This is a genomic window from Exiguobacterium oxidotolerans JCM 12280 (assembly GCF_000702625.1).
In the GTDB taxonomy this organism is placed as follows: Bacteria; Bacillota; Bacilli; order Exiguobacteriales; family Exiguobacteriaceae; genus Exiguobacterium_A; species Exiguobacterium_A oxidotolerans.
In genome coordinates, this window is sequence record NZ_JNIS01000001.1 from 803351 (window position 1) to 1034036 (window position 230686).

At 47.5% G+C, this 230686-nt stretch carries 226 protein-coding genes, 1 tRNA gene, 1 other RNA gene, 3 pseudogenes, 3 riboswitches and 2 other annotated features (2 of these 236 cut by a window edge); of the genes and pseudogenes, 47 read left to right on the forward strand and 184 right to left on the reverse strand.

Features of this window, described 5'->3' with window-relative positions; genetic code table 11:
• The 6 genes from leuS to P403_RS0104150 all read right to left on the reverse strand — a co-directional run.
• Window positions 1-1254: the 5' portion of a leucine--tRNA ligase gene (gene leuS / locus P403_RS0104125; RefSeq protein ID WP_029331208.1), read on the reverse strand. The gene continues 1152 nt to the left of window position 1, outside the view; only the first 1254 of its 2406 coding nucleotides appear in the window; its start codon is at window positions 1252-1254; the stop codon falls past the left edge of the window.
• 47 nt (window positions 1255-1301) lie between these two features.
• Window positions 1302-1524, reverse strand: a binding site (T-box leader).
• 39 nt (window positions 1525-1563) lie between these two features.
• On the reverse strand, window positions 1564-2199 hold the full coding sequence (locus tag P403_RS0104130; protein ID WP_235195243.1) for an HAD family hydrolase: 636 nt from the start codon (window positions 2197-2199) through the stop codon (window positions 1564-1566).
• Between the two features lie 119 nt (window positions 2200-2318).
• Window positions 2319-3350, reverse strand: a complete 1032-nt coding sequence (locus P403_RS0104135) for a peptidoglycan bridge formation glycyltransferase FemA/FemB family protein (RefSeq protein ID WP_051667300.1) — start codon at window positions 3348-3350, stop codon at window positions 2319-2321.
• Between the two features lie 312 nt (window positions 3351-3662).
• Window positions 3663-4526, reverse strand: a complete 864-nt coding sequence (locus P403_RS16750; RefSeq protein ID WP_235195168.1) for an IS3 family transposase — start codon at window positions 4524-4526, stop codon at window positions 3663-3665.
• 14 nt (window positions 4527-4540) lie between these two features.
• A complete protein-coding gene (locus tag P403_RS16755; RefSeq protein ID WP_029331212.1) occupies window positions 4541-5215 on the reverse strand; it encodes a helix-turn-helix domain-containing protein in 675 nt (224 codons plus the stop codon).
• Window positions 5216-5448: 233 nt separating this feature from the next.
• A complete protein-coding gene (locus tag P403_RS0104150) occupies window positions 5449-6624 on the reverse strand; it encodes an MDR family MFS transporter (RefSeq protein ID WP_029331213.1) in 1176 nt (391 codons plus the stop codon).
• A gap of 126 nt (window positions 6625-6750) precedes the next feature.
• Here P403_RS0104150 and mnmM point away from each other — a divergent pair, with 126 nt between their 5' ends.
• Window positions 6751-7386 carry a tRNA 5-(aminomethyl)-2-thiouridylate-methyltransferase MnmM gene (gene mnmM / locus P403_RS0104155; RefSeq protein WP_152638936.1) on the forward strand — a complete coding sequence of 212 codons (636 nt, stop codon included), beginning with the start codon at window positions 6751-6753 and terminating at the stop codon, window positions 7384-7386.
• 38 nt (window positions 7387-7424) lie between these two features.
• On the opposite strand, the gene P403_RS0104160 is transcribed toward mnmM, so the two are convergent.
• The 3 genes from P403_RS0104160 to metK form a co-directional block, all read right to left on the reverse strand.
• Window positions 7425-8129: an alpha/beta fold hydrolase gene (locus tag P403_RS0104160; RefSeq protein WP_029331215.1), complete on the reverse strand. Its 705-nt coding sequence runs from the start codon at window positions 8127-8129 to the stop codon at window positions 7425-7427.
• Between the two features lie 78 nt (window positions 8130-8207).
• Window positions 8208-8696: a GNAT family N-acetyltransferase gene (locus tag P403_RS0104165; protein WP_029331216.1), complete on the reverse strand. Its 489-nt coding sequence runs from the start codon at window positions 8694-8696 to the stop codon at window positions 8208-8210.
• Between the two features lie 142 nt (window positions 8697-8838).
• Window positions 8839-10047 carry a methionine adenosyltransferase gene (gene metK, locus P403_RS0104170; RefSeq protein ID WP_029331217.1) on the reverse strand — a complete coding sequence of 403 codons (1209 nt, stop codon included), beginning with the start codon at window positions 10045-10047 and terminating at the stop codon, window positions 8839-8841.
• 128 nt (window positions 10048-10175) lie between these two features.
• Window positions 10176-10302, reverse strand: a riboswitch (SAM riboswitch).
• A 232-nt stretch (window positions 10303-10534) separates the two neighbouring features.
• On the opposite strand from metK, the gene pckA reads away from it, so the two are divergent.
• Complete coding sequence (gene pckA, locus P403_RS0104175; RefSeq protein ID WP_029331218.1) at window positions 10535-12103, forward strand: phosphoenolpyruvate carboxykinase (ATP); 1569 nt, start codon at window positions 10535-10537, stop codon at window positions 12101-12103.
• A gap of 67 nt (window positions 12104-12170) precedes the next feature.
• Here pckA and P403_RS0104180 read toward each other — a convergent pair whose 3' ends face one another.
• From P403_RS0104180 to P403_RS0104220, 9 genes are all read right to left on the reverse strand, one after another.
• On the reverse strand, window positions 12171-13427 hold the full coding sequence (locus P403_RS0104180) for an EAL and HDOD domain-containing protein (protein ID WP_029331219.1): 1257 nt from the start codon (window positions 13425-13427) through the stop codon (window positions 12171-12173).
• A 162-nt stretch (window positions 13428-13589) separates the two neighbouring features.
• Complete coding sequence (locus tag P403_RS0104185) at window positions 13590-14330, reverse strand: alpha/beta hydrolase family protein (protein WP_051667302.1); 741 nt, start codon at window positions 14328-14330, stop codon at window positions 13590-13592.
• Window positions 14302-14775 (reverse strand): RNA deprotection pyrophosphohydrolase, encoded by a 474-nt coding sequence (gene ytkD / locus P403_RS0104190; protein WP_029331221.1) that lies wholly within the window; start codon window positions 14773-14775, stop codon window positions 14302-14304. The genes P403_RS0104185 and ytkD overlap by 29 nt, the downstream gene beginning before the upstream one ends.
• 133 nt (window positions 14776-14908) lie before the next feature.
• Complete coding sequence (locus tag P403_RS0104195) at window positions 14909-16258, reverse strand: glucose-6-phosphate isomerase (protein ID WP_029331222.1); 1350 nt, start codon at window positions 16256-16258, stop codon at window positions 14909-14911.
• A gap of 113 nt (window positions 16259-16371) precedes the next feature.
• The gene (locus tag P403_RS0104200; RefSeq protein ID WP_029331223.1) at window positions 16372-17538 is read right to left on the reverse strand and encodes an iron-containing alcohol dehydrogenase; all 1167 of its coding nucleotides are present in this window, start codon (window positions 17536-17538) and stop codon (window positions 16372-16374) included.
• Window positions 17539-17676: 138 nt separating this feature from the next.
• Window positions 17677-18069, reverse strand: a complete 393-nt coding sequence (gene yugI / locus P403_RS0104205; RefSeq protein WP_012371159.1) for a S1 domain-containing post-transcriptional regulator GSP13 — start codon at window positions 18067-18069, stop codon at window positions 17677-17679.
• 390 nt (window positions 18070-18459) lie between these two features.
• Window positions 18460-19503 (reverse strand): ribonucleotide-diphosphate reductase subunit beta, encoded by a 1044-nt coding sequence (locus P403_RS0104210; RefSeq protein ID WP_029331224.1) that lies wholly within the window; start codon window positions 19501-19503, stop codon window positions 18460-18462.
• Window positions 19472-19960, reverse strand: a complete 489-nt coding sequence (locus P403_RS0104215; protein WP_029331225.1) for a flavodoxin domain-containing protein — start codon at window positions 19958-19960, stop codon at window positions 19472-19474. Before P403_RS0104215 ends, P403_RS0104210 begins: the two co-directional genes overlap by 32 nt.
• Before the next feature lie 16 nt (window positions 19961-19976).
• Window positions 19977-22244 (reverse strand): ribonucleoside-diphosphate reductase subunit alpha, encoded by a 2268-nt coding sequence (locus tag P403_RS0104220; protein ID WP_029331226.1) that lies wholly within the window; start codon window positions 22242-22244, stop codon window positions 19977-19979.
• A gap of 275 nt (window positions 22245-22519) precedes the next feature.
• Here P403_RS0104220 and P403_RS0104225 point away from each other — a divergent pair, with 275 nt between their 5' ends.
• From P403_RS0104225 to P403_RS0104245, 5 genes are read left to right on the forward strand one after another with little or no spacing between them, the layout of a single operon-like run.
• On the forward strand, window positions 22520-22753 hold the full coding sequence (locus P403_RS0104225; protein ID WP_029331227.1) for a DUF1871 family protein: 234 nt from the start codon (window positions 22520-22522) through the stop codon (window positions 22751-22753).
• Between the two features lie 13 nt (window positions 22754-22766).
• On the forward strand, window positions 22767-23006 hold the full coding sequence (locus P403_RS0104230) for a NifU N-terminal domain-containing protein (RefSeq protein ID WP_029331228.1): 240 nt from the start codon (window positions 22767-22769) through the stop codon (window positions 23004-23006).
• A gap of 57 nt (window positions 23007-23063) precedes the next feature.
• Entirely contained in the window at window positions 23064-23858 is a 795-nt protein-coding gene (locus P403_RS0104235) for a glycosyltransferase family 2 protein (RefSeq protein WP_029331229.1), read from the forward strand.
• A gap of 5 nt (window positions 23859-23863) precedes the next feature.
• Window positions 23864-24361, forward strand: coding sequence for an Lrp/AsnC family transcriptional regulator (locus P403_RS0104240; RefSeq protein ID WP_051667304.1), 498 nt, complete (start codon window positions 23864-23866; stop codon window positions 24359-24361).
• A complete protein-coding gene (locus P403_RS0104245) occupies window positions 24358-25545 on the forward strand; it encodes an aminotransferase (protein WP_034800876.1) in 1188 nt (395 codons plus the stop codon). Before P403_RS0104240 ends, P403_RS0104245 begins: the two co-directional genes overlap by 4 nt.
• Window positions 25546-25624: 79 nt before the next feature.
• Here the strand turns inward: P403_RS0104245 and P403_RS16265 are convergent, their stop codons facing one another.
• Together P403_RS16265 and P403_RS0104255 are read right to left on the reverse strand one after the other, a co-directional pair.
• Window positions 25625-26515, reverse strand: a complete 891-nt coding sequence (locus tag P403_RS16265; RefSeq protein ID WP_167331089.1) for a MazG nucleotide pyrophosphohydrolase domain-containing protein — start codon at window positions 26513-26515, stop codon at window positions 25625-25627.
• A complete protein-coding gene (locus P403_RS0104255) occupies window positions 26478-26666 on the reverse strand; it encodes a hypothetical protein (protein WP_029331233.1) in 189 nt (62 codons plus the stop codon). Before P403_RS0104255 ends, P403_RS16265 begins: the two co-directional genes overlap by 38 nt.
• Before the next feature lie 85 nt (window positions 26667-26751).
• On the opposite strand from P403_RS0104255, the gene ytvI reads away from it, so the two are divergent.
• Window positions 26752-27876: a sporulation integral membrane protein YtvI gene (gene ytvI / locus P403_RS0104260; RefSeq protein ID WP_029331234.1), complete on the forward strand. Its 1125-nt coding sequence runs from the start codon at window positions 26752-26754 to the stop codon at window positions 27874-27876.
• Here ytvI and P403_RS0104265 read toward each other — a convergent pair.
• From P403_RS0104265 to P403_RS0104275, 3 genes are read right to left on the reverse strand one after another with little or no spacing between them, the layout of a single operon-like run.
• Window positions 27856-28527 carry a DUF429 domain-containing protein gene (locus P403_RS0104265; RefSeq protein ID WP_029331235.1) on the reverse strand — a complete coding sequence of 224 codons (672 nt, stop codon included), beginning with the start codon at window positions 28525-28527 and terminating at the stop codon, window positions 27856-27858. The genes ytvI and P403_RS0104265 overlap by 21 nt on opposite strands.
• Window positions 28508-28678 (reverse strand): hypothetical protein, encoded by a 171-nt coding sequence (locus P403_RS16575; RefSeq protein ID WP_157898492.1) that lies wholly within the window; start codon window positions 28676-28678, stop codon window positions 28508-28510. Before P403_RS16575 ends, P403_RS0104265 begins: the two co-directional genes overlap by 20 nt.
• On the reverse strand, window positions 28675-30108 hold the full coding sequence (locus P403_RS0104275) for a leucyl aminopeptidase (RefSeq protein ID WP_029331236.1): 1434 nt from the start codon (window positions 30106-30108) through the stop codon (window positions 28675-28677). Before P403_RS0104275 ends, P403_RS16575 begins: the two co-directional genes overlap by 4 nt.
• Before the next feature lie 355 nt (window positions 30109-30463).
• Here P403_RS0104275 and ptsP point away from each other — a divergent pair, with 355 nt between their 5' ends.
• Entirely contained in the window at window positions 30464-32188 is a 1725-nt protein-coding gene (gene ptsP, locus P403_RS0104280; protein ID WP_029331237.1) for a phosphoenolpyruvate--protein phosphotransferase, read from the forward strand.
• A 688-nt stretch (window positions 32189-32876) separates the two neighbouring features.
• Here the strand turns inward: ptsP and P403_RS0104285 are convergent.
• From P403_RS0104285 to P403_RS0104310, 6 genes are all read right to left on the reverse strand, one after another.
• Window positions 32877-34400, reverse strand: coding sequence for an MDR family MFS transporter (locus tag P403_RS0104285; RefSeq protein WP_029331238.1), 1524 nt, complete (start codon window positions 34398-34400; stop codon window positions 32877-32879).
• Between the two features lie 163 nt (window positions 34401-34563).
• Entirely contained in the window at window positions 34564-36657 is a 2094-nt protein-coding gene (gene ptsG / locus P403_RS0104290) for a glucose-specific PTS transporter subunit IIBC (RefSeq protein WP_029331239.1), read from the reverse strand.
• A 139-nt stretch (window positions 36658-36796) separates the two neighbouring features.
• Window positions 36797-38320, reverse strand: a complete 1524-nt coding sequence (ptsG, locus tag P403_RS0104295) for a glucose-specific PTS transporter subunit IIBC (protein ID WP_029331240.1) — start codon at window positions 38318-38320, stop codon at window positions 36797-36799.
• A 223-nt stretch (window positions 38321-38543) separates the two neighbouring features.
• Window positions 38544-39401, reverse strand: a complete 858-nt coding sequence (gene glcT, locus P403_RS0104300; protein WP_029331241.1) for a glucose PTS transporter transcription antiterminator GlcT — start codon at window positions 39399-39401, stop codon at window positions 38544-38546.
• A gap of 100 nt (window positions 39402-39501) precedes the next feature.
• Window positions 39502-39819, reverse strand: coding sequence for a YuiB family protein (locus tag P403_RS0104305; RefSeq protein ID WP_029331243.1), 318 nt, complete (start codon window positions 39817-39819; stop codon window positions 39502-39504).
• 84 nt (window positions 39820-39903) lie between these two features.
• A complete protein-coding gene (locus tag P403_RS0104310) occupies window positions 39904-41115 on the reverse strand; it encodes an NAD(P)/FAD-dependent oxidoreductase (RefSeq protein ID WP_029331245.1) in 1212 nt (403 codons plus the stop codon).
• A 242-nt stretch (window positions 41116-41357) separates the two neighbouring features.
• Here P403_RS0104310 and P403_RS0104315 point away from each other — a divergent pair, with 242 nt between their 5' ends.
• Entirely contained in the window at window positions 41358-42353 is a 996-nt protein-coding gene (locus P403_RS0104315) for an NAD(P)/FAD-dependent oxidoreductase (protein ID WP_029331247.1), read from the forward strand.
• 84 nt (window positions 42354-42437) lie between these two features.
• Here the strand turns inward: P403_RS0104315 and P403_RS0104320 are convergent, their stop codons facing one another.
• The 4 genes from P403_RS0104320 to P403_RS0104335 all read right to left on the reverse strand — a co-directional run bounded on the left by P403_RS0104320 (window position 42438) and on the right by P403_RS0104335 (window position 44841).
• Complete coding sequence (locus P403_RS0104320; RefSeq protein ID WP_029331248.1) at window positions 42438-42935, reverse strand: GNAT family N-acetyltransferase; 498 nt, start codon at window positions 42933-42935, stop codon at window positions 42438-42440.
• A 58-nt stretch (window positions 42936-42993) separates the two neighbouring features.
• The gene (locus tag P403_RS0104325) at window positions 42994-43503 is read right to left on the reverse strand and encodes a GNAT family N-acetyltransferase (RefSeq protein WP_029331249.1); all 510 of its coding nucleotides are present in this window, start codon (window positions 43501-43503) and stop codon (window positions 42994-42996) included.
• Window positions 43500-44366: an NAD-dependent epimerase/dehydratase family protein gene (locus P403_RS0104330; protein WP_029331251.1), complete on the reverse strand. Its 867-nt coding sequence runs from the start codon at window positions 44364-44366 to the stop codon at window positions 43500-43502. The genes P403_RS0104325 and P403_RS0104330 overlap by 4 nt, the downstream gene beginning before the upstream one ends.
• 124 nt (window positions 44367-44490) lie before the next feature.
• Window positions 44491-44841, reverse strand: coding sequence for a HesB/IscA family protein (locus P403_RS0104335; protein ID WP_029331252.1), 351 nt, complete (start codon window positions 44839-44841; stop codon window positions 44491-44493).
• A 116-nt stretch (window positions 44842-44957) separates the two neighbouring features.
• A riboswitch (FMN riboswitch) is annotated at window positions 44958-45097 on the forward strand.
• A gap of 157 nt (window positions 45098-45254) precedes the next feature.
• Here P403_RS0104335 and P403_RS0104340 point away from each other — a divergent pair.
• Window positions 45255-45821 (forward strand): ECF transporter S component, encoded by a 567-nt coding sequence (locus P403_RS0104340; protein ID WP_029331253.1) that lies wholly within the window; start codon window positions 45255-45257, stop codon window positions 45819-45821.
• Between the two features lie 62 nt (window positions 45822-45883).
• Here P403_RS0104340 and P403_RS0104345 read toward each other — a convergent pair whose 3' ends face one another.
• Window positions 45884-46117: a YuzB family protein gene (locus P403_RS0104345; protein WP_029331254.1), complete on the reverse strand. Its 234-nt coding sequence runs from the start codon at window positions 46115-46117 to the stop codon at window positions 45884-45886.
• A gap of 92 nt (window positions 46118-46209) precedes the next feature.
• Between P403_RS0104345 and P403_RS0104350 the strand changes: the two genes are divergently transcribed.
• The gene (locus tag P403_RS0104350; RefSeq protein WP_029331255.1) at window positions 46210-47262 is read left to right on the forward strand and encodes an NAD(P)/FAD-dependent oxidoreductase; all 1053 of its coding nucleotides are present in this window, start codon (window positions 46210-46212) and stop codon (window positions 47260-47262) included.
• A 61-nt stretch (window positions 47263-47323) separates the two neighbouring features.
• Here the strand turns inward: P403_RS0104350 and P403_RS0104355 are convergent, their stop codons facing one another.
• Window positions 47324-47626 (reverse strand): DUF1462 family protein, encoded by a 303-nt coding sequence (locus P403_RS0104355; RefSeq protein WP_029331256.1) that lies wholly within the window; start codon window positions 47624-47626, stop codon window positions 47324-47326.
• Between the two features lie 109 nt (window positions 47627-47735).
• On the opposite strand from P403_RS0104355, the gene P403_RS0104360 reads away from it, so the two are divergent.
• Window positions 47736-47963, forward strand: coding sequence for a NifU family protein (locus P403_RS0104360; protein ID WP_012371190.1), 228 nt, complete (start codon window positions 47736-47738; stop codon window positions 47961-47963).
• A gap of 46 nt (window positions 47964-48009) precedes the next feature.
• Here P403_RS0104360 and P403_RS0104365 read toward each other — a convergent pair whose 3' ends face one another.
• Together P403_RS0104365 and P403_RS0104370 are read right to left on the reverse strand one after the other, a co-directional pair.
• Window positions 48010-48774 carry a TIGR01457 family HAD-type hydrolase gene (locus P403_RS0104365; protein ID WP_029331258.1) on the reverse strand — a complete coding sequence of 255 codons (765 nt, stop codon included), beginning with the start codon at window positions 48772-48774 and terminating at the stop codon, window positions 48010-48012.
• Between the two features lie 6 nt (window positions 48775-48780).
• On the reverse strand, window positions 48781-49224 hold the full coding sequence (locus tag P403_RS0104370; protein WP_029331259.1) for a DUF86 domain-containing protein: 444 nt from the start codon (window positions 49222-49224) through the stop codon (window positions 48781-48783).
• A gap of 155 nt (window positions 49225-49379) precedes the next feature.
• On the opposite strand from P403_RS0104370, the gene glpX reads away from it, so the two are divergent.
• Both glpX and P403_RS0104380 read left to right on the forward strand, forming a co-directional pair.
• Window positions 49380-50360, forward strand: coding sequence for a class II fructose-bisphosphatase (gene glpX, locus P403_RS0104375; RefSeq protein WP_029331260.1), 981 nt, complete (start codon window positions 49380-49382; stop codon window positions 50358-50360).
• Window positions 50361-50398: 38 nt separating this feature from the next.
• Window positions 50399-50677 carry a DUF3055 domain-containing protein gene (locus tag P403_RS0104380; RefSeq protein WP_034800882.1) on the forward strand — a complete coding sequence of 93 codons (279 nt, stop codon included), beginning with the start codon at window positions 50399-50401 and terminating at the stop codon, window positions 50675-50677.
• 46 nt (window positions 50678-50723) lie between these two features.
• On the opposite strand, the gene P403_RS0104385 is transcribed toward P403_RS0104380, so the two are convergent.
• The 29 genes and pseudogenes from P403_RS0104385 to P403_RS0104520 all read right to left on the reverse strand — a co-directional run bounded on the left by P403_RS0104385 (window position 50724) and on the right by P403_RS0104520 (window position 79783).
• Entirely contained in the window at window positions 50724-51176 is a 453-nt protein-coding gene (locus P403_RS0104385; protein WP_029331263.1) for a general stress protein, read from the reverse strand.
• 85 nt (window positions 51177-51261) lie between these two features.
• The gene (locus P403_RS0104390; RefSeq protein WP_029331264.1) at window positions 51262-51630 is read right to left on the reverse strand and encodes a YutD family protein; all 369 of its coding nucleotides are present in this window, start codon (window positions 51628-51630) and stop codon (window positions 51262-51264) included.
• A gap of 107 nt (window positions 51631-51737) precedes the next feature.
• Window positions 51738-52637: a lipoyl synthase gene (gene lipA, locus P403_RS0104395; RefSeq protein ID WP_029331265.1), complete on the reverse strand. Its 900-nt coding sequence runs from the start codon at window positions 52635-52637 to the stop codon at window positions 51738-51740.
• 64 nt (window positions 52638-52701) lie between these two features.
• Window positions 52702-54006, reverse strand: a complete 1305-nt coding sequence (locus P403_RS0104400; RefSeq protein ID WP_051667306.1) for a bifunctional metallophosphatase/5'-nucleotidase — start codon at window positions 54004-54006, stop codon at window positions 52702-52704.
• Window positions 54007-54026: 20 nt separating this feature from the next.
• Entirely contained in the window at window positions 54027-54869 is an 843-nt protein-coding gene (locus P403_RS0104405; protein ID WP_029331268.1) for a DUF72 domain-containing protein, read from the reverse strand.
• Between the two features lie 187 nt (window positions 54870-55056).
• A pseudogene (locus P403_RS17000) lies at window positions 55057-55817 on the reverse strand (transposase).
• A gap of 155 nt (window positions 55818-55972) precedes the next feature.
• Complete coding sequence (locus P403_RS16770; RefSeq protein ID WP_338042096.1) at window positions 55973-56644, reverse strand: acyltransferase family protein; 672 nt, start codon at window positions 56642-56644, stop codon at window positions 55973-55975.
• A gap of 205 nt (window positions 56645-56849) precedes the next feature.
• Window positions 56850-57053: a hypothetical protein gene (locus P403_RS16775; protein ID WP_235195171.1), complete on the reverse strand. Its 204-nt coding sequence runs from the start codon at window positions 57051-57053 to the stop codon at window positions 56850-56852.
• Between the two features lie 813 nt (window positions 57054-57866).
• Window positions 57867-59351 carry a glycosyltransferase gene (locus P403_RS0104420; RefSeq protein ID WP_029331270.1) on the reverse strand — a complete coding sequence of 495 codons (1485 nt, stop codon included), beginning with the start codon at window positions 59349-59351 and terminating at the stop codon, window positions 57867-57869.
• A 145-nt stretch (window positions 59352-59496) separates the two neighbouring features.
• Window positions 59497-60894, reverse strand: coding sequence for a Fe-S cluster assembly protein SufB (gene sufB / locus P403_RS0104425; RefSeq protein WP_028105809.1), 1398 nt, complete (start codon window positions 60892-60894; stop codon window positions 59497-59499).
• Window positions 60895-60926: 32 nt separating this feature from the next.
• Complete coding sequence (gene sufU, locus P403_RS0104430; protein WP_029331275.1) at window positions 60927-61361, reverse strand: Fe-S cluster assembly sulfur transfer protein SufU; 435 nt, start codon at window positions 61359-61361, stop codon at window positions 60927-60929.
• Entirely contained in the window at window positions 61351-62574 is a 1224-nt protein-coding gene (locus P403_RS0104435; RefSeq protein WP_029331277.1) for a cysteine desulfurase, read from the reverse strand. The genes sufU and P403_RS0104435 overlap by 11 nt, the downstream gene beginning before the upstream one ends.
• A 1-nt stretch (window position 62575) precedes the next feature.
• Window positions 62576-63853 (reverse strand): Fe-S cluster assembly protein SufD, encoded by a 1278-nt coding sequence (gene sufD, locus P403_RS0104440; RefSeq protein ID WP_029331279.1) that lies wholly within the window; start codon window positions 63851-63853, stop codon window positions 62576-62578.
• An 18-nt stretch (window positions 63854-63871) separates the two neighbouring features.
• A complete protein-coding gene (sufC, locus tag P403_RS0104445) occupies window positions 63872-64657 on the reverse strand; it encodes a Fe-S cluster assembly ATPase SufC (protein WP_012371204.1) in 786 nt (261 codons plus the stop codon).
• Window positions 64658-64813: 156 nt separating this feature from the next.
• Window positions 64814-66040 carry an MDR family MFS transporter gene (locus P403_RS0104450; RefSeq protein ID WP_029331280.1) on the reverse strand — a complete coding sequence of 409 codons (1227 nt, stop codon included), beginning with the start codon at window positions 66038-66040 and terminating at the stop codon, window positions 64814-64816.
• A gap of 72 nt (window positions 66041-66112) precedes the next feature.
• Window positions 66113-66940: a MetQ/NlpA family ABC transporter substrate-binding protein gene (locus P403_RS0104455; protein ID WP_029331281.1), complete on the reverse strand. Its 828-nt coding sequence runs from the start codon at window positions 66938-66940 to the stop codon at window positions 66113-66115.
• Between the two features lie 32 nt (window positions 66941-66972).
• Window positions 66973-67638 (reverse strand): methionine ABC transporter permease, encoded by a 666-nt coding sequence (locus P403_RS0104460; protein WP_029331282.1) that lies wholly within the window; start codon window positions 67636-67638, stop codon window positions 66973-66975.
• Entirely contained in the window at window positions 67635-68657 is a 1023-nt protein-coding gene (locus P403_RS0104465; protein WP_029331283.1) for a methionine ABC transporter ATP-binding protein, read from the reverse strand. Before P403_RS0104465 ends, P403_RS0104460 begins: the two co-directional genes overlap by 4 nt.
• 78 nt (window positions 68658-68735) lie before the next feature.
• Window positions 68736-68842: riboswitch (SAM riboswitch) on the reverse strand.
• A gap of 59 nt (window positions 68843-68901) precedes the next feature.
• Complete coding sequence (locus tag P403_RS0104470; RefSeq protein WP_029331284.1) at window positions 68902-70068, reverse strand: bifunctional cystathionine gamma-lyase/homocysteine desulfhydrase; 1167 nt, start codon at window positions 70066-70068, stop codon at window positions 68902-68904.
• A complete protein-coding gene (locus tag P403_RS0104475) occupies window positions 70061-70984 on the reverse strand; it encodes a PLP-dependent cysteine synthase family protein (RefSeq protein WP_029331285.1) in 924 nt (307 codons plus the stop codon). Before P403_RS0104475 ends, P403_RS0104470 begins: the two co-directional genes overlap by 8 nt.
• Window positions 70981-71445: an S-ribosylhomocysteine lyase gene (locus P403_RS0104480; RefSeq protein WP_029331287.1), complete on the reverse strand. Its 465-nt coding sequence runs from the start codon at window positions 71443-71445 to the stop codon at window positions 70981-70983. The genes P403_RS0104475 and P403_RS0104480 overlap by 4 nt, the downstream gene beginning before the upstream one ends.
• A 3-nt stretch (window positions 71446-71448) precedes the next feature.
• Window positions 71449-72087, reverse strand: a complete 639-nt coding sequence (locus P403_RS0104485; RefSeq protein WP_029331289.1) for a class I SAM-dependent methyltransferase — start codon at window positions 72085-72087, stop codon at window positions 71449-71451.
• 548 nt (window positions 72088-72635) lie between these two features.
• Complete coding sequence (locus tag P403_RS0104490) at window positions 72636-72914, reverse strand: thioredoxin family protein (protein ID WP_029331290.1); 279 nt, start codon at window positions 72912-72914, stop codon at window positions 72636-72638.
• A 101-nt stretch (window positions 72915-73015) separates the two neighbouring features.
• On the reverse strand, window positions 73016-73399 hold the full coding sequence (gcvH, locus tag P403_RS0104495) for a glycine cleavage system protein GcvH (protein ID WP_029331292.1): 384 nt from the start codon (window positions 73397-73399) through the stop codon (window positions 73016-73018).
• Window positions 73400-73463: 64 nt separating this feature from the next.
• Window positions 73464-73817 (reverse strand): arsenate reductase family protein, encoded by a 354-nt coding sequence (locus P403_RS0104500; RefSeq protein ID WP_029331293.1) that lies wholly within the window; start codon window positions 73815-73817, stop codon window positions 73464-73466.
• A gap of 35 nt (window positions 73818-73852) precedes the next feature.
• Window positions 73853-74308: a DinB family protein gene (locus tag P403_RS0104505; RefSeq protein WP_029331295.1), complete on the reverse strand. Its 456-nt coding sequence runs from the start codon at window positions 74306-74308 to the stop codon at window positions 73853-73855.
• A gap of 71 nt (window positions 74309-74379) precedes the next feature.
• On the reverse strand, window positions 74380-76164 hold the full coding sequence (locus tag P403_RS0104510; RefSeq protein WP_029331296.1) for an acyl-CoA dehydrogenase family protein: 1785 nt from the start codon (window positions 76162-76164) through the stop codon (window positions 74380-74382).
• Window positions 76161-77351, reverse strand: coding sequence for an acetyl-CoA C-acetyltransferase (locus P403_RS0104515; RefSeq protein WP_029331298.1), 1191 nt, complete (start codon window positions 77349-77351; stop codon window positions 76161-76163). The genes P403_RS0104510 and P403_RS0104515 overlap by 4 nt, the downstream gene beginning before the upstream one ends.
• 14 nt (window positions 77352-77365) lie before the next feature.
• Window positions 77366-79783 (reverse strand): 3-hydroxyacyl-CoA dehydrogenase/enoyl-CoA hydratase family protein, encoded by a 2418-nt coding sequence (locus P403_RS0104520; protein ID WP_034800897.1) that lies wholly within the window; start codon window positions 79781-79783, stop codon window positions 77366-77368.
• A 186-nt stretch (window positions 79784-79969) separates the two neighbouring features.
• On the opposite strand from P403_RS0104520, the gene P403_RS0104525 reads away from it, so the two are divergent.
• Window positions 79970-80605, forward strand: coding sequence for a class I SAM-dependent methyltransferase (locus P403_RS0104525; protein WP_029331300.1), 636 nt, complete (start codon window positions 79970-79972; stop codon window positions 80603-80605).
• A gap of 445 nt (window positions 80606-81050) precedes the next feature.
• On the opposite strand, the gene P403_RS0104530 is transcribed toward P403_RS0104525, so the two are convergent.
• The 12 genes and pseudogenes from P403_RS0104530 to P403_RS0104585 all read right to left on the reverse strand — a co-directional run bounded on the left by P403_RS0104530 (window position 81051) and on the right by P403_RS0104585 (window position 90398).
• On the reverse strand, window positions 81051-81968 hold the full coding sequence (locus tag P403_RS0104530; RefSeq protein ID WP_029331301.1) for a proline dehydrogenase family protein: 918 nt from the start codon (window positions 81966-81968) through the stop codon (window positions 81051-81053).
• 84 nt (window positions 81969-82052) lie between these two features.
• Window positions 82053-82712, reverse strand: a complete 660-nt coding sequence (locus tag P403_RS0104535; RefSeq protein WP_235195172.1) for a TVP38/TMEM64 family protein — start codon at window positions 82710-82712, stop codon at window positions 82053-82055.
• 11 nt (window positions 82713-82723) lie between these two features.
• Window positions 82724-83407 carry a PAQR family membrane homeostasis protein TrhA gene (gene trhA / locus P403_RS0104540; RefSeq protein ID WP_051667475.1) on the reverse strand — a complete coding sequence of 228 codons (684 nt, stop codon included), beginning with the start codon at window positions 83405-83407 and terminating at the stop codon, window positions 82724-82726.
• 202 nt (window positions 83408-83609) lie between these two features.
• Window positions 83610-84225: pseudogene (gene hisIE, locus P403_RS17005) on the reverse strand (bifunctional phosphoribosyl-AMP cyclohydrolase/phosphoribosyl-ATP diphosphatase HisIE).
• Complete coding sequence (gene hisF, locus P403_RS0104550) at window positions 84222-84971, reverse strand: imidazole glycerol phosphate synthase subunit HisF (RefSeq protein ID WP_029331307.1); 750 nt, start codon at window positions 84969-84971, stop codon at window positions 84222-84224. Before hisF ends, hisIE begins: the two are co-directional and overlap by 4 nt.
• Entirely contained in the window at window positions 84965-85669 is a 705-nt protein-coding gene (gene hisA / locus P403_RS0104555) for a 1-(5-phosphoribosyl)-5-[(5-phosphoribosylamino)methylideneamino]imidazole-4-carboxamide isomerase (protein ID WP_029331308.1), read from the reverse strand. The genes hisF and hisA overlap by 7 nt, the downstream gene beginning before the upstream one ends.
• Window positions 85642-86229: an imidazole glycerol phosphate synthase subunit HisH gene (hisH, locus tag P403_RS0104560; RefSeq protein ID WP_029331309.1), complete on the reverse strand. Its 588-nt coding sequence runs from the start codon at window positions 86227-86229 to the stop codon at window positions 85642-85644. Before hisH ends, hisA begins: the two co-directional genes overlap by 28 nt.
• Window positions 86226-86807 (reverse strand): imidazoleglycerol-phosphate dehydratase HisB, encoded by a 582-nt coding sequence (hisB, locus tag P403_RS0104565; RefSeq protein WP_029331310.1) that lies wholly within the window; start codon window positions 86805-86807, stop codon window positions 86226-86228. The genes hisH and hisB overlap by 4 nt, the downstream gene beginning before the upstream one ends.
• Window positions 86780-87751, reverse strand: a complete 972-nt coding sequence (locus P403_RS0104570) for a pyridoxal phosphate-dependent aminotransferase (protein ID WP_029331311.1) — start codon at window positions 87749-87751, stop codon at window positions 86780-86782. Before P403_RS0104570 ends, hisB begins: the two co-directional genes overlap by 28 nt.
• Window positions 87751-88968 carry a histidinol dehydrogenase gene (hisD, locus tag P403_RS0104575; RefSeq protein WP_029331312.1) on the reverse strand — a complete coding sequence of 406 codons (1218 nt, stop codon included), beginning with the start codon at window positions 88966-88968 and terminating at the stop codon, window positions 87751-87753. The genes P403_RS0104570 and hisD overlap by 1 nt, the downstream gene beginning before the upstream one ends.
• The gene (gene hisG, locus P403_RS0104580; RefSeq protein ID WP_029331313.1) at window positions 88968-89576 is read right to left on the reverse strand and encodes an ATP phosphoribosyltransferase; all 609 of its coding nucleotides are present in this window, start codon (window positions 89574-89576) and stop codon (window positions 88968-88970) included. The genes hisD and hisG overlap by 1 nt, the downstream gene beginning before the upstream one ends.
• Complete coding sequence (locus tag P403_RS0104585) at window positions 89577-90398, reverse strand: ATP phosphoribosyltransferase regulatory subunit (protein ID WP_029331314.1); 822 nt, start codon at window positions 90396-90398, stop codon at window positions 89577-89579.
• A gap of 131 nt (window positions 90399-90529) precedes the next feature.
• On the opposite strand from P403_RS0104585, the gene hisJ reads away from it, so the two are divergent.
• Window positions 90530-91324 carry a histidinol-phosphatase HisJ gene (gene hisJ, locus P403_RS0104590; protein ID WP_029331315.1) on the forward strand — a complete coding sequence of 265 codons (795 nt, stop codon included), beginning with the start codon at window positions 90530-90532 and terminating at the stop codon, window positions 91322-91324.
• Between the two features lie 39 nt (window positions 91325-91363).
• Here the strand turns inward: hisJ and P403_RS0104595 are convergent, their stop codons facing one another.
• The 3 genes from P403_RS0104595 to hxlA all read right to left on the reverse strand — a co-directional run bounded on the left by P403_RS0104595 (window position 91364) and on the right by hxlA (window position 93552).
• Window positions 91364-92143 carry a hypothetical protein gene (locus tag P403_RS0104595; protein WP_029331316.1) on the reverse strand — a complete coding sequence of 260 codons (780 nt, stop codon included), beginning with the start codon at window positions 92141-92143 and terminating at the stop codon, window positions 91364-91366.
• 224 nt (window positions 92144-92367) lie between these two features.
• Window positions 92368-92916 (reverse strand): 6-phospho-3-hexuloisomerase, encoded by a 549-nt coding sequence (gene hxlB, locus P403_RS0104600; RefSeq protein WP_029331317.1) that lies wholly within the window; start codon window positions 92914-92916, stop codon window positions 92368-92370.
• Window positions 92917-93552 (reverse strand): 3-hexulose-6-phosphate synthase, encoded by a 636-nt coding sequence (gene hxlA, locus P403_RS0104605; protein ID WP_029331318.1) that lies wholly within the window; start codon window positions 93550-93552, stop codon window positions 92917-92919.
• A 204-nt stretch (window positions 93553-93756) separates the two neighbouring features.
• Between hxlA and hxlR the strand changes: the two genes are divergently transcribed.
• Complete coding sequence (gene hxlR / locus P403_RS0104610; protein WP_029331319.1) at window positions 93757-94122, forward strand: transcriptional activator HxlR; 366 nt, start codon at window positions 93757-93759, stop codon at window positions 94120-94122.
• Window positions 94123-94178: 56 nt separating this feature from the next.
• On the opposite strand, the gene P403_RS0104615 is transcribed toward hxlR, so the two are convergent.
• The 14 genes from P403_RS0104615 to P403_RS0104675 form a co-directional block, all read right to left on the reverse strand.
• The gene (locus tag P403_RS0104615) at window positions 94179-94688 is read right to left on the reverse strand and encodes a GNAT family N-acetyltransferase (protein WP_029331326.1); all 510 of its coding nucleotides are present in this window, start codon (window positions 94686-94688) and stop codon (window positions 94179-94181) included.
• A 186-nt stretch (window positions 94689-94874) separates the two neighbouring features.
• Window positions 94875-95975: a hypothetical protein gene (locus tag P403_RS0104620; protein ID WP_029331328.1), complete on the reverse strand. Its 1101-nt coding sequence runs from the start codon at window positions 95973-95975 to the stop codon at window positions 94875-94877.
• A 180-nt stretch (window positions 95976-96155) separates the two neighbouring features.
• Window positions 96156-96514: a transfer-messenger RNA gene (ssrA, locus tag P403_RS16385) on the reverse strand.
• Window positions 96515-96572: 58 nt separating this feature from the next.
• The gene (smpB, locus tag P403_RS0104625; protein WP_029331331.1) at window positions 96573-97043 is read right to left on the reverse strand and encodes an SsrA-binding protein SmpB; all 471 of its coding nucleotides are present in this window, start codon (window positions 97041-97043) and stop codon (window positions 96573-96575) included.
• Window positions 97044-97075: 32 nt separating this feature from the next.
• A complete protein-coding gene (gene rnr, locus P403_RS0104630) occupies window positions 97076-99433 on the reverse strand; it encodes a ribonuclease R (RefSeq protein WP_029331332.1) in 2358 nt (785 codons plus the stop codon).
• A 14-nt stretch (window positions 99434-99447) separates the two neighbouring features.
• Window positions 99448-100188, reverse strand: coding sequence for an alpha/beta hydrolase (locus tag P403_RS0104635; protein ID WP_029331334.1), 741 nt, complete (start codon window positions 100186-100188; stop codon window positions 99448-99450).
• Window positions 100189-100289: 101 nt separating this feature from the next.
• Window positions 100290-100523, reverse strand: a complete 234-nt coding sequence (gene secG / locus P403_RS0104640) for a preprotein translocase subunit SecG (RefSeq protein ID WP_029331335.1) — start codon at window positions 100521-100523, stop codon at window positions 100290-100292.
• Window positions 100524-100669: 146 nt separating this feature from the next.
• A complete protein-coding gene (gene rbsB, locus P403_RS0104645; protein WP_029331336.1) occupies window positions 100670-101584 on the reverse strand; it encodes a ribose ABC transporter substrate-binding protein RbsB in 915 nt (304 codons plus the stop codon).
• A gap of 30 nt (window positions 101585-101614) precedes the next feature.
• On the reverse strand, window positions 101615-102574 hold the full coding sequence (gene rbsC / locus P403_RS0104650) for a ribose ABC transporter permease (protein WP_029331338.1): 960 nt from the start codon (window positions 102572-102574) through the stop codon (window positions 101615-101617).
• 10 nt (window positions 102575-102584) lie between these two features.
• Window positions 102585-104063, reverse strand: coding sequence for a sugar ABC transporter ATP-binding protein (locus P403_RS0104655; protein ID WP_029331340.1), 1479 nt, complete (start codon window positions 104061-104063; stop codon window positions 102585-102587).
• 12 nt (window positions 104064-104075) lie between these two features.
• Window positions 104076-104465, reverse strand: a complete 390-nt coding sequence (rbsD, locus tag P403_RS0104660; RefSeq protein ID WP_029331341.1) for a D-ribose pyranase — start codon at window positions 104463-104465, stop codon at window positions 104076-104078.
• Complete coding sequence (gene rbsK, locus P403_RS0104665) at window positions 104462-105340, reverse strand: ribokinase (RefSeq protein ID WP_029331342.1); 879 nt, start codon at window positions 105338-105340, stop codon at window positions 104462-104464. The genes rbsD and rbsK overlap by 4 nt, the downstream gene beginning before the upstream one ends.
• Window positions 105337-106317: a LacI family DNA-binding transcriptional regulator gene (locus P403_RS0104670; RefSeq protein ID WP_029331343.1), complete on the reverse strand. Its 981-nt coding sequence runs from the start codon at window positions 106315-106317 to the stop codon at window positions 105337-105339. Before P403_RS0104670 ends, rbsK begins: the two co-directional genes overlap by 4 nt.
• Before the next feature lie 180 nt (window positions 106318-106497).
• Window positions 106498-106830 carry a hypothetical protein gene (locus P403_RS0104675; RefSeq protein WP_029331344.1) on the reverse strand — a complete coding sequence of 111 codons (333 nt, stop codon included), beginning with the start codon at window positions 106828-106830 and terminating at the stop codon, window positions 106498-106500.
• Window positions 106831-106984: 154 nt separating this feature from the next.
• On the opposite strand from P403_RS0104675, the gene P403_RS0104680 reads away from it, so the two are divergent.
• Window positions 106985-107305, forward strand: coding sequence for a hypothetical protein (locus P403_RS0104680; protein WP_029331345.1), 321 nt, complete (start codon window positions 106985-106987; stop codon window positions 107303-107305).
• A 482-nt stretch (window positions 107306-107787) separates the two neighbouring features.
• On the opposite strand, the gene eno is transcribed toward P403_RS0104680, so the two are convergent.
• The 8 genes from eno to P403_RS0104720 form a co-directional block, all read right to left on the reverse strand.
• Entirely contained in the window at window positions 107788-109080 is a 1293-nt protein-coding gene (eno, locus tag P403_RS0104685) for a phosphopyruvate hydratase (RefSeq protein WP_023469213.1), read from the reverse strand.
• A gap of 70 nt (window positions 109081-109150) precedes the next feature.
• A complete protein-coding gene (gene gpmI / locus P403_RS0104690) occupies window positions 109151-110698 on the reverse strand; it encodes a 2,3-bisphosphoglycerate-independent phosphoglycerate mutase (RefSeq protein ID WP_029331347.1) in 1548 nt (515 codons plus the stop codon).
• Entirely contained in the window at window positions 110699-111451 is a 753-nt protein-coding gene (gene tpiA / locus P403_RS0104695; protein ID WP_029331349.1) for a triose-phosphate isomerase, read from the reverse strand.
• Between the two features lie 29 nt (window positions 111452-111480).
• Window positions 111481-112665, reverse strand: a complete 1185-nt coding sequence (locus P403_RS0104700) for a phosphoglycerate kinase (protein WP_029331351.1) — start codon at window positions 112663-112665, stop codon at window positions 111481-111483.
• Window positions 112666-112787: 122 nt separating this feature from the next.
• The gene (gene gap / locus P403_RS0104705; protein WP_029331353.1) at window positions 112788-113798 is read right to left on the reverse strand and encodes a type I glyceraldehyde-3-phosphate dehydrogenase; all 1011 of its coding nucleotides are present in this window, start codon (window positions 113796-113798) and stop codon (window positions 112788-112790) included.
• 53 nt (window positions 113799-113851) lie between these two features.
• A complete protein-coding gene (locus tag P403_RS0104710) occupies window positions 113852-114874 on the reverse strand; it encodes a sugar-binding transcriptional regulator (protein ID WP_029331355.1) in 1023 nt (340 codons plus the stop codon).
• 118 nt (window positions 114875-114992) lie between these two features.
• The gene (locus P403_RS0104715; protein WP_051667311.1) at window positions 114993-115256 is read right to left on the reverse strand and encodes a glutaredoxin family protein; all 264 of its coding nucleotides are present in this window, start codon (window positions 115254-115256) and stop codon (window positions 114993-114995) included.
• Window positions 115253-116401 carry an RNA polymerase factor sigma-54 gene (locus P403_RS0104720; RefSeq protein ID WP_029331358.1) on the reverse strand — a complete coding sequence of 383 codons (1149 nt, stop codon included), beginning with the start codon at window positions 116399-116401 and terminating at the stop codon, window positions 115253-115255. The genes P403_RS0104715 and P403_RS0104720 overlap by 4 nt, the downstream gene beginning before the upstream one ends.
• A gap of 188 nt (window positions 116402-116589) precedes the next feature.
• Between P403_RS0104720 and P403_RS0104725 the strand changes: the two genes are divergently transcribed.
• Both P403_RS0104725 and clpP read left to right on the forward strand, forming a co-directional pair.
• A tRNA-Arg gene (locus tag P403_RS0104725) sits at window positions 116590-116665 on the forward strand.
• 179 nt (window positions 116666-116844) lie between these two features.
• A pseudogene (gene clpP, locus P403_RS0104730) lies at window positions 116845-117429 on the forward strand (ATP-dependent Clp endopeptidase proteolytic subunit ClpP); the annotation flags it as partial.
• 144 nt (window positions 117430-117573) lie between these two features.
• On the opposite strand, the gene P403_RS0104735 reads toward clpP, so the two are convergent.
• From P403_RS0104735 to hprK, 11 genes are all read right to left on the reverse strand, one after another.
• Complete coding sequence (locus tag P403_RS0104735) at window positions 117574-117810, reverse strand: hypothetical protein (RefSeq protein WP_029331360.1); 237 nt, start codon at window positions 117808-117810, stop codon at window positions 117574-117576.
• 82 nt (window positions 117811-117892) lie between these two features.
• On the reverse strand, window positions 117893-118849 hold the full coding sequence (whiA, locus tag P403_RS0104740) for a DNA-binding protein WhiA (RefSeq protein WP_029331361.1): 957 nt from the start codon (window positions 118847-118849) through the stop codon (window positions 117893-117895).
• Window positions 118846-119844, reverse strand: a complete 999-nt coding sequence (locus P403_RS0104745) for a gluconeogenesis factor YvcK family protein (RefSeq protein WP_029331362.1) — start codon at window positions 119842-119844, stop codon at window positions 118846-118848. The genes whiA and P403_RS0104745 overlap by 4 nt, the downstream gene beginning before the upstream one ends.
• A complete protein-coding gene (gene rapZ, locus P403_RS0104750) occupies window positions 119844-120713 on the reverse strand; it encodes an RNase adapter RapZ (protein ID WP_029331363.1) in 870 nt (289 codons plus the stop codon). Before rapZ ends, P403_RS0104745 begins: the two co-directional genes overlap by 1 nt.
• 112 nt (window positions 120714-120825) lie before the next feature.
• Entirely contained in the window at window positions 120826-121788 is a 963-nt protein-coding gene (gene trxB, locus P403_RS0104755; protein WP_029331364.1) for a thioredoxin-disulfide reductase, read from the reverse strand.
• Between the two features lie 60 nt (window positions 121789-121848).
• On the reverse strand, window positions 121849-123330 hold the full coding sequence (locus P403_RS0104760; RefSeq protein ID WP_029331365.1) for a tetratricopeptide repeat protein: 1482 nt from the start codon (window positions 123328-123330) through the stop codon (window positions 121849-121851).
• Window positions 123331-123428: 98 nt separating this feature from the next.
• Window positions 123429-123809 carry a sporulation phosphorelay system protein KapB gene (gene kapB, locus P403_RS0104765; RefSeq protein ID WP_029331366.1) on the reverse strand — a complete coding sequence of 127 codons (381 nt, stop codon included), beginning with the start codon at window positions 123807-123809 and terminating at the stop codon, window positions 123429-123431.
• 29 nt (window positions 123810-123838) lie between these two features.
• Window positions 123839-124321: an acyltransferase gene (locus P403_RS0104770; protein WP_029331368.1), complete on the reverse strand. Its 483-nt coding sequence runs from the start codon at window positions 124319-124321 to the stop codon at window positions 123839-123841.
• Entirely contained in the window at window positions 124305-124961 is a 657-nt protein-coding gene (gene ppaX, locus P403_RS0104775; RefSeq protein ID WP_029331370.1) for a pyrophosphatase PpaX, read from the reverse strand. Before ppaX ends, P403_RS0104770 begins: the two co-directional genes overlap by 17 nt.
• Window positions 124962-124965: 4 nt before the next feature.
• Window positions 124966-125799, reverse strand: coding sequence for a prolipoprotein diacylglyceryl transferase (lgt, locus tag P403_RS0104780; protein ID WP_029331371.1), 834 nt, complete (start codon window positions 125797-125799; stop codon window positions 124966-124968).
• Window positions 125799-126734: an HPr(Ser) kinase/phosphatase gene (gene hprK, locus P403_RS0104785; RefSeq protein WP_029331373.1), complete on the reverse strand. Its 936-nt coding sequence runs from the start codon at window positions 126732-126734 to the stop codon at window positions 125799-125801. The genes lgt and hprK overlap by 1 nt, the downstream gene beginning before the upstream one ends.
• A 112-nt stretch (window positions 126735-126846) precedes the next feature.
• On the opposite strand from hprK, the gene P403_RS0104790 reads away from it, so the two are divergent.
• Entirely contained in the window at window positions 126847-127239 is a 393-nt protein-coding gene (locus tag P403_RS0104790) for an Asp23/Gls24 family envelope stress response protein (RefSeq protein WP_029331374.1), read from the forward strand.
• A 160-nt stretch (window positions 127240-127399) separates the two neighbouring features.
• Here P403_RS0104790 and P403_RS0104795 read toward each other — a convergent pair whose 3' ends face one another.
• The 15 genes from P403_RS0104795 to P403_RS0104865 all read right to left on the reverse strand — a co-directional run bounded on the left by P403_RS0104795 (window position 127400) and on the right by P403_RS0104865 (window position 146447).
• A complete protein-coding gene (locus P403_RS0104795) occupies window positions 127400-128506 on the reverse strand; it encodes a DUF4097 family beta strand repeat-containing protein (RefSeq protein WP_029331375.1) in 1107 nt (368 codons plus the stop codon).
• 108 nt (window positions 128507-128614) lie between these two features.
• Window positions 128615-131470, reverse strand: coding sequence for an excinuclease ABC subunit UvrA (gene uvrA / locus P403_RS0104800; protein WP_029331377.1), 2856 nt, complete (start codon window positions 131468-131470; stop codon window positions 128615-128617).
• A 1-nt stretch (window position 131471) separates the two neighbouring features.
• On the reverse strand, window positions 131472-133439 hold the full coding sequence (gene uvrB, locus P403_RS0104805) for an excinuclease ABC subunit UvrB (RefSeq protein ID WP_029331378.1): 1968 nt from the start codon (window positions 133437-133439) through the stop codon (window positions 131472-131474).
• A 204-nt stretch (window positions 133440-133643) separates the two neighbouring features.
• Window positions 133644-134807, reverse strand: coding sequence for a PDZ domain-containing protein (locus tag P403_RS0104810; RefSeq protein WP_029331380.1), 1164 nt, complete (start codon window positions 134805-134807; stop codon window positions 133644-133646).
• A 19-nt stretch (window positions 134808-134826) separates the two neighbouring features.
• Window positions 134827-136245, reverse strand: a complete 1419-nt coding sequence (locus P403_RS0104815) for a S41 family peptidase (protein WP_029331381.1) — start codon at window positions 136243-136245, stop codon at window positions 134827-134829.
• Window positions 136246-136342: 97 nt separating this feature from the next.
• Window positions 136343-137674 carry a peptidoglycan DD-metalloendopeptidase family protein gene (locus P403_RS0104820; RefSeq protein ID WP_029331382.1) on the reverse strand — a complete coding sequence of 444 codons (1332 nt, stop codon included), beginning with the start codon at window positions 137672-137674 and terminating at the stop codon, window positions 136343-136345.
• Between the two features lie 38 nt (window positions 137675-137712).
• Window positions 137713-138612 (reverse strand): permease-like cell division protein FtsX, encoded by a 900-nt coding sequence (ftsX, locus tag P403_RS0104825; RefSeq protein ID WP_029331384.1) that lies wholly within the window; start codon window positions 138610-138612, stop codon window positions 137713-137715.
• On the reverse strand, window positions 138602-139288 hold the full coding sequence (gene ftsE, locus P403_RS0104830) for a cell division ATP-binding protein FtsE (protein ID WP_029331385.1): 687 nt from the start codon (window positions 139286-139288) through the stop codon (window positions 138602-138604). Before ftsE ends, ftsX begins: the two co-directional genes overlap by 11 nt.
• Window positions 139289-139488: 200 nt before the next feature.
• Window positions 139489-139851 carry a cytochrome c551 gene (gene cccB, locus P403_RS0104835; RefSeq protein ID WP_029331386.1) on the reverse strand — a complete coding sequence of 121 codons (363 nt, stop codon included), beginning with the start codon at window positions 139849-139851 and terminating at the stop codon, window positions 139489-139491.
• Between the two features lie 110 nt (window positions 139852-139961).
• Complete coding sequence (locus tag P403_RS0104840; RefSeq protein ID WP_029331387.1) at window positions 139962-140831, reverse strand: YitT family protein; 870 nt, start codon at window positions 140829-140831, stop codon at window positions 139962-139964.
• Between the two features lie 103 nt (window positions 140832-140934).
• Window positions 140935-141438, reverse strand: a complete 504-nt coding sequence (locus P403_RS0104845) for a GNAT family N-acetyltransferase (RefSeq protein WP_029331389.1) — start codon at window positions 141436-141438, stop codon at window positions 140935-140937.
• Between the two features lie 57 nt (window positions 141439-141495).
• Window positions 141496-142596, reverse strand: a complete 1101-nt coding sequence (gene prfB, locus P403_RS0104850) for a peptide chain release factor 2 (RefSeq protein WP_034800913.1) — start codon at window positions 142594-142596, stop codon at window positions 141496-141498.
• A 67-nt stretch (window positions 142597-142663) separates the two neighbouring features.
• Window positions 142664-145183 (reverse strand): preprotein translocase subunit SecA, encoded by a 2520-nt coding sequence (gene secA / locus P403_RS0104855; RefSeq protein WP_029331393.1) that lies wholly within the window; start codon window positions 145181-145183, stop codon window positions 142664-142666.
• Window positions 145184-145401: 218 nt separating this feature from the next.
• Window positions 145402-145965 carry a ribosome hibernation-promoting factor, HPF/YfiA family gene (gene hpf / locus P403_RS0104860; RefSeq protein ID WP_026827559.1) on the reverse strand — a complete coding sequence of 188 codons (564 nt, stop codon included), beginning with the start codon at window positions 145963-145965 and terminating at the stop codon, window positions 145402-145404.
• A gap of 281 nt (window positions 145966-146246) precedes the next feature.
• Entirely contained in the window at window positions 146247-146447 is a 201-nt protein-coding gene (locus P403_RS0104865) for a cold shock domain-containing protein (protein WP_029331401.1), read from the reverse strand.
• A gap of 249 nt (window positions 146448-146696) precedes the next feature.
• Between P403_RS0104865 and P403_RS0104870 the strand changes: the two genes are divergently transcribed.
• The 7 genes from P403_RS0104870 to P403_RS0104900 all read left to right on the forward strand — a co-directional run bounded on the left by P403_RS0104870 (window position 146697) and on the right by P403_RS0104900 (window position 151878).
• Window positions 146697-147203 (forward strand): competence protein ComK, encoded by a 507-nt coding sequence (locus P403_RS0104870; protein WP_029331402.1) that lies wholly within the window; start codon window positions 146697-146699, stop codon window positions 147201-147203.
• Window positions 147204-147296: 93 nt separating this feature from the next.
• Window positions 147297-149141 (forward strand): hypothetical protein, encoded by a 1845-nt coding sequence (locus P403_RS0104875; RefSeq protein ID WP_029331403.1) that lies wholly within the window; start codon window positions 147297-147299, stop codon window positions 149139-149141.
• Between the two features lie 9 nt (window positions 149142-149150).
• Window positions 149151-149438 (forward strand): EscU/YscU/HrcU family type III secretion system export apparatus switch protein, encoded by a 288-nt coding sequence (locus P403_RS0104880; protein ID WP_029331404.1) that lies wholly within the window; start codon window positions 149151-149153, stop codon window positions 149436-149438.
• Window positions 149438-149830 (forward strand): flagellar protein FliS, encoded by a 393-nt coding sequence (locus P403_RS0104885; RefSeq protein WP_029331406.1) that lies wholly within the window; start codon window positions 149438-149440, stop codon window positions 149828-149830. Before P403_RS0104880 ends, P403_RS0104885 begins: the two co-directional genes overlap by 1 nt.
• Window positions 149830-150723, forward strand: a complete 894-nt coding sequence (locus P403_RS0104890) for a flagellin N-terminal helical domain-containing protein (RefSeq protein ID WP_029331407.1) — start codon at window positions 149830-149832, stop codon at window positions 150721-150723. The genes P403_RS0104885 and P403_RS0104890 overlap by 1 nt, the downstream gene beginning before the upstream one ends.
• An 18-nt stretch (window positions 150724-150741) precedes the next feature.
• Window positions 150742-151182: a YaaR family protein gene (locus P403_RS0104895; RefSeq protein WP_029331409.1), complete on the forward strand. Its 441-nt coding sequence runs from the start codon at window positions 150742-150744 to the stop codon at window positions 151180-151182.
• 27 nt (window positions 151183-151209) lie between these two features.
• Window positions 151210-151878 carry a DUF2225 domain-containing protein gene (locus P403_RS0104900; RefSeq protein ID WP_029331410.1) on the forward strand — a complete coding sequence of 223 codons (669 nt, stop codon included), beginning with the start codon at window positions 151210-151212 and terminating at the stop codon, window positions 151876-151878.
• A gap of 105 nt (window positions 151879-151983) precedes the next feature.
• Here P403_RS0104900 and P403_RS16645 read toward each other — a convergent pair whose 3' ends face one another.
• From P403_RS16645 to P403_RS0104925, 5 genes are read right to left on the reverse strand one after another with little or no spacing between them, the layout of a single operon-like run.
• Entirely contained in the window at window positions 151984-152160 is a 177-nt protein-coding gene (locus P403_RS16645; RefSeq protein WP_167331090.1) for a hypothetical protein, read from the reverse strand.
• A gap of 27 nt (window positions 152161-152187) precedes the next feature.
• Entirely contained in the window at window positions 152188-152541 is a 354-nt protein-coding gene (locus P403_RS0104910) for a hypothetical protein (protein WP_029331412.1), read from the reverse strand.
• Window positions 152538-152906 (reverse strand): flagellar export chaperone FliS, encoded by a 369-nt coding sequence (gene fliS / locus P403_RS0104915; RefSeq protein WP_029331414.1) that lies wholly within the window; start codon window positions 152904-152906, stop codon window positions 152538-152540. The genes P403_RS0104910 and fliS overlap by 4 nt, the downstream gene beginning before the upstream one ends.
• Before the next feature lie 15 nt (window positions 152907-152921).
• The gene (gene fliD, locus P403_RS0104920; RefSeq protein ID WP_029331416.1) at window positions 152922-154466 is read right to left on the reverse strand and encodes a flagellar filament capping protein FliD; all 1545 of its coding nucleotides are present in this window, start codon (window positions 154464-154466) and stop codon (window positions 152922-152924) included.
• A gap of 18 nt (window positions 154467-154484) precedes the next feature.
• Window positions 154485-154841 carry a flagellar protein FlaG gene (locus tag P403_RS0104925; RefSeq protein WP_029331418.1) on the reverse strand — a complete coding sequence of 119 codons (357 nt, stop codon included), beginning with the start codon at window positions 154839-154841 and terminating at the stop codon, window positions 154485-154487.
• Between the two features lie 132 nt (window positions 154842-154973).
• Here P403_RS0104925 and P403_RS15995 point away from each other — a divergent pair, with 132 nt between their 5' ends.
• On the forward strand, window positions 154974-155810 hold the full coding sequence (locus P403_RS15995) for an LAGLIDADG DNA endonuclease (protein ID WP_034800918.1): 837 nt from the start codon (window positions 154974-154976) through the stop codon (window positions 155808-155810).
• Between the two features lie 393 nt (window positions 155811-156203).
• Here the strand turns inward: P403_RS15995 and P403_RS0104935 are convergent, their stop codons facing one another.
• The 6 genes from P403_RS0104935 to P403_RS0104965 all read right to left on the reverse strand — a co-directional run bounded on the left by P403_RS0104935 (window position 156204) and on the right by P403_RS0104965 (window position 163736).
• Complete coding sequence (locus tag P403_RS0104935) at window positions 156204-157727, reverse strand: flagellin N-terminal helical domain-containing protein (protein ID WP_029331420.1); 1524 nt, start codon at window positions 157725-157727, stop codon at window positions 156204-156206.
• Between the two features lie 224 nt (window positions 157728-157951).
• On the reverse strand, window positions 157952-159235 hold the full coding sequence (locus tag P403_RS0104945; RefSeq protein ID WP_029331422.1) for a methyl-accepting chemotaxis protein: 1284 nt from the start codon (window positions 159233-159235) through the stop codon (window positions 157952-157954).
• 205 nt (window positions 159236-159440) lie between these two features.
• A complete protein-coding gene (locus tag P403_RS0104950; RefSeq protein WP_029331424.1) occupies window positions 159441-160955 on the reverse strand; it encodes a peptide ABC transporter substrate-binding protein in 1515 nt (504 codons plus the stop codon).
• A 94-nt stretch (window positions 160956-161049) separates the two neighbouring features.
• Window positions 161050-161285 (reverse strand) — a binding site (T-box leader).
• A 62-nt stretch (window positions 161286-161347) separates the two neighbouring features.
• Window positions 161348-161740, reverse strand: coding sequence for a hypothetical protein (locus tag P403_RS0104955; protein WP_029331430.1), 393 nt, complete (start codon window positions 161738-161740; stop codon window positions 161348-161350).
• A gap of 619 nt (window positions 161741-162359) precedes the next feature.
• Complete coding sequence (locus tag P403_RS0104960; protein WP_029331434.1) at window positions 162360-163190, reverse strand: GNAT family N-acetyltransferase; 831 nt, start codon at window positions 163188-163190, stop codon at window positions 162360-162362.
• A 63-nt stretch (window positions 163191-163253) separates the two neighbouring features.
• Entirely contained in the window at window positions 163254-163736 is a 483-nt protein-coding gene (locus tag P403_RS0104965) for a hypothetical protein (RefSeq protein ID WP_029331435.1), read from the reverse strand.
• Window positions 163737-163874: 138 nt separating this feature from the next.
• Here P403_RS0104965 and P403_RS0104970 point away from each other — a divergent pair, with 138 nt between their 5' ends.
• The gene (locus P403_RS0104970) at window positions 163875-164378 is read left to right on the forward strand and encodes a hypothetical protein (RefSeq protein ID WP_029331436.1); all 504 of its coding nucleotides are present in this window, start codon (window positions 163875-163877) and stop codon (window positions 164376-164378) included.
• A gap of 47 nt (window positions 164379-164425) precedes the next feature.
• Here P403_RS0104970 and P403_RS0104975 read toward each other — a convergent pair whose 3' ends face one another.
• The gene (locus P403_RS0104975; protein ID WP_029331437.1) at window positions 164426-165688 is read right to left on the reverse strand and encodes a HAMP domain-containing sensor histidine kinase; all 1263 of its coding nucleotides are present in this window, start codon (window positions 165686-165688) and stop codon (window positions 164426-164428) included.
• Complete coding sequence (locus tag P403_RS0104980) at window positions 165685-166347, reverse strand: response regulator transcription factor (protein WP_029331439.1); 663 nt, start codon at window positions 166345-166347, stop codon at window positions 165685-165687. Before P403_RS0104980 ends, P403_RS0104975 begins: the two co-directional genes overlap by 4 nt.
• A gap of 131 nt (window positions 166348-166478) precedes the next feature.
• Between P403_RS0104980 and P403_RS0104985 the strand changes: the two genes are divergently transcribed.
• The 4 genes from P403_RS0104985 to P403_RS0105000 all read left to right on the forward strand — a co-directional run bounded on the left by P403_RS0104985 (window position 166479) and on the right by P403_RS0105000 (window position 172535).
• Window positions 166479-167618, forward strand: a complete 1140-nt coding sequence (locus tag P403_RS0104985) for a hypothetical protein (RefSeq protein ID WP_029331441.1) — start codon at window positions 166479-166481, stop codon at window positions 167616-167618.
• A 194-nt stretch (window positions 167619-167812) separates the two neighbouring features.
• Complete coding sequence (locus P403_RS0104990) at window positions 167813-170638, forward strand: sensor domain-containing protein (RefSeq protein WP_029331443.1); 2826 nt, start codon at window positions 167813-167815, stop codon at window positions 170636-170638.
• Between the two features lie 86 nt (window positions 170639-170724).
• Window positions 170725-171606 carry a YitT family protein gene (locus P403_RS0104995; RefSeq protein ID WP_029331445.1) on the forward strand — a complete coding sequence of 294 codons (882 nt, stop codon included), beginning with the start codon at window positions 170725-170727 and terminating at the stop codon, window positions 171604-171606.
• Window positions 171607-171638: 32 nt separating this feature from the next.
• Window positions 171639-172535: an alpha/beta hydrolase gene (locus P403_RS0105000; protein WP_034800923.1), complete on the forward strand. Its 897-nt coding sequence runs from the start codon at window positions 171639-171641 to the stop codon at window positions 172533-172535.
• Between the two features lie 1035 nt (window positions 172536-173570).
• On the opposite strand, the gene P403_RS0105010 is transcribed toward P403_RS0105000, so the two are convergent.
• The 14 genes from P403_RS0105010 to P403_RS0105075 form a co-directional block, all read right to left on the reverse strand.
• Window positions 173571-174395 carry a squalene/phytoene synthase family protein gene (locus tag P403_RS0105010; RefSeq protein WP_029331450.1) on the reverse strand — a complete coding sequence of 275 codons (825 nt, stop codon included), beginning with the start codon at window positions 174393-174395 and terminating at the stop codon, window positions 173571-173573.
• 137 nt (window positions 174396-174532) lie between these two features.
• Window positions 174533-174757, reverse strand: coding sequence for a carbon storage regulator CsrA (csrA, locus tag P403_RS0105015; RefSeq protein ID WP_029331452.1), 225 nt, complete (start codon window positions 174755-174757; stop codon window positions 174533-174535).
• Window positions 174757-175197, reverse strand: a complete 441-nt coding sequence (gene fliW, locus P403_RS0105020) for a flagellar assembly protein FliW (protein WP_029331454.1) — start codon at window positions 175195-175197, stop codon at window positions 174757-174759. The genes csrA and fliW overlap by 1 nt, the downstream gene beginning before the upstream one ends.
• A 4-nt stretch (window positions 175198-175201) precedes the next feature.
• Window positions 175202-175780, reverse strand: coding sequence for a DUF6470 family protein (locus P403_RS0105025; RefSeq protein WP_029331456.1), 579 nt, complete (start codon window positions 175778-175780; stop codon window positions 175202-175204).
• Window positions 175781-175794: 14 nt separating this feature from the next.
• The gene (gene flgL / locus P403_RS0105030) at window positions 175795-176754 is read right to left on the reverse strand and encodes a flagellar hook-associated protein FlgL (RefSeq protein WP_029331458.1); all 960 of its coding nucleotides are present in this window, start codon (window positions 176752-176754) and stop codon (window positions 175795-175797) included.
• A gap of 7 nt (window positions 176755-176761) precedes the next feature.
• Window positions 176762-178288, reverse strand: a complete 1527-nt coding sequence (flgK, locus tag P403_RS0105035; protein WP_029331460.1) for a flagellar hook-associated protein FlgK — start codon at window positions 178286-178288, stop codon at window positions 176762-176764.
• Window positions 178289-178300: 12 nt separating this feature from the next.
• Window positions 178301-178708, reverse strand: coding sequence for a flagellar protein FlgN (locus tag P403_RS0105040; protein WP_029331462.1), 408 nt, complete (start codon window positions 178706-178708; stop codon window positions 178301-178303).
• A gap of 89 nt (window positions 178709-178797) precedes the next feature.
• Window positions 178798-179046 carry a flagellar biosynthesis anti-sigma factor FlgM gene (gene flgM / locus P403_RS0105045; protein WP_029331464.1) on the reverse strand — a complete coding sequence of 83 codons (249 nt, stop codon included), beginning with the start codon at window positions 179044-179046 and terminating at the stop codon, window positions 178798-178800.
• 36 nt (window positions 179047-179082) lie between these two features.
• A complete protein-coding gene (locus tag P403_RS16580; RefSeq protein WP_159173375.1) occupies window positions 179083-179244 on the reverse strand; it encodes a hypothetical protein in 162 nt (53 codons plus the stop codon).
• A 261-nt stretch (window positions 179245-179505) separates the two neighbouring features.
• A complete protein-coding gene (locus P403_RS16780) occupies window positions 179506-179868 on the reverse strand; it encodes a ComF family protein (RefSeq protein WP_235195245.1) in 363 nt (120 codons plus the stop codon).
• A 272-nt stretch (window positions 179869-180140) separates the two neighbouring features.
• The gene (locus tag P403_RS0105060) at window positions 180141-181355 is read right to left on the reverse strand and encodes a helicase-related protein (protein ID WP_029331470.1); all 1215 of its coding nucleotides are present in this window, start codon (window positions 181353-181355) and stop codon (window positions 180141-180143) included.
• 141 nt (window positions 181356-181496) lie between these two features.
• Window positions 181497-182342 (reverse strand): DegV family protein, encoded by an 846-nt coding sequence (locus P403_RS0105065; RefSeq protein ID WP_029331471.1) that lies wholly within the window; start codon window positions 182340-182342, stop codon window positions 181497-181499.
• A gap of 134 nt (window positions 182343-182476) precedes the next feature.
• Window positions 182477-183172, reverse strand: a complete 696-nt coding sequence (locus P403_RS0105070) for a response regulator (RefSeq protein ID WP_029331472.1) — start codon at window positions 183170-183172, stop codon at window positions 182477-182479.
• On the reverse strand, window positions 183169-184341 hold the full coding sequence (locus P403_RS0105075) for a sensor histidine kinase (RefSeq protein ID WP_029331473.1): 1173 nt from the start codon (window positions 184339-184341) through the stop codon (window positions 183169-183171). Before P403_RS0105075 ends, P403_RS0105070 begins: the two co-directional genes overlap by 4 nt.
• 88 nt (window positions 184342-184429) lie before the next feature.
• On the opposite strand from P403_RS0105075, the gene P403_RS0105080 reads away from it, so the two are divergent.
• The 3 genes from P403_RS0105080 (at window position 184430) to P403_RS0105090 (ending at window position 186607) form a co-directional block, all read left to right on the forward strand.
• On the forward strand, window positions 184430-185068 hold the full coding sequence (locus P403_RS0105080; RefSeq protein ID WP_029331474.1) for a YigZ family protein: 639 nt from the start codon (window positions 184430-184432) through the stop codon (window positions 185066-185068).
• Between the two features lie 86 nt (window positions 185069-185154).
• Window positions 185155-186192: an LCP family glycopolymer transferase gene (locus P403_RS0105085; RefSeq protein WP_029331476.1), complete on the forward strand. Its 1038-nt coding sequence runs from the start codon at window positions 185155-185157 to the stop codon at window positions 186190-186192.
• The gene (locus tag P403_RS0105090) at window positions 186167-186607 is read left to right on the forward strand and encodes a GNAT family N-acetyltransferase (protein WP_029331477.1); all 441 of its coding nucleotides are present in this window, start codon (window positions 186167-186169) and stop codon (window positions 186605-186607) included. Before P403_RS0105085 ends, P403_RS0105090 begins: the two co-directional genes overlap by 26 nt.
• A 688-nt stretch (window positions 186608-187295) precedes the next feature.
• Here the strand turns inward: P403_RS0105090 and chrA are convergent.
• From chrA to P403_RS0105110, 4 genes are read right to left on the reverse strand one after another with little or no spacing between them, the layout of a single operon-like run.
• Window positions 187296-188462 (reverse strand): chromate efflux transporter, encoded by a 1167-nt coding sequence (chrA, locus tag P403_RS0105095; protein ID WP_029331478.1) that lies wholly within the window; start codon window positions 188460-188462, stop codon window positions 187296-187298.
• Window positions 188463-188516: 54 nt separating this feature from the next.
• The gene (locus P403_RS0105100; protein WP_029331479.1) at window positions 188517-189638 is read right to left on the reverse strand and encodes a DUF418 domain-containing protein; all 1122 of its coding nucleotides are present in this window, start codon (window positions 189636-189638) and stop codon (window positions 188517-188519) included.
• A gap of 59 nt (window positions 189639-189697) precedes the next feature.
• Entirely contained in the window at window positions 189698-190741 is a 1044-nt protein-coding gene (locus P403_RS0105105) for a glycosyltransferase family 4 protein (RefSeq protein ID WP_029331483.1), read from the reverse strand.
• A 57-nt stretch (window positions 190742-190798) separates the two neighbouring features.
• Complete coding sequence (locus P403_RS0105110) at window positions 190799-191200, reverse strand: Rok-like winged helix domain-containing protein (protein WP_029331484.1); 402 nt, start codon at window positions 191198-191200, stop codon at window positions 190799-190801.
• Between the two features lie 291 nt (window positions 191201-191491).
• Here P403_RS0105110 and P403_RS0105115 point away from each other — a divergent pair, with 291 nt between their 5' ends.
• Complete coding sequence (locus P403_RS0105115) at window positions 191492-191863, forward strand: SH3 domain-containing protein (protein ID WP_029331485.1); 372 nt, start codon at window positions 191492-191494, stop codon at window positions 191861-191863.
• A gap of 874 nt (window positions 191864-192737) precedes the next feature.
• On the opposite strand, the gene pgmB is transcribed toward P403_RS0105115, so the two are convergent.
• From pgmB to P403_RS0105135, 4 genes are all read right to left on the reverse strand, one after another.
• A complete protein-coding gene (pgmB, locus tag P403_RS0105120; RefSeq protein WP_029331486.1) occupies window positions 192738-193400 on the reverse strand; it encodes a beta-phosphoglucomutase in 663 nt (220 codons plus the stop codon).
• A 278-nt stretch (window positions 193401-193678) separates the two neighbouring features.
• Window positions 193679-194617 carry an IS30 family transposase gene (locus tag P403_RS0105125; RefSeq protein WP_029331487.1) on the reverse strand — a complete coding sequence of 313 codons (939 nt, stop codon included), beginning with the start codon at window positions 194615-194617 and terminating at the stop codon, window positions 193679-193681.
• Window positions 194618-194778: 161 nt separating this feature from the next.
• Complete coding sequence (locus P403_RS0105130) at window positions 194779-195111, reverse strand: Asp23/Gls24 family envelope stress response protein (RefSeq protein WP_235195173.1); 333 nt, start codon at window positions 195109-195111, stop codon at window positions 194779-194781.
• Between the two features lie 51 nt (window positions 195112-195162).
• Window positions 195163-196230, reverse strand: a complete 1068-nt coding sequence (locus tag P403_RS0105135; protein ID WP_029331491.1) for an acyltransferase family protein — start codon at window positions 196228-196230, stop codon at window positions 195163-195165.
• 43 nt (window positions 196231-196273) lie between these two features.
• Here P403_RS0105135 and P403_RS0105140 point away from each other — a divergent pair, with 43 nt between their 5' ends.
• Together P403_RS0105140 and P403_RS0105150 are read left to right on the forward strand one after the other, a co-directional pair.
• Window positions 196274-197014, forward strand: coding sequence for an SGNH/GDSL hydrolase family protein (locus tag P403_RS0105140; RefSeq protein WP_029331492.1), 741 nt, complete (start codon window positions 196274-196276; stop codon window positions 197012-197014).
• 425 nt (window positions 197015-197439) lie between these two features.
• A complete protein-coding gene (locus P403_RS0105150) occupies window positions 197440-197907 on the forward strand; it encodes a hypothetical protein (RefSeq protein ID WP_029331493.1) in 468 nt (155 codons plus the stop codon).
• A 52-nt stretch (window positions 197908-197959) separates the two neighbouring features.
• Here P403_RS0105150 and P403_RS0105155 read toward each other — a convergent pair whose 3' ends face one another.
• Entirely contained in the window at window positions 197960-198568 is a 609-nt protein-coding gene (locus P403_RS0105155) for an alpha/beta hydrolase (protein ID WP_029331494.1), read from the reverse strand.
• Window positions 198569-198900: 332 nt separating this feature from the next.
• On the opposite strand from P403_RS0105155, the gene P403_RS0105160 reads away from it, so the two are divergent.
• The 3 genes from P403_RS0105160 (at window position 198901) to P403_RS0105170 (ending at window position 201485) form a co-directional block, all read left to right on the forward strand.
• The gene (locus tag P403_RS0105160; protein WP_029331495.1) at window positions 198901-199794 is read left to right on the forward strand and encodes an ABC transporter ATP-binding protein; all 894 of its coding nucleotides are present in this window, start codon (window positions 198901-198903) and stop codon (window positions 199792-199794) included.
• A complete protein-coding gene (locus tag P403_RS0105165; protein ID WP_029331496.1) occupies window positions 199784-200986 on the forward strand; it encodes an ABC transporter permease in 1203 nt (400 codons plus the stop codon). The genes P403_RS0105160 and P403_RS0105165 overlap by 11 nt, the downstream gene beginning before the upstream one ends.
• A gap of 64 nt (window positions 200987-201050) precedes the next feature.
• The gene (locus P403_RS0105170; protein ID WP_029331497.1) at window positions 201051-201485 is read left to right on the forward strand and encodes a hypothetical protein; all 435 of its coding nucleotides are present in this window, start codon (window positions 201051-201053) and stop codon (window positions 201483-201485) included.
• Window positions 201486-201542: 57 nt separating this feature from the next.
• Here P403_RS0105170 and P403_RS0105175 read toward each other — a convergent pair whose 3' ends face one another.
• The 8 genes from P403_RS0105175 to P403_RS0105210 form a co-directional block, all read right to left on the reverse strand.
• On the reverse strand, window positions 201543-202172 hold the full coding sequence (locus tag P403_RS0105175) for a helix-turn-helix domain-containing protein (RefSeq protein WP_029331500.1): 630 nt from the start codon (window positions 202170-202172) through the stop codon (window positions 201543-201545).
• A gap of 25 nt (window positions 202173-202197) precedes the next feature.
• Window positions 202198-204075 carry an FtsX-like permease family protein gene (locus P403_RS0105180; RefSeq protein ID WP_235195174.1) on the reverse strand — a complete coding sequence of 626 codons (1878 nt, stop codon included), beginning with the start codon at window positions 204073-204075 and terminating at the stop codon, window positions 202198-202200.
• Between the two features lie 19 nt (window positions 204076-204094).
• Window positions 204095-204859, reverse strand: coding sequence for an ABC transporter ATP-binding protein (locus P403_RS0105185; RefSeq protein WP_029331502.1), 765 nt, complete (start codon window positions 204857-204859; stop codon window positions 204095-204097).
• Window positions 204852-205844 (reverse strand): sensor histidine kinase, encoded by a 993-nt coding sequence (locus P403_RS0105190; protein WP_029331503.1) that lies wholly within the window; start codon window positions 205842-205844, stop codon window positions 204852-204854. Before P403_RS0105190 ends, P403_RS0105185 begins: the two co-directional genes overlap by 8 nt.
• Window positions 205841-206527 (reverse strand): response regulator transcription factor, encoded by a 687-nt coding sequence (locus P403_RS0105195; protein ID WP_029331504.1) that lies wholly within the window; start codon window positions 206525-206527, stop codon window positions 205841-205843. The genes P403_RS0105190 and P403_RS0105195 overlap by 4 nt, the downstream gene beginning before the upstream one ends.
• Window positions 206528-206608: 81 nt before the next feature.
• Window positions 206609-208525, reverse strand: coding sequence for an ABC transporter permease (locus P403_RS0105200; protein ID WP_029331505.1), 1917 nt, complete (start codon window positions 208523-208525; stop codon window positions 206609-206611).
• Window positions 208512-209273 (reverse strand): ABC transporter ATP-binding protein, encoded by a 762-nt coding sequence (locus P403_RS0105205; RefSeq protein WP_029331507.1) that lies wholly within the window; start codon window positions 209271-209273, stop codon window positions 208512-208514. Before P403_RS0105205 ends, P403_RS0105200 begins: the two co-directional genes overlap by 14 nt.
• Before the next feature lie 488 nt (window positions 209274-209761).
• On the reverse strand, window positions 209762-210265 hold the full coding sequence (locus tag P403_RS0105210; RefSeq protein WP_029331508.1) for a PTS sugar transporter subunit IIA: 504 nt from the start codon (window positions 210263-210265) through the stop codon (window positions 209762-209764).
• 176 nt (window positions 210266-210441) lie between these two features.
• Here P403_RS0105210 and P403_RS0105215 point away from each other — a divergent pair, with 176 nt between their 5' ends.
• Window positions 210442-212148 (forward strand): M3 family oligoendopeptidase, encoded by a 1707-nt coding sequence (locus tag P403_RS0105215; protein WP_029331509.1) that lies wholly within the window; start codon window positions 210442-210444, stop codon window positions 212146-212148.
• Between the two features lie 179 nt (window positions 212149-212327).
• Here the strand turns inward: P403_RS0105215 and P403_RS0105225 are convergent, their stop codons facing one another.
• Window positions 212328-215126: a putative bifunctional diguanylate cyclase/phosphodiesterase gene (locus P403_RS0105225; protein WP_029331510.1), complete on the reverse strand. Its 2799-nt coding sequence runs from the start codon at window positions 215124-215126 to the stop codon at window positions 212328-212330.
• Between the two features lie 128 nt (window positions 215127-215254).
• Window positions 215255-215677 (reverse strand): CBS domain-containing protein, encoded by a 423-nt coding sequence (locus P403_RS0105230; protein WP_029331512.1) that lies wholly within the window; start codon window positions 215675-215677, stop codon window positions 215255-215257.
• Window positions 215678-215850: 173 nt separating this feature from the next.
• On the opposite strand from P403_RS0105230, the gene P403_RS0105235 reads away from it, so the two are divergent.
• Both P403_RS0105235 and P403_RS0105240 read left to right on the forward strand, forming a co-directional pair.
• Window positions 215851-218100: a methyl-accepting chemotaxis protein gene (locus P403_RS0105235; protein WP_051667313.1), complete on the forward strand. Its 2250-nt coding sequence runs from the start codon at window positions 215851-215853 to the stop codon at window positions 218098-218100.
• Between the two features lie 120 nt (window positions 218101-218220).
• Window positions 218221-219378, forward strand: coding sequence for a helix-turn-helix domain-containing protein (locus tag P403_RS0105240; RefSeq protein WP_029331516.1), 1158 nt, complete (start codon window positions 218221-218223; stop codon window positions 219376-219378).
• A gap of 453 nt (window positions 219379-219831) precedes the next feature.
• Here P403_RS0105240 and P403_RS0105245 read toward each other — a convergent pair whose 3' ends face one another.
• The 9 genes from P403_RS0105245 to pruA form a co-directional block, all read right to left on the reverse strand.
• Window positions 219832-220341 (reverse strand): DUF6933 domain-containing protein, encoded by a 510-nt coding sequence (locus P403_RS0105245; RefSeq protein WP_051667315.1) that lies wholly within the window; start codon window positions 220339-220341, stop codon window positions 219832-219834.
• A 38-nt stretch (window positions 220342-220379) separates the two neighbouring features.
• The gene (rlmD, locus tag P403_RS0105250; RefSeq protein ID WP_029331518.1) at window positions 220380-221738 is read right to left on the reverse strand and encodes a 23S rRNA (uracil(1939)-C(5))-methyltransferase RlmD; all 1359 of its coding nucleotides are present in this window, start codon (window positions 221736-221738) and stop codon (window positions 220380-220382) included.
• 30 nt (window positions 221739-221768) lie between these two features.
• Window positions 221769-222731, reverse strand: coding sequence for a diacylglycerol kinase (locus P403_RS0105255; protein WP_029331519.1), 963 nt, complete (start codon window positions 222729-222731; stop codon window positions 221769-221771).
• 156 nt (window positions 222732-222887) lie between these two features.
• Entirely contained in the window at window positions 222888-224321 is a 1434-nt protein-coding gene (gene gatB / locus P403_RS0105260) for an Asp-tRNA(Asn)/Glu-tRNA(Gln) amidotransferase subunit GatB (protein WP_029331520.1), read from the reverse strand.
• 12 nt (window positions 224322-224333) lie between these two features.
• Window positions 224334-225776: an Asp-tRNA(Asn)/Glu-tRNA(Gln) amidotransferase subunit GatA gene (gene gatA / locus P403_RS0105265; protein ID WP_029331521.1), complete on the reverse strand. Its 1443-nt coding sequence runs from the start codon at window positions 225774-225776 to the stop codon at window positions 224334-224336.
• A gap of 16 nt (window positions 225777-225792) precedes the next feature.
• Window positions 225793-226083 (reverse strand): Asp-tRNA(Asn)/Glu-tRNA(Gln) amidotransferase subunit GatC, encoded by a 291-nt coding sequence (gatC, locus tag P403_RS0105270; protein ID WP_029331522.1) that lies wholly within the window; start codon window positions 226081-226083, stop codon window positions 225793-225795.
• 201 nt (window positions 226084-226284) lie between these two features.
• Window positions 226285-227505, reverse strand: coding sequence for an Nramp family divalent metal transporter (locus tag P403_RS0105275; RefSeq protein ID WP_029331523.1), 1221 nt, complete (start codon window positions 227503-227505; stop codon window positions 226285-226287).
• A gap of 566 nt (window positions 227506-228071) precedes the next feature.
• A complete protein-coding gene (gene putP, locus P403_RS0105280; protein WP_029331524.1) occupies window positions 228072-229583 on the reverse strand; it encodes a sodium/proline symporter PutP in 1512 nt (503 codons plus the stop codon).
• A gap of 84 nt (window positions 229584-229667) precedes the next feature.
• Window positions 229668-230686 carry the 3' portion of an L-glutamate gamma-semialdehyde dehydrogenase gene (gene pruA, locus P403_RS0105285; protein WP_029331525.1) on the reverse strand. 526 nt of this gene lie beyond the right edge of the window, so the window shows 1019 of its 1545 coding nt (coding positions 527-1545); its start codon lies off the right edge, out of view — the gene reads right to left on this strand; it ends in the stop codon at window positions 229668-229670.

Genomic DNA, 230686 nt, shown 5'->3' on the forward strand with positions numbered 1-230686 from the left:
GCTAAAGAGCCAGTCACGGAGACGATACGTGATCTTCTTCCGTCCGACTTGGTTCGTTTCGAGTTCCGCAATGATGGTTTCGATTGCGTCCGCCTTCGAGAGACCGTCGAGCATCTGAGAATTGACGTGTTCCCCTTCTCCCGTATACGCCGCTTCTTGAACATCTCCACCCGTTACGACTTCGATGATTGGAAGGTCAAACTGTTTCGCAAACTCATGATCGCGTTCGTCATGCGCCGGAACGGCCATGATGGCACCTGTCCCGTACGATGCAAGAACATAATCGGCAATCCAGATCGGAAGACGTTCGCCAGAAATCGGGTTGACAGCGAACGCACCCGTGAAGACACCTGTCTTCTCTTTCGCAAGATCCGTCCGTTCAAGATCCGATTTCGTCTGAACAGATGCGATATAACCTTCGACCGCTGCCTGATGTTCTGCCGTCATGATGTCCGCGACGAATGGATGCTCCGGTGCTAAGACAAGGTATGTCGCGCCGAAGACCGTATCCGGACGTGTCGTGAAGACCGTGACTTGTTTTTTGTGGCCATCAATCGTAAAGTCGATTTCCGCACCTTCCGATTTACCAATCCAGTTCCGTTGCATTTCTTTCACCGACTCCGGCCAATCGAGTTCATCTAAATCGTCGAGGAGACGGTCCGCGTATTCCGTAATCTTAAGGACCCACTGGCGCATCGGGACACGGACGACGGGATGATTTCCACGTTCAGACAATCCATCGATGACTTCTTCATTCGCAAGGACCGTTCCAAGTGCCGGGCACCAGTTGACTGCCACTTCGTCGACGAACGCAAGTCCTTTTTCGTACAGTTGTGTAAAGATCCACTGTGTCCATTTATAGTATTTCGGATCCGTCGTATTGATTTCACGGTCCCAATCATACGAAAAACCGAGGTCTTTCAACTGACGTTTGAACGTTTCAATATTTTGTGCCGTGAACTCACGCGGGTCATTCCCCGTATCGAGTGCATACTGTTCTGCCGGGAGTCCGAACGCATCCCATCCCATGGGGTGAAGGACGTTATACCCTTGCATCCGTTTCATGCGAGCAAGGATATCCGTTGCCGTGTATCCTTCTGGGTGTCCGACATGGAGTCCTGCTCCCGATGGATAAGGAAACATGTCGAGGGCATAAAAGCCTTCCTTACTTGGGTCTTCCGTCGTTACGAACGCGTTATCCTGTTCCCAGCGCGCTTGCCATTTTGGTTCAATCTCACGATGATTATACGACATTTCTTCTTCCTCCTCTGATTAAAAAAAACCGGTCCTCCGCCCCTAAGAATAGGGACGAAAGACCGGTTTGGCTTCCGCGGTACCACCCACGTTGTCTGTCAATGACAGACCGCTTGACTCACAGATAACGGTGTGAAGGACCGGGTTCGCTACTCGTTGTTCACGAATCATGCTCCCTGACGAGTTCATGGACAGTTCCGACTGGTTTGCACCACCCACCAGTTCTCTAAACGGAATGTCTCCACTACTACTTCAGTTCGTTGCATCTGACTATCTCTTAGTTAGTTTAATCTGAATCTTAATCAACCGTCAACGTTTCCGTAAAATTTCTCCAATCGCAGCATGTGTTGACGCCTGATGATCGGCATAACGTAGTGTTTGCGCCGGCATACGGTCGTCGAGTAACGCGATGACTTCCATCCCTGCTTTTTTCGCCCCCATCATACCATTCGCCGCGTCCTCGATGACGATACATGACGCTGGCGCGAGACCCATCCGTTTTGCTGTCAGCTCGAAGATAGCAGGGTCCGGTTTAGAGCGCGGGGCTTCAAAACCGCTCGTGTAGGCATCGACTGTCAACCCATAAAATGCGATGACGCGTTCAATTTTTTCGAGTGAACTCGATGATGCAATCGCAATCCGGTATCCGTCCTTCCTCGCACTATGCATTAACTCCTGAACCCCGTCCTTCAATCCACATGCTTCCGGTTTGGCGTGTTGTTGAAATAAGTCATGTTCCTGTGCAAGTAACGCATCCGTTTGATGCGGTAAGCGATGTTGTTCAATCAATTCCTGCCACATCTCGTTGCCCGTCTTACCCATGAAGGTCGCATATTGAACTAAATCAAGTGGAATCCCGAGTTGATGAAATATTTTTTTATGTACCCCAAAGTAGCGGATTTCGCTATCTAAAATGACGCCATCCATATCGAAAATCAAGCCCATTTTTTGCACTCGCCTCACTCCTTTATTTAACTTTAACAAAAAAAACGACAGATCGCGGGCTGTCGTTTCAGACTGTAGACAAATTTTTATTGCCCAATACTTACTTTGTCCATGTTGCATTATTTCGAAATCAGCGCCGGGCGAGACCGATAACCGGGAAAATAATGTTCATGCTCTCCGTCACCATAAAGTCGGCACAATTTATCGTACACTCCAGGCAACAAAATGTTTTTCCCTTGATGATACTCAAACATCCGGTATCCGGTGTAACGGCATTTACTCTCAAACAGACTATCCCGCTCTTTGTAGCCGCCCCCTAGATGTTGTTCGACCAATCCCGCCGCCTTCGCTCGTAAGAGTGCTTCATACTCGAGCCGCTGATTCGGATATAGTTTATGTTCATCCCGCTTACACCCAATTAAATGACCATGGGCATAGTGCCGACCGAGTAATACGAAGTATCCACCAATCACTTCACCTTCGAACTCAGCCATTAATAATAAAGGCGTACATAGTGGATTCGGTTCGAATAACCGTTCAAAATAGTCTCGCGAAAAATAATAATGACTGGACGCATCTTTTCGATCCATCGTTTGGTAATACAATTGAATGAATGACTGCAAATCTTCATGTGTACCTGGTCTGACGACTAGATGAGAAGCCAGTGATTTCCGAATCATGCTCCGCGTTTTTTTATGAAATGTCTGCATGATTTCCTCTACGGACGGTCGCAAATCAATACTAGTCGTATGTCGGATGAATTCTTTTTTTGTCCAATACGCACCAAAACGGTCGTTTTTCGTCAAGGGGTTATAGCGAATCAACTCGGAAACGATCTGTTCCCGCTCAGCCCATTCCTGAAAACAATCCCTTGCCTCTACCCACTCTTCGATGGTCAAGTCACCAACCACTTCCGGCACACCGTATCCGTACGGCGTGATTAAATCAAAATACTTCGTCTCAAAGATGGGACGCTTTAAAAATGGATAGAATAATGCACCTGCCGCTCCTTTAAAGTACATCAATCGAGCGCGTTCTTCCGGTCTTGCATTTAATTTAACGTATTCATAACTGTAGAAAATATCGAGTGGTTGATTGCGAATAAGAGTTGTCCAAGTTGTCTGATCTTCGATGAAAACGCACTTTCCCATCTTTGCCACACTCCTAGTCCTAAAAACACGTCGCACGAGCATTTTTCTTTAATTTGGTTATTTATTTAATTATTCCCTCGTTTTATCGATACCCACTTTATTTCAGCTTTACTCTAACCATTTAAAAAATATAAAAAAATACTTCACACTGAAAAGAGGGAGCGCGCTTTAAAACGGCTGCACGACCTGTCTTTCCCTGCGCTACTGCCTAAAAAGCGTCACGTTTCGTTGACTCCTACGGGAAAAAGTGCGTTTTAACGCACTTTCTGAACTGCTCCCCGTCAAGTAGACAGGTCAAATAATATAAATTTTTTAAACGGCTTGAGCCCTGAATTCCAGCGGACTTAAGCCGTTTAATCGTTTTTGATACCGCAGCTCATTATAAAATCGAATGTAGCGTCGGATTGCATCGTGGAGTTCATCGAACTCCTCGAATGTATGAAGATAGTAGCTTTCACACTTTAGCGCTCCCCAAAAAGATTCGATTGGACCATTATCGATGCATTTACCGGCACGGGACATGCTTTGTGTGATCCCAGCTTGTTGAGTCATATGATGAAAGGCATTTGACGTATATTGAAACCCACGGTCACTATGAAGAAGAGGGAAACTACCAGGATCATCATCCAAGGCGAGTTTTAGCGTATCGAAGACGAGCTGACTGTTATTCGAACGACTTAGCACAAATGAACGAATTGATCCATCATACAAATCGAGAATTGCACTTAAATAAGCCTTTTTTGAGGTGCCGTATTTGAATTCCGTGATATCTGTTAACCATTTCTGATTCGGTTTTTCCGCATGGAATTCACGATTCAGAAGATTTTCTGCCGTTTGTCCGGGTATGGTTCTCATATATTTCGGTCGTATTCGACGAATGACGCAACGAATGCCGGCGATTCGCATCAAGCGACGAACCCGTTTATGATTAACCGTTCTGTTAAATTGGCGATCTAGATTCAAAACCATTCGTTCACATCCATAGACTCCATCTACCGACTCATGAATAGATGTCAGCTCTTCAATGATCATGATGTTCTCTTCTTCGCGTACCGTCGGTACACGATTTAACCATTTATAATAGGCAGCACGGGATACGTCCGCAAAACGACAGAGGGCGACAATCGAATAGCCGAACTGGTCCGCCAACGATTGTATAGCCTTGTACTTATCCAAATTTCGGACTTGGTCTAACCTCTCCCCCTTTCGAACTCCTCTAGCTTTTTTAAGAACTCATTTTCCATTCGAAGAAGCTCGTTCTCTTGCTCAATCTTTTTCATCTCGATGGAGAGGCGTTCCACGTCCGTCAGTTCCTCAAACGGTTTCGTACGTCCACGGCTATCCATCAGTCCGTCAATCCCATTCTTTTCGTACTTTTGAACCCACTTGTAGATTTGTTGGTAGGAGACCCGGTGGGTCTTCGCAGTTTCTTTATACTTCTTTCCATTTTTAAGACAGTCGCTGACTATACTAACGCGTTCTTCGAATGTCGTGGTTCTTCCTCTGGTCATAGCGAATCGCTCCTTTAGTAGTGTGTCTTCACTACGACCATTATAGTTTGAAATCCAACGTCTGAGTACGCTTGCACTGGAGATGTTTAATTTTATGATGACGTCCATGACGGGCTCACCTTTTTCTAGCACGTCGCGTACGGCTCGCTCTTTAAACTCATTGGAATACTTCGTGCATACCGACCGTTTCTCCAAAGCTGAGATACCGCCTTGACGATACATCTGTCTCCATCTGAGTAGGGTCGATTGTGTGACCCCGAAGCGTCTTGCGACTTCCCACAACGTGGACACTCCTTCTTCATAAGTTTGGATGGCATATAGTTTTTCACTAGCGGAACGCTTGAATTTGGACATAGCAAAAAGCTCCTTTCAAAAGTAAACAGTTTTTCTTATTTCAACTGTCTACTTTTTGGGGAGCATATCATTCAGAGGCAGGCAAGACCCTGCTCGTTGTCCGTTAGGACCAAGGAGCAACGGCTTGCGCCTCGCCCGAGGAAAGCAACGAAAAAAGACGCTTTTATCTCCCGCGAGCACTTTGTCTCCAGCCTGAACACTCCCTCTTCGAAAAGAGGGAGTGTCCTGTTGTATCAATTAATTTTAGGAATAGCACGGACAAACACAATGCCGGCAAGTAAAATCAATCCGATTAATGTTAAGAAGACTGCGTTCATTCCAGATAAATCGTAAATCAATCCACCGACCGTTGGACTAATCATCCGTCCAGCGGAAGCCGCAATGTTGACGTAGCCTTGGAATTCACCTTCTTTACCAATCGGTGCAAGTCGTGCCGCCATCGCAGGAACGGCCGGCCAGATGAACATCTCACCAATCGTCAGGATGACCATCGCAACAAGAAACATCTCAAAGCCTTCAGCAAACGGTACGATGAGGTAGGATAATAAGAAAATACCTGTTCCCGTCAACAACTGCCGTTTTAAATCATCGCCGAACCAGCGTAAAATCGGTGTCAACAACGGTTGTGCAAAGACGATTAATGCTCCATTGATCGTCCATAAAATCGAGTACTCGGAAATCGTCACACCAAGTGATTTCGTGTGGACGGCAAACGTTCCTTGCCACTGGACATAAACGAACCAAAGCAATGCATACCCGATTGATACGTAGAGCATCGTCCGAACGGATTCTTTCGAAAGCGGCTCACGGACTTCTTCCGTCGTAAACTCTTTTTGTCGTTTAACCTGCGGCGCCTGAATCCAGTTCAACCCAACAAATAAAACAACTGCGAATAGAACGTATAGCATCAAGTTCGCGATAAAGATGAATTGAATATCAATCGCAGCAATTTGACCGCTGACTGCCGTACCGAGCGCAACTCCAACGTTTTGTGCTACATAGATCGCATTGAAGGCACGTCGCCCGCCTTTTGGCCAAATCAGACCGGTTAATGCGTAAATCGTCGGGAACACCATCCCCCCGACGAAACCGATCAATCCAAGCATCGTCACATAACCAATGAATGTCTGATGGAACAACAATAGACCAATCGAAGCAATCACGAGTCCGATGACACTGATGATAAGCGTCCGCTTCCCACCTAAACGATCAAATGCTTTTCCACCCATGTAATTTCCGACGATCGCAAGCGCCGAGTTGACGAACAAGGCCATTCCTGCCTTGGTCATGGATTCGCCTAAGTATTCATGAATATATAATGTATTAAACGGCCATAAAAAAGAGGCTCCTGTCGTATTGATCGCCATCGCCAACACGAGAATCCAGACCGCACGAGGTAATTTCGGCATAATAGGTGTCCTCCAATATAGTTCTCACCTTTGCCACTTTACGAAATTGTTCTGTGCTCTGTCAAGAAACTTCATTTTGAATGAATTATCGGAATAATGGTATAATCAGGAACAAAAGAGTACGTGATGAACGAACAAAGAATAATCTTACTTGAACAGGAGTCTGAACCCATGTCACTAGCCCGCGTCTTACCTTATGCCAAAGAACTCTTAGAATCTGTCATCCACGAAGGAGATTGTGTCGTCGATATGACTGCCGGAAATGGTCACGATACCTTGTTTCTTGCGGAACAAGTCGGACCAGACGGTCGTGTCATCGCCTTCGATGTACAAGGACAAGCGATTGAAGAAACGAAACGTCGTCTAGAAACTGCCCATGTCAAAGAGTGGGTCGATCTCTACCACGAAAGTCATATTCATGTTGGCGCACGCCTTGCAAATGAAGCCCGTCCGATTCGAGCGGGCGTTTTTAACCTTGGTTATTTACCAGGAAGTGACAAGTCCGTCACGACGACCGGTGAAGATACGTTAGAAGCGCTCGGTGCTTTGTTACCTGTCCTCGTACCAGGGGGGTTAATCGTCCTCGTCATCTATCATGGGCATGTAGAAGGAAAACGCGAACGTGATGCTGTGCTCGATTATGTCGAAAGTCTTCCGCAGCAAGACTACGCCGTCTTACAGTATCGTTTTCTCAATCAACAAAATAATCCACCCTTCATCATCGCCATCGAAAAAAAATTAAAAAAGCAAACACTCGATTAATAGTAAAAGACGCTGTCAGCACGACAGCGTCTTTTTTGTCATTCCTCAACCATCTTCAAAAACAGCAATAATTTTTCAGCGAACCGCGTATTGAGACGTTCAAAGCTGAAATGCGGAAATCCATGGAGCCGTTGAAGGTAGATTTGATCGCCACCCATTTTCCGGCAAATCTCTAACGTATATTTTACGTCTGCGAATTGATCGTCTGGCGCATAAAAACAAGCGAGGTTGACTCGCGGTAACTTCTTTCGCTCTTCATCATGTAAGACGATTTCTTCTTCAATTTCCCGGTACTGTGCATATGTCAACTCGCCGAGACGTGCCGTATCTTCACTGTTTTGACCAAATGGCAGCATTCCAAGTGGCGCATCCGGTCGAAAACGATCGAATGCACTTGCAAATACTTGTTTGACGCCACCGAGTTGTTTTGAATTATGCCAATCAAATAGCGGTGAAATATACGACAAACTTGCAATCGGCAATTCATATTCCTGCAGTAGCCGGTTGACGACGAGTGCGCCCAAGCTGCAGGCGATGATATGAATCGGTAACTTTCGTTTTCCGGCTTCTCGTAAAGCATCCTTCAGTAGTTGTTGATGTTCCTCAAGCGATATCCGACGCGGTGCATCTACACGTAACACTTCATAATCCTTTTCAAGGACTCGAATTAACGCATCGCTCGGCGTCGCTCGCAGTTGAAGGGGATAGACAAGTACGATAATTCCTGTTGCTTGATCTTCCACAAACTCACCTCTTCATACAAGTATCTCTGTTATTATAACGTTTACACCTTGATGTCAAAACCATCTTAAGTCGGATTTTCATTCATATATACGTTTTAAGCGTGTCACAGGTTCCACTTGACCGAAAATTTCTTCAGTCGTTTCACTTTCTTCTTTAAAACCGAAAGAGACTAGAAACTGGCGCGCTTTATAATTTCTTGATTCAACGTAGACTTCAATCGGGGAAGCACCTTGGTGTTCAAGTTCACGAATCAACTTTCGTCCAATCCCATTTTGTTGATATTTCGGTAGTACGTACAAGCGAACGATTTCCCACGTGCCTTCCACATCAATCGCATGGATGAAACCGACGATTTCTTCCTCGATAATGGCGACATTGAAATATTCTCCTCGCGCTTCCTCCGCCGTCCGAATCGCCCTTGCGACTTCTTCTTGCGGGTACGCTTCTTTCACGAAATGCGTTTTCGAATTTGCAGAATAGATTTCTTCGTACGTATCCATCCAAGAGGTAATGGCAATATCATGAATGCGTGCCGCATCAGTAGGAATTGCTTCGCGTATCTCCATGTCGGACTCCCCCTTTTTTCCGTTTACCGGTACATGTTCTTTTACCCTTTTCTAGAAAAATCATTCGTTTCCCTGCAAAGTTCGGGACAAACAAAAAAAGTTCAGAAACAAACTCAAACTGAGTCTGCTTCTGAACTGAAAATTAAGCGAATCGTTTCGCTTGTTCTTCAAGAATTGCTGCTTTATCTGTTTGCTCCCATGGTAATTCGATATCTGTACGACCGAAATGACCATAAGCGGCTGTCTGACGATAAATCGGACGGCGGAGATCAAGCATGTTGATGATTCCTGCTGGGCGAAGATCGAAGTTTTCAGCAACGAGTTCGACGAGTTGTGCCTCTGGAAGTTTACCTGTTCCAAACGTATCAACTGCAATCGATACTGGGTGCGCGACACCAATCGCGTATGCAAGTTGAACTTCTGCTTTATCTGCAAGACCAGCAGCTACGAGGTTTTTCGCGACGTAACGTGCTGCATATGCTGCAGAACGGTCAACTTTTGTTGGATCTTTACCAGAGAATGCGCCGCCGCCATGACGTGCATAGCCACCATACGTATCAACGATGATTTTACGTCCAGTTAATCCTGCATCACCTTGTGGTCCACCGATGACGAAGCGACCTGTCGGGTTAATGAAGAACTTTGTTTCCGCATCGATGTATTCTGATGGAATCACAGGTACGATGACATGCTCTTTCAGGTCTGCTTGGATTTGCTCAAGCGTCACTTCTTCTGCATGTTGTGTTGAGATGACGATTGTATCGACACGAACCGGTTCGTTATTCTCATTGTATTCTACAGTTACTTGCGTCTTACCATCCGGACGGAGGTAGTCAAGTTGTCCAGTTTTACGGACTTCTGCGAGACGACGAGCAAGTTTGTGTGAAAGTGAAATCGGAAGTGGCATCAATTCAGGCGTTTCTTTCGTTGCATAACCGAACATGAGACCTTGGTCCCCTGCACCGATTGCATCGATTTCTTCATCTGACATGCTACCTTCGCGTGCTTCAAGCGCTTGGTCAACACCGAGAGCGATATCTGCTGATTGCTCATCGATTGAAGTCAATACAGCACAAGTGTCTGCATCGAAACCATATTTAGCGCGTGTATAGCCAATCTCACGAATTGTTTCGCGAACGACTTTCGGGATATCGACATAAGTCGATGTCGTGATTTCACCTGCGACGAGGACGAGTCCTGTCGTGACAGATGTTTCAGCAGCGACACGAGCATTCGGATCGGCTGCGAGGATTGCATCTAAGATAGAATCTGAGATTTGGTCACAGATTTTATCCGGGTGACCTTCAGTAACTGACTCCGACGTAAATAGCCGGCGATTAAGGTTTGTCATGTTTGACCCTCCCAAAAAAGAATTTGACGGTGTACTCATTTCCCCTAGTTGAGTGGGACGGTAAAATGAAAAAAACCTCTCCATGTCCAAAAAATGGTCAGGGAAAGGTTGTGCGTTCTTCCTTTACCCTCTTATCGTTCGAAGTGTTTACTTCGCTTCAGGAGAGCACCTTTTCCTTCATTAATAGAATTCTTAATGTAGGACGGTTGCCGGGTTTCTTCGGGCCTTGTTCCCTCCACCTGCTCAGAATAAGAGTATCCGTTACGAATTACATGATATAAAGTTGTGACCACTCTGTCAAGCTACGTTTTAATTTCTAGTCGAAACTTTTCGGAAGAGATGTTAAACTGTTAATGCTGAAAGCGTTTCCAGAAAAATAGAAATCAGCGCTAAAAAAGGATTGCTCATCCTTTAGTATGTCATATATAATAAATGTGTCATACTAAATGCCAGAGCTAAACCAACGTAGGGGAAAGGTGGGGTCAGGATGCCGATGACGGTCCTGAATATCGAAGAGCTACTCAAGAAGGAGCATGTGTTCAAACAACTATCTGTTGCTGAGCTAGTCGAACATGCAATTCATAACGAAGAAGGGGTTCTTGCTGAAAATGGCGCTCTGTCTGTAGAAACGGGGAAATTTACAGGTCGTTCACCTAAAGACAAGTTCATTGTTCGCGATCAGTCATGCGAGTCACATATCGATTGGGGTCATGTCAATCAACCGATGGAAGCAGACAACTTCGAGCAACTGTTACAAAAAGTTCTTCGCTACATGAATGAAGCAGATCAGCTCTACTACACAGAAGCTGCTGCTGGTGCAGACACTCATTTTACCCTTCCGGTTCGGATCGTGACACAATATGCTTGGCATAATTTGTTTGCAAAACAACTGTTTTTGCGTGAATATCCGACAGAAGCTGCTTTTGAGCCTTTCACGGTTATTTATGCGCCTCACTTCAAAGCAGATCCGAAAGTCGATGGAACGAATTCCGAAACGTTCATCGCCATGTCATTCGAACATCGGATTGTCTTAATCGGTGGAACGGAATATGCGGGCGAAATCAAAAAATCGATTTTCTCTGTCATGAACTACCTTTTACCTCAACGAGACGTCTTATCGATGCATTGCTCGGCTAACGTCGGACATGAGGGTGACGTCGCCTTATTCTTCGGATTATCCGGTACTGGTAAGACCACACTGTCTGCTGACGACAGTCGTCAATTGATTGGTGACGATGAGCACGGGTGGTCCAACGACGGCGTCTTCAATATCGAAGGGGGCTGTTACGCAAAAACGGTCAACTTATCGCGCGAAAAAGAACCACAAATCTTTGATGCGATTCGTTTTGGCACTGTCCTCGAAAACGTCGTCCTCGATGATGCACGAATTCCTGACTATGATGATACGTCGAAAACGGAAAACACACGGGCTGCTTATCCGATTACAGCAATTGATAATATTGCAGTACCATCACGCGCCGGACATCCGAAAACGATTGTCTTTTTGACGGCTGATGCTTACGGCGTCCTGCCGCCAATCAGTAAGTTGACGAAGGAGCAAGCGATGTATCACTTCTTATCCGGGTATACATCGAAGTTAGCCGGAACAGAGCGTGGTGTAACAGAACCGGAAGCGACATTCTCGACATGCTTCGGTTCACCCTTCTTACCGCTCATTCCTGAAAAATATGCAACGATGCTCGGTGAGCTCATCGACCGACACGGTGTCACGGTTTACCTCGTCAATACAGGCTGGACGGGTGGCGCATATGGGACCGGAAGTCGGATGAAGCTTTCCTATACACGGACGATGGTCAATGCAGCTGTCAACGGCACGCTCGCTGATATCCCGACGGAAGAACATCCGATTTTTGGACTTCATATGCCGCTCGAAGTCCCTGGTGTCCCAAGCGACTTACTCAACCCTGTCAAAGTTTGGTCGGATGCTGATGCGTATGAACAACAAGCACGGGCTTTGGCAACTAAATTCAAACAAAATTTCACACGGTTCGACAGTGCAACTACTGAAATCAAATCAGCAGGGCCACGTGTTTAATTAAATTAAGATAATTAAAAGGCACCAGACACTGTATGTTCAGTGAGCTGGTGCCTTTTAACGTTCATCAGACGATTGAATCTTCTTCATCCGGTTGCAGATGAAGTTCTTTTTTAGTCAACCAATCTTGACTCTCTTTTAATAGTGCATAGGCACGCTGTTTTGAAATACCAAAACGATGGGTTAGTTTTTCAAACTGTTCAAATTCACCACGGTCGGCACTAATCGCGAGCAATAAACAATCACGAAACGGATGATCTTTTCCTTGTAACACGATTTTCAACGTCGACTCGATTGGTAATTGATCAATGATTTCATCAATATCGACTGACAGTAACGCATCGATATGCGAGAGCAAACCAATCATGTAAGCACTTTCCGGACGTAACGTCTTTGTTTCAAGTGCAAATAACTCGCATAACTTGGCACAATGCAGTGAAGAACGTAACAACTCGTCTGACCACTTGTACGGACTCGCAAGTCGCATCTCTCGTAAAACGATTAACGAAATCCAACTTTTAAGTTGGGAAAACCCGAGCAGTGAAATCGCTTGACGAACGGATTCGACGGTATTTCGAAGACCAATCCCGGGAGAATTGATAAGCTGAAGGACTTGCACACTAATGTATGGATTTCCTTCGATTTCATCGACGACCTGGTCATAATACTCATCTGATTCGAGCCACTTCAACATCTTTAACAATACAGGCAATTGTGGCGGAACGGCCTTCCCTTTCATCAACATCGGTTTTGCATAAAAGTAGCCTTGGAACCAGTCGTACCCCATGCTCAAGCTACGCAGATGATCTTCATGCGTTTCGACACGCTCTGCCAACAAACGGATATGCGGATAGTTTCGTTTAACGATATGTAAAATCGCACTTTGTTCACGTGGGTTGATTGCTTCGATATCAATTTTTATTAAATCAATTAAATCAAACAACTCTGGACCATGGTTTCGTAATAAATCCGTCACGAAATCATCCAAGGCCAATTGAAATCCAGCCTCTTTCCATTTTTTCAAAACCGACAGCATATGCGAATCGATAACGACGGTCTCAAGCACTTCGATGACAAATCGTTTCGGATCTAAGTGATCAATCAGCTCACCTTGTAATAAATCACCGGTGAAATTGATGAATAAACGTTTTCCTTCTGCCACTCGATCGACACCTAGATGGACGAGCGTATTCGTCAACACGTCCATCGTCGCTAACTCACCATCAAAAATAGCAGGAGCCTCAACTGAACGATATAATAATTCAAACGCATCGATGGCACCGGATCGATTCACGATTGGTTGTCGTGCCAACAAGATTTCCATCCCGTTCTCCCCTTTTGTCTTCCACCCTATAGTTCACTTCATATTTTTTAGTATACCAAATATTGTTTTCTGTTTAAAAAATGCTTTTTTAAAACATATCAATGTTAATGATTTTCTAAAAAAAGTCACCCCGGCTGTTCGAGGTGACTACATCCTATGTTATCAGTGCATCATCCAATCGATGATTTCCTTCGTCACAGCAAATTTTTCGTGCAACGGAAACTGATGGGCCTGCTCGTAAATCCGAAGCCGCGTCTGGCTCGGGTAGCGTGCAGCGTAATTCGTTGCATGACGTAAGCGAACCTTTTGATCGTATCGTCCGTGAATCAACAAGACTTGCCCTTGTGGAGCCACGTAGAGAGGCGAACGGATTTGGTACGCTTGTTGTTGCGTCTTTGGCAATCCACCCGTGAAACGGCGTAACATCTTTTGCATCGTTCTCTGTTCTTCATATGTCCAGACGAGATTCGTCACGCCTGCCCATGAGACTGTACGCTCGACTGGCCGATGATGCGCTAACAACAAAGCCATCTGTCCACCACGAGAGAAGCCGAACACCGAGACGCGTTCCACGTGACGGGTTAACCAATCATATGCCCCTGTTGCATCACGAATATCATGATGACCAAAATCTTCCTTCCCAGTGCCCCCTAAATTCCCTCGATAAAAAGGGGCCATGACTAAAAATCCAGCTTGCGCAAACTGCATCAGTCGCGTCGGTCGAACCATTCCGATATTACGTGTCCCGCCACGTAAATACAGCATCCCTTGCCCATTCGGACGTGTCGGTAAAACAACATACGCACCGACCCGTTCGTGATCAGATGTTTCATAGTAAATACGAAACGTCCGGAAGGGACCTTGCTTCGGCAATTCAAACCAATCGGCGTTCGGCGAGTACACGAAGTGTCTCCGGAAGGACACGGTCCTTCATCATAAAGCTGTATTTTCGATTCGCGTCAAGACGCTGCGGGAGGTCGTCCAACAAAAAGGCTCCGTCTGTCTCGTCGACTGCAAGATGCGGAACGAGTGATTCAATTTCGGCGAAGTAGATATTCTTAATGATCGTATCGCCTCGTCCTTCGACACGATATTGACCAATGTACGCGAGGCTTGCGATGCTACCGCCTGTCTCCTCCATCACTTCCCGGCGTGCCGCTTCTTCCGCTGTTTCACCCGGTTCGACTTTTCCCCCAGGAAACTCGTACCCGCGTTGCTTATGATGCGTCAAAAGCCATTTCCCCTCGTACACGGCAATGACCCAGACATGGAGAGGTTTTGTTGAGAATGGATGATCATCGAAACTCAACTCAACTTGATTTTGATAGTAATCTAAAAATCTAATCACGTACGTGCACCTCATTTCTTCTTCTACCTTCACTTTACCTGTTTCGAAAGCATTCTAAAAGTGAAAGTGCGTAGGAATCGAGGAGAATGACAAAAAAAGGCATCCCCTATCATGCAGGAGATGCCTTTTCAACTTATTTCAAGCGTGCTTCGAGCTCTGCTTTTTCTGCTTCAAAACCAGGTTTTCCGAGAAGTGCGAACATATTTTTCTTATATGCCTCAACACCCGGTTGGTCGAATGGGTTAACTCCAAGAAGATAACCGCTCATCGCGCAAGCTTTTTCGAAGAAGTAGAACAAGAATCCGAGATGATACGGTGTCATCTCTGGTAATTCGACTGTTAAGTTCGGAACTTGACCATCTGTATGAGCAAGCAACGTCCCTTCTGCCGCTTTATCGTTGACGAATTGGATTGATTTCCCTTCGAGGAAGTTCAAGCCGTCAAGATCTTGTGCATCTTTTTCAATCGTCAATTCATGGCGGGCTTGACCGACTTTGATGACCGTCTCAAACAAATCACGACGCCCCTCTTGCACGTATTGACCCATTGAATGCAAATCTGTCGAGAAGTCGACCGCTGCCGGGAAGATTCCTTTGAAGTCTTTACCTTCTGATTCTCCGTACAGCTGTTTCCACCATTCTGATACATAATGTAACGCTGGTTCGTAGTTGACGAGAAGCTCAATCGTTTTTCCTTTTGCATACAATGCATTTCGGACGACCGCATATTGATATGCTTCGTTTTCAGCCAGGTTTTCGTTCGCAAATTTCTCTTGTGCGTCACGCGCGCCAGCCATCAATTCTTCGATTGAAATACCGGCAGCTGCGATTGGTAAAAGACCGACCGGCGTCAAGACAGAGAAACGTCCCCCGACATCATCCGGAATGACGAATGTCTGGTATCCTTCTGAGTCAGCAAGTGTTTTTAACGCGCCGCGTGCTTTGTCCGTCGTTGCGTAAATTCGGTTTTTTGCTTCAGCCTGACCGTATTTCTCTTCCATGAACGATTTCAACAATCGGAATGAAATTGCCGGCTCCGTCGTCGTCCCTGATTTCGAGATGATGTTGACCGAAACATCTTTTCCTTCAAGTACTTCAAACAAATCATGCAGATACGTCGATGAAATGTTATGACCCGCATAAATGATTTGTGGCGCCTTCCGCTCGTCTTTTGATAACAGGTTATGGAAGGAATGACCTAACATCTCGATCGCAGCACGTGCACCGAGGTAAGATCCACCGATTCCGACGACGAGCAATACATCTGAATCTGATTTGATTTTTTCAGCTGATTCTTGAATACGAGCGAACTCCGCTTTGTCATAGTTCGTCGGTAAGTCGACCCATCCGAGGAAGTCACTGCCGGCACCCGTGCCGTTATGAATCGCTCCATGTAATGTCTTAACCGTGTCTGCCATGTAATCTACTTCATGTTGCCCTACGAATTGTAATGCTTTCGAATAATCAAAACGTACCGTTGTCATTCCATCGTCCTCCTTATTCATTCGCAAACAAATGCGACCTTCCTTCTCATTAAAACGCAAGAAGGAAGGTCGTTCAAGTCTTTTGTGAAAAGATTAGCAAATGTTAGAGAAACTTATAACGCTGCCGTTACGATTTCACGAACATCTTCGTTCCCAAGTGATTTGAAGTTACCGAAATCACCGCGCGTCATTGCTGACTTGACGATTGAATCGACTGTATCTTCTTTGATGTCGTAGTCCGCGAGACGGTTTGGTGCACCGAGTGATGTCCAGAATGCACTGATTGCATCAATCGTCGCATGAGCTGCTTCGATTTCTGATTTACCTTCCGTGTCGACGTTAAAGACGTTTTCACCGAGTGTGACGAAACGATGTGCGTTTGATTCGTCCAACACGTGGCGCATCCAGTTTGGGAAGAGGATTGCAAGACCACCTGCGTGTGGGATGTCATGAACCGCTGAGACGGCATGCTCGATGTTATGTGAAGCCCAGTCACCGCGTGCTCCCATTTGAAGTACGCCGTTTAGTGCCATCGTACCTGCGAAGAGAATTGTTCCGCGAAGCTCAACGTTCTCAAGATCGTTGACGAGTTTTGGTGCTGCTTCGACGACAGCTTGCATGACGCCTTCTGTCATCCGTTCTTGGACAGGTGCGTGTGCCGTATGGAAGTACTGTTCAAGACAGTGACTCATCATGTCAACGATCCCGTAAATTGTTTGGTCTTTTGGAACACTGACCGTGTATTTTGGATCAAGGACTGAGAACGTCGGGAATGTAAGCGGGCTACCCCAACCATATTTCTCTTGCGTTTTCCAGTTCGTGATGACAGAACCCGAGTTCATTTCTGAACCAGTTGCTGCAAGTGTCAAGACGGTACCGAATGGAATGACTGTTTCCGGCGTCGCTTTCCCGATGACAAGATCCCATGCTTCACCTTCATACGGAATACCTGCTGCGATCAGTTTTGTACAGTCGATGACAGAACCGCCACCTAGTGCGAGCAATGCATCAACACCTGCTTCACGTGCGATCTTAATGCCGCGCTCCGCTGTTTCGATGCGTGGGTTTGGTTCAACGCCGTCACATTCGACATATTCGATTCCTGCTTCGTTCAGTTCGCGTGTAACGTCGTCATAGACGCCGTTGCGTTTAATACTTCCGCCACCAAAGACGAGCATGACTTTCTTAGCATTTAGTGTTTTAAGTTCTTCTTTGATTTGGCTGACTTGACCGTCACCAAAAATTAATTTCGTTGGATTACGATATTGAAAGTTTTCCATTGTGTGTTGCCCCCTTGATAAGTAATGAACACCTTACATTATCCACACATTCCCCTTTCGCATCTATTTTAATGCTTATATCGCAAAAAATTGTACAAAAAAAAGAGAACCGACCGATGTCGATTCTCTTAAACATTCTTATTTTTGGAAGTTTGATTTTTCAATCCATTCTTCCAATTTGCCTTTTAACACGTTGAAGCCAGGAGCTTCTTCTTGTTTGAAAGCAGGACCTGCATCGCGACGTCCAGCGTTTTTGCGTGGGCCTTTAGCGCGTGCTTCGCGTTTTGGAGCTTCCTGAGTTGCTTTGATCGAAAGCTTCATTTTTTTGTTAGCTTCGTCGATGTCGAGAACTTTAACAGTTACTTCATCGCCAACTTTTACGTAATCGTTGATGTCTTTTACGTAATCGTGTGAGATTTCTGAGATGTGGACGAGACCTTGTGTTTGCTCGTCAAGTGCTACGAAAGCACCGAAGTTTTGAATACCAGTTACTTTACCAGTAACGACTTGGTCTTTTTCAAAGTTTGCCATAGTTTATACACTCCCTAACTAAATTCATCAACTTATAATAACATACTTTTTACAGATGGTAAAAAATATTTTTTAAATTGTTTATTTTTTATTTCTCAAGGGAACATTTTAGTAGCAAGACTTCAAGTATTCCCCCTGATTCTGCCGGACTTTTCGAGTCCGGCCCTTTTTTTGTCCATTTCTCGATTGACCTAAAAAATAAACAGATAAAAAGGACAGTCCGGCCTGCTCGCTTTCTGCGGACAAGCCATCATGCCGCTTCAGATGCGATGCATCTTCCAGGGTCACAATTAGCTTGTTTTTCCGCAGGAGTCGAGCATGACCTCACCTGTCCTAGCGTAAAGGAAAACGAATCGTGAATCAATAAAAATTTAACGTGGCATGCATTACTTACAAATCGTCAAATCCGTTCGCATCCGTCACTTTTGCGTACGAACGTGATTTTTGTTCGAAGAAATCGGATTTCGTCGCATTCATCGAGTCATCCGAATACGCACGAATCCACGGCATGACGTCCTCGTCATGTCCTTCATAGAGATCGGAGAGACCAATGACGCGAAGTCGTTTATTCGCGAGATACTTGACGTAGTCACGCATTTCACTGACATCGAGTCCATCCAAGTCACGCAGGACATACTCGCTCCACTCGATTTCGAGATCGACGGCACGCTCGAATGTCGCGTAGACAAACTTCGTGAATGAACCATCGGCATCGATCTCCGGGTGCTCCGTCAAGACGGCACGCAACAATTGGCTGATGAAGTACGAGTGTTGCAGTTCGTCACGCTGGATATAACTGATCATCGTCGACGTACCGACCATTTTTTGATGCCGCGCTAAGTTATAGAAGAAGGCAAAACCAGAATAGAAGTTGATTCCTTCAAGAACGATTGATGCGACGAGTGATTTCGCAAAGTTTTCCGGTGTCCGGTCGTTTTGGAAATCTTCATATAAATCAAGAATAAAGGCATTCCGCTTCATGACCATATCGTCATCTTTTGCGATATCAAAAATCCGGTTTTGTTCCGAAAGTGGAACGAGACTCGATAAGACATAGCTGTACGATTGGTTATGGACGACTTCCTGTTGCGCGATGATCGCAAGAATTGCATGAATCGATGCATCTGACGTGAACATCGCCGACTCTAGGATGTAACGCGTTTGGACCGAGTCTAAGATTGATAGCAGACCGATGATGCGTTCAAATGCATCCTGTTCCCGCTCACTCAACTGGTTCCACTGTTGCATGTCTTTTGACATCGAAATCTCATCCGGAATCCAAAAGTTCGACAAAAGCTGTTTATAGATTGAATAAAACTGCGGATAGGCGATATCGTTCCAGTTGACGATTGAACTCGTCTCCCCACCGATAATGGCTGTCGCACGATTCGGATGGCGGGCATCAAGCAGTTTGATCTTTTGTAACTGTTCCATGTTGTTCGACTCCTTCTTGCTGTAATTGCAGGATCGTTCGTTTCGTCCATTCTTTGACGGTATGCGGACGATTCCGTGGTGACTGTTCGATTTTTAACAGTTCACCGGCGAGCGGCACACCAAACTTCGCGAGATGGTAGGCCATTTCATCAACGGCGCGGCAGTACTTGACGAACATCTTATCGCCCGTACCGAAGACGGCAGCTTGCGGGATTTTGTGCGGACTTTCCTTTAAGACAAGCTTCAGGCAGTCGCGCATTTCATCCGGTAATTGACCGTCGCCCCATGTGTAAGAACCAAAATAGACGATATCATAAGGTGCTAATTGATATGTCGTCACATCATCAGCGAACATCATCGTGGGTTCGACGTGCATGTCGGAACAGGCTTTCGCAATCAGTTCCGCAACCTCCTCTGTGTTACCGCTCATTGACGCATATACGATTGCTGCCTTCATGATATCGTCCCCTCTCTTATGACGAACACGACTCACATTCATCGATTTCGACGGTTGTCGAACGTGTGTAATAAATCGTCTTCATCCCCAGTTGCCATGCTTCCATGTGCATCTCGAGTAATTCAGTCGCTTTGACGTTGTTTTTGACATAGAGATTAAAACTGATTGCTTGGTCGATGTGACGTTGGCGCGATGCATTTTGACGAATGCTCCACAGTTGATCAATCTCAAACGCTGATTTATAGAACCAGTTCGTATCCGGCGTCAAATCCGGCACCGTCACAGGAATCTTGTAGTTTTTCTTTTCTTCTGCGTAGACTTTTTTATAGATGGGATCAATCGATGCCGTACTACCGGCGATGATTGCTGTCGATGAGTTCGGTGCGACTGCCATCAGGTAGGCATTTCGCATACCGTGCTCTGTGATATCTGCTTGGAGACGATCCCAGTTCAGCTCGGCAGTTGATTTATAGTGACGACGTTTGATGTATTCACCTGTTTGCCATTCTGATCCTTCGAATAAACGGTATGCCCCTTTTTCTTTCGCAAGTTGCATCGATGCATCAATCGTCAAGTAAGCGATTTTTTCGTAAAGACGATCCGCATACTGGACGGCTTCGACCGATTCCCAGCGAATCCCTTCGAGTGCAAGCAGATGGTGCCAACCGAACGTCCCGAGACCAACGGCACGGTATTTTTGGTTCGTGATTTGTGCTTGCGGGACGTCAATCGTATTCAAATCGATGACGTTGTCGAGCATCCGCATCTGAATCGGAATCAACCGTTCGAGGACATCCGAACGAACGGCGCGCGCGAGGGCGATCGAAGATAAGTTACAGACGACGAAATCGCCCGGTGTTTTCGTAATGATGATTTTTCCATCTTCCGTGTATTCTTCCGTCACCGTCGTCGGACTCATGTTTTGCATGATTTCCGAGCAGAGGTTTGACGAATAGATCATGCCGGCATGCTTGTTCGGGTTGGCACGGTTTACCGCGTCACGGAAGAACATGTACGGTGTTCCCGTCTCGAGTTGCGAACGCATGTAGCGTTTGACGAGATCGATCGCCGAAACTTTCGTCCGGCTGAGACGCGGTTCGTTGACACAGGCTTCATACTTTTCAGTGAAGCTGCCGCCTTGTTCCGTCTCATCGAAATGATCTTCAAGACTAAAGCCCATCACCGTACGGATTTCGTGTGGATCGAATAAATACCAATCGCCACGCGCTTCAACCGTACGCATGAAGTGGTCCGGTAAACTCACGCCCGTAAAGAGATCATGTGTCCGCAATCGCTCGTCCCCGTTGTTGAGTTTCGCATCGAGGAACTCGAGGATATCTTTATGCCAAATGTCGAGATAAACTGCAATTGAACCTTGACGCATGCCGAGCTGATCGACACTGACTGCCGTGTTGTTCAACTGTTTCATCCAGGGAATGACACCACTCGAAACACCTTTGAATCCTTTGATGTCTGATCCGCGCGAACGAATTTTACCCATGTAGACGCCGATTCCGCCGCCGCCTTTTGAAAGTGTCGCAACGTCCGTATTCGAGTCGTAAATCCCACGGAGTGAATCGTCGACCGTATCGATGAAACAAGACGATAACTGTCCGTATGATTTCCCGGCATTCGAAAGTGTTGGCGTCGCAACCGTCATGTAGAGGTTCGACAAAGCCCAGTACGATTCTTTGACGAGCTCGACCCGGCGTTCTTTCGGTTCTGTCTGCATCAACGTCATCGCGATGATCATGAAGCGTTCTTGCGGTAGTTCATATAATTTTTTCACGTGATCACGGGCAAGATAACGATCCGCTAACGTCCGGAGACCAATGTATGTGAAGAGTTGGTCGCGTGAAGGATCGATTGTCGCAGCGAGTTCTTCGATTTCATCCTTCGTGTAGGCTGAAAGTAAATGTGGTGTGAAAATACCAATTTCAGTAAGCTTTTCAATCAACGTGTAAAGCGATCCATAACGTTCATCTGCTACATATCCACGATTTTCACTTGCCTCGAGATAAAGACGATTTAAGTACGTTGCCGTCGCGACGAACGTCCAGTTCGGTTCCTCTGCTTTTAACATGTCGAGCGCATGCATCGTCAACAATTCATACACTTGATCGGCCTGGAGGTTTTTCCCTTCGAGCGCCCGAATCGCGCGTTCTGTATAACGTTCGATGTCGAGTTCTGGATAAGACGCTGTCACTTGTCGAATCACGAGATATACATCTTCTATTGTCATTGCACCCTTATAGATGCGTGCTGTATTCAGTGGAGATGCCACTATGAACCACTCCCATTCTCTATCGTTAAACAGGTTCGCATTGCAGTAAAAAATGCGCTAAACTAAAAAAAGACGTCCTACATATAGAAAGAACTATTAAAGTGTCACTCTATATATAGACGTTTTAAGCGTTTTTAAACCTATTTATGTACAAGATATAGGTTATCACTGAATCAGCAAAAAATAACCCCTTGCATTAAAAATCAGGTCAAACAAATTTAAAAACGCAGACCACCGCCTTTTGAGATATATTGAGATAAGGAGTTGAACGCGTTTTGAGTTCAGAAGAACTTTTAAATAAATATGATCCTTTTCTCCTAGGGTCAGGAAATTATCCAACGGAAATGTCTGCTATACTAGTGCTATTAACGATTCATGATCAAGTAAGACCACTTGCACAAGCAATTGGTGAAATATTTGAAGAATCGTTTGGAGAACAACCCGATCAGCAGGAACTAACTACTCTCGCCACGAATTTACTTTTGTGCGAAGACTCGTGTGAACTTTGAAAGGAGACTTATTATGCAAGTAGACTACACACCGAACCCGAATTCAGTAAAAATCACGCTCGACGGTGATCGTTTTGGATCAAAAAGTACGAGCGTCAAAAAAGACGATACACCGGAGGATGCATTGCTCGCAGCATTGATCACCGTCGATGGGATCGATAACCTGTTCGCTTACGGTGACTTCATCACCGTCACGAAAGAACCGACAGCTGAATGGAACGAACTGCTTCCAGTCATCGAAGAACATATGTAATTATTACGAAAAGACACCTGGATGTTGCAGGTGTCTTTGTTGAAGGAGCCGATTCTCATGCCAATGGTATCTGTCATCATCCCGACGTACAATCGCCCACGTGAGTTATCTGAGGCGCTCGAAGCATTGACCCGTCAATACTATCAAGATTTCGAAGTGATTCTTTTGAACAACAACGGCGACTCGATTATTCCCGTCGTACGTGCTTTTGAAGACCGCTTAACACTTATCCATGTCGACTTACCTGAAAATCATCACGTCCGGGCTCGCAACCACGGCGTGACGATCGCGAACGGTCAATTCATCTTGCTCCATGATGATGATGATTTATTGTTGCCTTCTCATATCGAGGAATCGCTCGGCGATTTAGAAGCCGGGGCAGACTTGACGTATGCAGATGCCGAACTCTTTACGTATCGCTGGGAGAATGGACGCCGGACCGTCATCGATACGGAGCCATTCGCCTATCCATATGACCGTGACGCGATGAAGCAAGACTCGACGTTCATCCCATCCGGATCAATGTATCGCAAATCACTTCACCAAACACTTGGTGCGTTTGATGAAGACGTCTTCAACTACTGGGACTGGGACTGGATTCTCCGTGTCGGGAAGGACCATCTCGTGCTTCACCCAGCACGCGCGACGGTCCTCTATGCCTTTAATCCGTCCGGTAATCATCAATCCGCTCAGCAAGATGCGGCACGAAAAGTCTACTTCGACCGTCTCGTCGCTAAACACGAGTTGCCAACGACCGAAATGAAAAATTTTCATATTGTTCAGTCTGAACGCCGTGCCCGATTACGTGAGACACGCCGGACGTTTGACGGACAATTGACAGAAAGCGAGTGAATCCCGTGTATACAGAAAAACAATTAGAACTCTTAGAGTTACTATCACAAAGTGGTCCTGTCGATTCGACACTCGCTGCTCAAATGCTCGACCTGCCAGTCGACGAAGTCATCGACTCGATTGCCCGCTTTAAACAAGACGGTGTCTTGTTAGGTTATACGGCAGTCATCGATTGGCAAAAAATCAATTCCCACCATGGCGTCACGGCATTCATCGATGTCAAAGTTACACCGAAACGGGGCCGCGGCTTTGATGAAGTCGCAGAACGGATTCATCGTTTCCCGGAAGTCACGTCGCTCTATTTGATGTCAGGTGCTTACGACTTACAAGTCGTCCTTGACGGAAAGTCGCTTCAGGAAGTCTCGCAATTCGTCTCGGAAAAACTATCGACACTCGATTCCGTCATTTCGACGACGACCCATTTCCGTTTGAAGACATACAAACACGATGGTGTCCTCTTCAGTCAGGATGACGGCGATAAACGATTGAAGGTGTCTCCATGAAGTCACTTTCTGAACGCGTCGAACAATTAGCACCGTCCGGCATCCGTCGCTTCTTCGACTTAGCCGGTTCAATGGAAGATGTCATCTCGCTCGGCGTCGGCGAACCTGACTTCGTCACCCCGTGGAACGTCCGGGAAGCAAGCTTCGCCGCACTCGAGCAAGGGTATACGGCATATAGCGCCAATGCCGGTTTAGTCGAGTTACGGCAAGAAATCCGAAACTATATGCACGAAAAATTCGCAATCGAGTATCAAGTCGAAGACGAAATCATCGTCACGACCGGTGCATCCGAAGGACTTGATTTAGCTTTTCGGACGCTGATTAATCCTGGTGACGAGGTCATCGTCGTCGAACCGGCATTTGTCTCGTACGCGCCTTTAATTGAGCTCGCAGGCGGAATTCCTGTCGCTGCTGCCTGTCGCCCGGAAGACGGCTTCGCCATTCTTCCTGAGACGATTGAAGCCAAGATCACGGCACGGACGAAGGCCATCATTTTTTGTTTTCCGTCCAATCCGACCGGTTCTGTCATGACGCGCGATCAACTCGCAGATCTCGCCCTCCTCGCAAACAAACATGATTTATATGTCATCAGTGACGAAATCTATGCAGAGTTGTCGTATGAGGAAGAGGCGACGTGCTTCGCGACGTTACCTGGAATGCGGGAGCGCACGATTGTCATCAATGGTTTCTCAAAAGCCTTTGCGATGACAGGTTGGCGTCTCGGTTTTACCTGTGCGCCAAAAGAAATCACGGCGTGTATGCTGAAAGTCCATCAGTACGGCATGATGTGTGCACCGACGCTCGTCCAATTCGCCGGGATTGAAGCACTCCGTTCACGCCACAAGACGGTTCCTGACATGGTCCGTAGTTATCGCCAACGCCGTAACTACTTCGTCAAAGCTTTGAATGAAGCCGGTCTCCCGACTCATTCACCCGGGGGTGCCTTCTATGCCTTTCCCTACATCGGGGATACGGGTTTGACGAGTGAAGCCTTTGCAGAACAACTGTTACTAGCAGAACGTGTTGCCGTCGTTCCTGGTTCCGTCTTCGGGGCGAGTGGTGAAGGTTATGTTCGCGCAAGCTATGCCAGTTCAATCGAACAACTGCAAGAAGCCATCCATCGTATTTCTCGCTTCATGCAACAACTTGAACAACGAACGGCAGTTGCTGATCGTCTGACATGATTTTCCCGACCGTTTTCTTTCAACACACAAAAAGCGAACCACCTTACGAGGCGGTTCGCTTTTTAGCGTCGTTTTCGAATTACGCATCAATATAAAGCAACAAAAACATCCGGTGTTCGTCCTCTGAGTGAAACGGTGACACCGGCCCTAACTGTGAAGCATATACATCGATTCGGTACGGGGCTTCTTTAAAGGACAAAGGGGTTTGTTCCTTGATGATTCGTCCGATTTCTTCTGCCTGTTCTTTGACGGCGACCAATTGATCACTTCGCTCAATCGGTGCTTCCAGAACAAATGCCTCGATTCCCTCAGTACGAGCACACCGTAAGAAGCGTCGCAACGACGGTAGTGCCTGTTGGACGTTCTCTTCTAAGGAACGTTCCGCTTCATACACGGGCGCACCCCAGAGTCGCTCCTCACTGCCGGTCGCGCTCCGGTAATGATCAATCGTCGCTTCCGTAATGGGGTCTCGTGTCAACGCGAAACGCTTACTGTCACGCACAAGGTTCTTTTCATTCGTCCGATCGATTTCTTTTAACAAATCAAGACCTAATGGACGGGCAAACCGGAACAACTCACGCTGCAGACGGGCGAGTGACGTACCGACCGTAAGCGTTGCATCTGTCTTTTTCGGTGGCTTGTCTCCTTCGTAGCCGTTCATGACCCGGGCGACCTGACCTGCTTCATGAACGAGGCGGTAAAACGAGGCGTCCACTTCGTCCTGTTCTGTTTTCAACTGCTGATGCTCTGAGGCTAAATCGGTCACGTATTGGTTTGACAGACATGTTGAAATCATTAACACGTCGACGAGTTCGGCACACAGTAACGTCATGTCCTCTTTTTCTAACGCTTCTCCCACTTCCCCGACTTCTTCAATCAAGCGCGCGAGGCCAGAGAGCGGACGAAAATAACCACCTAACGCTCGAATCGTTTCATCGACTTTTTGTTGAAGTAGAATCATCTCCTGCATCCGTCTCGACCTCCGTCATTTCTTTAATCAACTGCTGCTGCGTTTGTCGTTGATACTGCTCAGTAAATTTTCGGTTTTTACGCCATTCACGGACGGCTACACCACTTGCGATCGCCAAGGAAACCAGTAGTCCCACTTCTTTTCGCTTCATCGAAATTCCTCCTCTGTTTGAACTACGTTCTCGTTCCTTAACATGCTATGATGATGGTATTACATATATATAAGAGGTGTTGCTCGTGTCGACTGAACGTCTTTGGCAATTGGCTCGTTTCATCGGTGTCATACTCGCCTTGTTTCTCACAGGTTTTATCATCATCCGCCTGTCTTCGTTGATGTATCCGTTCGTCTTCGCATTTTTATTAGCCCTACTCAGTCGTCCGCTTGTCGACTTTTTCCAAAAACGTCTTCGACTCAACCGTGGTTGGGGTGCGTTATTGTCCATCATCTTAATGAGCGGTCTTTTGATTGGTTCACTCGTCTTGATTGTCATGCAACTGATTCGAGGACTCGTCTTTGTCGCCAATCAACTCCCGGACCAAATCCAGGAACTTAGTCTCTATTTCCAAAAGCTCTACAATGACAAATTGGCCCCGATGTGGAACGACGCTTCGGAAGCGCTCCAATCACTCGGTCCATCACAACAGAATACGGTTCAAAACAGTATCGAGTCACTCGGAAGCTCACTTGCAAGCTTCATCGGTGAAGGATCTAAAAGTATCGCCACGATGTTACAAAGTGTGTTAGCGACCTTACCTTCAATCGCCTTGATTCTCGTCATCGTCCTGCTCGCCTGGTTTTTCCTTGCGAAAGACTGGCACAAATATGAAATCAGGATGAAACAGTACGAGATGTTTCCCTGGTTCGCACGTGCAGAAACGGTCGTTTCGAGTCTTCGGTCCGCCCTATTTGGCTACATCAAAGCCCAATTGACACTGATTACGATTACATTTTTCATCGTCTTGATCGGTCTTTTGATTCTCGGTGTCGATCATCCGTTTGCGATTGCTTTCATCGCCGCTTTCTTTGACATCTTGCCGTACCTAGGTACAGGATCTGTCTTTTTACCGTGGATTGCTTATTCGATCATCACAGGAGATACGGGACTTGCGATCGGACTTGGTATTCTGTATGCAGTCGTCATTTTGCAGCGTAATATCATGGAACCGAAAATCGTCGGTGACAATATCGGCATCCAGCCGATTACGGCACTTATCGCCTTGTTCGTCGGGATTAAATTTTTCGGGGTCTTCGGTCTGATCCTCGGACCGCTCGTCGCCGTCATCATCAAAGCGTTATATAATGCACAAATCTTTCATTATTTATGGGACTTTATTAAAGGATCACCCACACCATTCCGGTGAGGGTGATTTTTTTGGTGCTGCCGCATATAAGGGATGACCCGTCGTATCAATCGGTCGATGGTTCGGGAGATATTCCACCGGACAAGTCGCTGCGACGGCAAGCAGACAGGCATCAATCCAGTCGTCAGTCGCAACCCCTTTGACGGATTGTTCCCAAAAAGCAGGACATGCGAACTGCCGTAACAATTCTATCCGCTCCTTTATCCCCTCGACCGTCTTTTTGTTATGGCGGGCCGGGTGACCGGTCAAGCGAGCAAAACAAACTTCCGGATGCGACTCGTACATCCCGTTCCGGTAATAACTACGCGCTTCCCGAATCTTCGGTAACAAGTACCAGGCTTGTTTTGATAAGCCAAGTCCTGCCGCTTGTTTTGACTGCGCGTTCGCGGTGGCATAGTCACATGCATCAAGCGCCGACACTAATGGTGCATTGAAGACACTACTCGTCCGCCCCGGCTTCAGCTCATTTCGTAACAACTGATCGACGATTCGTCTTGTGTCTGTTTCAAGTCCGATCGGCATGTCGATGTAGAGCACGTCGCCACTTTCGAGTTGATCGAGGTGTTCGACGATTTGATAGGAAAACCGACCCTTTTCAATCGAGACAGCGACCCAGCCGGCTTTTGCTGCGTCAATCCCGGTGACGCGCATTCGTTTTCTCCCGTAGCACCTTCAGTAATGACAAGACCGTGAAGACTCCTAAAAACGTAGCCCATGCCAGCGAAACGCGTGAACCCGACTCTACATACCAGACGATGCTGAGCACCGTCATGATGAGTAAGAGGACGTTCAGCCATCTCATCCTTCTTGTTCAGCGAACCGGTACAGACTTCGAACCATGACACCTGTCGCACCTTTTGGACCAAGCTCCGATGCTGATTTTTGCTCTGATGTTCCGGCGATATCAAGATGGAGCCATGGCGTTTTCCCGACGAATTCACCAACGAACGCTCCGCCAAAGATCATGTGTCCCATCCGTCCCGGTGAGTTATTTAAATCAGCGACTTCCGACCGGCGCACTTGTTTAATGAATTGATCGACGTACGGCATCTGCCAAATCATCTCGTTCGTCTCTTTTGTGATGGTTTCAAAACGGCTGTACAAAGCTTGGTCGTTCGTTAAGGCTCCCGTGATTTCTGTCCCGAGCGCAACGAGCACTCCACCCGTCAATGTCGCGAGATCAATGATCATTTTCGGATTGTATTCTTTTGCATAGGTGACAGCGTCCGCTAAGACGAGACGACCTTCCGCATCCGTATTCAAGACTTCAATCGTTTTTCCAGCCATCGATGTAATGACATCGTCCGGTTTGAAGGCATCACCTGAAATCATATTGTCCGTTGCCGGAATCACTCCAAGGACGTTGACGTTCGGCTTAAGTCGACCGAGGGCTTCGAATAAGCCGAGGACGGCTGCTGCTCCCCCCATGTCCCCCTTCATGCCGACGATACCGTCTTTCGGTTTAATCGAGTAACCACCTGTATCGAACGTGACACCTTTTCCGACGACGGCGATTGGTGCTGCATCACGCGCCCCTTTATATTCGAGGACGATCATTTTCGGAGGGATCGTCGAGCCTTGATTGACGGCAAGCATCGCCCCCATGCCGAGTGCTTCCATTTCTTCTTTTTCAATGACTTTTAACGCATGTCCATGACGTTCCGCAATGAAACGAGCTTCGTCAGCGAGTGCCGGCGCCGTCAGGATGTTCCCAGGCATCGTGACGAGACGACGGGCTAAATTCGTTGCTTCAGCGAGGGCATGCCCGCGTACTGCTTCTTGCTCCCCTTCATCGGACCAAATCGTCAAATCGAGTTCGTACGAAGTGCTTGGCCCTGTTTTGTAGTGCTTGACGTCATATGTAGCAAGTGCAAACGTCTCAGCGATCAACTCGGCAGGTTTGCCCGGGAATGTCGCAGCATCAACCGTGACGTTCGATAGCTTCCGGACTTTTAAAAATTGGGCGGCTTTTCCTAACAGCCGACGTAATTCATCTTGTGATAGATGGTCCGCTTTACCAAGACCGACAAATAACACACGGGCAATCGTCCCCGTCAACGTCGGCAATAACCGGAGTTCGCCTTGTTTCGTCGAAATATCTCCACCGCGGACCCACTCATCAAACCGCTCCGGATAAAGTGCCTGAATCCGTTCTTCCATTTGTGCATTTCCTGAGATACCGACGACGAGTACTTCGATGTCTGCTTGCTGATCTACTTGTTTTAATCGCATCTTAAAAATCCCCCTTTAGTGTTACTAATAAGTATGAAGTGTTTTGCGCCATTTTCCAACTGATAGCCATCACGCAAACTGAAAACGCTCTCATTTTTGACGTTCGGTAATTTGTCGAAATGCACGGCTCCAAACAATTGTTGCCCGTTTCACAATGTGATAGGATTAACAGGTGAAAAGTACAGGCACTTCATAGAAACGTTCATTTTGGTAACGACAGAAATGTCTACGTTTTCATTCAAAGGGAGAGTTCGCAGTCGACCCGTTAAGAGAGATGCGTTTATGGGTATCTATAGATAGCAGAGAAACGACGGCGTTGCGGCGAAAAAAACTTACTGAAAAGAGGGTAATGCACATGGCACAACATATCAAGGGAATTGGCGCTTCTGCAGGGATCGCGATTGCAAAGGCGTTCGTGATGGAAACACCTGTCTTTGACATTCCAAACAATAAAATCGAGGATTCAGCGGCTGAAAAAGAACGGTTCCAGGCAGCGATCGCTCAATCAAAAGGTGAACTCGAAATCATCCGTGAGAACACATTAAAAGAACTCGGTGCAGACAAAGCAGAAATCTTCTCCGCTCACTTGTTGATCCTTGAAGATCCTGAAATCGTCAGCCAAGTCAACGCAAAAATCGACGAGGACAAAACGAACGCAGCGCAAGCACTCGACGAAGTCGCACAAATGATGGTGACAATCTTTGAATCGATGGACAACGAGTACATGCGCGAACGTGCAGCTGACGTCCGTGACGTAACAAAACGGACAATGGCACATCTTCTCGGTATTACATTCGTCACACCTGCACAAATCAACGAAGAAGTCATCATCATCGCAGAAGACTTAACACCATCAGACACTGCCCAACTCAACCGGAAGTACGCAAAAGGTTTTGCGACGAACATCGGTGGACGGACGTCGCACTCGGCGATCATGTCACGTTCTCTTGAAATTCCAGCAGTCGTCGGGACAAAAGTCGTCTTGACTGAAGTCAAACACGGTGATTTCTTGATTCTTGACGGAGCGGAAGGCGATGTCATCGTCAACCCTTCAAGCGAACAAATCGCAGAGTACGAAGAAAAACGCTCCGCATATATCGCTCAAAAAGAAGAATGGAAAAAACTCAAAAACGAAAAAACAGTTACAGCAGACGGTCATCACGTCGAGCTTGCAGCGAACATCGGAACACCAAACGATGTCAAAGGTGTGCTTGAGAACGGTGCGGAAGCAGTCGGTCTCTACCGGACGGAGTTCCTCTACATGGATGCGGAAACGTTCCCGACGGAAGATGAGCAATTCACAGCATACAAAACAGTTCTCGAGTCGATGGGCGATAAAAAAGTTGTCATCCGGACACTTGATATCGGTGGAGATAAAGAACTTTCATACCTCGATCTCCCACACGAAATGAACCCGTTCCTTGGTTACCGTGCAATTCGTCTTTGCCTGGACCAAACAGACTTGTTCCGGACACAACTTCGTGCGTTGCTTCGCGCAAGTGCATACGGCAAACTTGCTGTCATGTTCCCGATGATCGCGACACTCGAAGAATTCCGTGATGCAAAAGCGTTACTTCTTGAAGAAAAAGCGAACCTTCAAAGTGAAGGTGTAACGGTTTCTGACGACATCGAAGTCGGAATGATGGTCGAAATTCCAGCGACAGCAGTCATGGCGAAACAATTCGCGAAAGAAGTCGACTTCTTCTCTGTCGGAACAAACGACTTGATTCAATACACGATGGCGGCAGACCGGATGAACGAAAAAGTTTCGTATCTCTACCAACCGTTCAACCCTGCCATCTTGAACCTCTTAAACAACGTCATCACAGAAGCACACAAAGCCGGTAAATGGGTCGGTATGTGTGGTGAAATGGCTGGAGAAGAACTCGCACTTCCAATCCTCCTCGGACTCGGACTCGACGAATTCTCAATGTCTGCTTCTTCTGTCCTTCGCGCACGTAGCTTGATGACGCGCCTGAACAAAACAGAGTGTGAAGCAATCGTTGATCAAGTCCTCGACATGGATACAGCCGAAGACGTCGTTAACTTCCTCAGCACGACATTCGATATTAAAAAATAAGGTTTTTCGGACACGTCCCATCTCGGGGCGTGTTTTTTGTCGTCTCAAAAGGAATTACTGCTTCTAGTTAGTAGTGTCCAACACAAATAAGGGACGGATTTTAAAATCCGTCCCACAGCGTGTAGACAAATGCTTATGAAGCGTGAACATGTTAGATCGATAGGTAATCCGTTCGCGCTTCTCTGTCTCGTCTTCAAAGCGGCAATCTTCCGCGCCGCTACAGCAAAGCTGCAGGGTCGCGACCGATTACTTTTCGCGGTTCTAAGCGATTCGAGACGGATTGCACTCTATACCGTCTGCATGCCAGGCTTTCCGTCACGATGTTACCTAAAAAGTGTCACGTTTCGTTGACTCCTACGGGGAAAAGTGCGTTTTTAACGCACTTTTAGAGGCAGGCAAGACCCTGCTCATTGGCCGCTAGGACCAAGGAGCAACGGCTTGCGCCTCGCCCGAGGAAAGCAACGAAAAAAGACGCTTTTATCTCCCGATAGAATTTTACCTACAGTCTGAAGGACGGATTTTAAAATCCGTCCTGATGTTTTCGTTTCAATGAAATCATTTGATGCACGAGGCTCCTGCAGGAAAAACCGCAGATGTAAACTGCGCTGTCAGAGACACAAGCCTGAGGAAAGCGAGTACATCTCCAAATGATTTCTTTTGAGTCAAATTTTGTTCTTTAACCCTCTTTTTATGCTTGTTTCGTTTGTGGTCGATCGCCTTGTTCTTCTTTTAAGATTGGCCGTTCATTACCCATGAAGAACACGAAGATGACACCCAGTATCGCCGGAATCAACGCCCACATATAAACAGAGGAAATCGAATCTGCAAGTGCTGTTTTAATCGCTGTCGCCACTTCCGGTGGCATCTTCGCAAATGCTGCTGCTGTCGGGAACTGTCCACCGTCCGGTGCGCTGCCGCCAGGTAATTGTTCACTAACAGATGACGTAAACGTCCGTGATTGAACGATTCCGAGAATCGTTACACCGAGTGTCATCCCGATTGTCCGGAACGTCGAACCCATCGATGTCGCCGCACCACGACGTTTCATCTCGATGCCATTGATGCTTGCAAGATTCAATAAAGAGAAACTGAAGCCGACACCAAAACCTAAGATGATCATATAGATTGTAACGGCAGTCCGTGTCGTCTCAAGTGACATCGTACTTAATAAATAAACACCAAGAACAAAGAACACGGCCGAGAGCATCATGACATTTCGGAACCCGTATTTATTCGGGAGACGTCCTCCGAGTTGCGCCGAAACTACTGAAGCAATCAACATCGGCATCAAGATCAGACCCGAGTTTGTCGCACTGCCGCCAAAGACACCTTGGACGAAAATCGGAATGAAGACACTTGCGGAGATGAAGACGAATCCATAAAAGAATGCGACCCCTTGCGTCGCTGCGAACAGGCGACGACTGAACAGACTGAACGTAATGACCGGATCAGCCGCCCGGCGTTCAATCAGACCAAAGAGAATGAACAATGCGAGTGATGCGCCAAATAATCCAAGAATTTGTGGTGAACTCCACGCGTACTCTTTCCCACCGAGTTCAAGCCCGAGCAGGAACGTGACTAATCCAGCGACCAATGTCGCGGCACCCGCATAATCAATTTTTTGAGTCCGGTGAATCGGTGATTCTTTATAGAATAGAGAAACGAGCGCCAATGCAATTAAACCAAGTGGAATGTTGATATAAAACACCCAGCGCCAGTTAATTGCGTCCGTCAAAACGGCTCCAAGCAATGGTCCGAAAATACTTGAAATCCCGAAGACTGCTCCGAACAAGCCACTGACTTTCCCTCGTTTTTCTGGTGGGAAAATATCAAAGATGATCGTAAAGGCAATCGGCATCAAGGCACCGCCACCTAGTCCTTGAACAGCACGATAAATCGATAACTCTGTAATCGAATCTGCGACACCACAGAGGATACTCCCTGCGATGAAGAGCAACATACCGAATAAGAAAAATCGTTTCCGCCCATACATGTCACTTAACTTACCGAAAATTGGCATCCCCGCGACCGTCGCGATCATATAAGCGGACGTGACCCAGGCATATTGATCAAAACCATTCAGTTCACTGACAATCGTCGGCATTGCTGTTGCAACAATCGTATTGTCCATCGCCGCTACTAAAATCCCGATCAATAATCCAAGCACGACATAATTTGTCTTTGTCTTTGTTTCTGTTGTAGTCGAAGCCATCGACTCACCTCTTTCTTAAAATATAGCTAATCTTCATAATAGCTTACTCATTGTATCATCATATGTGCAAATTCTCATTGCTGAATGTTTTGGACTACAAAAAAATCGTATCCGACAATTTCGTCGAATACGATTTCGAAGTCCCATTATTTTTTAAATGACGTCATTTAATCTCATACGTGACTTTCTCTCCTGCTTCAACCGTCCGGCCAATATCAACCGTTACTTTCCGGTCACCACTGTTCGTGACAATGATCGGTGTTAAGAGTGACGGTACAAGTGGGCGAATTTGTTCGAGATCGACGTTCAGCAGTGGTGTTCCTGGCTCAACTCGATCTCCCGCTTTCGCGAGTGCTTCAAAACCTTTTCCTTCGAGTGAAACCGTATCGATTCCGATGTGAATTAAAATCTCATCACCATTATCGGCCAGGATTCCAATCGCGTGTTTCGTTGGGAAGAAGGTCGTGATTTCACCGGACACTGGAGAAACAACATAACCTTCAGTTGGTTCGATTGCATAACCATCCCCCATCATCCGGCCAGAGAAGACTTGATCTGGTACATCATCAAGCGAACGGATCGTTCCGCTAAGTGGTGAGACGTATCCGTCACTTGGTACATACTCTCCACCTGATCCTGCTAAGTCTTCCCGTTCTTCCCCACGTGACTCAGCTCCAGTCGGAACTTGCGGAATCGGGTCAGCTTCTGGTTTTTCAGGTGGTTGATAATTTGGATCATTCATGATTTCTGCCATTTCCGTCTTGATACCATCTGATTTCGGACCGAAGATGGCTTGGACGTTATCGCCGACTTCTAATACACCGGCTGCTCCAAGTTCTTTCAGACGATCCTTGTTGACACCCGATTTATCATTAACGGTAATCCGCAGACGTGTGATACACGCATCGAGGTGTTTGATATTCGATGGTCCACCAAACGCTTGCAGAATCTCATATGGGAGCTCACCAGCCGTCGCACCAGCTGTTGCCGCCCCTTCCTTAATTGCTTCACGTCCTGGAATTTTTAAATCAAACTTCGTGATAACAAAACGGAATCCGAAGTAATAAATGACGGCGAAGACTAAACCAACCGGTATAACGAGCCACCAGGCGGTCCTGTTCGGTAAGATGCCGAATAAGGTGTAGTCAATCAATCCACCTGAGAAGGTCATCCCGATTTTAACGTTCAAGATGTCCATGATCATAAATGACAATCCTGCAAAAACAGCGTGGACTGCAAACAATAACGGTGCCACGAACACGAATGAAAACTCGACTGGTTCTGTGATCCCTGTCAGGAACGATGTCAAAGCAGCAGAGAAGTAGAGTCCTTCAACTGCTTTACGACGATCTTTCGCAACCGTATGATACATCGCGAGACACGCTGCCGGAAGTCCGAACATCATGAACGGATATTTTCCGGTCATATACGTCCCGGCCGTGAACGGAACACCATCTTTTAACTGAGCGAAGAAAATTCGCTGGTCCCCGTTGACGATCGTTCCGGCTTTATCCGTATACTCACCAAATTGGAACCAAAAACTTGAATACCAAATATGGTGAAGGCCGAATGGAATGAGTGACCGTTCGACTAATCCAAAGATGAAGGCTGATAACGTTTCATTTGACTCGATGATTGTTTTCGAAAACGTGTTAATCCCACTCCCGATCGGCGGCCAGATGAAGGACAGTGCAAAACCAGCGACTAAACTGAATAGCGCTGTTGCAATCGGTACGAACCGTTTACCGGCGAAGAATCCAAGAAAGTCCGGTAGTTTGATTTTAAAGAATTTATTATAGCTATATGCGGCAATTAACCCCGCTATGATCCCTCCGAATACCCCCATTTGTAAGGTCGGTATCCCTAATACGGTTGCGTACGATAAGTCACTTGATTGTTGCGCTTCCGAAACTTTTTCCGGTGTGATTTGTAGGAATGAACTGATAACCTTGTTCATAATCAAGAATCCGACGATTGCAGCAAGCCCTGCGACACCTTCACCATTCGCAAGACCAATCGCAACCCCGACGGCAAACAGTAATCCTAAGTTCGCAAAGATGATATCCCCTGCGTCTTGCATGACACGCCAGATGACGACGAGCGAATCATTTTCGAGAAAAGGCAGATACTGCGTCAGGTTCGGGTTTTGAAACGCCGTACCAAACGCCAGTAGAAGCCCCGCTGCCGGCAAGATGGCAACTGGTAACATCAATGCTTTACCAATCCGTTGCAACACTCCGAATACATTTTTCCACATCAGTGATTTCCCTCCTTTTTTTGACCAGACTATTTAGTTCATACCCTGAATCTTTCTTTCGCAAAACTAATCACAACAATTATTTGAAACACAAAAAAATGAGCCTCCCGATTTCGGAAGACTCACTTTACTTAAAAACTTAAACTGATTTTTCTTGTTTACGTGAATTGATGACGGCTTGGATCTCAGATTTGATGTTATCTGATTTTGGTCCGTAGATCGCTTGAACGTTGTTACCCACTTCAAGGACACCAGCGGCTCCAAGTTTTTTCAATTCGTTTTTGTCGACTTTTGATTTATCGAGAACTTCAACACGAAGACGTGTGATACATGCGTCAAGGTGTTTGATGTTTGATTCAGAACCGAGTGCGTCAAGGATGCCTGCTGCGAGTTCAGAACCTTGAGCCAATGACGTTTCTTGTACTTCATCTTCACGACCTGGTGTTTTCAAGTTGAACTTGCGGATCGCGAAACGGAATCCGAAGTAGTAAATGACTGCAAGTACAAGACCGACGACGATGACGAGCCACCACTGCGTACGTCCCGGAAGGACACCGAAGAGAAGGAAGTCAATCAATCCACCAGAGAATGTCATCCCGATTTTAACGTTCAAGAGTTGCATTGTCATGAATGAAAGACCTGCGAAAACTGCGTGTACTGCGAACAGGATTGGCGCAACGAATAAGAATGCGAATTCGATTGGCTCTGTGATACCTGTTAAGAATGCTGTAAGTGCTGCTGATCCAAGAAGACCACCAACGACTGCGCGACGCTCTGGGCGTGCTTCATGGTACATTGCAAGTGCTGCTGCTGGAAGACCGAACATCATGAACGGGAATTTACCAGTCATGAACGTACCAGCTGTTAATGTCACGTTATCTTTCAACTGTGCGAAGAAAATCGCTTGGTCACCACGGACAAGATCTCCTGCTTTGTTCGTGTACGAACCGAATTCGAACCAGAACGGTGCGTAGAAGATATGGTGAAGACCGAATGGAATCAATGAACGTTCAATGAGACCGAAGACGAATGCTGCAAGCGTCGGGTTTTTCTCCATCATAAAGTGAGAGAATGTGTTCAACCCGTCCTGAGCGAACGGCCATACGAAAACAAGAATTAAACCTGCGAACAATGAAATGACTGCTGTAACGATTGGAACGAAACGTTTACCTGCGAAGAATCCAAGGAACTGCGGCAATTCAAGATTATGATACTTACCGTAAGCCCAAGCTGCGAGTAAACCGATGATGATACCACCGAAGACACCTGTTTGAAGTGTCGGAATACCAAGTACGTTGGCGTAGCCTTGACCGTTAGCAACCATTTCTGGTGTAACGCCGAGCCAAACGCTCATTGTTTTGTTCATGATCAAGAATCCGACGATGGCTGCGAGTCCGGCTGCGCCGTCTCCTGCTAACCCAATCGCGACACCGACCGCGAATAAGAGTGCTAAGTTACCGAAGATGATGTCCCCGGCTGCTTCCATCAATTTTGCAACCTTGATGATTGCATCATTTTTTAAGAACTCGAGTTTTGACGTCAAGTTCGGATTTTGCATCGCGTTACCGAATCCAAGTAAGATCCCGGCAGCTGGCAAAATCGCAACAGGAAGCATTAACGCTTTACCGACACGTTGAAGAACAGCGAAAATCTGTTTGAACATGTGTGTTTCCTCCTCTTAATCTAAAATCTAGGAATAATGAATAATACCAATGACAGGTTGAAAAAAGTCAGACATCCGACCGATTTTTACAGAAAAAAATCAGGCACGAGCGGATTGTAGAACAAAATACACTTATCCCGCGAAATGAATCTAACGGAAATAAACCATTTTGTCCGACTTCCCACTCATGCCTGATCGTATCAGTAACACGTAGTCCGTGCGGTCATTTACCTAAATCGTACTGCACTAAGCGTTGCAAATGCATCGTAAGATACGTCGCCTCACCGCGCGGTACCGCTTTCTTCAACTGACGTTCCATGATGGACATCAGCTCCCAAGCAGTATCATAGCACAGGGGATATTCTTCACGCAATAGCTTTTCTACTTTTTCTGGCGCCTCTAGGTACTCCCCATTGGAAACCCTTTCAATCGCTGAGCGGAGATGGCGAATTAAACGCTTATAATCCAACGATTTTCGATCGATTTTAATTTCTAGCCGTTGCTCGATATGACTCGCAATTAATCCGACGAGTTGATGATGACGATTGACTTCGAGCACATCCTTAAAGTTCGTCGCCGAATGAATATGGAGTGCGATGAATCCTGTTTCTGCCGGCGGAAGATAAAAATTCATTTCGGCACTGATAAATTCGACGATTTCCTCAGCCAGCGCATATTCTTCCGGATACAAAGCTTCTGTTTCCGCTAAGAAGGGATTCGTGACCTCCATCCCTTGTTCGAGTCGCTTGAACGTAAACGTCAAATGATCCGTCAATCCGATATGGATATGTTCATCAACACGCTTTCCGAACCGTGTTTCAATCATCGAGACGATATCATTCATCAAGGCGACGAAATTTTCATCCAAGTGCCCGACGAGTGCTTTATATTGGTCTTGCTCTTCTTTATCCTTCAAGGTATAGACTTTTTCTAATTTTTCGAGATCTGTCAGTTGATCGCCCGGCTTCCGTCCGAAGCCAATCCCTTTTGCGAGGATAATGACTTCCTGATTTGCACCAGTCGAACAAATGACGACATTATTATTCAAGACCTTGATAACGTGGTACATTTGTTTATCCATTCGCTCTCAACCCTATCTGCTCTTACACATTTTTTAAAGACACTGTTTTCATTATAACGTGTTTCCACGCACTAAAAAAGCCTACTTACTCAAGTAGGCTTTAAAACATTTGGTAACCACTTTTACGCAGGAACCGAATTGACATTCCGGCAATGATGATACCGGCAAGTCCTGCTGCAAACATCGTAACGTCCGCTGTCTGCAAACCCATGATTCGGTCACCTAACGCTGGAATCGCTTTTTTCGCATTCGTAAAATATTCAAGCGTCGACTGATTATCAATCATCATGATGATGATGACCGGATATAAGACGAGCATAATCCATGTGCTACGTAACAACATGTTTAAGATAAAACCAATACTAAAGAACATGACGAGATAAAGTACACTCCCGATCACGGCTTGGATAATATGCATAATGTTCCCCCTTTAAATCTCTTCGTCTAGTATAACCGACAAAAAAGGCAAATGCACGAGTGTACATTTGCCTAAAAGGTGAACTTAGAATTTACCTTTTTTGATCGCAAGACCAATTTTCTTCAGTTCAAGGAAATGTTTGTTGTCGATGACTTTTTTCATGAATGATGCGTTACGGCCATAAATCTTCTTACCGAAGACCATACCGATTCCATCTTTATGACCAAGTGATGCGACGGTTCCTTTATTTTCGTATGTGAACGTCGATGTTTCACGTCCACCGATGAGTGCTGAAATGTTTTCAGCGACTTTATGCGCTTGTTGTGTCGCGATTTGTGCTGTCGGCGGGTATGGACGGTTTGAACTTGGGTCCATGACCGCTGAACAGTCACCAATCATGAAGACATTGTCATGTCCAGGGACACGAAGATCTTCCTCGACGACAACACGGTTACGCATTGCTTCGAAACCTGAAGCTGCGACGACCGGGTTCCCGCTGACGCCACCTGTCCAGATGATTGTGTTCGCTTCGATTGTTTCTGTCGTATCACCTTGGAGTGGACCAAACGTAACCGTTCCAGGACCACATTCCTTGATGCCGTTACCGAGTTTGAACTCGATCCCTTGGCGCTCAAGCCATTTGTGTGCGTAGTTGACGAGATCCGCATCAAAACCAGGAAGGACAGTCGGAGCTGCCTCGATATTGACGACACGAACGAGTTCGCGTGGGATGTCGTATTGTTTACAAAGCTCTGGAATCCGGTTAACGAGCTCACCCATGAACTCGATTCCTGTAAATCCAGCTCCACCGACGACGATCGTCAGAAGTGAACGATCCGCTGAACCAGTCGTTTTGTACTCTGCGAATGAATAGTCGATGTGTTCTTTGATTTTCCGGACACTGTTCAATGAGCTGATCGTTAGAGCGTTCTCTTTCAATCCTTTGATTCCGAAAGTCTCTGGAACGCCACCAAGTGCAACGACGACGTAATCGTAAGGAACAGCTCCACCGTCTTGAAGTTTCACTGTGTTGCTTGCCGTATCGACTTTTTCAACAATCCCTTTAACGAGTTTGACGCGTGAAGGATTGATGACATCATTGATGTAGATGCGTGCTTGTTCTGCTGACATCGTACCTGCCGCAGGTTCATGTAACCAAGTAGTTTGGTAATGATAGTCGTGTTTGTTGATCAATGTGATGTTGGCTTGATCGACGCCAAGTTTCTTTTGAAGGTTGACTGCTGTGATCAATCCACCGTAGCCGGCTCCAAGAATAACAATGTTAGGTGTGTTCATGTTCTGATACTCCTTACGAATGGTAGTTTTGTTGTGATTTTCTTCACATTCAATTACAAATAAATGCTCAGAAACTTTGTTCAAATAATGTTCACATGTCTATAAGCCTATTGAAACACTTTTTCTGACGGATTGCAAAAGAAAATTATAGATTTCCTAAAAAAATGTGAGATTTCCCGTACTTGCAACACCCGCCCCTCCTACCTATATAATAGGAGTATCCAACTATAGGAGGGAATCAGATGTACCAACCATATGATGTCACGATTATCGGGGGCGGTCCAGTCGGATTGTTCACCGCGTTTTATTCAGGGATGCGTCAGATGAAGACGAAAGTCATCGAAAGTCTCCCCCAACTCGGTGGGCAACTGGCGACGCTTTATCCTGAGAAATATATATATGATATTGCCGGCTTCCCGAAAGTCAAAGCTCAGGATTTAGTCGATCGTTTGCTTGAACAAGCAAATGAATTCGACCCGACGTATGTCCTCGGCGAAACGGTCGTCGCCTACGAGCGCCTCGAAGACGGAATCATCCGCCTCGTGACGAACAAAGGAGAACACTTCACGAAGACCGTCATCTTGACGGCAGGTAACGGCTCGTTCGCTGCCCGCCCACTTGGCGTTGCTGATGCCGAACGGTTCGAAACGAGTAACTTGCACTATTTCGTCAATGAAATGGATCGCTTCAAAGATCGTCAAGTCGTCTTACTCGGTGGTGGCGATTCCGCTGTCGACTGGTCATTGATGCTTGAGCCGATCGCGAAATCCGTCACGCTCGTTCACCGTCGCGATAAGTTCCGCGCACATGAACATTCAGTCGAACTGCTCCACAACTCATCCGTCAATGTCATGACACCGTACACGCTCGAATCCGTTACCGGTGAAGACAGTATCGAAACTTTGACGTTCAAACATGCGGAAACGGAAGAAGTTATCGTCGTCGGTGCAGATGACGTCGTCTGCAACTTCGGTTTCGTTTCGTCGCTCGGCCCGTTAAAAGAATGGGAAGTCGAGTTCGAACGGAATTCGATTCGTGTCAATTCAAAAATGGAGACGGCGATCCCCGGCATCTTTGCCTGTGGTGATATCGCGACGTACGACGGTCGTGTCAAATTGATTGCGACCGGCTTCGGGGAAGCACCGATTGCTGTCAATCAAGCGAAACTGCTCGTCGACCCGTCCGCCCGTCATCCACAACACTCGACAAGCCTGTTCGAAAAAGTAAAAAATCATTAATAGACATGAAGAAGAAGCATTGCCTCGGTGTAAATCGGAGCAACGCTTCTTTTTTGCGGTTCTTAAAAAAATCTGTGCTCTTCTTTACGAAGCAGCAATCGGTAAAGCAACTCGGTATACATATTCCTCTAGCTCTTTCCCGCCGCGTTCAATCACACATTCGGAAACACGGACACCCCCGAGCCGTTCATAAAAATGGCAGGCTGGATTATCCGCGAGCACGGCAATGATGAGTGACGTCACCCCCTGTTCCTCCAACTGACGGACGACGCGGTTGACTAAAGCGCGACCGATTCCGCGACCTTGATACGAACGTAGCAAATAGATTGCTGATAATTCACCTTCCGTCGATGCTGTTTGACGTTGCTTTCCGTGGGCAAAACCAATCAAATCTTTTGCGTCGGCAGCAACAAAAACAAGTCCGTCGACTAACAAGTCGCGCCATTTAGCGGCACGCTTTTCTGTCGACAACTGATCGAGATAGTCGTCCGGCATGATGCCGCGGTAGGTCTCTTGCCACGCTGAAACATGGACGTTCGCGATTGCTTCAGCGTCGTCTACTGTCGCTTGGCGTATCTGCATAACTATCCTCCCTCACATTAAAAATCATCCTAATCAGAGTAGGATGATTAGAATGATGTTAATACAGCGAAATGTTGAATCGTCGTACACGTGTCCCGTCTTCTTTCAAAAATGGCTCCAGTTCTTCTCCACCGTTCGCCTCAATCACACGACCGGACGCGATGTTGTCTGCACTACACGTAATCAAGACCGACTCTAGTCCACGTTCTTTTGCGACTTCAAGTGCTTGACGCAGACCTTCTGTCGCGTAACCACGCTTCCGAGCGCTCGGCCGAATCCCGTAGCCAATATGACCGCCGATTTGTCGCAACTGATCGTTCAAGTCATGACGGAAGTTCACGGCACCGACGATTCGTTCCCCATCGTAAAACCAATACGTCGAATGTGTCACCCAGTTTTCCGGGGCCGTCAAAACCTCTTGTTCCTGCTCATCTAAGAACTCAGCGAGCGGTAAAAACGTTTTGCTGACGACACTTGGAACAATCGGTTCCCCGGATTGTTCCCATTCTGCCAAAAAGTCTAAATACTCCGCTTCGAGATGGACGGACGGTTTTACTAACGTAATCATTTGTGATTTCGTACCTCCTCTTCAATGAGTCGATCGAGCCAATCGTCGACGTGTTGGAATAAATAGCCGGCTTTTTTCGCTGCTGACGTATCCATATAAAAATCACGTTCCGGCGCCAGTGGTGATTCATCGTCGCCCGTCGTCGCGAACGTTGATTCCGTTCCCGCAACACGGTCAATCTTATCCATCACATCTTGAATCGATAACACGCCGTCACTCGCCGCATTCAGTGGTCCTGTCATCGTCGAACGACCACACCATTCGAGGAACGAGGCCGCTTCATAGCTTGAGATATATCCCATCTTCGCATAGAGGTTTTCAGCAACCACCGGCGTCCCTGCGAGCGCACGTTTCACATGGAAGACAAGGCGTTCCGTGTAATCATCCGGTCCTAAGACGACCGGGAAACGAACGGCGATGACAGGAAATGTCGCCCGTTGAAAGAAATAACTTTCCGCTTGGCGCTTTCCTTCCCCGTAATCATGTTCCTGTTCCAACTCATATTTCCCGGGAAACGGGTTGTACTCTCGCTCTGAAAGATTTGCCCCGCCCCCATCGTAGACGGACATCGTCGACGTTAAGATATAGCGCCCGACCTTACCTTCGAACGCATCGACGGCAAGTTTTGCCTGGTACGGATTAAAACAAATATTGTCATAGATGATATCCCAGTTTTGACCCCCCAAGTCTTTCATCGTACTGCTTGACGTCCGGTCCCCTTTAAAGAATGTCAAGCCCTTCGCGACAGGTGGCGTATGTTCCCCCCGTGTGACGAGCGTCACATCATCGCCGGCGTCAGCGAGTCGTAATGCCAGGCGTCTTCCAAAATAACGTGTCCCACCAAAAATCAACACTTTTCGCATCGATAGTCCTCCTTCATCATGACGTACTCATTCCGTTGCCTTACTGTCTTCTCTACCCGATTCTTAAAATCCTGTATCGCACGAAAAAACAAAAAAACGCGGACTCTGAGGTCCACGTTGTGAGTTAGCAACCACCGGGTGTCCCGGCGTTCGTCGCTGTTCTAAATGATGTCCCGCAGCCGCATGTCGCGATTGCATTCGGATTCGTGATTGTGAATCCGCCACCGAGCATCGATTGTTTATAGTCAATTTCTAATCCTTTGACGACCGGATAGTCTTTTTCATTGACGATGACATTGACACCATGTTGCTCAAATGTCAGGTCCGTCTCCTTTTGGCTATCGAAACCCATTCCGTAGGAGAGACCACTGCATCCGCCACCTTGAACGAGCATGCGGAGATTTCTTTCATCGTCCGGCGCTTGTTGCATCATCTCTTTGACTTGAAGAGCAGCTGCTTCTGTTAATTGGATCATGTAATCACCTTCCCTTTTTCTATAGTATACGCAACTTTACGTAGATTCGAAACCTAGTTGCTTGAAACTATCTTGAATTCGTTGTATAAATGAATTGTATCAAAAAAATTAAATCGTTCCATCTTCAGGGCAGGGTGAAATTCCCGACCGGCGGTAAACAGACTTTTGTCTGAAGCCCGCGAGCGAATAGGGCGCTATTTGCTGATTCTGTGTGACTCAGGAGCCGACAGTATAGTCTGGATGGGAGAAGATGGCGGCATGTATATAGACTTATTCCGATTTTGCACATTTCGGATAGGCTTATTTCATTGCGGACTTCTCCCCTGTTGAATCTTATTCAACGGGGGTTTATTTTGGACGCAAGCATGCCAATACTTCATCGAGAGGAACGAAAAAAAGGAGATTTTACTCGTATGAAACGCACTCAAAAAATGGTTACACTCTCAATGTTAGGTTCAATTTCGTTTGTTCTTATGTTACTCAATTTCCCACTACCCTTTTTACCGAACTATTTAAAAATCGACTTCAGTGACGTTCCGGCGTTGATCGCTGCTATCATGTTCTCACCGGTAGCGGGTGTAATCGTCGAAGCATTGAAGAACGTGCTCTATTATATCTTCCGTGGAAGCGGTGTCCCGGTCGGCGAACTCGCAAACTTCGCAGCTGGTGTTGCTTTCATTCTTCCTGTCAGCTGGTTCTACCATAAAAAGAAATCAACACAAGGTCTTGCGACTGGTTTAGTCGCAGGAACGATTACAATGGCACTTGGACTCGCGATTCTCAACTATGTGTTGATTCTTCCCGCATATGCTTGGTTCTTCGGGATGGACTACATGCTTGATCCGGCGGTCAAATGGACAACGATCATCGCGGGTATCTTACCGTTCAACATCGTTAAGGCACTCTTCATTTCAGCACTCTTCATCCCGCTGTTCTTGAAACTAAAACCTTGGATCAACCGTCGCCAACAAACTGCATAAGTCCTAGGCCGCGCCCGCCGACCGACAAAAAACCCCCACTTCGTTTGAGGTGGGGGTTTTTTTTAGAGTTCATTTTCTTCAATTTTAGCGTAGATGTTTTCTAACAGTTCTTCCGGTGTCTCTCCGATGACGGTTTCGCCGTCAACGAGACAAAAATGATCAAGCGAACAGATGCCACAATAGCCTAGACAACCATACTCGACGACATCGACATTCGGGTCGCGTTCGAGTTGTGACATGACGACTTGTGTACCTGCCGCTAAGTTACTGATACAAAATTCAATAATGGGATTCACTTTTTTTCCTCCTTTAAGCAGGAATTTACCTTCCTCTTGTCGTATTATACAAGGTCAGACTGATTTAGGGGAACTAAGGGGGATTTTAAGTTATGAAGCAACTAGTCGTTTTAGGTGGCGGATATGGCGGAATGCGAATTTGTGAACGCTTCAAGGATGAAGAGGTCGCAGTGACGCTTGTGGATCGATTACCGTATCACGCACTAAAGACCGAGTATTACGCTCTTGCAGCAGGTACATTATCCGATCGTGATGTCCGGATTGAATTTCCGGAGGGGAAACATCTCACATATAAATATGGACATGTCGTCAACATTTCGCCGGAGACGAATTCCGTATTCTTACAAGACGGAACAGAACTTTTTTATGACGATCTCATCATCGCATTAGGTTGCGAAGATAAATACCATAACATACCGGGTGCTCAAGAGTTTACTTATAGCATTCAAACACTCGAAGAGTCACGCAAAACGCATCAAGCGATTTGTGGACTGTCACCCGGCGCGACGGTCTCAATCGTCGGTGCCGGTCTCTCGGGTGTTGAACTGGCAAGTGAACTCCACGAAAGCCGGAAGGACTTGAAGATTCGTTTATTCGATCGTGGTCCTTCTGTCTTATCGTTCTTATCTGATAAAGTATCCTCTTACGTCCAGGAATGGTTCGAGGAGCATGACGTCGATGTCATCAACAATTCGAACGTCACCCTCGTCACAGCAGATGACGTCCGCAACGGTGAGGACGTCTATCCGACGAACTTAACGATTTGGACAGCCGGAACGCAACCCGTCAAAGTCGTCCGCGATCTTGGCTTTGAAGCAGATAGTGGTGGACGGATTAAACTGGCGCCGCATCATCACGTGCCGGAATACGATAACTTGTTCGTCATCGGCGATTGCGCGAGCCTCCCGTATGCACCAAGCGGACAGCTCGCAGAGCATCAAGCCGACCAAGTCGTTGATGTCCTTGAAGCAAAATGGGCAGGAAAAAAACTTCCGAAATTACCGGAAATCAAATTACGCGGCATGCTCGGGTCACTCGGGAAATCAGATGGATTCGGTATCGTCATGGGCAAGCAGGCCCTGACCGGAAAAGTACCACGCCTCTTAAAGTCAGGTGTCTTATGGAAACATAAAAAGATTAAATAAGCACGTCCAAAATCCCCAAAGTCCATTTAGGTCTTTGGGGATTTTTAAACGTTAATGAAGTTTACTTGGCAGCCTGATCCAATTTCAGATCAATCGCACGTGTGACTTTTTTCAGTTGAACATACCCTTCGTCAATCATTTCGCCATCGAGTAAGACGAGTGGGTAAAAATATTCGTCGTCTTTTAAAGCATCCACCCAACTGTCGTCTGTCGTTGCCTGTTCAAAATCGACATAAACAAATGTTAACGCCGTCTCATATTTCCGTCCAAGCACGGCCTGTAACCAGCTGAACGTCTCTTCCGAACTCGGTGCCCCGACACAGCTCGGACACGTCACAGCTGCCCCATATACCTTGATTTCCATCAGATATCCCCCTTCTTCCGTTTACTCTTTCTCAGTATACAAGTTTTCCAGATTGAGAACATTTTTCAACCCTGTTACAATGAATTTATAAGAAAGGATGTGTTTCCGCATGGAAATGTTTGATCAAGTGAATGAAGTCCTCGAAAAATTGCGTCCGTTCCTTCTTCGTGATGGAGGAGACGTTGAGCTCGTAGATGTTGAAGATGGTATCGTAAAACTTCGTTTGATGGGAGCTTGCGGTAGTTGCCCAAGTTCGACAATCACATTGAAGGCTGGTATCGAACGTGCCCTACTTGAAGAAGTAGCTGGCGTCGTTGAAGTAGAACAAGTCTTCTAATTCTAAAAAAATCCCCGATGACATCCGTCGTCGGGGATTTTTATGTTTACAGAATCCACTCGGCAAGCGAATCGACCATGTACGTCGGCTGAACATCCTGCCCTTGAATGAAGACGGGCGTATGGACACCCGAGTTGACGTGCATCGTCCGAATCCCACCATTGATTCCGAATAAAATATCCGTATGGTAGTTGTCACCAACCATGATGACATCTTCCTTCGCAAGACCAATCATTTCAGCAGCGATGTTGACCATGACCGGTTCCGGTTTTCCGATGTAGAATGGTTCTTTTTCTGTCGTCACACGTAAAACCGACGTTAAGGCACCGTTTCCTGGTAAGAAGCCGCGTTCTGTCGGAATCGCGATATCGCCATTCGTCGAGATGAAGCGTGCCCCTGCCCGAATCGCCAGTGCACCGATGGCTAACTTCTCATACGTGATTTGACGATCGAGTCCGATGACGACATAATCGGCATGCTCGTCGGCGACGACTTGAAGTCCTTGTTGTTCTAAGGCATCAATTAGTCCGTGTTCACCGATCGCATAGACGTTTGCACCGGGATCGAGTTCCGCGATGTAGCGACCTGTCGCCATCGCACTCGTTAAGACATGTCCTGCGTCGGAATGAACGCCCATGCCGCGTAATTTTTCAGCGACAGCCTCTGCTGTCATCGATGCATTGTTCGTAACGAACAGATATGGTACACCTTCTGCTTGCAAGCGATTGACAAAATCAACTGCTTCTTGAACGGGTTCTGTTCCGTTATACATCGTGCCGTCTAAATCGAATAAATAACCTTTCGCTTTCATCCTGACTCACTCCTCGTTTGGTAAAAATGCCGAGACGGGTCCGAGTTCTGTCTCTAAGTATTGACGGACCGCGGACGGAAATCGACGAAGCTCTATTTCTTCCTCGCCTAAGACTGTCCGAATCTCTGCTGTACTCGACTTCGTAAACTCACGGACGATTGGTGTCCGCAGTGCGACGATTCGTTTTAAGCTCGTCGCGAGTTCAGCGTCAATCACCCGCTCGTCTTCTAAAATCAATACGATATCTTCATAACTTCCCGGATCACGCATGATGAAACCATCAATCATACTATTTCCGATATCAATGATACTTTCGATGACTAAAAACCCGATCCGTTCCAACGCTAAAGCTGTCGTCACCGCATCCCCCGTTAACTCTTTGCTTTGACGAAGCGCTGTCTCGAAACAAATCACCGTTTGTTCAATCTTTTCCCGATTCACGAAATACATCTAGCATTCCCCCTCACATCCTCCATTTTAGACCTATCGGCGGTCCATGAAAAGCAGAAACGCCATTTGCATCACATTGCTCAATGTGTTATCCTCAATTTAGATTTTTACCCAAAATAGTATGTCACATTAAGTGACTTGGAGGTTATTTATACATGGAACGGGAACTTGCATTAGAAATCGTCCGCGCAACAGAGGCTGCTGCCCTCGCATCTGCACAATGGATTGGTCGTGGGAAAAAGAACGAGGCGGATGATGCCGCAACGACAGCGATGCGTGAAGTCTTGAATACGGTCAACATGACAGGAACCGTCGTCATCGGCGAAGGTGAACTCGATGAAGCGCCGATGCTGTTCATCGGCGAACAACTCGGAACAACGAATGGTCCAATCGTCGACATCGCGGTCGATCCACTCGAAGGCACGAACATCGTCGCAAAAGGACTCGGTAATGCGATGGTCGTCATCGCTGTCGCTGATCAAGGCGCACTCTTGCATGCTCCTGACATGTACATGGATAAATTGACGGTCGGCCCGAACTTAAAAGGACATGTCTCCCTCGACGACCCACTCGAAGTCATCATTGAAAAGGCAGCTGAACTGAACAATAAACGGATTGAAGACGTCACGGTCATCATGCAGGATCGTCCCCGTCACGACCACTTCCGTGAAGCCGCTATGCGTATGGGCGCCCGTGTTCGGTTATTCGAGGACGGCGATGTTTCTGCCGGAATCGCCCCCCTTTCACCGGCAACAGGCATCGACATCTTCATCGGAACGGGCGGTGCACCGGAAGGCGTCATCACCGCTGCTGCTGTCAAAGCCATGGGTGGCGACATGCAGGCACGCTTACACCCGATGGATGACGAAGAGACGGCCCGTGTCATTCGGATGGGACTTGCTGATCCGTTACAATTGTTGACGCTCGACGACTTAATCAAGAGTGACGATTGTATCTTCGCGGCAACAGGTGTCACGACCGGTGAAATGCTCGACGGCGTTAAGTTCATCACAGACGACATCGTGGAAACGACGTCGCTCGTCATGCGCTCAAAAACACGGACCATCCGTAAAGTCATCGCGGAACATAGTCTGTCACGTAAACCGTACTTGCAAAATGTTCCCCAAACCCTTTAATCTGAAAAGAGACTAGGAAATGAGGGACTTTACACGTCATGATGGAAGAACTCGATTTTTTATATGATGATGTCGAACAGACGAAAACACGGTTTATTTGTTGGATTGGTGAAACGAGTCGGTTCGATTTAGCAATCACGCACTCGGAACATTTTTTCGGAAAGATTTTAGTGCTGAATTTACTGTCGAACCGCTTCGCAATCATCGGTGCCGATGATTTTGACGAACCGGGTTATATCGCGCATGCCTTCGACCTCGAAAAAGACGCAGCTGATGAACTCGAACGGTATTTAAGTGAATACATCGGTCTCACATGAAAAAAGCAGCTCCATCCGTGAAGGATGGAGCTGCTTTTTAAGCACTTTAGATGAGACGGTCATTGCGTTCATTCAGTGTATTCGGTCCACTAAAGACGTTCGTATTGTCTGATTCATCATGGGCTCTGCGCTCTGAATGCTGATCTGCCTCGTCCCCGACGAGCAAGACGAATTGATGGTCTTCGACTGCTTTGTTTGCACGGTCGACATCTTCTTTGTTCAAGCCACTCGCTTCCAATACACCGGTATGTGACGTCGAAGCGGATTCTTTCTTTTTGAAGATGTCTTTGATTTCATGCCATAGATTCATATGCTCTTCTTGTGACAGTTTCGTTGACGTCTGGTGATTATGCAAATCTGCCATGTCTTCGATTTGATCTAAATCATAGCGGTCATGGGCAACGACTTTCAAGTCCGTTGAAATGACTCCGGCGACACGCAAATCATGAACAGCACTAACGATTTCTGGCACAGTTTTATAAATCCCGACGATTCTCATGGATGGTTCCCCCTATAGGTACGTGATACTTATAGTAATAGCCGAAATCAGCCCATCAGAAACACTTTTAAATATGTCTTTTTGATTACTGTGCTTCTTCAGTCGGAGAAAACTTACGTTTGAGCTTCAACGTATTGGCCGAAGATCCGTCGAAGCGAGGTGGTGCTTCTTCTCCTTCTACCGGTTCCATCCGCTTGACGATGAAATAGGCACAGCCGAAATTACAGTATTCATATAAATAATCCGCAACATGCGAAATCTTCGTATCAAATGTCGCCTTGATATGATCGTCATTATAGAAGCCACGTAGTCGAAGTTGACCGTGCCCCCAATCTCCAACGATGTAATCATATTTTTCGAGGACATCACTAAACCGTCCAATGAACGCTTCTTCATTGAAACCTTCACGCTTTTCTTCAACGATTTCATATCGTTCGCGATTGACTTGTATCATTTTTTTCCACCCCCTGCTCCTATTATCATAGCATATTCAATTCTGAAAACGAATCTCCGCGCAGACAAAAAACCGTCCCCTGCAACTACTGAGACGGTTTCAGATACTCAATCGATTGGTAAAGCGGCTTTATTCTTTTTCGCTGCGTTGACCTGTTCATCCGCATGGTACGATGACCGGACGAGTGGACCTGCTTCACAGTGGGAGAAGCCTTTGCCAAGCGCGATTTCTTTTAGTTCAGCAAATTCTTGTGGCGTATAGTATTTGATGACAGTCAGGTGCTTTTTCGTCGGTTGAAGGTACTGACCGATTGTCATGATATCAACGTCATTCGCACGGAGATCATCCATCGTCTGTAAAATTTCTTCCCACGTTTCACCAAGCCCTAACATCAAACTGGACTTCGTCGGGATTTCAGGAGCAAGCTCTTTCGAACGACGAAGGAATTCGAGTGTCCGGTCATATGTTGCTTTCGCGCGGACCGTCGGTGTCAGGCGGCGAACTGTTTCAATGTTATGGTTCATGATGTCCGGTTTTGCATCAATCAAGGTTTGAAGCGCCTCAAAGTTTCCGCCCATGTCTGACGGCAAGACCTCGATGGATGTTTCCGGATTCATCCGGCGCACTTCACGCACTGTTTCGGCGTAAACTCCTGCCCCAAAGTCATTCAAGTCGTCACGCGCTACTGCTGTGATGACCGCATGTTTCAAGTTCATCAGACGGACCGATTCCGCGACGCGTTTCGGTTCTTCTAAATCAAGTTCATTCGGACGTCCTGTCGTGACGGCACAAAAACGGCAGGCCCGTGTACAGATACTCCCAAGGATCATAAACGTTGCTGTCCGGCGAACGGCCCAGCACTCGTGGATGTTCGGACACTTCGCTTCCTCACAGACCGTATGTAGCTTTTTTTCACGCATCATACTTTTAAGCTCTGTGTAGGTTTCGTTTGTGTTCAACTTGATTTTTAACCATTCCGGTTTCCGTTGAATCTCTCCTCTAGCCATAAATACACTTCCCCCTTCATCCCCAAAAAAAGTCATTTATTTTCTGTTTTAGTATACCAAACAATTATCGTTTAGGGGCATGCAATTCAGTGAATTCTGACTTCTCCGATAGCCGGTTAAATAGCAAATCTCGTAAAAGCTCCGGCATGAAATACTGTTTCGGCATGTCTTTGATCGCTGGGAAGAGGGGTCCAAACGTAAACATGTCCGGCATCGCGACCGTGTAGTGCGCCGACTCGTCCAATGTGGCTAAAACGGAGTCACGGCCTGCGTAATGCATTTTCCCCATCAATTTCCCGCGAAAACCGAGTCCACGGACTTTTAACTGCTCAAACTGATCGGTTGCGACTTCTTCCATGAACGTCATCAGTTGTCGTCCCGTCATCGTGACGTTACACGGATTGATGGGGTGCGGACATAACCGGTGCAAGTCGAAAGAAGAGACGGGACCAGGGGATAGCGAACCAAGCAACATACCAGCCGGGACACAAGCGATATCCGCCTCGCACCAGTCCAGCATCGTGTCTGCTAACAGTTGGGAGAACGGTGACGGACTAAACCAGTCATTCGCTAGACCTGATGTCCTGCCAATCGGTTCCTTCATCACTTTTTCAGCCGCATATTGTTCGCGGTCGAGTAGTACGGAACTCGCTTCATCCGCCATATAGTCGTGGAGCGGATGCAAGACGGCTTCTTTTTCACCGGTATCCGTGTTGAGATAAATCTCACCTGCGTATTGACCGTGCTTACCGGCTTGAGCAATCAAGACACCATTCTTGACGACACCATCGTCTAAGACATGATGCGTGTGCGCTCCGATGATTAAATCGAGTTCCGGGAACCGTTCTGCTAGTTCCTCATCCTGATAAAATCCGAGATGACTCAGACAAATCAGGACATCAACCTGCCCGCGAAGTGCTTTGATTTCACGCGCCGCTGCTTCGAACGGGTCTTCGATCGTCCAACCGAGCAACTCATATAATTCATAATAAGGTGCCGTCAGACCAAAGATTCCGACGTTACCGGTCGGAAGTTCCTGAATCATGCCTGACTTCGCGAACGGTGCCGTCATATTCGAGACGAGCACAGGAAACGTCGCTTCTGTATAGAGTGCCGCCAGCCAGTCATGCGGGAACGTGATTCCTTCATTGTTTCCGATTGTCACGGCAGTCGGTGCTAGCTCGTTTAAGAGATGGGTATTGATTTTTCCTTGTGTCGCTTCCGTCGCCGGTGCGACGCGATCCGCATGATCCCCTAAATCAAAGACAAGGGAGTCGTACGTCCGGTGTTCCTTGATAAACGACATATAGCGCGGCCACATATCAAAGTGTGAATGAAGATCATTATAATGGATGACGTGTAACTTCACGCTCAAAGCCTCCTCTAAAATTAAAACAACGAGATTTGCCGGGGAGCGAGTTCATAATCGAGATTAAGAATCTCAATCAGACGTTTCGCATTCGGCGCGGCATCGCCTGCTGAATTGTTATTAAAGAAAACATACACGTCTTTCGCTTGTCCTGCAAGCGTCCGGACATGTTCTGCTAATTCTTGTAACTCTTCTTCCGAGTATCGGTACAAACAACGGACCTTTCGCCAATCGTCACTGCTTTGTCCCGGCTTTTTCAGCCAGCCGTTTTTGTTCCGACCATGCAAGCGGACGAACGCTGTTTCTTGCGTGACGACAGGAACAAACGGGACGGAACCGTCTTCTGTCTGCGGCTCATCACAAATCGTATGAATGAACTGATGCTCTGCTAAAAAGCGAAGTGTCCGTTCCCGATATTCGTCGGAGTACCACGACGGATTTCTGAATTCGATCGCAACTGGGAGTCCCGCAAGCGATTTACGAACAGTTTGCAAGTATTCAAGGTGAACTTTACTAACGTCGAACCAAGGTGGCAGTTGGACGAGAATCGCCGCAATCTTCCCGCTCTTTCGCATCGGCTCAATTGACGCGATATATTGTTCGAAAATCGGACCGAGCGGATCTTTGTTGTCCCGATCGTGCCCGCTCATCGCCCGGTGTACTTTGACGATGAAGCGAAAGGCGTCCGGTGTTTCTGCGACCCATTTTTGATAGTTTCGTTCCGGTTGAATCGCATAAAACGTCGAATCAACCTCGACTGCCGGAAAATGTCCCGCGTAGGCAGCCAGTTTTTCTTTTCGGTCTTGCGGTGTCGGATAGAGGCTACCATGATCACCCCAACCGGTTACGCCGACATAAATCATCCGCTTATCCCTCCTTAAAAATTATATTATAATCTGTATCTTTTCCCACCTACTATTATTCCTTAAAATCTAGGTGATAATCAGGAAAAACATAAAAAAACCCATAACAACCTTATGCAGACTACAGCCAAAAACTATATTCTGAAAGTATAAATTACGGGTTATTTTATATTTGCTAGACAGTTTGTCAAATTAAGTGTAGTACTTCTTCTGAGATGATTTCGTGCAGTTTTCCAATTGAGACACTCTTCTGCCCTTGTTTCAAGCGAGCACTTGAGTAAGTTCAGAACGACTGACCTTAACGAAATCCGTCTCCTTCGGGAAAAATTCATTGAGAAGACCATTGGCCTTCTTATTACTCCCACGTTGCCTAGAAGAATACGGATCCGCGAAAGTACATCGGTACAGCGAGATAGAAACGGCTCTTTCTCTAGATTAACGTTATGATACAGACCTTGGATTTTCCTCTGGCTGAGACGCCCCCAATTCCCGGGCGTTTTGAACCATTTGGCATTGGACGGACGTTTAGTCCGACGTTGAAGTATCCACTCGTCTCATATGATTTCTGACGTTTTCCCTTTTTACGAAGGAGTACAGAACGGACTCGACGAGACCCGTATAAATCCAGCGATAGATCGTCTTGAACGAGAGCCCTTCTTGGAATAAACGTCCGACACTCTATTTGGGAAACCATGTATCTCTTAACTTTTCGAGAATGCGGACTCCTCTTTCTAGCGTGAACTTTGTCCGCGCACCGCACTTCTTCTTTTGCTCAGCATAATTCTGGTCGGCACGGGAAGCACCGTTGTGAAGGTTATGTCTCAATTCTCGTGAAATCGTAGAAGGTTGATGCCCAAGACATCCTGCAATCTTTCGGATGGAAAAACCTAACTCGAGATACGTCTTTATTTTGACTCTTTCTAATGTAGTAAGATGAACATAGCTCATAACGAATCCTTCGTTGATTTTTTGTGGTAATTCTATTCTACACAAGGTCGTTATTTTTCTACATTTCCTCTTAGATGCTGCCTCTAATATTACAATTCGTAATTAATAGAAAAAGTATATTGTTGTTATAAACCCCTACTCCCTCCACAAAAATATCATTTTACTTTTTGATTATCTATATTAGTTTTTAGTATTTTCATTTTTTGTTTTTGAGGTATTGGAACTATATAAGATCCATAAGGTAACAAACTGATCAAAAAAGTTAATAAAACAGATAATGCAATAGTTAATATCAGAGTAAATACAAACATATTACTAGAGTTAATGCTTTGGGTAAGTCCTATAAACCTCAGAACCTTAATAATTAATGGATGTGTTAAATATACACCCATAGAATAGTTACCTAAAAACGTAAATATTCTATTGCATATATTATCTCGTGTAACAAAATCATGAAAATAATTTAAAAAAACTAAGAAAAACGGAATATATATTAAATTAGATATATTTGTAGAAGTATACAATACATTTAAGTCTATGCTTATAAGAATATCTAAAAACAAAATAAAAATAACGATTACTAAAAAAGATTTATATTTAATCATTATCAACTTCAATTCTTCGTAATAATTAGCATAAATAATTCCTAACATAAAGTATGGAATCCAGTTTAAAATAAATGCTTTACTATTGATAATAGCGAATAAGAATTCATTGTTAATATCTACTCCATCATTTAGTATCCATAAGAAATTTAAAATAACTGAAATTAAAAGACCAGATATTAGAAATAAACCTTTTTTTAATTTCTGCAAAATTGGAAACAAAAATAAAATTGTATAACTGTCAAAATAAAATATAAATGAAAATTAGCGTTTCCATATACGAAATATGAAACAATACTTAAGTCTTTATTTAAGCTATGTTCAATTGAACCTCTATAAATCAAGTAAATACTACTCCAAATAATGTAAGGTAAAAAAATTTTTGTAAATCTTGACTTAAAAAAGTAATGAAAATTAAAACCTCTTCTTAATTTAATACAGAAGATGTCAATAGAAATGCACTGAATACAGCAAATACAGGTGTTCCTAAACGGGCTATTTGATTTATATAACCAATAAATTCATTAGAAAAAACTTGATTTGAATAGTAAATCCCTGCAGTAACATGTACTGATACAACTAATATAGCTGCAATAGATCTAATTATTGGTATTTCTTCATAGTATTTCAAATTAATACTCCTTTGTTAATTCAATTGTTATGGACAGTTTATCAAATTAAGTGCAACACTTCTAGAGAAGTCCTCATATACAGTTTTACTGTCAAGACATTTTCTTAGTCTACAATTGATCAAAGCGAGTGCCCGGGACAGTTTAGAACGACTGATCTTTTTAAAAACTATCCAGCTTAGGAAAAATTCACGGAGAAAACAATTCCCGTTTTGCTACTCCGACTTTTCCAAGAAGAGCTGGGATCGGGAAGTACAATGGTACAACTAATGCTTCATGAACCCTTTCATGACAACTGAACTCTTTTCCACGATCTGTCTTAACGTTTGGAGTAGTTCTGCTGGGAAAGAAGCACAAAGTGCATGAAACACCTCTTTAATTGAGTCAGAAATCATACGTCCTCATGGTTTCTAACACTTTTCTTTTTGACCAGAAGACCAGAACGGGCCTCGATGAGGCGACTTTACATTATACGATAAATCGCTTTGAATGATGGTTTTTTCCGCTGGAAATAAATATCCTCTAACCTGCTCGAGAGACTATTTCGCTTGTAAGTTATCGAGAATGTGAATTTCTTTTTCCTTCGTTATCTTTATCCGTGCACCACACTTCTTTTTTGGCTCTTTCTGATTTAAAAAGATGAACATAGTTCGTAATGAATTTTCCATTAAATATGGTGTCGTAGCTATATTCTATACGATTTCGTTACGGACTTCTTTTGTGCTTTCTCTTAGGTATTTTACTTAATATTATAATTCGTAAACAAAAAAATTATAAAGTTCACTAAAAATATTGATATTTCAAAATGAAAATAATTAGAATAAAATTTCTTTCCATTTATTCATTATTTTTTTAGAGTCATATAGATTTAAAATTGTTTCTTCAGCATTGTAACCGAGACGCAATAACTTCTCAGGATTTTGTATAAGATTTAGAATTTGCTCTGACATAGCTATTATATTTCTATTTTCAATTAAGTATCCATTAAAATCATTAACTAAAAAATCTTTAGGACCATAATTTATATCAAATGCAATTAAAGGTTTTCTATGAAGCATAGCTTCAATCATACTTAATCCTTGTCCCTCATACTGAGAAGTAGAGATCACGCAATCAAATGTATTTATAACCTCTGAAGTCTTAGAGGTATACCCCATTAATTTAACGTTTGCATTCAGCATCTTATCAGAAATAAGATTTTCAATATTTTCCTTTTCCGGACCTTCTCCATATATTTCAAAAATCACTTCATTATCTACTTTAACAACCTGCTCTGCTACTTCAATTAAATAATTTATGCCTTTAGTAACGACCATCCTAGAAATATGACCAATTTTTTTATTTGGAACTTTATCTATAATCTTATCAGGATTTTTTATAAAATTACTGATTACAAATATATTTTTTACTTTATATTGTTCTATTATATCTATTTTTTGGGCCTCTGTTAAAACAATTACTCCATCAATATTATCAGCATTTTCAATAATATAGTTTTCTTGTTTCTTCACCGAACCATTATCATCAAAATTTTTAAAATGGTTAACGTGTATAACAGCAAATTTTTTAACCTTATTAAATGAAGTATTTAACATTTTAGGGAAACTTCCAGGACCATCACATATTAAAACATTTTTTTCCGAATCTTTTACAATACTTTCTATAAAAAAAGTTGAAAGTTCAATATTGTTTTTGAACTGTTTATTTTCGCTTAATAAATAAATAGATCCAATCGCTCCACTTACAGGACTTAAATTTCTAGACAGATATGGAAAACTATTTTTATCAAAAAAAACTTCGCAGATTACTTTGTTTTCATTATTAAAAACATCTTTCTTAACAACTTTATCATCAAAAAAGTAAAAGCGTTCTTTTCTAGAATTATTATTAAAAGTATCAATTATATACGAATTCTTATTTTTACTCTCTTTTTTAAATGCTATATACTGACCAGTAAAACTATTGAAATATCTTGAAATATTCTTAGTCTCCTGTACTTGAATAGTATCTTTAAAAAGCAATTTAAATACTTTGTAAATTTTTTTATTCGTTTTATTTCTTATAGAAGAAGATTTTTCTTCAAAAAAATTAAACATATTAATCATTTTTGTTCTACTATCCATCTTACCCTGTTTTATTAATTGATCAATAATTACATTATAATTTGTTTTAAAATCAAATGTAATAACATCTGCATTAATGCCGCTATTGTAAAACTCTTTACTTCTTTCTAACATTGCAGTCGTCATTCCACCCTTATTTACATCTAATTCATGAACAATCATAAACACATTTTTCAAAAGTAAATCCCCAATCTAAAAATAGTTATAAAAAACGTAATTAAAACAACAAAAATTAAATCTACAATACAAAAATTAGACGGTATTTAACAACAACACCGTCTAATTCTTATGTTAATTAGAAGTTTAAAACTAAACGTACAGATTATCCGATTGAACCTTCCATCTCGAACTTGATGAGACGGTTCATTTCGACTGCATATTCCATCGGCAATTCTTTTGTGAATGGCTCGATGAAGCCCATGACGATCATTTCTGTTGCTTCTTCTTGTGAAATCCCGCGGCTCATAAGATAGAACAATTGTTCTTCCGAGACCTTCGATACTTTCGCTTCGTGCTCAAGCGAGATGTTATCGTTGAGGATTTCGTTATACGGAATCGTATCCGATGTCGATTGGTTATCCATGATGAGTGTGTCACATTCGATGTTCGAACGCGCTCCGGTCGCTTTACGGCCGAAGTGGACGATTCCACGATACGTGACTTTCCCACCATGTTTCGAAATCGATTTCGAGACGATTGTTGAAGACGTGTTTGGCGCAAGGTGAATCATTTTCGCACCCGCGTCTTGGTGTTGTCCTTTACCTGCGATGGCGATTGATAATGTCATACCACGTGATCCTTCACCTTTTAAGATGACGGCCGGGTATTTCATCGTCAATTTCGAACCGATGTTACCATCGACCCATTCCATCGTCGCGCCGGCTTCACAGATCGCACGTTTCGTCACGAGGTTGTAGACGTTGTTTGCCCAGTTTTGGATCGTCGTGTAACGGCAATAGGCATTTTTGTTGATGAAGATCTCAACGACCGCCGAGTGAAGCGAGTTCGTCGTGTAGACCGGTGCCGTACATCCTTCGACGTAGTGCACGGATGCTTCTTCGTCAACGATGATGAGCGTCCGCTCGAATTGGCCCATGTTTTCCGAGTTGATCCGGAAGTATGCTTGAAGCGGCGTATCCATCTTGACACCTTTTGGTACGTAGATGAATGAACCACCCGACCAAACCGCTGTGTTCAAGGCAGCGAATTTGTTGTCTGTCGGCGGAATCAATTTACCGAAGTACTCACGGAACAAGTCTTCGTTCTCTTTGAGTGCTGTATCTGTATCTTTGAAGACGATCCCTTGATCTTCAAGTTCACTCTTCATGTTGTGGTAAACGACTTCTGATTCGTACTGTGCCGAAACCCCTGCCAAGTACTTTTGTTCTGCTTCCGGGATACCGAGTTTGTCAAACGTACGTTTGATTTCTTCCGGTACTTCATCCCATGATTTTTCAGCACGTTCCGACGGCTTCACGTAGTACGTGATATCGTCAAAACGAAGATCTGATAAATCGCCACCCCAAGCTGGCATCGCTTGCTCGTTGAAAATCTTAAGCGATTTCAAACGGAAGTCGAGCATCCATTGTGGTTCTTCTTTCATTTTCGAGATCGTTTCGACGACTTCTGTCGTCAAGCCACGTCCAGAACGGAAGATCGAGATATCGCGATCGTGGAAACCATATTTATAATCGCCAATTTCAGGCATGTTCTTAGCCATGTTCATTTCCTCCTCTTACTTACTGACCGAAGTTACTTGCCTTCTTCCACGCCACGTTCGAGCGCTTTCCAAGCAAGTGTCGCACACTTGATACGTGCTGGGAATTTCGTCACACCGGAAAGTGCTTCTGCGTCCCCAAGATCAAACTTCTCATCATCATAGTCTTTCCCTTGAACCATCTCAGAAAAGATTTCTGCGAGTTGTAATGCTTCTTCGACCGTTTTTCCTTTGACGATCTGTGTCATCATCGACGCGGACGCCATACTGATGGAACACCCTTCGCCGTCAAACTTCGCATCTTGGACGATATCGTCTTCGATCGCGAGCTGTAAGCGAATCGTGTCTCCACACGTCGGGTTATTCATATCGATCGTCACGCCTCCCTCGATCGCACCGCGATTACGAGGAGTTTTATAATGATCCATGATCACTTGACGGTACAAGTGATCGAGATTGTTAAAATCCATGACTGAAATACTCCTTCGTTTGACGAAGTCCTGTCACTAAGGCATCGACTTCTTCTTGCGTGTTATACAAGTAGAAGCTTGCTCGTGCGGTTGAACTGGCACCGAGCCAACGCATCAATGGTTGTGCACAGTGATGACCAGCGCGGACTGCGACGCCTTGCATGTCGAGTACCGTCGCGACATCATGTGCATGGACATCGCCGAGATTGAATGTGACGAGACCGACACGTTCTTCCGGACCATAAATCGTTAATCCGTCGATTTCACGCATCTGTGCCATCGCATACCGTGCGAGTTCACGTTCATGGGCTTCGATGTTCTCTAGACCAATTTCTTCTAGAAAATCAATCGCTGCCGACAGACCGACTGCTCCCGCAATGATGGGTGTACCGGCTTCAAAACGGTACGGTGATGGTTTGAACGTCGATTCTTCAAGTCCGACGTAATCAATCATCTCGCCTCCGAATTCGACCGGTTCCATCGCATTCAGTAATGCTTTTTTACCATATAAGACGCCGATTCCTGTTGGTCCACACATTTTATGGGCAGAAAACGCCAAGAAATCACAGTCGAGATCGACGACGTCAATTTTTTGATGTGGTGCACTTTGCGCTGCATCGACGACCATGACGGCACCGACGGCATGCGCGAGTTGCGCCACTTCTTTGATTGGATTGATCGTACCGAGGACGTTCGAGACATGTGCCATCGCAACGACTTTCGTCCGATCGGAAATTTGTGCTTTGACCGCTTCGATCGTCACACGACCATCAGCTGTCAAATCGACATATTTCAGTTTCGCTTTTTTCTTTTTCGCGACTTGTTGCCACGGAATGAGATTCGCATGGTGTTCAAGGTAGGTGACGACAATCTCGTCCCCTTCTTGCACATGCTCCATTCCGTAACTCGACGCGACGATATTAATCGCCGTCGTCGTCCCACGGGTAAAGATAATTTCTTCATGGTGTTGCGCCTTGATGAAACGACGTACGTTTTCACGCGCACCTTCGTACGCATCCGTCGCTCGTGTTCCGAGCGTATGGACGCCACGGTGCACATTCGAATGAACCGTCTTGTAGTAGTTGTCGATCGCTTCGATGACGACGAGCGGCTTTTGTGACGAAGCCGCACTATCTAAATAGACGAGTTTCCGGTCATTAACCTGTTGGTCAAGAATCGGAAACTGATTGCGGATGGATGCATCGATTCCCATATTAGTTTACTTTCCCTTCAATCACTTGAACGAGACGTTCCTTAACGGAGTCAATCGCAAGCTCAGAGACGACAGGTTGTAAGAAACCATGAACGACAAGACGTTCTGCTTCTTTACGTGACAATCCACGGCTCATCAAGTAGTAGAGTTGGAGTTCGTCGACACGGCCGACAGATGCCGCGTGTCCTGCCATGACGTCATCTTCATCAATCAAGAGAATCGGGTTCGCGTCACCACGTGCCTTTTCAGACAACATGAGCACACGTTCCGTTTGGACTCCGTTTGATTTCGACGCACCATGGTGAATCATTGACGTTCCGTTGAAGATTGATGTCGCAGCATCTTTTTGGACACCGTGAATCAAGATGAATCCTTCAGATCCTTTACCGAAATGATCTGTCCGGACGTTGAAGTTTTGTTTTTGATCGCCACGACCGACAGTAACGGCTTTCGTATCTGAGAACGAATCGTTCCCGACGAGATGCGTTTTCGTTTCTGTGATCGTATGGCCGTCATTCATGTGACCGAGTGCCCATTCGAGCTTCGCGCCTTGTTTGACGACACCACGGCGGTTCATATACGTGACAGCACCTTTCGCAAGCGTATCAACGCCTCCGAAAAGAACTTTTGCGTTCGCTTCGACGAATACTTCCGTCACGACGTTGACGTTATGTGCTTCTTCGCCGTAAGAGACGAAGCTTTCGATATACGTCAATTCGCTGTCTTGATCGGCAACGATGATTGCGTGGTGGTAAAGTGCGCCGCCTGCTTGTTCGAGCGTATAGATCGCTTGCATCGGTACCGTCAGCTTAACGCCTTTAGGTACATACAAGAATGTTCCGCCGTTCATGAGCGCTGCGTTGAGTGCTGCGAGACGGTCTTCATTGACGTTAACGCCTTCTGTCATGAAATACTTCTCAACGAGTTCCGGATGATGCTTCATTGCATCTTCAAGCGTTGTGAAGATGACACCGTTCGTTGCCTCACTGTTTTGCGCATGGACAAGTTGTCCGTTACGCGTGATCAACATATGGTCACGGTTTTCACCGATTAATGTTTCGATATCCGGCGTGAGACCTGTTGCTGTCTCAAGGTCTGCTGTGCCTTCTGTGAAGTTCCAGCCACCGATTTTAATTTTTTCTACTTTTGGCAATGCGAGCGTTGGGGCAAGATCAAGTGCATCTTGGCGCTTAGAAATCATCCAAGCGGGCTCCCCTAAGCGAGTCGCACGTTCTGCCACTGCCTCGCGATTTACGGCAAGATTCAGTTCTACAGTCATCATGCTTCCTCCCTCGTCTTACGCTTTTGTTTCGATTTCGACTTCTTCGATGCCGAGTTCTTTTTTAACCCAGTCATATCCTTCTGCTTCAAGACGGTGTGCAAGTTCTTTTCCGCCAGACATGACGATTTTTCCACCCATCATGATGTGGATGAAATCAGGCTCGATGTAGTTCAAGAGACGCTGATAGTGCGTGATGATGAGGCAACCGAACTCAGGTGAACGCATTTCGTTAACACCTTTTGCAACGACTTTAAGTGCATCGATATCAAGACCTGAATCGATTTCGTCGAGGATTGCGATTGCTGGTTTCAGCATCGTCATTTGAAGAATTTCGTTCCGTTTTTTCTCTCCGCCTGAGAAACCTTCGTTGAGATAACGGTGTGCCATTTCGCCTGGCATTTCAAGAAGTCCCATTTGCGCGTCAAGTTGACGGATGAACTTCATGAGTGAGATTTCATCGCCTTCTTCGCGACGTGAGTTGATTGCTGAACGAAGGAAGTCAGAGTTTGTAACACCACTGATTTCGCTTGGGTATTGCATGGCGAGGAACATTCCTGCTTGCGCACGTTCGTTAACTTCCATCTCAAGAACATCTTCGCCGTCGAGTGTGACTGATCCAGATGTTACTTCATACGTTGGGTGACCCATCAATGCAGAAGCGAGTGTTGATTTACCTGTCCCGTTTGGTCCCATGACCGCGTGGATTTCGCCGCCTTTGATTTCTAAGTTAACGCCTTTCAAGATTTCTTTGCCGTCGATTGCGACGTGTAGATCTTCAATCTTCAAGTGTGAAGCCTTCATGTAGAATCCCTCCATCTATTCATTTCGTGTCTGACGATTCAGTTCACGAGAGTTACTAATTTAGTATCATTCTAATCTTAATGAATCATACCACATTATTCAAGCGTCATCGCTCATGGTTTTTTCTCAAAATGAAGCCTTTTAGTGAGAATGACTTTAAAGTGATACGACTTCTTTCTCTTCTTCCACCTTCGATCGTCTGTGAACCCGCTGTGACAGTAAGAGCAGTGGGATTCCGAGTAATGTCAAGAGGGCTAAGCAACCAAAAATCGGCAACGGACGATCGGCGCCAAAATAAAAAAGTAATTGTCCGCCGATGACCGGTCCGATTGACTGACCAATCGATGTTAAGCCCATCGCTCCAAAATAACTGCCCCGTAATTCCGGTTTCGCAAAACTATCGGTCAAGATATCCGTCATCGTGAACATCATCACTTCCCCGCACGTGAAGATGAACATCGCACCGATCATTAACCAGACCGTTCCGGCATTCCCCATGACGAATAAACCGAACGCGACGGTCGCAATCCCGACCGTAATCGAGACGAGCGGCGACGTCTTCATCCCGAATTTCATGATCGGGTACTGGACGACTAAGACGGTCACAGCATTAATCGTGATCAATAAAGCAAACAGACTTGTCCCACCGGACAGTAACGTCGTCGTCGTCAAAAATTGCGGCAACGTCGAGTTGAACTGACTGTAACCGAGAATCCCGAAGATGATCCCGGCGAGGGCAAACGTGAAAGCGACATCCGTTTTCAACAGTTGAACCGTTGCGCCGAACGAAACTTTTTTCCCGCCGTGACTTTCTGTGATCGGATACCGCTGAAACAAGATAAAAATCGCAATCCCATACCCGAGGTAAACGAATGCCGTTATATAGAAGGTAATCGCCGTATTGCCGGCACTGAGCAATAACGCAATCCCCGGTCCGATTGCCGCCGCGACATTGATCATGGCGTAACGGATGTTAAAGACGAACAACCGGTTTTTTTCATCCGTCGTATCACTAATCAAGGCACGGGCGGACGGTTCGAAGATGGAACGAAACACGCCGTTTAAGGCACTCAAGGTAAAGAACGCCCAAAACGTCTCGACCTGGGCCAAGGCGATGAAGACAAAGACGAAGCCAAGTGTTCCGGTCAGCATCATTGTCCGGCGGCCGTAACGGTCAGACAAGGTCCCACCGATGAAACTCATGACGAGACTCGAGACGGCTGAAATACTGAGGACCCAGCCGACATCGACCGGGCTAAACTTTAACACCGTCGATAAATAAATCGCAAAGAATGGCATCGTGATGAACGTCCCGAGCCGCGAGAAAAATGTTCCGAGCAGGACGCCGATCGTCAATGGATGTAACTGGCGTAAACGGTGCAACTAGAATCCCCCTTCAACTAAAAAAATAATGCATCCTTCCATTATATAGGAAGAATGCATCATTCGAGTGAATTATTTGCTGACCGGAACAACGGCCCCTTTGTATTCTTTCGTAATCCAATCCTGGGTCTTTTTCTCGTGTAAGATATCGAGCAATGCCGTCACACGCTCGTCTTTTTCATCACCTTCACGCGTGACGATGATGTTGACGTATGGTGAAGACTCATCTTCAAGGGCAATCGTATCTTTCAACGGGTTCAAACCGTTATCGATCGCGTAGTTCGTATTGATGAGGACTGCATCGCCTTCATTGTTTTTGTATGCTTGCGGTAAGAGTGATGCTTCGATGTTTGTTTTAAACTTAATGTTCTTCGGGTTTTCCGCGATATCTTTCAGTTGTGCATCAGTTGTTTTACCGTCTTTCAACTTGATGAGTCCTTCATTTTGAAGGAACGTCAAGACACGTCCACGCTCCGCGACGTTTGAGCTCGTCAAGATTGTTGCGCCTTTCGGTAACTCGTCAAGCGACTTATATTTCTTTGAGTAAACACCGAGCGGTTCAACGTGGGCGCCGCCTGCATTTTCAAATTTATAAGATTTGTTCTCTTTTTCCTGTTGCTCAAGGTACGGAACGTGTTGGAAATAGTTTGCATCGATTTCTTTTTCAGCGAGTGCCTTGTTCGGCAACACATAATCTTGGAACTTTTTGATTTCGAGTTTGTAGCCTTTTGCTTCATACTCTTTTTGAACGTGCTCTAGGATTTCAGCATGGGGAACGTTTGAGGCACCGATGACAAGTGTCTTCGCGTCGTCTCCTGACGACTCTTCCCCACATGCTGCAAGACTGACTGCTAAGACGGATACGGCTGCTGTACCGACGAATTTTTTCCAAAGTTTCATGAATAATTCCTCCCAAGTTAACTAAAATAGTATTATCGTTTATCGATTGCTTTTACGAGCAGGTCACCAATAATTTGAATGATGAAGACGATGACGAGAATCAACAATGTCGCGATAGCGATGACATCGTTTTGAGAACGCTGGAAACCTTCGATATATGCCATGTCCCCAAGTCCACCTCCTCCGACTACTCCGGCCATTGCCGTGTAACCGACGAGCGCGACGAGCGTAACGGTAATACCGGAGACGATTGCTGGTAGTGCTTCCGGAATCAACACTTTATAGATGATTTGGAACTTCGTTGCCCCCATCGATTCCGCTGCTTCGATGACACCTTTGTCGACTTCACGCAGTGCCAGTTCGACCATCCGCCCGTAAAACGGTGCCGCCCCAAGAATCAGTGCCGGAAGTGCCGCTGTCGGTCCTAAGAACGACCCGACGATGATGAGCGTCACTGGAATCAATAAAATCAACAATATAATAAACGGAATCGAACGGAAGATGTTGACTAAAAAGCTGAGCACGGAATACAGTGCCCGGTTCTTAAACAATAAGTCTTCATTCGTCGCGTACAACAATAGACCAATGATTAAACCGAGTATGAAAGTCGCTAGACCCGCGACGGCTGTCATATAAACGGTACTGCCAGTCGCCGTCCAGACCATTTCCCAATCGATGTCGTTAAAGAATGTCGTCATCGGTGATCCACCTCCACTTCAACGTCACTCGCTTGAAGTTTCGCGATGACCGCTTGTGTTTCATGTGCTGCACCAATCAGTTGGATGAACAACGTTCCGAGTGCACCGTCCTGCGTCTGTCCGACGTTCCCGCCGATGATATTAAATAATAAGGTCGAATCTTTCATGACTTCTGCGAGAATCGGACTTTCTGCTGTCGAACCGACGAATGTCAGCTGGACGATTTTCCCGGTCGGATAGCGCTCACGGAGTTTCGCGAACGTTAACTCGTTTTCTGTAGACGACGTCAGTTGTTTGACGAATTCTTTTGTCATCGCTTGTTTCGGATGCCGGAAGACTTCTGAAACAGGACCCTGTTCGACGATTTTTCCGGCCTCCATGACGGCGACCCGGTGACAGATTTTTTGAATGACGTGCATCTCGTGTGTGATCAAGACAATCGTCAGTTTCAGTTTTTTATTGATGTCGACGAGTAACTCTAAGATTGAGTCCGTCGTTTTCGGATCAAGGGCACTTGTCGCCTCGTCACATAATAAGACGTCCGGGTTTGATGCCAATGCGCGGGCAATCCCGACACGTTGCTTTTGTCCACCGGAGAGTTGCGATGGATAGGCACCTTCACGACCATCGAGTCCGACGAGTTGAATCAGTTCGGCGACCCGTTCTTTCCGACGTGCTCTCGGATATCCGCCGAGTTCGAGCGGGAACATGATGTTTTCTTCGACCGTCCGTGACCAAAGCAAGTTGAAGTGTTGGAAGACCATCGAGACGTTTTTCCGGACACCACGTAATTCTTTCGGTCGTAACGTCGTCATCTCGACACCATCAATTTGAATCGAACCGCTTGTCGGTGCTTCCAACATGTTCAGCAGGCGAATCAAAGTTGACTTCCCTGCACCGGAATAACCAATTATTCCGAAAATTTCGCCGCGCTCGATCGTGAGATCGACGTTTGCGACAGCTTCGACTTCGCCGCGCTTCGAGCGATAAATCTTTCCTACATCCTGTAAACGAATCACTACTGTCCCTCCTAAACATAAAAAAAGTGCGCACGTTTTAGAGCAAACGCGCGCACTTTCGGTACACAAAACCATTTGCTCTCATCTTGCAGACGTTCGTCTGCTGGAATTAGCACCACTTCGGAAATAAATTCCGCGGTTGCCGGGTTTCATCGGGCCAGTCCCTCCACCACTCTTGATAAGAGTTATCGGTATTTAGTTGTTTTTAATATATTTTGAATATTAGCAGGGGTTATTTTGCTTGTCAAACAGTTTTTTCAGAAACTTTTTCGAGCAGACTGAAAGCATGCGTTAAATCTTCTTTCAAATCCTCTGCATCTTCAAGTCCGACCGAGATCCGGACGAGACCATCCGTGATGCCGAGTTCCGCACGGCGTTCTGCTGGAATCGACGCATGTGTCATCCGTGCCGGAACGGAAATCAAACTTTCGACCGCCCCTAAGCTTTCAGCCAGCGTGAAGAAGTGTGATGCTTCGACAAGTTTCTCTGCATTTGCAGCTGAACCGACATCAAAGCTGATCATCCCGCCGAAACCAGTCGCTTGTTTTTGTTGGATCGTATGACCGGGATGCGATGCGAGTCCCGGGTAAAAGATGTTCGAGACGACGTCTTGCGCTTGCAGGAAGCTGACAAGTTCATGTGCTGTCTCTTCGATCGCTTCCATCCGGATACCGAGCGTCCGCAGACCACGGACAAGCAGGAAGCTGTCTTGCGGTCCGAGAATTCCACCCGTCGAGTTTTGGATGAAGTGGAGTTCTTCGCCGAGCGTATCATCGTTGACGACGACAAGCCCTGCGACGACGTCCGAGTGTCCGCCGATGTATTTCGTTGCACTATGCAGCACGATATCTGCCCCCAGCGCGATTGGTTGTTGCAAGTACGGTGTCGCGAACGTGTTGTCGACGACGAGCTTCAAGTCGTGGCGACGCGTGATCGCTCCGATCGCTTCGATGTCCGTCACTTTTAATAACGGGTTCGTCGGTGTCTCGACGTAGAGCATCTTCGTGTTGTCCTGAATCGCCGCTTCCGTCGCAGCAAGATCCGTCGTATCGACGAATGTCACTTCGATGTTGAACTTCGGTAAAACACGTTGCATCAAACGGAACGTTCCGCCGTAAACGTCGTCCGTCATGACGATGTGGTCGCCGGACTGAAGCAGGTTAAAGACAGCATGAATCGCCGCCATTCCTGATCCGAATGCGAATCCACGGACTCCCCCCTCAAGATCAGCAATCAATCGTTCGATGCTCGTCCGCGTCGGGTTTGCTGTGCGCGAGTACTCATACCCGTCTTTTAATTGACCGATTTTTTCTTGCTTATATGTGCTCGTTTGATAGATTGGCGGCGTAACGGCACCCGTTGCCTTGTCTACACCCGTTCCTCCGTGAATCAACGCTGTTTTTTTACGCATGTGTCTCGTCCACCTTTTCAAAGATTTGTTGGCTCAAATACCGTTCTGCACTGTCTGCGAAGACGGTGACAATCGTACTTCCAGGATGGCGCTGTGCGATATCGAGCGCCGAGGCGAGTGCAGCTCCTGCTGAACTGCCGACGAGTAACCCTTCACGTGCCGCCAGTTCATGGACCTTCGTAAAAGCATCCGAATCAGAAATCGTATGAATTTCATCGACTAGGTCGTGCGAAACGAGACTTGGCCACTTGGCTGTCCCGATTCCTTCTGTTTTATGCGGTCCGGCTGGCCCTCCGTTGAGGACAGAGCCTTCCGGTTCGACGATTGCACCTTTTGTCCCGAAACGTTCTTTTAAGAACGCCGTCGTTCCGGCAAACGTCCCACCTGATCCGCATCCGGCGACGAACCAGTCGATGTGACCGAGTTCCGCCACAAGCTCCGGACCAAGTGTCCGCTGATAGGTGACCGAATTTTCTTCGTTTTCGAATTGCAGTGGCACATAACTGTTCGGTATCGTTTGTCCGAGTTCTTTCGCCTTATCGATTGCGCCCTGCATATCGAGTTCAGTCGGCGTGTTGACGACAGTCGCGCCGAGTGCCCGCATCAACGTCTGTTTCTCTTGACTGAACTTTTCCGGGACGACACAAATGACCTGTAAGTCATATTTTTTAGCGGCGAGCGCCAAACCGATGCCGGTGTTGCCGGCAGTCGGTTCGATGATCGTTCCGCCTGGTGTCACGTACCCTTGTTCGATTGCGGCATCAACGAGTTGGATACCGAGGCGGTCTTTGACGCTGCCCCCAGGGTTCATCCATTCGAGCTTCGCCAAAATCCGCGTACCAGCAGGCAAATCGAATGAAGTAATCTCGTACAGTGGCGTATTTCCGACGAGGTCGCGGACTGACTTCGCGATCATCCGAAGACGATGTCCCATTCGTCGCGACCGGCAAGCATTTTCTCGGCATAGTGCTTCGCTCCTTTAAGGTCGTGTGCGCTCGCAAATCCACATTGTGTTTCGTTTTGTGCCGGAATCACTTCAGCCGCTAAGACGTCGTTCAGTGTCTTCTCGACGAGTTCACTCATTTTTTCGACTGAGTCAAAGTTCATCATCGCCATGTAGAAACCAGTCTGGCAGCCCATTGGCGAAACATCGATGACGTCGTCCGAATAGTTGCGGATGTTTTCAGCGAGTAAATGTTCAAGTGTGTGCATCGCACGCATCGGCATTTGCTCGACGTTCGGTTGTGTGAAACGAATATCATATTTGACGACTTGGTCGACTTTACCGTCTTTATAGCCTGCTACACGAATATATGGCGCTTTGACTTTCGTATGGTCCAAGTTAAAGCTTTCTACGTTCATTTTTTTGATTGTCATGATTTATTCCCCCATTTTCTCGGCTTCTACGAGCCAGACGAAGTGATTGTATTGTGTGAATGTCACGTCAAATCCGCGTGACGTAAAAATCTGTTCCATCACTGGAATCAGTGGATAAAATTCGCGTTCTAAATCTTCTGCAAGGTTGTCAAACCCTTGAGTTTTTGCTTCTGCAATCGTTTCTAGACGTGCTGTCTCAGAAACAAACATCGTATCGGCATAGACGATTTTTCCGTCTTCCGGTAAAATCGCTGCCATCAAATCGACGGCCTGTCCTTTTTCTTCATCCGTCAAATGATGAAACGCATAAGTCGAGACAAAACTTTTTGCCTCTGCTGCTTCAAACGATAAGAAATGACCATCTTGAACAGCCAGCGCCGGAATTTTATGGATTAAGATGTCGCGCATTTCCGGACTTGGTTCAATCGCAAGTACGTGCTCATGACGCGCAAGCAAACGTTGCGTCAAGTTGCCTGTCCCTGCGCCAAATTCGGCAACGGGTGACATCGCTTTTTCGGCGACCGTCTCTAATATGTCGTCATAACGGCGAAAGACTTCTTTGTACTCCGGATCTTGCCCCGTTACTGTGTCGTCGTAAGATGACGCCCACTCTGTAAATACATCCATGAAACGTACTGTCATGCCCTTCCGTCCTCCGTATCCCACTTTTAATTCCGACTAATCGGATATGAATTAAAGTAATTTCCTTAATCGCATTGTAGCAGGGACAATTCTGATTAGCAAGACGACAGCTTCAAAATCTTTCGGAAACAAAAAAAAGGCGTTGCCGGAGAACCGACAACACGAATAATGTGGTTAGAAATGCAACGAAGGAAAACCCAGCTCTGATGCGAACTTCTTCGTTCGTCACATCAGAGGACGGCGCCCTTTCGAACTATAAAAGCAGGATGTCACAGTAGTCAGATCGACCACTCGAATCCACCATCTCTTTTTTGAACCGCTTCGTCTTTGGGGGACGACTTAAGGGGAAACAGAAAAAAAGATTTAGGATGTCATTGAATGGTTCTAAATACGAGAAACATCAAGTTCTATACCTCTGCCAGACTTCCTATAAAAGCATTTCTAGAAGTTGATATGAATATACCATTCATAAATTATCATTGTCAATGAATTATTGTAAATATTCCGACAATTTAACGTAAAGAAAAATCATCCTATGATTTTTCTTGTTATTCTGCACAAAATGCAAAGACGTTTTGGACGTTTTGGAACGCATATAATCGCTCTACGACTTGATGATCCTTTACTTTCAGTAATGCCGGTACACTCATGACCTGCGCCTGCTCTAAAAATTCAGGAATGAAATTTCCGTTTGCTTTTTGGATCCATTCCTCGTCTTTCGTCGCTTCGACGATGTCGAGCATTCGACTGGCGATGGCACATGTACCGCACATCGGTGCATAGACATACAACAACCCGTTTGCTGGTACTTCTGTTACTTCCTTCATCTTGACCCCTCCTGTTATCCAGTGCTTCTGAAGCCAGTATACAAAAAAAGGACAGCGATGAAACGAAATCGTTTCACCCCTATCCGCCTTACCGTAAGTAATTACTCGTTAATCATTGATTTGTATGCCGCAGCATCCATCAATGCTTCAACTTGTGACTCATCTTCTAGCTCGATATCAACCATCCATGCACCTTCAAATGGTGATTCGTTAACGAGTTCTGGGGAATCTGAGAGTGATTCATTGATTGCAACGACTTTCCCTGAAATCGGTGCGTACAACTCTGAAACCGTCTTGACCGATTCAACCGAACCGAACGGCTCGTTGATTGAGATCGTATCTCCGACTTCTGGAAGCTCAACGAACACGATATCACCGAGTTCGTGCTGTGCGAAATCCGTGATTCCGATTCGTGCTTTGTTGCCTGTTACTTCGACCCATTCATGCTCTTCCGAATACCGTAGATTGTCTTTGACTTGACTCATTTGCGATTCCCCCTGTGTTCTATAGTGGACTAACGGTTTTAGTATACCAAATTCAATCGACTTCTTAATACCATTTTCCTTGATACATCTCTTCTTTAAATCCAAGTGTCACATCTGTCCCGTCCGTGACGATTGGACGTTTCAACAGCATCCCGTCACTCGCGAGCAGCGCATACTGCTCTTCTTCCGACAAGTCGGGTAAACGATCTTTCAGACCAGCCGCACGATAGGATTGACCACTCGTGTTAAAGAATTTTTTCAACGGTTCGCCACTTTTTTGATGGAGTTCGCGAATCGTCGCGGCACTTGGTGTCTCGTCGACGATGTGTTTGTTATCGACTTCGACGCCGTTGTTTTCAAGCGCCTTCTTCGCTTTGACACATGTACTGCATTTTGGATAGCCATACATCGTTACCATGTTTCATCACCTCACCTTTAAGACTAGCAGATAGATCAGTGTTCCTTCAAGCGCGCGAGTGCCGCATCAATTTGATCTTGATGATGGTGATCGTGGGCGATGAACGACGCGACGAACTCACGGGGACAAAAGCGCCCTTCATACGTCTGTTCATACTGCGCGTCCGTCAACCGTCCGAGTTGCGTCACGAGTTCGCTTCGAACCGCGATTGCTTTTTTCAGTAACGTCAATGCGTCGACATGATGCGTATACTCGACCGCTAACCGGTTGAACTCATCAAAGTCCGTCTCAACTAACGTCAGTCGATCGTCAGGGAGCTTCGCGACAGCATGATCGAGGTAATACCGGTCCCATAAGAACAAATGGCCGACACACTCCTGTACCGTCCATTTATCGATCGCGAGCGGCGACTGCCACTCTTCATCCGATAAACGCTCGAGCGATTTGTAGTAGTCGACTGCAAACTGAAGTTCTTTTACATCTTCACGCATCGCTATTCCCTCCTCAAAAAAATTCGCCTTTACAGAGATTTTCCCTGCAAAGGCGAACTCGTAAACCTGACTTAGACGAGATATTTGTTAGCTTCAATCAAACGTTTCGCAATCGCACGTTTCGTGCCGATCGAGTTGATTGGTTGGTAACGGCTGAATTTCTTCAGTGCCGACAGTAACATCCGTAACTCGTCTCCACTTGCTGCTGCGTAGAGTGTTTCTTTCGCGTCACGTTCGACGCCTTCGAATGCCTGTTGGGCGAAGACTTCTGTATAACGGATTTTGAGTTCGCTCTTCTCGACACCTTTCGAAGCGATCGCTTTTTCCGTCCGGACGATGGCTGACTCGAGCGCATAGATTGCACTCATGATATCGGCCGTGTTCGCGAGAATTTCCTGTTCGCCTTGTAACTTATCTTGATATTTCTGAACAGCTGTTCCAGCCGTCAATAAGAAGATTTTTTTCATCATCGCGAGCAAGTGACGTTCCCGGTCAAGTGGCTCTGTTCCGACTTCTGTCGGCATGAAGCTCATGACTTCTTGTTGGAGGCGTTGCGCTTCCGCTAAGAGTGGTAACTCGCCTTTCATCGCTTTCTTCAAGAGTGTACCTGGTACAAGCAGACGGTTGATTTCGTTTGTTCCTTCGAAGATCCGGTTGATCCGTGAATCACGGTACATGTTTTCGACTTCATATTCCGCCATGAAACCGTACCCGCCGTGGATTTGCACCGCTTCATCGATGACATAATCGAATGTCTCAGACGCAAAAACTTTGTTCATCGAACATTCAATCGCGTACTCGGCAATCGAATCAGCAACGCGTTTGCCGTCTTTGCTTTCTTCTTCCGACAGCTGATCGAGACTATCTTGGAAGAGACCGCCTGTCCGGTAAACCGAGCTTTCCATCGCATACGTTTGGGCTGACATCGTCGCCAGTTTCTCTTGGATCAATGGGAATGAGCTGATCGGTGTTTTGAATTGTTTCCGTTCGTTCGCATACTGAACGGCGAGATCGATCGCGCGTTTTGATGAACCGACAGCACCGACAGCGAGTTTGTAACGTCCGACGTTCAAGATGTTGAAGGCGATGACGTGCCCGCGGCCGATTTCACCGAGGACGTTTTCGACCGGTACTTCCGCATCTTCTAAAATCAAGGTCCGTGTCGATGATCCTTTGATGCCCATTTTTTGTTCCTCAAGACCTGTCGAGACGCCTGGGTACTCACCCTCGACGAGGAAGGCCGTGAATTTATCGCCATCGATTTTCGCATAGACGACGAACAGACTGGCGAAACCGGCGTTCGTGATCCATTGTTTTTCACCGTTCAAGATATAGTGTGTCCCGGCTTCGTTCAAGACAGCTGTCGTCTTCGCGCCGAGTGCATCTGACCCCGAGCCCGGTTCTGTCAACGCATATGACGCGATCCATTCACCTGACGAGAGTTTCGGCAAGTACTTTTGTTTTTGCTCTTCGTTTCCGAAGAAGACGATTGGGAGTGAACCGATTCCGACGTGTGCGCCGTAGCTGAGGGCGAATGAACGACCACGTGCGAATTTTTCTGTGATGATTGAAGACGAGATTTTATCCATTTGGTAGCCGCCGTATTCTTCCGGAACGTCTGCCCCGAGAAGACCGAGCTCGCCTGCTTCACGCAAGAGACCGACTGAAAGTTCGAACTCATGTTTTTCGATCCGGTCAAGCACGGGAACGACACGATCTTCGACGAATTTCGCCGTCATGTCACCAACCATTTTATGTTCTTCTGAAAAATCCTCCGGTGTAAAGAGACGCTCTGCTTTTAATTCATCCAGTACAAAACTTCCACCTTTAATCAATTCGTTTGTCGTTTGGCTCATTGTCCTGTTCCTCCTTCAACTAATTCGAATACACCAGCAGCACCCATGCCGCCACCAATACACATCGAGACGACACCATACTTCGCATTGCGGCGTTTCATTTCATGTAAGAGTGATAATGTCAGTTTTGTTCCCGTACAGCCGAGTGGATGACCGAGTGCGATCGCTCCCCCGTTGACGTTGACGATGTCTTCGTTGAGACCGAGCTCACGGATGACTCCGAGCGATTGTGAAGCGAACGCTTCGTTCAATTCGATCAAGCCGACGTCTTCGAGTGTGATGCCTGCGAGTTCGAGTGCCTTCGGAATCGCGACGACTGGTCCGATCCCCATGACTTCCGGACGGACACCGCCGACGGCAAACGACTTGAACTTCCCGAGAATCGGCAGTCCTTGACGCTCTGCTTCCTCACGCTCCATCACGAGTACGGCTGCTGCCCCGTCTGATGTTTGTGACGAGTTACCGGCTGTGACACTGCCACCGAGACGGAAGACCGGACGGAGTTTTGCTAAGCCTTCTTTTGAAGAATCGGCCCGGACGCCTTCGTCATGCTGGACGACCCAGGATTTTTCTTCGACCTTCATGTCATCGTTGACGACGTATTCCGTCACTGTGACGGGGACGATTTCATCCGTGAACTTACCGGCTGCAATCGCGGCTGCCGCTTTTTGATGACTTTTCAGCGCAAAGGCATCTTGATCTTCACGTGAGACGTGATACGTTGCTGCGACTTGCTCCGCTGTATGCCCCATGCTCATATAATATTCAGGTTCCGATTCGACGATTGACGGGTTTGGACGAACGACGTGTCCCGGCATCGGGATTTGACTCATCGACTCGAGACCGCCGGCGATGACTGCCGTCGCTTGACCGGTCATGATTTTCATCGACGCATCAGCGATCGATTGGAGACCGGACGAGCAGTAGCGGTTGATTGTGATGGCCGGTACTTCGTGTGACAAGCCGCCAAGAACGGACGCGTAACGGGCGATGTTCATCCCTTGCTCTGCTTCCGGAAGGGCACAACCGAGAATGACATCATCGATTGTTCCCTCATATTTCGAACGCTTCAACGTTTCCTTAATCGCGATTCCTGCGAGTTCATCAGAACGCATCGCTTTAAATGACCCTTTTTTTGCTTTACCGACTGGTGTCCGCGCACCAGCGACGATTACTGCTTCTTTCATTCGAATCCCCCCAGTCAGTTACGAAGCGGCTTGCCTTTGACAAGCATATGCTGCATCCGTTGTTGTGTTTTCATCTCACCGATCAAGCTCAAGAACGCTTCCCGCTCAAGGTCGAGCATGTATTGCTCATCGACGTGTGTACCGAACGCGACGTTTCCGCCCGCGATGACATGCGCTAACTTGTTCGCGATCTTCAAGTCATGCTCCGAGACATAACCGCCATAGAACATTTCCCGTGTTGCCAGCTCAAGCGTCGCTTTCCCTGTCCGTCCGACGACTGGAATCAAGGATTTAGCAGGTGGTGTATAGCCTGTCCGGTCGAGCTCGAGGACAAGTTGTTTCGCATCATACGTCAAGTGATCGCGATTCATCGAAATCTGGTCGACAGAGCGGACATAACCAAGTTCGCGTGCTTCGAACGCTGATTTCGAGACTTTCGCCATCGCGACGTTTTCAAATGTCTTTTGTGCTGCTTTTTCGAGATTGACTAAACCGTCCGGCGTGTTTTCAAGTAAACGACGGTACGTGTTGACGTTTCCGCCACCACCTGGAATCAAGCCGACACCGACTTCGACGAGCCCCATATAAGTCTCGAGTCCTGCTTGCAAGCGGGCTGCCGGAAGGGAAATCTCCGTTCCACCACCGAGCGTCATCCCTTGTGGTGCTGCGACGACCGGACTTGACGAATAACGAATTTTTTGAATCGATTGCTGGAATTTATTGATGATCCAGTCGAGCTCGAACCAGTTTTCATCTTCTGCTTCCATCAGCATCATTGCGAGGTTCGCACCGACACAGAAGTTTTTACCATCGTTTGCGATGACGAGTCCGCGGTGATTTTTTTCGACGAGGTCGATTGATTGTTCAATCATCTGCATGATGTCGACGCCGATCGCATTACTCTTCGACGTAAACTCAAGCACGGCCACGTCATCTCCGACATCGAGTAAACGGGCTCCGTTGTTTTCAAGCAAGACGCCGTTCGACTTGCGGACGTCACGTAAGCGGATTTCTTTCGGATTCTGTTCGCTGCCGACATACGTTTTGCTCGTCGCATCATAATGCTGACCATTTTCGTTGTAGAAACTTGTGTTGCCTGACGCAAGCATCTCGTCGACCCATGCCGGGACGTCGTAACCATCCTGCTTCATTTTCGCGACGGTCTTTTCGACACCGAGTGCGTCCCATGTCTCGAATGGTCCCATCTTCCAACCGAAGCCCCATTTCATCGCTTCATCGATTGCTTTGATGTCATCCGCGATTTCATGTGTCAGTTGTGCCGAGTAGAGCAATGTCTTCGCATGGATCGGCCAGAGGAGTGCACCGACACGGTCGTTCGCAAAAACAACGGCTTTTAATTTATTTTTGGCGCCAGGAAGAGCTTTCGCCTGACCGATTGACGGTTCAGTAAGCGCTTTCTTTTCGACGTATTCAAATGAGTTCACATCAAGCTCAAGGATTTGTTTCCCGACTTTCTTATAGAAACCTTGTCCTGATTTAGCACCGAGCGATCCTTCTGCGACGAGTCGCTTCATTTCTGCTGGTACTTCAAACGTATCTTTTTCAGGACCTTCCGGTAACAGGTCATAGACGTTGTTCGCTACATGGACGAACGTGTCGATTCCGACGACGTCAAGCGTCCGGAATGTCGCCGAGCTCGGACGACCGAGTAGCGGTCCCGTCACGGAGTCGACTTCTCCGATCGTATAACCGCCTTTTTTCATCTCTTCCATCGTCACGAGCAGACCATATGTCCCGATCCGGTTGCCGATGAAGTTCGGTGTGTCCTTCGCGATGACGACACCTTTTCCAAGACGCTCTTCCGCGAATTGTTTCATAAAGCGGACGACTTCCGGATTCGTGTCCGTCGTCGGAATCAATTCAAGTAGCTTGAGGTAACGTGGTGGATTAAAGAAGTGTGTGCCAAGGAAACGTGCATTAAATGATGCCGAGCGTCCTTCACGCATCGCTTCGATCGAGATCCCTGACGTATTCGAGCTGACGATCGCATCTTCACGGATGAACGGTTCAATCGTCGCAAACAGTTGTTGTTTGACATCCAAACGTTCAACGATGACTTCGACGATCCAGTCCGCTTCCTTCAAGCGTTCGAGGTCGTCTTCAAGATTTCCGACTTCGATTAAGTCAATCAATTTTTTTGAAGCGAGCGGCGCCGGATTTTGTTTCAGCAACTTTTGGCGATTTTCGCGCGCGATCCGGTTTCGGACGGCTGGGTCCGATAACGTAAGTCCTTGTTTTTCTTCTTGTGCCGTAAGTTCTTTTGGTACGATATCAAGCATCAATGTCCGAATTCCCGCATTCGCGAGGTGTGCCGCGATGCCTGCACCCATGACCCCTGAACCGATGATGACGGCGAATTGAATATGTTTCGTCAATTTAAGTGTGGTCGGCTGACCGATCTGACTCGCCATGATATACCCCCTGACTAGTAATTGAATGAACAACCATTCATTATTCTGACAAAAAAAGAAGCCCATCAATCTTTCCCCTGCTCCTTCTACCTCTCCATCATAAATGAATAATGGTTCAGTAGCAATAAAAAAACACGTTTTGGTCAAATTTTCCTGTTAAACTAAAAGAAATAAGGGGGAGATGTCATGAAACAGACGGAACAACTGTGGGATCAGAAGGCAACGGACTGGGCGGAACGCTCGGACATGATGTGGACACAAGGGAGTCGTAAAACGATCATTCCTTTCCTAAAGTCGGTCATCACCGCTGGCAAGATGCTTGATTTAGGATGTGGCGACGGGGCAGCCTGTCGCTTGCTGGAGGATTCTTTTGACATGACGGGACTTGATTTATCAGAAGAAATGATTCGGATTGCCCGTGACAAATCACCGACCCTCGACTTTGTCGTCGGCACCGGTGAAGCGTTACCGTTTGTAGATCATGCGTTTGACGCCGTCCTCGCTGTCAATTCACTTGAGTGGTCGACGCGTCCGCTCACAGTCCTTCAGGAAATCGAGCGGGTTGCACCACTTGTCATCATCAGTTTACTCGGACCGACGGCGGCACCACGGGCTTTAGCCTATCGTCGGCTGCACGGGGAAGATGCACCGATGGGCAATACGATGATGCCGTGGGAACTCGTCCAACTGGCAGAAGAACTCGGCTGGACATTGCTTGACGAAGCCGTCATTCAAAAAGAAGGGGCTGTTTTGACCGGTCATCGGTTACTCGATCAAGCGCATGCGTTTTCGTGTTTGTTTGCCTTTCGGACACGAAATTAAAGAAAATCAGGTTTCTATAACAGACGTATGTCCACTCGCTTTTCTCGGGCGGGACGCAAGCCGCGCCCATCTAGCGATGATCGGGTCTTGCCTGTCCCTGACGGAAGCTACGCTTCCTTTTCCCGTAGAAGTCGAGTGGACACGTCTGTTTGTTGATAAAACGTAATCGTTCATCTGCTGACACGTATCAAGTAGAAAAAATCACTCGATTCATGCAACTCCTACAGGAAAAAGCGCATTTTTTTTGCACTGACAGAGACAAACAAGACCCGACTTGCGAATAGCAAAGTCTGGCTTGTGTCTCGCCTGAGGAAAGTGCATGAATAACGAGTGATTTCTTTTGAGTCTCCCACCCATATTAGCTACGAAAAGTTCGGGAATAAAAAAATCTTTCAAACGATAAAAACAGGGATGAAGCCATGACAGCTCCATCCCTATTTTTCGATTACCCTTTGACCATTCCTTTAAGGACGAACGCGACGTTTGCCGGACGTTCTGCTAAACGACGCATGAAGTAGCCGTACCAGTCACGACCATATGGGACGTAGACACGGACTTTATAACCGAGCTTCACGAGCTCAAGCTGACGTTCGACGCGGATGCCGTAAAGCATCTGGAATTCGAACTTATCATTTCCAATCCCATTTTCTTTCGCATAGCGAATGATTTGTTCAATCATCGCGTCGTCATGCGTTGCGACCGCAGCATAATTTCCGAGTGACAATTGAAGTTTTACGAGTTTGATGTAGTTGTGGTCGACATCTTCTTTTTCCGGGAAGGCGACCGTCGCCGGCTCCTTGTATGCCCCTTTGACGATGCGGAGGTTCGTTTCAAACCGTCCGACCCGTTTGATGTCGTCTTCTGAACGATAGAGGTAAGACTGAATGACGGTACCAATGTTATCAAACGACTGACGCAACTCTTCGAACAACTGAATCGTTTTTTCACAACGTGGTTCATCTTCCATGTCGATGGTCACGAATACGCCGAGCTCTTTCGCCCGTGTCAATATCCGTTCCATGTTCGATCGAATTAATTGATCTGAAATATCAAGGCCAAGTGACGTTAACTTTAGTGAAAGTTGCGAGTCTAATTTCTCTTCCGCAATCATTTCGACGGCACGGATACATTCTTGCGTCATCATCTCCGCTTCGGCTCCAGTCGAGATGAACTCACCGAGGTGATCCATCGTCACACACAATCCTTTTGCATTCAAATCTTGAATCGCCCGTTTCGACGCTTCGAGTGAATCCCCCGCCACGAAGCGACCGGCCCCAAATTTCAGACCATACCGTTTCGCTAATCCGTTCAATGTCTTATTCTGCGATAAGAAGATAAAACCATCCCGTAGTACTCGTTCCATCACTCATTATTCCCCCTAAATAAATGCTAGGCTGTTTTACCGTATCGGTTCACATCACTGCACTCATATTATGACATAAAGCGCTTACATATGCTCTCTCTTTTGTTTTTTTCGTAAGGTTCGTTGTGCAAAAAAGCCAATCGTAAAGAACAACACATATAAAAAAATCGCGAAGAAGAATTGCCAGGAGAACGGGTCGCGCAGGCTCGCCCCGATGTTGTTGTAAACGAACGCCCCAGGAATGATACCGAGATAACTTGCAAGTGCAAACTGCTTAAATTTAATTTTTGATAGACCGGACGCATAACTGATTGCGTCAAACGGAAATAGCGGAATCAGCCGGACAAGCAGGACGACTGTAAAACCGTTCGAAGCAATCCGTTCGTCGAGCACTGTCAGCTTACCGGTCCCGATGATTTTTTCGACACCACGCCGTCCGAGCAGACGGGCAATCCAAAAGCTCAGTAAACTGCCTGTCCCGGCGCCGACGACATCTAAAATCGTTCCAATCCATGGACCGTATGTATAGCCACCGAACATCGTCAGTAAGCTCGCTGGGAAAAAGACAAGTGGACGGATCGTATAGGCGAGGACATAAAGGAGCATGCCGGGAAACCCTTGCGCAAGGATCCAGTTCGACAATACCTCTAAATCAAATTGCTCCATCATCCCCGACAAGCGGAAATAAAGGAGCAATCCAAGTCCGAACAATAAATAAAGTGAAAAGGGAAGCCAATCTCGCAAACGAAGTTTCTTCATGACATTGGTGCCGGTGCCACGTAATAGAAAATCGACAGGAAAATCAAGACACTTCCTGCGAGGACAAACAAATGCCAAATCGCATGATTGTATGGCAAGCGAGCCCAGACATAAAAGATGACGCCGAGTGAGTACGCGAGTCCACCGCCGAGTAATAACAAGAACCCTTGTAAACCAAGTGCTTCATAGATTGGTTTAATGGCGAAGAGACAACACCATCCGAGCACCAAATAAGAAACGTTCGAAATCCAGACGTGTTTCCCCGTCGAATAGAGTTTCCAAATCATCCCGAGTGTCCCGACGCCCCAGACGATGCCGAGCAACGTCCAACCGAGTGGTCCGCGTAACGTAATCAACGCGAACGGTGTGTAACTCCCGGCAATCAAGAGATAGATGCCTGCGTGATCGAGAATTTGCAGGACTTTGTTCGCTTTCGTATGCATCAGCGAGTGCATCAATGTCGAGAACAGATACAGTAAAATCATCGTCGCGCCAAAGATACTGACCGCCGTGACGTTCCATGCACTACCGGATTTCGTCGCCTGTAACACAAGCAACACGAGTGCCACGATACTAAAGATGACACCAAGCCCGTGCGTAACCGCACTGGCAATCTCCTCTTTCAAGGAGTCTCCTTTTGCGAGCAACTCCTCGAGAGTTTCTTTGGATTGTTCCTTAATCGTTTTCGTGATTTCTTTTTTTGTGACCAAACGAACACCTACTTTCTAAACAAGACAGACTATGCCCTTGATTATACGCCCGAACCGTGGGACTGCCTATTAAAACATTCTGACAATTTCATGACGCTCTGGGCACTTTAACCTATTCCCGCTTTTTAATCAAAAAAATCCACTTCCCTTAAAAGGAATGTGGATTTCGTATTTACCAACGTTCGATATCGGGACGGTCTTTGAACGTCGATTTTGTACCGTGCCGTTCGTTCAGCACCGCTTCGACTTCTTTATACGAGACACCGCGGTCAGCAAGCAAAACCGTCAAGTGGTACAACAAATCTGCCGTTTCTTCCGCGAGTGTGTCATCGCCTGCGAGGACGACCTCAAATGCTTCTTCCCCGAACTTCTTCGCGATTTTTTCGCGTCCGGACTGGACGAGGTAGTTCGTGTACGAAGAGTCCTCGTTCGCTGCGATTTTTTCTTTTACTGTCTGCTCTAATTCATGTAGCATGGGGCACCTCCACTTCCGTATAAAAACATGTCCGGTTGCCGGTGTGGCACGTCGGACCATTCGCTTTGACCGTAATCAACAAACTGTCCTGGTCACAATCAATCCACATGCGACGGAGCTCAAGCGTATGTCCGCTCGTCTCCCCCTTCGTCCAGAGCCGATTCTTCGTCCGCGAGAAAAACGTGACGAGTCCGGTCGCAAGCGTTTTGTCGTAAGCGGCCTGATCCATGAACCCGACCATCAGGACATCGTTTGTCGTTTCGTCTAAAATCACCGCCGCAACGAGTCCTTTTGAAAAATTCAGTTCGATCATCGGACGTCGACTCCTCTCGCCTTCAAGTAGTCCTTCGTCTCCGGCATCGAATACGTCGCTTCGTGGAAAATCGAAGCGGCAAGTGCAGCGTCGGCACCTGCTTCGAGACCCTCGGCTAAATGTTCAAGTGTCCCGACACCGCCGGATGCAATGATCGGCACGTTGACGACGTCACGTAACCGTTGAATCAGTTCCAGGTCATACCCGTCCTTCGTCCCGTCGGCGTCCATCGACGTGACGAGTAACTCGCCGGCGCCGAGCGCAACGACTTCCTGCGCCCACTCGATGACGTCGCGCCCGACAGCCTGTGTCCCGCCGTGTGAGAAGACGCCCCACGAATCACCCGTCCGTTTGGCGTCGATCGCGACGACCGTCGCCTGGACTCCAAACAACTGACTGACGTCATGGACAAGTTGCGGATTTTGCAGAGCCGACGAATTGAGGGAGACTTTATCGGCACCGGCACGGATCAGGCGTTTCGCATCCTCGAGCGTCTTGATCCCACCGCCGACCGTAAACGGCATGTAGATGACTTCAGCGACCCGCTCGACGATATCAAGCATCGTTTCCCGTCCTTCTTGCGTCGCCGAGATATCAAGCAAAACGAGTTCATCGGCCCCTTGTTCATAGTAGTACTTCGCGACGGCGACGGGGTCGCCGAGGTCACGTAAGTTTTGGAACTTGACGCCTTTGACGACACGCCCTTCCTTGACGTCGAGGCAGGGAATGATCCGTTTCATCAACATACGGTCAGCACCTCTTTCAACGAGAGCGACCCGTCGAGTAAGGCACGGCCGATGACGGCACCGTCCATCCCGATTTCTTTCAGGCGGGCGACGTCTTCGACCGTCGTCACACCACCGGACGCAATCAGTTCAACGCCGTCCCGCTTCAAGCGGTCGAGTCCGTCGACATCCGGTCCCTGCATCATCCCGTCGCGCGAGATGTCGGTATATAAAAACGTCTTGATGCCTTTTTGAATCAAATGTTCGATTGCCCGTTCGAGCGTCCAATCACTTGCTTCGAGCCAGCCGCGTGTCTGGACGATGCCGTTTTTCGCATCCAGGGCAACCGCTAATTTGTCACCGGCTTTTTCAATCATCTGTTCGAGCAAGGCTTCGTCCTCGAGGGCGACCGTCCCGATCAAGATCCGGTCAATCCCGGCACCGACATAGGCTTCGACCGTCTCGATGTTGCGGACACCGCCGCCTGCTTCAACGAACAACCCGGTCTCTTTTTTGATGTCGGCGATCAAGCTCAAGTGCAGGGGTTCACCGGCTTTCGCGCCATCTAAGTCAATCAGGTGAATCGCTGTCGCGCCGTCGTCCTTAAAGCGTTTCGCGATCGTCAGCGCATCCCCGAAAAACGTTTGTTGCTGAAAATCACCTTGCTTGAGCCGGACGGCTTGTCCGCTCATTAAATCGATTGCTGGGTAGAGTTGCATGTCGTCTCTCTCCATTCTTTAAGTAATTTCAGTCCGACTTCACCACTCTTTTCCGGGTGGAATTGCATCCCCGTCACTAAGTCCTTTTGGACGATTGCCGGGACGAGTCGACCGTATTCGACGGAATCGATAATCCAGTCCGGTTCGCAGACGGCACCGTACGAGTGGACGAAATAGACGGCTTCGCCGTGATTCGTCAGTTCGTGCCAGCCCATATGGGGTAAACGGACCGTTTCCGGTAACTTCTCGATCGTTCCCGGTAAAATACCCAGACCTTGCGTCTGACCGTTTTCGTCACTCGATTCAAACAATAACTGCATCCCGAGACAAATCCCGAGGAACGGTTTTTTCGTCGCTTGGTCCTGCAAGAAGTCAATCAAGCCGGTCTCTTTTAACCGGGCCATCGCCGGGGCATAGGCGCCGACGCCGGGCAGGACGAGTGCTTCCGCCTGTCCGAGCAGTTCGATGTCACTCGTGACGATGACGGCTTCCCCGAGTTCTTTTAACGCCCGTTCGATGTTCGCGATATTCCCGACGCCATAATCTACGATTGCGATCATTGATCAATCAGTCCTTTCGTCGACGGCACGCCTTCACTCGTCACGGCAATCGCTTGGCGAACGGCCCGTCCGAGTGCTTTGAACAAACCTTCAATCATGTGGTGCGTGTTTGAACCATACAAAACCTCGGCATGAATCGTCATCCGCGCACTCCGCGACAGACCTTGGAAAAATTCTTCCGCGAGCTCCGTATCGAAATCCCCGAGCTTCGGATTTTTGAATTCAGCACGGAAGACCGTATAAGGACGTCCACTGAAGTCGAGGACGACGGAGGCGAAGGTCTCGTCCATCGGCACACGCGATTCACCGTAGCGTTCAATCCCGGCCTTGTCGCCGAGTGCTTCCGTCAAGGCAGCCCCGAGGACGATCGCCGTATCTTCGACCGTATGGTGGGCATCGATCCAAAGATCTCCCTTCGCTTCGATGACAAGTCCGATCCGCGCTTGAAAGGCGAATAACGTCAACATGTGATCAAAGAAGCCGACCCCAGTTTTGATTTCGACCGGGCCTCCCGCGAGATCGACCGCGACCTTGATTTCTGATTCTGAACTTACTCGTTCGCTTGTCCCACGACGCATTGCATTTCCTCCTCTACACATCTTTCTAGTACGTTCATTGATTCAACCGAACCACAGCTGATCCGGAACGCTCCGTCAAACAAGCGGATCCGCAGTCCGGCGCTCGCACACCGTTCGGTGAAACGTTCCGCTTCATCATATTCGACATAAACGAAATTCGCGGCACTCGGATAGGTTGTTCCGAGCGGCTCGACGAGACGGGTAATCGTGTCCCGGCTCGTATACGTTTCCGCTAAGACAAGATCAAGCTCCGGTTCGGCCATAATGGCGATCCCGACGGCTGCCGAAAGGCCGGATACATTATACGGCGACTTGATTTGTTCGACTTCCGCGACAATCGCTTCACTGGCAATCAGGAAGCCAAGGCGCAGGGACGCAAGACCAAATGCTTTTGATAACGTCCGAAGAATGATGGCGTTCGGATACTCCTCGAGTAAGCCGACCATCGACTGCTCGAGGTCGAAATCGATGTAGGCTTCATCGATAACAACGTATTTGCCGCTGTCGAGTAACCGGCGCACGTCGGCTTCTTTTCGTAAGATCCCCGACGGATTGTGCGGGTGACTGATGAAGATGATATTCCCCGGTGCAGCAAGCAAGCCGTCGACGTCAAGTGCCATCCCGTCAAGAAGCGGGACTTTACTGAAGTCGGCCCGTGCCCGGTCGGCATAAAACTGATACATGACGAAGTCCGGTTGCGAGGCAATGACCGGTGACTCTGGACCAGCATAGCGGGCGCAGAGATAGCCGATCAGTTCATCGGAGCCGTTCCCGGCCACGAGTTGCGTCGGACGGACACCGGCATAGGTGCTGTAAGACGTTTTGACTTGGTCGATGATTTCGACCGGATATTCATTTAACGGAAACGTCTCGACGAGTTGCTTAATCGTCTCGATTCCAATCGTACTATGGGCAGTAAAGCGTTCATTTTGGTGGAGTCGCATCAGTTTTCCCTCACTTCTATCGCTTGTGCGTGTGCTTCGAGTCCTTCAACCCGGGCAACGGTTTTTGCGGCATTGGCAAGACGTTGGACGCCTTCGCGTGTTGCTTCAAGCATCGTCTGGTGACGCAGGAATGTCCGGGCCGATAAGCCGGACGCGAAGCGTGCCGTCCCTGATGTCGGTAAGACGTGGTTCGTTCCGGCGACATAGTCCCCGAGCGTTTCCGGCGTTTCGTGACCGAGGAAAATCATCCCGGCGTGACGGATCAATTTGACGACGTCTTGCGGATTGGCGACGGCGAGTTCCAAGTGTTCCGCTGCCAAGCGGTTTGCTTCCTCAATCGCTTGCTCGAGTGAGGCAACGAAGACCCCGCCGTTTTCCATTGCCCGGCGTGCAATTTCCTGACGCGGCAGTTGTTGCAGGCGTGTTTCGATGTTGGCATCGACGTCTGCTTTCATCGCTTCCGTCGGGACGAAGGCGATCGCGACGGCGTCCCGGTCGTGTTCTGCCTGGGCAAGTAAATCAGCGGCAATCCGGTCCGGGTGCGCTGTCTCATCCGCGATGACGACGACTTCCGACGGTCCGGCAACGGAATCAATCCCGACGATGCCGTAGACTTGGCGTTTTGCTTCCGCGACAAACCGGTTTCCCGGTCCGACGATCAAATCGACGGCACCAATCGTTTCTGTACCGAACGTCAAGGCAGCGACGGCTTGCGCGCCACCAATCGTATAGATTTCCGTCACACCGGCAATTTGAGCCGCGACCAGGACTTCATCCGTCAGTCCTGTCACGGGTGTCACCATGACGATCCGTTCGACACCGGCAACTTTTGCCGGAATTGCATTCATCAGGACGGTCGACGGATAACTTGCCGCACCACCCGGAACGTAAATCCCGACCGAATCGACAGGCAGGAACCGTTGCCGCCGTGTAATATCCGTTTCGACGAGTTCGATATCAGACGGTAATTCCGCTTCGTGCCACTCGACGAGGCGTGTCGCCATCAATTTAAGCGAGTCGACCAGATTCGCATCTGCCCGCTCGAATGCTTGTTGAATCCGTATTTCGTCTAATCGTAAATCCGTCAGTTCGATGTTGTCGAACTGTGCCGTATAGCGACGGACTGCTGCGTCACCGTCGTTTGCGACCGTTTCAAGGATCGACCGGACGGTTTGCTCCGTCTCACGGTCGACGCTGAAGTTTTTTGTCGTTGCCATTACCGTGTCACTCCTTCTGTCAGCTGTTCCAGTAGTTGAATCACTTCGACCCGTTTGCGTTTCAGTGTCCATTCGCTCGTAAAGAACCGGGCACTGATGTCGATGATTTTTTCGTATTCGTTCAGTCCGTTCGCCCGTAATGTCTCGCCCGTCTCGACGATATCGACGATCGCATCGGCGAGACCGAGGAGCGGTGCCAGTTCGACTGATCCGTTCAGCGGCACGATATCGACGTCGACGCCGAGTTCACTGAAGTAGCGTTTTGCGATGACCGGATACTTCGTTGCAATCCGGACCCGGCGTCCGCCTTCGAACTGGAGCGGCTCTTTCGCACAGACTGACATCCGGCAGACGCCGAACGGTAACTCCGTCAGTTCCGATAACTCTTGATCCGACTCGAGTAAGATGTCACTGCCGGTGATCGCGACGTCAAGGACGCCCTGGGCAACATACGGGATTAAGTCCGATCCTTTCATGAAGACGAATTCATGCTCGCCCCGTTTGACGATCAATTCACGTTCGATTGCGCCCCATGTCTCGACGCCTGCTTCTTTTAAGTAACGCTCGGTCGCTTTCGACAGGCGTCCTTTCGTGATTCCGATTCGCATTTACAGCACCTCCGCAAGCCGTTCGACCGAAAATCCGATGCCGAACGCTTGTTGTTGTTGACCAAATTGTTCATACAGCCGATCGTAACGACCGCCGACCAAGACAGGCTCCGTCACACCATCGATGAAACCGTGGATCGTCACGCCGTCATAATAGGTCTGTAAGCCCATCTGTCCGAAGTCGAGATCGGCATTGACGGCGTCCGCTAAATCAAGGACCGCGTTCAAGCGTGTTTCATCGACGAACGGTAAGATTTGTTCTGCGCCTTCACGTCCGAATAATAGTGGCAGTTTTGCCAGCAATTCATCATCGAGTTCGCGGGCGATTTGTTTCAGTTCAATCACGTTCCGTAAGCGCAACATTTGCGTCACCTGGTCGCGCAAGTGGTGATCACCGACTCGAGTCTCAATCAAATGTTCAATCAGTCCGGCGTCGCCAATCGATAACGTGACTGCTTTGCCCGTCAATTCTTCAATCAGGCGGACGGCCAGCTGAATCGCTTCAATCGCTGCGATCTCGCCCCGTTCCTCAAACCCGACTTGGAACTTCTCTTCCGGCTGAAAGACCGAACCACTGTAAAAGACACGCTTATATTGTTCACGGCCACGCTCACTGAGGGCGCGGGCGACACTTGTCGTAAAGTCCATCCGAATTTGTTCCCGTCCACCAATTTCTTCAATTAAAGGTGTGATTAATCGGGTATAGTTAGATTGTTCCAGTCCATCCTCAAGCTGACGGATGACGCGTTGCAGACGTTCTGCTGACGGTCCGACATAGTCTGTCGCCCCGTCCTTGAGTCGAATCGTAGAAAATGATTGCATGTCGCCACTCCTTTATCTTATTATCACTGTACCACGCTAAATTATTTAACGATAAGATACCTTTTTTACGGTCCGCTTGTCAATCGTTTTGCCTGTTTTACTACTTAAAAAAACATATTGGAGGTTTTGTCATGCATTTAATGAAATGGGACGGTCACGTCCACAGCCCGTATTGTCCACACGGAACAAAGGATCCGCTTGAAGCTTATATCGAACGTGCCTTACAACAAGGGCTCGAACGAATCAGTTTCACCGAGCACGCCCCGCTTCCGGAAGGTCTTATCGATCCGGCACCCGACAACGATTCCGGAATGACGTTTGCGACGGCCGAACGCTACATCGAGGAGCTGAAGACGTTACGGGAGAAGTATAAAAACGACATTGAGATTCGGATTGGGATGGAGTTTGACTACTGGGAGAACGATGTCGAAGGGACACGTGATATCATCGCCCGCTATGGTCCCGAGCTGACGGATGGCATTCTGTCGCTGCATTACCTTTGGATCGGGGACCGGTATTACATGGTCGACTTCAGTAAAGAAAGTTTTGGTGAGATCGTCACGAAACTCGGCAGCGTCACAGCCGCCCACGAGCGCTACTACGAAGGCATCCAGGCACTCGTCATGACGGACTTAGGGAAACACCAGCCGAAGCGTCTCGGTCACTTGACGTTGCCGACGAAGTTCATCCAAGCCTATCCGCTTGAGTCAAACCCGGCGAACCTCGACGATACGTTACGGAAAATCCGTCAGGCGGACTTCACGCTCGACGTCAACACAGCAGGCCTCCGTAAACCGTTATGTGGTCTTTCCTATCCTTACCCGGAACTCCTCCAAGTCACGCAGTCTTTATCGATTCCGCTCGTTTACGGATCGGATGCGCATCTCGCGAAAGATGTCGGGGCTGATTTTGATTTTAAATGGTAAACAAAAAACCCGGATGCCGCCTGGCGTCCGGTTTTTTCATTACTTCGAGTACGGGAAACTGTCTGAGCTGACAGGCGCAATCGTCACCGCTAACTGTTGCAGTTGCGAAAGCGACAGATTGCCCGATAAGAGGACGAGTTGATTGTCGTCCGCATAATACAGGTTCGCCTCTTGGTTGTTCTCCTGCATATAAGCCGTTCGGCCGTCTGCAAGTGTACTTGTTTTCCAGTCAGACGCAGTAACGTCCTGCTTCGGGAGGACGGTGATCACTACAGCATCCGTTTTCGTATGAAATAGCCGCATCATCCTGGAATCTTGATTAGAAATTGTACTACTCTCAATTGCTTGAAATGTCGAGAACGGCAGCTTCAGACCGTTCGCCGCACTGGTAGCTTTTATCGGCTTGATGTCTTCAAACAGGATGTCTTTTAAAATCCAAGTCTCTGCTTGTCGTTGATACGTCAAGATGGCAAGGCGATTTGCCCCTTTCGGATAATGGAGTGTCGCCGTGGCATAGTCCCCGACGACGGCACTGCTCCATAAGTCGGTCGCTGTCGGATGCGCCGACGTCCCGTCCTTGAATTGAAATTTCAGGTGGCGACGGACTCCCTCTTCAAAAGAAGCCGCATCTTGCGGAAATGCATCCACTTTGATCCTCTTCACGATGGCGTCTGATGTCGTTCCACCATCCGCCGTAGTATCATCGATCCATTTCATTTCTTGATGACTCAAGGAGCGAAGTTGTTCCGGTTCTGCACAACCGGTCAAGATAGTCGCAAGAAGCAGTGTGCTGATCAAATCGAATCGTTTAAATCGCATGTGTCTCTCCTTCGTAAGATTCGTCATGCATTTAGTATCGCACAGTTCACAACAACGTTTGGCATTTAATTTACAAAAATAAGGGAATCCAAGTTTCCTTACACTAAAAAATTGCTCAGAAATTCTGAGCGTTTGATGTATGTAATGAATGGATCAGCCCTACAAAAAAAGATTAGCCGTTTCTTCACTTTAAGAAGAGGACTAATCTTTTTCACATATCTATTTCACTCTAAATTAGCATGTTTGCCGTACATCGTTTTTGAATCAAGTTGTTTTGCCGCCATAATGTGAAGAATCAAGGCATCATAGAACAGCAACATCGTTTGTTCAAACAATGATCCCATCGGCTGAACCGTTTCGTCGGCCGTGGCTGTCCGCTCTTTCGGAACGCCGGGCAGCTTGACTGTAAGATCCGCTAACTTCGCCAGTGTCGACGTCGGCGCAATCGTGACGACCGCGACGGTTCCACCGATTTGTTTCGCTTTCTCGACAATCGGGACGAGTGTTTTCGTCTCACCGGATCCTGATCCGATGATCAACAAGTCTCCTTCACGCAAGTTCGCGGTGACCGTCTCACCGACGACATATGCATCGAAGTTCATGTGCATCAGGCGCATGACAAACGCTTTGCCCATCAAGCCGGAGCGACCGGCTCCAGCGAGAAAGATCCGGTCTGCCTTCAGAACGGCTTCCGCGAGTTGCGTCGTCTCGGCTTGATCAATCGCTTCGACCGTCGACGTCAGCTCTTGTACAATCGTTTGAATATGTGTCATTTACGCCTCTTGCAGCATCCGACGCATCGTTGACGCTGTTCCTTGTTTGTCGTCTTGTCCGGTAATTCCGCCACCGACGATGATGAGGTCTGGACGCGCTGCGATGACTTCCGGTAATGTTTCCATCTTGATGCCACCAGCAACTGCTGTTTTTGCGTTTTTAACAACCGATTTGATTGTCGCGAGATCTTCGAACGAGTTTTGACCGACGGCTTGAAGATCGTAACCTGTGTGGACACAGATGTAGTCAACACCGAGTTCATCAAGCTCTTTCGCACGTGTCGCGATATCTTTGACAGCAATCATATCAACCAAAATCTTCTTGCCTGATTTTTTCGCTTCTTCAACCGCACCTTGGATCGACATATCTTCCGCAGCTCCAAGAATCGTCACGATGTCGGCACCGTGTGCGACAGCTTGGCTGACTTCATAGCCGGCAGCATCCATGATTTTTAAGTCGGCGAGAACCGTTAAGTTCGGGAACGTTGCTTTCATTTCTTTAACGGCACGAAGCCCTTCGTTGATGACGACCGGTGTCCCGATCTCAACGATATCCAAGTTTTCTTCGCCAATTTCTTTGACTAAAGCGATGGCACCTGCTGTATCGACTAAATCGATCGCGAGTTGTAATTTCATAATTGATCTCTCCCATTCTTCTCTCTATTTATGGATCCTGGCACTTCCTTCTGACGTTCGTGAAGGAACAGGACTAAATATAATCCTCATAGACGAACTTGGGAAGTACGCACTTTTAATTTACATAGTGCGGTTTTTCATACATAGTGCGGAAAAGTATACTGTCGCTGACAAGAGCGCTATACTGAAAAAGGAGGTGGAACGATGCCACATTTTGAAGACCGGCAGTTTAATTGTGAAAAGGAATTGACCCTATCAATCATCGGGGGGAAATGGAAGATGCTGATCCTTTGGCACCTTGGTAAAGAAGGCACCAAACGCTTCGGAGAGCTGAAAAACCTGATGCCTGGCATTACGCAACGAATGCTCGTCAATCAGTTACGGGAGCTGGAAGATCACCATGTCATTCACCGGGAAGTGTATCCGGTCGTTCCGCCGAAGGTCGAATATTCGTTGACGCCACATGGTCACAGCCTGATGCCGATTTTAGACGCGATGTACGACTGGGGCAAGGATTACGCCAAAAATGTCCTTGAAGTCGACTTTGAACAACAAAAATTGTCCCAATAAAAAAGATGCTCGTCTGTCCCGTCTCAATCTGAGAGGAGACAACCGAGCATCTTTTTTTAGGTTTCTTCCGCTGTAAAAATCTTCGACATCGCCAGTTCGTCGACGTACTCGCCGTCAATAAACAGCGAGGCAATTCGTGTGCCTTCGATGTTGAAGCCAAACTTATGATAGAGCTCAATCGCCCGCAGGTTATCTTTCCGAACCGTCAATTCCAGCCGGACAAGTCCCGCTTCAACGGCAAACGTATCGACTGCTTCGAGTAAATCGGCACCAAGCCCGCGACCCGTATAGGCATCGAGCAAACCGATGACAAGGTTCGCCCGGTGACGGATCCGGCTTGGTTTTCCACCGACGACCAACACATAGCCGACGAGTTGCTCATCGACATCGACGACGAAGATATCCGAGTTTGCTGCCTGACCAAATCGTTCGATGAACGCTTCCGCCTGCTCCGTCGACATGCTGCGTTCTTCCGGTTCATACAACATATATTTCGTTTCCCGATCAATTCGTCGCATCAAGTCCGATAAGGCCTTTCCGTCCATCAAGGTGGCACGTCGTATCATAGGTGTCAGCTCCGTTTCCATAAAACATAATATGAAAAAATTAGTTCTTTTAGTGTACTTGATTAAAACGTAACATGTAACCTTTTTAAAGATATAGTATTAAAGATCAGTATCCTTATACTTTAAAGATACTTAAAATACAGCTAGACAAAGACTTTTCTTTAAATAAAAAATAAAACAAAAATATTAAATATATTCATCTGAAAAGAATCTTTTCTCATACAGATCTTCTCCATCAGCAGTAATTATTAACCGTGTTCTTTGCTCATCTATTTCTAGTCTAACTAATCCTTTTTCTTTTAGGTAATTTATAGCATTTATTAGTTCACTGTGCAGTGAACTAAAGATTTTATTATCATAATTAAAATCGTATTTTGATTCATCGAACTTATAATACTTATCATTATATAACTCAGTAAGTAATACTTTTCTATATTCTGTGCGTAAATCTACTGTTAAATTACCAAAGTTAATATCTATATTACTTAAAACAGCTATAGCATGACTATTATTAACTTCATGTGTTTGTATAAAAAACTCATTTATAAAATCATCTTTTTCTTTTTTATTTATGGATTTTTCAGATACTATTTTTTTTAAAATCTGTCTAAATAATACTTTGTGTTCATTAGAATATATTCTTTCCATCTCTAATTTTCTAAGTTTCTCTAACGTTTTTTTATTCAATTCGTTTGAGTTAAAATAAAAATTTTTCGAAATCGCTGGGTATGCTAATCCGTAATCCCCACAATATGCTATAGTATTTTTCCATATTATTAAAAGACATGCATATTGGTAATCTAATTTTGTATCAATATTTTCAATATCTTTTAAAACTCGTATATATTCTTCTACAATTGTATGAAATAATTCAATTTCTGCAACTTCAACTTGAAATCCTGATAAATCATCAAAGTATTTATTTTTCATTACTTTTCTATATTTCTCATGAATTTCATAGTTTACATAAAGTGTGTTTTCAGAAATTAGGTTAAGAATTCTTTTCTTTAAATCTCGAGCTTTCACATGACTTTTAAGATCATGTCCCTTTCTAAAATCTGTTTCTATCGTAAAGTAATCATAAATTTCAGGTACTATTTTATAGTAAAAACTTTTTAAAGTTTCTACTCTTTTATTATCTTTTTCACGTTTTCTAGTCAAACTATTATTTAGCCTTTGCGTGAAAATAGCCGCTAAAAAAGCAATAAGAAGTGGTTGAAACCACTTCGTGTCAATTAGCGTTAATATTATGTTTACACTACTAATTATTAATTCACTAATACTCATTTCTCCTCCTAAATAATAATACTTTTTAAAAAATGATGTTTGAAAGCCTGACTATTTTTCTAAGTAATAAATATAATTATAAAAAATGAGATAATTTACATTAAGTTAAATGAAAAATGCCAAAACCCTATTGTATATTAAGGGTTTTGACACTTTTCTTGAAATCTTAACGATTTCAGGGTATGGAGACGGTGGGAGTCGAACCCACGTCCGAAGGCATCGTATACTTAAGCTTCTACGTGTGTAGTCAATTTATTAGAATCTCGTCGTCAGGCTGCCAATTGACAGGCGTCCGTCCGACCAGTCTGATTCCATCTCTTCTCTTTCCCTCCAGACGGAAGGGTCCAAGCGTAGCCTGTTTAAAGTGAGACCCTAGAAATCAGCCGACCAGGCGACGGCTGCTAGGATCCGTAGCTGCTATTAAGCTGCTGCGAGTTGTGTGTTAGTTTTGCCAGTTATGGCTGATGCGTTTTAACGAGGCCGACCCCTCGACACGCCACAGAAGACCGAACTACCCCCGTCGAATCCGTAACGTCCCCAAGATATAAAATTGGGGCTTTCCGAATACTATTATAATAGCAGAAAAGTGTTACGGGTTCAATACTTTTGCTTGTCGCGTAATGCACGGTCGATATCGCGTTTTGCATCCTTCTTCTTCAGATCATCGCGCTTGTCGAATTTCTTCTTCCCGCGGCCGAGTCCGATCAGACATTTCGCGTAGCCGTTCTTGATGTAAACCTTCAGCGGCACAATCGTGTAACCGTCGCGCGAGACCGATCCCATCAAGTTGGCGATCTGTTTTTTGTGCAGCAACAGTTTCCGCGGACGGAGCTGTTCGTGGTTGTACCGGTTCCCTTGTTCGAAGTGGGCGATGTTCGAGTTCCAGAGAATCGCTTCCCCGCCGTCAAACCGGACGAACGCGTCGCCGATACTGATTTTTCCTTTACGGACCGATTTGATTTCGGTTCCCGTCAAGACGAGACCCGCTTCGATCGTATCTTCAATCGCATAATCAAACGACGCCCGTTTGTTGTTGGCTAATACTTTTGAACTTGTACCTTTTGGCATCTCTCTTCCACCACATTTCTAAACAGAAGCGCTTATTTGCGCTTCCGTTTTTTATTCGAGACCGCTTTATGGAACGGCGGTTTATCCTTCTTGTCTTTCCCGGCAAAGCCTTTGCCTTTCGACTGGTCCTTCGGCTTGCCCGGACGTTTTGATTTTCCGCGACGGTCGTCTTTCTTGTCGTCGCGTTTTTGTCCCGGACGGCCGCCGCTTGAACGGATCGTCTTCGACTCAAAGCGTTTTTTCTGTTGGCGTTCCGGCATGCCGACGACTGCGAAGTCGATCGTTTTTTCATCAATGTTGACACCGGTGACTTTAATCTCGACGACGTCGCCGATCCGGAACTGTTGTTTCGTCCGTTCGCCCATCAATTGATAGTTCGCTTCGTCGTAACGGTAGAAGTCATCCGTCATCGCCTGGATGTGAACAAGTCCTTCAATCGTGTTCGGCAATTCGACGAACATCCCAAAGTTGGTTACGCCACTGACGACCCCTTCAAACGTTTCGCCGATGTGTTGTTCCATATACTCGGCTTTCTTCAGGGCATTCGTTTCCCGCTCCGCGTCAACGGCACGGCGTTCCCGTTTTGAAGCGTGGTCGGCGATTTCCGGCAGAATCGCAGAGTAACGGTCCTGTGTCTTTTGCGATTTATCATTAAAGATGATGTACTCGCGCAGGAGACGGTGGACAATCAAGTCGGGATAGCGGCGGATCGGTGACGTGAAGTGCGTGTAGAAATCAGTCGACAAACCAAAGTGACCAATCGGTTCGACGTCATATTTCGCTTGTTGGAGCGACCGTAACATGACCGTACTGACGACGGCTTCTTCCGGTTCGCCTTCAACGGCGTTCAGGATCGATTGCAGTGTCTTCGGTGCGACCGACTCACCTTTACGTTCGACGTTGATGCCGAAGTTCGCGATGAACTTGAAGAACGTATCGAGACGTTCTGCTTTCGGCTCATCGTGGATCCGGTACATGAACGGCAATTTTTGATGCTGGACGTGCTCGGCGACTGTTTCGTTCGCTGCGAGCATGAACTCTTCAATCAACTTCTCAGCAACCGACCGTTCGCGTAAGATGATTTCGCTCGTCTTGCCTTCTTCATTGACGAGGACCTTCGCTTCCGGGAAGTCGAAGTTAATCGCCCCACGGCGCGAGCGGCGTTCGCGGAGGATCGCAGCCAGTTCCGCCATCTGATCGAAGTTGTCGACGAGATCGTGATATTTCGCGACCACTTCTTCGTCTTCGCGTTCGATGATTTTCCGGACATCGGTATACGTCATCCGTTCCGTCGTCTTGATGACACTCTGTAAAATCTCTTGGTTGACAACAGCACCGTTCTTATCGATTTCCATGATACAGCTGAGCGTCAACCGATCGACGTGCGGGTTCAGTGAACAAATCCCGTTCGACAGACGGTGCGGAATCATCGGAATGACGCGGTCGACGAGATAGACACTCGTTCCGCGTTCGCGTGCTTCTTCGTCGAGCGGTGAATCTTCCTTGACGTAGTGTGAGACGTCGGCGATGTGGACACCAAGCTCATAGTTGCCGTTCGCAAGTTTCTTGACGTGAACGGCGTCATCCAAGTCTTTTGCGTCCGCGCCGTCAATCGTGACCGTGACTTCGTTCCGTAAGTCGACGCGACCGACGAGGTCCTTCTCATCGATTTGATCGGGAATGTTGTTCGCTTCCGCAATCGCTGCGTCCGAGAAGTCGACGTTGATGCCGTGCTTGTGGACGATCGATAGGATATCGACACCCGGGTCATTTTTATGCCCGATGATTTGCAGGACTTTAGCAGTTCCCGCGTAACGGCCGTCCGGGTACTTCGTGATCCGGGCGAGGACTTTATGGCCGTCGACGGCACCGAGCGTATCTTCGTCCGCGACGACCGGCAGGAACGTCAGCTTCGAATCATCCGGCTCGATGTAGGCGATCGATTCAATCCGTCCTTTAGGACTGACGAACGTCCCGACGAAATCAGCCGGTCCGCGTGAGAGAATCTTCAGCAGCTTGCCTTCGCGGCGGTCGCCGCCGTTTGATTCGGCAAAGACTTTGACGAGGACACGGTCGCCGTTATAGACGTTACCGAGTTCCGGTGCCGGCAGGAAGATATAGCCTGCTGAACCGTCTTCTGGTGAAACGAATCCGAATCCGCGTTGATGGACGGAGATTTTCCCGGCGACTTGCCCGATTTGGGCGAGTGTGCCGTATTTGTTCGAGCGGGTCCGGGCGACGAGTGCCTCTTCTTCAAGTGCGTTCAACGTCCGGATCAATTCTTTGAATTCTGTTGTATCCGCTAGTTCTAGTTTTTTCGTTAATTGATCGATCGACAGCGGACGTTCTTCCGCCGTGATGACCTCGAGTATTCGTTCACGTAATTCCAACGTGACACCTCCAGTTAATTACTCCAGTTCAACGATTCTAAAAAGTCATGAATGTCTCGGTGGAGCTTATCTTTTTCTTTGTCGAGCGTAATGACATGACCTGAGTTCTCATACCAGATCAGCTCTTTTTGGAAGGCACTGACACCATCATGAATGATGTTGGCCGAGTCCGTGTTGATCATATGATCATTGCGGGCCTGGACGACGAGTGTCGGTGCATAGACATCTTCAAGTGAATCGCGTGTGTCTTTCAGCAACGCTTGTAAATCTTTTAAAGTCGGCATCGGTTCGAACGCTGCCATTTCTTGTTCGATTTGTTCCGGTGATTTTCCTTCTCGTTTCTTAAATTCGATAGCGTACTCGGTAACGCCTGCATACATGACGTCTTCACTTTTAATATAGGCGGGTGCGCACATCGGAATGACCGCTTTGACGGGACGGTTCATCGACAGTTTCAGTGACATGACGCCACCAAGCGATAATCCGCAGACGGCGATTTCGTCGTACCCTTTCGCGACGAGCTCTTCGTACCCGTCGAGGACGTCCTGCCACCAGTCGGCTGGCCCAGTCTTCGTCAGCTCTTCGGGTGGGGCAGCGTGCCCTTTATATTGTGGGGCGAGTGATGTATAGCCCTGTTTTTGCAGGTAACGACCGAGGATCCGGACATCGGCACTCGATCCCGTGAAGCCGTGTAACAGCAAGACGGCCCGTTTGCCGGCTTCAAAAAAGAATGGTTTTGGTAATGTAATTTTCATAAAATGATTCCCCCTCTAACTCTATACCCCAAAATGAAAATTTAGAAATCGAGAAAACAAGAAAAAACGACAGCGCAAACGTACGGCTGTCGTTTCAATACTCACTTATAAAAAGCGACGAGTAACGCCAAAATAAAGAATAATGCTCCTAAAACAGATGCCACACGATTCAGGACCGCATCCAAGCCACGAGCTTTTTGGCGACCAAATAATTGTTCTGCCCCACCAGTTAATGCTCCGAGTCCAGCCGTACGGCCTGACATCAAGAGAACGACGATGATGAGAAGAACGGAAACGACGATGAGGCCGACAAGAGCCACGTTATGAATGATCATCGATGATCCTCCTTCAATAATATACGCTTCTTTCATTATAGAGAAAAACAGGTACGGGAACAAGGAATAGATTTAACGGATTCCAGTTCCTGCAAAAAAACATCAGTCGCTCAAGGATTGCTCCAGCGCGACTGATGATAGAAGACTTATTGTTTGATGAGATCGAGTTCGACTGGAATGTTCTTGTCGACTGTCTCGCCTTTCAAGTGTTTGACTGCTGTCTCGATGCCCATCTTCCCGATTTCTGTCGGTTTTTGCGCAACTGTTCCTGCCATCTTGCCATCTTTAACGGCTTTGACAGCATCGTCTGTCGCGTCAAATCCGATGACTTTGACATCTTCCATCCCGGCTGCTTTCAATGCTTCGACCGCACCGAGTGCCATTTCGTCATTGTGGGCGAAGACTGCTTTGATGTCTTTGTTGTTTTGAAGAATGTTTTCCATGACCGACAGACCTTTTGCCCGGTCGAAGTTTGCTGATTGTTTCGCAACGACGTCCAGTTTCCCGTCAACTGCCGCGTGGAAGCCTTCGCCACGGTCACGAGTTGCTGACGCACCTGGAATTCCTTCGAGTTCAACGACTTTTGCTTTGTCGCCGACGAGTTCGATCATGTATTCACCGGCTTGTTTTCCACCTGCGACATTATCCGACGCGATGTGGGCGATGACGTCACCGGCTTCTGCGTTCCGGTCGACTGTGATGACCGGGATGTTTGCATCGTTTGCTGTTTGGACGGCCGCACCAACGGCTGCTGAATCGGTTGGGTTGATCAAGATGAGATCAACTTTTTTCTGAATCATGTCTTCGATGTCGCTTGCTTGTTTTGCCGCATCATCTTGTGCATCGGCGACTTGCAGTGTTGCCCCTTGTGCTTTTGCTTCTTCTTCGGCACCATCTTTGAGTGAAACGAAGAACGGGTTGTTTAATGTCGAGATTGAGAGACCAATCTTAAAGTCCTTTGTCTTCTTCTCTTTTTCCGTGTCGCTGCCTGGTTGCTCTGTCGAACACGCGGCTGCGAAGACCATCAATGCCATCATGACGAGTGCGAGTAATTTTTTCATCTGTAATTTCCTCCTTCAAAATGTGTGAGATTACGTCGTTTGTTTCCGGTCTGCGAGGACGGCGAACAGGATGACGAGTCCTTTGACGACAAGTTGGAAGAACGATGACACACCAAGTAAGTTCAAACCGTTGTTGAGTGTTCCGATGATCAAGGCTCCAATCAATGTTCCGACGATCCAACCGCGACCCCCGGATAAACTTGTCCCACCGAGGACGACGGCTGCGATCGCGTCGAGTTCATACGATGTTCCTGCTGTCGGTTGTGCCGAGTTGAGGCGTGACGTCAGGATGATACCGGCAAGTGCTGCCATCAAGCCGGATAGCGAGTAAATCATGATTTTGACTTTGTTGACTTGAATCCCCATCAATTTTGCCGCTTCTTCATTCCCACCAATGGCATATGTGTAACGCCCGAACGTCGTTTTCTTCAAGATGAAGTAAAGGACCGCGAAGGCGATTAACATCGTGACGACCGGTACAGGGAAGATCCAGAAGTAACCCCGACCGAATAATTCAAACCATCCCCCTTGCCCGAGTCCCGTGATGGGTCGTCCGTCCGTATAGACGAGCGTCAAGCCACGGAAGATCGTCATCGTCGCCAGTGTCGCGATGAACGGTGCGACTTTCCCGAGTGAGATGACCATGCCGTTTAACGCACCCATGATAGCACCGACGATCAGTCCGGCGAGCACGGCAATAATGGCTGACGTTCCATCCGTCATCAGTCCGGCGACGAACGCCGACGATAAGGCGAGAATCGAACCGACCGATAAATCAATTCCGCCCGTCAAGATGACGAACGTCATCCCGAAGGCAATCAAGGCGTTGATCGACACTTGGCGTAAAATGTTGAATAAGTTATTGAGTGTTAAAAAGTCCGGTTCCATAATCGATACGACGAGCACGATCGCGAACAGTCCGGCGAGCGGACCGAGCTTCTGCCCGATTCCGAGCCGACGTGGTTTCTTTTCCGTCAGTTTCCCTTGCATCAATTCCATGTCATTGTCCTCCTGTCGCAAGTGTCATGATACTTTCTTGCGTCGCCTCTTGTTGTTCGAGCATTCCGCTCACTTGCCCCTCCCGCATCACGTAGACACGGTCACTCATCCCGAGAATCTCCGGGAGGTCGGAACTGATCATGATGATCGCGACACCAGACGCGGCGAGCTCATTCATGATCAGGTAAATTTCTTTTTTCGCCCCGACGTCGACACCACGTGTCGGTTCGTCGAGGATCAAGACATCCGGTTTCGTCCCGAGCCACTTCGCGAGGACGACCTTTTGTTGGTTCCCACCGGAGAGCGACTTCGCCGGTTGATCCATCGAACTGTGACGGACGGATAACGACTTGAGATAGCCTTCCGCGAACTGGCGCTCCGACTGATTGGAGATGACACCCGACTTCGCTAACGACCGGATCGTCGGTAAGGAGATGTTCTCTCGGAGTGAGAAGTCGAGGAACAAGCCCTCGCCTTTTCGATCTTCCGTCAAGAACCCAAGTCCTTGTTTGATCGCATCGTGCGGTGATTTGATATTGATGACGTTGCCGTTTAAGCGGATTGTTCCCGCCTTCAAGCGATCGACACCGAACAGACCACGCATGACTTCCGTCCGTCCCGCTCCCATCAAACCGGAGAAGCCGACGATTTCACCGGCCCGGACGGAAAACGAAACATCTTCGAACCGTTTTCCGGTCGCTCCCGTCACTTCTAAGACCGTGTCACCGTGTGTGACCTTGCGTTCCGGGTAGCGTTCACCCATCTCGCGTCCGACCATTTCACGGACGATCTGTTCAAATGATGTCTCAGCAATCCGGTGGGTCGAGACGGAGACACCGTCCCGCAAGACAGTGATCCGGTCACAAAGTTCGAAGATTTCTTCCATCCGGTGCGAGATGTAGACAATCGAGACGCCTTGCTCGCGTAACGCCGTCGCGACACTGAACAGGGCGCGAATCTCACGTTCCGTCAAGGCGGCCGTCGGTTCATCCATGATGATGACCTTTGCGTGCGTCATCAGTGCTTTTGCAATTTCAATCATCTGTTGTTGTCCGACCGATAACGTCCGCGCCAGTTGATTGACATCCATGAAGACGTTTAGTTCCGCCAGTTCCCGTTCGGCGAGCCGTTTCATTTCCGCCTGTTTCAACACACCGAAGCGCGATTTCAACTCACGACCGAGAAACAGATTTTCCGTCACCGTCAAATCAGGCAGGATGTTTAACTCCTGGTGAATGAAGGCAATCCCCGCTTCTTCCGCCAGTTTCGGATTTTTATAGTGTTGTTCGACACCGTCGACTTGAATCGTTCCCTCGTCCGCTTTGTGGACACCAGTCAAGATTTTCATCAGCGTTGACTTACCGGCTCCGTTCTCACCCATCAAGGCGTGAATTTCACCTGTAGCAAGTTCGAAGTCGACACCCTTTAAGACGGGCACGGGACCAAACGCTTTTGTGATTCCTGTCATCTCAATGTGCATCGTGCTTCCCCCTTAAAAAATGACACCGGCGTGTAAAATTACATTGGCGTAAGGCGTCGCTTCTCCTGTCCGGATGATGACTTTTGCCTGCTTCGTCAGCTCTTTAAACGCTTCGTGCGAGACGTATTCCGTCGTCACGTTTAATTGACTGACCGTAGTGAGCGCCGCTTCGTTCGCATCTTTGATTTCGGTTGCGAGTGTCACCTGTTCGACTGCCATGTCGTCCGCGACGACGCGCAAGACGTCGGCAAACGCCGGTGTCCCGAGCTCGAGCGCTAAATCAATCCGCTCAACGCCCGTCGGAATCGGTAAACCACAATCAGCGATGACGACCATATCGGTATGACCGAGATCTGCTAAGACTTTACTGATATGACTGTTCAAAATACCGTGTCGTTTCATGCTTCGACCTCCATCTGTTCCCGCGATGGCATGCCGCCTTGAGCACCGAGCGCCCGAACGGACATACCGGCCGCTTTGTTCGCAAAGCGAATCGCTTCCGTCAATGACTTTCCTTCCGTCAACGCGACAGCGAGTGCCCCGTTGAACGTATCACCGGCCCCTGTCGTATCAACGACGTCCGTCTTAATCGCCGGGACCGTCACAATCGCGTCGCCGTCATAAAAACGGGCGCCCCGGCTGCCTTCGGTCACAATCAATTTATTCGGATACTGACTTAACCAATGTTCAAGCGGTTGCTGTTGTCCAAAAATCAAACCGCATTCATGTTCGTTTGGTGTCAGGTATGTCACGTCTGCGAGCAACTCGTCGTCCAGGACGATGGCTGGCGCCGGATTCAAGATAACGGGAATACCGTGCTCTTTTCCGTAACGCGCCACCTGTTTGACGGTTTGGAGCGGAATTTCGAGCTGTAATAAAATCATGTCCGTCTGACCGAGCAAGCTGTCGAGCTGGCTCTCGTCATAGACGACGGCGAGGTTCGCCGACTGGACGACGACGATCGAGTTGTCGCCTTCCGCGAGCGTGATATGGGCCGTCCCCGTCCGTTCGTTCGTGATCGTCTGCAGGTGCGTCGTCCCGACGTGTTCCGCTTCAAAGTTTTGGCGAATCGCTGTACCGCTCGCATCGTCACCGATGCACCCGACCATCTCGACGCTCCCGCCGAGCCGGGCGACCGCGACTGCTTGATTCGCCCCCTTACCACCCGGGACGGTATGGAACGCTGAGCCGATGACTGTTTCACCCGCTAACGGACGACGGTCGCTTTCGACGACCAGGTCCATCGAGATACTCCCTACTACACTGATTTGTTTCATATTTGTTCATCCTTCCGCTTCGTCGTTTCCCGTTCGATGACTTCGACCGTCAACTCATGATGGACGGCCGCGATTTCTTTTCCTTCAATTCGTTGAATCAGCAACTTCGCCGCCAGTTCCCCCATCTGATAAATCGGCTGGGCGATCGTCGTCAGTGGCGGTGAAATCATTTGCCCGAGCTCGATTCCGTCATACCCGATGACTTGCAGTTGCTCAGGAATCGCAATCCCACGTTCTGCCGCGACTTGAATCGTTGCCGCTGCGATGACATCGTTCGCTGCAAAAATTCCGTTACAGGTATAGTGGTCGAACAAATAGTTCGCCGCGTCGAGTGCGCCTTGAAAATGAAACGGTGACTCGATGCTTGCGACGAGATGTTTTCCTGCGACTTCTTCAAAACCATCCCGGCGTTTTTTGATCGTCGGTAACTTTGACGGCCCACTGATGACGACGAGTTCATCCGCTCCGTGATTGAGTAAAAATTGGGCTGCCTTCTTCCCGCCGTCGTATCCGTTTGATGTGACGGTCGGGATCGCTCCTTGTAACACCCGGTCGAGTGCGACGATTGGCACTTCGATGGTTTCATAGTTCGGGTTGTTCGAGTAGTTCGTCGTAATGATCAATCCATCGACATGCATCGCTTCGAGAGACTGGATATATTCTTGTTCTTTCTGAAACTGTTCATCCGTGTTACACAAAATCACTTGGTATCCATGCTTATGTGCCATATCCTCGACGGCACGTGCCAGTTGGGGAAAATAAGGGTTTGTGATGTCCGGTACGATCAATCCAATCAATCCTGATCGTTTTTGAAACAAGGAACGGGCGACACGATTCGGTCGATAATCAAGCTGTTTAACCGCTTGAAGCACCGCCTCACGCGCTTTTTCGCTGACATATCCTTTTTCATTCATGACGCGTGATACCGTTGCGACTGATACATTTGCCACTTTCGCTACTTCCCGGATGGTCGACATGATTTCGCCACCTCTTTCTTTTGATAACGCTTACAATATGTATCATATTGTGTAACCGGTTACACATCAACCGTTTTCCGTAAAATATATTTTATTTATTTTATTCCGCTTACTTTCTAAAACTCCATACATAGCAAAAAAGTACGAAAAAACGCTTCATACGAACGTTTTCCGTACTTTTCAAGAGTGTTGGTGTCGTTTTTTGAAAGCTCTTCGAAGGATCGCAATGACGAACGCGAGGATTGCGAGCGGTTCGAATAAGTAGATCAGCAAAAATGTAACATCGATGATGGCATCTTGCGGATTGTAACGTAAGATATAAATCGCACCCGGTAGTAAGGCAATCAATCCCCCGACACCCAGGATGGTTCCGATGATTAAACTTTGTCGTGAGAAACGACTCGTGATTTGGTAAAGTCCGATGAATAGAATCAATTCCGTGAAATAGATGATACGTAACGGAATATCGTCAATCGATGTTTCCATTCCTAGAAATAAATAACGAAACAGCATAGTTCTTCCCCCTCCCCGTTCTTTCTTCTGTACCCGGTTATTGATTCGATTAATGCATTGAATGCAACTTGACTGCATATCCTAGCTTAATTTAGGGAATTAAAGTAGAGGATAGGAGTTAAATCAAGGATATAAGAGAAAGTTGGGGGTTTTGATGAAAGAAGAATATTCGATGAAAGTCGTCAGTTGTTTAAATGACTTTTTTAAAAATAACGAAGAACCACTCGAAGTCGATTTACTGCGGGGCCTTCCTCCCGTCGTCTTGTTGCTAAAAGATGGAGCAAAACGATCATTTCCTGTCGAAACCAATCTTCATGATGAATTGCTCAGTGACATCAAGCGACTTGTTCAAGAATGTCTGGATCCGGAGACCTTGCGTAATCTTGACATCGACACCGATTTACCCGATTTTTTTGTCACGAAAGCACCACTGTATTCACCGTATCATTACCTCGTTACGTTTATCGAGGATTGATTTCAAAGTGTAAAATTTCACTTTAATATTACGGGATTCGACATTGAGTCGGATCTCGTTTTTTTACATTTACCAAAAAAATCATTCATTCGCTCGCTTTTCTAGGGCGGGACGCAAGCCGCGGAGCTCTTTTCAGATCTCCGGGTCTCGCCTGTCCCTGACGGAAGCGTCGCTTCCTTCTCCCTTAGAAGTCGAGCTATGAATGACTTTCCTTATTTCCTATAAACGGGGGTCACTTATTTCATGCGACTCCTACAGGAAAAAGTGCAAGCCTGCTTGCGCTGTCAGAGACAAACAAGACCCGATTTCCTGCCTACAAGAGGCAGGGAAACTGGCTTGTGTCTCGCCTGAGGAAAGTGCGTGAAATAAGTGTGATCCCGTCTCCCCCCCTTAGGAAAGCTAGTGAATCGGTTTTGTTTTTAAACTACAGGACAAAAAAACAGCCCCTCGCTAAGCGAGAGACTGTCGACTCAATCCGTAAATTACTTCTTGAGGTTGTAGAATGATTTGATTCCGTCGTAGACAGCAACGTCTGAAAGCATGTCTTCGATGCGGAGAAGTTGGTTGTATTTCGCGATACGGTCTGTACGTGAAAGTGAACCTGTTTTGATTTGACCAGCGTTTGTCGCAACAGCGATGTCAGCGATCGTTGAATCTTCTGTTTCACCAGAACGGTGAGAAACAACTGCTGTGTAACCAGCTTTTTTAGCCATTTCGATTGCGTCGAATGTTTCAGTCAACGTACCGATTTGGTTAACTTTGATGAGGATCGAGTTTGCGATTCCTTTTTCGATACCTTCAGCAAGTTTTTCTGTGTTTGTTACGAACAAGTCATCCCCAACGAGTTGAACTTTGTGTCCGATACGATCTGTGAGAAGTTTGTGGCCATCCCAGTCGTTTTCGTCACAGCCATCTTCGATTGAGATGATTGGGTATTTGTCGACGAGTTGTGCGTAGAATTCAACAAGCTCTTCTGTAGAAAGGACTTTGCCTTCGCCAGCGAGGTTGTATGTTCCAGCTGCTTTGTCGTAGAACTCAGAAGAAGCGACGTCCATTGCAAGGTAAACATCCTCGCCTGCTTTGTAGCCAGCTTTTTCGATTGCTTCAAGGATAACTGTGATTGCTTCTTCGTTTGATTTCAAGTTTGGAGCGAATCCACCCTCGTCACCAACTGCTGTGTTAAGACCCATTCCACTAAGAACTGATTTCAACGCGTGGAAGATTTCAGCACCCATACGAAGTGCTTCTTTGAATGTTGGAGCTCCAACAGGCATGATCATGAACTCTTGGAAGTCAACGTTGTTGTCAGCGTGTGATCCACCGTTGATGATGTTCATCATTGGAGTTGGAAGTGTTTTCGCGTTGAATCCACCGAGGTACGTGTAAAGTGGAAGTCCAAGCTCATCTGCAGCAGCACGAGCAGCAGCCATCGAAACACCAAGAATTGCGTTAGCACCGAAGTTACCTTTGTTTTTTGTTCCGTCGAGATCGATCATTTTTTTGTCGATTCCCGCTTGGTCGAAGACATCGTAACCGATGATTTCAGGTGCGATTTTTTCGTTGACGTTGTCAACTGCTTTCAAGACACCTTTACCGAGGTAACGTGCTTTGTCGCCGTCACGAAGTTCTACTGCTTCGTGCTCACCAGTTGATGCGCCTGATGGGACGAGTGCGCGACCAAAGCCGCCGTCTTCTGTATATACTTCTACTTCTACTGTTGGGTTACCGCGTGAGTCAAGAATCTCGCGTGCATAAATCTCTGTAATCATTGACATTTAAATTCGCTCCTTTTAGTTGAAAAAATAGTGTGTGTTGCTTTGTTAGACGTTTATTCCATCGACGGGATTATTTCTTTAGTACGATGGATTTACCCGTCATTTCTGACGGCTGATCTGCGCCAAGTAGATCAAGTAATGTTGGTGCTAAATCCGCTAATGCGCCTGTAAGTGGCTCGAGAAGCTCGACGTCTTCGACTGTCACGATACATGGTACCGGTTCTGTCGTATGGGCCGTCATCTTGCTGCCATCTTTATTGAGCACTTTATCGGCATTTCCGTGGTCAGCAGTCACGATTGCTGCGCCACCTTTGCTGATGATCAAGTCAACGACTTTACCGAGACATTCATCAACTGCTTCGATTGCCTTGATTGTCGGTTCGAGCATGCCCGAGTGACCGACCATGTCCGGGTTCGCGAAGTTCAGGATGATGGCATCATGTTTGTCGGAATTGATCGCTTCAACAAGCGCATCCGTTACTTCATAAATGCTCATCTCTGGTTGTAAGTCGTATGTTGCGACTTTCGGCGACGGGATTAAGATACGATCTTCGCCTTCATACGGTTCTTCACGCTGTCCGTTGAAGAAGAACGTGACGTGTGGATACTTTTCAGTTTCCGCGATCCGTAATTGTTTTAAACCTTGCTTCGAGAGCGTTTCTCCAAGCGTGTTTTTGATGTCTTCTGGTGGGAAGACGATATCCGTATCAATCGCATCCGAGTACTTCGTCATGGAGACGAGCAGCAGGTTCTTCGGTGCATTGTCCGGAAGTTCGAATCCTGTGAATCCAGCTTTCTCTTTGTAGACCTTCGCCAGTTGAATCGCACGGTCAGGGCGGTAGTTAAAGAACATGATTGCATCGTTGTCGTGGATCGGTGCGACTGGCGTACCGTCTTCCTGCACGACGACGGTTGGTTCGATGAACTCGTCCGTAACGTCCTTCGTATATGATTCTTCTACCATGCCGATTGGGTCTTTTGTTGTCGGGCCTTCACCGTATGTGATGACGTCATAAACTTTCTTGACGCGCTCCCAACGGTTGTCGCGGTCCATTGCATAATAACGCCCAGAGATACTTGCGAATTGACCAACGTGAAGTTCGTCCATTTTCGCTTGTACGTCACGGAGGAAACCAGCACCCGATTGTGGATCACAATCGCGGCCATCCGTGAAGGCATGCAAGTAAACTTTTTCGATTTCGTGAAGTTTTGCGAATTCAAGAACGGCATACAAGTGATTGATGTGACTGTGGATTCCACCGTCAGATACTAAACCAAAGATATGGAGTGCTGAATCATGTTTCTTCACGTGACCTGCCGCATCGTTCATCGCTTGACGCGAGAAGAACGAGCGATCTTTGACGGCATTGTTGATTCGGGATAGCGATTGATAGACGACGCGACCTGCCCCGATGTTAAGGTGACCCACTTCTGAGTTCCCCATTTGACCTTCAGGCAAACCGACGTATTCCCCTTTCGCATTCAACAACGTATGCGGATATTTGTTCCAAAAGCGATCGAAGTTCGGTTTGTTTGCTGCTGTCACAGCATTCCCGAATTCTTCATCACGCATACCGAAACCATCAAGGATGATAAGTGCGACTGGACGTTTTTTCATTTAAATCGCCTCCAACAGTTTGAGGAACGATCCTGTCTCAAGACTTGCTCCACCAACGAGTGCTCCGTCGATGTCAGGTTGAGCCATATATTCTTTGACGTTCTCTGGCTTGACGCTACCACCGTATTGGATACGAACTGCTTCTGCAGCTTCTGTACCGAATTCAGCAGCGACGACGTCGCGAACGAATTTACAAGAATCTTGTGCATCTTGTTCTGTCGCTGATTTACCTGTTCCGATTGCCCAGACAGGCTCGTATGCAACAACAAGATTTTTCACTTGGTCGACAGTCAAGCCTTTAAGGCTGTTTGTCGTTTGTTCACGAATGACGTCTTCGAACTTGCCGCCTTCGCGCTCTTCAAGTGTTTCACCTACACAAACGATTGGAACGAGACCGTGCTCGAACGCTTTTTTCGCTTTGCTGTTGATGAATGCATCTGTTTCACCAAAGTACTCACGACGTTCAGAGTGACCGAGGATGACGTATGTCACGTCAAGCTCTTTTAGCATGACAGGGCTGATTTCGCCTGTGAATGCGCCACTTTCTTGATCGTACATGTTTTGAGCGCCGATTTTAAGATCAGTTCCAGCTGCTGCTTCCGTTAAATGAGCAAGGAATACAGCTGGTGCACAGACAGCAGCATCGACAGTCGATGAAGCTGGTACTTTGCCTTTTACTTCTTCTGCGAATGCGACTGCATCCTTCAGAGTTAGATTCATCTTCCAGTTACCTGCGATGATTGGTTTACGCATTGAGAAACACTCCCTTGTGAACTATTGGATTACTTGTCGTTAAGCGCTTCGACACCAGGAAGGGCTTTACCTTCCATGAACTCGAGGCTCGCTCCGCCACCAGTCGAGATATGGCTCATCTTGTCTGCAAGACCGAATTTCTCAGCTGCTGCAGCAGAATCCCCACCACCGATGATTGAGTATGCGTCGCTGTCTGCAAGTGCTTGAGCGACACCTTTCGTTCCGTTTGCGTATTTATCAAGTTCGAATACGCCCATCGGTCCATTCCAGACGACGAGTTTCGAGTTCTTGATTGCTTCCGCATACAGTTCGACTGTTTTTGGTCCGATATCAAGTGACATGTGATCCGCTGGGATACTGTCGATATCGCGTGGTCCTACATATGTTTCTTCGCCAAATTCCTTCGTGATGATGCAGTCGACCGGCATTAAGAACTTGACGCCTTTGTCTTCTGCTTTTTTCATGAATTCTTTCGCTTGGTCGATTTTGTCGACTTCAAGAAGTGACGTACCGACTTCATAACCTTGAGCTTTGAGGAATGTATAAGATAATCCCCCACCGATGATCAACGTGTCGACGATATCAAGCAAGTGATCGATGACACCGATTTTGTCGGCTACTTTCGATCCCCCGATGATTGCAGTGAACGGACGATCCGGGTTCGAGATCGCTTTCCCAAGAACTTGAAGTTCTTTTTCAATCAACAATCCTGCTACAGCAGTATCGACATGGTGCGCGATTCCTTCTGTAGAAGCATGTGCACGGTGAGCTGCACCGAATGCATCGTTGACGAAGATATCTGCGAGTTTCGCAAATCCTTCAGCGAGTTCAGCATCATTTTTTGTTTCTCCAGGGTAGAAACGAACGTTTTCAAGAACGAGAACGTCTCCTGCTTCGAGCTTGCTGACCGCTTCTTCAGCGACCGGGCCGTATGCTTCTTCAACGAGCTTGATGTCTTTACCAAGCAATTCGCTGAGGCGCTCTACAACTGGTGCAAGTGAGAACTCAGGATTTTTTTCGCCTTTAGGACGTCCCATGTGGCTAGCGAGAATGACTTTCGCTCCGCCTTCCATCAAGTGTTTGATTGTTGGAAGTGCTGCACGAATCCGTGTGTCGTCCGTAATTTTACCGTCTTCTAGTGGTACGTTGAAGTCGACACGTGTAAACACGCGTTGACCTTGTACATCGATGTCGCGAATTGATTTCTTATTCATACATTCGTCCTCCGTCTCATACGTATAGTGAGGGGCTGTGACGCCCCTCCAGACTTTTTTTCGCAATAAGAGCGGAGACTGGTAGTTTCCGCTCTTATTCAATTGCTATTTAATTGCTCGAATTACTTAGCGATTTCTGCGAAGTGTTTGAGTGTACGAACGAGTTGGCTAGTGTAAGACATTTCGTTGTCATACCAAGCAACTGTTTTAACGAGTTGTTTGTCACCGACAGTAACAACTTTAGTTTGTGTTGCATCGAAGAGTGATCCGTAAGAGATACCAACGATGTCAGAAGAAACGATTTCGTCTTCAGTGTAACCGTAAGACTCGTTCGCTGCTGCTTTCATAGCTGCGTTAACTTCTTCAACTGTAACTTTTTTCTCAAGAACTGTTGTGAGCTCAGTGAGTGAACCTGTAGCGACTGGTACACGTTGTGCAGATCCGTCAAGTTTACCTTGAAGTTCTGGAAGAACGAGACCGATTGCTTTAGCAGCACCAGTTGAGTTAGGAACGATGTTAGCAGCTGCTGCACGTGCACGACGGAAGTCACCTTTAGGGTGTGGAGCGTCGAGTGTGTTTTGGTCGCCAGTGTAAGCGTGGATTGTTGTCATGAGACCTTCAACGATTCCGTACTGATCTTGAAGAACTTTCGCCATTGGAGCGAGACAGTTTGTAGTACATGAAGCACCAGAGATAACTGTTTCAGTTCCGTCAAGAATTTCGTGGTTCGTGTTGTAAACGACAGTTTTCATGTCGCCAGTAGCAGGTCCTGAGATAACAACTTTTTTAGCTCCAGCTTTCAAGTGAAGTTCAGCTTTTTCTTTGTCTGTGAAGAAACCAGTACATTCGAGAACGATGTCAACACCGAGCTCGCCCCATGGAAGTTCTTCTGGGTTGCGGTTAGCAAGTGTTTTGATTTCTTTACCGTTTACGAGGAAGTATCCGTCGTGTACTTCAACTTCTCCGTCGAAACGACCTTGAGTCGTATCATATTTTAAAAGGTGTGCAAGCATTTTAGTGTCTGTGAGGTCGTTGATTGCGACTACTTCGATTCCTTCAAATTGAAGAATTTGACGAAGTGCCAAACGCCCGATACGTCCAAATCCGTTAATACCAACTTTTACTACTGCCATGATAATTTTCCTCCTTTTAGTGTAAAGCGAGTTATCTATTATTCAAAAGGGGGCTACCCTTTCAAAATCGTTGTTGCGGCTCCTTCATCCGTAATGAGGATGATGTTTGGAGACTGTTTGACGTAGGCATTGATCGCTTCTGCTTTCGAATGACCACCGGCGACAACCACGACGTGTTCGACTTTTTTCAAGTCGTCGAGTTGTAGTCCGACCGTTTTGACACGGTGGACGATGTTCCCGTCCCGATCAAAATAATATCCGAATGCTTCTGCGACGGCTTGCTCGTCTTCGAGCTGTTCCAAAAGAGCTGTCGAAGCACGACGACGTTTTGCCATCGTTTTTGCCTCACCAATTCCATGTACCACGATTGAAGCATCTTTAATCATCTGCAAGACATTTTTAATGCTCGGCTCCTCGACCATCTTGACAAATGTCTCGGTGCTGACCATGTCTGGAATGTGGAGCAGATGATAGTCGCTTTGGGCACGTGAAGCCATGCGTGAGCAGACCGTATTCGCTTGAAGTTCAAGCGTTTCACCAAGACCACCTCGTGCGGGTACAAACGTCATCGGACGATTTTCCTTATCGGGCGACATCATCGCTGCGACAGAAGCCATCGTCGTTCCACCTGTAACTGCAATCGTATTGTGGTCTTTTGAAAGTTCACGTTTTAAGCGGGCAACTGTTGCCCGTCCCATATCGCGTTGTACCCAGAAGGTTTGATCCGAATCACCCGGTACGATGACGACGTCTTTTACACCAAGCTTCTCTTTTAAGGCTTTCGCCATATCGGAGATCCCGGCGAGTTCCGCCATCACACTGTGCATGCTTCGTAATACTGTCCGCCCTTCATCCGTCAAGGACATGCCTTGCGTCGCAACTTCTAGTAAGTCTTGTTCTTTTAAGAAGTCGACTTCCCGGCGTAGAACGCGTTCCGTCAAGCCAAGGCTCGTCGCAAGTGTTCGTCGTCCGATCGGTTGCATCAGGCGTACATAATGAAGAATGTCGTAACGTGTCTGCATTTCTTCAATCAGATCAGGCACGATTCGCTTTTGGATCTGTACTAACTGCCGAATCATGTAACTCCCGCTCCTCTCAAATTGCTGGACACTTTACGTCCCGCGTGTCATATCTTGTCCCACTTGGTACATTGCTATCATAACAGTACCCTGGTTTTGTTTCAAGTCTCGACCGTCATCTTTTTTCAAGTAAACGATTTCTGACCGCCTCCGTCTCAAATTTTCCATAACTTAAGATTTCGTTTTGATGTGCGAGAACCGGTATTTCGTAGAGGTACTTCAGACTGAGCGCCGCATCGTTGTCAATGTTGATTTCTTCGAATGTCCATTCGGGAAATTCATCTAATACAAAATCGAGCAAGATGGCGGCTTCCTCACATAGTGTACAACCCGGACGTGAATAGAGTGTTAAGTGCATGTTTTCTTTTGATTGCATCATGAATTCGCCTCTCGTCTCTCGAAGTCCGCTTGGGTCAAACCAAGGGCTGCCCGATATTTTGCGACCGTTCGTCTCGCGACCGTAATTTGCTCCTTCGCTAGACAATCGACCAATTGTTGATCGCTCATCGGTACAGGCGACGCTTCGAGAAGTTGAGCAATCCGGACCTTAACTAAGAAACTCGACGTCCCAGTCGTCGTCCGTGAGACGAAAAAATCTTCGAGTGATATCGTTCCTTGAATCGTCTTAACCGTTTTGTTCGCAATCGCCCGTCCAACTGTCGACGGATGATGCCCCGTCACTTCCGCCACTTCTTTTTTCGTCAATGGCGCGAGCTCGAGCTTCCCTTTAAACCAATTGAGCTGTCGCTCGACGATGACGTCGAGAATCGCCCGAAGCGTCGTCCGTCTCCGTTCATATGCACTTAAGAACGGTTTTGCTTCCTCGAGGTCGGCCCAGCTCCGGTCGATTTCGAGATCAGACCAGTTGATCGTCAACTTGCCGTCACGGTATTCGATGTCTGCTTCTGGAATCGTCAGAACGGTCGTCTCCGGAAAGACCGGTGCTTTTGGTAACCGATCGAGCGCCGCCTTAATCCGTATCCGGTCTGTTGCATCATCGATGTCTTGAAGTGCTTGTTTGACAGCAATCCCTTCATTCAAATCCGTCACGACATCAATCAATAGCGCGTCGTCTAGTTCGAGCGCGTGCAACAACCGGCATTCGTGCGCGGAACGTGCCGCAATTCCTGTCGGTTCACACCGTTGTAAAACGTGTCGTGCTTGTTTTACGAGACTGACGTCCGCCTCTAACAAGGTTGCCAGTTGCGCATCCGTCGTCCGCAATAATCCATCCGTATCTAAGTACGTCATGAGTTGTTCCGCCATATATCCTATTTCCTGTCTGACCGATTCTAAACGTATTTGCTGAAGAAGCGTGGCTTCAAATGAAGCGACACGGTCTGCGACGCGGCCAAAATCAACGTCGATTGTTTTACTGAGATTGTTCCGATAAGCGCTTGTCCGGCGTATGATTCGGTATACATGTTCTTCGAGTTCAGCAAATGATTCCTCAAGAATCGTCAACTGAAACAATTGGGACGTCGATAACATCATCCGTTGTGTCTGTTCCTGGCGCTGTTCCATCGTCGGTTCTCCTTTCATTCCATCGCATCTTTAACCCTTCTATATAGTATAGAGGAAAAAAATCTTCCAATCGTCTAGAAAGTCCTTCTTAAACATCTTTCGCCCGAAAAAAACTGTTAAAGTTATCAATCGAGTATTGCTTTCCTGAAAAAATGTCGGTATACTATTAATTGTTCAGTAAAAAACATGCACCCGTAGCTCAGGGGATAGAGCACTGGTTTCCGGTACCAGGTGTCGGGAGTTCAAATCTCTCCGGGTGTACCATATTTGAATCTACAGGCAATGCCGTTCGCGGTATTGCCTTTTTTCTATATTGATATGTTTAATTCACTGCCATTCAGGAAAAATACATAAAAGTCGCATCGTATCTTTTGACCAATATTGACCAAAGGATTATGATAGGAATAAGTCGAATATGAGCTACATACCATCATAAGGAGGCAAAGACTATGTTAATTCCAACAGTCATCGAACAAACCAACCGCGGGGAACGTGCTTACGATATCTATTCACGTTTGCTCAAGGATCGTATCATTCTTCTCGGGAGCGCGATTGACGATAACGTCGCCAACTCAGTCGTTGCCCAGTTGCTCTTCTTAGCAGCAGAGGATCCAGATAAAGAAATTTCGCTCTACATCAACAGCCCAGGTGGTTCAATCACGGCGGGTATGGCGATTTACGATACGATGAACTTCATCAAACCACAAGTTTCAACAATTTGTATCGGAATGGCCGCTTCAATGGGTGCGTTCCTCTTACAAGCAGGTGCACAAGGAAAACGTTTTGCCCTTCCAAACGCTGAGATCATGATTCACCAACCACTCGGTGGCACACAAGGACAAGCGTCGGACATTAAAATTCACGCAGAACGTATCATCAAAATGCGTGAACACTTAAACAAAATCATGGCAGAAAACACAGGGCAACCCCTTGAAGTCATCGAACGCGATACAGAGCGTGACAACTTCATGTCTGCTCAAGCAGCAGCCGACTACGGTCTCATCGACCGCGTCATGGAACGTGCTTAATCTGTTAACTCGACCGACCGTTGATGTGTTACATCAGTGGTCGGTCTTTTTGTTGTCTTCAAAAAAAAAAAATCCTCTCCACGTCGGGCATGAACTTCACTGAATCATGAAAGTTCGTCCCGAACCTGAAAAGGATTGTTTCTGTTAGTCGATGAGATCTGTAATATCAGACACGATGTCGTGGTTTTCACGAATCAATGTGTAGATCCCGTTCGCATGTGGTGAAAGCTCTTCTTCTGCTTGTAATTGTTTAAGGAAGAGTGATGTTGCGAATGTCACGAGTGTACTTTTTGGTACACCGATTGATTTTGCTTTTTTCGTCAAGACTTCATCAAATTTCGCATCGACTGTCAGCGAAATACGTTTTTTTTCGTTAGCCATTTCAAAAACTCCTTAATTCGAACATTTAGTTGCATCGACTATATATTATAGTAGACTATGGTTCATCTCGCAAGTTTCCCCTTTAGAGCGCACCTGTCATCGACTCACCATTGCGGATTTTATCCGCGATTTGATCAATCTTCCGCAATCGATGATTGATCCCTGATTTTGAGATCGAGCCGCTCTCGACCATCTCACCGAGCTCTTGCAGCGTCACGTCTTGATGCGTCACGCGTAAAATCGCGATTTCCCGTAACTTGTTCGGTAAGACGTCGAGCCCGACCGTCCGTTCGAGAAATTTGATGTTCTCCACTTGACGGAGCGCTGCCCCGACCGTTTTGTTGAGGTTCGCTGTCTCACAGTTGACGAGACGATTGACCGAATTTCGCATATCTTTTAAAATCCGAACATCTTCAAAACGAAGCATCGAATGGGTCGCCCCGACTACCTTGAGGAAATCAGAGATTTTTTCGCTCTCCTTGATGTAGAGGATGTGCCCTTTCTTACGCTCGATTGCTTTTGCATTCAAATCGAATTGATTCGTCAGACTCCGGAGTGCCGCATTGTGATCCTCATAGAGACTGAAGATTTCTAAATGGTACGACGACGTCGCCGGATTGTTTAGTGACCCTCCGGCTAAGAACGCTCCCCGTAAATAGGCACGTGCCCGCCGTTCATCTTTTAAAATCGTATCGCTGATCGAACGAATCATCGTGAACCCTTCGCCGAGGATGCCTAAATCCTGCAGAATCTTATCCGCTTGCTGCTTCACACGAACGATGTAGACGTTATTTTTTTTAAGACGCATTTTCTTTCGGACGAGTAGATCCAGGTGGACCCCGTATGCCCGTTTTAATAATGAATAAATCCGTCGCGCGATCGACGCGTTTTCAGTCGAAATATCAAGCGTCAATCCGCGCCCGAGTCCGAACGAAATCGCACCGTTCATCCGTGCGAGCGCCGCTAATTCTGCCTTCATCTCGTGATCCGTGATGGCAATCTGTGTTAATTCTTTTTTTACTTCTGAAGCAAAACTCACGTCAATTCCTCCTTCCCTTCGAGTTGACGCACCCGTCGAATCGATAATACTTTCCGCATGACGAGGCTCGCGACCGCGTCCGCGTCATGACGGATGAAATGATGGTTATAGTCGACGATATCGTCCGCGAGTACTTCAATTCCAGCCTCGACGAAACGTTCATCATCGTAAGTGACGATATCAGCATGATCTTTTTGGTATTTTCGCAAGTAGCTTGCATCGATTGATTCATTATTGACGATGATCGTATCGACGACGCCTTGACCGAGAAAACGTTCGAGCGCAGTCAAGTGATCATTCGCCGTGAAGGCCGTCGTCTCACCCGGTTGCGTCATGACATTACAAATATAAACGACAGGTGCAAGCGATTGTTTAATCGCTTCCCGGATTTCATCGATCAAGACGTTCGGGATGATACTCGTATAGAGACTCCCTGGTCCGAGGACGATGACATCGGCCTCTAAGATCGCTTGAATCGCTTCCGGTACCGGACGGACGTCTTCTTCCTCTAAATAAATCCGCTCGATGACCTTGCCGACTTTCGGAATCAACGATTCGCCTTTGACGATCGTCCCGTCTTCGAACTCCGCACATAATGTAATCGTCCGCTCCGTCGCCGGATAGACTTTCCCTTCGGCATTCAACAGTTGTCCCATGACACCAATCGCCTCGACGAACGAGCCATTACAGAGCTGCGTCGCAGCCGTCAGCATCAAGTTCCCGAGCGAATGACCGTGAAGTCCTTCTCCCGTTTCAAAACGGTACTGCATGATCCGGTCCATCAATGTCTCGGACTTCGATAGCGAGACGATGACGTTTCGAATGTCACCCGGCGGCAACATGTTGAACTCTGTCCGTAAGCGCCCCGAGCTCCCCCCGTCATCCGCGACCGTGACGATGGCCGTGATGTCGAGCGGATAATGCTTCAGTCCACGCAAAAGAGTCGACAAGCCCGTTCCACCGCCAATCGCGACGACTTTCCGTTCCCATTTCATTACTTTTCCTCCTTCGCGTGAACATAATCCCGATGATTCGTGACGACATGATACTGGTTTTCGAATTCTTTACTGATTGCTTCCGCAAACGTAATCGAGCGGTGTTTACCGCCCGTACAGCCAAGGGCGACGACGAGTTGCGATTTCCCCTCCCGTTCGTACTGGGGAATCAGGAACTCGAGCAAGTCGACGAGCTTTTTATAGAACAATTTTGCTTCCGGCCACTTCATGACGTATGACGACACTTCGAGATCGAGTCCCGTTTTCGGACGTAACTCCGGAATATAAAACGGGTTCGGCAGAAAACGAAGGTCAAAGACGAGATCGGCGTCAAGCGGCAGACCGTGCTTGAAACCAAACGACATCACATTGACGGTAAAGGGAATCCGTTCCCCTTCCGTAAACTCTTTGAGCAAGCGTTCTTTCAGTGCAAGCGGTTTAATGTCACTCGTATCGATCAGCATCTGTGCCTTGTCACGGAATCCTTCGAGCAGCGTCCGCTCTCGCTCGATACCGATCAGTGGTGACGCAGTCGGCGCCAGTGGATGCGAACGCCGCGACTCTTTATAGCGGCGCACGAGGACGTCATTGCGTGCGTCTAAGTACAACATACGAATCTGCAGGTTCGTTTTTTTCAAATCTTCGTAAACGACAAAGAAACTATCAATAAAATCACGAGCACGTGTATCGATGGCGACGGCAATTTTTGGACGGACTTGCCCAATCACTTCAATCAATTGCGGCAGTAACGTCGGTGGGAGATTGTCGACACAGAAATAGCCTAAGTCCTCAAAGCTATTCATGGCGACACTCTTTCCAGCCCCACTCATTCCCGTGATGATGACCAATTGCGGTTGATTCTCTTCCATCTTTTCGCCCTCCAGACAACAGTTCCGCGTGTATTTTTTATTCCAAATTCAGTATAGCATAAAAAAAGAGCCAGCCTCATTGAAGTCCCCTCCAACAAAGCTGGTTCCTGTCTTACACTTGTGATGATTCTTGTAATTCCTCGAGTAACGCTTCGATATAATGCTGTGCATTTTGAGCAGCAATCGAACCATCATTCGTTGCCGTAACGACTTGACGGAGCGTTTTCTCACGGACGTCTCCAGCTGCGAAGATTCCTTTGATGTTTGACTCCATGCCTTCGTTCGTCACAACATATCCTTGATCATTCAAGATACCGAGATCTTGGACGTAACCTGTGATCGGGTTCATTCCGATGTAGATGAAGACACCATCGATTGGATGTGTCGTCACATCTGCCGTTTTCGTATTGATTAAATCGATTGAACCGACTTTACCGTCTTGTTCGTTGATTTGTTTAACAGTATGGTTCCAAATGAAATCGATTTTCGGGTTATCGAACGCACGTTTTTGAAGAATTTTTTGTGCACGTAATTCTTCACGACGGTGGACGATTGTGACTTTTTTCGCGAAACGTGTCAAGTAGACACCTTCCTCGACCGCTGAATCCCCACCACCGATGACGAACAATTCTTTTTCTTTAAAGAAGGCTCCGTCACAAACGGCACAATACGAGACACCACGACCGCCGAGCTCTTCTTCGCCCGGTACACCGATTTTCTTATATTGTGCGCCCGATGCGATGATGATCGCCCGCGCGTGATAATCCTTGTTGTGTGCATGGACCGTTTTAAAAGCACGTCCATCCTCGATGCTACGCACGTCACCGTACGCATATTCTGCGCCGAATGCTTTCGAGTGATCGAACATTTTTTGTGAAAGGTCCGGTCCGAGGATGCTGTCGTATCCCGGATAGTTCTCGATATCTTCCGTGTTGGCCATTTGACCGCCTGGAATACCGCGTTCGATCATCAATGTTGAAAGGTTTGCGCGTGATGCGTAAAGTGCTGCCGTCATTCCGGCAGGCCCTGCACCGATGATGATGACATCATAAATTTTTTCAGCAGTTTCTGTCATGTTTCCACCCCATCTTAAGTTTCATTGTAATTTGAGTATAGGTGAGAATATGGCAAACGTCTAACATTTTGCCCGAGCAGGTGTCAGGTGTTGCTTAAAGGCACGAATCGTCATTGCCACCTCGTCAAAGGAGTCATCGACTAGTTCCGCACACTCTTCAATCAACATTCCTTCACGCAATTCATGAAACAGATGGATTAATGCAGCAGCTGAACCTTCGACTGAGTCAAACGTTTCACCACTGAGGACGAGGCGGGCAAACCGTTCATAAAAGTCGCCTTCAAGGCTCATCCGCTCTTCGTCAGATACGTAATGTTCTGCGAGACGAATCGTCTGTAAGGCACGATGAATCCGCTCATCGACGATATCGCTCCGTCCATTCATCTCATGCAAAATTTGTTCTGTCAGCTGCAGGACATCTTCGTGGTCCGTCACTTCCGGCATCATCGAAAGGGCCAACCGTGCTTCCTCGTCATTTAGTTTCCCGAGTAGCAAAGCCGTGAAAATCCGTGAGACATCATCTTCCGTTTTCAACGCTTGAATCAAGGCTGAACGAAACTGAAGGTTATGACGAATGTCGTATGCCTCTTGTTCTTCCCGTAAGCTCGCGGCCTCTTTTGATTGTAAGAAGGCTGCCGCTTCTTCGACATGTCCCGTTTTGAATGCAGAAATCGATAACCAGTGACCAAATAGTGGGTCGCCTCGGTAGCCACGGCGTTCGAGCAATTTCAATTCTTCGTACGCTAAGTCATGACGACCGATGATTGCAAGAGTCGATGCGACTTTATAACGTGTTTCGAGATTGACGGAACGAACGTGTTCGAGCTTCCGTGACAGACGGTGCGCTTCTTCATCCTGCCCCATCTCATGTAAGAGAACGAGCGTATTACAAAGCGCATGGAGATTTCCTGGATTTCCTTCTAAGACGCGTTCAAGCGAATGGAAAGCCCGGTCGTTTTCACCAAGATAAAATTCGACGATTGCCAAGTTATTGTAGGCTGGCCAAAATGTCGGGTACGTCGCGATCAAGGACTCGAGTGTGTCCTGTGCTGCAAACAACATCCCTTTATCGATTTGGCGCTGGGCTTGTGCATGGAGACGAATCAACTCATCTTCATCGTCATCCTCAAGCTCTTGCTCAAGATCAATCAATTCCACGAGTGCGGCCGATGCCTCTGCGTGTTTGCCTGCCGGTGCATGTTTTAAATATTCGAGCGCATATTCTTTTGCTTCTTCATATAAAGAAACGTGCGCATAGTTGTTCGCTAAATAAAAGAGTGATTCGGTATTTGACTCATCGAGTGCACGGACACGTTTCAATACGTCGTTCGCATGATTGATTTCTCCCGTTTCGAACAGGACACGTGCGTAACGTAGTAGGTAACGGACATCTTCTGGTTGAAGCGTCGTCGCTTCGTCAAGATGATAAACCGCCTCTTCGAGTCTCCCTTCCCGATGCGCCTTCCGTCCGCGAAAATAAAAAAGTTCCGCTTGGCGCGTTGTAATCGCAAAGGGGTCTGCTTTGTATTCCGTTAATTCCATAGTGATTCAAGCCCCCATAATATAAATCTAGTTTCGTAGTTGCAGAGACAAGAATAACCTATCTCGGATAGCGTTGCAACAGAAAAAAACGCCGGGGTTTACGCCCAGCGTTTCGCATAAATGGTTTCGAGTTCCTTGTAGTTCTCTAAGCATTTTCGTACAAAAGCATCTTCTTGTGGATTCTTGTTTTGCAGACGTTCAACATCTTTTTCGAATGCCTGCCGTAAGCTATCCGGATACGACGGAATCTCGCCCTCATATGCATAGACGACACTTGGAGAAACCGTGATCTTTTCGTGTTGATGCAAGGCGGTACGGATATGGAAGAGCGGTACGTCAACTTGGTTCGGTTGATGCAAATCACCTTGCGTCGGATGTTTCTCGACGGCGAGGACTTCGACGACGAGCCCTTGCGGACGTTCTGCAAATAATCTTCCGAAATACTTTCCGGTCTTATAAGTGAAGCGAATATAATTCATTGCGGATTGACCTCCTTCTCACAGTTTCGTCACATTTCATGGCGACGAAGCGGCTGACTCGAGACACGTTCGTTCGGTAAGATGTCCCGGTGAACGACGGAACCGGCACCGATACTGGCGCCATCTCCAATCGTCACGCCTGGTAAAATCGTCACGTTCGCGCCAATCAACACATCGCTACCGATCGTCACGTTGCCGATCCGGTACTCGGTCGTCAAATATTCATGACAGAGAATCGTCGTGTTGAAGCCGATGATTGTATTCGAGCCGATTGAAATCCGTTCCGGGAACATCGTGTCCGGCATCACCATCAAAGCTAGTGCCGTTCGGTCGCCAATCTTCATCCGGAGGCATGTCCGGTACATGGCATTTTTGAACCGAAGCGATGGTGAAAAGCGTCCGATCGTAATGATGCTAAAACACCACATGACTTTGAAGAACGAGACCGTCCGGTACATGTGCCATAACGGATTCGTCGACCCGACGTGATAGCGATCAGTCCGCCGTGCCATTTTGCGCCTCGATCCAGTCACTTAGGTGTTCCATCGAGTCGATGATGACATCCGGTTCCAGTGCTTCCAAATACGGACGACCTTTAATCGCCCAACCGACCGCAACGGTTTTCAACCCGGCATTTTTCCCACCGTTGATATCCGTGTCGTTGTCCCCGACCATGATTGTCTCGTCGGTTGTCGAACCGAGGAGTGCCATCGCTTTTTCAAACGGTTCGACGGCTGGTTTTTCTTCCATCACGTCGTCTGCTGCGATGATTGTCTCAAACAGTGACGTCAGTCCGAACAGTTCAATCCCTTTTAAGGCGACGCGACGACTTTTTGACGTCACGATCGCCATCTTGTAGCCCTGCTCCTTCAAGCGGCGTAAACCGTCGAGGACACCCGGATATTCCAGGACGAGTGCGTCATGCATCGCAATGTTATAGCTGCGGTAAAAGGCGACCATCTCTTTCCACTGCTCGGCGTTGAGCTCAGAAAATGATTTTTCAAGCGTCGGACCGATGAACGGAAGCAATTCTGCCTCCGTAAACGTCCGCTCCGGGTAGTAGTAACTGAGTGTATGTTCAAAACTTTTCAGAATCAACGGGTTCGTATCAATCAACGTCCCATCTAAATCAAATAGAATCGTGTTAATCATCGGATTACTTCGCCTCCCGTGTTGTTCCGTCCAAGTAGCGGACAGCATTTTTCCGGACGACCATCATGACGAGTCCGAAGATGATTAAACAGATCGAGACGATTTGTGCCGTCCGCAGTCCGTCCCCCATCAACAGACTATCCGTCCGGAGTCCTTCAATATAGTAACGTCCAATCGAGTACCAGACGAGATAACCGAGGAAGACGTAGCCGCGACGCGGATTGAACTTCATCCGCCAGACGATCAACAAGATGACACCGATGATGTTCCAAATGCTTTCATAGAGGAACGTTGGTACATAATAGACGCCGTCGATATACATCTGATTGACGATCCAGTTCGGCAAGTGCAACGTATCTTGCAGGAACGACCATGTCGTCTCTCCCCCGTGCGCTTCTTGGTTGAAGAAGTTCCCCCAACGTCCGACCGCTTGACCGAACAGGAGTGATGGTGCCAAGATATCAGCAATTTGCCAAAACGAAATCTTTTTCTTACGCGTATAGAGGATGACCGTCAAAATCGCGCCGATGATGGCACCGTGAATCGCGATTCCACCTTGGCGGATGTTGATGATTTGATCGAGATGTTGCCCATAGTATTGCCATTCGAAAGCCACATAGTAGATACGGGCACAGATGATGCTGATCGGAATCGACCAGATGACGACATCGACCGCATATTCTTCATTAAAGCCAATCCGCTTTGATTCGAAGATGGCGATCATCAAGCCGACGATTGCCCCTAAGGCGATGACGACACCATACCAATAGATTGGAATCGGACCGAGTTCAATCGCGACACGATCGAATGTCGGCTGTACCGTTGCAAGTGTCCCCATCATAGACCACCATTCCCGTCTTCAATCGCTTGCGCGAGACGTCCGGCGAATTCTTCTGCCGTGTTGATCCCCATATTTTTCAGACGGTAATTCATCGCCGCAACTTCGATGATGACGGCAAGGTTACGCCCGGGACGCACTGGAATCGTCAAAAACGGAATTTCCGTATCGATGATTTGTAACGTCTCTTGGTCGAGCCCGACGCGGTCATAGACCTTCGTTTGATCCCAAATTTCCAGATTACAGACGAGGCTGATTTTTTTATGCGACCGTACAGCACCTGCACCGAACAACGTCATGACGTCGATGATGCCGATTCCGCGAATCTCAAGAAGATGCTGAATCAATTTTGGCGCTGTCCCGACTAAGATGCCGTCACCCGTCTGACGAATTTCAACGGAGTCGTCTGCCACAAGGCGGTGTCCCCGTTTGACGAGTTCGAGTGCCGTTTCGGATTTACCGACACCACTTGCCCCTTTGATGAAGACGCCGACCCCGTAAATATCGACGAGGACGCCATGCATCGCTGTCGTCGGAGCGAGTTCCGCTTCGAGGAAGTTCGTGATTTGAGATTCGACCGATGTCGTATGTCCCTTCGTCGTCAAGAGCGGTACGTTCGTTTCGTCAGCTGCCTTGATGATTGCTTCCGGTACTTCAAACCCACGCGTCACTAAAATCCCTGGTGTTTCATCCGTACAGAGGACGTTTGCCCGTTCGAGCTGTTCCTCATACGTCAGGTTGTTGAAAAACGTCAATTCTGTTTTTCCGAGGACTTGCAGACGTTCTGCTGGGTAATACGCATAATAACCAGCGAGGACAAGACCTGGTCGACAGAGATCAGCCGTCAAAATCGGACGATGTAGTCCTTCTTCTCCGGTGACAATTTTTAAATTGAATTGCTTTACGATTTCAGCTGTTCGCACTTTTGCTTGCACGCTCAATCAGCCCCTTTCACTTGAAGTATTGTACCATATTTTTGTTAAAATCAATGAATTCGATTAGAAGGGCAGTAACTGGGGGAAAGAATACAACAAAGGAGGTTTTTTTATGATGAATATGTCAGGTAGCGGCATCGGCTTAATCATTATCATGATTTTAGTTGCGATTGTCGCCATCCTTGGTCTCGTCTACATCATCATCTCGTTAATCGATATGTGGAAAGCTTATTCGCGTGATCAAAATCAGACATCGCTCTTATTTTTCATCATCTCACTGGTCGGAATCGTGCTGAGCGGTCCATTCATCTCACTCATTCTCGCCATCGTCTTTTATTGGAACCGGGCGCGTAGCAAAAGTTGGATGGGAATCGGCTTAATCATTGCTTCCATCGTCCTAGCGATTATCGGCGTCATCACGTTCATTTCATTCGGGTACGACATGAACAACTTCGACAATATGAACTGGGACGAACCGATGATGGATGAAGACTATAACTACTAATCAAAAAGAAAGGGATGCCATCTACATGATGCGCATCCCCTTCTTTTTGACTGTAGACACACTTTATTTTTTGATTGCGATGCTTGATCATCCATTTCCATCAGGAAGCGACAAAAAAATCCCGCCGGCTCCGGTTTCAGGAAGCAGGCGGGATTTTTGATTAAAACGCTTGTGGACTTAAGTGAACACCGTGCGTCACGGAAATCGTTCCCGTTTTCGTATCGGCTTCGACTTCAATCTTCGGCGTCCGGTCACGACCGGAGACGAAATGCAGTTTACGGTTCACGACATCTTTTTGGTCGCGAATCACTTCCATCTCATCGAGGTTACAATTCAACCCACCAAAGTTTGTTTCCAGCTCACCATATACTTCAGCGCCATGCGGCAACATCAAAGCGATGCTTCCCGCGAGTGACGACGCTTGAATCTTCGCGTCATGGGCTGTTTTTAGTTCACACCGGACATTGCCGTTCGCGGTTTTTAGCTCAGAACGTTCAAAAACTCCGTTCGCGATGATTTGACCATTCGCCGTCTTCGCTTTCAACATTTTGACTTCTGACTCTTCGACTTCAATCGAACCGTTCGCCGTTGAAGCTTTCAAATCCTCACTATAAAGATCGCGGACATGGATCCGTCCGTTCGCTGTCATCAGTTGAACGCTCGTCGCGTCAAGCGACGACAACGTAATCTCGCCATTCAACGTCTGTAACACGAACGCCTCGTAGTGACGACGCGGAACTTTTAAGTGGATCGTCGCCCGGACGCGTTTATCTTTCAAACGAATCGATAGCGTGTTAGCGGAGACGGAATGTTGAAGCGACGCTTGAAGTTGCTCGAGCGCTTGCTCCTCATTGACTTGGCGAAGCGGACGCCCCGTCACCGTCAACTCACACTCCTCTAAATCACTTGGTTCGACGACGGCATTGGCATTAAATAAATCCAAGTGAATCGTCTCTCCACTGAATGGGAATTGTTTGACGTACGTGACGTTCGGACCAGACGTCTGATTTAATGAGAGATCACTCTCTTTAATCCGGTTGACGAGACCATCAAAAGCAGACATCACTTTCGACGTCAGTGAATCAACCGTGTAATGATCGACGCGGTCGTACTGTTCCGGTTCATCGACATACTTATGATTACTTGCTGTCGTCGATTGTTGCTGATCGAGTGCTTCAAGGCGTTCGAGCTTATCGAGTGCCTCATCGATCGTCAACTTTCCTTCTTTTACTTGTTCAAGTATCAACTGACGCATATCTTGTTTCATGAACATTCCCCTCCTATTTTCTGAACACGCTATGACGCAGGAAAACTTATTCACTCTTTCGTTCTACTTCCCTTACTTCCCTTTTACGAATCCTCCGTCAAAAAAGTTTCATGATTCGATTCGGGCTGCGTCCCGTTCCAAAACAGGTGCCAAGTAATGTCCTGTATACGACTCCTTGACTTGCACGATGTCTTCCGGTGTTCCGGTCGCAACGATCATACCTCCACCATCGCCACCTTCCGGACCAAGATCAATCAAGTAATCCGCCGTCTTAATGACGTCGAGGTTATGCTCGATGACGAGGACTGTATCGCCGTTGTCGACAAGGCGTTGCAAGACTTTCAACAGGCGGGCGATATCGTGGACATGCAGTCCTGTCGTCGGTTCATCGAGAATATAAATCGTTTTCCCGGTCGACCGCTTATGCAGTTCCGACGCGAGTTTGACGCGTTGTGCTTCACCGCCCGACAGTTCCGTCGCCGGCTGTCCGAGACGCATGTACGTCAAGCCGACGTCAGCAATCGTTTGCAGCTTGCGGCTGATTTTCGGAATTTTTTCGAAGAACTCGAGTCCCTCTTCGACTGTCATCTCAAGCACGTCCGAAATCGTTTTACCTTTATATTTTACTTCGAGCGTCTCGCGGTTATACCGTTTCCCGTGACAGACTTCACACGGAACGTAGACGTCCGGCAAGAAATGCATCTCGATTTTAATGATCCCGTCTCCGCGACACGCTTCACACCGGCCACCTTTGATGTTGAAACTGAAGCGTCCTTTTTTATAACCGCGTAACTTCGCTTCGTTCGTCGAAGCGAAAACATCACGAATGTCGTCAAAGACACCGGTATACGTCGCCGGGTTCGAACGTGGTGTCCGACCGATCGGAGATTGGTCGATGTCGATGACTTTATCGATTTGGTCGAGGCCTGTGATGCCTTTATGCGCTCCCGGCTTTTCTTTTGCCCGGTTCATCTCATGCGCAATCGTCTTGTAGAGAATCTCATTAATCAATGTCGACTTCCCAGAACCTGATACTCCGGTCACGGCAACGAACAAGCCGAGCGGGATATCGACGTCGACATTTTTTAAGTTATTTTCTGACGCTTTTTTAATCCGTAACGCCCGTCCGTCCGGTTGTTTCCGTTCAGTCGGCACAGGAATGAACTTCTTCCCCGACAAATATTGTCCGGTCAGTGAATTCGCGTCGTTCATCAATTCTTCCGGTCGACCAGCCGCTGTGACGAAACCACCGTGATCACCGGCACCGGGTCCGATATCAATCAGGTAATCCGCTGCCATCATCGTGTCTTCATCATGTTCGACGACGATCAACGTATTTCCGAGATCGCGCATCGTTTTCAACGTACTGATCAATCGGTCGTTATCCCGTTGGTGTAAGCCGATTGACGGTTCATCAAGGACATAGAGGACACCTGTCAGACGGGAGCCGATTTGTGTCGCGAGACGAATCCGTTGCGCTTCGCCACCGGACAATGTGCCGGCAGCGCGGGAAATCGTCAAATAATCGAGACCGACGTTTTCTAAGAACGACGACCGTTCATGAATCTCGCGGACGATCATCCGTGAAATCGTTTGATCTTTTTCCGATAGTTTCGCCGGCAACTCTTCGAACCAGACGACGGCTTGCTTGACTGACATCTTCGTCACTTCTCCGATGTGGATACCGGATACTTTGACAGCGAGTGATTCGCGTTTCAGACGATGCCCTTTACAAGTCGGACATGCTTTTTTCGCCATATATCCTTCCATCTGCTCGCGGATGTAATCCGACGACGTCTCCTTGTAGCGACGTTGTAAGTTATTCAAGACACCTTCAAAGAACAGATCCGTGTTGCGGACCATGCCAAAGTCATTTTCATAACGGAAGTGAATTTCTTCTTTCGAGCTACCGTTTAAGATGATGTCGCGTTGTTCGTCTGACAACTGTTCGAACGGCGTATCCATGTCGATTTTAAAGTGCTCACAGACTGCTTTGAGCAGTTGCGGATAATATTGTGAGCTCGTTGGTTCCCACGCGACGATCGCCCCTTCGTTGAGTGACTTGTCTGCATGCGGTACGACAAGATCGACATCGACTTCAAGTTTCGTCCCGAGTCCGTCACATGAGGCACAGGCCCCGAATGGCGAATTGAACGAGAACATCCGTGGTTCGAGTTCTCCGATTGAGAAACCACAAATGGGACACGCATGATGCTCACTGAAAAGGAGCTCATTGCCATCCATCGTATCGACGATGACACGTCCATCCGCGAGGCGAAGTGCTGTTTCGAGTGAGTCGGCGAGCCGTGATTCGACGTCCGGTCGGACGACGACACGGTCGACGACGACTTCAATCGAGTGTTTCTTATTTTTTTCGAGTGCGATGTCATCCGTTAAATCAATCGTATCGCCATTGACACGGACACGGACGAAGCCCTCTTTTTTCAAATCTTCAAAGACTTTGACATGCGCTCCTTTTCGTCCGGAAACGATTGGTGCCAAAATCTGCAAACGCGACCGCTCAGGTAACTCCATCACTTGGTCGACCATCTGACTGATCGTTTGACTCGAGATCTCAATCCCGTGGTTCGGACAGATTGGTTTGCCGATTCGCGCATACAGCAGGCGGAGGTAATCATAAATCTCCGTCACCGTCCCGACAGTCGAGCGGGGGTTTTTACTCGTCGTTTTTTGATCGATTGAAATTGCCGGACTAAGTCCCTCAATCGCATCGACGTCCGGTTTATCCATCTGCCCTAAAAATTGACGTGCATAAGCGGAGAGGCTTTCGACATAACGTCGTTGCCCTTCCGCATAAATCGTATCGAACGCGAGTGACGACTTCCCGGATCCCGACAAGCCCGTCAAGACGACGAGCTGATCGCGTGGGATTTCGACATCGATGTTTTGAAGGTTATTGACGCGAGCGCCTTTGATGATAATCTTGTTTTTCTTGTCTCCCAACTTAGGCACCTGCTTTCAATTCTAATATAAGGTCTCGAAGCTCTGCTGCGCGCTCGAATTGCATGTCTTTCGCTGCCTGTCGCATCTCTTGATCCAACTGTTCGAGTAGCGTTTCCCGCTCCGGTTTTTTCAGTTTATTGAATTTCTCTAGTTTTTCGACCGTATCATCACTTTCAATCGTCGTACTAATGACACCGCGAACGTCTTTTTGAATCGTTTTTGGCGTGATGCCATGTTCTTTATTGAACGCGAGCTGAATGTTGCGCCGACGTTCCGTCTCATCCATTGCCCGTTGCATCGAATCCGTAATCTTGTCCGCAAACAGGACGACGTGTCCTTCCGAGTTCCGGGCCGCCCGTCCGATCGTCTGAATCAACGATCGCTCGGACCGTAAGAACCCTTCTTTATCTGCATCGAGGATCGTCACGAGTGACACTTCCGGAATATCGAGTCCTTCACGAAGCAAGTTGATCCCGACGAGGACGTCGTATTTTCCGAGTCGCAGGTCGCGAATGATCTCAATCCGTTCGAGTGTCTTGATTTCCGAGTGCATGTAGTTGACCTTAACACCGTGCTCTTTTAAATAATCGGTTAAGTCTTCCGACATTTTTTTCGTCAATGTCGTGACGAGTACACGTTCATTTTTCGCGACGCGGTCCCGGATGTTGTCCATCAAGTAATCGATTTGCCCCGTGATCGGATGAATCTCGATTGTCGGATCGACGAGTCCCGTCGGACGAATGATTTGTTCGACCATCTCTTTTGAGTGCTCGAGCTCATAAGGCCCCGGTGTCGCTGAAATATAGATTGCTTGACTGACCTTCTCTTCAAACTCTTCAAAACGAAGCGGTCGGTTATCTTTCGCTGACGGCAAACGGAACCCATGCTCGACAAGGACTTGCTTCCGTGCTTGGTCGCCATTATACATCCCGCGGATTTGCGGTAACGTGACGTGCGACTCATCGGCGACGAGCAAGAAATCTTTCGGGAAGTAATCGATGAGCGTATACGGCGTCGATCCTTCCGGCATCAAGTTTAAATGACGGGAATAGTTTTCAATTCCTGAACAGTAGCCCATTTCACGCATCATCTCGAGATCGTAGTTCGTCCGTTGCTCAAGACGTTGCGCTTCGAGTAACATCCCGTCTTCACGCATCTTCGCAAGTTGCGTCTCGAGTTCGACTTCGATGTTCGCGATTGCTTTTTGAAGACGTGTGTCCCCCGTCACGAAGTGGGACGCCGGGAAGATTGAGATATGTTCACGGTCGGCGATGATTTCACCTGTCAGCGGATCCATATCGCGAATCCGTTCGATTTCGTCACCAAAAAATTCGACACGGACACATTGTTCGTCTCGTGACGCCGGGAAAATCTCGACGACGTCGCCACGGACACGAAAGCGTCCGCGCTGGAAGTCGATGTCATTTCGTTCATATTGAATATCAATCAAGCGACGGAGCATCTCGTTACGCCCCATCTCATTGCCAACACGAAGCGACAACACATGATTGTTGTACTCTTCCGGGTTACCGAGACCGTAAATACACGAGACGGATGCAACGATCAAGACGTCATCTCGCTCAAACAAGGAAGATGTCGCCGAGTGACGGAGTTTATCAATCTCATCATTGATGGACGAATCTTTTTCGATGAACGTGTCCGTCGACGGGACGTACGCTTCCGGTTGATAGTAATCATAAAAGCTGACGAAGTATTCGACCGCGTTGTTCGGGAAAAATTCTTTGAACTCCGAGTACAGTTGCCCGGCCAGTGTTTTATTATGCGCCAGGACTAACGTCGGCTTTTTAATCTCTTTGATGACGTTCGAGACGGTGAACGTCTTACCGGTTCCGGTCGCTCCGAGCAACGTTTGATGCCGCTCGCCGTTCTTGACGCCGGTGACCAATTGTTTAATGGCAGCCGGCTGATCGCCGCCTGGTTCAAATGGTGACATTAACTCAAAATCCATCGCTAACTTCCCCCTCATTCCGTAAAAAATCTATCTTTATTGTATCACTTTACGAACAAACATTCGATTATGAAGTGCTCCTTCTAGGAAGTTACCCGTTTTTCCAAAAAAGAAAAAGTCCCAGTACGGATTATCTCTGAAAAAGATAAAGTTCACTCAAGAAACAACAACATCCCCTACCACTCACGTGATAGAGGATGCTCATTATTGAAGCGTTCGAATTTTAGTCCGGCGATTCCCCGGCTCACTGACGAACATGATGCCGAGTTCATGATGATCTTGTTCATAAAAAGCCCGTTGTGCAAACCGAACATCTCCATTATGATTCATCACTTCGAGACGTAAGTACGGTTTATGCTTTTGAATCGCTTCATAGAAGCTCGTCTCGGAATCAACAAAATCACCGTTGACCTTATAGATGGCTTCTCCGGGTACGAGCCCCATTTCTGATGCCGGTAATCCAGGGAACGTCCCCAAGATGACGACACCCCGTTTTCCATTGAGGAAAATCGGCGTCTCTGAACGATTCAAACGTTTGACCCGTTGGTGCAAGATGATGTGCAAGACGAGCAGGAGCGGTAGACCGAATAACCATTCTTCCCGGTTCGTCACGTACGCACCCAGTGTCAACAAAACCGCGAGTAACAATGTGATGACGCGACCCCGAATCAATGGACGCATCAACTCAGCCGGCAATTTTCCTGTGAACAGAAAACTGAAGCCGAGCGGGAAAAAGAGCACGAGCGGGACGTACTCCGGAAAAGCGAACCGCGGAAACCATTCCTCGAGACTACTGCCCGGAACAATGACAAGCAGCGGAATCAACCACAGTTTGTTCGCGGATAACCCACCGATGAAGCGCCCCCGCTTCGATAAGACGAGTGATGGGGACAACTGCTTTTGACCGCGCCAGGCGACGAGCACCAATTCTGCCAGCAGCGTCAAGCTCGCAAGCAATAGCAACGTCGTCGCGTCGACCTCTTTAATCCCGCCCACCCGGTCATCCGTCACGAACCACCCGATAAGTGCCAAAACGCTGAGCGGCCAAAGCGGCAAGTTAAACCGGACGACGCCAATCACCAATGTCACAGCGGCAAGCGCCGTAAAGGCGACAATGAAGACCGGGCTGACGGTCACCTGTAAACTCAAACTGATTGCAGATAAGACAATCCCGACGAGCAGACCGGGCAGTAACGTCTCAAAAATGTCGGTCCGTTGATTGCGTGATTTCGAGCGGAACAAGTTCCGTTCTCGCCTGACGCGACGAATACCGATTACAACACTGACTAGAATAGCTAACCACAGGATTGGACTAGCGATAAGACTAATCACTGTCCAACCGATTCCATCGAATAATTCCACGCCCATTCAGACCTCTTTCCGTGATTTATTCAGCGGCAACTTCAAGTGCCTTGATGCGTTGTACATCATTTTTCGAGTCTTCTAACTTTTTCAAGAGACGTGTCTCCATCTCGGAAGCCGTCACCGGGTCAATCTTACCCGTGACTTCGAGCTTGGCGTCTTTTTGAAGTTGTTCGACTGCTTGTTTCATCGTGTCGCCATAATACCCATCCTGCCCTTTCGGATCGTAACCGATCGCTTCGAGCACGAGATGTGCATTTTCGACAGATTTACCATAGTCCCCGACATTGAGCGCTTTGTCATTCGTCAATATTTTCGTGACATTGAAATACGCAGGTTGTTTGACTTCAACGGTCGGTCTAACCCCTTTTTTGTGAATCCAGTTCCCGTCTGGCGTCAACCATTTGTTCGTTGTCAGCTTCAGGTCACTACCATCTTTTAAGTCATACGCACTTTGGACGATCCCTTTACCGAATGATTTTGTACCGACAACTTCTGCACCAGCACCTTCTTTCAGACCAGCGGCTAAAATTTCTGACGCTGACGCGGAACCGCTATCTTCCAACACAACGATGTTATAAGGTTTCTTCGCGTCCGCCTTCCCGAATTCCTGCGTCCGGTCGCCTTTATTGTCTTCGACCTGGAAAATCGGTGTATCTTTCGGAATGAATGGCGCAATCATTTTCGAAACTGCCGTCAACAGTCCGCCTGGGTTTCCCCGGACGTCAATGACGAGTCCATCGATATTCTTCGCTTCAAGAGCAGCGAGTTGCTTTTCGAACTCTTCTGCAGTCGGGTCAGAGAACTGGGTCACTTGGAGTACACCAATCGTTTTCCCGTTCACTTGTTCGGTTTCCGAGTAGACGGTCTCAATCGGAATCGTATCGCGTTCGATCGTGATTTTCATCGGGTCTTGTCCCCCGCGTTGAATCGTCAAGACGACTTCCGTCCCTTTTTCACCACGAATCTTTTTGACAGCTTGATCCGTCTTTTGACCTTTCGTCGACTTGCCATCGATTTCTACAATGACGTCACCCGGCTTGATTCCTGCTTTTTCAGCGGGTGCCCCTTTAATCGGAGCGACGATGACAATCGCCTCACCCTTTTGCTCCAGCGTCGCGCCAATTCCTTCAAACGATGAAGACAGATTCGTGTTGAACGACGCCGTTTCCGATTCATCCATGTAGACCGAGTAAGGATCGTCAAGCACTTCCGTCATCCCACTGAGTGCTCCTTCAAGCAATTCTTGATCCGTGACATCTTCTAGGTAATACTGTGAAATCATTTGGCGGACTTGATCAACCTTTTTCCAGTCCCCCGATTCACCCGATGAACTGGTCGTCACCGTGTCGGTACCACCTGTTGCTAACATACCGACTGCGCCTGCCCCTAGGCCAAGTCCGAATGTACTGACTGCTATGACTGCCGTTGTAGATTTTTTCACGCTTGATTCCTCGTTTCCGGTGTAAACCTGCTATTTTTTTCAGTATAGCAAAAAAAGATAGGTTACCCTATCTTTTCGCTAAAGCGCTATAGGTCAATCAAAAGATGTACGGGGCTGGATCGACCGCATTCGGTTGTCCGACCGCCCACTCCCCTTGATGAATCTCAAAGTGAAGATGAGGACCAGTCGACCAACCTGTCGAACCTAACTTTCCGATGACCGTCCCCGGCATGACCGTTTGCCCTGCCTTCACGGCGACGGAATCAAGATGTCCGTAAACCGTCGTCCAGACTTTCCCGTCGATGAGATGGGTGATCATCACGACATTCCCGTATCCTGTCGCACTTCCGGCGCGCAGGACGATACCACCTGCCGCTGCCTGAATCGGTGTTCCTTTAGCATTGACGAGATCGATGCCCGTATGAATCTCTGACTTGCCGGTCAACGGATTGTTCCGTGGACCGAACGGGCTGGACACGTAACCGGAGACAGGTAATTGAAATGGCTTTGCATGATCCGTCGCAGATGGTACCGGCTGTTTTTTCGTCGTTGGCGATGTCGTCCGGTCCGCCGCCTGCGTGTCGTCCGCTTCCGCTTGCTCACGTTTCGCCTCGATACGGGCGCGACGTTCTGCTTCCGCCTTTATCTTTGCTTGTTCAGCGGCACGTGCTGCTTCTTCGAGTTCCGTCAGTTGCGTGCTAATCAATTGTTGCTGATCCGCTAAGATTTGGGCTTCTTCCGCCTTCGTGAACTGCTCCTGCTTCAATTGTTTGACCTGATCGTTCAATTGGACGACCAATTTTCGTTTCAACTCAGATTCCGCGATGATCCGCGTCTGCAGAATCAACAGTTTCCGTTGGTCTTTTTTAAGCTGACCGAGGATGAGTTCTTGACTTGCGCGTTGCTCCGTCAATTCCATGACATTTGCTTTATAGGCATTCAAAACACCATCATCTTGTTTAATGATTTCACTGACAGTACTAAAACGTGAGATTAAATCGCCAAAATCTTTTGAGTCGAGCAACACTTCGATGTATTTGATGTCGCCATCCCGCTGAACGGCACGAAGCCGGTTCCCAAGTAAATCTTCCTGCGCCCGTAACTCGGACAATGTTTGTTTAATCGCTTCTTCGATCGCTTGCAACTCTTCTTTTGATGCAGAAACAGCCGCTTGTTGATCTGCAATTTCACTCGCTAAATCATCCAAACGGCTGTTGACTTCATCCAAACGCTCCTCTGCGAGGCGGCGTTCTTTTTTCGTCAAGATTAACTTCTCAGATGTCTGATTCTGTGATCGTTCCGTCTCTTGCAGACGGGACTCGACCTCCTGTTGTTCCTTCAACAATTCTTCTTTAGACACGGCGTGAACGGATACACTTGAACCAACCAGGGCCAAGCTGAGCACAGCTGAACAGAATCGAACCTTCATGAGAAGCATCTCTCCTCTATATTTTGTTTTTGCGTAACTTATACTTTTAAGAAACGTCCGAGTGACGTCGTTGATCCCCATACTCCGATGAAGGCACCGAGCGCAAGTAAAATCAATGCGACTTGAACGGATAGTTCACCTGGTGGAATCAAGTTAAAGATTGATGCATTTAAAGATACGAGTTGTGGTTGAAGGGCATTGTATGTCACTTCATAACCAAAATAGACGACAGCGATTGGAATCAATGCTCCGAGTACACCCATCAAGAGTCCCTCGACGAAGAACGGTGCACGGATGAAGCCGTTTTTCGCTCCAACGAGACGCATGATTTCGATTTCCCGACGACGCGAGAAAATCGTTACTTTGATCGTATTCGAGATGAGGAACATCGCCATGAAGGTCAGACCGACAATTAAGATGATTCCACCGACGCGTACCCCTTCAAGGAAGTTGAACATCTTCTCGACGTAATCTTCGCCATACTCGACACTATCTATATTTTCCATTTTTTTGACTGTATTTGCAATAGTTTCTGTCTCATTTGGGGAAGTTGCTTTGACGATGTAGCGATCGTGAAGCGGGTTATCCTTCTCGACCGACTGGTATGCCTGCGATCCTTCTCCTAACTGTTCTTTAAAACGATTCAGTTCATCTTCTTTTGAACTATACCGGACAGACGCGACACCCGGCATCTGTTCTAATTTTGAACCAACGGCGTCGATTTTTGCTTGATCGGCCTCGCGTTCGACGAACACTTGAATTTCGACGTCTTTTTCGACGTTGTCTGAAATCTTGTTGACGTTGAACATGACCATCGCGAAAATTCCGACGAGTAATAATGTCACGGTTACGGCACTGACAGAGGCGAATGTCATCCAGCCGTTTCGGACAAGACCTTTCGACCCTTCCCGTAAATGACGGAATCCATTAAACTTCATAGCCGTACATTCCTTTCTCTTCGTCACGGACGATTTTTCCACCGTCAATCGCCAGTACGCGATGACGCATTTTGTTAACGATGTCTCGATTGTGTGTCGCCATTACGACCGTTGTCCCACGGCGATAAATCTCTTCGAAGACCTCCATGATATCCAATGCCGTATCGGGGTCTAAGTTTCCCGTCGGCTCATCAGCGATGACGAGTGACGGACGATTGACGATTGCTCGGGCAATCGAAATCCGTTGTTGTTCCCCACCCGATAACTCATCCGGATAGTTCCGTGCTTTATGTTTGAGTTTGACGAGATCGAGGACCTCGTTTACTTTTTTACGGATTTGCGCTTTATCGTCTCCGACAACTTCGAGTGCGAATGCGACATTTTCATACACCGTCAGTGACGGGAGGAGTTTAAAGTCTTGGAAGATGACGCCGATTTGGCGACGGAGTTCTGGAATTTGACGGTTTTTTAATTTACCGACTTCGATTCCTTTAAACAAAAATGAACCGCTCGTCGGTTTCTCTTCGCGGTACATCATCTTCATGAATGTTGATTTGCCGGCTCCAGAAGGTCCAACGATATAGACGAACTCACCTTGATTGATCGTCAAATTGACCTCACGAAGTGCAGTGACTCCGTTCGGGTATATTTTACTAACTTGTTGCATCTTGATCACTTACTTCACATCCTTATTTGATTACTGGGGGTGATCAGCTAGGTCTTAAAACCTACCGATTTCCATTATAACAGTCATAAAAAAAAACCACATTACAATCAAATGTCAATTCCGGCTGATTTTCATAAAAAAAGGGATAAGAAATGACGAACACATGTCGTGTCTGTCATCTCTTATCCCATACTTTCACATAGTTATGATTATTTCTTTTCTGCTAACCAATCAGCAACAGCAACGATTTCTTCGTCCTCTTTCAGGATTCCGGCAGGCATTTGCCCTTTACCGTTCTTGATGATGTCCTGGATCTCTTCAGACGAATACTTTGAACCGACTTTTGTTAAGTTTGGTCCAACATTTCCTTCTAAATTGTTACCGTGACATGAGGCACAGTTATTCGCGAAGATTTTTTCCGCGTCGACCGCTGTTTCTGTTTTTGAAGAATCATCATTCATCGATGTGTCTTCTTTCGTTGTATCCGAAGAACTAGAATCATCACTGCCGCAAGCGCCGAGTACGAGTGTCGCGCCAAGTCCTGCCGCGAGTAAAAGATTTTTTAACTTCATCCGTATACCCCCCTTAAAAAATACCAATCAACGTTCTTACCTATTAGAGTATAACCGTTCTTGATGTTTTCTAAGCGTGATTTCACAAAAACTTCACGTTTTCGATGTGTTTACGGAACATTGTGATACCGTTTGTCATCCGTGAAGCCAAGCCCGAGTACTTCATGGGCCTCACTGACGACAAGGAACGCTTCCGGATCAATGTGTTTGACGATTTCTTTCAACGTCGTGATTTCACCTTGACGGACGACGACCATCAGCATCGGTTTCCGTTTCCGTGTATAGGCACCCGCTGCCTCGATTTCCGTTGCCCCGCGATCGAGTGTCTGGAAAATCTCTTTAACAAGGGCTTCCCGTTGATCAGAAATGATGTAGGCCAGCTTATCGTTCGTGATTCCGAGCTGGACGATATCAATCATCTTAATCGTGATGAACAAAGCGACGAGCGCATACAGACCAATTTCGAGCGAGAAGATAATCGCGGCACTGATGACGATTGTCCCGTCAAGCAAGGCAATGCACAAATGAATCGGTAACTTCGTAAACCGGTGTAAAATCTGGGCGATTAAATCCATCCCGCCGGTCGACGCCCGACCTTTAAAAATCAGACCGAGTCCGATTCCGACGCCGGCCCCGCCAAAAATCGCAGCGAGCATCGGATTCATCGTCGCTGCCGGGACCTCGAACCGTTCATAAATCAAGATGACGACGGGCAAAAAAATCGATCCGACGAGTGACTTGACGCCGAACCCCATCCCGAGAATCATCCAGCCGATTGCGAGCAATAGGACGTTCGCAACGAGCTGGAACAGTCCGGGTGAAATCCCGAATAAATCATTCAAGACAATTGATAACCCACTGACGCCTCCTGAGGCGAGTTGATTCGGTGCGAGAAACAGACTGAACGCACTGGCGACGAATAATGAACCTAATAATAAATAAACATAGTCGCGAACGACTTCCTGACGCGTTGATGTCATGGCGTTGCATTTCCCCTTACCTTAAAATCTAGAACCCGTTTTTTATTTTAGCGCAAAAAGGGAAGTGACGACTAGCCCGTCCGACCAACTCGCAGTGGTTCTCTTATACCGCACTAAAGGGTTTCGGATAACGGACCGTCCCTTTGACGCCCGTTAAGCCATTTCGGACGAGCGGCATGACGAGAAATACTTCAGCCGGGACCGGGAATGGTGCTTCAATCCCGTAATCGATCGACCGTTCGAATCCGAACTGCGGATAATAACTGTCGTGACCGAGCACGACGATATGCTGTTCCCCTGCTTCCCGAGCGTCCTCGATGACTTGGCGGATTAATTCTGATCCAATGCCTTTACGTTGCCAGACCGGCATGACGCCGACCGGCGCCAATGCGAGCGACGGGACGTCCTCGATGTAAATCCGGCTCAACAAGACGTGCCCGACGATTTCACCCCGGTCGGCGACGGCGACCCGGCTGAAACGTGGTGCCGCCTCGTCGTCTTCCCGTAAGGCGTCGACTAAATCCGCTTCAGCCGCTTGTTCGAACGCCGCTTCATGCACGCGGCGAATCGCGGCTGCATCCTTAAATTTTTCCTGACGAATGATCATCTCATGTCCTCCTTTTTGAAAAAAACCGCCGACTTGACCGTCGACGGTAGGTGCTTCTTACATATTGAGTAAACGAAGGTAGGCATCGATGAAGCCCATGATGTCTCCATCCATTGCCCCTTGCGTATTCCCGACTTCGTAGTTCGTCCGGTGATCTTTGACCATGCTGTATGGGTGGAAGACGTATGAACGAATTTGGCTACCCCAGGCGATATCCGATTTTTCACCACGGATTTCGTCGAGTTTCTTTTGTTTCTCTTCGATTTCACGTTGGTAGAGTTTCGCTTTCAACATCTTCATCGCCGCTTCACGGTTCTTGATCTGCGAACGCTCTTGTTGACACGAGACGACGACGCCCGTCGGCACGTGCGTGATCCGGACGGCTGAGTCGGTCGTATTGATGTGCTGTCCACCGGCACCTGACGCGCGGTACGTATCGACACGGAGGTCTTCCGTCCGAATGTCGATATCGATGTCATCGTTGAACTCTGGCATGACGTCACATGAAACGAACGACGTATGACGGCGGCCTGACGAATCAAATGGCGAGATCCGGACAAGACGGTGAATCCCTTTTTCCGCTTTCAAATATCCATAGGCATTGTGCCCTTGAATACGGAGCGTGACCGATTTAACACCGGCTTCATCACCTGGTTGGTAGTCCATTGTCTCGACTTTCCAGCCCTGTTTGTCGCAGAAACGTTGGTACATCCGGAGTAACATCGAAGCCCAGTCTTGCGACTCGGTCCCACCCGCACCCGGGTGCAACTCAAGGATTGCGTTATTTGCGTCATATTCGCCGTTCAACAAGATTTGTAATTCAAACTCGTCGAACTTCTGTTTGATGTCACCGAGTTCCGACTCGAGTTCTTCTTGTAACTCGACGTCTGGCTCTTCTTTAATCAATTCATACGTCAAGACGATGTTTTCGTGTCCATCGGCGAGGTGTTGGTACTTATCGACCATCGCTTTTAAACCGTTCGACTCGTCAATGACTTTTTGTGCTTCTTCTTGATTGTTCCAGAAGTCCGGGAACGTCATCTCGTTTTCGAGCTCTTCAATCCGGGAAATCTTCGTTTCTAAATCAAGCGATGCCTTATATTCTCCGAGTTTCTTCTCCATCCACTCGGCGGTGTTGCGTATTTCTGCTAATTCCATTGTGTTCCACCTTCTCTTTCCGTCAAAAGAGGCAGGAATCTCCCGCCTCTTTCAGTCGATTCATCACTTATGCCTGACGGCCGTGACAGTTCTTATATTTTTTACCGGATCCGCACCAACATGGGTCGTTGCGTCCGATTTGGTCGTTCGGATTTTTGCGGACAGGCGCTTTTTTGATGACCTTGTCCTCTTTGCCTGAGACGGCAACTTCGTCCTTGACGACTTTTTCGCGTTTCAAGTTCGGGTCAAGATCGGCACGAAGGACGAATTGTGTCACTTCTTCCGCGATCGCCGCGTTCATCGTATCGAACATCATTGAACCTTCTGACTGGTATTCTCGCAGCGGATCGTTTTGACCGTAAGCGCGGAGATGAATCCCTTCACGCAACTGATCCATCTGATCGATGTGGTTCATCCAGTGTTGGTCGACGGCACGTAAGACGATGACTTTTTCAAACTCGTCAAATGCTTCAGCCGGTACTTCCGACCGTTTGTTTTCGTAGTGTGCGAACGTCCGCTCTTTGAGCAGTTCGATGATTTCTTCGCGTTCTTTGCCGAACAACTCTTGTTCCGTCACTTTTTCTTCGACGGCAAGTGTCTGGTTCGCCCAGTCCGCGAGTGCACCGATGCTCCACTCTTCCGGTACGAACTCGATTGGCGTGTACTGATGCACACCGGATTCAATCGTTTGTTCCATCATTGGACGAACGATGTCTGAGACAGACTGGGCGTCAAGGATCGCTGCCCGGTCCGCGTACATGACTTTCCGTTGATCAGCCATGACGTTATCGTAACCGAGAACTTGTTTCCGTGCGTCGAAGTTATTTCCTTCGACCCGTTTTTGAGCGGACTCGACGGCACGTGAGACCATCCGGCTTTCGATTGGTTGCGAGTCGTCCATTCCAAGACGATCCATCATCGATTGCAGGGAATCGGAGCCGAAACGGCGCATCAATTCATCTTCAAGTGAAAGGTAGAACTGGGATGCCCCCGGGTCACCTTGACGACCGGCCCGACCACGTAACTGGTTATCGATCCGGCGTGATTCGTGACGCTCTGTCCCGAGAATGTAAAGACCGCCTTTTTCGATGACGCCTGCACCGAGCTTGATGTCGGTACCGCGTCCTGCCATGTTCGTCGCAATCGTGACCGAGTTCGCTTGTCCCGCGTTCTCGATGATTTCTGCTTCCCGGGCATGGTTTTTCGCGTTCAAGACTTCGTGGCGGATGCCGCGCTTTTTGAGAATCCCGCTGAGGAGCTCAGACGTTTCGACGGCGACCGTACCGACGAGGACCGGTTGTCCTTCGCGGTTGGCACGTTCGATTTCGTCTGCAACAGCAGCGAATTTCCCGTTCATCGTCTTGAAAATCAAATCAGGCTGATCGTTACGGATGACGGGCTTATTCGTCGGAACGGGAACGACATGCATGTTGTAGATATTCCGGAACTCTTCTTCCTCGGTCTTCGCCGTACCAGTCATCCCGGCAAGCTTCGTATACATCCGGAAGAAGTTTTGATACGTGATCGTCGCTAGTGTCATCGACTCACGTTGAATCTCGACGCCTTCTTTTGCTTCAATCGCTTGGTGCAGTCCTTCTGAGTAACGACGTCCTTCCATGACACGACCCGTGAATTGGTCGATGATCATGACCTCATCTTCCCGAATCATGTAGTCGACGTCGCGGTGCATGACGGAATTTGCACGGAGCGCAAGACTCAAGTGATGGTTCAGTGCGACGTGTTCAAGTCCAAACAAGTTGTCGATGCCGAAGTACTTTTCAGCGCGGTCGATGCCTTGCTCCGTCAAGAGCACACTTTTCGTTTTGATGTCGACCGTATAGTCTTCATCTGCCTTCATCATCTTCGCGAACGTATCTGCTTGTGAGTAGAGGGCCGTCGATTTCTCAGCAGAACCTGAAATAATCAACGGTGTCCGTGCTTCATCGACGAGGATCGAGTCGACTTCATCGACGACAGCATAAGAAAGCGGACGTTGAACGCGGTCTTCTTTATACAGGACCATGTTGTCACGCAAGTAGTCGAAACCGAACTCATTGTTCGTTCCGTACGTGATATCACAGCTATAGGCTGCTTGTTTTTCTTGACGCGACATGCTTGACAGGTTCAACCCGACCGATAGACCGAGCGCCGCATAGAGCGGCTCCATGATGTCACGGTCACGTTTCGCCAAGTATTCGTTGACGGTGATGACGTGAACGCCATTGCCGGCGAGTGCATTCAAATAGACAGGAAGCGTCGCGACAAGCGTTTTCCCTTCCCCTGTCTTCATTTCAGCAATATCACCGTTGTGAAGGACATAGCCCCCAATTAACTGGACACGATAATGGCGCATGCCTAAGACACGCGTCGATACTTCACGACAGACGGCGAATGCTTCCGGTAAGATATCATCTAAATCTTCTCCGCCCGCAAGACGCGTCCGGAACTCTACCACCTTACCTTCTAATTCTTGATCTGATAAAGCACCCATTTGTTCCTCGAATGCTTCGACGGCGTCTGCCACTTTTTCTGCTTTTTTCAGGACACGTTTCGTCGGTGCGAATAACTCTTTTAGAAAATTAGCCATGCCATACAGTCCCCTTACTTCGAACGATTCTTTATATGAACAGAATTCCGAGATTTTTCCTTTATTCAGTGTACCGAATACAGCGTCAAATTTCAACAAGCGGACGACGTGACGTCTCGTCCTGTTCGATCTATGTAGCATACGCATCGACTAAAGATATAGTTTTCTAACATATCAAAAAGGGACCCACTCCTAAGAGCGAGTCCCTTGTACATTCATTATTCTGGTTCAATCAAGCCGTAACGACCATCTTTTCGACGGTAAACGACGTTCGTGTTACCCGTTTCAGCGTCTGAGAAGACGAAGAACGTGTGACCGAGCATATCCATTTGAAGAATCGCTTCTTCCGTATCCATCGGCTTGAGTGTGAAACGTTTTGTTCGAACGAGTTCGAGTTCCGCTTCATCCTCTTCGTAGACAGGTGCTTCTGCCTCCGGTCCTTCGAGCGTTTTGAAGTATTCGCCAATGCCGCCTTCTTTGGCGCGTCCTCTCCGGTTGATTTTCGTTTTATGTTTCCGGATTTGACGTTCGAGCTTGTCGACGACGAGGTCGATTGCTGCGTACATGTCGCCATTTACATCCTCTGCACGAAGCAAGAGATTTGGCATTGGAATCGTCACTTCGACTTTTTGTTTCTCATTGTTGACTTTGAGATTGACATAAGCCGTCTGCGCTTCCGTAGGAGTTGTAAAATAACGAGTTAACTTTTCAAGCTTTTTCTCGACGTAATCCTTGAGAGCATCTGTGACGTCCAAGTTTTCACCGCGAATGTTGTAGATCATGTAAACTCCTCCTTAAGTAACCGGTTGAACCTATGAATTCGATAAACTTCAGTCGTTTCCTTCTGAAGATTCAAAATTCTTTTGATTCGTATTTATTATACCACGATAAATGATACAAGGAAATGAAAACGATGACATTCTGTTGAACATCCTCCTTAATCTTTAGCGTACTATAATTGTTTTACGTGTTGATATTAGCGTATATACCCTTACGAAACTAAATCGAAACAAAAAAACCGCCTTTAGACAATGCCTAAAGACGGTGGCGGCTGCTATTCGGATTAAAGTTTTGATACGTTCGCAGCTTGTGGGCCACGATCGCCGTCAACGACTTCAAACTCAACTTCTTCGCCTTCTTCAAGTGACTTATAGCCGTCTGCTTGAATTGCTGAGAAGTGGACGAAAATGTCTTTTGCGTCCGATGTCTCGATGAAGCCGTAACCCTTTTCAGCATTAAACCATTTTACTTTACCTTGTTCCATTCGAATTCACGTTCCCTTCGCAAACCAGAGTTCGAGAGCAAGCTCTCTACCGCTTAGTCTATCAAAAGAAGGAATTATTGACAATTGAAAATTCTGATTATTCTATTAGTAATTCTCCGAAAGAATTTGATGTCTATTTCATTGTTCTAAATTTCAAAAAATTACATTGTCATTACATTTGTAATATTGTATTATATATTTAGTATTTACCTGTTTTATCCATTGTCCTATTGAGGAGGATGTAGTCGAATGCGACCATTCCAAAATGACGAAAAGTACAAAATCACCAGAAAAACCATTGCTATTTTGCCCTGCTACGACATGATGAAACAGTCCATCATCGTCCTAGAAGACGGCTCAACGATCATGACCCCGCTTCGTCCGTATCAACTCCTGCAGCTATCTTGCAGGCAGTACAACAGTTCCATCGAGGAACGGATCGTCACAGCAAAACGTGTCGCTTCCGTCAAAGGAAAAGTTCCAGTCGTCATCGAACCGACGCTCGGTCTTGTCTTTTTCCCTACGAAATCACCAAAACGTGATGATTGCGAGTGGTACGCCTGGAGCCACATGTCCGACGTCATCGAGGAAGACGGACAAACGAAACTCCAAACTCGTAATGGCATGATCCTTCCTGTAAACGCCTCTCCTTACATCGTCCGTAACCAAATGAAAGCAACTGGCGAGCTGATGGCTCGTTACCAACAATTGAACGCGATGACACTAGAGGAACGCTTTAATTCAATCAAACATTAAAAAAAACGGGTTGGGCGATAATTTCGCTCAATCCTTTTTTGTTTATGCCGATATATAATAAGATGAAGAAATTATGAAACAGGAGGTGCCTCGATGAACATCCAGTTGCAACCAAATAGTCCGGCCGTTCCGTCGCCACCGACGACATTGTCCGACAAAAAGACGTATAGTGGGACCGTCCTTGAAAAAACGGGTCCACATACAGCGCTCGTCCAAGTCGGACGCGACCAAATCGAGATGACGTTCACAGGTGACGTCCCAACAGGAGACTTCCAGTTTAAGGTAAAGGGAGCGACAGCAGAAGGCTATTTGATTGAACAGTTGACGGATACCCCGGACACAGCGCCGGCAGGCTCCGTCAAGACCGATGCAACTGGCATCGATCCGACCTTGCTCGACGAATTGCCACAAGACTTAAAACAGGCTGTCGCCCGACTGCTTGCGACAGGACAATTGCCGCAAACGAAGGAAACCGTCGCCCGGCTCGTCGCCGCTCTCCAAGGCACATACAAAGATCTTGTCGTCGCTCTCGTCTCACGCCCTTCCGACAGTGCCTTGCCGACAGACGTCGATGCGTTGATCAGCAGCCTGCTGACTGAAACGGATTCACTCGTCGACCTGTTACCGGAACGTCAGGCCGTCGTCGATAAACCGACACTCGGCACGGCCATCGCGCTCGACGTTGCTCGAACGACCTTGCCGACACAAGCAGACATCGAGCAAGCGAATGCGCCAAGACTTCGACAAATCGTGAACCACCTGCCCCTGAACGAGCAAGGCGCGATTGTCGAAACGATCGAACGCGGTGCGTTGACACAGGCACGGGAGCAACTGCGCCCGCATTTCCCCGTCACGCTCGAAGCGCCGGAACCGACGAAGCTCGAGCAGTTAACGGCATTGACCGCTGCGCGCCAGACGACGGAACCCGCCCGGTCGGCGTTGACCGTCGTCCGCGAAGTCACGCCACGACTGGCCGAGATGACGAACGACTTCCGGAGCAATCAGCGAACGATTGTCTCGCAACTTAAACAGATTGAACCGCTCGTTGAAGGGCGTCCGGCTCAGATGGCACAAGTCATCGAGAGTACGGCGAACCGGCTTCGTCAAACGTTCCAACAGACGGATGCGATGCTCCATACATCGATGCGTGACGAAAAACAATTGATTCAGTGGCTCTCGAAACTGGAGCGCGGTGCCGATCTTGCCACGACTGGTCGCGGGACGGAAGCAAAAGTACTTCTCCAGGAAGTAAGGGTCGGGTTCGAAGCGTTCCGCTTCACACCGGCGAACGTCCGGACGGCGTACTTACCGGAGCTCAATCAACCGGTTCGTCCTGTCAGCGGACAAACACAGTCCTCACAAACATCGAGCCGCCCGCTGCCATATGAACCAAGCCAAAACAGCCCGCGCGTCTTACAGGAGACGGTTCAAAAGACACTCCAACTGCAGACGGCCGAGTTGAAGCTCGCGACACCAGCCGCGAACCCGGAAGCAGCAAAGCTGCAAACGTTCCTGACGACACAACAGCAAGTCAATAAACCGGATGCCAGTCAACAGCTGCAACAATTGTTGCTCGCCCTGCCCGTCCAACTCGTCGAAGGGACGGCCGGCTTACACGTCCACCTGCAAAACAAACGCCCGGACGAAGTGATCGACTGGGAAAACAATACACTTTATGTCCAGCTTGAGACACCGCGGCTCGGCGACATCAGCGTCCGCGTCGAAACGGTCAACCGCAAGATGCAGATCACGATCGAAAATGATTTACCGATTCTCGAACGGCTGGCGACGCCGTTCCTCGAGCGGACGACCGACGCTTTAGCCGCGACCGGCTTTCAAGACGTCCGGATTCGCTTCAGTCCGTTCACGAAAGAACACGTAACGGAAGAACCTGTTAAACCAGCCGACACACCTGCCGGCTATGATTACCGGATTTAAGGAGGAGCCATGTATCAAAAAATCGATTTAAAACATCGGAAATCCGCTGCCGTCCTGCGGTATGATGAACAAGCAGGCAGTGCGCCAATCGTCGTTGCCCGGGCGACCGGACAAGCCGCCGACAGGATTCTACAGGAAGCGCGCGCCAGTGGTGTCGCGATTGAACACGATACGTCGCTGCTCGGACACTTACTTGACCTTGATCTCGGAACAGCCATCCCGCCGCAACTTTATGATGTGATGGCAGAATTATTATTGTTGATTGAAGAACTCGATCACGCGAAAGGACGGGACTGATGACAGAACAAGAACTGTTTCAAATGACACCGCAACAATTAACGGAAACGATGCTGCAAGGACTCGTCCTACAATACGACCGGTCGTTACTCGCCCGCGATGAACACCGGTTCGATGAAGTCAACGAACGATTACAAAAAGTCTATCAACTCTTAATGAAACTTCAGGCAGGTCTAAATGACGACGGTGGCATCATCACCGCGCAACTCGACGCCCTTTATCACTACTTAGCAGACCAGACATTACAGGCCTACCGGACACCACTTGTGTTAGACAAACTGCTCCAACTCGCAGAAGAATTACTCGTCACGTGGCAAGCCGCCAGTCTGAAAAAAGAACGACCGCTCGTCCGGGCGGCACACCATGAACGGTATGAAGGGATGGATTATTAATGCGGATCACCAATAACGTACAAGCACTCAAAGCGTACCGAAACTTAAGCGCTAACCAGACAAACGTCAAAACGACGATGGATAAACTATCAAGCGGTCAAAAAATCAACCGCGGAGCGGACGATGCAGCCGGTCTCGCCATCTCTGAGAAAATGCGAAACCGTCTCAAAGCGCTCGATAAAGCCGAACAAAACGTCCTCGACGGCATCTCGATGGTCCAAACGCTTGAAGGCGGAATGAGCGAAACCCATAACTTATTACAACGGATGCGCGAGCTCGCCGTCCAGGCCGGCAACGGGACACTGGCGTCCGAGGACCGGACAGCAATCCAAGAAGAGATCAACCAGCTGACAAATGAAGTCTCACGGATTGCAACAACGACCCAGTTCAACGGCAAAGATTTGTTGACAGGAAACTTCAGCACGGAAGACAATGCCATCTTCATCCAGACGAATGCCGGAGCAAACGAAGGCATTTCCTTGACGATCGACGACGTGCGGGCGCAAAGTATCGGCATCAGCTCGACTACCCAGCCGAACGCCGACGTCCGCAAGCTTGATGTCCCGAGCGTCGCTGGTACACCCGAATATGCGCTCAGCGTGATGACAGAGCAGGATGCGAATGATGCGATCAGCCGTTATACCCAAGCGATTGATACGATTTCAGCGCAACGGTCGAAACTCGGCGCCATCCAAAACCGCTTCGAAGCGATGTCGTCCGTTCTCAGCGTCAGTAAAGAAAATTTGACGGCATCGGAGTCACGGATTCGCGATACGGATATGGCGCGCGAGATGATGGAATATGCAAAATACAACATCTTGAACCAATCCGGAATGGCGATGATCGCCCAAGCGAACTCCTTACCGCAAGGCGTCTTACAACTACTCAACTAATCAAGGAGGACGACAGCCATGGATATCCGGCGCATCCAAGAAACGAGCCGCCTGCAGACACCGAAGACCGGACCACGCGAGGTCGAGGCGTCGACGACGTTTTCTGCGTTGATGCAAGATAAACGTGAACATAAAGGGTACGAGCGGCTTCAGCAAAAATTGACGCTCGTCGAAGAGCATGGACAATTGCTCGCCGAGAGCCAGACGATCGAGAACCTCGAGAGCTACAAAGAGAAAATCAAGGACTTCCTAAAAGACGCCCTTGATCAATCGCAACAGCTTGAGGAAAAACGCGGCTTCAATCGGCGCGGACGGACGAAAATCTATAAAGTCGTCGAACAGGTCGACGCGAAGTTACTCGAACTGACGAACACCGTCATCTCCGGCGAATCACGCCGCCTTGATATCCTCGATCAAGTCGGGGAAATCAAAGGGATGCTCGTCAACGTCTTCGTCTAAACTCAATCAGTTAAAGGAGCCAGTACCATGGCCGAAATCTATTCAAAAAAGTGTAAATGTACGTATTGTCTGAAGGAGACGGAGACGAAACGTGTTTTGAGTCGACACATCCGAATTAAAAGAACAGACTTAGATGGATTTATTCACTATGAGGGCCCGAACGTCTATTATTATGAACCAGTCCAGTGCATACATTGCCGGTTCATCTTTCATGAAGCCTTCGAGAAACTACGTCCGGACACGCGTGAGACACTCGAGACGAACATTTTGCCTTCACTGCCCGTCTTACCCTTCGCAGCGACGGAGCGGACAGCAGAGCAGGCCTTGCAGCTCTATAAGCTCTGCCTCTACACGGCGCAAGTGACAAAACAAAAAGACAGCATCCAAGCGATGCTTGGCGTCCGACTCGCCTGGTTAAACCGATTGCTAGAAAATAAAGAGCAGGAAGTGCTTTGGATGGAGCGGGCGGTCGAGAAGTACGAAGCGCTTTATCTGGATTATACAGACGCCGTCCGGACTGGTATTCCCCATGATGTTTTGCTACTGCGGATTGCAGATCTTTATGCAAGTCTCGAGCGGACGGATGATGCGAAGCAATGGTACAGCCTCATCTTCCAAAGTCAAAAAATATCTGACCGGATCAAAAAAGACGCCCGAGAACATTGGGAACTCTATCGTGAACGGCACTCTGTCTAAATCGACTATTCGCCAACAAAAATAAGCCACCTGACTCGCTTTTACAACTGCGAATCAGGTGGCTTATTTAATTAGAAAAGGATATCCATCACGGATGCCCTTTTGTTACGACTCACGTCGATATTTTTCTTCTTCATAGACGTCCGGTTCGTCAGAAATCGGGCGTTCTGCTTCTTCCCAAGATTCTGACTCGACGTCCGGTTCGATGAATTGATCATACGAACCATCCGATCGGTAAAACGGTTTTGGCACAGTACGTTTTTTCTCTTCACGTTTAGTCACGCAAGATCCCTCCCTAAAATAAGAAAGTTACTGACGAGAATCAAAATATGGTGAAAAACTACCTTCTACTTCTTCGTACGGGTCGATATACGATTTCCGACTGATTTTCGTCTGTCGGAGTTGATTGATTTGTACCCCTAATTTAGCGGTTTCTTCGGATAATTTCAAGTCCAGTTTCCGACTTTCCGCGACGAGTTCTTGAATGACCGCCTGGTTGGCACCGGCAAGTAAGTTCGAATGAGCGGCAATGAACGCTTCCCGTTCATTCAGCAAATTTTGAATCTTGCTGAGCCATTCGTCATAGACTTCCTCTTCCGGTGTCTGCTCAAGCAATTCCATCAAGTGTTTCGTCTTCAGGCGCAGCGGATTGAGTGGACTCATCGCTGACGCGCGAGCTTCATCGCTTCTTTCCACGTCTCACGGAATTCTTCCGCGAACCCAATCACTTCATCGATTGCAACGACATCGTTTTTGACATTTGCATCGACAAGACGGTTTTGCATATAGTCGTACAGATTGTTCAAGTCTGTCGATAGGGAAATTGATTTATTTAATGTCAGTTGTAATTCCATAATGATGGCCTGCGCCTTTTGGATGTTCGTATTTTTTTGTTCGATCAGTCCCTGCTCGATCGACCGTTTCGAAAGCATCGCGAACTTAATCAGCCCTTCATAGAGCATCAACGTTAAATCTTGTGGCAATGCTGTTGTAACCGAATTTGATTGGTACGTTGCATATGGGTTCATCGTCTGAAGTCCTCCTTATTGTCCTAAGTAATTCGCAAGTGTCGCTGATTGACTATTCGCTTGGTTCATCGCCTGTTCCATTGCCGCAAAACGACGATAATAGGCATTTTCTTTTTTTGTTAGTTTATCTTCCCAAGAAAGGATACTCTTATCGACGTCAGCAAGTGATTTCCCGAGTCGGTATGTCGTTGCAACAGCACCATCAAGCCCAGCGACCTTCGAAACTTTATCGCGCATCGATGTCGCAAACCCTTGAATTTGCCGCGCAAACCCATCTAACCCACTTCCGCTTGTAGAAGTTCCATCGGGAGCATCCGCCGTAAATAGCTTATAGACACCTTCTGGTTGTTCCTCCAGCATTTTCTTGAGTTTCGTTTCGTCAATTTTAAGTTTGCCACCGTCGCGGAAATCACTTGTCGTCGTAATTCCGATTTGCGACATGTAGTTTAGAGCAATCGTGTCCGTTCCTGACTGGTACGTATATCCGGTGTCAATTTTCGATGAGATTGCACTGCGGAATGAATTCATTCCATCGCGCAAGAAACTATCATTCTTTAAGACGCCACTCATCGCTTTTTCTTCCCACTTCTTGACTTCGTCTTCACTCAATTCTTTCCGCTGATCATCTGTCAAAGGTTGGAAGTCACGATACTTCTCTTCGTTGACTTTTTTGTTCATCTTATCAATCATGTCGTTATATTTATCGACAAATTTTTTGATGGAATCGAAGTTAGCCTGCGTATCAACTTTTGTGTTGAGTGTGATTGGTGAATCCGACGTACCATTCAAAGTAATTGTCAGACCATTTTGTGAAAATGTATTTGTTCGTTGTTCCAGTTCCTGTCCACCAATCGTATACTTAGCATTCTTTCCGTCTTTCCCTAAAACAGGATCTGCTGAATTCACCTTTTCAATTGCTGTATTAGCATCTGTAATTGAGATATCAGCTCCACTCGGATTAAGTTTTCCAGTACTTGTTTTTGTCATGACGAGTTTCCCGGTAAGGTCATTGTAAACTGCACTCATACCAAGGCTTGTTTTACTATTGATTGCTGCCGTCAAGTCAGTGAGTGTTTGCGTCGAATCAAGCGAAAGTGTTTCACTGACTGCGGTTCCGTCGGCAGAAAAAGTGTTGATTTGAACGTTTATTTTACCGTTGCCGTCGGCAGTAAATAAGCCACTATCAGCAAGCGTCGTACTACCTGCTTGTCCAGGCACAGTCTTCATCGTAACAGAAGCTGATGATGCCAATTGACCTACTTTATCAATTGTGACACTCCCAGTAGTTGCAGCTGGACTTGCCGTTACCGAAACCTTTGACGTATCAGAACTCGTGACGGTCTTTGACATATAGTTTTTTGATAACAACATGTCGCTCGCAGCTGTCCGTAACTCAAGTAATCCCCGATTCATCTCACGGTAGGCATCGCGTTGCCACGTCAAGGTTTGTTTCTTTTGCGCTAAGCGATCGACGGGTGCCCGTTCCGCCTGCATCAATTGTTTAATCATCGTTTCTGTATCAATCCCACTTGCGAGACCACTTATCCGAAGTCCTGCCATCCAATCAGTCCTTTCCCGTTAAATCCGTTTATCGATCAGTTGATTAAATTCCATGAATGCCGCAAAAAAATCCAACTCTTTTTTACTTGGGATTTCTTGCACGACATTGTTGTTCGTATCAACGACTTGAATGTAAAATTCATTCAGTTTTTCATGTTTGACAAACTTTAGACCGGTGCGCTGCGTTTCTAATTGTAAATTTGCTTTATCAATCGCCGTCTCAAGTTTCGTTACATGTTGCGGCGTCGGTAAGATGACGATTCCGTCTTGCGCCAGTTCCTCTTGATTCGCTTCAACGAAGACGTTCCGCGTTGCTTCGTAAGGCAAGACATTTGCAGGCAGGTGAAGCCGAATTTCCGTATTGATGGAATTCATAGACAAACACTCCTTATTTATTCTCTATTTAGTATATCGGTCCAGACGATTCTTTTTATTAGTTTTTCTTTAAAGTTCTTAAAATCGGGAATAAAGGAACATACGTTCTTTTATTTAGAAGGAGGAGTTTTAATGTTACTTAACGCACTAACTAAGTCACAACAAGCTATCTTACTGGGGAGTATCTTAGCCGATGGCGAAATCACGAAATGTTATCCGCAGTCACGTCGGAAAAACAATAGTTACCGTGAGCATTTTGGAGAGTCACAACGCTTCTATCGGGAGTGGAAAATGCAACAATTACCTGACTTACTTTACATTCGTCAAAATTATTTAGTTTCAAAATCTCTTCCACTCTTGACTGAGCTATACCCATTATTTTATCCGAAGCACTTGAAAGTGATACCGATGTCCTTACTTCCACGTTTTCAGCATCCGTTATTCTTGTTGACGCTTTATTTAGATGACGGTTCATTAATGATTTCAAAACGATTAAATCGAAAAGGTCAACTCTTCGTCACCCCTTCGATTGCACTTTATTTACAGTCCTTCCCTTTATATCAGTTGACGCTTTTCTGTCGATGGTTAAATGAGACATTTTCGCTGAATTTTCGATTATCCAAAACACCGAACGGAAGCGGTTATTTCCTAAAAACAACTCGTGTAACGGATGCTCTCGATTTCTTACATCTGCTTGCTCCGTATACAACAGCTTTACCGAATTTTTCTTACAAATTGAATTGGTCAATTCGTCTTGAACAACTTAACCGAGACTATCCCGATCATGAAGTCGTAGCATCAAGTCCGAGTCGACCTTATACAGTCGATGAATGTTTAACCATCCTTCAGTTAAAAGAACAAGGCCGGACGACACAAGCGATTGCCGATGAACTAAATCGAACATACTGGTCCGTCACTTATAAATTCGGACAACTAAAAAAGGCCACGGAACGAGTCCATGACCTTTAAGTAAGCTATACGACCAATTACGATTAACGGAGTAATTGGAGAACGCCTTGCGGCTGTTGGTTCGCTTGCTACGCGCATTAGCTTTCGCTAATGATAAGACTATATCTTCATCCTAGATACACTAGGAGCTGGGCGCTTCCCCCGCCGCTTACGGAGTACGGATTTCATAACCATCGGACATGTCCATTAGGTCGTCTATCCTAGTCGTTGAACCTTCACCAAGGTTTCCCTACAGGTGCTTGGCTGCTGATTGTCCAATCCTTGACGTTTTTCAAAACGGTCACGCTCGCCGTTTCCAGCCACGTTGTCGTACATCAAGGCTCTCAGGAGTTCCAGCAATTCACCCAGTCATGCTCTGATCAGTTACCTAATCAGACGCCCGGTGGAATCAAATTACCGAAGGAGTTGTAGCACGCCTTGGGGTGTTTGATTCGATTGAGCCAACATTGCTTGTGCAGCCTGTGCAAGAATCGAGTTCTTCGTTTGGTTCATCATTTCTTTAGCCATGTCAACGTCACGGATACGTGATTCCGCAGCTGTCAAGTTTTCAGAAGATGTTTTAAGGTTATTGATTGTGTGCTCGAGACGGTTTTGTGAAGCACCTAATTTTGAGCGTTCTGCTGAAACTGTTTCAATTGCACTATTAATCTTTTCAACAGCAGCGTTAGCTGCAGATTGAGAAGAAATATCAATTCCACCAGCTACTTCAGCTTTATTACTCAAAGCACTATTTGCAAAAGCTGCACTAGTAGAAGAATTTTTATTAATAGCAATCGTAGCAGCAGTAGAGGTAGTTGCCGTACCTGTACCTGAGCTTAAGTTTCCGTTAAGTTGAAGCTCAACACCGTTAAATTTACTTACGTCAGTAAACTTAGCTGATTTAGCATTTCCTTTAACATCTACAGTTTCAACTGTCGCACCACTTGTTGCTGTTAATCGTACAGTATCTTGAGTTCCTCCAGTTAACGTACCTGTACCAGTTCCTGACCCAGTTGTTGCACTTCCTGTTGCTGCAAATCGTACATCAGTAATTCCCGCTGTCGTTAGAGCAGCATTTAATGCAGTATTTACAGTAGCAGCTGTTGTTTCAGTAGTAGAAGTATCATTTACTTGTAGTGCAATAGTTTTATTAGTTTTATCAACTGTTGCAGTTGCCGCTGAAGCTGAAGCTGTATTGCTAACTGTTATCGTATAACCATTCAATGAATCTGAGTTATCAGCAGTGTTAAATGTAAAGCCAGCTGCGGTTGTAGTAGCAATTGATCCTTGAGCTTGAACAGCTGCAGTAACTGCAATTGATGCTCCGTCAACAACTCCAGTCCCTAAATTACCAGAAAACTTAGCGCCAGTAACGTTTGTCGCAGAAGATACAGTTCCTACTGCTACATCTCTTGTTACGCCAAGCGTTTTTGCATCCATTGCATTGATTTCAACAGATAAATTTTGATCTTTATTAGCTCCAATATGGAACTTTACATCACTAATGTTTCCAGATTTAATCCCGCCATCAAGTAGTTTTTTTGTATTGAATTCTGTATTGTTAGAGATACGTGTAATTTCAGAAGCCAATTGGTCAACTTCTTTTTGTAGTTCACCACGATCTGAGTCAGTGTTTGTATCGTTTCCTGATTGAACTGCTAATTCACGCATCCGTTGAAGAATATCGTGTGTTTCGTTTAATGCACCTTCAGCTGTTTGGATCATTGAAATACCATCTTGTGAGTTTTTTGATGCTTGATCAAGTCCACGAACTTGTCCGCGCATTTTCTCAGAAATTGCAAGACCAGCTGCATCATCGCCCGCTTTGTTAATGCGAAGACCTGAAGCGAGTTTCTCCATTGATTTACTTTGAGCTGCAGAAGCGCTCGAAAGTTTGTTGTGTGTGTTTAGTGCTGTAATGTTGTGATTGATAATCATTTTAAGTTTCCCTCCATAGGAATATTTTTTTTGTCTCTTTGAAGATCCTTCTTCTCCGAGATGCGCCCCCTGGCCGGCCCAAGAGTAGCGCGGTGGTTGTAGTCGATGACTGCTTCCACTCTATATATCGTCGCCCTGCAGAAATGTTTAACAGTTTCTCTCAAAAAAAATAAAAAAATTCAAAAGAAAAATCGCAGACGGGACTTCCGCCTGCGATTCTTAAATTAGAGACGCGTTGCTCCTGTTTCTTCCTGCAATTGTTCTGCGACTGCGACCAACTCTTCCATCGCACCGTTGACTTCACTGAGTGATGCTGCCTGATGACTTGAAGCTTGTAAGACTTGTTCGGCATGTTTTGATGCTTCTTCGACCATCGCCAGGATGTTCGCCGTCGTCAAACCGACTTGGTCAATCTCCTTGTCTGATTTTACGACAAGTTGATCGACCGATTTAACGCGTGAATAAACATGTTCTGTCGAATGGTGAATCTCTTCAAATGATGATCCTGCTTGTTCGACAAGTCCGACACCGGTCGCGACTTCTTTTTGGACGTCCGTCATCGCATTCGCTGTATCGTTGACGAGACGTTTCACACCGGAAATCAAATCAGTGATTTCTTTTGCTGACGTCGCTGTTTGTTCCGCCAGTTTCTTGACTTCCGCTGCAACGACGGCGAACCCACGACCGGCTTCTCCGGCACGTGCTGCTTCAATCGAGGCATTCAAACTGAGTAAATTCGTCTGTGCTGAAATGTCACTGATGACATCGGTAATCCGTGAAATTTCACCCGTCATGTCTGTTAAACGACCATTGAGTGTCGCCGATTGCTCCATCTTACTTGAAATCATATGCATCGCTTCAACGGAATCCGTTGCAAGTGTCTTGCCGTTCTCGGCTTCCGTCTGCATGACGGTCGCGGATTTCAAAGCTTCGTTCATTTCTTTTGCGACTTCATCCATCGTCCGTTTGACGGCACCGAGCGCATCCATCGAGAGGTAGGCTTGATCGACGTTTTCGTTCATCTTCGTCGAGAGCTCCGCCATCGCAGTCCGGATGCTTTCACCTGACGCATTGCCTTCCTGGACGGCTGCCGCGATTTCTTGGGCAGATGCCGTCAGCTTATCGCTTGAGCTGCCCATCTGTGTCGCTTGCTTGCGGATATGTACTACCATCACTTCAAGTTCATGCATCAATTGATCGACTTCGTCACCACGCTTCGCTTCTTCGAAATCCACATCAAAGTTACCGTTCGCGACTTCACGTGCTGTTTGTGTCGCTTTTTCGATGGCTTTGATCGGCTGACGGAGAATCAATTGAATCAACAGTGATCCGAGAATCGACAAGACTAACCCAATGCCAGCTCCAAATAAAATCGCCTGGTTTTCTGCGACGTCGACTCCACGCGAGAGGAATAATGTCAGCTGGGCAGAAATTCCGCCTGTAATGATTGAAATCACGAGAACCCATACAAATAACCGAATCTTTAAATTGCTACGTAACTTACTCATATCCGTAACTTCCTTTCCTGATTCTTTTCTCAACATTCTCCTTATCGGCAAGATATGAGAACGCTTTAATAGAATTGACCTGATTTCAAAGTCGATTCAATGATTAATTTGTCACAAAATAACAATTCCTTTCATTCTGCTTCTTACTTCATGAAAAAACCGTCCGCTTTGTCATCTAAACATGACAAGGCGAACGGCTGATGTTTTACTTACGATCAATCTCAACGTACTTATACGAGATGTCTGTCCCGACGTTGTGGCGGGCGAGGTGTGTGACTTCTGTGTTTTGCAAGAAGGCATTTTTGCGTTGGTAGACCGGCGAAATCGCTTGATCGTCGAGCAACAGCGATTCAGCTTGGCTCAACAGTTCCAACCGTTTATCTTGATCGAGTTCTTTTTCTGCCCGCTTCAAGAGACGGTCATACTGTTTGTTCGAGTAATCCATCATGTTGAACGGATTTCCGGTCATGAACAAGTTCAAGTACGTCGTCGCGTCTTGATAATCCGGTGCCCAGCTCGCGAGTGATAAATCATAGTCCCCTCGTCCTTCACGGGCAAGACGTTCCTTCTTCGGCAATGGCAAGAGTTTAACGTCGACGTTTTGACGTTTGAGCGTTCCTTGAATGTACTCACCAATTTTTTTCGAGACGTCATCGTCCTCGATGATCATCGTCAATTCTAGATTTTGCGGTTCGAGGACTTTCTTCGCTTGCGCTTCGTCGAATGATGACGTGATTTGACGTGTTTTATCGTACTGCGGATCAAGCTCTTGCGGGACGATATAGTCGGCCGGTAACGAACCGTTTCCGAGTAACGTTTTCGTCAACGCTTCTTTATTATAAGCAGCGTCAATTGCCTGGCGGGTCTGCTTATCTTTTAAAGCGTCCGTTTTTTGATTCATCCGGATGAAAAACATCCGTGAGTCACTGAACGTGTTGTACTCTTTTTTATCTTTATAGTTGATGACGTTTTCCGAGTTGAGCGGTGCGACATCGAGTTCGCCTGTTTCAAACAAGTTGATCGCGAGCATCGGGTCCTTGATGATTTTGACGTCGACTTCGTCAATCTTGACTTGTTTTTGGTCGGCGTAGTCAGCATTTTTCGCGAGCGTGTAGCCTTGCTCCGCTTGATATGTCTTGAATGTGAACGGTCCATTGTAGACATTCGTCTCAGGATCCGTCCCGAATTTATCGCCTTGTGCTTGAACGATATCTTCACGGACCGGCATGTACGTCCCAAACGTCGTCATGCTGAGGAAGTACGGTGTCGGTCGTTTCAGTTCGATTTGTAATGTTTCATCGTCGATGACTTTCGTTTCTTTGACGGGCTCAAGCAAGTACGCAAACGGTGAGTTCGTCTCGATGACGCGCTCATAGGCATAGCGGAAGTTTTCTGCCGTGACGGGTTTTCCGTCCGACCATTTCGCCGTCGGGTCGAGCTTGAACGTATAGACTTTACCGTCTTCCGATACGCTGTGCGACGCAGCAGCTGCCGGGACGAGTTCATTGTTTTCATCGAAGCGGTACAGTCCTTCATAAATCTGGTTGAAGATGTTCGACGTGATGGCATCTGCCGGGTCGACCGACAAGAGATCATAACTTTCCATCGTGTGCAGGACTTTCTTTTCGTTTTCGTTTGGTGCCGCTTGTTCTGTGTCTGTCGTCGAGCATCCTGCGAGTAGGAACGCCGTGCTTGCCGCCGCGATCAATGTCTTCTTCATAAAAAATTCCTCCTAAAGATAATGTGCGTTGGATGATTCGGCGTTCCTTGACGTAAAACAAAAGACGCCCTCTATGCATAGCAAAAGCTGCTGCATAGAGGACGCCTGTATCCGCGCGGTGCCACCTCTAGTTGAGACAAATGTCTCCTCTTGTCGCTGGTCCAACAACCAGCTAGCCTTGTAACGGGGGCAACCGTCCTGTCTACTGCAATCGTTCAACAGGCTCTCAGCGGTCCATTCCCTAATCAGCTTACCGCGTCAGGCTCTCACCTTTCCTGACTCGCTTTGTCGGCAGTGTTGACGGTACTTACTCCGCGTCGTTGATTTGTTTGATATGGCTTAACTTGGTCTTTACTTTACACGGCTCGGATTTCACTGTCAATCAAAAGTGCTCAAAACGGATGATCTTCCTGTTTCTCCTGTTCTTTCCGGACCGGACGAGGACGAATCGGTTCGACCCGCTCGACGTGTGTCCGCGTGATGATCCGGTTACCAAATGCCGCATCCAGTAAAATCGTGATGGCTGCTGCGATGTGCAACAACATCCCGACGACCGGAATGACACCGACTGTCGATGCGACGATTCCGACGATGTTTCCTTTTGAGACATTGCCAGCCCGCGCCGTCAACACCACAACTACGATGTGGAACGCAAGCATCAACCATAAAGCGTTATAACCCGACCCGATAACAAGCAATCCACCGAGAATCGGAATCCCGAGGATAGCCTCTAAACTACCTGACACCCACTTCAACGTCCGTAATGATTCCTGTCGACCATTCACTATCGCCGCCTCCTTTGTTTTTCCATATGTCTAGTATACGACAAAACACGGGAGAGGTTTCAGACTTCCTTTAGATTATGAACTTATTTTTTTCAGTGGTTTACTTCTCTCCTTATCACTGGATTCCTAACAAAAAAGTTTCCGTCGTCCGGGCGCGACTCCTGTGGGAAAAGGAAGGGCTCGTCCCTTCCGTCAGGAACAGGCAAGACCCGGTCGGCTAAAAGCCGATCGCGGCTTGCGTTCCGCCCGAGGAAAGCGCGCCAACGGACAATCGGAAACGACATCCTATTTTTTTAAGAGTAGTAAGACCTAAGGTCTATGCTTACTATACGAGTTCATAAAAAGCCCAGTCATTAGACTTTCCGTTAAGCTGCTTACGTTTCCGTCGTCCGGGCGCGACTCCTGCGGGAAAAGGAAGGGCTCGTCCCTTCCGTCAGGAACAGGCGAGACCCGATCGGCTAAAAGCCGATCGCGGCTTGCGTTCCGCCCGAGGAAAGCGCGCCAGCGGACGATCGGAAACGATATTCTATCTTCTTAGAGAGTAGTAAGACCTAAGGTCTATGCTTGCTATACGATTTCACAAAAAAAGCCCACTCTCGTGGACTTTCGTTCAAACTTCTTATAATTCAAGCACATGGAACTGATAACCGCGTCCGACAACGAACCCGGCATCTTTATAGAGATCCAGTGCCCGTGCGTTATCCGTCTCGACATCGAGTTCAAGCTGCGTCCGACCTGTCCGGAACATCGCTTGGACCATCAGTTTCAACATTTTCTTCCCGTATCCATTGCCCTGCGCTTCCGGACGAACGGCGAACGCATGGATGCTCGCTTGTGTCTCGGATGCTAAATATGCACGGACGACACCGACCGGCTGACCGTTCGCGACACCGACATACGTGACGCGATCCTCTGTCTCAATCGCTTGATAAATCGCTTCTGCCTCGTCCGCTGTATTTCCGAACGACTGTCCGAGCGTCTCGACGATGAACGGACGGTCCGATGCCGTCGCTTCGCGTAATTCGAAATCAGGGTCTGCTTTTAAGAACAATTGCGCTTTTTTCAGCACCATATTGTATTCCGTCATCCGGTATTCTGCCCCAAGCTTGCCCAAGACCGCTTTACCGGATTGACTTGCATCATCAATGACGAACGTAAAGGCTTCCGCGCCCGTTTCGCGCGCTACGCCAGCCGCCGTTTCGACGAGCGATTTAAAAATCCCTTGCTGCCGGTAATCAGGATCAACAAAGACGTTGACTTCCCATTCTGTCGGTAGATACGCGAAGGCTTGCAGGTAGCCTATCAATTTTGAGCCGTCGTAGACAGCAAAATCATTCTCGCCGACATAATCTGCCGCCACCTTCAATTCAATTCCATCATGATCGTTGACACATTTCTCAAGTTGCAAGACATCTGTCGTTTGTAAGACTTTCGTTACTGTAAATTCCATCTCTCTTCACCTCAACCTTTACTATAGCGAACCACTAAAAGAAGCACTAGCAAAAGCTAATGCTTACTGCAGTTTAAATGTTTTCATCATCCGCGGAACGTGATATGTGATCAAGCGTTCGATTGTTTTGTTCCCGACCGCACCTTTAACGGCTTCCGTCGGTTGAACATAGTAGTACGTTTTATTGCCCTTCGTCCCAAGATACGTGCCATACCCGACTTGACGGTCGAACTGTTTTTTCGACAGTTTCTTCGGTTCATAGTTCAAGTTGACGAGCAACTGATCTTTTCCCTTCACCTTATAGTAGAGCGAAAATGTTCCACTCCGCGTGACGGTACCGTACTTTGATTTGACTGTTTTATTTTTAATGAGCGCGACTTTATCTTGCGCGATCGCTTTCTTCAGCGTCTCTGTCGCCTTGACCGAATAACCAAGCTGTTTGTTTTGAACCATCCCTTTTTGATAAGAGACGTTCGTCGCCCCAAAGGCTGTCACCGGAATCAGACATGCCCCGATTAATAGTCCTGTCATTGCGATTCGTTTCACGCTGATTCCTCCTTTATGTATGCGATAATAATAAAATTCCCTTTCGTACAATAGGTAAACCTTATTCTCGAAAAAGATTTGACGGAATTGTCTAAATTTCTTACGATAAGAGTAACGAAACGAAATGGGGTTAAAAGGATGGCTGAACAAGAACAATTAACACAAGAACAGCTCGATAATCTGCTCAAGAACTCATTTGCGATGCAGGTACCAATCCTCGAGAAGTTCATGAAAGATACACATGACCGCTACGCACTTGCAACGACTTCTTTCAAACGGGATATGGACGCGATGAAAGAATCGGAATGGCACCAATTTTTCGCTGGCAAATTGTTACCGCACTTCTTCCTCGAGCATCTTGGATTCGGCGCTTCGTTCCGCTTCAACGGACACGATAAAGAAGTCGACCTCCCGGAAAACGTCGTCCCGGTCCGTAATGATGCAGATGACCAAATCGCGAAAGTCGTCCTCGGCGTCGAAAAAGCGATGAAAGACATGCACATCAAAAACCACAGCCTCGTCGCGAAATTTTACCAAGAGACACTCGAACTCGCTTGCCAAATGGGCAGCCGCGTCGGCATGAGTGATGAATTCTATACACTCGTCAAACCAAGTCTCGTCCACGAAAACGAATCAAAATAAGCACCGACAGCCCCGCTCCTCTCGACGAGGAACGGGGCTTTTTCTCATTATAAACGAATAAAGAAACACGCTCCGCCTTGCGGATTCGTTCGAACGCCATAGACCAGTTCATGGCTGTCGAGAATCAAGCGGCTAATCGCAAGCCCGAGCCCGTGCCCGGAACTGCCGTCTTGTTTGACGTACAAATCCCAAATCGTCGACCGGTCGGACTCCGGGACACCACGCCCCGCGTCCTCGACCGTCAATTCAGTCTCCGTCAGCCGTATGATGACCCGGCTATCAGGCGGAGCAGCAGCGTGGGCATTCATCAGGAAGTTGACGAGGACCCGTTCGAACATCTGCCTGTCAACACGACGCGTGACGGACACAGCTTCAGCGACGAGTTCCACTCCATCCTTCGCAAACGTCGCCTGCAACCGTCCGACTGTATCGAACACCAGATCGTCTAGTCGCGTCTCAATCCGCTTTAGCGGCATCATCCCTCCGGCAAGCTTCGAGTAGACGAGCGTCTCATCAATCAATAGGCCGAGGCGATCCGTCTCCTCGATGATGCTGTAAGTGACATCCGGTAGTTCGTCTAGCGGAATCACTCCTGCTGCGAGCGCCTCCGTTTCGTTGCGGATGATTGCGAGCGGCGTCCGTAAATCATGGGTGATACCGGCGATAAATGACTTTTGCAGCGTTTCTTTTTGGAGGAGTTGTTCCTGCATCTCATCGACGGCAGCAATCAACTCACCGACTTCATCATTCGGTCGTTCGGGTAGCGGGACGCTTTTTTTCCCCGCTCCGATTTGCTGGGCGACGGACCGTAAGTTGACGATCGGCCGCGTGAACTGTCGTCCCATATAATAAGCAAGCCCTGTCGCAAGCAACAAGGTCACGAGGAGCGCGACACCAATCGCCAAGTAGACACCGTTCAACGCACTACTCGCGAGCGGTGCATTCCGAATCGTCGTGATGACCGTGTCCCCTTCTTTCAACTGATAGGTCAACAAACGTTGATTCTGAACATCAATCACGTCTTGTTGCTGCAACTTCTCAAGCGCCGGTAAGTTGACCGGTTGCGGTCCTCGTCCACCGAGGCGTTGCGTTTGTCCGTCGATCGTGATGAAACCTTGAATGTCACGGGGAAGCGGTTGATTGCCGTCGATCGCTTCTTGAATGATATTTGCTTCACGTGCGAGTTGACTGTAGCGTTCGTCTTCCGCAAACCGATTGACGAGCACCGCCGTCAAAATAAAACTCAAGCTACCCATGACGAGGAGCGGTGCGACGACCGCCAGTAAAAACTTCCGCATCAATCTACTCATTCCATCGCCTCCAGTCGATATCCGACCCGGTGGACCGTCTTTAACTGTTGTTTGATCGTCGGTAACTTATCACGCAATTGTTTGACGTGCGTATCGACGGTCCGGGTATCGCCACCGAACGTATATCCCCAGACATCATCCAGGATTTGATCGCGACTGAGTGCTTCACCGATATGTTCGACGAAGTACGTCAACAGCTCAAACTCCATCTTCGCTAGACTGAGCGACTGCTCGCCGTTTTTGACGAGACGCGCTTTCGGATCCAACGTTAAGTCACCCAACCGGAAGGCGGTATCTTTCGGACGCTGGTTCAGCGCCCGCTCGAGCCGGATCGTCAGTTCTTTCAAGACGACGGGTTTGACGAGGTAATCGTCTGCTCCGAGCTCAAGTCCGAATACACGGTCATCCGCTTCACCACGCGACGTCATCATGAAGACGACGGGTGGCGTAGCGACCGCTTTAATCGACGGGACGAGCGACCAGCCGTCCCCGTCCGGGAGTCGAACATCGACGAGGACCGCGTCAAACGTCGTTTCGCGTAAGGCGTCCTTCGCTTGTCCGAGCGACATCGCGAGTGTCACTTCATATCCGTGGTGCCGTAAAAAGCGTTCTGTCACATGCGCTAACTTTACTTCATCTTCAATTAATAAAATATTCATCGTTATCCCTCCACATGCTTAGTGTACCGCCTTTTCCAACCGATTTGCTTTTCTTGGCAATTTCTTTGCAACTTCCTCACAACTTCGTTTTCAATCCACGCTAACATACAAGGTGAAAGGAGTGATCAACCATGAAATTCAAAAAACAATGGATCACCGCACTTACAATCAGCGCATTAACAGTAGGAGGAGCTTCTGCTCTCGCTGCAACAAATGATAGCGATGCATCGAAAACAAAATCCGAGCGTCATCACTTCGAAGGTATGAAAAAAATGGACGTTACAATCCTCTTAGATAAACTCGGCATCACAGAAGACGAGGCACAAACAGTACGGGAAGCGAAGACATCGATCGCTGAGCTCGCAGAAGAAAAAGGTATCTCGTTCGCCGACTACAAAGCGGCTGAACTTGCAGCAACAAAAGAACAACTTGCTAGTCTTGTCGCGTCAGGGGATCTTACGAAAACACAATCCGCTAATATGTTAGAACGTCAAACGGAGCGCTTCAGCAAAGTCTCGAGCTATGACGAATTGAAAGAACAACAACCTAAAGGTCAACGTCACGGTGACAAGGGTGGGGTCTTTAATAAAGAACTCGTCGCAGATGTCCTTGCCGCACTTAACTTAAATCAAGAGGACTTCGATGCTGCGAACCAATCCCTCGCCGCGTTCGCAAAAGCCCAATCAATCCAGTTCGCCGACTACAAAAAAGCGGTCATCGCTTCACAATCAGAACAACTTGACCAATTCGTCAAAGACGGTAAGATGACGGAAAAACAGGCGACGTCGATTAAAGAACGGATGACGGAAGAGTTCTCAGACATGACGAGTTATGACGAGTTGCCGGATCGGGAAAAACAAGGACAAGGCAAACGTGACGGCGGACCACGCGATGTCTTTGGTGACACGACTGCAACGGTCTTAGCGAGTCTCAAACTCGATGAAGCGAAATTCGAAGCCGCCAATCAAGCACTTCCTGAATTTGCGGAAGCGAACGATATCGCCTTCGACGACTTCGAACAAGCGGTCCTCACCGCTCAAACGGCTGCAATTGATGCGAAACTAGCAGACGGTTCCATCACAGAAAAACAAGCGACGTCGATGAAGGAACGGATGCAAGAACGTGCGGATCAGGTCTCAAGTTATGACGACCTTAAGCAAGGATCACGCGATGGTGGACAAGGTGGACGTCACCACGGAATGAACGAAAAGAATACGGATCAATCAACGGACCCGAATGCAAGCGAGACATCTGTCGATCTTGCAATCTAACTTTAGTTCCCCTACGCCAACGGATCGACATGTGCTTGCATGTGTCGATCCGTTTTTTTTAGATTCCCTTTCTTTTTTTTTTGAAAAAATAGGTCTATTCTTCGAACTTTAATTGCAATTGTTCTCACTTTAACCCTATACTAGAAAGGAGACGCGTTCTATCATGAATTACATTCTAGCGAGGAGATTTGACCATGACTTTTTTCGACGCTATGCAACGACTAAGTCGTTCATCGACATCCCCTCTGTTCATTGGTGGATTAGAACTCTTACATCCGGATAGCGCGGAATTTTTTTTCCAACAAAATGCGGATGCGATATTCTTCTTTAATCACCTCGGTGAAATCATCTATTTCAATGAACAATTACCTACGCTGCTCGGTTATTCGAGTGAAACGTTGTATGAGCACTTCGCCGTGTTTAATCCACCAGAACAAGTGGATGCGGTCACTTCATTTTTCGAGCGTGCCCTTGCTGGGGAAACCGTTCATTATACGGCGCAAGGATTGCACCATGATCAACATCGACTGACGTTAAAGATTACGAACATGCCGATTCTTCAAGACAATCAAGTCATCGGGGTATACGGGATGGCACGCGATATCACACGGGAGAAACAGCTTGAAGAGGACGTCGTCCAAATCCGTTCACAACTCGAATTGACGGAACAAGTGCCGGAACTCGTCGTCTTTCATTATGATCCGTCTTCAAAGACGATTGAACAGTCTGGCTCCTTAATGAATTACTTAGGGGTGTCTTCCGACGCATTAGGGCAAGTATCGCGCAAACAGTTACACAACCGGATTCACCCACGTGATTTCGATCCACTTCGCTTTCAAATGGAACGACTCATCGAGCGTGAGGTCGAGATGTTCGAACAAGAGGTATCTGTTTTAAATGCCGCGAACGACTATCAGTTATTGCGATTAAAAGCATTTCGACGATCGGAAAGCGACACAGTGATTGCTGTTGTCCTATATGATTTATCAGAAGTCAGTGAGGCACGCCATCAATTAACGTTCGAGCGCGATCAAACACGTGAAATCTATGAAGCACTCGATGCTGCGATTTCTCAAATTGACCTCTCGACTGGACGTCTCATATTTCACTCACGAGGATTCTTACAAATTTTTGAGGAACTGCCAGAGGATTTGTGTTTGAGTCAAGATTGGTTATTCGAGCGTATTGATGAACGCGATCACCTTGCGATGCAACAATTTATTGAGCAACTGGCCTCCGGAAAAGCTGGAACGCTCCAGTATCGCCTTTGCTTTCCCGATGGTCGCCGAAAATGGATTGAAGATCAGCAATTACCTGTCTTTCACTTCGATGGGACGATTGCTTATTCGAACAGCATCATGCACGATATCACACTTCAAAAAGACTATGAGGAACGCCTGCAACAACTGGCACTTCGTGACACCGTAACCGGTCTACCGAACCGTGTCGCGTTGACCGATACGATCAATGCCTGGATAAAAGCAGACCGCCCTTTTTCGATTTTGTCAGCCTCGTTTAATCGCATCACGGAAATCAATAATGCGTTCGGACATACTTCCGGTGATCAATGGTTACAAGCGACGAGTCGACTCTTATCAATCACTAAACCAAAAGAAGTATTCCTTGGTCACCTTGGGGGAGACGAGTACGCCATGCTCGTACCGGCCAGCTATAGTGATGACATTACTTCTTGCGTCGAAAAGTTACTTGCACTATCGACAGATCCCATCCTGATCGAACCGTATGCACTATTCGCTCGTATTTCAGCTGGTGTCAGCCGCTTTCCGGGGGACAGTCAAGATGCGATTGAACTGTTGAAACATTCTTACACTGCGTTACGCCGGTCACGACGAGAAGATCATAGTACCTATCATCACTATGCTTCAAACCTCGACATCGATTATTATCGCCGCTATCGTCTCGAGCAAGATTTACATTACGCGATTGAGCGCAAACAGTTGTTCCTTGAATACCAACCGAAAGTCGATAGTTGGACAGGAAAGATCATTGGACTTGAAGCCTTAATCCGTTGGCAACATCCGGAATGGGGACGGATTCCACCGAATGACTTTATCCCGCTCGCGGAAGAAAGTTCGCTGCATCTGGCGATTGGTGATTGGGTCGTCGAGACGGCTTGTCAGGCGATGAAGACGTGGGCCCGTGCCGGGGCGAATCTGATTCCGATTTCGGTCAATGTCTCACCAAAACGTTTCTTGATTCCCGGCTTCGAACATCAAATCGAGCAGGCGTTGTTAAAATACAACCTTTCTCCGCACTTGCTCGAGCTTGAAATCACGGAAGCCGCTTTAATCATGGATGACCCAAGTACGAATCGAATGCTGGAACACTTAAGTCACCTTGGTGTCCGGATCGCTTTAGACGACTTCGGCAAAGGTTATTCGTCAATGGTCTACTTGCAGCGTTATCCGATTAATGTCGTCAAAATCGACCGGCAGTTCGCGACGCATATCGCGGATGACGCGAAAGCACAGGCCATCGTTAAAAGTATTCTCTACATGGCATCCGTCTTTAATTTATCTGTCATCGCCGAAGGTATCGAGACGATTCGCCAGCTCGAGACGTTCCGTGCACTGAATTGTCCGAATATCCAAGGATATTTGTTCAGTCGCCCTGTTCCGACCGACGTCATGCAAAGCTTCCTGTTACGCGAAATTTTGTATCCGATCGAAGCCTGTTCGCTCGCCGGCGATAGTACCCCGAGCTTTTCTGTTGAAGGAAAAATTAAAATGCTGACGCACCATGAGACGGAGCTCGATTTTAACTACTCGGATATTCATGCGCATCAGACGGATACGCGCCACTTGTATTTTTCAACCGAGGTCCCGCTTCCACTTAATACCGCAACCTTCGAAGTTCGTTTGTCCGAAGGGATACAACTTGTCAGCTTTACACTGACCGTCATTGGTTTCGAACAAGGGCAATATATCGGAAAATATACTTCGAGTCCTGAAGCAGAACTGGTCTTACGTTTTTTCCAATCGATTCGCCCGCTCGTCTAATCATTCGCACTAAGGTTGCTCTCGCATGCCTTAGTGCTTTTTTGTTATAGTAAACACAGAAACACTTTTCAAAAAGGAGGAATTCGATGAGTGGTACGACTCAAACGAAAGCTCACCGACGAACGACGAAATGGCAACTTGTACGCCGCCTTTTGTTATTGACGATTGGGGCCATCGTCTTCGCAATCGGTCTGAAAGGATTCCTCGTTCCGAATAATATCATCGATGGCGGGATTGTCGGGATTTCTATCATCGGTTCAAAACTGACGGATACGACACTCGCATTATGGCTCTTCTTCTTAAATATCCCGTTCATCTTTTTTGGTTATAAACAGATTGGTAAGACCTTTGCCCTGTCTACGCTTTATGCAATCTTTATCATGGCGGTCGCGACGAAATTACTCGAAGGCATCGGACCGATGACGAACGTCGATCTCCTTGCGACCGTCTTCGGTGGTTTAATTCTCGGAATCGGCGTCGGTATCGTCATCCGGGCTAGTGGATCGCTCGACGGGACGGAGATTCTTGCTGTTTCCTTCAGTCGCTCGACCCCTTTTTCCGTCGGTGAAATTGTGATGTTCTTTAACGTCTTCATCCTCGGAGCAGCCGGATTCGTCTTCGGTTGGGACCGGGCGATGTACTCGCTGATTACGTATTTCATTGCCTTCAAGACAATTGATGTCGTCATTGACGGACTCGATCAATCAAAGAGTGTGTGGATCATTTCCGAGAACTACGAAGAAATCGGCCTTGCCATCATGGACCGGCTCGGTCGGAGCATGACGTACTTAAACGGGGAAGGATCCTTTTCCGGAGATGATAAGAAAGTCATTTTTTGTGTTATCAGCCGGCTCGAAGAAACGAAATTAAAAGAAATCGTCCGCGACTTCGACGAACAGGCTTTCATCGCCATCGGCAACATTCATGATGTCCACGGTGGTCGCTTCAAGAAAAAAGATATTCATTAATTCACAGTTGTTCGAGAAAGGGAGTCGCGCCGTTGTTGAAGAAACATCGCAAGAAAATCATCGGGGGATTGATCCTCGTCATCGTTCTTTTGTTGATTGCTCTCGTCGGAATTTCTGCTTATGTCGGGTCGTCCTTAACGAAACCGGAACGGGAAGCATTGACGACGAACCCTAAAAAAGCGGAAAAACTGGCTTATGAAGACGTCTCCTTCCGCTCGCTAAAAGATCGCACGCGCTTATCCGGCTGGTGGATTCCGAGTGAGGACGCGAAACTGACAATCGTCTTTGCTCACGGCTATGGGAAAAACCGGGAACAGACGGATGTCCCCATCTTCCCGCTCTTCAAAAAATTTCATGATGCCGGCTACAACGTCTTAACATTTGATTTCCGCGGGTCCGGGATCTCGGAAGGAAAACGTGTCACAGTCGGGGCGAAAGAACAAGATGACTTGCTGACAGCTGTCAGCTATGCCAAATCACGTGCGTCAGAGCCGGTTGTCCTCTATGGGATCTCAATGGGCGCTTCGACTGCCCTCGTCACGGCTCCAAAAGCAGATGTCGCTGGTGTCATCGCAGATAGTCCGTTCAGTGATTTAGAAAATTATTTAGAAACGAACCTCCCCGTCTGGAGCGGGTTACCGAACTTCCCGTTCACACCCGTCATCCTGCAAGTGACGCCTCCACTGACAGGACTGAACCCGGAACGCGTCCAACCGATTGAAGCGATTCGACGGATTGATCTTCCCATCTTGATGATTCATGGCAAGGACGATGATGCGATTCCGGTCACGGAAAGCATGCGCCTTCAAAAAGCGGCGCCACATTCTGAGCTTTATGTGACGGAAAACGGCGGACATGTCCAGTCTTATGCCCATGACCGCAAAGCCTATGAAGACAAGGTCCTATCTTATTTAGAAGACATCAAATGATTGTATTAACCTTGCCTAAAAAAGAGGATTCATACGCCGATTCAGATTGGAGTACGGTAAATATGAACACACTTTTAATTCTTTTAATGCTTATTCTTACATTCGTGATTGTCAGTCTAGGTATATTCTTTTTAAAGTTTTCCGCTACTCCCAATCCATCGACACGCGTCTCCGGATTGATTTTAGTCGGCGCCGGAGCCATCGGTTGTATCGTATACGTTGTAGCAACTCTTTAATTAAGGAACAGTCGCTGTATCTTCAATCTCTTAATCCAGAAAAAAGAGTCAATCCAAGCTGATTTTGTATCAGTAGGGTAGACTCTTTTTTGTTTGGGACGACTTCACTAAAATGATTCGAAGTAGAGAAAAACACGGCGACTACGCTCAGACCTTAGACAAATGCTTATGAAGCGTGAACATGCTATATCTAGATACGACCCGTTCGCGCTTCCCTGTCTCGCCTCGTCTTCAAAGCGACAATCTTCCGCGCCGCTACAGCAAAGCTGCAGGGTCGCGACGGATTGTGCTCTAAACCGCCTGCATGTCTGGATTTCTGTCACGGTATTACCTAAAAAGCGTCACGTTTCGTTGACTCCTACGGGAAAAAGTGCGTTTTCAACGCACTTTCAGAGGCAGGCAAGACCCTGCTCGTTGTCCGTAAGGATCAAGGAGCAACGGCTTGCGCCTCGTCCGAGGAAAGCAACGAAAAAAGAGACGCTTTCTCTCCTGATAGTTCGTTGTCTACAGTCTGAGTACGTTTTTAACGCACTTTCAAAATCAGGCAAGACCCTGCTCGTTGTCCGTTAGGACCAAGGAGCAACGGCTTGCGCCTCGTCCGAGGAAAGCAACGAAAAAAGAGACACTTTCTCTCCCGATTACACGTTGTCCACACGTTTAAACCCAGCTACTACACTGTCCAGAAACCGCGGCAGAACATTAAAGTTTCAGACTCTTGCTAACGACAAAAAACACTTACCCACATGCCTCATCCTGCCAAGCGTCGTGTGTAAGTGTTCATTCTCTTTTAATTATTTCATTATCGTTTTAAAACCGCACTTCCGACGATTTTCAAGACTTCCGGTCGACTGAGCTTCTCTTTTCCCCGAGCGAGCGCATCCAGCGTCCCATGTGCGAGGGCAAGTGGAATCTTACAAAACTCATAGATCGTCGTCTCTTTCGGAATCGACGCGAGATACAAATCCGCTTCCGCTAAATTATCTTGCGCGTACGTAAACATCGTCTCCGTCGTCCAACCGGGTGGGAAGTATCCGACACCACGTTCTGCGTCTTCTTGTTGGTTCCGTAAGATGTTAACTGCTTGGAGTCCCCGACCAAAACCAATCGCCTGTTGTTTATCCGTGACGATACCCGCTTTCCAGTACCAAATATCTGACAACATGACACCGACGAGTCCGGCAACATAATACGTGTACTCATCAAGGTCAGCTTCCGTCTCGACCGTCCAGTCACGCTCTGCCCAGACAGCCATTCCCTCTGCCATTTCTGCCGTTGATTCAAGGACTTTCGCCCGAATCCCCGTCGGACAGTAAGCAATCCATTCCGCAAGACGAAGAGTCACTTCCGGCAACTGATTCGCATACGGTGCAATCAATGCTTGATAAGCAGCTCCCGAAAACGTTCCACGCATCTGGAGTGCCGTCTCCCGAAGGAGCGTCGTCTTGACGTCTGTCGGCAAGTCTTCATGGTCCTCAATCTCATCAATCGCACGCATGCACAGATAGGCAGACCCGACTGCCTCTTGCAGTTCTTGTGATAGGCGACTGATTGGTATATAAAAGGTTCGGCTCGTCGCTTTTAGTACACGATTCGCATCTTTTTTCAGCTGCTTCGTCTCATTCATTGCTTACACTCCCTCTTTGTCTAAAAAGGTTTCTTTTCTCTACATTACTATACACGATTCGAAAGAAATGAGCATTTTTTTCGTGGAAATGAAAAAAACTTCTTTTGAACGCTTACGCACAAAAGAAGTTCACCCCATTATTCAGAACGCTGTTTTAACAACTGACTCATTAATCCTGTACTGCGAGACGCTTCCGCATTCTCATCTTGGATAGCGAGATAAATTTCTTTCCGATGGATGTCAATATGGCGTGGCGCATCGATTCCGAGTTTAATTTGGTCCCCTTCGATTGCAAGAACCGTCAACTCGATATCGTCCCCGATCTGAATCGCTTCGCCCGTTTTTCGTTTTAAGACGAGCATCAGCGACCACCTACTTCCGTTAGACTACCAATCACATGCCGGTTCGAATACGTTTCATCAAGGATGACTTGCTTCGCTTGCCGACGTTTCGTCTCCATGACGAACGGTGCGCGTAAGTTCGTCGTCGATTCCTCGAACCGCTCACGTAACGTGACCGTCGTATAGACAGCGACTTGTGCCGTATCTTGGATACCGAGTTGTTCTTTCGCTGATTCTGGTAATTCAAAGACATACTCCGGATCAATCCAAAACGGATTCGTCACGACGAATGCGCATTCTGCTTGATCAATCGATTGGAAGGACCAGAACGGAATGCCTTCTCCGAACGGTAATAAGATAAAACGACGTGCCTCTGGAAAACCGGGTACTTCGGAAGCGAACGTGATGATTTCACTTTCCTCGATTTGAACCGTTCCAAAAAAATCTGTTTCGATCTGCATGTGATTATCCTTCCCCATCGAATATGCCGCCGACTGGCCACATATCCAGTTGATTTTGTTCCCGTAGGTAAATTTCTGTCGTGCCTGGCGTGACGTTTAATTCCGGTCGATGCATCTCAACATCGATTTGCGGTTTTTGCGCCGTATAGTTGACGCGGACCTCTGCCGGTGTGTAATTGATTTTGACCCGGTCGAGACTGCGTGGCGTAAAGCCGAGTGTCGTCACCTCTGCCGGTGGTGCTTGCCGGGACGTCGCGATACGAGCGACGGCATCTCCCCGTTGCTCGATCCGCATCAACTGATCCCCTTCAGCGGCTGCCCGCCCGACTGCTTGTTGTCCCATTTGTCGTCCGTAATCAGCATAACGCTGAACGGATTCAAATGCCGGGATTCGTCCGATTTCAGTCCACGCCTGGGACGAATCAATTTCGAGTCGTGCCGCGACCGTTTCGAGCGACAGCTCGCCTTTCGGTTGCTCGATTGACAAAGAGGCTTGTTGTTGGTGTTGTTCAAGTGTCGCCCGTGTCGTATTGATACCGATTTTAGCAGACGTTTGACGCATTTCAAGATGCGGAAGGTTCATCTCCCGTCACCTCCTTAACGTAGGAAATCGAGTAGTGTCGGTTGAATGATTCGCGCCCCGGCACTGAGTGCGGCCCGGTGAAGCGTCTCGTACGATTTGAGTTCCATGATGACTTTTTCCGCTTCGATGTCCTCGTTATCCGACATGACGGACTTCGCGATGATTTCTTGATCTTCAAGGCGTGACGCATTCAGTTCAAGACGATTGACGCGTGCTCCGAGGTCCGCTCGTGTCTCGACCGTTTGATTCAGCATCGTGTCTAAATCCTTTAGCATCCCTGACAACTCGGCTCCATTGTTTGAGCTATCGACGGCTCCCGTGTCTGAGACACCACCGAGCGCATCATATAATTTTTTAAGTGTTGTAAACGTCTCTGCGCTAAACACGCTCGTCGGTGAGACGTTGACCTGGACTTCAATCCCTGACGACACTTCATAGCGGATTACTTCGCTGTCTTTACCGGCCGGGTTCCCGTCCGTAAAGACCGTATCGACAGACTTACCGGGCGTCGCTAAATACTCTTTTAGACCTTCCATCGAAACGAACGGTTGATCCGTTTTCGTTCCGTTGAAGATGACTTTTTCATTGTACTTCGTGTTGGCGAGTGTCCCGATGTGTTCAATCAGTTGCCCGACCTCACTTTGAATTGCTTTTCGTTGTGTCGCGTCATACGTATCCGTTGCTGCTTGCGTCGTCAATTCACGAACGCGACTCATCGCCGACGTCACTTCGTTCAGTGCCGAATCCGTCAAGTCCATCCAACCTGTCGCTTCGTTGACGTTCTTTTTGAACTGTTCGACTTCACGGACTTCTGTCCGGTAACGAATCCCTTGCATCGCGACGACCGGGTCTTCTGAGGGACGTTGGATTTTTTTACCGCTGATCAATTGCTCTTGTAACGTGCTTAATTTTTGGTAGCTTGACGATAAATGTCCGATATTCGTTTTCGTCAGCATCGTTTGCGTTACTCTCATTTAGTCATCACCGTCCTACGATTCCCATACCGTTGATGATCTTATCGAGCATCTCATCAACCGTCGTGATATTACGCGCTGCCGCGTTGTAAGCATGTTGGTACTGAATCATCATCGTCATCTCTTCATCGATTGAGACAGCCGAGACTGACATACGGCGCTGTTCCGCGCTTTCCATCAAGACGGCCGAGCTTTGCCCGAGTCGCGCGACTTGGTCGGTCGCGACCGCCATGTCACCGATGACGTTTTGATAAAAGGAACCGATTGTCGTTGTCGTATCCGACTGGTCGAAACGAATGCTTGCCGTCTTCATGTTGGCGAGCTTCAAGGCACCGGCGCTGTCCCCGATGTTTCCATCCGTCGACGTCGCGATGTTATCGAGACTTTTCTTGATTTCGCTTCCGAGTGCGATCGTCTTCGCCGTGATCGGACCGTTGGATGAACCGAAAAATTCGTTTGTCCCGTTCGTCCCGTCTTTTTTAAGATTCCCTGCGTGGGCTGTGTTGAAGGCTTCGGCAAAGGTTGCTGCCATCTCATCGAGGTGCCCTTGCATGTTGACGTATTCGCCTGTTGCTTGACCATTCTCGACATGACCATACATCTCGATCAGACCGATTAATCGACCTGATGAGAAGCCGCCTGCTGCATCAAATGAAATCGTTTGTGAATCTGTCTTAAACCCTGTATAAAGTCCGTTCGCATCGGTCGTAAACGTGAGTGTACCGGCCTTCGGTAAATCCGAGTCGACTGCAAGCAACTTATCGCCGTTCGGTAGTTTAATCCGGACATCGATCCGTCCTTCTGCCGTTTTGACGGTATTTCCGAGCTGCCCTTGCTGGATCGCATCGCTGTCGACGGAGACTTTTTCAAAGTCGACATATTCAGCGAGCTCATCAAAGTAACGGTCCCGCTCATCATAGAGCGCATTCGGTAAGACACCGAGCGGCTCAACCGTATGGATTTCCGCATTGATATTGTGAATTTTTTTGAACAAATCGTTGACTTTTTTCGTCGAGACGTCGATTTCGCTTTTCAGGTCACCTTGCACTTGATTAAGCGCCTTCGCCATGTAGTTGAACGTTTGCGTCAAGGTTTCTGCTTTTTGACGGACGACACTGCGCGCCCCGGAATCTTGCGGATTCGTCGACAGTGTTTGGAGCGACTCCCAAAATCCATCAAAAGCTTTTGATAGACCGGTATCCGACGGTTCATTGATGATGTCTTCCATTCGGCCGAATGCCGCTTCTTTCGTACCATAGTATGATGTCTTCGTCGCTTCGTCGCGATACTGTTTATCGAGCATCACGTCACGCACCCGTTCAAGCAATTCCCCTTTGACGCCTGTGCCGATTTGCCCCATCTTGCCTGTTCCGATCGACATCGAGAGTTGCTCTGTCGTCGCCATGATTAAGCGTTGACGTGAAAAACCAGCCGTTCCGGCGTTCGCAATGTTGTTTCCTGTCGATTGGAGCGCCCATTGGTTCGTCGTCAGTGCCCGACGTCCAGTCTCAAGCCCCATAAAAGTTGATGCCATTCGTCTACCTCCTTAAGCATTCCGGTTGAAGTGTGTGCGGTCGAGTGCGGACTGACCATATGTAAAATCATCAGCTTCCGGGATCAGCAATTGTAAGTGCCAATCGAGATAATGAAGCGATTGTTCGAGTAATTCAGCGTTCAGGTCGTTCAGTCGTTTGAGCTGACCGATCGTCTGTAACAAGCGGCGTAATGAAGCGACATCCTCCGGGTGATCTTGTAACCACTCCGTCATCGTCACCTGTCCCATCCGTTCAAGCCGTTGTTGTTCGAGCTGTTCGATCCGTTTCAGATGTACCGGTTCTTCTTTGACGATTTGTGAGAGTCGCTTCATATCATTTTGAATCAAGACTGTCTTTTTTTCTTTTGCGAGATTCAATAAAGCATCGTGCTCACTTACGAGTTGTTCAAGGATTTCCATCCGATTGCCTCCTCACAGTTTGCTCTTCATATAAAAAGCGACCCGCGCATCCGTGCCCCGAGTCGCCTCTACTGTCCTAGTTGTCCCTGTTACAAGTTCAAAAAACGCTCCGCGATTTTTTTCGCGTCTGGTTTATAGGTTCCATCCTGAATGGCTTGACGAAGGGATTCGATTTTTTCGGTCCGTGCTGTGGGTGTCTCATTGAAACGCGCACGCGCTTCACTCGAGATTGTCACTTCATCCGGCCGATTCGTACGTTTTGCTTCTGTTCCTTCTACTGCTTGATTTCTTTCGTACGCTTTAGGCATATTCACCCATTTCGTAGAATCAATTCGCATGTGAACACCTGCTTTCTAGATTACAAGATTCTTAATTCATGTTCGATACGTTCTCGGTTTCGAAGGGGCAGAAGAATCTAGCATCGCTTGGGCGAGGTCGCGTCGTAATTTCTCACGACAATCGGCACAGATTGTACCGTCACGGGAAGGTTTCCCGCAACTCTCACACGTGATTTCCATCTGTGTGATTTCTGACATCAGTAAACGCCCATCCCTAATGTACCGGAGGACTGTTTCTCGTTTGACCCCGACCGCTTGCTCAACATCAATAGGTGAGGTTCGGATTTTCCGCCGTTCTCGCAGGAACTCACGCACCTTCTCAAAATCAGTATGATCTTTCCTAATGCAATCGATGCACAGGTCAGAAGATTGACGAACAAATAATTTCCCGCAAGATTTGCAGTTTAATACATCCATTTCCTTCACCTCATTATGAATATCGGCAGAAATGAAGAATTCTTAAACACTTCGAAATAAAGTTACGGCAGAAATTTCTTTTGCACCGGCTTCACGTAGTCGCAAAGCCGCTTGATGCAAGGTCGTTCCCGTCGTATACACATCATCGACGAGTAAAATCGTTTTCCCCTCGACGGAAGTGATCACTTCATACGGATTGGCTCGAGACAGGCGCTCTCGCCTTGCCTTGCGACTTTGCGCCGGACCATCTGAACGTGCCAAACACAATGCGACCTTTCCACGCATCATCCGGGCGATGCCTTCCGCCTGATTGAAACGCCGTTCACTCAGACGCTCTCGACTGAGCGGAATCGGCACAATGAAATCCTGTTTCACTTTTACCTTCTTCAGCTCTTCTTTAAACACGTCCAACAGTGCCGTATCCCCTAAAAACTTATAGCGCTTCAAAAAATCCTTTGCGGTTGCCTCATATAAAAACAATGGGTCCGTCTTCAAATCATGACCGAGTCGCCGCCACTGCTGACAATCACTGCAAAGGGTGAGACCCGGTTTTCCACAGTCCGTGCATTCCCCTCTTTTTACAAACTTTATTTTACAGGTTCGACATACCGTTTGCCTAGTCCATACGTTCGACAATGACCAGCTCGGTACAAAAAATTGGTGGCAAAGCAGACAGTTCATCGGAAACCCTCCCGGTTCGCACGCTGAATATCAGCGATTGCTTCGTATAGGGCATTCGATCGATCATTTGCGAAAAAGATGACTTCTCCACTCGGGAAAGCGGCATCTCGCCCGACACGTCCACTGATTTGAATCAATGCTGCTGCCGTAAACGACACGTCTGCATCGACGACCGCGACTTGGACGTTCGAAAAGGTGACGCCCCGTTCTAAAATCGTCGTCGTCAATAAAATCGTTGCCGTCGTCCGAAAACGTTCGACCTTAACGATTCGGTCAGGATCTGCCGCGTGGACCGTTTCAGCCGTTAATCCCGCTTGTTCGAGTCGCTCCTGCCATAACGCGAGTACGGCAACGGTCGGCACAAAGACGAGTCGTGGTTTGTCTGCGTGACTGTGAAGCCACTCAATCAAATGGACTGGTGTATAGGAAAAGTGGAGTTGTGGAACAGGTAACGGGAAGCCGTGATACCGCCGCATCAGGCGAACGGTCGGCAGGCGTTTGTTCCTAAAGGAGGGGGTTGCACTGAGAAGGATGAGTGATGCCGAGCGGTACATCACCCGTTTGACGTAGCGATGTAGCGTCCGGTCCGTACTATAGGGAAAGGCATCGACCTCATCGATGAAGACGACGTCAAAGCAAGCACGGTAATGAATCAATTGATGGGTCGTACTGATCGTGATATCTCCGAGCTGAAGACGTTCCTCCGAGCCGCCGAACAACGAGACGATCCGCGCGTCCAAAAACGCACGTTTGACGTGTAACGTTAATTCTCGGACGACATCCGCCCGTGGCGTCGTGATGAGGACACGTTTCTTCAGACGCAGTGCCGTCTCGATGCCGGGAAACAGCATCGGTGTTTTTCCGGCACCGCAGACAGCGTGGACGAGCAAACGTCCTTGTTGCTCAATCGTTCGTTCAATCGCCGTCGCAATCCGTTGTTGGTCGGGTGTTAATGCGAGCGCCTCGTGCCGACTCGGCAGGACGGAGTCAAGCGGACGGGCATCCGTGACGAGCGTATCACACGTCCTTAATTTACCGAAGATGAGGCAGTGCCGACAATAGTAACAGCGTTTCCCGCATGTACATGGTCCGCGTGTCGGCAGTCCCCCGCATCGTTGACACCGCCACGTCACAGCAGGATACCGACGTTCATTCGAACCAAGCGAAACCTTTACTTGATCGCTCGGAATCAGGCGTCCTCGAATATCCATGACTCACTCCCTTTCTTGATGAGACTCCCCTTCCTTTCGTCAGTCTTGCGTGCGCTTCCTGCTGGCAGTGTAAAGACGAGTCAAAAAAGAAAGAACATCCCATTGAAGTGATGTTCTTTCTCGGTGCAACACTTATTTTAATTAATCTGCTTTGTACCACGTGATTCCGATTGCACCAGGACCAAGGTGTGTGCCGATAACCGGACCGAACACGCTCATTTCAATTTGCGCTTTCGGGAATCGTTGCTCGAGCACTTCGATTTCAGCACGTGCTTTGGCATCGTCTTCGGCATGAATGACACCGATGACATATCCTGCACCCTCATTATGAATCGTATCTTCCATCATCTCTTCAATCCGTTTAACCGCCCGTTTGAACGTCCGAATCTTTTCGAACGGAACAATTTTCCCATCGACGAAATGAAGAACCGGTTTAATCTTTAAGAAAGAACCAACGACGGCTTGCGTCATACTGAGGCGTCCGCCCCGTTGTAGATGCTCTAAATCATCAACGACGAAATAGGCGCGAATCATCCCTTTAAGATCTTCAAGACGTGCGACGATTTCTGTTGCCGTCGCCCCGGCATCACGCATCCGGACTGCTTCCTTCACTAAGAACGCTTGCGGCATACATGAAATACGTGAGTCGACCGGGTGAACTTGAACGTGATCCACCATCATATTAATGGTATGTAAAGCTTGATACGTTCCACTAATCCCGCTCGACAATGTAATTCCAATGATATCTGTTCCCGCCGGTAGTCGTTCAAAGGCATCCGTGAGGTCACCGATGTTCGGCTGCGAAGTCGTTGGCAGACTTCCCGTTTGAATTTTTGCATAAAACTCGGGGACTGAGATATCGAACCCTTCCCGATATGCGTCACCATCAAAAATGACGCTGAGCGGTGCGACATGAACATTATTTTCTTCACAATAGGTAGTTGGCAGATAGGCTGTACTATCCGTTAAAATCACAATCTGGCTCATCCGTGAATTTCCTCGCTTTTAAGAGTTCCGTCGTGACTTGTAATTTTCTGACACGTCACAATCGTTATTAAGTGTATCATAGTTCATTTCGATACAAAAACAAAGACGGCGCCGCTTTGGCAACCGTCTTTTTATTATACGACGACAACCCAACCGCGTCGGATTGCTTCAACGACAGCACCTGTCCGGTCGGGTACATTCATTTTACGCAAGATTGAGGAAACATGATTTTTGACTGTTTTCTCACTGATATAGAGCGTATCACTAATCGCCCGGTTCGAGAAACCGTCAGCAAGCAACTGCAGTACTTCGCACTCACGACGCGTCAAAACGTGTAACGGTGCTTCCGCAACGCGTTTTTCAATCGGTTGGGAAGACATCGTTTGTTTCATCTTCATCAAACGACGGTACTCTTGTAAAAGGTTCGGTGTGACTTTCGGGTGGACGTATCCCCCCTCACGGTAGACGGAACGAATCGCATTCACGAGTTCATCCGTCGCCATTTCTTTCAAAAGATAACCAACCGCTCCCGCGCCTAACGCGTGCATGACGTATGTCTCATCGTCATGAATCGACAAAATGATGACGCGGACATCCGGATGGACCTCCATGAGACGTTTTGTCGCTTCAACACCATTGACTTTCGGCATATTAATATCCATTAAGACGATATCCGGTTGATGGGCTTCGACGAGCGGAATCACTTCCGCTCCGCTCGCCCCTTCCGCGACAACGATGAATTCTTCTTCAAAATCAAGAATCCGTTTGACGCCTTCCCGGAATAACTGATGATCGTCGATGATGACTACTTTTACTTGCTCGTTATTCACTGTGTTTCCCCTCTCGCTTCGGATTCTTCGATCGGAATCCTTACCTTGATGACCGTTCCTTTGCCTGGTTTCGTTTCGATTTCAAACTCACCATCAATCAACTCAATTCGCTCACGCATGCCAACAAGTCCGAACGACTCATCGCACGAAGCGAAAATTTCATCAAAGTTAAACCCGATCCCATTGTCCTTCACATGAATACGGACAGAATGTTGATACTGTTCTATGATAATACGAATGTCACTCGCTTTGGAATGCTTAACTGCATTTTGGACGGCTTCTTGAACAATTCGGAAGACAGCGACTTCATACGTCGACTCAATCCGCTCCCCACCGCCAAGATAATTAAAATGAATCGGAATGTTCGAAATTTCCTGCATATGACGAAGATAACGCTCGAGTGTCGGAACAAATCCAAGATCGTCGAGTGTCATCGGACGTAAATCATAAATGATCCGGCGAATATCCGCGAGCCCGTCACGAATCAAGATCCGGAGACGATGTATTTCTTCAAAGGCTGCTTCTGCTCCATTATGCTGGTGAATCTTTTCAATCAAATCTGCACGAATCAAAACGTGAGCAAGCGTTTGTGCGGGTCCATCATGCATGTCTCGAGATAGGCGCCTTCGCTCATTTTCAGCCGACTGAAAGACCTTTAAGCCCATTTCTTGTTTTTGCATCGCCTTTTCATACTTTTCGTTCATTACCTGCATATCGTCCGTTAAAAAGTTCAAGACAACCGAAACGCGACTGATCAGCATGTCGGCTCGCTCAATCGTCTCATCGAGATGGACTAAGCGGCGCTCGAGTTCATCCCGCCGCTTTCGGCAGTTCATTTCATCCCGTTGGTTGATGAACGACTCAAGTTGAAGGGCATTCGCCGTTTCGTAGGCACTTCTGACGTCTTGTTCGGAGTAATGATCGAAGTTCTTACTGACGACGACGAGTCGTGCTTTTGAATCCTTGATCAGTCGTTCCAGTCGTTCGGCTTCTTTAATATAGTCATGAACACGCGTCTTCAAATCCCGTAACTCCTGTTGGATTTCTGCGTATTGTTCTCTTGAATCTTCTGTAATTCGAACGATTTCTTCCCGACTTTCTTCTACGACACCAATGATGTTCTGTACGATATCATTCAAGGACAGCCGCTCCCTCATCTCATTCGTCATGCTACTCCCTCCAGTCCCCGTGGTTGTCTCTCTCCCGATTCGTCGTTATGCTAGAAAGAACTAGTTAACGAGGAGGACATTTTTGATTATGTCATTATTTAATTATTATACAGTAAAAGAAAATGGTTTCCATGAAATCATTATCCAAAAGTCACGATTTATTACATATTTAGCACGCGCCACCTCTGAGCAAGAAGCACAGCGCTTCATCGCGGCGATTAAAAAGCAACACCATGACGCCAATCACAATTGTTCAGCGTACGTCATCGGTGAACGAAATGACATCCAAAAAGCGAATGATGATGGTGAACCGAGTGGAACGGCCGGTGTTCCGATGCTCGAAGTGTTGAAAAAACGTAATCTCCGGAATACGGTTGTCGTCGTCACCCGCTACTTCGGAGGAATCAAGCTCGGCGGCGGTGGTTTAATCCGTGCTTACGGCTCAAGTGTCTCAGAAGGATTGAATACAATTGGCGTCGTTGAACGTGTCTCTCATGACCTCCTTGAAGTGACGGTCGATTACACGTGGCTCGGAAAATTAGAAAACGAACTCCGGGCGACGCGTCACATCATCGACCAGATTCATTACCTCGATCATGTTCAAATCGACGTCCTCGTCAATTCAAACGATGTCGCCCCATTCATCGAGTGGATGACGAACTTGACGAATGGGCAAGCGAAGATACGCGAAAATGGTTCTCGCTACATCGAGCACGATGTGACCTGACGTGACATTCTGTCTCGACCTGCTATACTGTTTGTAAAGAATTTAAAAGTTTTTTAATTATTCAGTAAAGTTAGGGGCAATGAACAGTGAAGGATTCTACACGATCTCGTTCTAATAAACGAAAATCAAAACGCTCTTGGTTTAAGATTTTCGTCACCGTATTTCTCATCGTCTTAGTCACAGGTGGCGCTACGTTCGCCTACGTCGCACATAAAACCTTTCAAACAGCCAACAAAACAGAAGTGAAATTATCCCGTGGTGAAAAATCAGAAAAACGTCCAGCGGCCGTCGATTTGACGAAAGATCATTTCTCCGTCCTGCTCGTCGGGACGGACGAACGCCCTGGTGACACTGCTTCACGATCAGACACGATGATTGTCGCCACCTTCAACAAAGCGGAAAAGAAAGTCAGCATGTTGAGTATCCCCCGGGACTCCCTCGTCATGATCCCATCTGTCGGCTACGAAGATAAAATTAACCACTCGTATGCGTTCGGAGGAATCGATTCAACGATCGAGACGGTCGAGAACTTGCTCGATATCCCGATCGACTATTATGGCTCAATCAACTTTAATGGTGTCGTAGCGATTGTCGATGCAATTGGCGGAGTCGACGTCGACGTCAAGTTGCCGATCGACACACTCGATTCATCTGATCAACAGAGCGGCGTCAAGCTCGATCCCGGTGTTCAGACATTAACCGGTGAAGAAGCACTCGCCTATGCCCGGATGCGCTACGAAGATCCCGAAGGTGACATCGGTCGTACAAAACGCCAACAACAAATCTTACAAGCCATCATCGATGAATCGACTTCGCTTGGTTCAATCACAAAGTTGAATCAATTGATGCAAGCGACCGGCGATAATTTCCAAACGAACATGTCGTTAACGGAAGCTTTCCAGTTGCAGCCGTTCGTCAAGTCACTCGCGACCGTCAACCGGATTGACTTAGAAGGATCGGATGCCCGAATCAATGGCGGCTATTATTACAAACTGGACAAAGCTTCGCTAAAAGAAGCCAAAGCCATCTTAAAAGAACAACTCGCTCTGCCGACGAACCAAGCAAGTGAGGCACCGGCTGACGATTCGGAGACAACAGATGATACGTCGACTGAAGCAAACTGACTTTCAGGCGTTGTTCGCATTACAAAAACGTGCTTATCAAATAGAGGCGGATTTAATCGGTACGACCGATTTTCCACCTTTGCGCCAAACGCTGGCTGAATTGATGCGAGAAGCTCCGCTCGGTTACGTCTTGACGTCCGAATCTAGACTCATCGGTTGCCTGACGTTTTCCGATCGGACGATTACACGTCTGATCGTCGCACCCGATTTTTTCCGGCAAGGTGTCGCCTCTCGTTTACTGCGCCATGCGCTTGAAGCAGAGGATTTGCAATTCGTCTCAACTGCAAAAATGAACGCGCCGGCGATTGCGCTTTATCATCAATTCAATTTCATCGAAGACGCAACGACCGTCCGGCAAGACATCGTCCTCGCCCACCTCAAGCGTAAGACTGAAAACAATGGAGCTGACTCATAAGTCAAATCAAAATCAATATTTGTGTCGTACGTCTCCGACAACAATCAAACGGCCGATGATTCTGTCTTTTCATGGAATCATCGGCCATTTCTATGACTATTCTTTTCGCTCATGCCGTCTTGAAACCTATCCAAGTCACATATGGAAAAGTTCGCATTCCTTGTTCAAAACGATTACGCGCTGTCTATTAGAAAGACAGCGCGTTCAGGCTGTAGACAAAGTGCCATCGGGAGATCAAGCGTCTTTTTTCGTTGCTTTCCTCGGGCGAGGCGCAAGCCGTTGCTCCTTGATCCTAACGGACAAGAAGCAGGGTCTTGCCTGCCTCTAAAAGTGCGTTAAAAACGCACTTCTCCCCGCAGGAGTCAACGAAACGTGACGCTTTTTAGGTAACACTATGACGGAAATCCAGTCATGCAGACGGTTTAGGGCGCAATCTGTCTCGAATCGCTTAGAACCGCGAAAAGCAATCGGTCGCGACCCTGCAGCTTTGCTGTAGCGGCGCGGAAGATTGCCGCTTTGAAGACGAGGCGAGACAGGGAAGCGCGACCGGATTGTCTCCCGTTATCGCATGTTAACGCTTCATAAGAGTTTGTCTACACGCTGTACGCGCTGTCTATTAGAAAGACAGGGCGTTTTTAGTTTGTATCATACCTAGATGAAGTAACGGCCAGTTAGACACTCCTCTGTGTTAAGCGAGACCGATTCCGCTTAACACCATTCCAATCACTGCTCCAAGTAACACGATGCGTAACGGCGACTGGTTATAAAAACGAAGTAAACAAAAGAGCCCGAAGGCGACGAAGAAATCGAGACTCGTCTCGACGCTCGATGTAAAGATCGGGTCATATAAGGCGGCTAACAACAAACCAACGACCGCTGCATTGACGCCGATCAACATCCGTCCGACCTGTTTATTCATTCGGACGCGATCCCAAAACGGGACGACGCCAATCACGAGCAGAAAACCGGGTAAAAAAATCGCCAATGTCGCGAGCAGACCACCCGACACACCTGAAATGACCGTCCCGAGGTAGGTCGCAAATGTAAAGAGTGGACCGGGAACAGCCTGGGCCGCGGCATACCCCGCTAGAAAGTTCGTTCCGTCCATAAATCCTGGTACGAGTGCCTGGTTGAGAAACGGTAAGACGACGTGACCGCCCCCAAACACGAGTGCACCGGCATTGTACATGATGCTCGCGAGCTGCACGTTTCCCGTCGCTACCGTTGCTAAAATCGGTGTCGCGACCAACAAACCGAAAAAGAGTATGAGCGCACTGATGCTCCATACGCGTGATACGTGAATGGCTAACGGTTGACCAGATTGTGGTTCAACTTTAAATAAGAATAATCCGAACAATGCCGCCAGTAGTAAGACACCGACTTGTGCAAGCGGATGATCGAAGATTAACACACCGGCAAGCGCAAGTAACATCAATGCTAACCGTTTGGGTCCAACAGCAAGCTTCATCCCCATTCCGAGTACAGCGTCGGCAACAATCGCCACTGCGACGAGTTTCAGACCGTGAATGAATCCCGCATCGGTCAAATCGTAAGTTGTCGCAAGCAGTGCGAACATGATCAATAACAGACTCGATGGTAATGTAAACCCGATAAAGGAAATGATTGCACCGACGACGCCACCACGAATCAACCCGATTCCCATCCCGACTTGACTCGATGCCGGACCGGGAAGAAACTGGCAAAGTGCCACAAGATCGGCGTAGCCTTTCTCGTCAATCCACTTCCTTCGTTTGACGTATTCTTCATAAAAGTATCCGAGATGCGCGACAGGACCTCCGAACGATGTCAAGCCGAGCTTCAAAGAGACGATGAAGATTTCTATCCATCTACTCATTTCTCCACCTCCAGCGTTTAGTATACGCAACGTTTGTAAATTTTTTGTGACAGCTTACAGTTCGGTCGACTTTTGTTTTCCATATGTCCCTTTTCTCCACAAAGCTTCAATCGGCCCTTGACGATGTCGTCGCAAATACCAACGCGAGAAGAACGTTTGGCAACCTAGTAAGATGAGAGCCCCTAATGTCCCTTGCCACAGCGGAATTGTGCCGTATGTCCCGGATAAGAAAACAAGCACTGTAAAAACGAGTGTGTGCGTCAAATAATTCGTTAGCGCCATCCGTCCGAGCAAGCGGAACCCTTCCATTCGCAGCCCGGCTCGAACGACCAAGGCGATGCCTGTCGCATAAGTAATGGCGAGCGTCCGTCCGGATAACCAGACGAAAAAGTAATTGATTAGTCCATCTGCGACCTGTCCTTGGTGGACGCGAATAATTTGCGTTAGTGCAGGGAGTGACAAAATCAAGCTTACGAGGAACCCTACGATGAGTAGTCGTGTTGTCGGTGGCCGCACTGAAAAGCGTTCCATTAAATAGGCGCCGATTAAAAAGAGAGATAAAATTTCCGGCCAAAGCATCAACGTATTTCCGAGTGCATCCGGCAATTGGACGGTCGCATGATAAGCGAAATAACCTCCGAGATCACGTCCGGCAACAAGATCGGCCAATCGACCGTCCGGTTCAATGATGGAACGATCGCCCTCTGATTGAGCGAAAAGATAAATTGAAAGATAGAGAGAGACCGTATACAGTTGGAGGGCCAGACCGATGAAGAGTTTGGTCAGCGGTCGTGTTTTGACGAAGAGCAACAAAAGGAATCCGCAAAACGCATACGTTTGGAGAATGTCACCTTCCCAAAACAATAAATGAATGAGACCAATCGCAAATAAAATCGTCAAACGGCGAACAAAAATCCACAACGAACGTTTTTTTTGACGAAGCCGGTCGATGAAGAGGATAAAGCCAGCACCAAACAACGCGCTGAACAACGTATAAAACTTCGTTTGAATGAACAAATCAAAGAAAAGCCGGAGCAATCGGTCGACTTGTCCCATATCGGTCACGAACCGTTCCCCGAGAAAACTCGGCATGTTGACGAGCAAAATCCCACACAGTGCAAAACCACGGAGGACATCCAAATAAATAATCCGTTCTTTTTCCGCTATCGGATTCATAATAGTCTCCTTAATCGTCAATCAGCCGCCCAAAAATCAAATTTTGAGCGGCTGATTGGTCATTTTGATGTAAGTCGTTCGAGTAAATTCAATAACGGACGATAGCGTTCGCCAAGTAGTCCGAGGGATTCGACTAAGATATCGAGCACAATCAATAACATGATTAACGAAACGAGTGCCCCGATGGAATTGGTTTGTGAAAATAAAATCGCTGTCATGCCGAAAATCGCACACAACCCATAAATCACGAGCACAGCTTGGCGCATCGTAAATCCAAGATCGAGCAGACGATGATGGAGATGGGCTTTGTCTGGTGCGAACGGTGGTTTCCCTTGAAGAACACGCCGGACGATCGCAAACAACGTGTCGGAGATCGGAATCCCGAGCAAGATGACCGGAACGGCAAGCGAGAACAAGGTCACGTTTTTAAAACCAAGTAACGATAAGACACCGAGCATGTATCCAAGGAACAAGGCCCCCGTATCCCCCATGAAAATCTTCGCCGGATAAAAATTATGGAACAAAAAGCCGAGCGTGCTCATCAAGAGTAAAATCGCAACGATCGTCACGTAAACATTTCCTTGGATGACGGCGAGGCTGATCAACGTCAACAACACGATGCTCGAGACACCGGCCGCAAGCCCATCCAGTCCATCAATCAAGTTAACGGCATTCGTGATTCCGATGACCCAAAGAAACGTCAACGGTACACTCCACCAACCGAGAAACAGTTGTTGATCAAACGGCAAGTTGATGAATTCGATTCGAATACCTCCATTTAAGACGATGACGGCAGCAACAATTTGCCCCATCAGTTTCAAACGGGCATTCAATTGGAATCGATCGTCGAAGGCCCCCGTCAAAATGATGACGAATCCTCCGACTAAAATATGAGTCGCATACGGACTCGAAGGTTGCAAAATAAAATAGCCAATCATGAAGGCGATATAAATCGCTAACCCACCTAAACGTGGCATGATTCGCACGTGTACTTTTCGCGCGTCCGGACTGTCAACGGCACCGACTGCAATCGCAAAGCGTTTTACGACGGGTGTGATCAGTAAGGCCGCGATAAAACAGACGATGGACGCAGTCCATAACATAATAACATCACGCTCCTGCGCGAATTATATCATAAAAAAAAAGAGCCGACGAGCGGCTCACATGAAGATTGGGACTTCAGCAGACGGATCATATGTATAAATCCCACGGCCAACCTTTTTGATTGCCGGGTTCGCTTGCTCGACTTTCGCCATCAATTGATAGATGTTACTGATTTGGTGACGGTAACGTAATTCAAGTTCCATTTGAATGTCACGTGCCGACATCGATTCACGTTCACGCATCAAATCACTGATTTGGTGGACGTACACTTCAAGCGGATAACGCTGATTGACACGCCGTTGTTTTAGAGGGCGTTCTTGTGCTACGGCGATTTCTTTTGAATACTCTCCAGCACCACGACTCAACTCTGCAATCAAGTATTCTGCACGCCGTTGAAGACGGCGGTATTCTTCTTCAATCTCCATCAACTCACGATAAATGTGTTCACTCGTTCCCATGTTTACCCTACCTTCCAAAATTAAACATAAATATTTCAAATATGTTTCAATTGTATGTTTATTGAAATATTACAGACTATAAATTGTCTCTATAATATATAATTTTTTTAAATATTTAATTATCCTGTAATATTTTCACTAAACACCCGATACAATGGTTACACCTCATATTAACAGAAAGGAGCTAGAACGGAACATATAAATTATAAATTAAACTATCTCAAAAGCACTTATTTTATTCGTAAAGGTGTTCTAACTATTGATTTTACACAAAAGGAGACTGGAAAATTAATGGACAAATTAACTAAAATATTGTCGTTTGCACTAGTACTTTTGCTTCTACTCACGGTTGCGTTTCCGTCTTCTTTAGTATCGGCAGCTAGCGGTACTTCTTTTACGAAAACGACCTATAAAACAACAGATTCCTTAAATCTTCGATCATCCAATACAACCACGTCGAAAAAGTTGACGACAATCCCGAAAAATACACAGATCAGCTCCTCTTACCGTAAAGGGAATTGGTACAAACTCTCTTATCAAGGAAAGACGGGTTACGTGCTAGGAACATACTTAAAGAAAGTCGCCACGGGGACTTCTTTCGCGAAGACTTTAACCTATCTGATTAGATTTACACACAGTCAAAAAAGTAAGTACCTCATCTAAAATGAACTGCTCCCTAAATGGTAGACACTAAAAAAAGTGACTCACTTTGGGATTTTTTCTGTTTTCAGACCTCGGTATATTAAATTTAGCTAACTTGGACGGGAGGAGAGGAGATCACGTAAGTAAAATTATATTCAATGAACACCACCACGTCTTAAAGTCGAATTCAAATGTCGTTTTTGTATCCGACCGGGCAATTTAATGTACATCGGAATTCAAAATTCATGCCGCGAAAGAGAATTTAGCAGGCAAAGGAAGTACCGGTCGCCCGTCTGACCAAGTCAACATCGGACAGGTTCAAATAGGCCTTCAAGAAAAAGTATTTGAACATCAGGCCATCCGCCGTTGTCATAGCAATAAGTTTTCCCGAGTAACTCCGTAATGAAATCGAAAGAGAAGAGGTCAATGATGAGTCTCAACCCATCGTCGGCCGGAATCAACAGTTCATCGAGAACCGTGTAAGGGCTTGGTGGCATATTTGGAAGGTCGGTATCATCCAGATCGCCTTCAAATATAGATTAGTTACAGCCAGTATAGTCCGGAATAGCATATTACAGTGCCATCCCGGTGCCCAGCGGCGTGTCAAAAGGGTGATCGATCGAAAGATAAAAACAGAGGAGCATCAGCCCCTTCGGGACGATGCTCCTCTGTTTAAAATTATATGAGGTTTTGTACAATATCCAAGTCATCTGATTGCAGCTTAGCTGCAAGGTACCTCTTTTATAAAATTTCCATTAGATGGACGCAATTCACTTTTTTACTTCCTGCTCCTGATAAACAAACAGGACCGCTCAGGGAAGCGGTCCTGTTTAACTCACATGAAAAGAGATCAATCAGATGAAACAACGAACCATCAGGGAATGGAACGTTGTCGTTAGCGACTAGCTAAGATTTGCTCAAGGGAAAGCAAATCTGTCGAATCGACACGATAGTCTGCCTCATGTAACGTCGTTTCCGGTCCAACGCCGACAGCATACATGCCTGCCGCGTGGATGGCCGTAATACCGGCTGCTGCATCTTCTACACCGATACAGCGACTCGGGTCGACGTCAAGCGCTTCAGCTGCCCGTAAAAACACTTCAGGGTGTGGTTTAGACTGAGCAACTGTTGCCGCATCGACGATATCATCGAAATAGTGTCGGACCTTTAGTGCCTCAACGACCGTCAACGCATTTTTCGAAGCCGACGCCATACCGATTTTCAGCCCAGCAGCCCGAATCTCATCCAAAAATGAAATAATTCCCGGAAGAAGATCCTGTTCTGAGATATGTCGAATCAACTCGACGTAGTGCTCGTTCTTTTTCGTCGCAAGCTTATTTTTCTCGGCTTCCGTAAAAGCATGCTGCTTTCCACCGAGCGCCAAAATCCGCTCTAACGAATCGGTCCGACTTACGCCTTTGAGCGTCTCGTTGAAATCCCGGTCGAACGGAATCTCAAGCTCCTCTCCGAGTTGTTTCCACGCTAAGTAATGATACTCGGCTGTATCGGTAATCACGCCGTCTAAGTCAAAAATAACCGCTTCAATCGTTGGTGCCATCCGACATCCATCCTTTCATCCATCGTACATGAAAGACAAGAAATCGAATGATTTGCGCAAACGATTGCACTTGCCTCAAGAAATATTTTACCTCTTCATACACCTCTTTGCAAGCGTTATCAAAAAAATGAAATGATGAAGTTCTTTACAACCTGAAATCATTAGAGGTTTTTTCTTGGGAAACTAATCAATAATCATGGTAAAAACATTCCACAACTTACTATTATAATGTTTTTTTTAGCTTTTATGAAAAGCTCGCCTAATTATATGATAGATTGTCAAATTAAGTGCAACACTTCTTCTGAGAAGACCTCATATGCAGTTCTCCAGTTAAGACATTTTCTTGGTCTACCATTTATCCAGGCGAGCGCTTGAGCGAGTTCAGAGCGACTAACCTTGCCAAAATCCGTCCCCTTCGGGAAAAATTCACGGAGAAGACCATTGGCGTTCTCGTTACTCCCACGTTGCCAAGAAGAATACGGATCAGCGAAGTACATCGGTAAGCCTAACGCTTCACGAATTCGTTCATGACAGCTAAACTCTTTTCCACGTTCTGTCGTCGCGGTCTTGAATGTTCCCAGTGGAAAATAGAGATGCAATGCTCGAATCGCAGACTCCATCGATGCAGCAGACCGGTCTTCCATTGGTACAGCGAGATAGAAACGACTTTTCCGCTCGACAAACGTCGCGACACAGGCCTTGGACTTCCCTCTGCCTGAGACGACGGTATCCAGCTCCCAGTGCCCGAACGTTTGGCGCCCTTTGACGTCGGATGGACGTTTACTGATCGACAGCCCGATGTTGAAGCGTCCACGCGTCTCACGTGGTTTCTGACGCTTTCCCTTTTGACGAAGGAGTCCAGAGTCGGCCTCGACGAGGCCCATATAGATCCAGCGATAAATTGTCTTGAACGATAGTCCTTCTTCCTGGAATGCACTTTCGGCAATCTGTTCGGGGGACCACGTCTTCCGTAACTTTTCGAGGATGAGGACTCCTTTTTCTAGCGTGAACTTCGTCCGTGCACCGCACTTCTTTTTTCGTTCCACATAACGTTGGTCAGCATCGATAGCGCTGTAGTGTGGGTTCCGTCTCAATTCTCGTGAAACCGTAGAAGGTTGACGCCCAAGGCGTCCCGCAATCTTTCGGACAGAGAAACCTAATTCGAGATACGTCTCTATTTTGACTCTTTCTGATGTGGTAAGATGAACATAGCTCATAACGAATCCTCCGTTGAATGTGGTGTGGTAGCTTTATCCTACACGAGGTCGTTATGGGTTTTTTGTGTTTTCAGTTAGGTGTTGCACTTAATATTACAATTCGTCATATAAAAAAATTGTTGATGAAAAATTCCCATCAACAATTTTCCATATAAACTGAGTTATCCTTTTAACAATCCGATGACGCGTACGTCGACTGCTTTCGGTGGGAATGCCAACATGTTTTCCATGTCTTGCACAATCCGTTCCTGCACTTTACCTGCTGTCTTGATGATCGACATACCATACTTGATATGAACAGCCAGGCTGACCGTAATCTCGCCTCCGACATCTTCGACCTTAACGAGCTTGACCATTTGTTTTTCTTGCAGCTTCGAATCATCTTGCGTAAATGCGATACCTTCTGTTTCCTTAACGGCAACTCCGGCGATGACCTCGATTACTTGCTGAGAAACGTTTACGACACCATCCGCGTTGTTTAAGTTATATGACATACCTTCCACGCCCTTCATCTATTAATCCATCTACTTTAAAGTGTATAGCATTTAACCTTTTTTTGAAAGGTCTTCCCGCTTCTCGACAATCGGACGGATGTCGATTTCAATCAATGGACGTAACATCCGAACAACCGCCGGGTGAACGATGATTCCGACGATTAAAATTGCAACGCCAAAAATGATTAATAGGGCGACCCAAGGTTCTGTTACAAATGCACCGGTTACATATTGTCGCCATGCCATGACGAAGAAGACATGCAGGAGATAAACATAGAGACTCAGCTCCCCTGCCCGGGTCACGAGTGGCAGCCTGCGCATCGGCACAAGCATCATGAACCCGAGTGACGCCGTGATCGATAAGAAATAGATGACGCTATGCTTCAGTACCCCGACCCAGGCATCACTATCATATTGTTCGACGTAAGGAAAACGATGTTTGAAGGCATTTGCAAAATCGACGACTTCTTGCGGTGTATCCCGCCAGGCTTGAAACAATAAAAAACCGACGACGGAAGTGAACGCGAGTCCGCCCAGCAACCGGACGTTCATCCGACGTTTGAAATTTTTCGGCATCTCGAAAATCCGGATGAATTGGTGTTCCGAGAGATAGTTCCCTAACAAGAAATACGGATAGAACATGATCAACTTCCGTAATGCCAGGAATCCTGTATTCTCAAGTTCGAAGCCGTATAACAGGGCGAACGCTAAACCGAACCAGACATACCCTCTCAAGTGCACGACGTATGGTGTGACGATGTACCAGACGACCATGACGAACAAATACCAAAGCGCCCAGTACGGACGCAACAAGTGCGTTCCGATATTTTGACCGGAAAATAAGGGTAACCCTTCCCCGAAGGTTGCCCACGACCCGATTAAAATTTGCCAGACACAATAGACGGCAAATAATTGAATCACCCGTAAGTACTTGTTTTCGCGAAAGAAGTAGCCACTCAAAATGATGAATAATGGCATGTGGAACGAATAAATAATTAAATAGACCGTCTCGAGCACTTTGCCATCATAGTCGAACCGAATATCAGTCAGCATATGACCAATGACAACGAAAATGACAAGAAATCCTTTAATATTGTCGAACCATGGATTTCGATTCATGTTACACTACCCCTTATACTCCTCTGAAAGGAACGATTGTTTTATGAAAAAAGCACTATTGATTCTCTCGGTTGTCATAAACATCGTTCTCCTTGCACTACTGTTCGGACGTAAACCCCTTGATTTAATCGAAGACGTCTTTCCTGCAATGAGTTCGAAACCTGTTACGACATTCCAATACACGAAAAATTCCAACTATGTCCGATTGAATAGTCTCTTCCATACTTATCAATACCCAAAATCTCCGAATGCTGTCATGTTAGGTGATTCGATGACACATTTTGGCGACTGGCGGATTTTGATGAATGATTCATCGATCGTTAATTTCGGGATCCCCGGTGATACGACGGAAGGATTTTTGACACGACTTGACTTAATTCTTGAGTTAGAACCAAAACAAGTTTTCGTGATGGGTGGTATCAATGACATCCGGCACTTCACACCCGTCTCTAAGATTACAGAGAACATGACGACAATCGTGACGACACTCCGAAAAAATAACATCGACGTCGTCATCCAGTCAACGGTCCCCGTCGCACCAAAATACTCCGACTCCGTCCGGGTCAACCGTGAAGTCGAAGCGTTGAACCGTAATTTAAAGCAGCTCGCAGAATCGGTCGATGCCGACTTCGTCGATTTACGTCCGGTCTTGACGAACGATCAAGGATACCTCCAAAATCGCCTGACGTATGATGGGTTGCACCTCGTCGGTGGCGGTTACTTGCGGTGGAGCGATGCCTTAAAACCGTATGCAGAAAAGATAGACGTCACAGAAAATAAATAAGTTAAATCCGGCCGATCCGAATGATGCGTTTGTCATTCGAATCGGCCTTTATTGTATTCCGAAATCTAAAAAGGACGATTCCGACAGCGGAATCGTCCTTTGAGCTTGTCAAGATTCGGTGAGGCTGATGCCTGACCAATTCTTAGTCTTCTTGATTTTTAACGCCCATGTACGCAGCAACGCTTGAAGCTGTGAACACAGCGATTGCGACGATACCAACTGCGATCCAAACGACTTGATCCACCATCTGTTTTCCTCCTTTAATGTAACCGCTCACTTTCTTTTTTTAGCGTACACGAAAATCGTCAAGAAAGAAACACATTTTCGATGTCTAATGACTGGACGTTTAGGGAAAAAGTAACTATAGTAGAGGGACAACTATAAATTGTCAGAAAATTCGATTATTTCACAAGGAGGTGATTCTGATGGCCACTCCACTCTTGAAACCGAAACTCATGATGCAACGACGAAGTACACTCAACTTTGGTTATTGGCTCGTCATCGGGCTCATTGGTTGGATGATGCTCAGCTTAGTCACAGGACTTCGTGATGTCCTGACAAGTCTTCCTTTGTATGAAACAATTCCACTGACACTTCTGATCGTTTTTGTTACTGGCGTTACTTTAAAAATGCTTCGCGATGAATGGTGGATTCGTTATCTCAATCGGCAAAAGCAATTCTATATCGGTCAAGAAACCGTCCTGACGTGGTGTTCGATCATCGACAGTATGTGGCTCGTCCGCAAACCGATGCGTCGAGAACTCCGGCACCTGTACAAACACATCACGCAGACGAAAATCTCTGAAGAGGCAAAAGAGACACTTGCAATGCAACTCGTTGAGCGAGGAATCTTGATTGTTTATTCTCGTCCAAAAAGTGACCATCCTGCTTAAGAAAAAAGCATTGAGAACTCAAGATTCTGCCCCTTGAGTTCTCGATGCTTTTTCATTGTGTCAATTGATTGTTTAACCAGGATGCCGCACTTTCAATCGTCGGCATGACGAGCTGATGGCCGTGGTTCGACCATGTCACGTCGACATGCGCTCCGGCACCTTCGAATAGTGCTTTTAGTTCTTCCGTCTCACTTGCGGCACAAATCGGATCATTTGCCCCCGCTCCGATGAAGACGTTGACGCCTTCACTATTTGGCAACGGGATGCCACGACGCGGTACCATCGGATGGAGCAAAATCGCTTGTGCAAACAAGGCTTCTTCGAACATCATGTTCGCTGCGATATTCGCGCCGTTCGAGTAACCGACGGGAATTAATTCCTGAACGGAAAATTGATACGTCTCACTTTTTTCCTTGATGAATGCCATCAATTCTTTTGTCCGTAAGGCTAAGTCGGCTTCGTCAAAGACGCCTTCTGCCAAGCGTTTAAAGAAACGCGGCATCCCATTTTCCGTGACCGCCCCACGAACGGAGAGATAGCCGGCATCTGGATGAAGCAATTGGACGAGCCCAATCAAATCTTGTTCTGTGCCACCTGTTCCGTGAAGGAGCAGGAAAATCGGTGCCCCTTGTTTTTTAGGTTGTTCATAAAGATGAATCATATAAGTCTCCCCTTATTGATAGTGATTGGTGTAACGCGTTGTGCGATTTGCGTCCGGTGTTCCTCGAATTGCTCAAGCAACTTCAATTCTTCACCAAGCGTTTCGAACGCTTCGCCGACGAAAAATCATGGATTGTCCATTGCGCTTTCATGACGACTCCCTATTTAATTTCTTTTACCCTTAACATAATAATAGTAACTTATTTACTAAAAGTAAATAAAGATGCTCATGTGATTTTCGTCCGAAATGGAACCTTTAACCATTTTTTTCGTAGGGATACAATGAACGGCAACATACTTACTTAATTCATCACGTTTTCAAAGGAGGTTCATATGCTAGAACTAAAGAACATCACTAAACAATTCGGCGAGTTCACGGCTGTCGACGAGCTTTCATTTCAAGTCCCGGAAGGTCAAATCTTTGGTTTACTTGGCGCAAACGGTGCTGGGAAGACGACGACGTTCCGGATGTTACTCGGTATCTTACAGCCGACGACAGGATCGATCACGTGGAAAGGAAAAGCCATTCCCCTGTCGAAAATCGGCTACTTACCAGAAGAACGGGGATTGTACCCAAAGATTCGGGTCGATGAACAGTTAATCTTTTTAGCCGAACTTCGTGGGATGCGGCGTAAAGACGCAAAAAAATCGTTGGTCGATTGGTTGGACTATTTCCAAATCCCTCAGTATGAAAAAATGCGGGTCGAGCAGCTGTCTAAAGGGAATCAGCAAAAAATCCAATTGATTTCTGCCGTTCTCCATAAGCCAGATCTGTTGATTCTCGATGAACCGTTTAGCGGACTTGATCCCGTCAATGTCGAACAGCTCAAAAAAGCGGTCCGGAAACTGACGGCTGACGGGACGACGATTGTCTTTTCAAGTCACCGGATGGACCACGTCGAAGAACTCTGTGAATACCTTGCGATCTTGGACCATGGAAAACCGGTCGTCGCTGGGTACTTACCGGATATCAAGGCGGGGTACGGCAAAACACGGGTTTTGTTGACAACCGATGCCCCTCCCTTGTTATGGGACGCCCTTCCCGGTATTTTACAAGTCGAGACGGAAGGGTCGGGACACATCATCCAAGTCGAGTCAAAAGAAGCGGCTGAACGGTTGCTGCGTCATTTAGTCACAGAAGGGTTCCATGTCGAACGATTCGTCTGGGATCAACTCTCCCTACAAGATATATTCATCGAGGAGGTCGGAAAACGTTATGAACCGTAAATTTTTCACCCTTTACCGTTTCAGTCTTCTCCAAAAATTACGAGCAAAAAGTTTTCTCATCTCGACCGTACTGATGATTGTCTTTCTCGTCGGTTTCAGTAATATCGAGCGAATCATCGATTGGTTCTCAGGGGATGATCCGAAAATCGCTGTCGTCAGTAAACTCGATACCGATATCCTCCCTGTCTTAAAGGAAATCGGCATTAAAAGCGATATGACTGAAAAAGACTACACGCTCAAACAGGCACGACAGGTCGTCGACAAAGGTACATATGACGCCGTCGCCTTATTGTCTGATGATCCATACCGGGTCACTCTGATCAGTGCCAGTCCGGAGCAGGAGTTGCAGACACAACTGTCGACGGCGCTCAAACAATTGCGGGATCAGAATATCATCACCGAGGCTGATGTCGACCCTGCCTTACTCGCTTCTCTCGCCGCGCCCATCGAGGTAAAACAAGAACTGACATCAACCGGTGGCAAAAGTGAGGATGAACTGTTTGCCGCCTCTGCTCTCGTCTACGTTTTACTCTTTTTGATGTACTTCACGATTGCAATTTATGGCGGAATGATCGTGACGGAAATCGCAAATGAAAAATCATCCCGTGTCATGGAACTCTTGATTTCAGCAGCTAGTCCGATTCAACATATGCTCGCTAAGATTACCTCGATTGCAACCGTCAGTCTGATTCAGCTGTCGTTACTCGTTGGTGTCGGTTACTATAGCGCACAAAGTAGCAGTTTATTTGATCAATTATCGCTCGATTCACTGAGTGCCAAAACAATCATTTACCTGTTCGTCTTTTTCTTACTGGGTTATCTGCTTTATGCGACGTTACTCGCAGCACTCGGTTCGCTCGTCAGTCGTGTCGAAGATGCGCAACAAGTGACGCTCCCCGTCATCATGTTGATCGTCGCAGCGTTCACCGTCTCCATCTTCAGTTTAAATGCTCCGACGAACCAAGCCGTTGTCGTTTTATCATTCGTTCCGTTTTTCACCCCGATGCTGATGTTCCTTCGGGTCATGTTAACGGAAGTACCCGTCTGGCAAGTAGCGGTATCCCTCATCCTGATGGGACTGAGCATCGCCCTTGCCCTGTTCGTCGGAACGAAGTTTTACCGAGGCGGCGTGCTGTTCTATGGATCGAACCCGCTCAAGCAACTGCGCCGAATTTTAGGTGGAAGACAGTAGTGGTTTACAAGATGAATCGTTTCCGCTATCGTTAAGTGAGAAAAACTTTAGGAGGAACTACGTTATGCGGTCTCGTTTTTGGGCAGCTATTTTATTCACTGCTGCCGCCATCGTCTCGTCCCTTGTCATGTTCACGAAATTTCCACAAGCAAGCGAGACGTGGAAGCTCGTCCTTGCCTATGGTGGTACGACGTTCGTCGTCAGTCTCTTTTACTGGTCGTTCGTCGCTGTACGCATGCAATCGTCGCGTTTGTTCGGGAGTTGGATGGGAATCTTCATCGCCGGTACGACCGTGCTTCTCGTCTGTGTCGCGCGCTTAGCAATCCGTGGAGATTTCATGATGATCTTCAAATGGCAAGCTATGCTCGGTAGCTTGACGCTCAACTTTGGATACGTCGGATGGGTTCTCGTCATCGCGAACGCAATCATCGGCTTCATCATCGGGCGGACACGTCAAAAAAGTCGAGTCTCTCATCACCAAGTTCCACGACGATCGTAAAACAAATGCCGCCACTTCTTCAGGAAGGGGCGGCATTTTTAATGAAACGACTTCGCATCACTTTCGATGATAGCGTATTCGTTCAATCTGATTACTATACTGGGTGTAACACGTCGTTCGCTCCGTCGTCTCTCCCTCAGTCAAACGATCTAAATACTCGTCGAGTTGAATCATCGAGGGTAGTTTATCCTCGAACATCTCAAACGTCCCCCGTGCTTCTTCTCGACGAAGCTCTCCGGCCTCCATGACCGACTCGACCAGCTCGTGAAAGATTCGCTGTTCCGTCGTACTCATCGTCTGTTCAATTCGCTTCACGTCATCATCATACATCAAGTCAAACATCCGCATCCGTTCTTCAAGTTGTTCTTCGATGACGGATTCATCCTGACCCAGTGTCTGCTCGTACGCTAAACGCATTTCCTCGAGCGGTGTGCTGTCCTGCATGACGAACTTCAACGATTCCCCTGTCCAAATATGCCGAGCCAAATAACTCGAATCAATTTGTAAAACTTCTGCTAATGACTCGATGTAGGCTTTCGTCGGGTAGACCTCACTTAATTCTGTTCGTCGAATGAAGTAAGGTGCGACACCTAGATTATCTGCTAACTGATCAATCGAGATTCCGGCGCGTTCCCGCAAAATCCGAATCCGGTCCCCGTACCCTCGATATGGTGAATGATCCAGCATATGCTCCCTCCTCGCTATGCTCTTATCATACCCTTGAATCGGGTATCGGATACATCGAACTTTCGCCTGATTTTTGAAGCAGGTGGCGTGGGTACCGAACCCAGAGCGGGAAGATGCTTCCGATATAACAAAACGTGACGATTCCAATCCACATCAAGGAGACTCCGAACAGGGGACCCATCTTAAGACCAACTTCAGAAATGATGGCTTGGAACAATAACCAGGCATGAAATACGGAAATCAAGTATGGAATCATCAAGACCGCTCCATATTTCACAAGTAAAAACGTTCTTACACTCCGACGATCAAAACCGAGGGCAAACAGCGTCTTCAATCGTTTTTGTTCTTGTTCAGCCGTCATCTGCATCCAGACATGGAGGAAACTCGCGTTGATGACGAAGAGCCAGACTGTCAGTAAAATGACGACGAATGAGACGAGACGGACGATCCGAATCCCATCGAGTTCATCTTCTGTTTCATTGATTAATTGATACGGTGCCGCTGCTTTGTTTGTCATCTTCGATTTCGACTGAATTTCTCGGACGATTGACATCCAGTCATCCCAAGCCCCTGTCCCGTAATCCCGATACGCTGGCGTTTCAAAGACACGAATCCGAGCGAACGGCTGTGCCAGTTCGTTGAAGCGCTGATCACTGATGACAAATAGCGTTTCGATACGATAGTTATAACCAAACAAGAGGCGGTGTTTAGCCGGGGCTACTAATCTGAATCCAGCTTGTTCCATCGCCTGTTGCGCTTTTCTCAGCGTCGGTGTCTCTTCTTTTAACTGAACGGGACGGGCTGGAATTTGAAGCGCCTCGCGATCGTTCAGCTCGCGTCGTTTCCGTCCCAGCTCGTTTAGTAATCGATTGTAATCGGATAGAGGCAACACGTAACGTGTCCCCTTCTTTTTCAAACGGACTTCCTGCTGATATTTGTCCGGGAACGTCTCTTCCATCGTCTCTTCAATCTTTTCCAATCGTTCAGACTGCTCTTTCGACTCTTCATAATAGACGAGTCCAAAATGATTTTGTGAAGATAAGTCTAACCCGACAACTTGAAAGATGAAGACGAGCCCGACTGCCGTTAGTGCACATGACGTCAAAATCGTCCCAAGGGCAACGAGGGTGCTATTCGTCCGGAGCTGTGTCGCAATTTCAGAAAGGATGAGTTTACGTAACGATAACGTCCGAGGACGATACAATTTCATCAACGTCGGTAACACATTACGGCAGATGAAAAAGGAACCGATAAAAATGACGAGTGGAAACAACAAAACAAATCCGGTTTGTTGGACGAACGCTAATATATAGCCGTACAACAACAGAAGAATCGCCAGGACGCGCAGCGACATGCGAAAGCGGCGTTTCCATGTTGAACGTGTCCGAATGGGGCGATCCGGACGGAATCGATAGATGGCGAGTACTGTCGCCGTTAAGAGAACAAGGAGCGCCCCGGCGATGAGTACTAAGAACGACAGTGCAGAGATCTCAATATCGAGTCGTGGTAAAAACATCACTTTTTCGATTGCTAGCAACATTAGTTTTGTCAAGACGACTCCAAGCAACAACCCCGCCGAAATCGCTAGTCCGCCGACAAGGAGAACCTCAATGAGGAAGTACTTTAAAAAGTGCGAAAATCCGCTCCCGAGCGTCCGCATGACGCGTAAATCATTTTTACGGTGTTCAAGCATCGTATACGTCGTCGCATAGATGAACAGGACACTGAAAAACAAAATAATCAGTTCCGCGATGAAGACGAAAAACATCGTTAATTCAATGACTTGATTCAATTGACTTAAGACTTTTGCGATATTTTGGAACGATACACTCGTCACCAGGTTCCAGTAGCTCGTCGAAATCGTCATCGCAATGATAATCGTCAATGCGTATCCGTAATACAAGCGTTGATAACGCTTAATGTTACGTAGGGCGTATTGTAGATAATTGATGTTCGTCCCCTCCTAATAACGACAGCGACTCGATGACGCGTTGAAAGAAGACACGACGGGGTTCATCCCGAAATAACTCGGTTTGAATGTTACCATCCTTTAAAAACAGGACGTGGTTACAATACGAGGCGACCGTTGGGTCATGGGTGACGATGACCATCGTCATCCCGGCTTCATTCAGTTCGGCAAGTAACCCCATCACGTGTTTCGTCGCTTGGAAATCGAGTGCACCGGTCGGCTCGTCAGCCAACATCAAACGCGGAGCATGGATTAAAGCACGCCCAATCGCAGCGCGTTGGCGTTGTCCACCGGATACTTCATCCACCTGTTTATCGAGTAGCTCATCGATTTGGAGCCGTTTTGCGAGATGCAGCATCTCCTCTCGCGCGAGCTTCGTCTTTTTCCCAGACAGCATCAACGGAACGAGCATGTTTTCACCAAGCGTCAACGAATCGAGTAGATTGAACTCTTGAAAAATGATTCCGAGTGTCTCACGCCGAAAGCGCGTCGTCTCTTTTCGTTTGAAGGTCGATGTATCAATGCCCTCCATCAAAATCGAACCCCAGCTCGGTTGATCGAGCGTCGCCAGTAAGTTGATCAGTGTCGACTTGCCACTTCCGGACGGACCCATCACGGCAACCATCTCGCCTTCCTCGACCCGAAAATTGAGATCCGTCAATGGCTGTTCCGTCACTTTTCCGGCATACACTTTCCCAAGCTGTTTGACTTCAATCATCTGTTCGTCCTCCTACCAGTTTCATGCGACACGTCGTCCCTTGCCCTTCCAAACTATCCAGTTCAATTTCATGCCCAAGCTTCGTACAGACTTGCCAGACGAAATAAAGTCCCATACCGGTCGACTCTCCGTAACGCCGTCCATTTTCACCCGTGAAGAAGGCGTTGAAGACACGCGGCAAGTCGCGCTTCGGAATGCCGACTCCGTCATCAATCAATGTCAGCACGACTTGTCCGTCGCGTTCCTTCGCCCGAATCAGGACTTCTTTACCATGTCCCGTCGTGTATTTGACAGCATTCGTCAACAGTTGAAGCAACAAAAAGCGGAACCATTTAGCATCTGTATACACATATAAGGAGGGTTCGATTTCAAGCTTCGGATAGACTTTATTTTTGACAAACAGTCGTTTTTCTTGATTGATGATGTCCGTGACGAGGACACGGAGATTAAGTTGCGCCGCCTTCAAATCCGTCTCGATTGCTTCGAGGCGTGACGAATACAACATTTGATCCAGACCTGTCCGTAGTCGTTCGACTTCGTGCCGCAAATCTGTCCGGTAATCTTCACCCGGATGTTCAAGAATCAGTTCGATGACCGAGAGCGGCGTCTTCATTTGATGAATCCATTGATCGACGTACCGGTGCCGTTCTTTTTCTTTGCGCCGTTCGGCAAACAAACTGTTTCGAAAAATCGTTTGTTGCCGTTCTAAAAATTGTTCGACTGCTGCAGCGATTGGTTCCTCACTGCCAGGGCGAATCGGTTCTGCAACCGAGGTAATCGGATTTTGTAATCGTTTAAGCAATGGCAACATACTAAAAAAGCGATAGCTTAAATAAATGATGAGCGCGATTGTATCAAGTAAGATGATATAGAAAAACGCCGCAGGTTGATAAAGGTCGTATAACCATAAGACGAGAAATAAGCCGACCAGTTGAACGATGAAAAACAGCAGTCCTGGAATCGTATAACGAAAAAACAGTTTCATTTTTCAAGCACCAGGCGATACCCGACTCCCCGGACTGTCTCAAGCCCTGACACGCCGATTTCTGTCAAACGTTTACGAACACGCGTGATATTGACGTTCAATGTATTTTCATCGACGAAGGCTTCATCATCCCAAATTCGTTCGAGCAGGTCTCCCCGGCTGACAATCCGTGGGCTAGCCGTCAGTAACATTTCCAAAATCAAACCCTCTTTTTTCGATAGTTCAATCGATTGATCACCATGTTCGACGATATACCGATCTAAATACAACGTGATGCCCGCCTTCACGACGGTCCGTTCATCATTCTCACTTGATAACGTCCCGTACGCCCGCCGAATCTGACTTTTGATTTTCGCGATGACAACGGCTCCTTGGAACGGTTTGACGATGTAGTCATCCGCCCCATATTCAAGTGCCATGACTTGATCCATTTCTCCGACTCGCGCCGAAATGAACAAAATCGGAGCACGTGTTTTTAAGCGAAGCTGCCGGCACCAATAAAAGCCGTCGAACTTCGGAAGATTCACATCAAGCAAGATGACATCCGGCTTCGTCTCTTCAAAACGTGCCGCGACATCCCCAAATCCATCTTCGTGAATGACACGGAAATCATAACGTTCGAGCAACTCTTGAAGTAACTCCGCGATTTTTTGATCATCTTCCACTAATAAAATTGTTTCCATCGAATGATTCATCTCCTTCGTTATCTATCATACCGAACAAAAAAAGGACTGGAAACGATTATTCGTTTCCAGCCACCGTCGTCACATCACAATCCGCCGGTACGCTCGGACCGTCATGATGTAATAAACGAGGTAGACGACCGTATAACAGCCAATCGCAAGGACTGTCGGCATGACGATGTTGTAGTTGAGTAGTTTTTGGAGGACTTGCATCGCAAAGATGCTGTGAATGAGTCCAAGGAAATACGGTAAGGAGAAGACAAATCCGACGAGGCGACGAATGATACTCGCCTGTTCGCCTTGCGCCACCCCAATCTTTTGAATAATCGCAAAGCGGTGCTTTGATTCTTCTGCTTCCGCAAGCATCTTGAAGTAGATGATTGAACCTGTCGCAAGCAGGAAGACGAGTCCGAGGAACCCGGCGGCAAATGCGAGCAACCCTGTCGTCGCCGTCGTTATCGCGTAGACCGGGTAGTAGGCCGCCATGTCCGTTTCCGCCTGCTTTCCGTATAGCGCCTCAAGTTTTTTCATCAACCCGTCATCCGTCCGTTCATCTGAAAATTGATAATTCGTCAGCATCCATGCCCGTTCCGGCATCATCGCAAAAGCATCGTCCGAAACGACGAATGCCAATCGTTGTTTCTCATAGAGTTGAGCGATTGGTAAATCCGTTTCACCCATAATGCGAAAGGACGAATGGATGTCGTTCACTTTGATTCCAACGGGTGATTTGACTCGTTCCTGCAACAAGTCATTTCCTTTAAAGGTTTCGAGAACAATCGCCTCACCTTGTTGCGGCTCAGGTAAGACACGTTTTCCGTTCGCCTTCGCTAGTCTACGGTAGTCCGAATAATTGATGTAGCTGAATTGTCCTTCTGAATCTTCCATCGCATACGTCCGGTAGTACTTCGTCAAATATAACGGATTTGGTAACTCTTCCATCTGATGGTCGACATTTTTGACGTTGACCATCGTCCGCTGTTCGATGGTTTGATTCGATTCCTTAATCAATTGCTCTGCCTCCGGTCGTTTACTCGCAACCGATAAACTATATGGCATTTGTTGCTCGACCGTTCGATCGATGAAATAGTAAATCGATGTCGCTGTTCCGACCGTCGTCAGTGTGACTGCCGTGATGACAGTAATCGTTGATAACATGACGGCATTCGACTTGACGCGTGACAGCAATTGACCATGTAAAATCAAATTCGTTCCTTCGAAGTGACGTGCCTGTTTACTGAGAACACGCAACAGGAAAATCGTAAAGTAACTCATCGTCCCGAATGTTCCGATGATGATACAAACCATCAAGAGTGGCGCGACTACAGTAAAGTGATCGAGCAGCGGCTGCCCAGTCAGGTAATAACCGAATCCAATCAATAGAAGCGAGAGGACTGCGAGAATCGGATGGACTTTTGGAACCACTTCGACTTGTTGGTTTGCTTTGAATAGTTCAATCAAGGTGAAACGATAAATTGTTCGTGCCGATCGCAGCGCAATCAATAAAAAAATGACTAAGAACACGGCAATCGTCTGACCCATTGCAGCGAGGCTGATTGTAAACGTCGCTTCGATATCGATCGCCATGACATGCGCAAGCAGTTGAACAAAGTATTTTGAAGCAACTGTCCCTAGAGCGGTCCCGATGATTAATCCGACCATTCCATAGCCCATCGTTTCAATAAAAATCAGTTGAGCGATTTGTTTTCGCTCGAGTCCAAGTAACGCATATAAACCAAGTTCTTGTTTACGACGTCGTAAGAAAAAGTCACTCGAATACCAAATGAAAATCGTTGAGAACACGGCCAAGATGATACTCGATCCCGTAAAGACCGTCCCGAGCTTACCGTACATCTCATTTGCGTTCAGCATCGCTTCGTTCGAACGAATCGCTAAAAACGTGTAATAAATCAAAATTGCGAATGTGACGGCACCTAGATACATCATATTGTGTCGGATGTTCTTTAAATTACGAAAAGCTAATTTAGACAAACTCACGTGCTGCACCCCCGAGTTCGCGTTGGACTTCCATGATTTGTTCGAAAAATTCCTTTTGCGTCCCAAACCGATGGATTTCTCGGAACAGCTCTCCATCCTTGACGAAGACAATTCGTTCCGCGTATGACGCCGTGACCGGATCATGGGTCACCATCAAAATCGTTGCCCCCTGTTCATTCAGCGTCTCGAGGGCCTCGAGTAAACCTGTCGCTGCCTTTGAATCGAGTGCTCCCGTTGGTTCATCGGCTAAGAGGAGTGATGGGTGGTGGATGATTGCACGTGCTGCTGCGACGCGTTGTTTTTGACCACCTGAAAGTTCGACCGGACGTTTCTTCAACAAATCTTCGACTCCAAGTTGCCGCGCGACTTGTTCAACACGCAACACAATCATCGCTTTCTCGACACGTGCCAGCGCAAGCGGAAGGGCAATGTTTTCTTCGACCGTCATCGTGTCGAGTAAGTTAAAGTCTTGGAAGATGAAACCGAGTTGTTCCCGACGAAACCGTGCCAATTGTTTTTCAGTCATGCTCGTGACATCTTCACCATTAATCGAAATCATACCTTCACTCGGCCGATCAATCGTCGATAAAAGATTCAACAATGTTGATTTACCAGCTCCTGAAGGGCCCATGATGCTGACGAACTCCGCTTCATGTACCACCAATGATGTCGGTTTTAGCGCTTCATGCCGCGCCATCTTCGTTTCGTATACCTTCGTTATGTTCTCTGCATTTAAGATTGTTTTCATATTCTGTTCCTCCTGAAGTCGATTCGTTACCTTCAGTCTACCGAGTAATCGTACTTCAAGGGATGGAGTTGACTTTCAACTCACTTACAAAACAGTAAGGTTTGGTCGGAGAACAAAAAACTCCCTCATCTCGTAAGATGAGGGAGTCGTGTAGACAAACTCTTATGAAGCGTGAATATGCTATATCGAGACGGATTGGGTTCTAAACCGTCTGCATGACTGGTTTTCCGTCACGGTATTATCTAAAAAGCGTCACGTTTCGTTGACTCCTACGGGGAAAAGTGCGTCTTTAACGCACTTTTAGAGGCAGGCAAGACCCTGCTCGTTGTCCGTGAGGACCAAGGAGCAACGGCTTGCGCCTCGCCCGAGGAAAGCAACGAAAAAAGACGCTTGCTCTCCCGATAGCACGTTGTCTACAGTCTGAAACTCCCTCATCTCGTAAGATGAGGGAGTTTCAGGAGAAGCGCACAAATTCGCGCGTAATCAGATTATTTATGTGTTGCTTTGAACAATTCTGTTTCGCCTGCCACTACTGAAGTACCTTCAGCAGGAACAGCAGAAAGTGTGAATTGGTCGTGGTTCGTGACGATGATTGGTGTAACCGTCGATGGTGCGTTCGCACGGATGTAATCTAGATCGAACTCAACGAGAACATCGCCTGCTTTGACTTTATCACCCGATTGAACATGTGCTGTGAAACCTTCACCTTTAAGGTTAACTGTATCTAAACCGATGTGAATCAATAGTTCGAGGCCATCTTCACCTTTAAGACCGATTGCGTGTTTTGTCGGGAAAATCGTTTCGACTGTTGCGTTAATCGGCGCGACCACTTTACCTTCAGTCGGTTCGATTGCGACTCCGTCTCCCATCATTTTTTGTGAGAAGACTTGATCGGGTACGTTCTCGATGCTGACGATTTTACCTGTAAGTGCAGAATTGATTTTTGCGTTTCCTGCTTCGTTGCCACCAAACAATTTTTTAAAGAATCCCATGATACTATCCCTCTACTTTCTTGATCGTTTTTCTTCATTGAAGAAGATTCGATTTTTTTATAGGAGCGTGTTTATGAACGACTCGCTCACGTTCTCACAAAAAGCATACGTTTGTCCCTCTAGTTTTGCAAGTATTTTTGTGTGATAATAGTTAGAAATCAAAAGGAGGCGCTTACATGTTACCATTTTCAGAACTTACATATGTTCGTCCTGATCTGAATGTTTTAGAAACCACCATGCAAAACGCAATTTCTCGTTTGAAAGAAGCCACACAAGTCGAACAGGCAAACGCAGCCATCACTGAGATTAATACCCTTAGAAACCAATTCGAAACAGCGAGCCAAATCGTCGAGATTCGTCATACGATTGATACGCGCGACACATTTTACGAAACGGAACAAGGGTTTTTTGATGAAGCAGGCCCCGTCTATCAAGGCTACGTCTCGAGTTACTATCATGTGTTGACAGCACATGCGCTCCGTGAACAGCTCGAAACGACTTGGGGAAAACAACTCTTCCTCTTAGCAGAAGCAAGCTTAAAAACTTTTTCAGAAGCAATCATTCCAAAGCTTCAAGAAGAAAATCGTCTCTCAAGCGAATACACGAAGTTGATGTCTTCAGCAGAAATCGAATTTGATGGCAAAACGTTGAACTTGTCTCAGTTCGGTCCTTACTTGCAGTCACCTGACCGCGCGGTTCGTAAAGCGGCTTCAGAAGCACGTTACGGTTATTTAAAAGAACACGGCGAAGCAATCGATACGATTTACGACAAACTCGTCCATGTCCGGACTGAAATCGCCACGACGCTCGGCTTCCCATCATTTGTCGAACTCGGTTATGCCCGGATGCTTCGCGTCGACTATAACCAATCGATGGTCGAAGACTACCGCCAGCAAATCCTTGAGACAATCGTCCCAATCGCGACGTCACTAAAAGAACGTCAACAACGCCGGATTGGTGTCGATTCACTCTACTACTATGATGAAGGATTCGCTTTCAAATCAGGAAACGCGACACCGCAAGGCGAGGAAGCTTTCATCATTGAAGGTGGAAAGAAAATGTACCGCGAGATGTCACCGGAGACGAACGAGTTCTTCGATTATATGCTCGAGCGTGGCGCCCTTGATTTGACGGCGAAACCAGGAAAAGCGGGCGGTGGGTATTGTACGTACATCGCTGATGAAAAACTGCCATTCATCTTCTCGAACTTCAACGGGACGTCTGGCGATATCGACGTCTTGACGCACGAAGTCGGTCATGCTTTCCAAGTCTACGAGAGCCGTCACTTCACGACACCGGAGTACGGATTCCCGACATATGAAGCATGCGAAATTCATTCGATGTCGATGGAATATTTCGCGTACCCATGGATGGAAGAATTCTTCGGTGAAGAAACATCGAAGTATAAATTCAGTCACTTGGCTGGCGGTGTTACTTTCTTACCATATGGAGTCGCAGTCGATGAGTTCCAACACGTCATCTACAGCAAACCGGAGCTCACGCCGGCTGAACGTCGTCAAGCGTGGCGGACGATTGAGAAGAAATACCTCCCGCACCGCAACTACGAGGAAAATGACTACCTCGATTCAGGTGCTTGGTGGCATCAGCAAGGACACGTCTTCGGTAGCCCGTTCTATTACATCGATTACACGCTCGCTCAAGTCTGTGCCTTCCAGTTCTATGCGTGGATGGAGCAGGACCGCGAAGCCGCTTGGAAATCGTACCTCGCGCTCTGTAAAGCAGGTGGATCAGAAAGCTTCCTCGCACTTGTTGAACGCGCCGGCTTGAAATCACCTTTCGCTGACGGAACAGTCGACGAAGCGGTCGCACCAATCAAAGCCTACCTCGAACAAGCAGACGACCTAGCACTCGATCGTGTCTAACTAAAACATGCCTGACAGCAACAGGAATCACTCGTTCGCAAGCCTGCTGTCCTCAAGCAAAAAACATGCCCCGTTTTCCTGTCTGTTGATGGACAGGAAAACGGGGCTTTTTGTATCCGCATATTTTACGTTAAGCCCAATCGAAACGAACAAAATACCTGCTCTCCGCTTCGGTTGTCTCATGAAGATTTCAATGTTTCCTGATGCTCCATGAACCAAACTTCAAATTCATCTGCCGGAATCGGACGGGAATAGTAGAACCCTTGTCCATATTCACAGTCGAGCTTTCGTAAACTTTCGCTTTGTTCGAGTTGCTCGATACCTTCCGCGACTACGTCGTACTTCAACGTATGCGCGAGCTTGATGATTGTCTCAATCAATGGGGCATTCGAGCATGCATCTTCCCCGCTAATGAACGAGCGGTCGATTTTCAGACGTTGGATCGGAAGGCGACTTAAATAAGACAAAGAAGAATAACCGGTTCCAAAATCATCGATTGCCAATTGATAACCCATGGCATGTAGCGACTCGAGGGCATCAAAGACGCGTTTATCGGAAAAGACACCAAACGATTCCGTGATTTCTAACTCCATCCGCCGTTCAATTCCCGGATGTTCGTTTCTAATATCGGCCAAGTAGTCGACGATGCGACCGGAAGCAAGTTCTTTCACTGATAAGTTAGCTGAAACACCAAGCATCGCAAGTGGCGTCTGCTCCCAGCGCTTAATTTGATTGACCGTTTCCTGAACGACCCACATGCCGACCTCTTCAATCAACATCGAGCGTTCGGCAATCGGAATGAAGACAGCCGGACTAATCATGCCTCGTTCAGGATGGAACCAACGGAGTAACGCTTCACAGCCTTCGACCTGTCCTGTCTTTAAATTAATTTGTGGCTGATAATATAACTGAAGCTCATTTTTGACGATCGCTTCGCGCAACTCTGCTTCGAGAACGACTGATTCACGGTACTCTTCACTCATCCATGATTCGAACCAAACCGGCTCCCCCGCTTGATCCCGTTTCGCATGTTGCATCGCGATATCAACGGATGACAAGAGCGAAGTCACGGCGACTGCATCGTTTGGATAACGGACCATACTCATACTGATGTTGACGTGGATTTCTTCACCCTCGACATAATATGGAAGTTCCATGACTCGTTTTAATTCGTAGTAATCGACGATGCCTTGCTGCGAAATCAAGACAGCAAATTCATCTCCACCGATTCGTGCCGGTGAACCTGTCCCGATGAAGTGACGGCGTAAGCGGTTCGCTACTTCTTTTAGAATCAAATCACCCGCGCTATGCCCATACGCATCATTGATCCGTCTAAACTGGCGTACACTGACTGTAACGAGTTCTCCGGACTGTACCCCTGTCAATGCTTCTGTCATCTTTTGTTCGAAACCGTTACGATTCAATAGCGTTGTCAAGACGTCATACAGCGCCAGTTGCGTAATCCGCTCTTCTCGTCTGTATTGATCCGTTTCATCGTGACAGGTTAAATAAAGTGCAATCCCGTTCTCGCTTTTCGTCGGCACATAAATGATGTTGACGAACATATTCCGGATGTCCGCTTCGAAAATCATCTTACAACGAATCGTTTGACTATGTCCTTCGATGGCCCGATTTAAGGCACGACGCACACGGTTCAAGTCTGCTGGGTGAATCAGTTCTTCAATCGTCACGAACTCTGTCTTCTCGACGAGCTGCTGGAACTGGTCATTCCCGTGCAATAACTTGAAGTCTGCTGATAAGGCAATGATTGGATCTGTGTTTTGGGAAAACAGGGATTCGATTTCTGCTTTTTTCTGTTTGATTTCGAGTGTTTTTTGATCATTGTAATCCAGTAGACCTGAGATGATTGCCGTCATCGTCCGAAAAGCGTGGACGACAGGTTGAAAATCGTTGCGTTCCGGTACTTGATAAAACGATTGTTGTTGTCCTTCCGCAAATACGTTTGCTTCTTCCTGTAACATGACCAAGTCTTTTCGGAAAGCACGTAACAGCGAGAGCGTCAGTAAGAGTAGAGCGAAAATGATGAAGCACGTCGCAACGAACATCAACCACGCATTTCGAATGACATCATTTCCCCGATCCGTCATTTCCATCTGCACGTCTGAAATTGCTCGATCAAACAAACGGTACATGCTGTCTTGATAGCGATCTGAAATACGTTCTAACGTTTCGTATTCGCGAAGTCCGGGTTCACTCAACGTCGTATCGATTACACCAAGATATGACGCCATCTCACTTTTCATCGTATTAATCTCAAGTCTCGACGCTCCGTCTTCAGCATCAATCGTTGCCGAAAGCGTCTTCGTCACCGTATCATTTCTCACTGCCAAGTCTTGACGCATTTGCCGGATTCTTGATAATTCGTATGCATCCAATTGTTTGTCTTGATCTGCGCTGAGCAGGGTCTGTCCTGCTTTCCCGAAATCCCTTTCCATTAAGAACAGGTTAGAAAACAAGGAATAATATTTCCCGGTATCTTGACTGAGCGATAACTGATTAAATAAGATTTCACTTTTATAATTTGCTACTGCCGTAAAAAATCGATTGCTCGCGACATAACCGTTTTTCCGAACCTCGTCGATTTCAGTCAACACGTCTGTTTTTGAAGAACTTGTCGTTTGCATTGTTTCTAAACGTTTGCTCAGCGCCACGAGCTCGTCATCGACCTTTTTCGACCACTCGATTCGTTCTGTCAACGAGTCGTCGACCCGTGAACTCAATGATAAATAATAATAGTATGTAAGATCGCGTTCCGCCTGATTGACTTGTTCAAATACATCCATCACGCCGCTCGCACGTTTGTAACTGTACCCTTCTTCTACATTTTTTAAGAGTTGCTGCGTCGCAATCAACACGGCTAATAACCCGATAATCGAAATCATCCATGAGAACGTTTTATAGTAGGAGCGTTTCCGAAATGCTTCTACGATGAAGACTGGTGGTAAAAGTCGCAACACATCGTCCTCCCTAAATTGTCATTATGTCTATATATCGTCTAAAAGAAACGATTCGTGAAGCGAAAAGAGGTCAATAAAAACGCTTTCGCCCGTTTATTTTCGGGACAAAAGCGTTTTTGATCCATTCTTCAATATTGGACATTCTCTCGCTCTACCTTTTTAGCGAAATAGTCGATGATGTCGCGTCGACGAATGATTCCAATGAAGTGTTTTCCGTCATCAATGACGGGCACGAAGTTTTGATCAGTGATGACCTCAATCATTTCTTCCATTTGTGCTGTGATCGAAACGGGTTTATAACGAACACGTTGTTTAATGTCTGTCAGACGTGTTTGAAGTACATGATCATAATCCGCATGCTCCAGATTTTTTTCAAGTGCCCAAAGCACATCACCTTCCGTGAGTGTTCCTGCATATTTTCCTTTATCGTCAACGAGCGGGACTGACGTGAACCGATGATGCTTCATCTTTTCAAGTGCTTGCCTGACCGTCGACTCAGGATCTAAGTATTTCACTTCATCTTTTGGCAATAAGAAAAAAGCAATATTCATTTCTAAGTTCCTCCCTAGTCACTCTGTGACATCTACCCTATTTTATCATGAACTTCCGTTCGATTCATTTCTCAAATCATGAAAATCTCACCATAATTCCTTCATATTTAAGTTTACCCGTCCGATAATCAGAATAGACAGATTTTATAGATTATTTAGATAGGAGATTACATATGCGCCTTTCCATCACACGCCGTCTTTTCATCGGTCTCATTCTATTACCTGCGCTTACGTTAGGTGTCTCAACCTGGTTCTCATACAACCAGACAAGTCAAACTGTTGAAAATCTTGTCGATTCAACTTCGCAAACGGCATTAAAGCAACTCGAGCAATCCTTCTCGCGTATCATCGACGATACAAAAAAAGATACGTCTTTACTCGCCGGACTCCCGTTCACGCGAGCGAGTGGCTCACTGCCGAACTATACTGATCCAAAAGACCTTCCTGATTTGACGGACGAACCGTCTCAAAAAGCAAAAGATATTTACAGCGTCCTCGAAAAATACGGTTCATCGAAGATCGAAAATTCTTTTCTCCAATACGCTGATACGTCAGGCGGCTACTTGAACTGGCCGAAGCAAGACGTCCCTGCCGGCTATGATCCACGAAGCGACCTTTGGTATAAACAAGCGCTTGAAAATTCAAGTACGGTCGCCATGAGCGAACCGTACTATGACGAAGCGACGAAACTATCCATCATCAGTTTCTCAAAAGCGACACTTGATGATCAAGCAAACATCAAGGGTGTCCTGTCCGTCTATAAAAGCATCAACCGCCTCTCAGAAGACATGAAGCGAATCGAGATCGGACAGGAAGGTTTCGTATTCAGCTATACAAAAGACGGAAAAGTCGTCACGCACCCGAATAAAAATTACTTCTTTAAAAGTCTCGACCAACTCCGTGAAGAAGGAAAGTCTTATTTCAGTGCACCGAAACAGATGATTGATCAAGAATCCGGTTCCGCCATCATGGATGTTGCGGGGAAAAAATCAGTCGTCATCTGGCAACTCTCTTCTAAAACAGGCTTCAAGCTAGCGGTCGTACTGGATTATGCGTCTCTGTATGCTCCTAAAGATGCCATGCTCGAACAGTCGCTCATCAACTTTGTCGTCGCGATTGCGCTAGCGACATTGATTGCCTGGTTAATCGGACGCTCGATCAACCGTCCCCTCTCGACACTTCGGACGGAAGCCCTCGCGATCGCAAGCGGTGATTTACGGACGACACAACGTCCAAAACGCTTTATTCGCGATGAACTTTCTGACCTCAATGAGAATTTCGATACGATGCGCCAAAAGTTGCGTCAAACGATTACGGCCATGACACAATCAGCCGGAACCGTTCGTGATGCGTCACAGGACTTATCAGCAAATGCGACCCACGTCCAAAACGCATCACAACAAATCGGTCAAACGATGGAAGAAATTGCAGCCGCCGGTGAAACGCAAACGAAACAGGCGGAACGCTCTTCGCATGCCGTTTACGGTGTCAAGGAACGCTCCGTCGCGATGCAACAAGCGGCCGCTACGACGTTGTCTGAAGTCGCATCCGTCGCCGATGCCGCAACACGCGGTAGCTCACTGACGAAACAAACGATTACCGACTTACTACAACACTCCGATTCACTCGAACAGGAAATTCAGAACACGTCCGAATTCCTCGGTAAACGTTCAGGCGAAATCGGAAAGATTCTCGGGACACTTCAAGCAATTTCAAGCCAGACGAATCTCCTGGCTCTGAATGCCGCCATCGAAGCGGCGCGTGTCGGTGAACAAGGTCGAGGTTTTGCCGTCGTCGCAAGTGAAGTCCGGAAGCTTGCAGAGGAAAGCGATCATTCTGCAAAACAAATTAAACAACTTCTCGATAATATTCAAAAAGAGACGCACACTGCGATGAGTGCGATGAACCATGTTATGGATGATTTGAAAATTTCCCTTGAATCCGTCAAAACGACAGGCGTCGACTTCGAACAGATCGCCGGTTCCGTCCATCATGTCTCACAACGGACTGAATCGCTAACCGGTGATATCAGCGCTCTGACGACTGCGACAGAAGAAGTGTCTGACGCGATGGGAACGATTCTCGCGTTGACAGAAGAGAACGCAGCCGGTATCGAAACGAGTGCCGCAAGTATCCAGGAAACGAATGCGACAATCGAAGCCGTCACGACGGCAGCGACACACTTGGCTCATATCGCAAGTGAACTCCATCAATTGACGTTCGACTTCCAATTGGACGATACACTGCCACTTGAAGAAAGCACCGAAGCTGACGAACTGCCTCATGTCGATGCGTCTGATGAAGTTGCGGACGAAGCAGCCGTGACCGAATTGGAACAGACAAGCGACAACGACTTGTTTGAACTCGATGCTGAAGAAGTGCTCGATGATTCGACTAATCAGCAGGAATCAGACAATCGTTGATAAGCCCTATTAAAAAAGGAACCTGCCACGCGCAGGTTCCTTCTTTTCGTTCCTCCCTATACAATTTCTTGTACACCCCTTAGACTAGACTTAACGATTTCTACCGAGAGGAGTAGAGCCATGAAGCCGCTACAAACAGACGATTTAATCCAGATTGCTGAAAGTATTTATGGGACGACCGGCTTTTTTGTATCGTACCAATCACATAAAAACGATTCACTTCATGTACGACCAACCGCGCCTGTCCATCCCGACCAACTGACGCTCGAAGCCGAGTGGCCGACTGCTGAAGCGGTCCCACTCCTCTACACGCTAAAAGATGGAACGGCGTATTTATTCATTGCCGTCGCAGATCAAGGGCAATACCGAATTGGTCCCGTCCTGTTACAGTCCGCCTTGTTTCGCGCGCATATTCAGGATGAGTCCTATCACCAATTTTATAAATCGTTACCTCGGACGACTGAAAATCGATTAATCGACTGCGCTCACCTCGTCTATCGGCTATTGAACGGACGACAGCTCCCGTCCCGCGCAATCCGGACGGAGTCTGAAATCATCGAAGAAGAAATCCCGCTCGTCGCAGACGTACCTGCCCATACAGGAACGACAGCCTACCGCAAAGCTTGGCAACGCGAACAGCAAATCATCGACTGGATTTCCTCCGGTCAAAGCGAACGCTTGGCGACGACTTACTCCTTACCTGCCTATGGTGAATTCGGTTCACTCGCACGCCATCAACCACTTCGGGCAGAAAAGAACCTCCTACTCGGAACGGTCCTGCTCAGCGCACGCGCTGCCATTATCGGTGGACTCGAACCGGACGAAGCCTTCTCACTCAGTGACCGGATGATTGATTCGATTGAAGCAGCAAACAGCATCTCCGAGCTTCGTAATCGCCACGTCCGGATTACTGTCAGTTTTGCAGAAGCTGTCAAGCAAATCCAAGAGTTACGACACTCGCCACACGTCTTAGCTGCCATCCGTTACATTCAACAGCATCTTTACGATCCGTTATCCGTCTCTTCAATCAGCCATGCGATTCACGTCTCCTCCAATTACCTATCCGTCCTGTTCAAGGACGAAACTGGTTTACCGCTTGCCCGCTATGTCATCCGGGAGCGAATCCGGGAGGCGAAACGTTTGCTCCGCTCATCTAACGATTCGTTGCTGACGATATCAAACAAACTACATTTTTCGAGCCAAAGTCACTTCAGTCAAGCGTTTAAACAGACGACTGGTGAGACACCCACCCATTATCGACAACGGCACTACCTGTAAAACGCAGCTGACGATTTAGTTTTTTAACCGACAACAGGCCCCCCTCCGTTTACACAGGGGGCTGTTCAGCGTGTAGACAAACGCTTATGAAGCGTGAACATACGATAACGAGAGTCAACCCGTTCGCGCTTTCCTGTCTCGCCTCGTCTTTAAAGCGAGTCGAGACGTTTTGCGCTCTAAAGTGTCTGCATAACCGGATTTGCGTCACGGTATTCTCTAAAAAACGTCATGTTTCGTTGACTCTTTCGGAAAAAAGTGCGTTTTGAACGCACTTTCAGAGGCAGGCAAGACCCTGCTCGTTGTCCGGTAGGACCAAGGAGCAACGGCTTGCCCCTCGCCCGAGGAAAGCAACGAAAACAGACGCTTAATCTCCCGATAGCACGTTGTCTACAGTTTGAACAGGACCCCTCCGTTTACACGAAGGGGTCCTGTTTTTTGAATCGCCTGATTTAGTTAAAAGGACGAGTCGAACTCTCTTTTTAGAAGATCGATTGGCGCTGCATAGCCGATCGGACCACACAATAAACTTTCTCCAGCCCACATACTTAAATCCATCATATGCACTTGTTCTGTCGGTAAAAAGTCCTCAAGCTTCCACGAAATACTAATGATCGCGTCATTCAATTGTCCGATGATACTTCGATCATGTGTCTTCGAGTACTTGACGTCACCGCACCGTTCCAGATAACGATCCACGACTGCCTCAGAAAATCCTTCTGCTAAAAATGTGTCCTTGATTGCCTTCAATGCAATGACATCAAATTGTTTGAATTCTTTCATTTTCATGCCGTAGAAGACGATACTATATCTTGTTTTGTTGTTCATCAAGACAACACATTTTCTTCGATCAAACGTGAACACATTCGCATGCCATTCATAAAAAGAATCTGCGTTAGTTGCATCATACGGCGTTACATTGATTTTCATCGCATCCGCTAGCTTTTTTGTACATTCGATCAGCATGCTCCAACCCCACTTTTCCTTTAATCAGGAAGTTGACCTTACATTTTTACGAAAAGCGCTACACTCTCAACGTGTGTCGTATGCGGGAACATATCGACTGGCGTGACTTCCATCAGTTTGTAACCGAGCTCAGCAAGCAACTTCGCGTCACGTGCTTGTGTTGACGCGTTACATGAGACGTAGACGATGCGTTTTGGTGCCACTTCAGCCGCAGCACGCAGGAATTCTTCGTCACAGCCTTTACGTGGTGGGTCAACGACGATGACGTCTGGTTTGATTCCAGCTTTGACGAGTGCCGGCATGACGGATTCAGCCGTTCCGTACTCGAATGATACGTTGTCGATGCCGTTCGCAGCGGCGTTACGACGTGCGTCGTCGATTGCTTGAGGAACCATTTCAATCCCGTAGACATGTTTCGCTTGTTGCGCAAGTGATAATGAAATCGAGCCGATGCCGCAATACGCGTCGACGACGATTTCTTCACCTGTCAATTGCGCATACTCCAGTGCTTTACCGTATAGTTTCTCCGTTTGCAACGGATTGACTTGGAAGAATGAATGGGGCGAGATTTCATACGTCAATCCGGCGATTTGATCGCGGATGACAGCTGGTCCGTGCAGGACGATATTCTTTTTCCCTAAGATGACGTTCGTATCCTCCGGGTTGATGTTGTGTTGAATCGATGTCACGTTCGGGACGGCTTTTAAGATGCCGGCGACGATTTTATCGATGCCACGCAATTGTTTGACCTTCGTCACGAGGACGATCATCAATTCATTCGTATGGTACCCGTGACGTGCCATGATGTGACGGATGACACCCGTTTGTTTCTTTTCATCGTAAGCTGGGACTTTTAAGTCGGCGAGGACTTTACGGACCGCTTGGATTGCTTCATCATTTTCTTTATTTTGAATCAAGCAGTAATCCATATCAATGATACGGTGGCTCCGTTTTTGGTAGAAACCGGCCATCAACTTGTTCGACTGGAAAGCGACCGGGACTTGTGCTTTGTTACGGTAGCCCCATGGATCTTCCATACCAATCGTTTCGTGGACCGGGATTTCGAGTCCTGCGAGGCGGGCAAAGGCATCACGGACACGGTTGTGCTTGAATACGAGTTCCGCATCATATGATAAGTGTTGCAGTTGGCAGCCCCCACATTGGTTGTAGACCGGACACGGCGGCTCGACACGATCAACACTCTTCGTCTTTTGACGGATGATTCGTCCGAAACCGTATGATTTCGTTGTTTTCGTAATTCTGATTTTGACTTGTTCCGTCGGCAACGCTCCTGGAATGAAGACCGTATAACCATCGATTCGGGCGACACCTGAACCGTCGTGCGTCAAATCGACGATATCGACGACGTGCTCGTCATTTTTTTGTACTGGGATCATAATTGGGTTCCTCCTAGAAAACTCCGCGCCTTACGCGAGGTTCGTTTCTGTTTCTTGTAGTTGTGTATTAATCAGTTCCATCTCATCGATCCGGAACTTCGGTGTCATGACATCGAAATGCGACTGTAAATTCGTCATCTCCCCTTCACAGGTGCCACCGAACTCACCATCGATGTTCAAGCTCATCTCAGAAGTGTTTTTCATCCGGACGAATGAAGTCGTGACATGCTCGACACAAGGATCCGAGAAGTGATCCCCTTTTAAGGCGAGACGCATGACGCGAATCAGTTCGACAAGATTACATTTTTTTAAGATGAATAAATCAAACCGTCCATCATTGAGTGACGCATTCGGAGATAGCTTCTCAAAGCCACCAACGGAGTTCGTATTCGAAGTCAAAAACAACATGACTTCGCCTTTGAACGTCCCTTTTTCATGCTCGAGCTCGACATACGTCGGACGAATTTGTGGTAACTTTTCCATCCCTTTGACGTAATAAGCGAGTTGTCCAAGTGCTGTTTTGAGCTTTGACGGAACCTCGTAAGACAACTCCGTCATGATGCCACCACCTGCGATGTTGATGAAATAATGAACACCCGTCGTCCCTTCAATCTTGCCAATGTCGACAGGCATCGTATAGCCGGTACAAATGACATCCATCGCGCCTTCAATCGTCAACGGAATCCGCATCGCCCGTCCAAAATCATTCGTCGTCCCGACAGGCAATACACCGAGTTTGGGGCGCACCTTGTAGGCAGCCATCCCACTGATGACTTCGTTTAACGTTCCATCTCCACCCGCAGCCACGACGAGGTCAAATTCAGCTTCACAGGCCCGTGCTGCTTCATGTGTTGCGTCACCGACCGCTTTCGTCGAATAGACGGAAGTCTCATAACCCGCTGCTTCAAGCCGGTCTAAGATATACGGCAGATTTCGCTTTACCATCTCTTTCCCGGAAGTCGGGTTATAAATCACTCGCGCTCTAGGTCTCATAAGTTTTTCTCCTTTTTAATCAACCGGTCCATTTGATACATAACTGTTTTATTTTACATGAAGTTTTGCTACATTACAAAGCCGAAAAAAAAGATGTTCCCGTTTTCCGCCTGATTACGAGACGAAAAATGGGGACATCTACTCTGATTTAAAGGATTATTTTAATTTTTCGAGTTCTTCATGGAAGAGTTGATCGAGGAGGGCCGGATTCGCCATCCCTTTCGTTTTCTTCATGATTTGACCGATGACGAAACCTTTTTTCCGGTCTCGTCCACCCACGAGTTCTTCGACGACAGCTGGATTCGCTTCGAACATCTCGACGATCAGTCCGCGTAAGAGACCCTCGTCAGAAATTTGAGCAAGTCCTTGTTCTTCGACATACTGACGGGGTTCGACCCCCTGTTCAATCGTCGCCGCGAAAACTTGTTTCGCGATTTTCGAAGAAATCGTTCCGCCAGCAATCAATTCGATCATCTCGGCGAGACGTGCCGGTGTCAGTTTGATTGTGTCGAACGTTTCACTCGACTTGTTCAAGTGCCCTTGGACTTCACCGACCGTCCAGTTCGCTGCTGCTTTCGGTTCTGCACCGGCAGCAATCGTTGCTTCGAAGTACTCTGCCATCTCGCGTGTGACAGTTAATTGTTTCGCGTCATATGCAGATAAACCGAGTGTTTCTTGATAGCGGACACGACGCGCGTCCGGAAGTTCTGGAATTGCGGCACGAATCGCCTCTTTCCAGTCTTCGTCGAGGACGAGCTTGACGAGATCCGGTTCCGGGAAGTACCGGTAATCGGACGCCCCTTCTTTCACACGCATCAAGACGGTCTGTTTTTTCGCTTCGTCGAACCGAAGTGTTTCTTGACGCATGACGCCACCCGCCAGTAAGAGTTTACGGTGACGGTCTTCCTCGAATTCGAGTCCTTTTAAGACGTTCCCGAACGAGTTGAGGTTCTTCAATTCTGTTTTCGTTCCGAACTTCTCTTGCCCGTATGGACGGACTGAGATGTTACAGTCGCAGCGAAGTGATCCCTCTTCCATCTTGACGTCCGAGACGCCTGCATATTGCAGGACTTCTTTGAGTCGTTCGAGGTAGGCGACCGCTTCTTTTGGTGAACGCATGTCGGCTTCACTGACGATTTCAATCAAAGGTGCTCCCGTCCGGTTAAAGTCGACGACCGAATGATTGGCACCGGTATGGTTCATCTTCCCGGCATCTTCTTCTAAATGGACCCGTTCAATCCGGAAGCGTTTTGTTTCGCCATCGACTTCCGCATCGATGAATCCATCAAACCCGATCGGCTGATCGAATTGTGAGATTTGGTAGGCTTTCGGCGTATCCGGATAGAAGTAGTTCTTCCGGTCGAATTTTGTTTGATCGGCGACGTGGCAGTTGAGCGCCATTGCCGCACGGACTGCGAGTTCGACTGCTTTTTCGTTGACCATCGGAAGGACGCCTGGGTGTCCGAGACAAATCGGACAGGTCTTCGTATTTGTTTCCGCACCGTACTCACGGGCACAGCCACAAAACATTTTTGTATTTGTATTTAGTTCAGCGTGGACCTCGATGCCGATAACCGTTTCAAAGTTCATAACGCACTCTCCTTATAACTTCGGAAGCGCGAATCCGCCCGTCGCAAGCTCGAAAGCATGCGCCGCACGATAGATCGTCGCCTCGTCAAAGTGTTTTCCGATGATTTGTAGACCGACTGGTAATCCGTCGACGAGACCTGCCGGGACCGAAATCGCAGGCACACCCGCTAAGTTGATTGGAATCGTCAAGATATCATTCGCATACATCGTCACAGGATCATCGTTTTGCGCACCGAGTTCGAATGCTGGTGTAGGTGCCGTCGGTCCGATGATGACATCATAGTTCGCGAGGACGTCATCAAAGTCCTTTTTAATCAATGTCCGCGCTTGTTGCGCTTTTTTATAATACGCGTCGTAATAACCTGAACTTAACGCATACGTTCCAAGCATGATGCGGCGTTTGACTTCATCGCCGAATCCTTGGGCCCGTGAATACTTGAAGACATCTTCGAGTGCATCTGCTTCAGCACGGAAGCCATATCGGATGCCGTCGAAACGGGCTAAGTTTGATGATGCTTCCGATGAAGCAAGCAAGTAATACGTCGCAAGCGCGTACTTCGAGTTCGGAAGGGATACTTCGTCGACCGTCGCTCCGAGGGACTCGAGCTTTTTGATGGCTGCACGAATGTTGTCTTTCACAGATTCACTGACACCTTCACCGAAGTATTCTTTTGGAACGGCGATCTTCAAACCTTTGATATCACCTGTCAACGCTTTCGTATAATCGATCCGGTCGACGTTCGCTGACGTCGAATCCATGTCACAATGTCCTGCGATCGCGCTAAGCAAATAGGCGTTGTCTTCGACCGTGCGTGTCAATGGACCGATTTGGTCGAGCGATGACGCGAATGCGACGAGACCGAAACGTGAAACGAGACCGTACGTCGGTTTTAAACCGACGACACCACAATAGGCAGCCGGTTGACGAATCGAACCCCCTGTATCAGAACCGAGACTGAACAAGACTTCTCCTGCCGCAACAGCAGCGGCCGAGCCACCTGAAGATCCACCTGGAACGTGTTTTGTGTTCCATGGGTTACGGACTGGTTTGTACGCTGAGTTCTCATTGGAAGACCCCATCGCGAATTCATCCATGTTCAGTTTACCAATCGTGACGGCACCTGCTTCATGTAAGCGTTCGACGACAGTCGCGTCGTGTGCAGGGACGAAGTTCTCGAGGAATTTCGAGCCACATGTCGTCGTCATCCCTTTTGTGACGATATTATCTTTCACACCGATTGGTAAGCCGAACAGTGGGTTTGCTTCATGTTTTGCGAGCTCATCCATCCGTTTTGCTTGTTCGAATGCGTCTTCGTTCAAGGACAAAAAGGCGCCAACCTTCCCGTCAACACGGTCGATTTGATCAAACGATTCTTGAACGAGATCCGATACTTTCACTTCGCCATCCTTGACGAGTGTATGCAGTTTTTTGACACCATGCTCAAAAAGTGACATTTCTGTGGTCTCCTCCTTATTCGAACACTGCTGGGACGCGGACTTGTCCGTCTTCCCAATCAGGTGCGAGTCGTTCTACTTCCGTGCGCGGAAGCGATGGGCGTACTTCGTCTTTTCGTAAGACGTTCTTTAAATCAAGGACATGCGTCGTAGGTTCGACACCTGTCGTATCAAGTTCATTTAATTGCTCAGCAAAACCGAGAATTTTTTCGAGCTGAACCGTAAATTGTTGTACTTCTTCATCTGTCACGGCAAGGCGTGCCAAATGCGCCACGTGGCGGACTTGCTCTTCATTAATATTTGCCATGTCATTCCACCTCCGGAACTTTTGCAGTATATTTTACACTATTTCTAATCATAGCACTTTTTAGTCAGACAAAAAAGACGATGGTGCATCGGGGGGAGGTCCGCACCATCGTCCTTATAGGGGTAGCAAAGCTTTCGGGCGGAAAGCTTCTAGTAATTCATTACCCATGCGACTGTCTTACAAAACAAAATAACAGAATATTCAAACTAAAAGATCGACTAATAAATAGACATTGAAAATGATGACAATTGTCACGATACTCCAGGCAAGGAGTTTCATCTTCACCCCGTTCTTGAAGTCACCCATGATTCGTCCACTTGACGTTGCCCGAATCAATGGAATCAACGCGAACGGAATCCCGAACGATAAGGCGACCTGACTCAAAATCAAGGCACGCGTCGGATCAAATCCCGATAACAACAATAAAATGGCTGGTGCCATCGTGATACTCCGACGAAGGAAAATCGGGATCTCAATTTTCAGGAATCCACGCATGATGGCATCGCCAGACATCGTCCCGACACTTGATGATGCGAGACCAGACACGAGTAAGGCGACTCCGAACAAGTACGGTGTTACACCGCCGAGCGACGTCCCGAGTCCTGAAAAAATACTTTCAAGTGTTGCTGCTTTTTGATCCGTTCCGAAGAAGACGGTCGCCGCGATGACGAGCATCGCCCCATTGACTGCCCCCGCGATCAACATTGCTGCCCAAATGTCGAGTGTCTGAATCTTCATCAATCCTCGTTTATCCGCGATCTTTCCCATCCGGCGTTTCGTCAAATCCGAGTGCAAATAAATCGCGTGCGGCATGACTGTCGCTCCTAACATCCCGGCAGCGAGGACGATACTCGGTGTTCCCTCGAATCCCGGGATCAAGCCGCCTGCCATGTCTCGCACGTTCGGCTCGACTTGAATGACTTGGATTGCAAAGGCGACAGCAATCACAAGGACGAGTCCCGCGATGACGGCTTCGAAATGCCGTAAGCCTTTCCGTTCGAATCCGAGGATGACGAACGAGGCAATCGCTGTTAAAATCGCAGCGATTTTCATATCGATGTTAAATAACAGATGAAATCCGAGTGCGGCACCAACGAATTCTGCGAGATCCGTCGCCATGGCGACGAGTTCTGCCTGGGCCCAGTAAAACAGTCGGGCGACGGGTGATAACTCGTCCCGGATGACCTCCGCCAAGCTCATATTACTGACGAGTCCAAGTTTCGCTGACAACGTCTGGATGACGACCGCCATCAAGTTCGCTGCAACGATGATCCACAGTAATAGAAATCCGTACTGGGCGCCGGCCGTCATGTTCGTCGCAAAGTTCCCCGGGTCGAGGTACGCGACGGCGGCAACAAAGGCTGGACCGATAAATTGTCTTTTTTTCAATCGTTCGACCGGTGCTACCGGTTGACTGACCATATTGAACACCTCTCTTTAGTTGCAAGTATACGCTTTTCTTTCCTTCAGGCAACATACATGCTTCATGGAAATACTTATTAATAAAGTAAACTGAATCATTCAATCCTGAAATCAAGCCATCTCCCATTCTTTTTGACCGCGCATTCTAACTACAAAAAAAGTCGAAGTTCACATTCAAGTGAACTTCGACTAGCGTGTAGACAAACGTTTATGAAGCGTGAATATGCGATAACGAGAGACAATCCGGTCGCGCTTCCCTGTCTCGCCTCGTCTTCAAAGCGATTCGAGACGGATTGCGGCCTAAATCGTCTGCATGCCTGGCTTTCCTTACCTAAAAAGCGTCACGTTTCGTTGACTCCTGCGGGGAAAGGTGCGTTTTTAACGCACTTTCAGAGGCAGGCAAGACCCTGCTCGTTGTCCGTTAGGATGAAGGAGCAACGGCTTGCGCCTCGCCCGAGGAAAGCAACGAAAAAAGACGCTTGATTTCCCGATGGCACGTTGTCTACAGCCTGAGAGTGGTTACTCTCAAAAGAGAACAACCACTCGCTCGTTTCATGTTAATTCAATCAGACAATCTTCCGCTCTGGTTCGACACCTTTCAGCTGCGCCTTTACTTCATCAAACTCATGGTAGACCGCTTCGCTTGGTTCAGCAGTCGCCAAACTGACAACAACGAGTGCAATCGTCGATGCAAGGAAGGCGGGAATCATTTCATACATCTCCGAAATATAGAACGGTAAATCCTTCACGTACAGTTTGACTAAAATCCAGGCGATGACGACGATGGATCCCGTCAGCATCGAAGCGAGTGCTCCCGCTTTGTTCATCCGGCGCCATAGTAAGCTGAACAAGACGACCGGACCAAAAGCAGAACCGAATCCTGCCCACGCGTAACCGACGAGTGTCAAAATCGATTTTTGTGCGCCGAACGATAACGCAATCGCAAGTAAGGCAACCGCTAGCACCATGATACGACCGACGAGCATCAACTCTTTGTCTGAAGGCGTCCGCTTCATAAAGCGTTGATAAAAGTCATTCGTCGCAGCACTCGAAGAGACGAGTAGCTGTGTCGAAATCGTCGACATGATGGCAGCAAGTAACGCAGCGAGCAAGAGGCCGGTAATGAAGCCTGGGAATAAATCACGCGAAAGCTGAATGAATACGTTCTCCGGGTTGTTCAGCTCAATCGCCTGTTGCGTAAAGTACGCATAACCGAATAATCCTGTCACCATCGCACCGATGATCGAAAAGGTCATCCAGACCATCCCGATCCGGCGGGCTGACTTCATTTCACTCAAGTTACGTATCGCCATGAAACGGACGATGATGTGTGGCTGACCAAAGTAACCGAGTCCCCAGGCGAGCAAGGAGATGATCCCGATGAGCGTCGTCCCTTTAAACAGTTCAAGTTTTGAACCGTCCGTCGTCCGAATCGTCTCGAGCGTCTCATTGATCCCGCCGCTCAGCGACAGGGCGACACCCGGAACAATCAAGAGCGCGATAACCATGATCATCCCTTGGACGACATCCGTCCAACTGACGGCGAGGAATCCACCCAGGAACACGTAGGCGATGACGACGCCTGCTAAAATCCAAAGGCCGGTCGTATACTCTAAACCGAAGACGGCTTCAAACAGCCGACCACCGGCGACAAAACCACTGGAAGCGTACATTATAAAGAATATTAAGATAACTCCAGCTGAAACTGTACGCAACACACCACTTTTGTCATGGAATCGTTTTTCGAAATAGTCGGGAATCGTGATGGCGTCGCCGGCGTGCGCCGTATACGCCCGCAGACGTGGTGCAACGAGTAGCCAGTTTGCATAAGCTCCGAGCAATAAACCGACTACAATCCAGCCACTGGACAGACCAGTTGCAAACATCGCACCCGGCAATCCCATCAACAGCCACCCACTCATATCGCTTGCTCCGGCTGAGAGTGCAGTGACGACGGGCCCGATCGTACGTCCTCCAAGCATATAATCATTCATGTTTTTCGTCCGGTAATACGCCATCACGCCAAGCGTCACCATCAGACCGAGATACAGTAAAATCGCCAACCACATTCCGTTCATCCTTGCTCCCCCTTTTCTATGGTGAATAAAAAAAAAAAAACGGATATGCAGGTCGCATACCCGTTTCATCTATTAAACACTAATTCAAAACATTTCTGAAGTCGTTTTTGCTTGCAAGTGGAGTGTTAAATAATCCGGTCCACCGGCTTTTGAATCCGTTCCCGACATGTTGAAGCCGCCGAATGGTTGATATCCAACGATTGCGCCTGTGCAACCACGGTTGAAATAGAGGTTCCCGACATGGAAGTTCGCCCGTGCGTACTCTTGGTTTGTCCGGTCTTGTGTGATGACCGCCCCTGTCAAACCGTACTCCGTGTTGTTCGCGATCGCGATTGCTTCTTTGAAGTCTTTCGCTTTCGTGAATGCAACGACTGGTCCGAAGATTTCTTCTTGCATCAAACGATCCGTCGGTTGAACGTCCGCGACGACCGTTGGTGAGACGAAGAAGCCTGTTGAATCGTCAGCCGTTCCGCCTGCTGCAATCCGTCCTTCTTGTTTTGCGATATCGAAGTACGACGTAATTTTTTTGAATGCCGCTGCATCGATGACCGGACCGACGTTGTTCGTCACGTCGACTGGGTTCCCGATACTCAGTTTCGCTGTGTTCGCAACAACTTTTTCGAGTAACTCGTCGTAGACGGAGTCGAGTGCGACGACACGCGAACACGCTGAACATTTTTGACCTGAGAAGCCAAATGCTGCTTTTGTGATCATGTCTGCCGCGTAATCAAGATCGGCTGACTCATCGATGACCATCGTGTCTTTTCCGCCCATCTCGGCGATGACACGTTTAAGCCAGATTTGACCGTCATTTAATTTCGAAGCACGTTCGTTGATCCGAAGACCGACATCACGTGATCCTGTGAAGCTGATGAAACGTGTTTTCGGGTGGTCGACGAGGTAATCCCCGACTTCTGCCCCTGGTCCCGGGATGAAGTTCAAGACGCCAGCCGGAAGACCTGCCTGCTCCATGACTTCAACAAATTTAGCAGCGACGACAGGTGTCGTCGATGCTGGTTTCAAGAGAATCGGGTTTCCGGCGACGATTGCCGCAACCGCAGTCCCTGCCATGATGGCGAGTGGGAAGTTCCATGGTGAGATGA

Bases quoted from the DNA above. Each gene is read 5' to 3' on its own strand.
- P403_RS0104130 (WP_235195243.1), bottom strand. From the start codon at position 2,199: ATGGGCTTGATTTTCGATATGGATGGCGTCATTTTAGATAGCGAAATC.
- P403_RS0104135 (WP_051667300.1), bottom strand. From the start codon at position 3,350: ATGGGAAAGTGCGTTTTCATCGAAGATCAGACAACTTGGACAACTCTT.
- P403_RS16755 (WP_029331212.1), bottom strand. From the start codon at position 5,215: ATGTCCAAATTCAAGCGTTCCGCTAGTGAAAAACTATATGCCATCCAA.
- P403_RS0104150 (WP_029331213.1), bottom strand. From the start codon at position 6,624: ATGCCGAAATTACCTCGTGCGGTCTGGATTCTCGTGTTGGCGATGGCG.
- mnmM (WP_152638936.1), top strand. From the start codon at position 6,751: ATGAACGAACAAAGAATAATCTTACTTGAACAGGAGTCTGAACCCATG.
- P403_RS0104165 (WP_029331216.1), bottom strand. From the start codon at position 8,696: ATGGAGATACGCGAAGCAATTCCTACTGATGCGGCACGCATTCATGAT.
- metK (WP_029331217.1), bottom strand. From the start codon at position 10,047: ATGACAAACCTTAATCGCCGGCTATTTACGTCGGAGTCAGTTACTGAA.
- pckA (WP_029331218.1), top strand. From the start codon at position 10,535: ATGCCGATGACGGTCCTGAATATCGAAGAGCTACTCAAGAAGGAGCAT.
- P403_RS0104180 (WP_029331219.1), bottom strand. From the start codon at position 13,427: ATGGAAATCTTGTTGGCACGACAACCAATCGTGAATCGATCCGGTGCC.
- P403_RS0104195 (WP_029331222.1), bottom strand. From the start codon at position 16,258: ATGACAACGGTACGTTTTGATTATTCGAAAGCATTACAATTCGTAGGG.
- P403_RS0104200 (WP_029331223.1), bottom strand. From the start codon at position 17,538: ATGGAAAACTTTCAATATCGTAATCCAACGAAATTAATTTTTGGTGAC.
- yugI (WP_012371159.1), bottom strand. From the start codon at position 18,069: ATGGCAAACTTTGAAAAAGACCAAGTCGTTACTGGTAAAGTAACTGGT.
- P403_RS0104210 (WP_029331224.1), bottom strand. From the start codon at position 19,503: ATGGAACAGTTACAAAAGATCAAACTGCTTGATGCCCGCCATCCGAAT.
- P403_RS0104215 (WP_029331225.1), bottom strand. From the start codon at position 19,960: ATGAAGGCAGCAATCGTATATGCGTCAATGAGCGGTAACACAGAGGAG.
- P403_RS0104230 (WP_029331228.1), top strand. From the start codon at position 22,767: ATGCAAGTAGACTACACACCGAACCCGAATTCAGTAAAAATCACGCTC.
- P403_RS0104235 (WP_029331229.1), top strand. From the start codon at position 23,064: ATGCCAATGGTATCTGTCATCATCCCGACGTACAATCGCCCACGTGAG.
- P403_RS0104245 (WP_034800876.1), top strand. From the start codon at position 24,358: ATGAAGTCACTTTCTGAACGCGTCGAACAATTAGCACCGTCCGGCATC.
- P403_RS16265 (WP_167331089.1), bottom strand. From the start codon at position 26,515: ATGCAGGAGATGATTCTACTTCAACAAAAAGTCGATGAAACGATTCGA.
- P403_RS0104255 (WP_029331233.1), bottom strand. From the start codon at position 26,666: ATGAAGCGAAAAGAAGTGGGACTACTGGTTTCCTTGGCGATCGCAAGT.
- P403_RS0104265 (WP_029331235.1), bottom strand. From the start codon at position 28,527: ATGCGCGTCACCGGGATTGACGCAGCAAAAGCCGGCTGGGTCGCTGTC.
- P403_RS16575 (WP_157898492.1), bottom strand. From the start codon at position 28,678: ATGAGATGGCTGAACGTCCTCTTACTCATCATGACGGTGCTCAGCATC.
- P403_RS0104275 (WP_029331236.1), bottom strand. From the start codon at position 30,108: ATGCGATTAAAACAAGTAGATCAGCAAGCAGACATCGAAGTACTCGTC.
- ptsP (WP_029331237.1), top strand. From the start codon at position 30,464: ATGGCACAACATATCAAGGGAATTGGCGCTTCTGCAGGGATCGCGATT.
- P403_RS0104285 (WP_029331238.1), bottom strand. From the start codon at position 34,400: ATGGCTTCGACTACAACAGAAACAAAGACAAAGACAAATTATGTCGTG.
- ptsG (WP_029331239.1), bottom strand. From the start codon at position 36,657: ATGTGGAAAAATGTATTCGGAGTGTTGCAACGGATTGGTAAAGCATTG.
- ptsG (WP_029331240.1), bottom strand. From the start codon at position 38,320: ATGTTCAAACAGATTTTCGCTGTTCTTCAACGTGTCGGTAAAGCGTTA.
- glcT (WP_029331241.1), bottom strand. From the start codon at position 39,401: ATGGATAAACAAATGTACCACGTTATCAAGGTCTTGAATAATAATGTC.
- P403_RS0104305 (WP_029331243.1), bottom strand. From the start codon at position 39,819: ATGCATATTATCCAAGCCGTGATCGGGAGTGTACTTTATCTCGTCATG.
- P403_RS0104310 (WP_029331245.1), bottom strand. From the start codon at position 41,115: ATGAACACACCTAACATTGTTATTCTTGGAGCCGGCTACGGTGGATTG.
- P403_RS0104315 (WP_029331247.1), top strand. From the start codon at position 41,358: ATGTACCAACCATATGATGTCACGATTATCGGGGGCGGTCCAGTCGGA.
- P403_RS0104320 (WP_029331248.1), bottom strand. From the start codon at position 42,935: ATGCAGATACGCCAAGCGACAGTAGACGACGCTGAAGCAATCGCGAAC.
- P403_RS0104325 (WP_029331249.1), bottom strand. From the start codon at position 43,503: ATGATTACGTTAGTAAAACCGTCCGTCCATCTCGAAGCGGAGTATTTA.
- P403_RS0104330 (WP_029331251.1), bottom strand. From the start codon at position 44,366: ATGCGAAAAGTGTTGATTTTTGGTGGGACACGTTATTTTGGAAGACGC.
- P403_RS0104335 (WP_029331252.1), bottom strand. From the start codon at position 44,841: ATGATCCAATTAACAGAAGCAGCTGCTCTTCAAGTCAAAGAGATGATG.
- P403_RS0104340 (WP_029331253.1), top strand. From the start codon at position 45,255: ATGAAACGCACTCAAAAAATGGTTACACTCTCAATGTTAGGTTCAATT.
- P403_RS0104350 (WP_029331255.1), top strand. From the start codon at position 46,210: ATGAAGCAACTAGTCGTTTTAGGTGGCGGATATGGCGGAATGCGAATT.
- P403_RS0104355 (WP_029331256.1), bottom strand. From the start codon at position 47,626: ATGGAAATCAAGGTATATGGGGCAGCTGTGACGTGTCCGAGCTGTGTC.
- P403_RS0104360 (WP_012371190.1), top strand. From the start codon at position 47,736: ATGGAAATGTTTGATCAAGTGAATGAAGTCCTCGAAAAATTGCGTCCG.
- P403_RS0104365 (WP_029331258.1), bottom strand. From the start codon at position 48,774: ATGAAAGCGAAAGGTTATTTATTCGATTTAGACGGCACGATGTATAAC.
- P403_RS0104370 (WP_029331259.1), bottom strand. From the start codon at position 49,224: ATGTATTTCGTGAATCGGGAAAAGATTGAACAAACGGTGATTTGTTTC.
- glpX (WP_029331260.1), top strand. From the start codon at position 49,380: ATGGAACGGGAACTTGCATTAGAAATCGTCCGCGCAACAGAGGCTGCT.
- P403_RS0104380 (WP_034800882.1), top strand. From the start codon at position 50,399: ATGATGGAAGAACTCGATTTTTTATATGATGATGTCGAACAGACGAAA.
- P403_RS0104385 (WP_029331263.1), bottom strand. From the start codon at position 51,176: ATGAGAATCGTCGGGATTTATAAAACTGTGCCAGAAATCGTTAGTGCT.
- P403_RS0104390 (WP_029331264.1), bottom strand. From the start codon at position 51,630: ATGATACAAGTCAATCGCGAACGATATGAAATCGTTGAAGAAAAGCGT.
- lipA (WP_029331265.1), bottom strand. From the start codon at position 52,637: ATGGCTAGAGGAGAGATTCAACGGAAACCGGAATGGTTAAAAATCAAG.
- P403_RS0104405 (WP_029331268.1), bottom strand. From the start codon at position 54,869: ATGATTTATGTCGGCGTAACCGGTTGGGGTGATCATGGTAGCCTCTAT.
- sufB (WP_028105809.1), bottom strand. From the start codon at position 60,894: ATGGCTAAGAACATGCCTGAAATTGGCGATTATAAATATGGTTTCCAC.
- sufU (WP_029331275.1), bottom strand. From the start codon at position 61,361: ATGGATTTTAACAATCTCGATCACTTGTACCGTCAAGTGATCATGGAT.
- P403_RS0104435 (WP_029331277.1), bottom strand. From the start codon at position 62,574: ATGGGAATCGATGCATCCATCCGCAATCAGTTTCCGATTCTTGACCAA.
- sufD (WP_029331279.1), bottom strand. From the start codon at position 63,853: ATGACTGTAGAACTGAATCTTGCCGTAAATCGCGAGGCAGTGGCAGAA.
- sufC (WP_012371204.1), bottom strand. From the start codon at position 64,657: ATGAAGGCTTCACACTTGAAGATTGAAGATCTACACGTCGCAATCGAC.
- P403_RS0104455 (WP_029331281.1), bottom strand. From the start codon at position 66,940: ATGAAACTTTGGAAAAAATTCGTCGGTACAGCAGCCGTATCCGTCTTA.
- P403_RS0104460 (WP_029331282.1), bottom strand. From the start codon at position 67,638: ATGACGACATTCTTTAACGACATCGATTGGGAAATGGTCTGGACGGCG.
- P403_RS0104470 (WP_029331284.1), bottom strand. From the start codon at position 70,068: ATGCGTAAAAAAACAGCGTTGATTCACGGAGGAACGGGTGTAGACAAG.
- P403_RS0104475 (WP_029331285.1), bottom strand. From the start codon at position 70,984: ATGATCGCGAAGTCAGTCCGCGACCTCGTCGGAAATACGCCACTGTAC.
- P403_RS0104480 (WP_029331287.1), bottom strand. From the start codon at position 71,445: ATGACAATCAAAAAAATGAACGTAGAAAGCTTTAACTTGGACCATACG.
- P403_RS0104485 (WP_029331289.1), bottom strand. From the start codon at position 72,087: ATGACAGTACGTTTCATGGATGTATTTACAGAGTGGGCGTCATCTTAC.
- P403_RS0104490 (WP_029331290.1), bottom strand. From the start codon at position 72,914: ATGAAGGAAGTAACAGAAGTACCAGCAAACGGGTTGTTGTATGTCTAT.
- gcvH (WP_029331292.1), bottom strand. From the start codon at position 73,399: ATGAGTCAAGTCAAAGACAATCTACGGTATTCGGAAGAGCATGAATGG.
- P403_RS0104500 (WP_029331293.1), bottom strand. From the start codon at position 73,817: ATGGTAACGATGTATGGCTATCCAAAATGCAGTACATGTGTCAAAGCG.
- P403_RS0104505 (WP_029331295.1), bottom strand. From the start codon at position 74,308: ATGCGTGAAGATGTAAAAGAACTTCAGTTTGCAGTCGACTACTACAAA.
- P403_RS0104510 (WP_029331296.1), bottom strand. From the start codon at position 76,164: ATGAGCCAAACGACAAACGAATTGATTAAAGGTGGAAGTTTTGTACTG.
- P403_RS0104515 (WP_029331298.1), bottom strand. From the start codon at position 77,351: ATGAAAGAAGCAGTAATCGTCGCTGGTGCGCGGACACCAGTCGGTAAA.
- P403_RS0104520 (WP_034800897.1), bottom strand. From the start codon at position 79,783: ATGGCGAGTCAGATCGGTCAGCCGACCACACTTAAATTGACGAAACAT.
- P403_RS0104525 (WP_029331300.1), top strand. From the start codon at position 79,970: ATGAAACAGACGGAACAACTGTGGGATCAGAAGGCAACGGACTGGGCG.
- P403_RS0104530 (WP_029331301.1), bottom strand. From the start codon at position 81,968: ATGGAACGAGTACTACGGGATGGTTTTATCTTCTTATCGCAGAATAAG.
- hisF (WP_029331307.1), bottom strand. From the start codon at position 84,971: ATGTTGATGAAACGGATCATTCCCTGCCTCGACGTCAAGGAAGGGCGT.
- hisA (WP_029331308.1), bottom strand. From the start codon at position 85,669: ATGCAACTCTACCCAGCAATCGATTTAATGAGCGGACAAGCCGTCCGG.
- hisH (WP_029331309.1), bottom strand. From the start codon at position 86,229: ATGATCGCAATCGTAGATTATGGCGTCGGGAATATCGCGAACATCGAA.
- hisB (WP_029331310.1), bottom strand. From the start codon at position 86,807: ATGCGTCGTGGGACAAGCGAACGAGTAAGTTCAGAATCAGAAATCAAG.
- P403_RS0104570 (WP_029331311.1), bottom strand. From the start codon at position 87,751: ATGCGACTCCACCAAAATGAACGCTTTACTGCCCATAGTACGATTGGA.
- hisD (WP_029331312.1), bottom strand. From the start codon at position 88,968: ATGGCAACGACAAAAAACTTCAGCGTCGACCGTGAGACGGAGCAAACC.
- hisG (WP_029331313.1), bottom strand. From the start codon at position 89,576: ATGCGAATCGGAATCACGAAAGGACGCCTGTCGAAAGCGACCGAGCGT.
- P403_RS0104585 (WP_029331314.1), bottom strand. From the start codon at position 90,398: ATGCAATCATTTTCTACGATTCGACTCAAGGACGGGGCGACAGACTAT.
- hisJ (WP_029331315.1), top strand. From the start codon at position 90,530: ATGCATTTAATGAAATGGGACGGTCACGTCCACAGCCCGTATTGTCCA.
- P403_RS0104595 (WP_029331316.1), bottom strand. From the start codon at position 92,143: ATGCGATTTAAACGATTCGATTTGATCAGCACACTGCTTCTTGCGACT.
- hxlB (WP_029331317.1), bottom strand. From the start codon at position 92,916: ATGACACATATTCAAACGATTGTACAAGAGCTGACGTCGACGGTCGAA.
- hxlA (WP_029331318.1), bottom strand. From the start codon at position 93,552: ATGAAATTACAACTCGCGATCGATTTAGTCGATACAGCAGGTGCCATC.
- hxlR (WP_029331319.1), top strand. From the start codon at position 93,757: ATGCCACATTTTGAAGACCGGCAGTTTAATTGTGAAAAGGAATTGACC.
- P403_RS0104615 (WP_029331326.1), bottom strand. From the start codon at position 94,688: ATGATACGACGTGCCACCTTGATGGACGGAAAGGCCTTATCGGACTTG.
- P403_RS0104620 (WP_029331328.1), bottom strand. From the start codon at position 95,975: ATGAGTATTAGTGAATTAATAATTAGTAGTGTAAACATAATATTAACG.
- smpB (WP_029331331.1), bottom strand. From the start codon at position 97,043: ATGCCAAAAGGTACAAGTTCAAAAGTATTAGCCAACAACAAACGGGCG.
- P403_RS0104635 (WP_029331334.1), bottom strand. From the start codon at position 100,188: ATGAAAATTACATTACCAAAACCATTCTTTTTTGAAGCCGGCAAACGG.
- secG (WP_029331335.1), bottom strand. From the start codon at position 100,523: ATGATCATTCATAACGTGGCTCTTGTCGGCCTCATCGTCGTTTCCGTT.
- rbsB (WP_029331336.1), bottom strand. From the start codon at position 101,584: ATGAAAAAATTACTCGCACTCGTCATGATGGCATTGATGGTCTTCGCA.
- rbsC (WP_029331338.1), bottom strand. From the start codon at position 102,574: ATGCAAGGGAAACTGACGGAAAAGAAACCACGTCGGCTCGGAATCGGG.
- P403_RS0104655 (WP_029331340.1), bottom strand. From the start codon at position 104,063: ATGCACATTGAGATGACAGGAATCACAAAAGCGTTTGGTCCCGTGCCC.
- rbsD (WP_029331341.1), bottom strand. From the start codon at position 104,465: ATGAAACGACACGGTATTTTGAACAGTCATATCAGTAAAGTCTTAGCA.
- rbsK (WP_029331342.1), bottom strand. From the start codon at position 105,340: ATGAAACAAATCAGTGTAGTAGGGAGTATCTCGATGGACCTGGTCGTC.
- P403_RS0104670 (WP_029331343.1), bottom strand. From the start codon at position 106,317: ATGTCGACCATCCGGGAAGTAGCGAAAGTGGCAAATGTATCAGTCGCA.
- P403_RS0104675 (WP_029331344.1), bottom strand. From the start codon at position 106,830: ATGCTGTTTCGTTATTTATTTCTAGGAATGGAAACATCGATTGACGAT.
- P403_RS0104680 (WP_029331345.1), top strand. From the start codon at position 106,985: ATGAAAGAAGAATATTCGATGAAAGTCGTCAGTTGTTTAAATGACTTT.
- eno (WP_023469213.1), bottom strand. From the start codon at position 109,080: ATGTCAATGATTACAGAGATTTATGCACGCGAGATTCTTGACTCACGC.
- gpmI (WP_029331347.1), bottom strand. From the start codon at position 110,698: ATGAAAAAACGTCCAGTCGCACTTATCATCCTTGATGGTTTCGGTATG.
- tpiA (WP_029331349.1), bottom strand. From the start codon at position 111,451: ATGCGTAAACCAATCATCGCAGGTAACTGGAAGATGAATCTAACTCTG.
- P403_RS0104700 (WP_029331351.1), bottom strand. From the start codon at position 112,665: ATGAATAAGAAATCAATTCGCGACATCGATGTACAAGGTCAACGCGTG.
- gap (WP_029331353.1), bottom strand. From the start codon at position 113,798: ATGGCAGTAGTAAAAGTTGGTATTAACGGATTTGGACGTATCGGGCGT.
- P403_RS0104715 (WP_051667311.1), bottom strand. From the start codon at position 115,256: ATGATGCAATCAAAAGAAAACATGCACTTAACACTCTATTCACGTCCG.
- P403_RS0104720 (WP_029331358.1), bottom strand. From the start codon at position 116,401: ATGGAACAGCGCCAGGAACAGACACAACGGATGATGTTATCGACGTCC.
- P403_RS0104735 (WP_029331360.1), bottom strand. From the start codon at position 117,810: ATGGCTAACGAAAAAAAACGTATTTCGCTGACAGTCGATGCGAAATTT.
- P403_RS0104745 (WP_029331362.1), bottom strand. From the start codon at position 119,844: ATGAAATGGGAACGGAAAGTCGTCGCGATTGGCGGTGGAACGGGCTTG.
- rapZ (WP_029331363.1), bottom strand. From the start codon at position 120,713: ATGGAAGAGAATCAACCGCAATTGGTCATCATCACGGGAATGAGTGGG.
- trxB (WP_029331364.1), bottom strand. From the start codon at position 121,788: ATGACAGAAACTGCTGAAAAAATTTATGATGTCATCATCATCGGTGCA.
- P403_RS0104760 (WP_029331365.1), bottom strand. From the start codon at position 123,330: ATGGAATTAACGGAATACAAAGCAGACCCCTTTGCGATTACAACGCGC.
- kapB (WP_029331366.1), bottom strand. From the start codon at position 123,809: ATGAATTATATTCGCTTCACTTATAAGACCGGAAAGTATTTCGGAAGA.
- P403_RS0104770 (WP_029331368.1), bottom strand. From the start codon at position 124,321: ATGGCACGGCGGACTGATCGCTATCACGTCGGGTCGACGAATCCGTTA.
- ppaX (WP_029331370.1), bottom strand. From the start codon at position 124,961: ATGATTAACACGATTCTATTTGATTTAGATGGGACGTTGATTGATACG.
- lgt (WP_029331371.1), bottom strand. From the start codon at position 125,799: ATGGGGACACTTGCAACGGTACAGCCGACATTCGATCGTGTCGCGATT.
- P403_RS0104790 (WP_029331374.1), top strand. From the start codon at position 126,847: ATGATGAATATGTCAGGTAGCGGCATCGGCTTAATCATTATCATGATT.
- P403_RS0104795 (WP_029331375.1), bottom strand. From the start codon at position 128,506: ATGAAACAAGATATGCGTCAGTTGATACTTGAACAAGTAAAAGAAGGA.
- uvrB (WP_029331378.1), bottom strand. From the start codon at position 133,439: ATGGATTTTGAGTTAATGTCACCATTTGAACCAGGCGGCGATCAGCCG.
- P403_RS0104810 (WP_029331380.1), bottom strand. From the start codon at position 134,807: ATGGGCGTGGAATTATTCGATGGAATCGGTTGGACAGTGATTAGTCTT.
- P403_RS0104820 (WP_029331382.1), bottom strand. From the start codon at position 137,674: ATGAAGGTTCGATTCTGTTCAGCTGTGCTCAGCTTGGCCCTGGTTGGT.
- ftsX (WP_029331384.1), bottom strand. From the start codon at position 138,612: ATGAAGTTTAATGGATTCCGTCATTTACGGGAAGGGTCGAAAGGTCTT.
- cccB (WP_029331386.1), bottom strand. From the start codon at position 139,851: ATGAAGTTAAAAAATCTTTTACTCGCGGCAGGACTTGGCGCGACACTC.
- P403_RS0104840 (WP_029331387.1), bottom strand. From the start codon at position 140,831: ATGACATCAACGCGTCAGGAAGTCGTTCGCGACTATGTTTATTTATTA.
- P403_RS0104845 (WP_029331389.1), bottom strand. From the start codon at position 141,438: ATGATCATTCGTCAGGAAAAATTTAAGGATGCAGCCGCGATTCGCCGC.
- prfB (WP_034800913.1), bottom strand. From the start codon at position 142,596: ATGGAATTAGCAGAAATACGCAACACCGCCGAGTGGATGGAGAAGAAA.
- secA (WP_029331393.1), bottom strand. From the start codon at position 145,183: ATGGCTAATTTTCTAAAAGAGTTATTCGCACCGACGAAACGTGTCCTG.
- hpf (WP_026827559.1), bottom strand. From the start codon at position 145,965: ATGATCTACAACATTCGCGGTGAAAACTTGGACGTCACAGATGCTCTC.
- P403_RS0104865 (WP_029331401.1), bottom strand. From the start codon at position 146,447: ATGGAACAAGGTAAAGTAAAATGGTTTAATGCTGAAAAGGGTTACGGC.
- P403_RS0104870 (WP_029331402.1), top strand. From the start codon at position 146,697: ATGCGACCATTCCAAAATGACGAAAAGTACAAAATCACCAGAAAAACC.
- P403_RS0104875 (WP_029331403.1), top strand. From the start codon at position 147,297: ATGAACATCCAGTTGCAACCAAATAGTCCGGCCGTTCCGTCGCCACCG.
- P403_RS0104880 (WP_029331404.1), top strand. From the start codon at position 149,151: ATGTATCAAAAAATCGATTTAAAACATCGGAAATCCGCTGCCGTCCTG.
- P403_RS0104885 (WP_029331406.1), top strand. From the start codon at position 149,438: ATGACAGAACAAGAACTGTTTCAAATGACACCGCAACAATTAACGGAA.
- P403_RS0104890 (WP_029331407.1), top strand. From the start codon at position 149,830: ATGCGGATCACCAATAACGTACAAGCACTCAAAGCGTACCGAAACTTA.
- P403_RS0104895 (WP_029331409.1), top strand. From the start codon at position 150,742: ATGGATATCCGGCGCATCCAAGAAACGAGCCGCCTGCAGACACCGAAG.
- P403_RS0104900 (WP_029331410.1), top strand. From the start codon at position 151,210: ATGGCCGAAATCTATTCAAAAAAGTGTAAATGTACGTATTGTCTGAAG.
- P403_RS0104910 (WP_029331412.1), bottom strand. From the start codon at position 152,541: ATGAGTCCACTCAATCCGCTGCGCCTGAAGACGAAACACTTGATGGAA.
- fliS (WP_029331414.1), bottom strand. From the start codon at position 152,906: ATGAACCCATATGCAACGTACCAATCAAATTCGGTTACAACAGCATTG.
- fliD (WP_029331416.1), bottom strand. From the start codon at position 154,466: ATGGCAGGACTTCGGATAAGTGGTCTCGCAAGTGGGATTGATACAGAA.
- P403_RS0104925 (WP_029331418.1), bottom strand. From the start codon at position 154,841: ATGAATTCCATCAATACGGAAATTCGGCTTCACCTGCCTGCAAATGTC.
- P403_RS15995 (WP_034800918.1), top strand. From the start codon at position 154,974: ATGTTACTTAACGCACTAACTAAGTCACAACAAGCTATCTTACTGGGG.
- P403_RS0104935 (WP_029331420.1), bottom strand. From the start codon at position 157,727: ATGATTATCAATCACAACATTACAGCACTAAACACACACAACAAACTT.
- P403_RS0104945 (WP_029331422.1), bottom strand. From the start codon at position 159,235: ATGAGTAAGTTACGTAGCAATTTAAAGATTCGGTTATTTGTATGGGTT.
- P403_RS0104950 (WP_029331424.1), bottom strand. From the start codon at position 160,955: ATGAAGAAGACATTGATCGCGGCGGCAAGCACGGCGTTCCTACTCGCA.
- P403_RS0104960 (WP_029331434.1), bottom strand. From the start codon at position 163,190: ATGGAATTTACAGTAACGAAAGTCTTACAAACGACAGATGTCTTGCAA.
- P403_RS0104970 (WP_029331436.1), top strand. From the start codon at position 163,875: ATGGCTGAACAAGAACAATTAACACAAGAACAGCTCGATAATCTGCTC.
- P403_RS0104975 (WP_029331437.1), bottom strand. From the start codon at position 165,688: ATGAGTAGATTGATGCGGAAGTTTTTACTGGCGGTCGTCGCACCGCTC.
- P403_RS0104980 (WP_029331439.1), bottom strand. From the start codon at position 166,347: ATGAATATTTTATTAATTGAAGATGAAGTAAAGTTAGCGCATGTGACA.
- P403_RS0104985 (WP_029331441.1), top strand. From the start codon at position 166,479: ATGAAATTCAAAAAACAATGGATCACCGCACTTACAATCAGCGCATTA.
- P403_RS0104990 (WP_029331443.1), top strand. From the start codon at position 167,813: ATGACTTTTTTCGACGCTATGCAACGACTAAGTCGTTCATCGACATCC.
- P403_RS0104995 (WP_029331445.1), top strand. From the start codon at position 170,725: ATGAGTGGTACGACTCAAACGAAAGCTCACCGACGAACGACGAAATGG.
- P403_RS0105010 (WP_029331450.1), bottom strand. From the start codon at position 174,395: ATGAATGAGACGAAGCAGCTGAAAAAAGATGCGAATCGTGTACTAAAA.
- csrA (WP_029331452.1), bottom strand. From the start codon at position 174,757: ATGCTCGTCTTAAAACGAAAAACGGGCGAAGCGATTCAGATCGGGGAC.
- fliW (WP_029331454.1), bottom strand. From the start codon at position 175,197: ATGCAGATCGAAACAGATTTTTTTGGAACGGTTCAAATCGAGGAAAGT.
- P403_RS0105025 (WP_029331456.1), bottom strand. From the start codon at position 175,780: ATGAACCTTCCGCATCTTGAAATGCGTCAAACGTCTGCTAAAATCGGT.
- flgL (WP_029331458.1), bottom strand. From the start codon at position 176,754: ATGAGAGTAACGCAAACGATGCTGACGAAAACGAATATCGGACATTTA.
- flgK (WP_029331460.1), bottom strand. From the start codon at position 178,288: ATGGCATCAACTTTTATGGGGCTTGAGACTGGACGTCGGGCACTGACG.
- P403_RS0105040 (WP_029331462.1), bottom strand. From the start codon at position 178,708: ATGGAAATCCTTGAACAACTCGTAAGTGAGCACGATGCTTTATTGAAT.
- flgM (WP_029331464.1), bottom strand. From the start codon at position 179,046: ATGCGAATTGATTCTACGAAATGGGTGAATATGCCTAAAGCGTACGAA.
- P403_RS16580 (WP_159173375.1), bottom strand. From the start codon at position 179,244: ATGTCAGAAATCACACAGATGGAAATCACGTGTGAGAGTTGCGGGAAA.
- P403_RS0105060 (WP_029331470.1), bottom strand. From the start codon at position 181,355: ATGGATATTCGAGGACGCCTGATTCCGAGCGATCAAGTAAAGGTTTCG.
- P403_RS0105065 (WP_029331471.1), bottom strand. From the start codon at position 182,342: ATGAGCCAGATTGTGATTTTAACGGATAGTACAGCCTATCTGCCAACT.
- P403_RS0105075 (WP_029331473.1), bottom strand. From the start codon at position 184,341: ATGACGAATGAGATGAGGGAGCGGCTGTCCTTGAATGATATCGTACAG.
- P403_RS0105080 (WP_029331474.1), top strand. From the start codon at position 184,430: ATGTCATTATTTAATTATTATACAGTAAAAGAAAATGGTTTCCATGAA.
- P403_RS0105090 (WP_029331477.1), top strand. From the start codon at position 186,167: ATGATACGTCGACTGAAGCAAACTGACTTTCAGGCGTTGTTCGCATTA.
- chrA (WP_029331478.1), bottom strand. From the start codon at position 188,462: ATGAGTAGATGGATAGAAATCTTCATCGTCTCTTTGAAGCTCGGCTTG.
- P403_RS0105100 (WP_029331479.1), bottom strand. From the start codon at position 189,638: ATGAATCCGATAGCGGAAAAAGAACGGATTATTTATTTGGATGTCCTC.
- P403_RS0105105 (WP_029331483.1), bottom strand. From the start codon at position 190,741: ATGTTATGGACTGCGTCCATCGTCTGTTTTATCGCGGCCTTACTGATC.
- P403_RS0105110 (WP_029331484.1), bottom strand. From the start codon at position 191,200: ATGGGAACGAGTGAACACATTTATCGTGAGTTGATGGAGATTGAAGAA.
- P403_RS0105115 (WP_029331485.1), top strand. From the start codon at position 191,492: ATGGACAAATTAACTAAAATATTGTCGTTTGCACTAGTACTTTTGCTT.
- pgmB (WP_029331486.1), bottom strand. From the start codon at position 193,400: ATGGCACCAACGATTGAAGCGGTTATTTTTGACTTAGACGGCGTGATT.
- P403_RS0105125 (WP_029331487.1), bottom strand. From the start codon at position 194,617: ATGAGCTATGTTCATCTTACCACATCAGAAAGAGTCAAAATAGAGACG.
- P403_RS0105130 (WP_235195173.1), bottom strand. From the start codon at position 195,111: ATGTCATATAACTTAAACAACGCGGATGGTGTCGTAAACGTTTCTCAG.
- P403_RS0105135 (WP_029331491.1), bottom strand. From the start codon at position 196,230: ATGAATCGAAATCCATGGTTCGACAATATTAAAGGATTTCTTGTCATT.
- P403_RS0105140 (WP_029331492.1), top strand. From the start codon at position 196,274: ATGAAAAAAGCACTATTGATTCTCTCGGTTGTCATAAACATCGTTCTC.
- P403_RS0105150 (WP_029331493.1), top strand. From the start codon at position 197,440: ATGGCCACTCCACTCTTGAAACCGAAACTCATGATGCAACGACGAAGT.
- P403_RS0105155 (WP_029331494.1), bottom strand. From the start codon at position 198,568: ATGATTCATCTTTATGAACAACCTAAAAAACAAGGGGCACCGATTTTC.
- P403_RS0105160 (WP_029331495.1), top strand. From the start codon at position 198,901: ATGCTAGAACTAAAGAACATCACTAAACAATTCGGCGAGTTCACGGCT.
- P403_RS0105165 (WP_029331496.1), top strand. From the start codon at position 199,784: ATGAACCGTAAATTTTTCACCCTTTACCGTTTCAGTCTTCTCCAAAAA.
- P403_RS0105170 (WP_029331497.1), top strand. From the start codon at position 201,051: ATGCGGTCTCGTTTTTGGGCAGCTATTTTATTCACTGCTGCCGCCATC.
- P403_RS0105175 (WP_029331500.1), bottom strand. From the start codon at position 202,172: ATGCTGGATCATTCACCATATCGAGGGTACGGGGACCGGATTCGGATT.
- P403_RS0105185 (WP_029331502.1), bottom strand. From the start codon at position 204,859: ATGATTGAAGTCAAACAGCTTGGGAAAGTGTATGCCGGAAAAGTGACG.
- P403_RS0105190 (WP_029331503.1), bottom strand. From the start codon at position 205,844: ATGAAACTGTTTTTTCGTTATACGATTCCAGGACTGCTGTTTTTCATC.
- P403_RS0105195 (WP_029331504.1), bottom strand. From the start codon at position 206,527: ATGGAAACAATTTTATTAGTGGAAGATGATCAAAAAATCGCGGAGTTA.
- P403_RS0105205 (WP_029331507.1), bottom strand. From the start codon at position 209,273: ATGAAAACAATCTTAAATGCAGAGAACATAACGAAGGTATACGAAACG.
- P403_RS0105210 (WP_029331508.1), bottom strand. From the start codon at position 210,265: ATGGGATTCTTTAAAAAATTGTTTGGTGGCAACGAAGCAGGAAACGCA.
- P403_RS0105215 (WP_029331509.1), top strand. From the start codon at position 210,442: ATGTTACCATTTTCAGAACTTACATATGTTCGTCCTGATCTGAATGTT.
- P403_RS0105230 (WP_029331512.1), bottom strand. From the start codon at position 215,677: ATGAATATTGCTTTTTTCTTATTGCCAAAAGATGAAGTGAAATACTTA.
- P403_RS0105235 (WP_051667313.1), top strand. From the start codon at position 215,851: ATGCGCCTTTCCATCACACGCCGTCTTTTCATCGGTCTCATTCTATTA.
- P403_RS0105240 (WP_029331516.1), top strand. From the start codon at position 218,221: ATGAAGCCGCTACAAACAGACGATTTAATCCAGATTGCTGAAAGTATT.
- P403_RS0105245 (WP_051667315.1), bottom strand. From the start codon at position 220,341: ATGCTGATCGAATGTACAAAAAAGCTAGCGGATGCGATGAAAATCAAT.
- rlmD (WP_029331518.1), bottom strand. From the start codon at position 221,738: ATGATCCCAGTACAAAAAAATGACGAGCACGTCGTCGATATCGTCGAT.
- P403_RS0105255 (WP_029331519.1), bottom strand. From the start codon at position 222,731: ATGAGACCTAGAGCGCGAGTGATTTATAACCCGACTTCCGGGAAAGAG.
- gatB (WP_029331520.1), bottom strand. From the start codon at position 224,321: ATGAACTTTGAAACGGTTATCGGCATCGAGGTCCACGCTGAACTAAAT.
- gatA (WP_029331521.1), bottom strand. From the start codon at position 225,776: ATGTCACTTTTTGAGCATGGTGTCAAAAAACTGCATACACTCGTCAAG.
- gatC (WP_029331522.1), bottom strand. From the start codon at position 226,083: ATGGCAAATATTAATGAAGAGCAAGTCCGCCACGTGGCGCATTTGGCA.
- P403_RS0105275 (WP_029331523.1), bottom strand. From the start codon at position 227,505: ATGGTCAGTCAACCGGTAGCACCGGTCGAACGATTGAAAAAAAGACAA.
- putP (WP_029331524.1), bottom strand. From the start codon at position 229,583: ATGAACGGAATGTGGTTGGCGATTTTACTGTATCTCGGTCTGATGGTG.